At 36.2% G+C, this 230,686-nt stretch carries 226 protein-coding genes, 1 pseudogene, 1 riboswitch and 3 other annotated features (1 of these 231 cut by a window edge); of the genes and pseudogenes, 158 read left to right on the forward strand and 69 right to left on the reverse strand.

Annotated features, from left to right (window positions below; all coding sequences use genetic code 11):
- The first annotated feature begins 325 nt into the window (after positions 1–325).
- The 4 genes from RUH95_RS07395 to RUH95_RS07410 are packed head-to-tail and all read left to right on the forward strand — an operon-like array spanning position 326 to position 5,696.
- Positions 326–1,975 (forward strand): methylmalonyl-CoA mutase family protein, encoded by a 1,650-nt coding sequence (locus tag RUH95_RS07395; RefSeq protein WP_313892213.1) that lies wholly within the window; start codon positions 326–328, stop codon positions 1,973–1,975.
- Positions 1,962–4,121 carry a methylmalonyl-CoA mutase gene (scpA, locus tag RUH95_RS07400; protein WP_313892214.1) on the forward strand — a complete coding sequence of 720 codons (2,160 nt, stop codon included), beginning with the start codon at positions 1,962–1,964 and terminating at the stop codon, positions 4,119–4,121. Before RUH95_RS07395 ends, scpA begins: the two co-directional genes overlap by 14 nt.
- Entirely contained in the window at positions 4,121–5,215 is a 1,095-nt protein-coding gene (gene meaB / locus RUH95_RS07405; RefSeq protein WP_313892215.1) for a methylmalonyl Co-A mutase-associated GTPase MeaB, read from the forward strand. The genes scpA and meaB overlap by 1 nt, the downstream gene beginning before the upstream one ends.
- Positions 5,216–5,255: 40 nt before the next feature.
- Positions 5,256–5,696: a BrxA/BrxB family bacilliredoxin gene (locus tag RUH95_RS07410; RefSeq protein ID WP_313892216.1), complete on the forward strand. Its 441-nt coding sequence runs from the start codon at positions 5,256–5,258 to the stop codon at positions 5,694–5,696.
- 54 nt (positions 5,697–5,750) lie between these two features.
- Here the strand turns inward: RUH95_RS07410 and prli42 are convergent, their stop codons facing one another.
- Positions 5,751–5,846: a stressosome-associated protein Prli42 gene (prli42, locus tag RUH95_RS07415; protein ID WP_313892217.1), complete on the reverse strand. Its 96-nt coding sequence runs from the start codon at positions 5,844–5,846 to the stop codon at positions 5,751–5,753.
- A gap of 126 nt (positions 5,847–5,972) precedes the next feature.
- Here prli42 and mce point away from each other — a divergent pair, with 126 nt between their 5' ends.
- From mce to RUH95_RS07440, 5 genes are all read left to right on the forward strand, one after another.
- Positions 5,973–6,383 (forward strand): methylmalonyl-CoA epimerase, encoded by a 411-nt coding sequence (gene mce, locus RUH95_RS07420; protein ID WP_313892218.1) that lies wholly within the window; start codon positions 5,973–5,975, stop codon positions 6,381–6,383.
- A gap of 4 nt (positions 6,384–6,387) precedes the next feature.
- A complete protein-coding gene (locus RUH95_RS07425; RefSeq protein ID WP_313892468.1) occupies positions 6,388–7,935 on the forward strand; it encodes an acyl-CoA carboxylase subunit beta in 1,548 nt (515 codons plus the stop codon).
- An 18-nt stretch (positions 7,936–7,953) separates the two neighbouring features.
- Positions 7,954–9,066, forward strand: a complete 1,113-nt coding sequence (locus RUH95_RS07430; RefSeq protein WP_313892219.1) for a M20/M25/M40 family metallo-hydrolase — start codon at positions 7,954–7,956, stop codon at positions 9,064–9,066.
- A gap of 18 nt (positions 9,067–9,084) precedes the next feature.
- On the forward strand, positions 9,085–9,567 hold the full coding sequence (locus RUH95_RS07435) for a chemotaxis protein CheW (protein WP_313892220.1): 483 nt from the start codon (positions 9,085–9,087) through the stop codon (positions 9,565–9,567).
- A 679-nt stretch (positions 9,568–10,246) separates the two neighbouring features.
- Complete coding sequence (locus RUH95_RS07440; protein ID WP_313892221.1) at positions 10,247–11,485, forward strand: DNA polymerase IV; 1,239 nt, start codon at positions 10,247–10,249, stop codon at positions 11,483–11,485.
- Positions 11,486–11,500: 15 nt separating this feature from the next.
- On the opposite strand, the gene RUH95_RS07445 is transcribed toward RUH95_RS07440, so the two are convergent.
- On the reverse strand, positions 11,501–12,043 hold the full coding sequence (locus RUH95_RS07445; protein WP_313892222.1) for a TVP38/TMEM64 family protein: 543 nt from the start codon (positions 12,041–12,043) through the stop codon (positions 11,501–11,503).
- A gap of 416 nt (positions 12,044–12,459) precedes the next feature.
- On the opposite strand from RUH95_RS07445, the gene RUH95_RS07450 reads away from it, so the two are divergent.
- The 10 genes from RUH95_RS07450 to rnz all read left to right on the forward strand — a co-directional run bounded on the left by RUH95_RS07450 (position 12,460) and on the right by rnz (position 18,865).
- Positions 12,460–12,936: a DsrE/DsrF/DrsH-like family protein gene (locus RUH95_RS07450; RefSeq protein ID WP_313892223.1), complete on the forward strand. Its 477-nt coding sequence runs from the start codon at positions 12,460–12,462 to the stop codon at positions 12,934–12,936.
- A gap of 13 nt (positions 12,937–12,949) precedes the next feature.
- On the forward strand, positions 12,950–13,288 hold the full coding sequence (locus RUH95_RS07455) for a rhodanese-like domain-containing protein (RefSeq protein WP_313892224.1): 339 nt from the start codon (positions 12,950–12,952) through the stop codon (positions 13,286–13,288).
- A gap of 14 nt (positions 13,289–13,302) precedes the next feature.
- Positions 13,303–13,602, forward strand: a complete 300-nt coding sequence (locus RUH95_RS07460) for a rhodanese-like domain-containing protein (protein ID WP_313892225.1) — start codon at positions 13,303–13,305, stop codon at positions 13,600–13,602.
- Between the two features lie 127 nt (positions 13,603–13,729).
- A complete protein-coding gene (locus tag RUH95_RS07465; RefSeq protein WP_397469488.1) occupies positions 13,730–14,242 on the forward strand; it encodes a sulfurtransferase TusA family protein in 513 nt (170 codons plus the stop codon).
- 15 nt (positions 14,243–14,257) lie between these two features.
- Positions 14,258–14,653, forward strand: coding sequence for a DsrE/DsrF/DrsH-like family protein (locus RUH95_RS07470; protein ID WP_313892226.1), 396 nt, complete (start codon positions 14,258–14,260; stop codon positions 14,651–14,653).
- A gap of 57 nt (positions 14,654–14,710) precedes the next feature.
- Positions 14,711–15,838, forward strand: a complete 1,128-nt coding sequence (locus RUH95_RS07475) for an MBL fold metallo-hydrolase (protein ID WP_313892227.1) — start codon at positions 14,711–14,713, stop codon at positions 15,836–15,838.
- 68 nt (positions 15,839–15,906) lie between these two features.
- Complete coding sequence (locus RUH95_RS07480; protein WP_313892228.1) at positions 15,907–16,134, forward strand: sulfurtransferase TusA family protein; 228 nt, start codon at positions 15,907–15,909, stop codon at positions 16,132–16,134.
- A 52-nt stretch (positions 16,135–16,186) separates the two neighbouring features.
- Positions 16,187–16,963 (forward strand): sulfite exporter TauE/SafE family protein, encoded by a 777-nt coding sequence (locus tag RUH95_RS07485; protein ID WP_313892229.1) that lies wholly within the window; start codon positions 16,187–16,189, stop codon positions 16,961–16,963.
- Between the two features lie 14 nt (positions 16,964–16,977).
- Positions 16,978–17,682: a DsbA family oxidoreductase gene (locus RUH95_RS07490; protein WP_313892230.1), complete on the forward strand. Its 705-nt coding sequence runs from the start codon at positions 16,978–16,980 to the stop codon at positions 17,680–17,682.
- Positions 17,683–17,920: 238 nt separating this feature from the next.
- On the forward strand, positions 17,921–18,865 hold the full coding sequence (rnz, locus tag RUH95_RS07495) for a ribonuclease Z (RefSeq protein WP_313892231.1): 945 nt from the start codon (positions 17,921–17,923) through the stop codon (positions 18,863–18,865).
- Positions 18,866–19,110: 245 nt separating this feature from the next.
- On the opposite strand, the gene proC is transcribed toward rnz, so the two are convergent.
- Positions 19,111–19,923, reverse strand: a complete 813-nt coding sequence (proC, locus tag RUH95_RS07500) for a pyrroline-5-carboxylate reductase (RefSeq protein ID WP_313892232.1) — start codon at positions 19,921–19,923, stop codon at positions 19,111–19,113.
- A gap of 45 nt (positions 19,924–19,968) precedes the next feature.
- Positions 19,969–20,177, reverse strand: a binding site (T-box leader).
- A 123-nt stretch (positions 20,178–20,300) separates the two neighbouring features.
- Between proC and RUH95_RS07505 the strand changes: the two genes are divergently transcribed.
- Together RUH95_RS07505 and RUH95_RS07510 are read left to right on the forward strand one after the other, a co-directional pair.
- Positions 20,301–21,245 carry an MBL fold metallo-hydrolase gene (locus RUH95_RS07505; RefSeq protein ID WP_313892233.1) on the forward strand — a complete coding sequence of 315 codons (945 nt, stop codon included), beginning with the start codon at positions 20,301–20,303 and terminating at the stop codon, positions 21,243–21,245.
- Positions 21,232–21,984, forward strand: coding sequence for an SDR family NAD(P)-dependent oxidoreductase (locus tag RUH95_RS07510; RefSeq protein WP_313892234.1), 753 nt, complete (start codon positions 21,232–21,234; stop codon positions 21,982–21,984). Before RUH95_RS07505 ends, RUH95_RS07510 begins: the two co-directional genes overlap by 14 nt.
- Positions 21,985–22,118: 134 nt before the next feature.
- Here the strand turns inward: RUH95_RS07510 and RUH95_RS07515 are convergent, their stop codons facing one another.
- From RUH95_RS07515 to RUH95_RS07530, 4 genes are all read right to left on the reverse strand, one after another.
- Positions 22,119–22,343 (reverse strand): hypothetical protein, encoded by a 225-nt coding sequence (locus RUH95_RS07515; protein ID WP_313892235.1) that lies wholly within the window; start codon positions 22,341–22,343, stop codon positions 22,119–22,121.
- A gap of 167 nt (positions 22,344–22,510) precedes the next feature.
- Positions 22,511–22,876, reverse strand: a complete 366-nt coding sequence (locus RUH95_RS07520; protein ID WP_313892236.1) for an MmcQ/YjbR family DNA-binding protein — start codon at positions 22,874–22,876, stop codon at positions 22,511–22,513.
- 25 nt (positions 22,877–22,901) lie between these two features.
- Complete coding sequence (locus RUH95_RS07525) at positions 22,902–23,441, reverse strand: GNAT family N-acetyltransferase (RefSeq protein WP_313892237.1); 540 nt, start codon at positions 23,439–23,441, stop codon at positions 22,902–22,904.
- Positions 23,442–23,459: 18 nt separating this feature from the next.
- Positions 23,460–23,930 (reverse strand): GNAT family N-acetyltransferase, encoded by a 471-nt coding sequence (locus tag RUH95_RS07530; RefSeq protein WP_313892238.1) that lies wholly within the window; start codon positions 23,928–23,930, stop codon positions 23,460–23,462.
- A gap of 128 nt (positions 23,931–24,058) precedes the next feature.
- On the opposite strand from RUH95_RS07530, the gene RUH95_RS07535 reads away from it, so the two are divergent.
- Positions 24,059–26,122 (forward strand): catalase, encoded by a 2,064-nt coding sequence (locus RUH95_RS07535; RefSeq protein WP_313892239.1) that lies wholly within the window; start codon positions 24,059–24,061, stop codon positions 26,120–26,122.
- A gap of 135 nt (positions 26,123–26,257) precedes the next feature.
- Positions 26,258–27,727, forward strand: coding sequence for a protein adenylyltransferase SelO (locus tag RUH95_RS07540; protein ID WP_313892240.1), 1,470 nt, complete (start codon positions 26,258–26,260; stop codon positions 27,725–27,727).
- 35 nt (positions 27,728–27,762) lie between these two features.
- Here the strand turns inward: RUH95_RS07540 and RUH95_RS07545 are convergent, their stop codons facing one another.
- From RUH95_RS07545 to RUH95_RS07555, 3 genes are read right to left on the reverse strand one after another with little or no spacing between them, the layout of a single operon-like run.
- Positions 27,763–28,236 (reverse strand): DUF1189 family protein, encoded by a 474-nt coding sequence (locus tag RUH95_RS07545; RefSeq protein WP_313892241.1) that lies wholly within the window; start codon positions 28,234–28,236, stop codon positions 27,763–27,765.
- A gap of 15 nt (positions 28,237–28,251) precedes the next feature.
- The gene (locus RUH95_RS07550; RefSeq protein ID WP_313892242.1) at positions 28,252–28,488 is read right to left on the reverse strand and encodes a ferredoxin family protein; all 237 of its coding nucleotides are present in this window, start codon (positions 28,486–28,488) and stop codon (positions 28,252–28,254) included.
- A 4-nt stretch (positions 28,489–28,492) separates the two neighbouring features.
- Positions 28,493–29,008 carry a YwhD family protein gene (locus RUH95_RS07555; protein ID WP_313892243.1) on the reverse strand — a complete coding sequence of 172 codons (516 nt, stop codon included), beginning with the start codon at positions 29,006–29,008 and terminating at the stop codon, positions 28,493–28,495.
- Between the two features lie 204 nt (positions 29,009–29,212).
- On the opposite strand from RUH95_RS07555, the gene RUH95_RS07560 reads away from it, so the two are divergent.
- The 15 genes from RUH95_RS07560 to paaX all read left to right on the forward strand — a co-directional run bounded on the left by RUH95_RS07560 (position 29,213) and on the right by paaX (position 41,265).
- Entirely contained in the window at positions 29,213–29,629 is a 417-nt protein-coding gene (locus tag RUH95_RS07560; RefSeq protein WP_313892244.1) for a GNAT family N-acetyltransferase, read from the forward strand.
- Between the two features lie 48 nt (positions 29,630–29,677).
- Positions 29,678–30,199, forward strand: coding sequence for a DUF6886 family protein (locus RUH95_RS07565; protein ID WP_313892245.1), 522 nt, complete (start codon positions 29,678–29,680; stop codon positions 30,197–30,199).
- A 47-nt stretch (positions 30,200–30,246) separates the two neighbouring features.
- Positions 30,247–30,723: a GNAT family N-acetyltransferase gene (locus tag RUH95_RS07570; RefSeq protein ID WP_313892246.1), complete on the forward strand. Its 477-nt coding sequence runs from the start codon at positions 30,247–30,249 to the stop codon at positions 30,721–30,723.
- A 260-nt stretch (positions 30,724–30,983) separates the two neighbouring features.
- Positions 30,984–32,027 (forward strand): NAD(P)/FAD-dependent oxidoreductase, encoded by a 1,044-nt coding sequence (locus RUH95_RS07575; RefSeq protein WP_313892247.1) that lies wholly within the window; start codon positions 30,984–30,986, stop codon positions 32,025–32,027.
- An 85-nt stretch (positions 32,028–32,112) separates the two neighbouring features.
- Positions 32,113–33,018, forward strand: a complete 906-nt coding sequence (gene paaA, locus RUH95_RS07580) for a 1,2-phenylacetyl-CoA epoxidase subunit PaaA (protein WP_313892470.1) — start codon at positions 32,113–32,115, stop codon at positions 33,016–33,018.
- A 17-nt stretch (positions 33,019–33,035) separates the two neighbouring features.
- Positions 33,036–33,383, forward strand: coding sequence for a 1,2-phenylacetyl-CoA epoxidase subunit PaaB (paaB, locus tag RUH95_RS07585; RefSeq protein WP_313892248.1), 348 nt, complete (start codon positions 33,036–33,038; stop codon positions 33,381–33,383).
- Positions 33,380–34,183 carry a 1,2-phenylacetyl-CoA epoxidase subunit PaaC gene (paaC, locus tag RUH95_RS07590; protein WP_313892249.1) on the forward strand — a complete coding sequence of 268 codons (804 nt, stop codon included), beginning with the start codon at positions 33,380–33,382 and terminating at the stop codon, positions 34,181–34,183. Before paaB ends, paaC begins: the two co-directional genes overlap by 4 nt.
- 26 nt (positions 34,184–34,209) lie before the next feature.
- Positions 34,210–34,710: a 1,2-phenylacetyl-CoA epoxidase subunit PaaD gene (paaD, locus tag RUH95_RS07595; protein WP_313892250.1), complete on the forward strand. Its 501-nt coding sequence runs from the start codon at positions 34,210–34,212 to the stop codon at positions 34,708–34,710.
- Positions 34,711–34,726: 16 nt separating this feature from the next.
- Positions 34,727–35,029, forward strand: a complete 303-nt coding sequence (locus tag RUH95_RS07600) for an EthD family reductase (protein ID WP_313892251.1) — start codon at positions 34,727–34,729, stop codon at positions 35,027–35,029.
- Entirely contained in the window at positions 35,029–35,805 is a 777-nt protein-coding gene (locus tag RUH95_RS07605) for an enoyl-CoA hydratase/isomerase family protein (protein WP_313892252.1), read from the forward strand. Before RUH95_RS07600 ends, RUH95_RS07605 begins: the two co-directional genes overlap by 1 nt.
- Before the next feature lie 12 nt (positions 35,806–35,817).
- The gene (locus RUH95_RS07610; protein WP_313892253.1) at positions 35,818–36,591 is read left to right on the forward strand and encodes an enoyl-CoA hydratase-related protein; all 774 of its coding nucleotides are present in this window, start codon (positions 35,818–35,820) and stop codon (positions 36,589–36,591) included.
- Positions 36,592–36,605: 14 nt separating this feature from the next.
- A complete protein-coding gene (locus tag RUH95_RS07615; protein ID WP_313892254.1) occupies positions 36,606–38,123 on the forward strand; it encodes an aldehyde dehydrogenase family protein in 1,518 nt (505 codons plus the stop codon).
- Positions 38,124–38,234: 111 nt separating this feature from the next.
- The gene (locus RUH95_RS07620; RefSeq protein ID WP_313892255.1) at positions 38,235–39,107 is read left to right on the forward strand and encodes a 3-hydroxyacyl-CoA dehydrogenase; all 873 of its coding nucleotides are present in this window, start codon (positions 38,235–38,237) and stop codon (positions 39,105–39,107) included.
- The gene (locus RUH95_RS07625; protein ID WP_313892256.1) at positions 39,104–40,303 is read left to right on the forward strand and encodes an acetyl-CoA C-acyltransferase; all 1,200 of its coding nucleotides are present in this window, start codon (positions 39,104–39,106) and stop codon (positions 40,301–40,303) included. Before RUH95_RS07620 ends, RUH95_RS07625 begins: the two co-directional genes overlap by 4 nt.
- Before the next feature lie 83 nt (positions 40,304–40,386).
- A complete protein-coding gene (gene paaX / locus RUH95_RS07630; RefSeq protein ID WP_313892257.1) occupies positions 40,387–41,265 on the forward strand; it encodes a phenylacetic acid degradation operon negative regulatory protein PaaX in 879 nt (292 codons plus the stop codon).
- 713 nt (positions 41,266–41,978) lie between these two features.
- Here paaX and RUH95_RS07635 read toward each other — a convergent pair.
- On the reverse strand, positions 41,979–42,506 hold the full coding sequence (locus RUH95_RS07635; RefSeq protein WP_313892258.1) for a gamma carbonic anhydrase family protein: 528 nt from the start codon (positions 42,504–42,506) through the stop codon (positions 41,979–41,981).
- 95 nt (positions 42,507–42,601) lie between these two features.
- On the opposite strand from RUH95_RS07635, the gene RUH95_RS07640 reads away from it, so the two are divergent.
- The 22 genes from RUH95_RS07640 (at position 42,602) to RUH95_RS07745 (ending at position 63,711) form a co-directional block, all read left to right on the forward strand.
- Positions 42,602–43,567 carry an NAD(P)H-dependent flavin oxidoreductase gene (locus RUH95_RS07640; RefSeq protein ID WP_313892259.1) on the forward strand — a complete coding sequence of 322 codons (966 nt, stop codon included), beginning with the start codon at positions 42,602–42,604 and terminating at the stop codon, positions 43,565–43,567.
- A gap of 278 nt (positions 43,568–43,845) precedes the next feature.
- On the forward strand, positions 43,846–44,271 hold the full coding sequence (locus RUH95_RS07645; RefSeq protein WP_313892260.1) for a thioesterase family protein: 426 nt from the start codon (positions 43,846–43,848) through the stop codon (positions 44,269–44,271).
- Positions 44,272–44,304: 33 nt separating this feature from the next.
- Positions 44,305–45,441, forward strand: coding sequence for a Leu/Phe/Val dehydrogenase (locus tag RUH95_RS07650; protein WP_397469486.1), 1,137 nt, complete (start codon positions 44,305–44,307; stop codon positions 45,439–45,441).
- A 21-nt stretch (positions 45,442–45,462) separates the two neighbouring features.
- A complete protein-coding gene (pdhA, locus tag RUH95_RS07655) occupies positions 45,463–46,518 on the forward strand; it encodes a pyruvate dehydrogenase (acetyl-transferring) E1 component subunit alpha (protein ID WP_313892262.1) in 1,056 nt (351 codons plus the stop codon).
- Positions 46,519–46,521: 3 nt separating this feature from the next.
- Positions 46,522–47,538: an alpha-ketoacid dehydrogenase subunit beta gene (locus tag RUH95_RS07660; RefSeq protein ID WP_313892263.1), complete on the forward strand. Its 1,017-nt coding sequence runs from the start codon at positions 46,522–46,524 to the stop codon at positions 47,536–47,538.
- A gap of 12 nt (positions 47,539–47,550) precedes the next feature.
- Positions 47,551–48,747 (forward strand): dihydrolipoamide acetyltransferase family protein, encoded by a 1,197-nt coding sequence (locus RUH95_RS07665; RefSeq protein ID WP_313892264.1) that lies wholly within the window; start codon positions 47,551–47,553, stop codon positions 48,745–48,747.
- A gap of 1 nt (position 48,748) precedes the next feature.
- Positions 48,749–50,191, forward strand: coding sequence for a dihydrolipoyl dehydrogenase family protein (locus RUH95_RS07670; protein WP_313892265.1), 1,443 nt, complete (start codon positions 48,749–48,751; stop codon positions 50,189–50,191).
- 15 nt (positions 50,192–50,206) lie between these two features.
- The gene (locus RUH95_RS07675) at positions 50,207–51,187 is read left to right on the forward strand and encodes an ABC transporter substrate-binding protein (protein ID WP_313892266.1); all 981 of its coding nucleotides are present in this window, start codon (positions 50,207–50,209) and stop codon (positions 51,185–51,187) included.
- Between the two features lie 17 nt (positions 51,188–51,204).
- Positions 51,205–52,254 (forward strand): ABC transporter permease, encoded by a 1,050-nt coding sequence (locus tag RUH95_RS07680; protein WP_313892267.1) that lies wholly within the window; start codon positions 51,205–51,207, stop codon positions 52,252–52,254.
- The gene (locus tag RUH95_RS07685) at positions 52,232–53,029 is read left to right on the forward strand and encodes an ABC transporter ATP-binding protein (protein ID WP_313892268.1); all 798 of its coding nucleotides are present in this window, start codon (positions 52,232–52,234) and stop codon (positions 53,027–53,029) included. Before RUH95_RS07680 ends, RUH95_RS07685 begins: the two co-directional genes overlap by 23 nt.
- Positions 53,030–53,055: 26 nt before the next feature.
- A complete protein-coding gene (locus tag RUH95_RS07690; RefSeq protein ID WP_313892269.1) occupies positions 53,056–53,766 on the forward strand; it encodes a fumarylacetoacetate hydrolase family protein in 711 nt (236 codons plus the stop codon).
- Complete coding sequence (locus tag RUH95_RS07695; protein ID WP_313892270.1) at positions 53,726–54,484, forward strand: fumarylacetoacetate hydrolase family protein; 759 nt, start codon at positions 53,726–53,728, stop codon at positions 54,482–54,484. Before RUH95_RS07690 ends, RUH95_RS07695 begins: the two co-directional genes overlap by 41 nt.
- 19 nt (positions 54,485–54,503) lie before the next feature.
- Positions 54,504–54,899, forward strand: a complete 396-nt coding sequence (locus tag RUH95_RS07700) for a 5-carboxymethyl-2-hydroxymuconate Delta-isomerase (RefSeq protein ID WP_313892271.1) — start codon at positions 54,504–54,506, stop codon at positions 54,897–54,899.
- Positions 54,900–54,924: 25 nt separating this feature from the next.
- A complete protein-coding gene (gene hpaB / locus RUH95_RS07705; RefSeq protein WP_313892272.1) occupies positions 54,925–56,406 on the forward strand; it encodes a 4-hydroxyphenylacetate 3-monooxygenase, oxygenase component in 1,482 nt (493 codons plus the stop codon).
- A gap of 222 nt (positions 56,407–56,628) precedes the next feature.
- Positions 56,629–57,099: a flavin reductase family protein gene (locus RUH95_RS07710; RefSeq protein ID WP_313892471.1), complete on the forward strand. Its 471-nt coding sequence runs from the start codon at positions 56,629–56,631 to the stop codon at positions 57,097–57,099.
- Positions 57,100–57,121: 22 nt separating this feature from the next.
- On the forward strand, positions 57,122–58,045 hold the full coding sequence (gene hpaI / locus RUH95_RS07715) for a 2,4-dihydroxyhept-2-ene-1,7-dioic acid aldolase (protein WP_313892273.1): 924 nt from the start codon (positions 57,122–57,124) through the stop codon (positions 58,043–58,045).
- 33 nt (positions 58,046–58,078) lie between these two features.
- A complete protein-coding gene (gene hpaE / locus RUH95_RS07720) occupies positions 58,079–59,572 on the forward strand; it encodes a 5-carboxymethyl-2-hydroxymuconate semialdehyde dehydrogenase (RefSeq protein WP_313892274.1) in 1,494 nt (497 codons plus the stop codon).
- Between the two features lie 21 nt (positions 59,573–59,593).
- Entirely contained in the window at positions 59,594–60,577 is a 984-nt protein-coding gene (gene hpaD, locus RUH95_RS07725) for a 3,4-dihydroxyphenylacetate 2,3-dioxygenase (protein ID WP_313892275.1), read from the forward strand.
- Between the two features lie 132 nt (positions 60,578–60,709).
- Positions 60,710–61,267 (forward strand): histidine phosphatase family protein, encoded by a 558-nt coding sequence (locus RUH95_RS07730; protein ID WP_313892276.1) that lies wholly within the window; start codon positions 60,710–60,712, stop codon positions 61,265–61,267.
- A gap of 173 nt (positions 61,268–61,440) precedes the next feature.
- Positions 61,441–62,352 carry a GNAT family N-acetyltransferase gene (locus RUH95_RS07735; RefSeq protein ID WP_313892277.1) on the forward strand — a complete coding sequence of 304 codons (912 nt, stop codon included), beginning with the start codon at positions 61,441–61,443 and terminating at the stop codon, positions 62,350–62,352.
- A 46-nt stretch (positions 62,353–62,398) separates the two neighbouring features.
- A complete protein-coding gene (locus RUH95_RS07740; RefSeq protein ID WP_313892278.1) occupies positions 62,399–62,992 on the forward strand; it encodes a hypothetical protein in 594 nt (197 codons plus the stop codon).
- 77 nt (positions 62,993–63,069) lie between these two features.
- Positions 63,070–63,711, forward strand: coding sequence for a hypothetical protein (locus RUH95_RS07745; protein ID WP_313892279.1), 642 nt, complete (start codon positions 63,070–63,072; stop codon positions 63,709–63,711).
- A 29-nt stretch (positions 63,712–63,740) separates the two neighbouring features.
- Here the strand turns inward: RUH95_RS07745 and RUH95_RS07750 are convergent, their stop codons facing one another.
- Positions 63,741–64,760: an NADH:flavin oxidoreductase/NADH oxidase gene (locus tag RUH95_RS07750; protein ID WP_313892280.1), complete on the reverse strand. Its 1,020-nt coding sequence runs from the start codon at positions 64,758–64,760 to the stop codon at positions 63,741–63,743.
- A 127-nt stretch (positions 64,761–64,887) separates the two neighbouring features.
- Here RUH95_RS07750 and RUH95_RS07755 point away from each other — a divergent pair, with 127 nt between their 5' ends.
- The 5 genes from RUH95_RS07755 (at position 64,888) to RUH95_RS07775 (ending at position 70,165) form a co-directional block, all read left to right on the forward strand.
- On the forward strand, positions 64,888–65,691 hold the full coding sequence (locus RUH95_RS07755; protein ID WP_313892281.1) for a polyphosphate kinase 2 family protein: 804 nt from the start codon (positions 64,888–64,890) through the stop codon (positions 65,689–65,691).
- Positions 65,692–65,810: 119 nt separating this feature from the next.
- On the forward strand, positions 65,811–67,019 hold the full coding sequence (locus RUH95_RS07760) for an argininosuccinate synthase (RefSeq protein ID WP_313892282.1): 1,209 nt from the start codon (positions 65,811–65,813) through the stop codon (positions 67,017–67,019).
- Positions 67,016–68,389, forward strand: coding sequence for an argininosuccinate lyase (gene argH / locus RUH95_RS07765; RefSeq protein ID WP_313892283.1), 1,374 nt, complete (start codon positions 67,016–67,018; stop codon positions 68,387–68,389). Before RUH95_RS07760 ends, argH begins: the two co-directional genes overlap by 4 nt.
- A gap of 119 nt (positions 68,390–68,508) precedes the next feature.
- Positions 68,509–69,594: a metallophosphoesterase gene (locus tag RUH95_RS07770; protein ID WP_313892284.1), complete on the forward strand. Its 1,086-nt coding sequence runs from the start codon at positions 68,509–68,511 to the stop codon at positions 69,592–69,594.
- Complete coding sequence (locus RUH95_RS07775; RefSeq protein WP_313892285.1) at positions 69,566–70,165, forward strand: hypothetical protein; 600 nt, start codon at positions 69,566–69,568, stop codon at positions 70,163–70,165. The genes RUH95_RS07770 and RUH95_RS07775 overlap by 29 nt, the downstream gene beginning before the upstream one ends.
- Before the next feature lie 25 nt (positions 70,166–70,190).
- Here the strand turns inward: RUH95_RS07775 and RUH95_RS07780 are convergent, their stop codons facing one another.
- Entirely contained in the window at positions 70,191–70,415 is a 225-nt protein-coding gene (locus RUH95_RS07780; protein WP_313892286.1) for a hypothetical protein, read from the reverse strand.
- Positions 70,416–70,664: 249 nt separating this feature from the next.
- Here RUH95_RS07780 and RUH95_RS07785 point away from each other — a divergent pair, with 249 nt between their 5' ends.
- Both RUH95_RS07785 and RUH95_RS07790 read left to right on the forward strand, forming a co-directional pair.
- Positions 70,665–71,423 (forward strand): class I SAM-dependent methyltransferase, encoded by a 759-nt coding sequence (locus tag RUH95_RS07785; RefSeq protein WP_313892287.1) that lies wholly within the window; start codon positions 70,665–70,667, stop codon positions 71,421–71,423.
- A gap of 114 nt (positions 71,424–71,537) precedes the next feature.
- On the forward strand, positions 71,538–72,128 hold the full coding sequence (locus RUH95_RS07790) for a hypothetical protein (RefSeq protein WP_313892288.1): 591 nt from the start codon (positions 71,538–71,540) through the stop codon (positions 72,126–72,128).
- Between the two features lie 46 nt (positions 72,129–72,174).
- On the opposite strand, the gene RUH95_RS07795 is transcribed toward RUH95_RS07790, so the two are convergent.
- From RUH95_RS07795 to RUH95_RS07810, 4 genes are read right to left on the reverse strand one after another with little or no spacing between them, the layout of a single operon-like run.
- Complete coding sequence (locus RUH95_RS07795) at positions 72,175–73,212, reverse strand: aldose epimerase family protein (RefSeq protein ID WP_313892289.1); 1,038 nt, start codon at positions 73,210–73,212, stop codon at positions 72,175–72,177.
- A gap of 15 nt (positions 73,213–73,227) precedes the next feature.
- On the reverse strand, positions 73,228–74,703 hold the full coding sequence (galT, locus tag RUH95_RS07800) for a UDP-glucose--hexose-1-phosphate uridylyltransferase (RefSeq protein ID WP_313892290.1): 1,476 nt from the start codon (positions 74,701–74,703) through the stop codon (positions 73,228–73,230).
- Positions 74,700–75,704 (reverse strand): UDP-glucose 4-epimerase GalE, encoded by a 1,005-nt coding sequence (gene galE, locus RUH95_RS07805; RefSeq protein ID WP_313892291.1) that lies wholly within the window; start codon positions 75,702–75,704, stop codon positions 74,700–74,702. Before galE ends, galT begins: the two co-directional genes overlap by 4 nt.
- Positions 75,701–76,885 (reverse strand): galactokinase, encoded by a 1,185-nt coding sequence (locus tag RUH95_RS07810; RefSeq protein ID WP_313892292.1) that lies wholly within the window; start codon positions 76,883–76,885, stop codon positions 75,701–75,703. The genes galE and RUH95_RS07810 overlap by 4 nt, the downstream gene beginning before the upstream one ends.
- Before the next feature lie 260 nt (positions 76,886–77,145).
- Between RUH95_RS07810 and RUH95_RS07815 the strand changes: the two genes are divergently transcribed.
- The 27 genes from RUH95_RS07815 (at position 77,146) to RUH95_RS07945 (ending at position 111,572) form a co-directional block, all read left to right on the forward strand.
- Entirely contained in the window at positions 77,146–78,321 is a 1,176-nt protein-coding gene (locus RUH95_RS07815; protein WP_313892293.1) for an ROK family transcriptional regulator, read from the forward strand.
- Between the two features lie 45 nt (positions 78,322–78,366).
- Complete coding sequence (gene melA / locus RUH95_RS07820; protein ID WP_313892294.1) at positions 78,367–79,668, forward strand: alpha-glucosidase/alpha-galactosidase; 1,302 nt, start codon at positions 78,367–78,369, stop codon at positions 79,666–79,668.
- A gap of 130 nt (positions 79,669–79,798) precedes the next feature.
- The gene (locus RUH95_RS07825) at positions 79,799–80,776 is read left to right on the forward strand and encodes a Gfo/Idh/MocA family protein (RefSeq protein WP_313892295.1); all 978 of its coding nucleotides are present in this window, start codon (positions 79,799–79,801) and stop codon (positions 80,774–80,776) included.
- A gap of 199 nt (positions 80,777–80,975) precedes the next feature.
- Positions 80,976–81,866 carry an ROK family protein gene (locus RUH95_RS07830; protein ID WP_313892296.1) on the forward strand — a complete coding sequence of 297 codons (891 nt, stop codon included), beginning with the start codon at positions 80,976–80,978 and terminating at the stop codon, positions 81,864–81,866.
- A gap of 79 nt (positions 81,867–81,945) precedes the next feature.
- Positions 81,946–83,316 carry a carbohydrate ABC transporter substrate-binding protein gene (locus RUH95_RS07835; RefSeq protein ID WP_313892297.1) on the forward strand — a complete coding sequence of 457 codons (1,371 nt, stop codon included), beginning with the start codon at positions 81,946–81,948 and terminating at the stop codon, positions 83,314–83,316.
- 99 nt (positions 83,317–83,415) lie between these two features.
- Positions 83,416–84,297, forward strand: coding sequence for a carbohydrate ABC transporter permease (locus RUH95_RS07840; RefSeq protein WP_313892298.1), 882 nt, complete (start codon positions 83,416–83,418; stop codon positions 84,295–84,297).
- Between the two features lie 15 nt (positions 84,298–84,312).
- On the forward strand, positions 84,313–85,161 hold the full coding sequence (locus tag RUH95_RS07845; protein WP_313892299.1) for a carbohydrate ABC transporter permease: 849 nt from the start codon (positions 84,313–84,315) through the stop codon (positions 85,159–85,161).
- A gap of 25 nt (positions 85,162–85,186) precedes the next feature.
- On the forward strand, positions 85,187–86,443 hold the full coding sequence (locus RUH95_RS07850; protein WP_313892300.1) for a Gfo/Idh/MocA family protein: 1,257 nt from the start codon (positions 85,187–85,189) through the stop codon (positions 86,441–86,443).
- A 20-nt stretch (positions 86,444–86,463) separates the two neighbouring features.
- Entirely contained in the window at positions 86,464–88,206 is a 1,743-nt protein-coding gene (locus tag RUH95_RS07855) for a glycoside hydrolase family 35 protein (RefSeq protein ID WP_313892301.1), read from the forward strand.
- 36 nt (positions 88,207–88,242) lie between these two features.
- Positions 88,243–89,235 carry a LacI family DNA-binding transcriptional regulator gene (locus tag RUH95_RS07860; protein ID WP_313892302.1) on the forward strand — a complete coding sequence of 331 codons (993 nt, stop codon included), beginning with the start codon at positions 88,243–88,245 and terminating at the stop codon, positions 89,233–89,235.
- A 13-nt stretch (positions 89,236–89,248) separates the two neighbouring features.
- Positions 89,249–90,421, forward strand: a complete 1,173-nt coding sequence (locus tag RUH95_RS07865) for an SIS domain-containing protein (protein ID WP_313892303.1) — start codon at positions 89,249–89,251, stop codon at positions 90,419–90,421.
- Between the two features lie 18 nt (positions 90,422–90,439).
- Positions 90,440–91,297 (forward strand): tagatose-bisphosphate aldolase subunit GatY, encoded by an 858-nt coding sequence (locus RUH95_RS07870; RefSeq protein ID WP_313892304.1) that lies wholly within the window; start codon positions 90,440–90,442, stop codon positions 91,295–91,297.
- A 66-nt stretch (positions 91,298–91,363) separates the two neighbouring features.
- Positions 91,364–92,299, forward strand: coding sequence for a hexose kinase (locus RUH95_RS07875; RefSeq protein ID WP_313892305.1), 936 nt, complete (start codon positions 91,364–91,366; stop codon positions 92,297–92,299).
- A gap of 21 nt (positions 92,300–92,320) precedes the next feature.
- Entirely contained in the window at positions 92,321–93,514 is a 1,194-nt protein-coding gene (gene nagA / locus RUH95_RS07880; RefSeq protein ID WP_313892306.1) for an N-acetylglucosamine-6-phosphate deacetylase, read from the forward strand.
- Between the two features lie 363 nt (positions 93,515–93,877).
- On the forward strand, positions 93,878–95,461 hold the full coding sequence (locus RUH95_RS07885; protein ID WP_313892307.1) for a response regulator transcription factor: 1,584 nt from the start codon (positions 93,878–93,880) through the stop codon (positions 95,459–95,461).
- A complete protein-coding gene (locus tag RUH95_RS07890) occupies positions 95,458–97,242 on the forward strand; it encodes a sensor histidine kinase (protein ID WP_313892308.1) in 1,785 nt (594 codons plus the stop codon). Before RUH95_RS07885 ends, RUH95_RS07890 begins: the two co-directional genes overlap by 4 nt.
- A gap of 148 nt (positions 97,243–97,390) precedes the next feature.
- Positions 97,391–98,704: an ABC transporter substrate-binding protein gene (locus RUH95_RS07895; protein WP_313892309.1), complete on the forward strand. Its 1,314-nt coding sequence runs from the start codon at positions 97,391–97,393 to the stop codon at positions 98,702–98,704.
- Positions 98,705–98,868: 164 nt separating this feature from the next.
- Positions 98,869–99,681: a carbohydrate ABC transporter permease gene (locus RUH95_RS07900; RefSeq protein WP_313892472.1), complete on the forward strand. Its 813-nt coding sequence runs from the start codon at positions 98,869–98,871 to the stop codon at positions 99,679–99,681.
- Positions 99,678–100,502 (forward strand): carbohydrate ABC transporter permease, encoded by an 825-nt coding sequence (locus RUH95_RS07905; protein WP_313892310.1) that lies wholly within the window; start codon positions 99,678–99,680, stop codon positions 100,500–100,502. Before RUH95_RS07900 ends, RUH95_RS07905 begins: the two co-directional genes overlap by 4 nt.
- Positions 100,503–100,534: 32 nt before the next feature.
- Positions 100,535–103,555, forward strand: coding sequence for a beta-galactosidase, LacZ type (lacZ, locus tag RUH95_RS07910; RefSeq protein ID WP_313892311.1), 3,021 nt, complete (start codon positions 100,535–100,537; stop codon positions 103,553–103,555).
- Between the two features lie 145 nt (positions 103,556–103,700).
- On the forward strand, positions 103,701–104,591 hold the full coding sequence (locus RUH95_RS07915) for a PucR family transcriptional regulator (RefSeq protein WP_313892312.1): 891 nt from the start codon (positions 103,701–103,703) through the stop codon (positions 104,589–104,591).
- A gap of 125 nt (positions 104,592–104,716) precedes the next feature.
- A complete protein-coding gene (locus RUH95_RS07920) occupies positions 104,717–105,814 on the forward strand; it encodes an ABC transporter ATP-binding protein (RefSeq protein WP_313892313.1) in 1,098 nt (365 codons plus the stop codon).
- Positions 105,815–105,957: 143 nt separating this feature from the next.
- Entirely contained in the window at positions 105,958–106,800 is an 843-nt protein-coding gene (locus tag RUH95_RS07925) for an ABC transporter permease subunit (protein WP_313892314.1), read from the forward strand.
- On the forward strand, positions 106,797–107,819 hold the full coding sequence (locus RUH95_RS07930; RefSeq protein WP_313892315.1) for an ABC transporter permease: 1,023 nt from the start codon (positions 106,797–106,799) through the stop codon (positions 107,817–107,819). The genes RUH95_RS07925 and RUH95_RS07930 overlap by 4 nt, the downstream gene beginning before the upstream one ends.
- Positions 107,820–108,357: 538 nt before the next feature.
- Positions 108,358–109,542, forward strand: a complete 1,185-nt coding sequence (gltS, locus tag RUH95_RS07935) for a sodium/glutamate symporter (RefSeq protein ID WP_313892316.1) — start codon at positions 108,358–108,360, stop codon at positions 109,540–109,542.
- 146 nt (positions 109,543–109,688) lie between these two features.
- On the forward strand, positions 109,689–110,360 hold the full coding sequence (locus RUH95_RS07940) for an ankyrin repeat domain-containing protein (RefSeq protein ID WP_313892317.1): 672 nt from the start codon (positions 109,689–109,691) through the stop codon (positions 110,358–110,360).
- Between the two features lie 267 nt (positions 110,361–110,627).
- Complete coding sequence (locus RUH95_RS07945; protein ID WP_313892318.1) at positions 110,628–111,572, forward strand: hypothetical protein; 945 nt, start codon at positions 110,628–110,630, stop codon at positions 111,570–111,572.
- Between the two features lie 311 nt (positions 111,573–111,883).
- On the opposite strand, the gene RUH95_RS07950 is transcribed toward RUH95_RS07945, so the two are convergent.
- A complete protein-coding gene (locus RUH95_RS07950) occupies positions 111,884–113,074 on the reverse strand; it encodes an MFS transporter (RefSeq protein ID WP_313892319.1) in 1,191 nt (396 codons plus the stop codon).
- Between the two features lie 270 nt (positions 113,075–113,344).
- Between RUH95_RS07950 and RUH95_RS07955 the strand changes: the two genes are divergently transcribed.
- From RUH95_RS07955 to RUH95_RS07985, 7 genes are all read left to right on the forward strand, one after another.
- Positions 113,345–114,415 carry a hypothetical protein gene (locus RUH95_RS07955; RefSeq protein WP_313892473.1) on the forward strand — a complete coding sequence of 357 codons (1,071 nt, stop codon included), beginning with the start codon at positions 113,345–113,347 and terminating at the stop codon, positions 114,413–114,415.
- A gap of 500 nt (positions 114,416–114,915) precedes the next feature.
- The gene (locus RUH95_RS07960) at positions 114,916–116,670 is read left to right on the forward strand and encodes an ABC transporter transmembrane domain-containing protein (RefSeq protein WP_313892320.1); all 1,755 of its coding nucleotides are present in this window, start codon (positions 114,916–114,918) and stop codon (positions 116,668–116,670) included.
- Positions 116,670–118,454 (forward strand): ABC transporter ATP-binding protein, encoded by a 1,785-nt coding sequence (locus tag RUH95_RS07965; RefSeq protein ID WP_313892321.1) that lies wholly within the window; start codon positions 116,670–116,672, stop codon positions 118,452–118,454. Before RUH95_RS07960 ends, RUH95_RS07965 begins: the two co-directional genes overlap by 1 nt.
- Positions 118,455–118,552: 98 nt before the next feature.
- Entirely contained in the window at positions 118,553–119,263 is a 711-nt protein-coding gene (locus RUH95_RS07970; protein ID WP_313892322.1) for a cytochrome c biogenesis CcdA family protein, read from the forward strand.
- Between the two features lie 27 nt (positions 119,264–119,290).
- Positions 119,291–119,668: a response regulator gene (locus RUH95_RS07975; protein ID WP_313892323.1), complete on the forward strand. Its 378-nt coding sequence runs from the start codon at positions 119,291–119,293 to the stop codon at positions 119,666–119,668.
- Positions 119,661–119,990: a thioredoxin family protein gene (locus RUH95_RS07980; protein WP_313892324.1), complete on the forward strand. Its 330-nt coding sequence runs from the start codon at positions 119,661–119,663 to the stop codon at positions 119,988–119,990. The genes RUH95_RS07975 and RUH95_RS07980 overlap by 8 nt, the downstream gene beginning before the upstream one ends.
- Positions 119,983–120,468: a CcdC family protein gene (locus RUH95_RS07985; RefSeq protein WP_313892325.1), complete on the forward strand. Its 486-nt coding sequence runs from the start codon at positions 119,983–119,985 to the stop codon at positions 120,466–120,468. The genes RUH95_RS07980 and RUH95_RS07985 overlap by 8 nt, the downstream gene beginning before the upstream one ends.
- Before the next feature lie 38 nt (positions 120,469–120,506).
- Here the strand turns inward: RUH95_RS07985 and RUH95_RS07990 are convergent, their stop codons facing one another.
- Positions 120,507–120,923, reverse strand: coding sequence for a DUF2621 domain-containing protein (locus RUH95_RS07990; protein ID WP_313892326.1), 417 nt, complete (start codon positions 120,921–120,923; stop codon positions 120,507–120,509).
- Positions 120,924–121,057: 134 nt separating this feature from the next.
- On the opposite strand from RUH95_RS07990, the gene RUH95_RS07995 reads away from it, so the two are divergent.
- The 4 genes from RUH95_RS07995 (at position 121,058) to RUH95_RS08010 (ending at position 122,372) form a co-directional block, all read left to right on the forward strand.
- Positions 121,058–121,273, forward strand: coding sequence for a DUF1659 domain-containing protein (locus RUH95_RS07995; protein WP_313892327.1), 216 nt, complete (start codon positions 121,058–121,060; stop codon positions 121,271–121,273).
- An 18-nt stretch (positions 121,274–121,291) separates the two neighbouring features.
- Positions 121,292–121,504: a DUF2922 domain-containing protein gene (locus RUH95_RS08000; RefSeq protein ID WP_313892328.1), complete on the forward strand. Its 213-nt coding sequence runs from the start codon at positions 121,292–121,294 to the stop codon at positions 121,502–121,504.
- Between the two features lie 72 nt (positions 121,505–121,576).
- Complete coding sequence (locus tag RUH95_RS08005; protein ID WP_313892474.1) at positions 121,577–121,678, forward strand: YvrJ family protein; 102 nt, start codon at positions 121,577–121,579, stop codon at positions 121,676–121,678.
- A 103-nt stretch (positions 121,679–121,781) separates the two neighbouring features.
- The gene (locus tag RUH95_RS08010) at positions 121,782–122,372 is read left to right on the forward strand and encodes an SCO family protein (protein WP_313892329.1); all 591 of its coding nucleotides are present in this window, start codon (positions 121,782–121,784) and stop codon (positions 122,370–122,372) included.
- A 48-nt stretch (positions 122,373–122,420) separates the two neighbouring features.
- Here the strand turns inward: RUH95_RS08010 and mscL are convergent, their stop codons facing one another.
- Complete coding sequence (gene mscL, locus RUH95_RS08015; RefSeq protein ID WP_313892330.1) at positions 122,421–122,810, reverse strand: large-conductance mechanosensitive channel protein MscL; 390 nt, start codon at positions 122,808–122,810, stop codon at positions 122,421–122,423.
- A 141-nt stretch (positions 122,811–122,951) separates the two neighbouring features.
- Here mscL and RUH95_RS08020 point away from each other — a divergent pair, with 141 nt between their 5' ends.
- Positions 122,952–124,445 carry a putative bifunctional diguanylate cyclase/phosphodiesterase gene (locus tag RUH95_RS08020; RefSeq protein ID WP_313892331.1) on the forward strand — a complete coding sequence of 498 codons (1,494 nt, stop codon included), beginning with the start codon at positions 122,952–122,954 and terminating at the stop codon, positions 124,443–124,445.
- Between the two features lie 19 nt (positions 124,446–124,464).
- The gene (locus tag RUH95_RS08025) at positions 124,465–125,136 is read left to right on the forward strand and encodes a lytic transglycosylase domain-containing protein (protein WP_313892332.1); all 672 of its coding nucleotides are present in this window, start codon (positions 124,465–124,467) and stop codon (positions 125,134–125,136) included.
- Positions 125,137–125,189: 53 nt separating this feature from the next.
- Here the strand turns inward: RUH95_RS08025 and RUH95_RS08030 are convergent, their stop codons facing one another.
- Both RUH95_RS08030 and RUH95_RS08035 read right to left on the reverse strand, forming a co-directional pair.
- A complete protein-coding gene (locus RUH95_RS08030) occupies positions 125,190–125,438 on the reverse strand; it encodes a GlsB/YeaQ/YmgE family stress response membrane protein (RefSeq protein WP_313892333.1) in 249 nt (82 codons plus the stop codon).
- A gap of 81 nt (positions 125,439–125,519) precedes the next feature.
- Positions 125,520–126,068: a cysteine hydrolase family protein gene (locus RUH95_RS08035; RefSeq protein WP_313892334.1), complete on the reverse strand. Its 549-nt coding sequence runs from the start codon at positions 126,066–126,068 to the stop codon at positions 125,520–125,522.
- Between the two features lie 281 nt (positions 126,069–126,349).
- On the opposite strand from RUH95_RS08035, the gene RUH95_RS08040 reads away from it, so the two are divergent.
- Complete coding sequence (locus RUH95_RS08040) at positions 126,350–127,522, forward strand: type III PLP-dependent enzyme domain-containing protein (RefSeq protein ID WP_313892335.1); 1,173 nt, start codon at positions 126,350–126,352, stop codon at positions 127,520–127,522.
- Complete coding sequence (locus RUH95_RS08045) at positions 127,510–128,829, forward strand: D-arabinono-1,4-lactone oxidase (protein WP_313892336.1); 1,320 nt, start codon at positions 127,510–127,512, stop codon at positions 128,827–128,829. Before RUH95_RS08040 ends, RUH95_RS08045 begins: the two co-directional genes overlap by 13 nt.
- Positions 128,830–128,880: 51 nt before the next feature.
- On the opposite strand, the gene yfkAB is transcribed toward RUH95_RS08045, so the two are convergent.
- Complete coding sequence (gene yfkAB, locus RUH95_RS08050) at positions 128,881–129,990, reverse strand: radical SAM/CxCxxxxC motif protein YfkAB (RefSeq protein ID WP_313892337.1); 1,110 nt, start codon at positions 129,988–129,990, stop codon at positions 128,881–128,883.
- Between the two features lie 244 nt (positions 129,991–130,234).
- On the opposite strand from yfkAB, the gene acnA reads away from it, so the two are divergent.
- The 4 genes from acnA (at position 130,235) to RUH95_RS08070 (ending at position 135,470) form a co-directional block, all read left to right on the forward strand.
- Positions 130,235–132,943, forward strand: coding sequence for an aconitate hydratase AcnA (acnA, locus tag RUH95_RS08055; RefSeq protein ID WP_313892338.1), 2,709 nt, complete (start codon positions 130,235–130,237; stop codon positions 132,941–132,943).
- A 302-nt stretch (positions 132,944–133,245) separates the two neighbouring features.
- The gene (locus RUH95_RS08060; protein WP_313892339.1) at positions 133,246–133,452 is read left to right on the forward strand and encodes a hypothetical protein; all 207 of its coding nucleotides are present in this window, start codon (positions 133,246–133,248) and stop codon (positions 133,450–133,452) included.
- 237 nt (positions 133,453–133,689) lie between these two features.
- A riboswitch (ZMP/ZTP riboswitch) is annotated at positions 133,690–133,769 on the forward strand.
- A gap of 78 nt (positions 133,770–133,847) precedes the next feature.
- A complete protein-coding gene (locus tag RUH95_RS08065; protein WP_313892340.1) occupies positions 133,848–134,906 on the forward strand; it encodes an NCS2 family permease in 1,059 nt (352 codons plus the stop codon).
- Positions 134,907–134,930: 24 nt separating this feature from the next.
- Positions 134,931–135,470 carry a phosphoribosyltransferase family protein gene (locus tag RUH95_RS08070; protein WP_313892341.1) on the forward strand — a complete coding sequence of 180 codons (540 nt, stop codon included), beginning with the start codon at positions 134,931–134,933 and terminating at the stop codon, positions 135,468–135,470.
- Between the two features lie 77 nt (positions 135,471–135,547).
- Here RUH95_RS08070 and RUH95_RS08075 read toward each other — a convergent pair whose 3' ends face one another.
- Positions 135,548–136,090, reverse strand: a complete 543-nt coding sequence (locus RUH95_RS08075; RefSeq protein WP_313892342.1) for a GNAT family N-acetyltransferase — start codon at positions 136,088–136,090, stop codon at positions 135,548–135,550.
- Positions 136,091–136,214: 124 nt separating this feature from the next.
- Between RUH95_RS08075 and RUH95_RS08080 the strand changes: the two genes are divergently transcribed.
- Positions 136,215–139,421, forward strand: a complete 3,207-nt coding sequence (locus RUH95_RS08080; protein WP_313892343.1) for an AfsR/SARP family transcriptional regulator — start codon at positions 136,215–136,217, stop codon at positions 139,419–139,421.
- A 152-nt stretch (positions 139,422–139,573) separates the two neighbouring features.
- Here RUH95_RS08080 and RUH95_RS08085 read toward each other — a convergent pair whose 3' ends face one another.
- On the reverse strand, positions 139,574–139,807 hold the full coding sequence (locus tag RUH95_RS08085; RefSeq protein WP_313892344.1) for a hypothetical protein: 234 nt from the start codon (positions 139,805–139,807) through the stop codon (positions 139,574–139,576).
- A 200-nt stretch (positions 139,808–140,007) separates the two neighbouring features.
- Between RUH95_RS08085 and RUH95_RS08090 the strand changes: the two genes are divergently transcribed.
- The 11 genes from RUH95_RS08090 (at position 140,008) to RUH95_RS08140 (ending at position 149,671) form a co-directional block, all read left to right on the forward strand.
- Positions 140,008–141,267: a substrate-binding domain-containing protein gene (locus tag RUH95_RS08090; RefSeq protein ID WP_313892345.1), complete on the forward strand. Its 1,260-nt coding sequence runs from the start codon at positions 140,008–140,010 to the stop codon at positions 141,265–141,267.
- A 99-nt stretch (positions 141,268–141,366) separates the two neighbouring features.
- Positions 141,367–142,134, forward strand: a complete 768-nt coding sequence (locus RUH95_RS08095) for an ABC transporter ATP-binding protein (protein ID WP_313892346.1) — start codon at positions 141,367–141,369, stop codon at positions 142,132–142,134.
- The gene (locus RUH95_RS08100) at positions 142,118–142,825 is read left to right on the forward strand and encodes an ABC transporter ATP-binding protein (RefSeq protein WP_313892347.1); all 708 of its coding nucleotides are present in this window, start codon (positions 142,118–142,120) and stop codon (positions 142,823–142,825) included. The genes RUH95_RS08095 and RUH95_RS08100 overlap by 17 nt, the downstream gene beginning before the upstream one ends.
- Positions 142,826–142,837: 12 nt before the next feature.
- A complete protein-coding gene (locus tag RUH95_RS08105) occupies positions 142,838–143,698 on the forward strand; it encodes a branched-chain amino acid ABC transporter permease (protein ID WP_313892348.1) in 861 nt (286 codons plus the stop codon).
- Between the two features lie 6 nt (positions 143,699–143,704).
- Positions 143,705–144,715, forward strand: a complete 1,011-nt coding sequence (locus RUH95_RS08110) for a branched-chain amino acid ABC transporter permease (RefSeq protein WP_313892349.1) — start codon at positions 143,705–143,707, stop codon at positions 144,713–144,715.
- On the forward strand, positions 144,712–145,719 hold the full coding sequence (locus RUH95_RS08115; RefSeq protein WP_313892350.1) for a 3-oxoacyl-ACP synthase: 1,008 nt from the start codon (positions 144,712–144,714) through the stop codon (positions 145,717–145,719). Before RUH95_RS08110 ends, RUH95_RS08115 begins: the two co-directional genes overlap by 4 nt.
- 17 nt (positions 145,720–145,736) lie before the next feature.
- A complete protein-coding gene (gene phaZ, locus RUH95_RS08120) occupies positions 145,737–146,633 on the forward strand; it encodes an intracellular short-chain-length polyhydroxyalkanoate depolymerase (RefSeq protein ID WP_313892351.1) in 897 nt (298 codons plus the stop codon).
- Positions 146,630–147,370 carry a 3-oxoacyl-ACP reductase FabG gene (gene fabG, locus RUH95_RS08125; RefSeq protein ID WP_313892352.1) on the forward strand — a complete coding sequence of 247 codons (741 nt, stop codon included), beginning with the start codon at positions 146,630–146,632 and terminating at the stop codon, positions 147,368–147,370. Before phaZ ends, fabG begins: the two co-directional genes overlap by 4 nt.
- Before the next feature lie 17 nt (positions 147,371–147,387).
- Positions 147,388–148,866 carry an AMP-binding protein gene (locus RUH95_RS08130; RefSeq protein WP_313892353.1) on the forward strand — a complete coding sequence of 493 codons (1,479 nt, stop codon included), beginning with the start codon at positions 147,388–147,390 and terminating at the stop codon, positions 148,864–148,866.
- Positions 148,867–148,949: 83 nt separating this feature from the next.
- Complete coding sequence (locus RUH95_RS08135; RefSeq protein WP_313892354.1) at positions 148,950–149,375, forward strand: acyl-CoA thioesterase; 426 nt, start codon at positions 148,950–148,952, stop codon at positions 149,373–149,375.
- Positions 149,375–149,671 (forward strand): hypothetical protein, encoded by a 297-nt coding sequence (locus tag RUH95_RS08140; protein ID WP_313892355.1) that lies wholly within the window; start codon positions 149,375–149,377, stop codon positions 149,669–149,671. Before RUH95_RS08135 ends, RUH95_RS08140 begins: the two co-directional genes overlap by 1 nt.
- A gap of 19 nt (positions 149,672–149,690) precedes the next feature.
- Here the strand turns inward: RUH95_RS08140 and RUH95_RS08145 are convergent, their stop codons facing one another.
- Positions 149,691–149,993 (reverse strand): HesB/YadR/YfhF family protein, encoded by a 303-nt coding sequence (locus RUH95_RS08145; protein ID WP_313892356.1) that lies wholly within the window; start codon positions 149,991–149,993, stop codon positions 149,691–149,693.
- Positions 149,994–150,010: 17 nt separating this feature from the next.
- Positions 150,011–150,616, reverse strand: a complete 606-nt coding sequence (plsY, locus tag RUH95_RS08150) for a glycerol-3-phosphate 1-O-acyltransferase PlsY (protein WP_313892357.1) — start codon at positions 150,614–150,616, stop codon at positions 150,011–150,013.
- Between the two features lie 259 nt (positions 150,617–150,875).
- On the opposite strand from plsY, the gene parE reads away from it, so the two are divergent.
- From parE to RUH95_RS08170, 4 genes are read left to right on the forward strand one after another with little or no spacing between them, the layout of a single operon-like run.
- Positions 150,876–152,849: a DNA topoisomerase IV subunit B gene (parE, locus tag RUH95_RS08155; protein ID WP_313892358.1), complete on the forward strand. Its 1,974-nt coding sequence runs from the start codon at positions 150,876–150,878 to the stop codon at positions 152,847–152,849.
- The gene (parC, locus tag RUH95_RS08160) at positions 152,846–155,278 is read left to right on the forward strand and encodes a DNA topoisomerase IV subunit A (RefSeq protein ID WP_313892359.1); all 2,433 of its coding nucleotides are present in this window, start codon (positions 152,846–152,848) and stop codon (positions 155,276–155,278) included. Before parE ends, parC begins: the two co-directional genes overlap by 4 nt.
- 48 nt (positions 155,279–155,326) lie before the next feature.
- Complete coding sequence (locus RUH95_RS08165; RefSeq protein WP_313892360.1) at positions 155,327–156,511, forward strand: MFS transporter; 1,185 nt, start codon at positions 155,327–155,329, stop codon at positions 156,509–156,511.
- A gap of 48 nt (positions 156,512–156,559) precedes the next feature.
- Entirely contained in the window at positions 156,560–157,171 is a 612-nt protein-coding gene (locus tag RUH95_RS08170; protein ID WP_313892361.1) for a hypothetical protein, read from the forward strand.
- Here the strand turns inward: RUH95_RS08170 and RUH95_RS08175 are convergent.
- Positions 157,168–157,377, reverse strand: coding sequence for a hypothetical protein (locus RUH95_RS08175; RefSeq protein ID WP_313892362.1), 210 nt, complete (start codon positions 157,375–157,377; stop codon positions 157,168–157,170). The genes RUH95_RS08170 and RUH95_RS08175 overlap by 4 nt on opposite strands.
- A 134-nt stretch (positions 157,378–157,511) precedes the next feature.
- Here RUH95_RS08175 and RUH95_RS08180 point away from each other — a divergent pair, with 134 nt between their 5' ends.
- From RUH95_RS08180 to RUH95_RS08270, 19 genes are all read left to right on the forward strand, one after another.
- Positions 157,512–158,054: a copper resistance CopC family protein gene (locus tag RUH95_RS08180; protein ID WP_313892363.1), complete on the forward strand. Its 543-nt coding sequence runs from the start codon at positions 157,512–157,514 to the stop codon at positions 158,052–158,054.
- On the forward strand, positions 158,051–159,157 hold the full coding sequence (locus RUH95_RS08185) for a copper resistance D family protein (RefSeq protein WP_313892364.1): 1,107 nt from the start codon (positions 158,051–158,053) through the stop codon (positions 159,155–159,157). The genes RUH95_RS08180 and RUH95_RS08185 overlap by 4 nt, the downstream gene beginning before the upstream one ends.
- A gap of 849 nt (positions 159,158–160,006) precedes the next feature.
- A complete protein-coding gene (locus RUH95_RS08190; RefSeq protein ID WP_313892365.1) occupies positions 160,007–160,213 on the forward strand; it encodes a type II toxin-antitoxin system antitoxin SocA domain-containing protein in 207 nt (68 codons plus the stop codon).
- Between the two features lie 97 nt (positions 160,214–160,310).
- Positions 160,311–160,528: a binding site (T-box leader), on the forward strand.
- Between the two features lie 41 nt (positions 160,529–160,569).
- Positions 160,570–162,252, forward strand: a complete 1,683-nt coding sequence (gene argS, locus RUH95_RS08195; RefSeq protein ID WP_313892366.1) for an arginine--tRNA ligase — start codon at positions 160,570–160,572, stop codon at positions 162,250–162,252.
- Positions 162,253–162,272: 20 nt separating this feature from the next.
- Positions 162,273–162,638, forward strand: a complete 366-nt coding sequence (locus RUH95_RS08200) for a YybH family protein (protein ID WP_313892367.1) — start codon at positions 162,273–162,275, stop codon at positions 162,636–162,638.
- Positions 162,639–162,821: 183 nt separating this feature from the next.
- Complete coding sequence (locus tag RUH95_RS08205) at positions 162,822–163,379, forward strand: cysteine hydrolase family protein (protein ID WP_313892368.1); 558 nt, start codon at positions 162,822–162,824, stop codon at positions 163,377–163,379.
- 141 nt (positions 163,380–163,520) lie between these two features.
- Positions 163,521–164,429 (forward strand): phosphotransferase family protein, encoded by a 909-nt coding sequence (locus RUH95_RS08210; RefSeq protein WP_313892369.1) that lies wholly within the window; start codon positions 163,521–163,523, stop codon positions 164,427–164,429.
- Positions 164,430–164,511: 82 nt separating this feature from the next.
- On the forward strand, positions 164,512–165,159 hold the full coding sequence (locus RUH95_RS08215; RefSeq protein WP_313892370.1) for an HAD hydrolase-like protein: 648 nt from the start codon (positions 164,512–164,514) through the stop codon (positions 165,157–165,159).
- A 49-nt stretch (positions 165,160–165,208) separates the two neighbouring features.
- Positions 165,209–166,018, forward strand: a complete 810-nt coding sequence (locus RUH95_RS08220) for a sugar nucleotide-binding protein (protein ID WP_313892371.1) — start codon at positions 165,209–165,211, stop codon at positions 166,016–166,018.
- A gap of 258 nt (positions 166,019–166,276) precedes the next feature.
- Positions 166,277–168,652 (forward strand): polyprenyl synthetase family protein, encoded by a 2,376-nt coding sequence (locus tag RUH95_RS08225; protein WP_313892372.1) that lies wholly within the window; start codon positions 166,277–166,279, stop codon positions 168,650–168,652.
- 599 nt (positions 168,653–169,251) lie between these two features.
- Complete coding sequence (locus RUH95_RS08230; protein ID WP_313892373.1) at positions 169,252–170,487, forward strand: MFS transporter; 1,236 nt, start codon at positions 169,252–169,254, stop codon at positions 170,485–170,487.
- A gap of 66 nt (positions 170,488–170,553) precedes the next feature.
- On the forward strand, positions 170,554–171,210 hold the full coding sequence (locus tag RUH95_RS08235; RefSeq protein ID WP_313892374.1) for a Type 1 glutamine amidotransferase-like domain-containing protein: 657 nt from the start codon (positions 170,554–170,556) through the stop codon (positions 171,208–171,210).
- Positions 171,211–171,541: 331 nt separating this feature from the next.
- On the forward strand, positions 171,542–172,099 hold the full coding sequence (locus RUH95_RS08240) for a sigma-70 family RNA polymerase sigma factor (RefSeq protein ID WP_313892375.1): 558 nt from the start codon (positions 171,542–171,544) through the stop codon (positions 172,097–172,099).
- Positions 172,092–172,880 (forward strand): ABC transporter ATP-binding protein, encoded by a 789-nt coding sequence (locus RUH95_RS08245; RefSeq protein ID WP_313892475.1) that lies wholly within the window; start codon positions 172,092–172,094, stop codon positions 172,878–172,880. Before RUH95_RS08240 ends, RUH95_RS08245 begins: the two co-directional genes overlap by 8 nt.
- The gene (locus RUH95_RS08250) at positions 172,880–175,339 is read left to right on the forward strand and encodes an ABC transporter permease (RefSeq protein WP_313892376.1); all 2,460 of its coding nucleotides are present in this window, start codon (positions 172,880–172,882) and stop codon (positions 175,337–175,339) included. Before RUH95_RS08245 ends, RUH95_RS08250 begins: the two co-directional genes overlap by 1 nt.
- Before the next feature lie 203 nt (positions 175,340–175,542).
- Positions 175,543–175,887 carry an ArsR/SmtB family transcription factor gene (locus RUH95_RS08255; RefSeq protein ID WP_313892377.1) on the forward strand — a complete coding sequence of 115 codons (345 nt, stop codon included), beginning with the start codon at positions 175,543–175,545 and terminating at the stop codon, positions 175,885–175,887.
- Positions 175,887–177,197, forward strand: coding sequence for an arsenic transporter (locus tag RUH95_RS08260; protein ID WP_397469487.1), 1,311 nt, complete (start codon positions 175,887–175,889; stop codon positions 177,195–177,197). The genes RUH95_RS08255 and RUH95_RS08260 overlap by 1 nt, the downstream gene beginning before the upstream one ends.
- Positions 177,198–177,267: 70 nt before the next feature.
- Complete coding sequence (gene arsC / locus RUH95_RS08265) at positions 177,268–177,687, forward strand: arsenate reductase (thioredoxin) (protein WP_313892379.1); 420 nt, start codon at positions 177,268–177,270, stop codon at positions 177,685–177,687.
- A gap of 321 nt (positions 177,688–178,008) precedes the next feature.
- Positions 178,009–179,064, forward strand: a complete 1,056-nt coding sequence (locus RUH95_RS08270) for an NAD(P)-binding domain-containing protein (RefSeq protein WP_313892380.1) — start codon at positions 178,009–178,011, stop codon at positions 179,062–179,064.
- A gap of 151 nt (positions 179,065–179,215) precedes the next feature.
- On the opposite strand, the gene RUH95_RS08275 is transcribed toward RUH95_RS08270, so the two are convergent.
- On the reverse strand, positions 179,216–179,719 hold the full coding sequence (locus RUH95_RS08275; protein ID WP_313892381.1) for a GNAT family N-acetyltransferase: 504 nt from the start codon (positions 179,717–179,719) through the stop codon (positions 179,216–179,218).
- 108 nt (positions 179,720–179,827) lie between these two features.
- Between RUH95_RS08275 and RUH95_RS08280 the strand changes: the two genes are divergently transcribed.
- From RUH95_RS08280 to RUH95_RS08290, 3 genes are all read left to right on the forward strand, one after another.
- Positions 179,828–180,274, forward strand: coding sequence for a MarR family winged helix-turn-helix transcriptional regulator (locus RUH95_RS08280; RefSeq protein WP_313892382.1), 447 nt, complete (start codon positions 179,828–179,830; stop codon positions 180,272–180,274).
- Positions 180,275–180,369: 95 nt separating this feature from the next.
- A complete protein-coding gene (locus tag RUH95_RS08285) occupies positions 180,370–181,752 on the forward strand; it encodes an NAD(P)-binding domain-containing protein (protein WP_313892383.1) in 1,383 nt (460 codons plus the stop codon).
- A gap of 794 nt (positions 181,753–182,546) precedes the next feature.
- Positions 182,547–184,217, forward strand: a complete 1,671-nt coding sequence (locus RUH95_RS08290; protein ID WP_313892384.1) for a ribonuclease J — start codon at positions 182,547–182,549, stop codon at positions 184,215–184,217.
- Between the two features lie 56 nt (positions 184,218–184,273).
- Here the strand turns inward: RUH95_RS08290 and RUH95_RS08295 are convergent, their stop codons facing one another.
- The gene (locus RUH95_RS08295; RefSeq protein ID WP_313892385.1) at positions 184,274–185,089 is read right to left on the reverse strand and encodes a ZIP family metal transporter; all 816 of its coding nucleotides are present in this window, start codon (positions 185,087–185,089) and stop codon (positions 184,274–184,276) included.
- A 293-nt stretch (positions 185,090–185,382) separates the two neighbouring features.
- Between RUH95_RS08295 and RUH95_RS08300 the strand changes: the two genes are divergently transcribed.
- Positions 185,383–186,189, forward strand: coding sequence for a GNAT family N-acetyltransferase (locus RUH95_RS08300; protein ID WP_313892386.1), 807 nt, complete (start codon positions 185,383–185,385; stop codon positions 186,187–186,189).
- A gap of 44 nt (positions 186,190–186,233) precedes the next feature.
- Here the strand turns inward: RUH95_RS08300 and RUH95_RS08305 are convergent, their stop codons facing one another.
- From RUH95_RS08305 to RUH95_RS08315, 3 genes are all read right to left on the reverse strand, one after another.
- Positions 186,234–187,238, reverse strand: a complete 1,005-nt coding sequence (locus RUH95_RS08305; RefSeq protein ID WP_313892387.1) for a DUF4179 domain-containing protein — start codon at positions 187,236–187,238, stop codon at positions 186,234–186,236.
- 14 nt (positions 187,239–187,252) lie between these two features.
- Positions 187,253–187,792, reverse strand: a complete 540-nt coding sequence (locus tag RUH95_RS08310; protein ID WP_313892388.1) for a sigma-70 family RNA polymerase sigma factor — start codon at positions 187,790–187,792, stop codon at positions 187,253–187,255.
- A 123-nt stretch (positions 187,793–187,915) separates the two neighbouring features.
- Positions 187,916–188,464, reverse strand: a complete 549-nt coding sequence (locus RUH95_RS08315) for a GNAT family N-acetyltransferase (protein WP_313892389.1) — start codon at positions 188,462–188,464, stop codon at positions 187,916–187,918.
- Positions 188,465–188,567: 103 nt separating this feature from the next.
- Here RUH95_RS08315 and RUH95_RS08320 point away from each other — a divergent pair, with 103 nt between their 5' ends.
- Positions 188,568–189,263: a class I SAM-dependent methyltransferase gene (locus RUH95_RS08320; protein WP_313892390.1), complete on the forward strand. Its 696-nt coding sequence runs from the start codon at positions 188,568–188,570 to the stop codon at positions 189,261–189,263.
- Positions 189,264–189,421: 158 nt separating this feature from the next.
- Here the strand turns inward: RUH95_RS08320 and RUH95_RS08325 are convergent, their stop codons facing one another.
- The 4 genes from RUH95_RS08325 to RUH95_RS08340 all read right to left on the reverse strand — a co-directional run bounded on the left by RUH95_RS08325 (position 189,422) and on the right by RUH95_RS08340 (position 195,093).
- The gene (locus RUH95_RS08325) at positions 189,422–190,687 is read right to left on the reverse strand and encodes a hypothetical protein (RefSeq protein ID WP_313892391.1); all 1,266 of its coding nucleotides are present in this window, start codon (positions 190,685–190,687) and stop codon (positions 189,422–189,424) included.
- A 394-nt stretch (positions 190,688–191,081) separates the two neighbouring features.
- Positions 191,082–194,252, reverse strand: a complete 3,171-nt coding sequence (locus RUH95_RS08330; protein ID WP_313892392.1) for an ATP-binding cassette domain-containing protein — start codon at positions 194,250–194,252, stop codon at positions 191,082–191,084.
- 101 nt (positions 194,253–194,353) lie between these two features.
- Entirely contained in the window at positions 194,354–194,770 is a 417-nt protein-coding gene (locus tag RUH95_RS08335; RefSeq protein ID WP_313892393.1) for an SRPBCC family protein, read from the reverse strand.
- Entirely contained in the window at positions 194,767–195,093 is a 327-nt protein-coding gene (locus RUH95_RS08340) for an ArsR/SmtB family transcription factor (RefSeq protein WP_313892394.1), read from the reverse strand. Before RUH95_RS08340 ends, RUH95_RS08335 begins: the two co-directional genes overlap by 4 nt.
- 484 nt (positions 195,094–195,577) lie before the next feature.
- Here RUH95_RS08340 and RUH95_RS08345 point away from each other — a divergent pair, with 484 nt between their 5' ends.
- Positions 195,578–196,339 carry a hypothetical protein gene (locus tag RUH95_RS08345; protein WP_313892395.1) on the forward strand — a complete coding sequence of 254 codons (762 nt, stop codon included), beginning with the start codon at positions 195,578–195,580 and terminating at the stop codon, positions 196,337–196,339.
- Positions 196,340–196,408: 69 nt separating this feature from the next.
- Here the strand turns inward: RUH95_RS08345 and RUH95_RS08350 are convergent, their stop codons facing one another.
- From RUH95_RS08350 to RUH95_RS08430, 17 genes are all read right to left on the reverse strand, one after another.
- Entirely contained in the window at positions 196,409–196,597 is a 189-nt protein-coding gene (locus tag RUH95_RS08350) for a hypothetical protein (protein ID WP_313892396.1), read from the reverse strand.
- A gap of 104 nt (positions 196,598–196,701) precedes the next feature.
- Complete coding sequence (locus RUH95_RS08355) at positions 196,702–197,664, reverse strand: tyrosine-type recombinase/integrase (RefSeq protein WP_397469489.1); 963 nt, start codon at positions 197,662–197,664, stop codon at positions 196,702–196,704.
- A 296-nt stretch (positions 197,665–197,960) separates the two neighbouring features.
- A complete protein-coding gene (locus RUH95_RS08360) occupies positions 197,961–198,533 on the reverse strand; it encodes a GNAT family N-acetyltransferase (protein WP_313892398.1) in 573 nt (190 codons plus the stop codon).
- A 382-nt stretch (positions 198,534–198,915) separates the two neighbouring features.
- On the reverse strand, positions 198,916–199,812 hold the full coding sequence (locus RUH95_RS08365; RefSeq protein ID WP_313892399.1) for an aminoglycoside phosphotransferase family protein: 897 nt from the start codon (positions 199,810–199,812) through the stop codon (positions 198,916–198,918).
- A gap of 63 nt (positions 199,813–199,875) precedes the next feature.
- The gene (locus RUH95_RS08370; protein WP_313892400.1) at positions 199,876–200,685 is read right to left on the reverse strand and encodes a YitT family protein; all 810 of its coding nucleotides are present in this window, start codon (positions 200,683–200,685) and stop codon (positions 199,876–199,878) included.
- A 203-nt stretch (positions 200,686–200,888) separates the two neighbouring features.
- Positions 200,889–201,683, reverse strand: coding sequence for a DUF4097 family beta strand repeat-containing protein (locus RUH95_RS08375; protein ID WP_313892401.1), 795 nt, complete (start codon positions 201,681–201,683; stop codon positions 200,889–200,891).
- A gap of 127 nt (positions 201,684–201,810) precedes the next feature.
- Positions 201,811–202,047 carry an exonuclease/endonuclease/phosphatase family protein gene (locus tag RUH95_RS08380; protein WP_313892402.1) on the reverse strand — a complete coding sequence of 79 codons (237 nt, stop codon included), beginning with the start codon at positions 202,045–202,047 and terminating at the stop codon, positions 201,811–201,813.
- Positions 202,048–202,209: 162 nt separating this feature from the next.
- Entirely contained in the window at positions 202,210–202,410 is a 201-nt protein-coding gene (locus RUH95_RS08385; protein WP_313892403.1) for an exonuclease/endonuclease/phosphatase family protein, read from the reverse strand.
- A gap of 194 nt (positions 202,411–202,604) precedes the next feature.
- Complete coding sequence (locus RUH95_RS08390) at positions 202,605–203,126, reverse strand: P-loop nucleotide/nucleoside kinase family protein (RefSeq protein ID WP_313892404.1); 522 nt, start codon at positions 203,124–203,126, stop codon at positions 202,605–202,607.
- Positions 203,127–203,251: 125 nt separating this feature from the next.
- A complete protein-coding gene (locus RUH95_RS08395) occupies positions 203,252–204,391 on the reverse strand; it encodes a hypothetical protein (protein ID WP_313892405.1) in 1,140 nt (379 codons plus the stop codon).
- A 10-nt stretch (positions 204,392–204,401) separates the two neighbouring features.
- Positions 204,402–205,661, reverse strand: coding sequence for a hypothetical protein (locus RUH95_RS08400; protein ID WP_313892406.1), 1,260 nt, complete (start codon positions 205,659–205,661; stop codon positions 204,402–204,404).
- Positions 205,658–206,536, reverse strand: coding sequence for an ABC transporter ATP-binding protein (locus RUH95_RS08405; protein WP_313892407.1), 879 nt, complete (start codon positions 206,534–206,536; stop codon positions 205,658–205,660). The genes RUH95_RS08400 and RUH95_RS08405 overlap by 4 nt, the downstream gene beginning before the upstream one ends.
- Before the next feature lies 1 nt (position 206,537).
- A complete protein-coding gene (locus RUH95_RS08410) occupies positions 206,538–207,296 on the reverse strand; it encodes a hypothetical protein (protein ID WP_313892408.1) in 759 nt (252 codons plus the stop codon).
- Positions 207,289–207,837, reverse strand: a complete 549-nt coding sequence (locus tag RUH95_RS08415; RefSeq protein WP_313892409.1) for an RNA polymerase sigma factor — start codon at positions 207,835–207,837, stop codon at positions 207,289–207,291. Before RUH95_RS08415 ends, RUH95_RS08410 begins: the two co-directional genes overlap by 8 nt.
- Positions 207,838–208,581: 744 nt before the next feature.
- Positions 208,582–209,739 carry a Ger(x)C family spore germination protein gene (locus RUH95_RS08420; protein WP_313892410.1) on the reverse strand — a complete coding sequence of 386 codons (1,158 nt, stop codon included), beginning with the start codon at positions 209,737–209,739 and terminating at the stop codon, positions 208,582–208,584.
- Positions 209,736–211,190, reverse strand: a complete 1,455-nt coding sequence (locus RUH95_RS08425; protein ID WP_313892411.1) for a spore germination protein — start codon at positions 211,188–211,190, stop codon at positions 209,736–209,738. Before RUH95_RS08425 ends, RUH95_RS08420 begins: the two co-directional genes overlap by 4 nt.
- Before the next feature lie 33 nt (positions 211,191–211,223).
- Positions 211,224–212,312, reverse strand: a complete 1,089-nt coding sequence (locus RUH95_RS08430) for an endospore germination permease (RefSeq protein WP_313892412.1) — start codon at positions 212,310–212,312, stop codon at positions 211,224–211,226.
- A gap of 474 nt (positions 212,313–212,786) precedes the next feature.
- Here RUH95_RS08430 and RUH95_RS21515 point away from each other — a divergent pair.
- Positions 212,787–213,889, forward strand: a pseudogene (locus RUH95_RS21515) (M24 family metallopeptidase).
- Between the two features lie 53 nt (positions 213,890–213,942).
- Here RUH95_RS21515 and RUH95_RS08445 read toward each other — a convergent pair.
- The 5 genes from RUH95_RS08445 to RUH95_RS08465 form a co-directional block, all read right to left on the reverse strand.
- On the reverse strand, positions 213,943–214,827 hold the full coding sequence (locus tag RUH95_RS08445; protein ID WP_313892415.1) for an aminoglycoside phosphotransferase family protein: 885 nt from the start codon (positions 214,825–214,827) through the stop codon (positions 213,943–213,945).
- Positions 214,828–214,885: 58 nt separating this feature from the next.
- The gene (locus RUH95_RS08450; RefSeq protein ID WP_313892416.1) at positions 214,886–215,269 is read right to left on the reverse strand and encodes a cytochrome-c oxidase; all 384 of its coding nucleotides are present in this window, start codon (positions 215,267–215,269) and stop codon (positions 214,886–214,888) included.
- An 83-nt stretch (positions 215,270–215,352) separates the two neighbouring features.
- Entirely contained in the window at positions 215,353–215,835 is a 483-nt protein-coding gene (locus RUH95_RS08455; RefSeq protein WP_313892417.1) for a tetratricopeptide repeat protein, read from the reverse strand.
- Positions 215,836–215,922: 87 nt separating this feature from the next.
- A complete protein-coding gene (locus RUH95_RS08460; protein ID WP_313892418.1) occupies positions 215,923–216,441 on the reverse strand; it encodes a YfiT family bacillithiol transferase in 519 nt (172 codons plus the stop codon).
- A gap of 2 nt (positions 216,442–216,443) precedes the next feature.
- On the reverse strand, positions 216,444–217,268 hold the full coding sequence (locus tag RUH95_RS08465; protein ID WP_313892419.1) for a MerR family transcriptional regulator: 825 nt from the start codon (positions 217,266–217,268) through the stop codon (positions 216,444–216,446).
- A 100-nt stretch (positions 217,269–217,368) separates the two neighbouring features.
- Here RUH95_RS08465 and RUH95_RS08470 point away from each other — a divergent pair, with 100 nt between their 5' ends.
- Together RUH95_RS08470 and RUH95_RS08475 are read left to right on the forward strand one after the other, a co-directional pair.
- On the forward strand, positions 217,369–217,836 hold the full coding sequence (locus RUH95_RS08470; protein ID WP_313892420.1) for a GNAT family N-acetyltransferase: 468 nt from the start codon (positions 217,369–217,371) through the stop codon (positions 217,834–217,836).
- 39 nt (positions 217,837–217,875) lie between these two features.
- Positions 217,876–219,249: an MATE family efflux transporter gene (locus tag RUH95_RS08475; protein WP_313892421.1), complete on the forward strand. Its 1,374-nt coding sequence runs from the start codon at positions 217,876–217,878 to the stop codon at positions 219,247–219,249.
- Between the two features lie 39 nt (positions 219,250–219,288).
- On the opposite strand, the gene trpA is transcribed toward RUH95_RS08475, so the two are convergent.
- The 8 genes from trpA to RUH95_RS08515 all read right to left on the reverse strand — a co-directional run bounded on the left by trpA (position 219,289) and on the right by RUH95_RS08515 (position 226,359).
- Positions 219,289–220,068, reverse strand: a complete 780-nt coding sequence (trpA, locus tag RUH95_RS08480; RefSeq protein WP_313892422.1) for a tryptophan synthase subunit alpha — start codon at positions 220,066–220,068, stop codon at positions 219,289–219,291.
- Positions 220,061–221,254, reverse strand: coding sequence for a tryptophan synthase subunit beta (gene trpB, locus RUH95_RS08485; RefSeq protein WP_313892423.1), 1,194 nt, complete (start codon positions 221,252–221,254; stop codon positions 220,061–220,063). Before trpB ends, trpA begins: the two co-directional genes overlap by 8 nt.
- Before the next feature lie 4 nt (positions 221,255–221,258).
- A complete protein-coding gene (locus RUH95_RS08490) occupies positions 221,259–221,861 on the reverse strand; it encodes a phosphoribosylanthranilate isomerase (protein WP_313892424.1) in 603 nt (200 codons plus the stop codon).
- Positions 221,858–222,649 carry an indole-3-glycerol phosphate synthase TrpC gene (gene trpC / locus RUH95_RS08495; protein WP_313892425.1) on the reverse strand — a complete coding sequence of 264 codons (792 nt, stop codon included), beginning with the start codon at positions 222,647–222,649 and terminating at the stop codon, positions 221,858–221,860. The genes RUH95_RS08490 and trpC overlap by 4 nt, the downstream gene beginning before the upstream one ends.
- Complete coding sequence (gene trpD, locus RUH95_RS08500) at positions 222,646–223,677, reverse strand: anthranilate phosphoribosyltransferase (protein ID WP_313892426.1); 1,032 nt, start codon at positions 223,675–223,677, stop codon at positions 222,646–222,648. Before trpD ends, trpC begins: the two co-directional genes overlap by 4 nt.
- Before the next feature lie 26 nt (positions 223,678–223,703).
- Positions 223,704–225,077, reverse strand: coding sequence for an anthranilate synthase component I (gene trpE / locus RUH95_RS08505; RefSeq protein WP_313892427.1), 1,374 nt, complete (start codon positions 225,075–225,077; stop codon positions 223,704–223,706).
- Between the two features lie 79 nt (positions 225,078–225,156).
- Positions 225,157–225,374 (reverse strand) — a binding site (T-box leader).
- Positions 225,375–225,525: 151 nt separating this feature from the next.
- A complete protein-coding gene (locus RUH95_RS08510) occupies positions 225,526–225,741 on the reverse strand; it encodes a hypothetical protein (RefSeq protein ID WP_313892428.1) in 216 nt (71 codons plus the stop codon).
- 177 nt (positions 225,742–225,918) lie between these two features.
- Entirely contained in the window at positions 225,919–226,359 is a 441-nt protein-coding gene (locus RUH95_RS08515; RefSeq protein ID WP_313892429.1) for a hypothetical protein, read from the reverse strand.
- A 185-nt stretch (positions 226,360–226,544) separates the two neighbouring features.
- Here RUH95_RS08515 and RUH95_RS08520 point away from each other — a divergent pair, with 185 nt between their 5' ends.
- Positions 226,545–227,249 (forward strand): metallophosphoesterase family protein, encoded by a 705-nt coding sequence (locus tag RUH95_RS08520; RefSeq protein ID WP_313892430.1) that lies wholly within the window; start codon positions 226,545–226,547, stop codon positions 227,247–227,249.
- A gap of 92 nt (positions 227,250–227,341) precedes the next feature.
- On the opposite strand, the gene RUH95_RS08525 is transcribed toward RUH95_RS08520, so the two are convergent.
- Both RUH95_RS08525 and ileS read right to left on the reverse strand, forming a co-directional pair.
- Entirely contained in the window at positions 227,342–227,899 is a 558-nt protein-coding gene (locus RUH95_RS08525; RefSeq protein ID WP_313892431.1) for a GNAT family N-acetyltransferase, read from the reverse strand.
- 96 nt (positions 227,900–227,995) lie between these two features.
- Positions 227,996–230,686, reverse strand: partial view of an isoleucine--tRNA ligase gene (gene ileS, locus RUH95_RS08530; RefSeq protein ID WP_313892432.1) — the 3' portion only. It continues 387 nt past the right edge of the window; 2,691 of the gene's 3,078 nt are visible here — the last part of the coding sequence; its start codon lies off the right edge, out of view; it ends in the stop codon at positions 227,996–227,998.

The following is a 230,686-nucleotide window of genomic DNA, read 5'->3' on the forward strand; positions in this document are numbered from 1 at the left end:
CATGCGAAGGAAGCGGCTGAGGCAACGCCCGCGGAAAGCGTCCACCCCTGTAGCGGAAACTACCATTAAGACGCATTATATGTAAAATACGAATGAGGACGTAAAGCAAGTCGAAAACGAGTGTTTTAGTATTAAAGAATGTTCATTCACTCTTATTTTTAAGAGTTTTCAAGAAATAGGATAATCTAAAGATGTGATCCTATCTCAAACTATATGCAAATGAACTCCAAGTATGAGCAAGTCGGGACAATTGTTCTTCCTTCCATTAACGTACTAATGTAAAATGAAGTTGGTACGGATTGAATTTATAAAGGGGTGCGTGTATATGACAATTCAAAAAATGAAACAAACTACATTTAATGAAGCGACACTTGTCGAATGGGAACAAGTTGCTATAAAATCCTTAAAAGGAAAAACGCTCGAATCTTTATCTACAAAAACATTAGAAGACATACTTTTGAAACCGCTTTATTCTTTAGAGGATTTGCAAAATATTTCTCCCGAACAGACTTCTGCAATTCGCGAAGCGAAACAAACCTCTAAGTGGTTAGTAGCGCAACCTATCGCTGGGAACTCTGGGAAAGAAGTTTTGATGAACATAAAAGAAACACTCTTAAAAGGGAATGACATAATCCACTATACTGTGGACAAAAAGCATAGTTGGGCATCTTCAGAATTAGAAGAATTACGCGCACTAATGGCAGACCATACAGTATTACTAGACGTATGTAAGGATCCAACTTTTTTACATAATTTCGAAGACGTTAAAGGATTGATTAAAGGTACTGATGCGACAGGATTTTCAAATGCACGCACTTATTTTTTAGATGGCTCACAAATTCATCAAGCTGGAGGAGACGCTGTGAGTGAACTTACTAGTGTTCTTATCCAAGCGGATACGCTAGCTACAAAATTTGGAATCCATCAGCTTGCAGAGAAAGCGTTTGTTCAATTTTCCGTGGATACTAATTTCTTTATGGAAATAGCGAAAATTCGAGCTTTCCGTGTACTTTGGAATGCGTTTGGTGAAGCATATGGCAATATGGACATTCCTGCAATTCCTGTCCATACAGAAACATCATTACGCTCGTATTCCACACTAGATGCTAATGTAAACATTCTTCGTGCCGGAAATAGCACGCTTTCAGCTGTATTAGGTGGAGCAGATAGTGTGACAACATATCCACATGATGTATTAACAGGATCGACTCCTACTTCTGAGCGTATTGCACGAAATATGCAGCTAGTATTAAAAGAAGAGACGAATATAAACCGCATACTCGATGCAGCAGGTGGTTCTTATTATGTAGAAACACTAACAAAAGAACTTGTAGAAAAAAGCTGGAGCTATTTTTTGGAGCTAATGAAGGAAAGTACGCTAGAAAATAGAGAAGCGAAATTACAAGAAAGAGCAGCTCGTAAATGGGCTCACCAATTAGAGTTATTAGCTACACGTAAAAAGTCGTTAATTGGAACAAATATTTATGCGAATCCAGAAGATTCATTAGATAACGAAATTGCTCATACTGCATATAAACGTCTTGCAGAGCCCTTTGAACAGTTAAGAAAAGGATTCCAAGAAAGTCCTTTAAATACTGGAATTATTGCTTATGGCGTATTAAAAGACTATAAGGCACGTATGGATTTTGTCAGTGGATATATAGTGTCTTTAGGAATATCACCAATTGTTGCACCTGAAAATTTAAAGCCAGTGGACTTAGAAAAATGGATTGCCGAAAATAAAATAAACTATGTCGTTTTTGTTGGAAATGATGAACAAACAGCTGGCTTAGTTCCTGCTTTGCTCAATGAAAACCTATCTGTTCCGATGGATGTAGCAGGGAAGTTTGAAGAGTATGAGGACTGGTTAGATGCTGGGCTTTCGGGAAGAATTTTTGCTGGTCAATCGCTTCTTGAAAAAGGAACCGAATTATTAAAGTATACAAAAAAGGAGAATTCTCATGAAAACGCCTAACTATTCGGATGTATCGATTCATCATTTATTAAAAAAAATAGGGGAAAGCGAACAAAAAGACTCTCCATCTTTTCTAACAAATGAAGGAATCGCATTAAAACAAGTTTATGATCAGAAAGACTTGAAAGATTTGGAGCATTTGAATGATCTTCCAGGTATTGCACCAAATACGCGGGGCCCATATCCAACGATGTACGTGGCAAAACCATGGACGGTTCGTCAATATGCTGGTTTCTCTACAGCAGAAGAAAGTAATGCGTTTTATCGTAGAAATCTTGCAATGGGACAAAAGGGATTGTCGGTTGCATTTGATCTTGCGACACATCGTGGATATGATTCAGATCACGATCGTGTAACTGGAGATGTTGGTAAAGCGGGAGTGGCAATAGATTCTGTAGAAGATATGAAAATTCTATTTGCCGGTATTCCGCTTGATCAAATGTCGGTTTCGATGACGATGAATGGTGCAGTACTACCAATTCTAGCATTTTATATTGTCACTGCTGAGGAACAAGGTGTCACTCCAGAGAAGTTAGCTGGAACGATTCAAAATGACATTTTAAAAGAATATATGGTGCGTAATACATATATTTATAATCCTGAAATGTCGATGAAAATTATCGCGGATATATTCTCTTATACAGCTAAATATATGCCGAAATTCAACTCTATTTCGATTTCTGGTTATCATATGCAAGAAGCAGGAGCTACTGCGGATATCGAACTAGCTTATACATTAGCAGATGGCCTAGAGTACGTACGTACAGGCTTGAAAGCAGGTATTGAAATTGATTCATTTGCACCGAGACTTTCATTCTTCTGGGCTGTAGGTATGAACTATTTCATGGAAGTGGCTAAAATGCGTGCTGCACGTAGAATTTGGGCACAAATGATGCAAAGCTTTGATCCAAAAAATCCGAAAACATTAGCGTTACGTACACATTCCCAAACATCCGGCTGGAGCTTAACAGAGCAAGATCCTTTTAATAACGTAACAAGAACATTAGTAGAAGCAAACGCAGCTGCGATGGGACATACACAATCGCTTCATACGAACGCTTTAGATGAAGCAATTGCGTTGCCAACGGACTTTTCCGCACGAATTGCTCGTAATACACAACTATTTTTACAAGAAGAAACAAATATGACCAAGGTAATTGATCCGTGGGGTGGTTCGTATTATGTGGAAACACTGACAAACGAACTAATGGAAAAAGCTTGGGCGCTTATTGAAGAAATTGAAGAGCTCGGTGGCATGGCAAAAGCGATTGAAACAGGATTACCGAAGATGAAAATAGAAGAAGCAGCAGCTAAAAAACAAGCGCAAATCGACTCTTCGAAAGAAATTATTATTGGTGTCAATAAATACCGTTTAGAAGAAGAAGATGCGATTGATATTTTGAATATCGACAATACAGTTGTGCGTCAAAAACAAATGGAACGACTTGCAGAGGTAAAAGAAAACCGTGATGAAAAAGCGGTTCTAGCAGCTTTAACTGCATTAACCGAGGCTGCAAAAACTGGTCATGCAAATTTGTTGGAGTGCGCTGTGGATGCTGCAAGGAAACGTGCTACTATTGGTGAAATTTCAGATGCGATTGAAGTAGTAGCAGGTAGACATAAGGCGGTGATTCGCTCAGTGAGTGGAGTATATAGTGCAAACTTTAATGACGCAGAAGAAATCGATGCTGTGAAAAAAATGTCGGAGGATTTCCTTGGAAATGAAGGAAGACGCCCACGTATTTTAATCGCGAAAATGGGTCAAGATGGGCACGATCGTGGAGCAAAAGTTATAGCTACAGCATTTGCTGATTTAGGGTTCGATGTAGATATTAGTCCTTTATTCCAAACACCAGCTGAAACAGCACAGCAAGCAGTTGAAAATGATGTGCATGTTGTGGGGGTTAGCTCTTTAGCTGCTGGTCATATGACACTTGTTCCTGCTTTAAGAGAAGAACTTGCGAAGCTCGGAAGGGAAGATATTTTAATCGTTGTAGGAGGAGTTATTCCTGCGCAAGATTACGAATTCTTACGAGAAAATGGTGCTTCTGCCATTTTTGGACCTGGTACGGTTATCCCGGTAGCGGCACAAAAAGTGATTGAAGAAATTTATAAAAGATTGGGTTATGAGGAAGTGGAAGTCTAATGGCGGAAACAGATAAATCAAAGCAATCTTCTATGCATGTCATGCGTGGTATTAAGTCACAGCACGATGGGATGGGAACGGCGTCTGTAAAAAAGTTTACGAAAAAGAAGCCACTGTCCATTGACGAAAATATGTATGTGAACGAAATTCGAAATGGCTCAAGGCTCCATTTAGCTAAAGCGATTACTTTTATAGAAAGTACAGTTAGTGATCAACAGGAGATAGGTCAAAAACTATTGAAGCGTTTATTGCCGCACACGGGGAACAGTATTCGAATTGGTATTACGGGTGTTCCTGGTGCTGGAAAGAGTACGTTTATCGAAGCGTTTGGAAAAATGCTTGGAGACAATGGCTTTAGAGTGGCAGTTCTTGCAATTGATCCAAGTTCCTCTGTAACAGGAGGGAGTATACTTGGGGACAAAACTCGAATGGAAGAGCTAGCAAGGCATCCAAACGCTTTTATAAGGCCATCTCCATCAGCAGGTACTCTCGGTGGTGTTCATAAAAAATCACGAGAAACACTGATGTTATGTGAGGCTGCTGGATATGACATTATTTTAGTCGAAACAGTAGGTGTTGGGCAAAGTGAAACGATTGTTCGTGGCATGGTTGATTTCTTCTTGCTGTTAGCACTCACTGGCGCTGGCGATGAACTACAAGGGATGAAAAAAGGAATTATGGAACTGGCAGATGCTATTGTTGTGAATAAAGCAGATGGGTCCAATGAAAAACTAGCTAAAAAGACGGTTGCTGAGTTTAAACAAATCCTGCATTTCTTAGCTCCTTCTTCTCCTAACTGGACAACACCTGCTCTTGCTGTTTCTTCTTTGTATAAGATAGGTTTAGATACGGTCTGGGAAAAGATTCTTGCATTCAAAGAGGCAATGGAAAAGAACAATGTTTGGCAAAATAGACGAAAAGAGCAAACAATAGATTGGTTTAAAACAATGATTGTCGATAAGTTATACGAAGACTTTTTTTCCTCTGTTGAGAAGAAAGAAACGATGTTTTACTTGGAACAATTAGTAAGACAAGAAAAAGTTACTGTTTCTCAAGCAGTGGAAGAGTTATTTTCCTCGAATTCTAAGGAATAATCTGCTAAGATAATACTAGTTTGGAAAGGAGTTTTTATTAATGAACATGGACTTTAATTTATTGATGAATGATATGATTATACAAGCTCGCGGAGAAATGGAAGCGAGTGGTTACGAACAATTAACAACACCAGAAGAAGTAGATGCAGCACTTACTCGTCCCGGTACAACACTTGTTATGATCAATTCTGTATGTGGGTGTGCAGGAGGTATTGCTCGTCCAGCAGCAGCTAATGCAGTACATTATGACAAGAGACCAAATCATCTTGTAACTGTTTTCGCAGGTCAAGATAAATTAGCGACACAACAAGCACGTAACATTTTCGGTGATGATCACTTACCATCTTCTCCTTCATTCGTATTGATGAAAGACGGACAAGCAATTGCAGAAATTGGACGACATGAAATAGAAGGACATGCGCCAATGTCAGTTATTACCCATATCCAAGCATTATTCGAAGAACATTGCGAAGAAATTTAAAATAAAAAAACAGCGGGAGCATTTGTATATGCTCTCGCTGTTTTATTGAAAACTTTAAAGAAGGAAACTTAGGCCCATTAGTAAAGTAGATCCTATCATTGCAAAAATCATTAAATACACAATAACTTTACGGAATTTCTGATTGCTCATTTTATTCTCTCCTTTTACTCTTATTTTTATTTTAACAAATTCGAAAAAAAGTACAAGTGGTAGCGATTTTTTTTTGAAATATGTACAATAGAAAGTATAGTCAAAAAACACAAGGGGTGTGGAGAAATGGATAAAGTAGATCATATTGGGATTGCAGTAAAAAACATCGAAGAAGCATTACCTTATTATACTGAAACATTAGGACTAAAACTTATACATATAGAAGAAGTAGTATCAGAAAAAGTACGTGTCGCTTTTATAGACAGCGGAAATGTAAAATTAGAATTATTGCAACCAATGGATGAAACTAGTACCATTCATTCATTTATAGAAAAAAAAGGAGAAGGTATTCATCATGTTGCCTTCGGTGTTACAAATATTCAAGAGCGTTTAAATGATTTAAAAGAAAAAGGGGTTCGTCTCATCCAAGAAACGCCTAAAGTTGGAGCAGGAGGAGCGCAAGTAGCGTTCATACATCCAAAAGCATCAGGCGGGGTATTGTATGAGTTATGCGATAAATCTGGGGGAGCGAAATAATCTTATGGACATTTATGAAAAAATTAATGATTTATATGATCGTAAACGCAAGATTGAATTAGGTGGCGGAGATGCACGAATTGAAAAGCAACATGAAAAAGGAAAACTTACAGCACGTGAACGAATTGAGTTGCTTGTCGACAAAGGCACATTCGTAGAATTGAATCCTTTTGTTCAGCACCGCACAGTAGACTTTGGCATGGACAAGCAAGAAGGACCCGGGGACGGTGTAGTTACGGGCTATGGTAAAGTGAATGGTCGTCCAATCTATTTGTTTTCACAAGATTTCACTGTTTTCGGTGGTGCATTAGGGGAAATGCATGCGATGAAAATTGCGAACGTCATGGATTTAGCAGCCAAAAATGGAGCACCTTTCATTGGGTTGAATGATTCAGGTGGTGCACGTATTCAAGAAGGTGTCGTTTCACTTGATGGATATGGACAAATTTTTTATCGAAATGCCATTTACTCTGGAGTAATTCCACAAATATCTGTTATTTTAGGCCCTTGCGCAGGTGGAGCTGTTTATTCACCAGCTATTACAGATTTTGTATTTATGACGGATGAAACAAGTCAAATGTTTATTACCGGTCCTAAAGTGATTGAAACGGTTACAGGGGAGAAAATTTCTGCTGAAGACTTAGGCGGATCGAAAGTACATAATACAATTAGTGGTAATGCACATTTCCGTGGGGAAACAGAAGAAGAAGTGTTAGAAAGTGTTCGTTTACTTCTTAGCTATTTACCACAAAACTTTGAAGAAAAGCCGGCGATTACAGAAGTAGCTGACGAAGATGATTATCGTGCGAATTTAGCGGATATCGTACCATTTGAGGCAGTACGTCCGTATGATATTCGAAAAGTAATTGAACAAGTAGTAGATGTCGACTCTTTCTTAGAAGTACAGAAAGAATTTGCTAAAAATATTGTCATTGGTTTGGCACGTATAAAAGGCGAAGTTGTTGGACTTGTATGTAATCAACCGAAAGTAATGGCTGGGGGGCTAGACATTGATTCGTCTGATAAAGCAGCACGTTTTATACGTTTCTGTGATGCATTTAACATTCCTATCATTACATTTGAAGACGTAACTGGTTTCTTCCCAGGTATTAAACAAGAGCATGGTGGAATCATTCGCCATGGTGCTAAGATTTTATATGCTTATTCAGAAGCGACTGTTCCAAAAATGACGGTTATTTTACGAAAAGCGTATGGCGGTGCATATGTAGCACTAAATTCTAAATCTATTGGAGCAGATGTTGTCTATTCATGGCCGAATGCTGAAATTGCTGTGATGGGACCACAAGGTGCTGCTAATATTATATTTGCGCGTGATATTGCCAATAGCGATAATCCTGAACAAGTGCGAGAGGATAAAATCGAAGAGTATCGTGAAAAGTTTGCTAATCCTTATGTAGCAGCTTCTATGGGTATGGTAGATGATGTAATCGATCCGCGCGAAACGCGTATTAAGCTTATTCAAGCATTAGAAATGATGCGCAATAAAAAAGAAACACGCCCAAACAAAAAACATGGTAATATTCCATTATAAAAGGAGTTTTATAAAATTATGAATCGATTATTAGAAGAGTTTTTCGAGTTAGTGAAAATTGACTCAGAAACAAAGTATGAACAAGTAATTGCACCCGTCCTTTTCAAAAAGCTGGAGGACCTTGGATTCTCTGTTATAGAAGATGATTCTGCTCCAAAAACAGGACATGGTGCAGGTAATTTAATCGCTACTTTAAAAGGCTCAAAAGCAAATGCAGATACAATTTACTTCACGACTCATATGGATACAGTTGTTCCCGGAAAAGGCATTCAACCTGTGCTAAAAGAAGACGGCTATGTCTATTCAGATGGCACGACGATTTTAGGTGCGGATGATAAAGCTGGAATTGCCGCTCTTTTTGAAGCAATAAGACGCCTAAAAGAGCAAAATATCGAGCATGGAGATATTCAAGTGGTCATTACTGCTGGAGAAGAAAGTGGTTTAGTAGGAGCAAAAGAATTAGACCCATCTTTGATTACAGCAAAATATGGCTATGCTATTGATAGTGATGGTACTGTAGGGGGTATTGTAACTGCCGCTCCATTCCAAGCTAAACTTTGGACGACGATTACTGGAAAAACAGCTCATGCTGGCGTAGCTCCTGAAAAAGGTGTTTCAGCAATTACATTAGCTTCTAAAGCAATTTCTGAGATGAAGCTTGGCCGTATTGATGAAGAAACAACTGCTAATATTGGACGCTTTGAAGGTGGACAAGCAACAAACATCGTTTGCAATGAAGTGCATATTTTGGCAGAAGCAAGATCTATTAACAAAGAAAAATTAGATAAACAAGTTGCGCATATGGTTCAAGTATTTGCTGATGTAGCAGCAAAAAATGGTGGTTCTGCAAAAACTGAAACGCAATTAATGTACCCGGGATTCCATTTTGAAGATAGTCACGATGTTGTACAAGTTGCAAAACGTGCAGTAGAACAAATTGGTAGAACAGCCGATATAAAAACTAGCGGTGGAGGAAGCGACGCAAATGTCATTGCTGGATTTGGTATTCCTACAGTTATTTTATCTGTAGGTTACGAGGAGATTCATACGACAAATGAGCGCATGCCTGTAGAAGAGCTAGAAAAACTTGCTGATTTACTTGTTGAAATTGTAAAAGTAGGAGCGGAATAAATTATTGGAGGTATCATATTGACTAGTGAAAAAGTTGTAGTATTTCAATGTGGAAATGAAGATTATGCTGTGCCAGTCGAGCATGTTGTATCAATTGAAAAATTAGAACATGTAAATCCGATTCCTCATTTGCCTAATTATTTAATAGGATTAATGAAAATTCGTGGTGAACTAGTTCCGATTATTGATTTTGAACAAATATTGTATAATCGTAGTGGTGAAAATGAAGAAAATGCTCGAATTATTACAATGCATACACAAGATATGTCTATTGGTTTACTCGTTAAAGAAGCAAAAGAGATTTTAGATATTCCTTCTAATGATATTAAACAAATTGGTTTAGTGAATTATACTAAGACACGGTATTTTACTGGTGTAGCCAATTTAGAAAGTGGTATGATTACAATAGTTGATCCCTCTATATTAGTCCGTTCAGTTGATGGAATAAAAGATATCCAAGCGTATTTGGAATCCGTGAAAAAAGAGGAAGTCGGCAGCTAATTATAGCTGCCTTTTTTCTTGAAGAACAAGTACTTATATGAATTGATAGCGGAAAAATGTTCCAAGTGGACTCATTCGCCAGGCTCGGCTTCAATCTCCTTGTCACTGTAAAAACAAGTGCTCTTGCGGATACTCATTGCAAAGACACCGATCAAATAAAGTTCTGCAAGTGTCTTTCCTGCGGAGCTTTCTGCTCTTGCTTTTCCAGCCCGAGTCGCAGCATTGCACTTCATCTAGACAGTTAGAAGAATGTAATCGAGTTCTTAATAATCTAGTGTTTTTACGAAGTACTGGCTTCTCCTTTTTTAAAAATAGAATGCAGTAAATATTCTTTCTACACACTGGTTCAATATGTAGAAGTGTCATTTGTAAAAATCTACAAAGAGCCGACAAAATTGTATCTTTGGCGGCCTTCACAATATATAGAATGTAACTTGCTTCCCTTATTGCCAAAAGCATTTAAATACTTGGCATTGAAGTTTCTGGTGAAAATTTGCATACGATGATCGAACAAAAAGTGTGTTGGAAGGGGTAAAGCCGCTTCCAATACACTTTAAAAATTTCATCGTATTGACTAATGAGAAACCTGTAGCGAGCAGGGAATTAAATCGCTACAGTATTTTATTTTTTAGGTTGCTTTCGTTTTTCTAGTTTAGAATTTTTCAGGAGGTGGGAAGAAGTGGCTAAAAGCGGTCGAGTAATATTACATGTGGATATGAATAGCTTTTATGCATCTGTAGAACAATCATATGACCCAACTTTGAAGGGAAAACCTATTGCAATTGCAGGAAATCCGAAAGAACGACGTGGAATATTAGTGACATGCTCATATGAAGCAAGAGCACGCGGTATATACACAACAATGTCCGTGGGAGAAGCAAAAAGAAAATGTCCAGAGCTCATTCTTCTCCCTCCAAACTTTGAAAGATACCGCATTGCTTCTCAAAAAATATTTCAATTTTTGAGAGGTTTTTCGCTATGTTTAGAACCGGTATCTATTGATGAAGGCTATCTCGATATTACTGATTTGTCGAGAGAACGCCATGCTCTTGATATTGCCAATGATATTCAACAAGGTATTATAAAAGAACTCGATCTCCCATGCTCTATTGGAATTGCACCAAATAAGTTTCTAGCTAAGACAGCCTCCGACATGAAAAAGCCTATGGGTATTACAATCTTACGAAAACGAGATGTCCCCCACATTCTTTGGAATTTACCAGTAATCGAAATGCATGGTATTGGGAAAAGCACAGCAAGTAAGTTAAACGAGCTAAAGATTAATACAATCGGTGACTTAGCAAAAATGAACGAAGTAGTTATTCGAAATGCACTCGGAAAAAATGGTGTGCGTCTACGCTTGCGTGCAAACGGCATAGATGAACGTGAAGTAGATCCAGATTCTATTTATGACACGAAAAGTGTTGGGAATTCGACGACGCTACCGAGAGATGAAACAGATATTGTGGAATTGCAAAAAACGATTGAAAAGTTGGCATCAACTGTTGCGGGGCGGCTTGATGCAAAGCAATTAGTTGGTTCTACAGTAATTCTCTACGTACGGGACGCAGATTGGCATAATCACACACGCAGCAAAACAGTTTTGAATGCGGTACAATTTAAGGATGAAATTTTCGGCGTTGCATGGTCTCTATTTGAAAAACATTGGGATGGTACACCTGTTCGATTGCTTGGTATTACGGTATCCAATGTCATTGACCGTAAAGAATCGACGCAGCAGTTGTCCATTTTTACTTTCGAGGAACATGTGAAAGATGAGCCGATTATTGAACTTATGGACCAAATGGAGAGGAAATTTGGGAAAGGTGTAGTAACTAGAGGTGTAGACATAGGAAGACGACCAAATTACTCTTCTCAGACGAGTTTTAGTAAAGACTTTTTAGATGACCACAAATAACAATTTACTTTTTATCTATAGTTTCTTTATTTTCATGAAGCCAAAATATGCGAACATGATGACTATAATCATGTAAAGATAGTATGTTGGTAAAACTCGCATCATCCCATAAACAGTTGCAACTTCTAATACGACGGAGGGTATTTTTCCTATTGAACTCGCTAGAAAGAATGACCACCCACTTATTGCTGTGAGAGACGCGCCAGCAGTGACTAACCCAGATGGAACGAATGGAAGAAGTCGTAATAAAATAATCGTAGTGAAAACGGAACGAGTAGGCTTACTTTGAATTTTTCCCCAAAATGAGCTTGATTTCCAAGTCGGTTTGATTTTTGAAAATCCCCATCGATAAAAGTAAAAGCCGACAATGACTCCAAAAATTTCTCCAAATAGTGAGAGGAAAGTACCAATGTTAAGTCCGAACATATCTATATTCAAGGTTGTTAAGAATACACTTGGAATAAATCCTATAACACTAGATACAAAGTTTAGTAAAAGCATTAAGATAACTTGAATTTCTGTGGGTGAATGCTTGATTATCTCTAAAAGTTCTTGCATATGTATAATCTCCTTACATAACCAATTGTTTGTTTCTTTATGTTAGCAGATTTAAAACATACATGCATTAGTATAAAAGAGAGGTTATCGACTCACTGTGGACTTCACATAGGGAGATAAAATGAACAGAAAAGTTTAGCGTGTTAGAAGCGGTAGGACAGTTTCCAACATGCTTTTTAATCGTTCATAGTTTTGCGAATGGTTACCTAGTATAGTAATGCTTTTGACAATAGGGAAGAACAAGATGTACTTAAAGGGCAATGGTGCTTTTCTTAAATTTATTTGTTGACATTATACCTTAGGGGGTATAATATTGTGTTTGTGAGAAAGATATCATGAAATCCAAGAAGCCGTTATTTAAAATCGGCTTTTCTATTTCAAAAAATAATACCCGTATGGGTATAAAGGGGGAGGAAATGGAAAAGAAACGAACGACAATCGTCTTATTTAGTGGAGATTACGATAAGGCAATGGCAGCCTATCTTATTGCAAATGGGGCTGCTGCTTACGATCATGAGGTAACAATCTTCCATACATTTTGGGGAATCAATGCATTACGTAAGCAAGAACCTATTGAAGTGAAAAAAGGTTTTCTTGAGAAAATGTTTGGTAAAATGATGCCAAAAGGTGCTGAAAAATTAGGTCTTTCCAAAATGCAAATGATGGGAATGGGACCGAAAATGATTAAGCATGTTATGGAAAAGCATAATGCACTTACGTTAACTCAGTTAATAGAAATGGCGCAAGAACAAGATATTAAACTAGTATCATGTACGATGACAATGGACTTATTAGGACTGCAACAAGAGGAATTACTGGATGGTGTTGTATATGCAGGAGTTGCTGCTTACTTAGCTGATGCAGAAGAAGGCACTGTAAACTTATTCATATAAGGGAGTCGATAGCATGGAATGGGTATTCATAGGAGTTGTTGTCGCATTTTTTGTGTGGCGTATGATGCCGACAAAAGGTGTGAAATCAATGTCTACAGCAGATTTAAAAAATATTTTAGATGACAAAGATATGATATTTATAGATGTACGAACACCTGGAGAATATAAAGAACGTAATATTCGACAGTTTAAAAACATACCACTTGGCTCTAGCTTCTCTAGCTTGCCGAAAGATAAAGAAATTATTGTTATTTGCCAAAGTGGTATGAGAAGTAGTAAAGCATGTAAACAATTAAAAAAACAAGGATTCCAGCATGTCACGAATGTACGTGGCGGTATGAGTGCTTGGTAGAGGAGGAAAATATTATGTTAAAAGAAATTTCACCAAAAGAAGTTCAAGAAAAACTGGAACAAGGTCAGGTAATCAATTTAATAGATGTTCGTGAAGTGGATGAGGTAGAATCAGGCCATATCCCAGGTATTACGCATATTCCACTTGGCTTATTAGAATTTCGTATGAATGAGTTATCTAAAAATGAACCATATATTATGGTATGTCGATCTGGAGGTCGCAGTGGTCGTGCGACACAATTTTTAGAAAGCCAAGGCTTTGATGTGACGAATATGACTGGTGGCATGTTAGCTTGGGAAGGCGAAGTTAAGTAATTGAAAGAAGAGTGCTAGTGTGGAAGTGCTAGCACATCTTAATATAATACCGACAAGGGTATGGAGGAGAGTTTAATTGAGTATAAAAGCAGATGTACAACTGGATGCGAAGGGTTTAGCTTGCCCAATGCCAATAGTGAAAACAAAGAAAGCAATGAATAATTTAATAGATGGTCAGATTTTAGAGGTTTCTGCAACGGATAAAGGATCTAAAGCAGATATCGCTGCATGGGCAGAAGCAGTAGGTCATCAGTATATCGGTACAACTGAAGATGGAGAACTGCTTAAACATTATATCCGCAAATGTTCAGACGATTCAGTGGTAGAAAAAACGCATGAACAAATTGTGCAAATTGATCAACTTGCAGAGCAAATTGCGGCTGGAGGAATATTACTTGATGTACGTGAGGAAGCAGAGTATGCATTTGGTCATATTGCAGGAGCTAAATCGATTCCGATGGGTGATTTAGAAGCGCGTCTAGCTGAGTTGAATAAGGAAGATGTATTTTATGTGATCTGTCGAACAGGTAAACGAAGTGATTTAGCAGCTCAAAAACTAGTGAAAAATGGATTTACAAAAGTTTGGAACGTAATGCCCGGCATGACTTCATGGAATGGCGACTTACAAAAAAACATCTAATAGGAGGAAACAAATATGTCAAATAAAGTTGCAATTATCGCAAGTAACGGTGGTCTTTTTGACGCTTATAAAGTATTCAATATCGCAACAGCTGCGGCTGCTACAGAGAAAGAAGTAACGATTTTCTTTACATTTGAAGGATTAAGTTTAATACACAAACAGGGAATGCACGCACTTCCAATGCCTGAAGGTCGTGAATCGATTGCAGAAGGTTTTGTGAAAGCAAGCGTACCAGCTATTCCTCAATTAGTCGAAATGGCACAAGAATTAGGAGTTAAATTTATTGCTTGTCAAATGACGATGGATGTTATGGGATTAACGAAAGATGATTTCGTAGACGGTATTGAAGTTGGTGGAGCAGTTACATTCCTTGAGTTTGCTAAAGACGCAGCACCATCATTAACTTTTTAATTGGTCTAACTAGGAAAAAAATTTTCAATCAAATAATACCTGTGGGGGTAATTTCAGATGACAGTAAACAAATTTACAGCTGCACAAGTAGCTAAAAAAGTTATTAGCAATGAAGATTTATTCATTTTAGATGTACGTAATGCGGACGCATACGCAGATTGGAAAATTGAAGGACAAAAGTTTAACTATTTAAATATACCTTACTTTGAATTATTAGATGGTGTAGAAGAAATTCTTCCACAAATTCCAACAGATAAAGATATATTAGTAGTATGTGCTAAAGAAGGTTCATCTATCATGATAGCAGAAATGCTATCAGATGCAGGTCGCGATGCTTCATACCTTGTTGGAGGAATGAAATCTTGGAGTGAATATTTAGTGCCAATCAAAGTAAGTGATCTTGAAAATGGTGGCGAGCTTTATCAATTCGTACGACTTGGCAAAGGATGCCTTTCATACATGATAATATCAAATGGTGAAGCTGCAATTATTGATGCTACAAGAGCTGTAGATGTATTCACAAACTTTGCAGAAAGCAAAAACGTGAAAATTACGAATATATTTGATACGCACTTACACGCAGACCATATTTCAGGCGGTCGTCATATCGCGGCAACTACTGGGGCAACTTATTACCTGCCACCAAAAGATGCGGAAGAAGTTGTATTCGATTATGCACCACTTTTAGATAATACCGAAGTAAAAATTGGTAATACAACAATAAGTATCCAAGCATTATACTCACCAGGTCATACAATTGGATCAACATCATTCATCATAGATAATAAATTCCTATTAACGGGTGATATATTGTTTATCGACTCAATTGGTCGTCCAGACTTAGCTGGCCTAGCTGATGATTGGGTAGGTGATTTAAGAGAAACACTTTATACGCGCTACCGTGAATTATCAAATGAATTAATCGTTTTACCAGCTCATTTCATGATCATTGAAGAGTTAAATGAAGATGGAACAGTTGCAAAACGTTTAGGTGATTTATTCGCCGAAAATCATGGTTTAAATATTGAGGACGAGGCAGAATTCCGTAGCATTGTAACGGATAATTTACCACCTCAACCAAATGCATACCAAGAAATCCGCCAAGTAAACATGGGGAAAATTACACCGTCAGCTGATGAGCAAACGGAAATGGAAATCGGTCCAAACCGTTGTGCAGTTCGTTAAGTAATTGAATTTTAAGTAAGAGAAATGAAAAACAGTAAAAATTATTTAAGTGAAATGGAGAAATGAAAATGAATTCGACAAAAGTATTAGATGCAAAAGGTTTAGCTTGTCCAATGCCAATCGTACGTACAAAAAAGGCAATGGATACTATCAACTCTGGAGAAGTATTAGAAGTACATGTGACAGACAAAGGTGCTTTGGCGGATATTCCTGCTTGGTCAAAAGCAGGTGGTCACACAATTTTAGAACAAAAAGAAGAAGCAGGCGTATTAGTATTCTTTATTGAAAAAGCGTAAAAGTTACGGTGGGTGCATTCCCACCTTTTTATTTTAGAAAGAAGGTAAATAAATGGACATTACATGGATTATTACGTTATTTGCCATTGGCTTTATTGGGTCCTTCATTTCAGGTATGCTTGGTATTGGTGGATCAATTATTAAATACCCAATGTTGCTATACATTCCACCACTTTTAGGTTTTACAGCGTTTACGGCGCATGAGGTAAGTGGGATCAGTGCAGTTCAAGTCTTTTTTGCATCAATTGCAGGTGTTTGGGCATACAGAAAAGGTGGATATTTAAACAAATCACTTATTATTAGTATGGGTGGTGCCATTTTAGTTGGTAGTTTCATAGGAAGTTACGGCTCACAGTTTTTATCCGAAGCTGCTGTAAATATTGTTTATGGTATTTTAGCGTTAATTGCAGCAATAATGATGTTTGTTCCAAAGAAACAAATTGACGATAAACCGATGGATGACATAACATTTAGCAAACCATTAGCGGCGGTACTAGCATTGATTGTAGGGATTGGTTCAGGAATCGTTGGTGCTGCAGGCGGATTTATACTTGTGCCAATTATGTTAGTAGTACTAGGTATTCCGACACGTATAACGATTGCATCAAGTTTAGCGATTACGTTTATCTCTTCTATTGGAGGTACGGTAGGGAAACTGATGACTGGACAAGTTGATTACTGGCCAGCAATCATTATGATTGTTGCAAGTCTTATTTCAGCCCCATTAGGTGCAAAATTAGGTAAACGTATGAATACAAAAGTATTGCAATGGTTTTTAGCAGTTCTGATTTTAGCGACAGCTATTAAAATTTGGATTGATATTTTATAAAAGAGGTTATGAAAATGAAAATTGAGTTGTTTTCGGATTTTACATGTCCTTTTTGTTATATAGGAAAAAGACAGTTAGAGCAGGCTATCAGTGAGGCTGGCTACGAGGGCAAAGTCGAAATAGAATATAAAGCTTATCAAATTGCACCACATACTCCTTTTGAAAATGCACCTAGTTTTTTAGATGGGTTAGCAGCTAAATACGAAATGTCCCTAGAGGAAGTAAAACAGACTACTGAAGGGATCTCTGCAAGAGCAAAAGAAGTTGGTTTAGAATACGATTTTGATCGTATGAAAACTGCAAATACAGAAAAAGCACATCGATTAGCAAAATGGGCAAAGCAATTTCAACAAGACCAAGTATTCACTGAACTTTTAATGAAAAGTTACTTCACAGAAGGTGCTGATTTAATCGATGAGGCATTTCTTTTGTCTACTATAGCAGAGTTAGAACTGGATGTAGAGGAAGCAAAAGAAGTATTACATTCAACTAAGTTTATGGAAGAAATAGAGAAAGATAGCTACGATGCACAACAAATTGGTGTAGAGAGCGTACCTTTCTTTGTGTTTGAAAACAAATATGGCATTGTTGGAGCAGAGCCAAGTGAAGTATTTGTAAAAACATTGCATCAAGCGGCAGAAATTGCAGGTATTCGTCCTTCCCTAAGTATGGTTGGTGATGGAGCTAATAGTTGTGCAGACGGTCAATGCAATATATAAAGGCAAAGGTTTTATGGGAAAAGAATAAGTGAGGGGACTATCTGAATTAGCGGATAGTCTTCTTTAATTTTGCCAAGCTGATACTAAAGGGATTTGCTAATATGTCCATTAATATGTAAAGTATGTTTATAACAAACTTTAATCGTTATTTAGCGAAAGAAAAGTTGTGAAATGGAAAACAAAAGTTAGTTTAAGCTAGGAAGAAATTCATGAAGCAGAATAGAAAACAGGTGAATAGATGCAATTATTATTTTTAGGAACTGGGGCAGGAATGCCATCGAAGCAGCGAAATACAACTGCAACAGCACTTAAGTTACTCGATGAACGAGGAAGCTTTTGGCTATTCGATTGCGGAGAAGCAACTCAGCATCAAATTCTTCATACAACATTAAAGCCACGTAAGCTAGAGAAAATTTTCATCACACATTTACATGGAGACCATATTTTTGGACTGCCTGGTTTACTCGGCTCACGCTCATTTTTAAGTGGAGAAGAGCCCCTAACGATTTATGGGCCAAAAGGAATTAAAGCTTGGATAGACGTTACACTTTCAACAACGACTACACATTTACAATACCCACTTACAATCATCGAAATTGACGAAGGGGTCATTTTTGAAGACGATGATTTTATCGTGGAGGCTAAAACACTAGAGCATGTCGTGCTATGCTACGGCTATACAGTAACACAAAAGCCATTACTACCCGAATTACTTATTGAAAAAACGGATGCACTAGGTGTTCCAAGAGGTCCACTTTTAAAGCAATTAAAAGAGGGAAGAGACATAGAACTTGCTGACGGTAGAGTCGTGACGAGTAAAGAAGTTACTGGCGAACAAAAAAATGGCTTTAAAGTGGCGATATTAGGTGATACAAAGTTTTGCGAGAACTCTATTTCGCTTAGCCAAGGAGCAGATATTGTCGTGCACGAGGCCACTTTTGACAAAGAAACGGCTGAATTAGCCCGTTTATATGGGCATGCTACGATTTTAGATGCGGCAAATGTATGTAAACAAGCAAACGCGAAAAATTTAATCGTAAATCATATTAGCGCACGTTTTTTGCCGTCCCAGATAAAAGAAATGGTAGGACAAGTAGCTGAATTTGACTTCCCAGTTTATGTTGCAGAAGATTTTTCCGAATTTAATTGGTCTGATGATAAACTAACACCCATCATTCAATAAAAAAATCCCGAGCGATTGAAGACACTCGGGATTTTTCATTTTTTTTCCGAAATTACTAAAGACAATGTTGCAATAGGTCCTATTAAAAGGGAGAGTAGAAACCAATTTAAGCCACTCCTATTTTTCCCTTGAGCAATTCCGGCATTAATGAGGGCAAGAGTACCCCAACCAACGAAGTAAGAATTATCCAGTTCCCTGCACGCCTTTCTAACTAAGCTTATACTGTTAACAGTATATCAGAATTGTTACTCATATTGTTTTGCAAACTCACGAGATCTGTTTTGTGCAGCATCGATACAAGCAAAAATAGCATCTTTCACATTATGCTGAATAAGTTGCTCTACACCAGCTTCCGTAGTTCCACCAGGGCTTGTTACTTTCCGACGAAGTTCTTGTGGTTCAACATCACCTTTTTTCAACATTTGAGCTGCTCCTTCCATCGTTTGAATGAATAATTGGCGAGCATCTTCTTTACTTAGTCCATGAGAAATAGCTGCTGCTTCAAAATGCTCCGCAAAATAATAGATGTATGCTGGTCCACTTCCTGCAAGTGCGGTTACGACATGCAAATCTTCTTCCTCAACTGCCTGTACAGTTCCAATTGACTCTAATATATTGATTATTTTCAGTTTTGCTTCTTCAGAAATAAGCTTATTCCAACTAACGGCGGATGCACTTAAACCCACAGCGGCAGAAGTATTTGGCATAACTCGAGCAATCGGACGACTTCCAAGATAATTTGTAATTGTTTGGATCGTTACTCCGGCGATGACAGAGATGATTGTTGCGCTACTACTTAAATAAGGAGCAATTTCTATCATTGCATCTTTCGCATCTTTTGGCTTCATTGCTAAAAAGACAATTTCCGCTTCTTTTAGTGCCTTTTTTTCTTCACAAACTATTTGGATATTATACGTTTTTTTCAATTGTTGCAATTGCTCTACATCTGATTTATTCGTCACATGAATATGTTCAGGGGAAATTTTTTCTTCCTTCGTTAAACCATTAATAATTGCTTCAGCCATTGAACCAGCACCGATAAATACAATTTTGTCCATTCCAATTCCTCCTCTTAAAATAAAAAAAGCGCTCTCATCCTTAATAATAAGGACGAAAACGCATGTCTCCGCGGTACCACCTAAATTTGCTGAAAATCAGCACAACTTAATCCTTCTTATCGCGAAGGCACGACTATGTTTACATAGTAGCTCCAAAGTAGGTTCGACATATGAGCGGGAGGCAAAACTTTCAGCGGATCATTTCACTCTCTAAACTCCATCATATATGTACTAATCTTTATCTAAGCTCATAATTTTCTGAATTAATAAAATTATATGTGTGATCTTCGTAAAAGTCAACTTCATTATAGTGACGACTGTTTGGAAAAGATGTACAATAGAATGAATAGCTATTCATTCAAAGGAGATTATATAATATGATACATAAAATTGAAATCCCAACACCATTTGCTGTTGGAGATGTTAATTCATATATTTTAAAAGGGGATGCATTAACTCTAGTTGATGTTGGTCCAAAAACAGAAGTTGCTTTGGAAGTATTGAAAGCAGGCATTAAAGAAGCAGGTTATGTATTAAGCGATATTGAGCAAGTATTGTTAACGCATCATCATCCAGATCATTCCGGATGGGTCAATGCATTTGAACATGCAACATTACTTGGTCATGAATACAATCAAGCGTGGTTAACTCGAGATGTAGATTTTTTTGAATATCACGATGCGTTTTATATGCAATGTCTTATGGAAGAAGGAGTACCCGAAAGTTATTTTCATTGGCTTGAAAAGATGAAAAGACCGCTGAACTTAATGGGTCAAAAATCACTTGATCGCTTTTTAAAAGAAGGAGATGCACTTCCTGGTCATCCCGACTTTGTTGTGCTGGAAACACTAGGTCACGCTCAAAGTCATTTGTCTTTCTGGTCAGAGAAAACAGGAATCCTAATTGGCGGAGATCATGTAATTGAAAAAATTTCATCAAATCCTTTAATTGAACCTCCGCTGATTAAAGAAAATGGGCGTCCAAAGTCGATGCTTCAATATAATGCAGCATTAAAACGAATCCAAAGCTTGCCAGTTGAAAAAGTATATAGTGGCCATGGCAATGAAGTGTATGATGTGCAGGAGTTAATTGAGAGTCGTTTAGAAAAACAAAAAGAACGAGCGTTAAAAGTGTTTGATATGATAAAAGCAGGAGAAAAAACAATTTTTGAACTGACGCAAGAGCTATTTCCGAAAGTATATGAAAAAGAACTTGGTTTAACTCTTTCGGAAACAATAGGTCAGGTTGATTACCTTTTGGATGAGGGTTATATCGTAGAGCATAAAAACGAAAATGGGATATTTTTGTATGAACAAGCGTAAAAGAATATTTATAACTGGAGCAACAAGTGGGGTAGGGTTACTACTAGCAAAACAGCTAAGTTGTGCAGGTCATGAAGTGTGGGCAACTGGACGTAACGCAAATGCTTTGGCTGAATTATCCAAGCTCGGCATACAAACAATCCAAGCAGACTTAACGGAAGAGCAAGATTTGGAAAGTATTCTCCGAGATGTAGGTTCACCAGATGTTGTCGTATTATCGGCAGGTGTTGGAACATTTTCTTATATTACGGAGCTGGAACTGCAGGATATTGAGCAAATGATGGATGTAAATGTAGTAGCACCAATGCTGTTGACGAAATATTTCGCAACGAAAATGAAAGAAAAACGGAGCGGACATATTCTTTTTGTCGCTTCGCAAGCTGGTAAAGTAGCGACTTCAAAAGCTTCCGTTTATGCTGCGTCTAAACATGCGATTATTGGCTTTGCGAATGCTGCTCGCATGGAGCTAAAAGAATATGGAATTATAGTAACGACTATTAACCCAGGACCAATTGATACACCGTTTCTTGATTTGGCAGACGAAACAGGAAATTATCGAGATAAAATGAAAAAACATTTATTGTCTCCAGAAAAAGTCGCTTCTGCTATTGCAAAAGCAATAGAACGTCCCGTACGAGAAATAGACCTTCCATTTTATATGAATTTTACTAGTAAGCTGTACGCAGTGTTCCCTAGGGCCGTAGAAACATTAGGTAAAGGATTTTTTAATAAAAAATAAAGCTAATTTAACTAGATGAATTAATTGCAAAAATAACTGGATGAGAAATTGAAAAAATCGAGCAAATTTAAATCATTTTATAACAAGTCGATTGATTATCTAACTAAGAAACCAAGCTAGCTAAAGGATTAGCCTTATAGCCAGCTTGGTTTCTTTTTCGCGAGTTCTTTTTTCAGCCTTTCATTTTCAGCAGTTAAATAATCAATTTGTTTTTGTAACTTTATATTCTCTTTTTCTTCCTCCAACACAAGTAATTCAGCAATAATAGTAATTCCTTCGCCTATTTTTGCGATCGTTTCCCCAATGATGACCAGTTTTTCAGCGGAAAAATCAAACGTATTTGTTTGTAGTGAAGTCAAACGAACAGCCTCCCGTTCTATTTTTCATGTTAGGGTTATGTAATAAAAATACTGGAGATGCAACCGAGGAGGTGTGGAGTGCATCTCCAGTATAAATATAGCTTATTCAACATTGAAAAAAGAACAGAGGCATATGGCTAGTGTATTCAAACAAATTGAAGCATCAGTTAAAGGTCACTCTGATTAATTTGATTTTGCATTTTTTTCGTTAGCTTTTGAAAAACTAATTGATAGGAATGTAAAATAAGTCTTTCCAACAATTCATTCGTTAAATCAGAATCCACGTAAATAGAGTTCCAATGTGTTTTATTCATATAATAACCCGGAACGATATCGTCATAAGTGGCTCTTAGCTCTTCGGCACGTGTTGGTTCGCATTTCAACGTTATAATAGGCTTTCTTTCCGAGTCGCCACCCATCATTGCAAACATTTTTCCACCAACATGATAACGATCTGCACGCCATTCCATTTGATAATCATGTGTAACTCCAGGAAGGGTTAGACAATAAGTTTGTAATTTTTCTTTTTCCATTGAAAGTGCTCCTTTTTGCTAGCTTTTAATCATTTGGATTGATGATCGCTAACATTTGATGGTCTTCCCAATTGCCATTAATTTTTACATTTTTCTTAGCTATTCCTTCTTTATGAAGACCAGCTTTTTCTAAAACTCTTATGGAGCCTAAGTTTACAGGCATCACTCCAGCTTCAATGCGATGTAAATGAAGGGTTTCAAAAGCGAAATTAATCACTAGTTTAGCCGCCTCAGTCGTGTACCCTTTCCCGTTATGTTCTTGGTCAAGTGAATACCCTAAAATAGCTTTTTGTGCAGGCCCACGAAAGACTTGAAATAAGCCGATAGTTCCAATAAGGAGGTCACCGTCAATAGTAAATATTCCAAAACGGTATTCCGTTTCTTTCTTCGTATTTTCTTCCCATTTTTCTATTAATTCTTTTTGAGCCTCTACAGTCCAGTATGATTCTGGGCGAGACATGGAATACTGTCCAAAAAAATCTTGGTTTCTCTTTTCTAGTTTTAGTAATTCGCTAGCATCTTGAATTGTAAGAGGTCTTAAATAAATATGTAAACTTTTAAGCATCGAATCTTCCTTTCTTTCTCATAACGTTTTTTTCATATAGAAGTTAGTTAAAATTGTTCCATTGCGTTCGACTGTATTTCGATGGATGCAAGTATAGTCATGGTTTTCAAAAAAAGGTTTTGCGGTAATACTTGCATATGTTTTTATTTCTAACATTTTTAATTGAATTGCCGCAGACTCTAGCTTTGCAAGCAAAGTGGAAGCGATGCCTAAGCATTGAAAATCTTTATGTACATATAGCCTGTCGAGCAAGCCATCATATGTTAAATCCGCAAATCCTACTATACTAGCGTCTTTTTTTGCAACATAAGTTATATTTTCAGACAAGCTAGTACTCCAATTTTCTATTTTGCTTTCAACTTCACTTAAAGGAGCCCAGGCGTTGAGCTGTTCATTCGAATAGTCATCCACACAAATAGTGTGAACCGTATTATAAAATAATGCAACAATTTCTTCGGTGTCTGTTTTCTCGAATTGTACGATATTCACTATTCCACTCCTTTCTATGTATTTTTATCATCCTACTTATATTGTAAGGCTCTAGCTTCGTACTAAGCAACTTTGGAATTACATACAATATGTACAGGGTTATTAGTACCATAGTGGAAGGAGATTGCATGGATAAACCGTTGTCCAATCAAAAAAGGAATATAGAAGACAGTAAGGATAGACAGCTAGAACAGTTCAGAGTAAATAATGATGGAAAAAAACTTACGACCAATCAAGGAGTCAGAATTTCAAATGATGAGGAATCATTGAAAGCTGGAATACGTGGACCAACGATAATGGAGGACTTCCACCTTAGGGAGAAAATTACCCATTTTGATCATGAGCGCATTCCGGAAAGGGTTGTGCATGCAAGAGGATACGCTGCTCATGGAGAATTTGAATTATATGAATCGATGGAGGAATTCACGAAAGCAGGATTTTTGCAAAAAGCTGGAACTAAAACACCTGTATTTACGAGGTTTTCAAATGTTGTAGGAAGCTTAGGTTCAGCTGATACTGTTCGGGATGTTAGAGGTTTTGCTGTTAAATTTTATACACAAGAAGGAAACTATGATTTAGTAGGAAATAATATTCCAATTTTTTTCATACAAGATGCAATGAAGTTCCCAGACCTTATTCATGCAGTCAAACCAGAACCCAATAATGATATGCCACAAGCGGCTTCCGCTCATGATACATTTTGGGATTTTGTCGCTAACAATCAGGAATCTGCTCACATGATTATGTGGCATATGTCTGATAGGACTATTCCTAAAAATTTTCGAATGATGGAAGGATTTGGCGTTCATACGTTCCGTTTCGTCAATGCAGAAGGAGTAGCTAGATTTGTGAAGTTTCATTGGAAGCCTATATTAGGCGTTCATTCGCTTGTTTGGGATGAAGCACAAAAAATTGCTGGGAAAGATCCAGATTATCAGCGACGTGACTTATGGGAAATGATTGAAAAGGGCTTTTTTGCCGAGTATGAACTTGGTGTGCAGATGATAGAGCAAGCAGATGAATTTAAGTTTACTTTCGATATTCTCGATGCAACTAAACTTTGGCCAGAAGAAATAGTACCAGTAAAAATTATTGGTAAGATGACATTAAATCGAAATGTCGATAATGTTTTTGCAGAAACGGAGCAAGTTGCATTTCATCCTGGAAATATTGTACCTGGTATTGATTTTACAAATGATCCACTTTTACAAGGACGGTTGTTTTCGTATATAGATACACAATTGCTTCGTCTTGGTGGACCAAACTTTACTGAAATTCCAATCAATCGTGCTGTTTGTCCATTCCATAATAACCAGCGAAATGGCTTTAGCCGTCAAACGATCAATATGGGGCAAGTAAGTTATCATAAAAACTCCTTAGCGAATAATACACCGTCTACAAGTACTGCAAAAGAAGGTGGCTTTGTTCATTATGAAGAGAAAGTCGAGGGACGCATTATTCAGGCAAGGAGTCCGTCGTTCAACGATCATTTTTCACAGGCTAGGCTATTTTGGAACAGTATGTCAGGCCCAGAAAGGCAACATATTATCGATGCATTTACTTTTGAAGTTGGAAAAGTAAATAGCCTCAGTGTTAGACAGCAAGTAGTGGATATGTTTGTCCATGTAGATGAAACGATGGCGAAAATTATTGCGGACAATTTAGGGGTGAATCGCCCGATTGGAGTGCAATCGGAGGAAACAGCATCTTCTCCTGCACTTAGTCAGAAGAACACGATAAAAGTGCCGCAAACCTTGAAAGTCGCTGTGCTCATTGGCAACGGCTTCGATTTGGATGAGGTGGAAGCAGTGATTAAAACGCTTAGACGTTTCGGTGTTCAATATAGTATTGTAGCTCAAAGGCTTGGAGTGATTAAAAGTGAAGAGGGACATAAAGTAAAAGTGAATGAAACTTTTCTCACAACGGCTCCTGTATTGTTTGACTCGTTATACGTTGTCGGCGGAAAGGCTGACAATCAAGCAAAATTTAATTCAGATATGACCTATTTTATAAATGAAGCGTTTAAACATTTTAAACCGATTGGATTTGCCGCATCAGGTATCCCATTTTTCGATGCATCTAATGCAAATGTAGGACCTGGAATCTTATTTGCAACTGGAAATCCAGAATTCGGCAACGAGTTTGTTAAAGCAATAGCACAACAACGATTCTGGGATAGAAATATTTATTAATATGCGAAAAAACTGCTCTGGGTAGAAAACGGAGCGGTTTTTTTCTACTTTAAATGACAAAAGTTGCTCTATCATAGATTCTGTCATAAAGTTAAAGTACATAAGATGAAGGTGGAAGAAGGAGACAAGATTATAATGGGTAATGAAAAAAACAAAACAGTATGGAATATAGATACAAGTTATGCACGTTTACCTAATTCATTTTTTACATCGCTTCCCTTAAATCCCGTTTCTTCACCGAAATTGGTTGTTTTCAATGAAGAGTTGGCTGCATCACTTGGATTGAATGTCGAATCGTTGCAAAGTGAAGAAGGAGTGGAAGTGTTCGCTGGAAACCGAGTACCAGAAGGAGGTTCTCCACTGGCTCAAGCTTATGCGGGACATCAATTTGGCTACTTTAATATGCTAGGAGATGGAAGGGCTATTCTACTTGGTGAGCAAATTACTCCCGGAGGAGAGAGAGTTGATATTCAGCTTAAAGGGGCTGGAAGAACTGCTTATTCTCGAGGAGGAGACGGCCGGGCATCACTTGGACCAATGTTACGCGAATATATTATTAGTGAAGCGATGCATGGATTAGGTATTCCTACAACTCGGAGCTTAGCCGTAGTAACAACTGGTGAATCTGTTATTCGTGAAACGGATTTACCGGGGGCAGTCTTGACTCGTGTAGCTAGCAGTCATCTGCGTGTCGGCACATTTCAATTTGTTGCGAAATGGGGGACTTTAGAGGAACTTCAACTTTTAGCGGATTATGCCTTGGATCGACATTTTTCAAAGGTTGAAATAACTTCTAATCGTTATGTGTCTTTACTTCAAGGGGTGATTAAACGTCAGGCTGAGCTAATTGCAAAATGGCAGTTAACTGGTTTTATTCATGGAGTGATGAACACGGATAATATGACAATTAGTGGAGAGACGATTGATTATGGACCTTGTGCTTTTATGGATACTTTTGACGAGGAAACAGTTTTTAGTTCTATAGATAGAGACGGTCGTTATGCCTATAATAATCAACCCCGTATGGCTGGATGGAATCTCGCTCGATTGGCAGAAGCTTTATTGCCACTTCTCCATGAAAATCAAGAAGAGGCGATTAAACTAGCCCAACACGAAATGTACCATTTTACTGATTTGTATGATGCGCATTGGTTATCAGGAATGAGAGCAAAGCTTGGCCTATATAACGAAGAGGTACAAGATAAAGAGCTTTTTGATGAACTACTTGGTTTGATGCAGAAGTATCGAGCTGATTATACGAATACTTTTCGAGCATTGACAATGGATAAAGTGGAGGAGACTGCCCTATTTGGCATCCAAGAATTCGATCAATGGCATGATAAGTGGCAGAAAAGGTTAGATAGGCAGCAAGAATCGAAAGATCTTTCGCTTCAATTAATGCGAGAGAGTAACCCTGCAATCATTCCACGTAATCATCGTGTAGAAGAGGCATTAAAAGCGGCAGTAGAACAAGAAGACTACAGTGTGATGGAGCAGCTTCTGCGTGCACTTTCCAATCCTTATTTGTATTCTCCTGAGCAAGTTGAATACTCGAAGTTACCTGACGAAGCAGACGGTTCTTACCAAACGTTTTGTGGCACATGAAATAAAAAATAAGCGAAGAGAATTTATCTCTTCGCTTATTTTTTCATTTGGGGGTAGGTTAAAATCATTTTTGTAAAAATAATTAGAAATAATAGTAATAACCCTATATATTCAATGGTAGTCGTTTGATGTAATAAGCTGGAAATGACATATAGTATTACGGGGTATGTACATGCATACATCGCCATTTTCCATAACAGTTGGTAAACTAATTTACGTTTTGTCATCCATCTTACTAATACTCCGACCATTGCGAGCAGTGAAATAATGATCGTTCCAGTCATGATGACTAGAAGGGGATATAAAAATCCTGCTAATAATAAGGTGTTATCAAGATCTTCACTTTTCATAAAATCGACTATTAATGAAACGCCATTTGGTAGAGCAAATAAAACATGTAATAGTAAGATGTACAGTAAAAAATCTTTTGTCTTTACACGATTTAATTGATATACGGCTTTTTTCTTAGGTAGTAATAAACTTAGCTTGAATGCATTTAATAGACCCATTTTATACTCTGAAAACTACGATCTAAAATGATTCATCGCCATGATTCTGGATGGTTGATCTTCATCAAGTAAGTCATCTTCATGATAAATTGCTTCAACTGGACAAACTGTTTCACACGCTCCACAATCAATGCATAGATTTGGATCAATTATATATTGAGTTGTTATAGGGATAATACAATCTACTGGACAAACATCTAAACAAACTGCTGCCTTTTCATCTTTACAAGCGTCAATAATTACATATGTCATTTATTTACCTACTTTCTTCTTTTAATAATTGTGGACTTTGTTCCCAATAATTTATATTGAAATTTTTTAAAAAGCGGAACAATAATTCCTTCGGTTTTGGATCTAAATGGTCGAGTATAAACTTGCCTTTCATTGCTTTATCTAGCATGTTTACTTGTTCTGGAAGTGATTTGTAGCCAAGTTTAATGCGTTTCTCTTCTTTAGAAACTAGTACTTCACTTGCCGTACAGCCCGCATAATAGGGCCCATTAATCGAAGTTTCCATCGCTAGCCAAACAATCCAATACGTATGAAAACTTTCACCTACATGTTCACGTTCCGGTGAAAAGCGTACCTTTTTCTCGATACGACTACGACCATGCAATGCTTCCATGTCAATAAAGACTTCTTCGTGATCAACATCGATAATGAGCGGTGTAATATTATTCAGATCAAGCGTACCTACACCAAATCCACCATCGCCATTTGTAGAGTCACTACTTAGTATAGTAAATTGTGCTTTTTGTTTAGAAGCTTCCATGTTTTTTTCACTTCTTTCCCACATGTTATATCCATTTAGTATAAATATAAGGATTGATTGGTCAACATGCAATATGTTTGATGAAAAATCATTCATTAGTCTGAGACATAGTTTTTTCACATTTTAAAAGGGTTTTAGTGAGAGGGTGAAGAATATGTATGTAAATATGTAGTTCTGAGAATAAGGAAAAGGAGTTATATAACTATGAATTACAAAGTGATTGAGGAACTTAATGAAAGCCAATTAATCGAACTACATAGCTTATTTAAAAATGAGTGGTGGACGCAAATTCGTGAGATTCCTGATATAAGGAAGATGGTGGATAACAGTACTGTAGTAATTGGACTAGTCCATGTCGAAACAGAGGAATTAATAGGCTTTGCTAGGGTAATTACAGACACGATATATCGAGCGTTTATATTTGATGTAATGACGAAAGAAAATTTCAGAAATGGTGGTATAGGTACAATCTTGATGAACAGTATTTTGGAACATCCACTTGTTCGAGATGTCGATAGAGTAGAGCTTTATTGTCTGGATAGTTTAGTTGAATACTATGAGAAATTTGGTTTTTCAACAGACTTAAATGGCAGTAATTTAATGAGATTAAACAAGAGCTAATTTAATCAGTGTAAGACGAGAATACTAAGAAATAGGCAAGGAGGCTATATGAGAATCTTTCATGTAAGTGAAGAAAATAATATTGAATTTTTTGAACCACGTATTCCTACTCGTATTGATTTAGATCCTACAAACCCTCTTGTATGGGCTATAAACGAAAAATGCTTACCGAATTTTTTAACACCTAGAAACTATCCACGTGTTTGTTACTATGTGGGGGAAAATACTTCTGAGGTAGACAGATTGAGGTATTTTTCTTCTAAGACCTGTGTTCATACAGTTGTGATTGAAAATAGGTGGTTTGAAGCAATGAAGAATACTACATTATTCTTGTATGAATTCGATACAAGTTCATTTAGTTTGCAAGATGACAATGCAGGTTATTTTATTAGTATAAAAGAACAAATTCCTATTAATAAAATTAAAGTTGTGGATTTATTTTCTGAGTTGTTCAAAAGGAATGTTGAATTGAGATTGGTTGATACTCTATGGGATTTACACGATGAAATTCAGAATACAACACTGAACTGGTCCATGTGTAGAATGGGTTTTGCTCAAGCGAGGCTGTAGAAATGATTTTTGAAACCGCAACATAAAATTTAAAAGGAGGGTTACTTTTGAAAATTAGATTAGCTGAAGAAACAGATATAGATCAGTTAATTCAAATGAGATGGGATTTTACATTCGAAGATAAAGAATATCAGGTGACGGATGGGGTAAATTTAGAATCTTTTAAATCGGAGTGTAGGGATTTTTTAGCAAGCGCTGTTAATAGTGATCTATGGTTTATATGGGTAGCAGAGGTAGAAGAAAAAATTGTAGCACATATTTACATAGAAATAATTCAAAAAGTACCGCGCCCGGGAAGAATAACGAATCCATTTGCTTTCATGACAAATGTATATACAATCAAGGATTTTAGAAACAAAGGGATTGGAAGTAAGTTGATTACGGCTATAAATCAATGGTCTAAAGAAAGGAAGTGCGAATTTATTATCGTTTGGCCGAGTGAGGATAGCATTGATTACTACAAGCGAAATGGTTACGTTCATTGTGAAGAGCCAATGGAGTTTTTTCCTTCTGATCTTGGTTAAGAAAAAATGTAGATTTCAAAAAGGTATTAATACATACATAAAACGCTGATCCTTTAACATAGGATCAGCGTTTTTATTATATGCTCTGCTGGGAATCTAATACCTGTGATAAATTTTCTGAATTCTTAGTTGACTTATGTGTTCTGAACTATTAATCTAATATAAACATTACAAAAAAACATATAGTCGTTAATTTTTCGTTATATGATTGTTTATGTAACTAAATGGCAAGAAAGTTCATTCAGAAGGAGGAATTATGTTTGTCTCACAATGAGGAAATTTTTGACGTAACGATTATCGGGGGAGGACCAGTCGGTTTGTTTACTGCTTTTTATGCAGGTCTTCGAAATATGTCTTGCAAAATCATTGAGAGTCTACCGCAGTTGGGAGGACAATTATCCGCATTGTATCCAGAAAAGTATATTTACGATGTTGCTGGTTTTCCAAAAATAACCGCACAACATCTCGTTAATAGATTAAAGGATCAAATGGTCCAATTTGAACAAACAATTTGTTTAGGGGAAGCGGTAACTGAGATAGAAAGACTGCCAGATAGATCTTTTAAGCTAATGACGAAAGCAGGGACACATTTTACTAAAGCAATTATTATTACATCCGGAAATGGTGCATTCCAACCGAAGAAGCTAGACCTTGCAAATTCCACGAAATTTGAGGAAAGCAATTTGCATTACTTTATTAATGATTTACAACAATTCGCAGGTAAAAAAGTACAATTATTTGGCGGAGGGGATTCTGCTGTAGATTGGGCCCTCATGTTAGAGCCGGTTGCGGAAAAAGTGACACTGGCACATCGTCGTGATAATTTTCGAGCACATGAACATACAGTGAAAACGTTAATGAATTCATCTGTTACTGTTTTGACTCCATTTGTTCCTACCGAATTTATTGGAGAAGAGAGAATTGCACAAGTTGTGTTAAAGGAAGTGAAAGGAATAGAAACAAAAATCATTGATGTTGATGATGTAATTGTGAATTACGGATTTGTTTCTTCACTCGGTCCGATAAAAAATTGGGGACTTCATTTGGATAAAAACAGCATTGTCGTAAATTCAAAAATGGAAACTAGTATCCCGGGTATTTATGCTGCTGGTGACATTTGCACATATCCAGGGAAAGTGAAGCTGATTGCTAGTGGATTTGGAGAAGCACCGACAGCGATTAGCAATGCAAAAGTATATATAGACCCAGCTTCAAAAGTTCAACCACTTCATAGCACTAGTGTGATGGATAAGTTTGAAAAACAAGATGATTATGTAACTGTTGTTAAAGATAACGTTATTTAGATGTTATATAGATTGGCAGCAAAACATAACTTTAATAAAGGGGGTACTAGATGTGACAGTGCAAGAAGAACAATTGGCCCATTTTATGCAGCGAATTGAAGAAGGAGACAAAATTGAGGCAGATGATTGGATGCCGGAAGAATATAGACTAACCTTGATCCGATTGATTTCCATGCATGGAATTAGTGAAATAATGGGAGCGCTACCTGAGAAAGAATGGGTACCTCGGGCGCCTTCACTTTCTCGGAAGCTAGGCATTATGGCAAAGGTTCAAGATGAAATGGGCCATGGTCAGCTACTTCTTCGGGTAACGGAGGATTTACTTTTACCATATGGAAAAAATCGTGGGGATTTAATGCAAGACTTATTCAATGGAGATTTGAAATTCCATAATGTGTTCCATATGGAAACAAAAACTTGGGCAGATGCAGGAATTATCGGATGGCTTGTTGACGGCGCAGCAATAATAACACAAACGAATATGCTTGGCGCTTCCTATGGTCCTTATGCTAGAGCATTGCAGCGTATTTGTGCAGAAGAAGTGTTCCATGCACAGCATGGTGAATCGATTATCATGGCGCTTTCAGAAGGTACTGATCAGCAAAAGGAAATGGTTCAGGAGTCGCTCAATCGTTGGTGGGAGGCATTACTCATGTTTTTTGGACCGGCAAGTAAAGAAACGACAGGCTCATCAAAACAAGACTTGACCATTAAATATAAAATCCGAACGAAAACAAATGAAGAATTTAGGCAAATCTTTTTCGATAAATACATTCCGCGTATTTTATCACTCGGATTAAAAATACCAGATCCAACGCTACGATTAGATGCAGAAACGAAGCTTTGGTCGTATAAACAGCCAGATTGGAATGAATTTAAGAAAATTATTAAAAATGGAGGACCACGTTCACAAGCGAGGCTGAACTTAAGGCGTTCTTCGTACGAAAATAATGCATGGGTGCGGGATGCTCTAAGCGCAACAGTCAATTGAGGAAGGAGGCAGAATACATGGCAACGGAGAAAACATTTTATCAAGAATATGAAATTTTTAGCAAACGAACTCCAAGCTCTGCATTCCAGCATCAATTTAGTTTGTTAGCACCAAATGAAGATATGGCGTTGATTTTGGCGCAGGAAAATTTCATGCGCCGTGAGCCGGTCGCTGACATTTGGATTGTGAATCGCAAAGATATTCGAAAGATGAATACCGAAGAGAAAATGACGCTCGGTAGACTAGACAATAAAGATTATCGCACGACAAAAGGCTATGGCTACCTAAAGAAAAAGTGGAGACAATACGAGCAACAAATTTTGGATGAAAAAGAGATATTGTCTTGGGGAGGAGAGCGTAAATGAGCGATATCATGAGCCTAGAATATAAAAAAGCAATTACATGTTTATTATTCCAGCTTGCAGATGACGATTTTTTATACGCTTACCGAGGGTCTGAATGGCTTGGCCTAGCGCCCCATATTGAGGAAGACGTCGCTTCTTCATCTATTAGTCAAGATAGCATGGGTCATGCCGCAATGTACTACAAATTACTAGAAGACTTAGAAGTTGGAAATGCGGACGGCCTTGCTCATTTGCGCTCTGCAAATGAAAGAAGAAACAGTGTTTTGACAGAGCGAGTAAATGGGGAAGGATATTACATGGAAACTCCTCAGTATGATTGGGCTTTTCAAGTTGTAAGAAGTTATTTTTATACGCAGGCGAAAAAAGTGAAAAATGATTCGTTATGTGAAAGCTCGTACAGTCCAATTGCGGAAACGGCAGTGAAAGTGAAAATGGAGCTTTATTATCACAGGTTGCATTGGGAAACATGGTTTAAACAATTACTAAGTTCAACAGAAGTAGCGAAGAAGAAAATGAACGATGCAATTACGCTCGTGATGGCTGATTTTGGCGATGTGTTTTCTTATGGCAATGAAAAAGAAATAATTGAAAAACATAGTTTAGTAGCTAGTGAAGAAATATTGAAAGAAAAATGGAAGGCGAGTATTGCCCCAGTGTTTGCTGAACTTCAAATGGAAGTACCGTCCATTCCGGAAAGTCCATTGAAAAACGGACGTAAAGGTGATCATTCGAAAGATTTGGAGGAAGCATTACTCACACTTTCCGAAGTTTACAAGCTTGATCCAATAGCAGTCTGGTAATGAGACATTTAAAAGAGGTGACTTGTATGGCTTTATCCGTAGAAGTTTCTACCCAGCGTATTTTTGAAGTACTTAATAATGTAAAAGATCCGGAAATTGACTCTATCAGCATTATCGACCTTGGCATGGTAGAAGAAGTAACTACGGATGGAAATAATGTAAAAGTCGTTCTACTTCCGACTTTTTTAGGATGTCCTGCGCTTGAAATTATTAAATTGAACACGATAAATGCTGTGAGAAAAATACCGGAAGTGATAAACGTGGAAGTGGAATTCGTTTTTCATCCACCATGGACTTCAGACCGTATAACGGAACAAGGACATATAAATCTGAGAAAATTCGGAATCGCACCCCCTCCACGCCACTTTGAGGAGGACGGCACATGGCATGTTGATTGTGCATATTGCGGCTCTACCTATGTAACAATGGAAAATATTTTCGGTCCAACGGCTTGTAGAAGTATTTTATATTGTAAAAATTGTAAAAATGTCTTCGAGGCAATGAAACCTGTTTCTACATTAATGTAAAGTGAGGAGAAGGAAAATGGCTAAATTAATCGCATTGTACAAACATCCTGAAAACAAAGAGGCTTTTGATGAGCATTATTTCAAAGTACATGCACCACTTACTGCGAAAATACCAGGACTTCGAGAGATGAAAGTTACCAAAGTTACAGGTTCTCCAATGGGAGGCGAAGGAAAATATTATCTTACATGTGAAATGAATTATGATAATTTAGATGCACTACAGGAAGGTTTACGTTCGCCTGAAGGAAGAGCATCTGGCAAAGACTTAATGGGATTTGCAGGTGATCTTGTCACATTAATGATTGGTGAGGATGCGTAATGAACAGTTTCGAGTTCATTGAAACTTCCATATCGGGAAGCATAGCAGTTATCGAACTGAATCGCCCCCGCCAGTTAAACTCATTGAATCGAAAAATGATTAGTGAAATCGTTAGTGAGATGGAACGATTCGACCGAAATGATGAGGTTCGTGTCATTGTGCTATCTGGTAAAGGACGGGCTTTTTCAGCAGGTGCTGACATTGATGAAATGATGAAGGATACTCCAGTTAGCCTGGAACTACTAAATCAATTTGCCGACTGGGACCGTTTTTCCCTCATTAAAAAACCGATTATTGGTGCTGTCAAAGGCTTTGTTTTTGGGGGTGGTTTTGAACTTGCACTTTGCTGTGATTTATTAATCGCTGCAAGTGGTACAGAGTTTTCATTCCCAGAAGTTGGTCTTGGCGTCATGCCGGGAGCGGGTGGTACGCAGCGACTAACAAAACTTGCTGGGCGTACAAAGGCACTCGAGTGGCTTTGGACTGGAGAACGTATTTCTGCGGAATCTGCTCTTAAACACGGAATAATCAATAAAATCGTAGCACAAGAATTAGTAATGGAAGAAACGATGAAGTTCGCAGAGCGCTTAGCAAAACAGCCGCCTCTTTCTTTGCGGCTCATTAAAGATTCCGTTAACAAAGCTGTGGACTATCCTTTGTATGAAGGAATGCAGTATGAAAGGAAAAACTTCTATCTACTTTTTGCTACACAAGACCAAAAAGAAGGTATGAATGCGTTTGTCGAAAAGAGAAAGCCGAATTATCTAGGGAAATAAGGAGGTTACCGTATGTTTGAAACGATTCGTTATGAAGTCAAAGACGGAATCGCGTGGCTTTATTTAAATAGACCTGACAAATTGAATGCATTTATCGCGCAAATGAATCGAGAAATAAAAGAAGCAATCAAAGTGGCCGCTTACGATGAGCAAGTCCGCTGTATTGTCATAACAGGTGAAGGACGGGCTTTTTGTTCTGGCCAAGATTTAGCAGAAGTCGATGAGCATATGGATCATGGTCAGGTGTTAAGAGATCATTATGGTCCAATGATAAAGCAATTGAGGCAATGTGAAAAACCGATTGTTGCTGCGGTAAATGGGGTAGCGGCTGGAGCAGGATTCAGCTTAGCGCTAGCTTGTGATTTCAGACTTGTATCGGATCGTGCAAGCTTTATGAACGCTTTCATACATGTCGGTCTTATTCCAGATTCGGGAAATCTTTATTATTTAACACAGTTAGTCGGATATTCTAAAGCGATTGAACTATCCGTTTTTGGTGAAAAAGTGCCGGCTGCTGATGCTGTAGCTATGGGATTAGCTAGCCAACTTATTCCTTTGGAAACATGGGGTGAGGATGTTTCTGCATTTGCGGTAAGATTATCTAATTTACCAACAAAGGCAATAGGATTAATAAAACGATCTTTGAAAGCGATTTCAGATAGTTCATTTGAAGATTATCTTGAACTTGAAGCACAAGGACAACGAATAGCTGGTCTAACAAATGATCACCTCGAAGGAGTTCGTGCATTTATGGAAAAAAGAAAACCTGTTTTTTCAGGACAATAGGGGGAGTTGGACATATGACAACAATTGGAGAAAATGAAATTAAGCATGAGGCGATGAAGCGTGATTTCTATCATTTGATTATTAACGGAGAAAAAGTAACAAGTAGTACAGGAGAGACAATTAAAATATATAATCCTGCAACAGGTGAATTAGTGGCAGAAGTTGCAAAGGCGTCAAAAGAAGATGCGGAAAATGCTGTGATTGCCGCTCGGAATGCGTTTGATAATGGCAAATGGAAATTGTATCCGATTGGTCGTCGTGCGCAAGTACTGAACAAAATTGCTGGGATCATGCGTGCTCGTTTCAATGAGCTCGTTGAATTGGAAATTCTTGATACAGGTAAATCACTTCATGCAGCACAAGGCCAAGTTTCACAAGCAATTGAAGATTTTGAGTTTTATGCAGGCGCAATCGTTGGTCATCGTGGAACAGTTAATAATGTCCCTGGTCAATTCCATAACTATACGGAGAAGGAGCCAGTAGGTGTTTGTGCGCAAATCATTCCATGGAATTACCCACTGATGATGGCTGCATGGAAAGTGGCACCAGCTATCGCAGTAGGCTGTTCGGTAATTGTTAAACCGGCATCTCTTACTCCATTAACTGCAATTATCCTTGGAGAAATCTGTTTAGAAGCTGGTGTTCCAGCAGGTGTAGTGAATGTTCTTCCGGGATCTGGATCTGATATTGGAAACTTTTTAGTCGAGCATCCTCAAGTGGATAAAGTAGCATTTACTGGTTCAACTCCAATTGGTAAAGACATCATGGGAAAAGCATCTCAAACGTTAAAACGTGTCACTCTAGAGCTAGGTGGCAAATCTCCTAATCTCGTATTTGAAGATGCAGATATGGATGCAGCGGTAGATGGTTCATTGTTCGGAATTTTTTATAACTCTGGTCAATCATGTGAAGCGAGATCTCGTTTATATGTTCATGAAAATATTTACGATGAATTTATGAGCAAGTTTGTAGAAAAAACGAAAAAGCTGCAGCTAGGAAATCCATTTGATAAAGCAACTCATGTCGGTGCAATTATCGATCAAGGCCAATTGGATACAATCGATGGATATGTTCAAACTGCTCGGAAAGAAGGAGCGGAAATTGTTGTTGGTGGGAATGTTGCGAAACCAGAAGGATATGAAAATGGTTTTTGGTATGAACCGACGATTATTACAAACGTTCAAAATGATATGACCGTTGTAAAAGAAGAAATATTTGGTCCCGTTGTGGTTGTGATGAAGTTTAAAGATGAGAAAGAGGCAATCAAACTCGCAAACGATACTAAGTTTGGATTAGGATCTGCCATTTGGTCAAAAGACGGTGCGCGTGCTACACGTGTTGCCAATCAAATCCAAGCAGGCATTGTCATGGTAAATTGTCCATTTTCAGCTTTTCCGGGAACACCATTTGGAGGCTATAAGCAATCTGGGTTTGGACGTGAGCTATGTATCGAAACGTTGGATCTCTATACAGAAACGAAAAGTATTTTATCCTATTATGGCAGTCGTCCGCTAAATCCATTCGGGCTGTAGTGGAATGCGTTTAAACTATCCATATACTATGTGGGGAAATTGTAAAGTCACGGACAGAGGCTATAAAACCTCTGTCCGTCTTCTTTCATTATAAAAGGGAGGAAAAGAACAATGATTAACCATATTGTAATCATAGGTTCGGGTGTAATGGGAAGAGGAATTGCTTATGTCGGTGCAATTGGTGGGTATTCAGTGACAGTTGTTGACAATTTAGATTCTGCCTTACATAATGCGAAACAAGAAATTGATCGTATTTTTGAAAGTGGACTAGTACGAGGAAAAATTACATCAGATCTGGCTAAACGAGCACGCGAAAATTTAAGCTATGCAAACGACCTCGTAAAAGCAGTCGAGAATGCTGACTTAATTATAGAAGCGGTTCCTGAAAAGTTAGATATCAAAAAAGAAGTGTTTGAAATGATAGGGAAATTTGCACCTGCTCATTGTTATTTTGCAACCAATACATCAACGATGAGTCCAACAGAAATTGCTTCTTTCGGTAGACGTCCAGAAAAAACAATTGCTATGCACTTTTTTAATCCTGTACATAAAATGCCACTTGTTGAGATGGTTCGGGGCTTAGAAACAAGTGATGAAACAGCAGAAGTGATTAGAGAAGTAGCTGTAAAGATGGGGAAAGAAACGGTTGTTATTAACGAATTTCCAGGGTTTGTAACAAGCAGGATTAGTGCACTTGTTGGCAATGAAGCATTTTATATGCTCCAAGAGGGGTTAGGTACGCCGGAAGAAATTGATAAAGCGATTAAGCTAGGTTTAAATTACCCAATGGGGCCGTTTGAACTAGTTGATTTAGTTGGACTTGATACACGTTTGAATAACTTGAAATACTTACATGAAAAGCTGGGAGAGAAATATCGTCCAGCACCTTTGTTAGAACAATATGTTAAAGCCGGTCGCCTTGGACGAAAGAGTGGTAAAGGGGTATACGATTATACGGTAGAGGACGAGGTGACAAAAAAATGAGAGAAGTTGTAATTGTAGACGCTGTCCGTACACCTATTGGAAGATACAATGGGGCCTTAAAAGATGTACGACCAGATGATTTAGGAGCTATTGTCATTAAAGCACTTGTTGAACGAAACCCTTCACTTTCTACTGAAGAAATTGAAGAGGTTGTTTTTGGAAATGCAAATCAAACAGGTGAAGATAATCGCAATGTTGCACGAATGTCTGGTCTCTTAGCTGGCCTTCCTGTAGAAGTCGCAGGGACGACTATTAACCGATTATGTGGATCAGGTCTTGACGCTATCATGTATGCTGCAAGAGCAATTTCTGTTGGTGATGGGGACATTTATATTGCTGGTGGCACGGAGAGTATGACACGAGCACCTTTCGTAATGGCAAAGCCAGATAAAGAATTTCCACGGGGGAATATGGAGCTACACGACACAACAATTGGCTGGCGCTTTACAAATAAAAAGTTGAAAGAAATGTATGGGACAGATACGATGCCGCAAACAGCCGAAAATATTGCGCAAAGATATCATATAACTAGGGAAGAACAGGACTTATTTGCTTTCGAAAGCCAACAACGTGCGAAAAAAGCAATGGAAGAAAACCGATTTGCTGAAGAAATCGTTCCAGTTGTCTATATGGACCAGAAAGGTAATAAAATCATCGTAAACATAGATGAACATCCGCGTCCAGATACGTCGTTTGAGAAACTTGGACAGTTAAAACCATTGTTTGAAGGAGGTACAGTTACAGCTGGCAATGCTTCAGGCGTTAATGACGGTGCATCTGCTTTACTTTTAATGAGTACTGAAAAAGCGAAAGAATTGAAAATAAAACCATTAGCGCAATATATTACGGGAGCGACTGCGGGTCTTGAACCTGCTGTTATGGGTCTTGGACCAGTATTTGCTTCTACAAAAGCACTAAAACGCGCTGGATTAATGACAAGTGATATTGGGCTCATTGAATTAAATGAAGCGTTTGCTTCACAATCACTAGAGTGTATACGTCAGTTGGAATTAGATATTGAAAAAGTAAATGTCAATGGAGGGTCAATAGCGTTTGGACACCCTTTAGGTGCGAGTGGGGCGCGAATAGCAACAACTCTTATATATGAGATGAAAAAAAAGAACGTTGAGTTTGGTTTAGCGACAATGTGTATAGGGGTAGGTCAAGGGATTGCAATAGTTTTCAAGAAATTATGACGAAAATTTCTTATAACAAAATAATGAAAGAAGTGATTAAACGTGATATATTGTTAACTAGAGAGAAGAAAGAGTGAGCATATATGTCAAATACACAATCAATGATATTTACAATTTACGGTGATTATATCCGCCATTACGGCAACAAAATATGGATTGGCAGCCTGATCCGATTACTGAAGGAATTCGGTCACAATGAACAGTCAGTTCGAGTAGCTGTGTCCAGAATGATGAAGCAAGGCTGGCTAGACTCAGAGAAAAAAGGAAATAAGAGCTATTACTTTTTGACGACACGAGGACTAGTAAGGATGGAAGAAGCGGCAATTCGTATTTTTAAAGTGATGCCGAATGATTGGGATGGTAAATGGCGTATGCTCATGTATACGATCCCTGAGGAAAAAAGGCAAGTTCGTGATGAATTACGCAAGGAGCTTTTATGGAGTGGGTTCGGCAGTTTTTCGAATGGATGTTGGATTTCACCGAACAGCCTTGAAAAAGAGGTAGAATCCCTGATTGAAAAATATGATATCAAAAATTACGTAGATTTCTTCATAGCAGATTATAAAGGACCGCAGGAAAACAGAGCTCTTGTTGAAAAAAGCTGGCCCCTGCAAGAACTCGAAGGAAAATACAAAGAGTTTATTTCTACATACAGCAATCAATTCATAGTCCATCAAAGCTTGATGAATGATGGTAGAATGACAGATGCGGAATGTTTTGTGGAAAGGACAAATCTTGTTCATGAATACCGTAAATTTCTTTTTACGGATCCAGGACTACCAAAAGAATTGCTACCCGAAATTTGGAGTGGAAACCATGCTGCTCTTTTATTTGAGCAATATTATAAATTACTTGCGCAATCAGCAAGCCATTTTTTCGAAGAAGTATTCCAAGAAGATAATGATATGCGTCGAAAAAACAAAGCGTACGATGCAGACGAACATCCTCTCCTTGCTGATTAACCATTTAAAAAAGTATAAAAAAACTGGGTGCTAATTTATATAGCAACCCAGTTTTTTGAAAGAATAAGAAAGTATAGGAAGGAGTGGAACGGATTACGTTACAAGCGGACGCGGGCACGGCTTCAATCTCCTCGTCGCAAAGACACCGGTCAAATAAAATTCGGCCAATGTCTTTCCTTCGGGCTTTCAGCTCGCGCTTTTCCCGCCGGAGTCGCCGCTTTTCACTACACCCACATTGCTTATAGGAGTGTATTCATGTTCTTTCTACTTAACCACTTTCATGTAAGAGGAAGAGAAAAAAGTCATCTACACTTCTAGTTATAAATAGACCTACAATTTTCGAAGGAAGTAAGTTTGTCATCTACTTTTATACTTCATCTTCAAATGTAGAAGTGTATCTTTCTAAAATCCTACAAAGAGCCGCCAAAATTGTATCTTTGGCGGCCATCGAAGAATATAGAATGAGACTTGCTTCTCCTATTGCCAAAAGTATTTAATTGCTTGGCGCTGAAGTTTCTGGCGAGCGGATGGCGAACAATTGCCATACGATGAACGACTAAAAAGCTTGTTGGAAGCGGCGAAGCCACTTCTAACAAGCTTTAAAAATTTTCCCATTCAGCGTATGGTTAACGCAAAGCCTGGAGCGAGCCGGAAACTACGTCGTTAAGGTATTTTGCCTTTAAAGAAACGGACGTCATTTTGTTCGATTTTTCTTAGATATTTTCCTCTTGTTGAAGTATTTCTCGATAGTCATATCCCTTTTGAACATACGTATCAATGGATAACTGAATCATTTCGAGATCCTTTTCATTTAATTCTCTTACTACTTTCCCAGGTGATCCGACTACAAGCGAGCGGGGGGGGATTTTCTTTCCGGGTGGTATTAATGTGTTAGCCCCGATTATGCACTCTTCTCCAATTTCTGCATGATCTAGTATTGTAGAACCCATTCCAATAATGCAACGTTTCCCAATTTTACAGCCATGTAGAATAACATTATGACCAACAGTTACTTCATCTTCTACGAAAACTGGAGCATCTTCATATAAATGAATCGTTGAGTTGTCTTGAATACTGCATCTTTTACCAATCGAAATTAGTCCTTCATCTCCACGTAGAACCGCATTAAACCAGATCGTTGATTCCTCCCCAATTTGGACTTCTCCAATTAATTTGGCCCCTGGAGCGACAAAAACTGTAGGATCAAGCTTAGGTTGTTTTCCTTTGTAATTGATGAACATAAATTTCCCCCATTTTTTCTTTTTATTCGTCTAATTTTTGTAATTGTCATTCTATTAAATATACTATAACATATTTTAATGGGGGTGGATAAAAAATGATATGTATTTGCGAAAAATTGCAGATTGATTATCCAATTATTCAAGGTGGAATGGGGAATATTAGCAATGCTCAGCTTGCGGCGGCTGTATCAGAAGCTGGCGGCCTTGGCACAATAGGATGCGGTACTATGACACCAAATGAAGTAGAGAATATAATACTTGAAACGAAACAGCTAACCCAAAAAAGTTTTGCTGTGAATATTGCTATTAGCGTCTCACCTTATCCAAATGAACTAATTGACCTTGTTATCAAACATAATGTTCCGATTGTTTCATTATCAGCTGGTAACCCAGTACCTTATATTCCGTTATTGCATGAGCACGACATAACGGTTATAGCACTTGTAGCATCAGTAAAGCATGCACAAAAAGCAGAGTCGGGAGGGGCAGATATACTTGTGGCAGAAGGATTTGAAGCTGCGGGTATCAACTCAAGTTTAGAATTGACGACATTCACACTCATTCCGCAAATTGTGAAGAGTGTAAAAATTCCAGTAGTTGCTGCTGGTGGCATTGGTGACGGCAAAGGGTTGGCAGCTGCACTTATGCTAGGTGCAAGTGGTGTGCAAATCGGCACTCGTTTAATCGCCACTAAGGAAGCACCCTTTCATGAGGTATACAAACAAAACCTTGTGGCTGCAAATGATACGGAAACATTGATTATTGGGCGTAGCGTAGGCAGATTAAGAAGAATATTAAAGACGCCATATGCTATGAAGCTTGATGAGTTGGATAAAGTCGGAATGACATTAAATCAATACAATGAAATGACATCTGAAAAAAAACATATCCAAGGTGCAATTGAAGGTGATATGGAAAATGGATTTATTAATAGCGGCCAAATTGCAGGTCTGATTGAACATATTCCAACAGTAAAAGAACTTATCAATGAAATGCTAGAAGAAGCGGAAAATCGAATAGTACTTACTAATGAGAAACTAAAGGAATTAAAAAGAAAATAGATAAAAAAAGTGAGGATTTTCCTCACTTTTTTATATGTAATGCTAAGCGGAATGAAGTAAAAGTAATAATTATTTCCCAAATTTAAAGTAAATGAACTTTTCTGAATATTGTATTGACTATAGTATTACAAATTGTTACTATTACGTTGTAATAGTGTTATGTACCGCAGAATATATTTTAATATGTAAGCGTTTACAAATAAACTTGAACAATGGTGCATTTAAATCACTATTCAGGTTTTTCAAGAATCAAGCATATAGTAAATTGGGGTGTTGTGATGAAGAACGGATTGGAATTAGGTAGAGAAGAAACGATCGAGATAGTAGTAACAGAAGCTATGTTTGCTTCTTTCGAAGGGGAAGTAGTGCATCCTGTCTATTCTACAGTGGCAATGACATATCATATGGAATGGGTTTCTCGAAAAATCATTCTTCCGTTTTTGGAAGACCATGAAGAAGGTATGGGAGCATCTGTAAAGTTAAGTCATATTGCACCATCCCCACTTGATTCCACAGTTACGTTAACGGCAACTTTAATTGAACTATATGACAATGTAATACTCACAAAAGTAACGGCATCTAACAATCTAGGTGTGATTGGAAAAGGTGAAGTAAAACAAGTAATTATACAGAAAAAAAAGCTAGCTGAAAAACTGAAAAATACTTCATCAATTCCAATGAAAAAAGAATCTTTTTTAGATTAACCAGCATTTTCCAAGGGGGCATAAAGGTTGATAATGGCTGAAAAATTACCAATGACAAAAGAATTTGATTTGTTCGATAAAATGGCTAAACATGAACAAGTGGTTTTTTGTAACGATCCATCAACTGGATTACGAGCAATTATTGCTATCCATGACACAACACTTGGACCAGCAATCGGTGGATGCCGTATGCAACCTTATAATAGCGTGGATGAAGCTTTAGAGGATGCTCTCCGTCTTTCGAAAGGGATGACTTATAAATGTGCGGCTGCCGATGTTGATTTTGGGGGCGGAAAAGCAGTCATTATTGGCGATCCTAAAACAGATAAATCGCCTGAGTTATTCCGGGCTTTCGGACAGTTCGTGAACTCCCTAGGTGGTCGATTTTATACGGGAACGGATATGGGAACTACGATGGACGATTTTATTCATGCGATGAAAGAAACGAATTTCATCAACGGGCTACCTGAAGTATACGGGGGGGGCGGTGACTCATCAATACCAACAGCATCAGGTGTTTTATATGGCATAAAGTCGACTAATCAGTTCTTATATGGAAATGAAGAACTAGGTCAGCGTGTATACGCGATTCAAGGGCTCGGCAAGGTTGGATTTAAAGTTGCTAGTGGATTACTTGAAGCAGGTGCACTCCTTTATGTAACAGATATTAATGAAGAAAGTCTGCGAGCAATTGAAGAAGTTGCTGCAAAAACAACAGGTGAAGTACAAATTGTTGCAAGTGATGAAATTTACTCCCAGGAAGCGGATATATTTGTTCCGTGTGCATTTGGAGGGATTATTAATGACACTACAATACCAAAATTTAAAGTTAAAGCTATTGTAGGCTCGGCTAACAATCAATTATTAGATGATTCACATGGCAAAGTGTTGAGAGATAAAGGGATTTTATATGCACCGGATTACATCGTTAATTCAGGGGGGCTCATTCAAGTAGCAGATGAATTGTATGGCATTAATCATGAAAGAGTCCTTGCCAAAACGAAACATATTTACGATTCGGTTTTGGAAGTTTACAAGGATGCCGTGTCAACAGGTAAGACAACGGAAGAATCGGCAAATGCAATGTGTGAGAAAAGAATAGCAAATCGAGGGAAACGTAATAGTTTTTATTCGGTACCAACCAAACCAAAGTGGTCGTTGAAAAAATAATCTTGATTGGAGGCATGTTAAGTGGAACATAACTATCCTATAAAAAGAATAATAGACGATCAAGGGTTTATTGTAGATAAAAGCTTTGAAAAACAGATTGATGAACAATTAGTGCAAGAACTCTTCTATCATATGCTGCGAATTCGTACATTTGATAGAAAGGCGATTAATTTACAACGACAAGGTCGACTTGGCACATATGCTCCATTTGAAGGTCAGGAAGCTGCACAAGTAGGTAGCTCACTTGCATTAAATGCGGAAGACTGGGTTTTCCCGACTTACCGTGATCACGGGGCAACAATAACATTTGGAAAAAGTATGGCTAGAACTTTTTTGTATTGGAATGGACGAGTAGAAGGGTGTGTTGCTCCACCGGATCGAAATATTTTCCCTCCAGCTGTTCCAATTGCAACTCAGCTTCCACATGCTACAGGAGCAGCTTGGGCAGAAAAGATAAAAGGAACTAAAAATATTGCAATTGCTTATTTTGGTGATGGTGCTACTTCTGAAGGGGATTTTCATGAGGGACTCAATTTTGCAAGTGTATTAAAAGTACCGGTCGTCTTTTTTAATCAAAATAATGGGTATGCAATTTCAGTTCCAATGGAAAAACAGATGAATTCTAAAACAATAGCACAAAAATCAGTTGCGTACGGTATACCAGGGATCAGGATTGATGGAAACGACTGTTTTGCTGTTTATTTTGAAACGAAAAAGGCAGTTGAAAATGCGCGGGACGGGAATGGTCCAACGTTGATAGAAGCTGTAACGTGGAGAAAAGGTGCCCATACCACAGCTGATGATCCGTCTAAATACCGTCCAGAAAAACAAGGAGAAAATTTTGTTGACCCTCTTACACGATTAGAAATGTTTATGAAAAATTACGGCTATTGGAATGAAGAGTGGATTCAGGTTACTAAGGAAAAAACGACTAGTGAAGTCGAGGCGGCTGTTGAAGAAATGGAGAAGTTCCCTCCACCGAACGTAGAAGATGTTTTTAATCATGTATTTGCCGAAATGCCAGCTCAACTTGCTGAACAAAAAGATACGTACCTTGCACATTTAGGGAGGCAGTAATTAATGGCACAAGTAAAAGAGTCCGTCCCCAAAAACGAAACGACGAAACAAATGACTTTAATTCAAGCGATTAATGATGGTATGCGTTTGTTGTTAGAAGAGGATAATCGAACGATTATTCTCGGGGAAGATATTGGCAAAAACGGTGGGGTGTTTCGTGCGACGGAAGGACTCCAAGAAGCTTTTGGGGATAGTCGAGTAGTCGACACACCGTTATCGGAAGCAGGAATTATTGGTACATCGATTGGTCTTGCAGTAAATGGTTTTCGCCCGATTGCAGAAATCCAATTTCTTGGTTTTATCTATCCTGCTTATGAACAAATTATGACGCATGTATCGCGTATTCGAATGCGGTCGATGTCTCGTTTCTCTGTTCCGATGGTTATTCGAGCACCATATGGGGCAGGTATTCGTGCGCCAGAAATACATTCTGACAGTATAGAAATTTTATTCACACATATGCCTGGAATAAAGGTTGTTTGTCCATCTAATCCATACGATGCAAAAGGATTGCTAATTGCAGCAATGGAAGACCCTGATCCAGTGCTAGTGTTGGAGCCAATGAAAAACTATCGTGCAAAGAGAGAAGAAGTCCCGGTTGGAAAATATTCAGTAGAAATTGGTAAAGGAAAAAAAGTAAGCGAAGGTACGGATGTAACGCTCATTGCTTGGGGAGCTATGATCTCCATTGCAGAGAAGGCTGCAGAATTGGCACAGAAAAAAGGAATTAGTTGTGAAATTATCGACTTGCGAACATTGTATCCAATTGATCGTGACATTATAGCGGGGTCTGTACAAAAGACAACGAGAGCAGTCATCATTCATGAAGCACATTATACTGGAGGGCTCGGAAACGATATTGTATCGATTATTAACGATACTTCCTTTCTTTACTTACGTGCTCCGATTGAACGTGTTACGGGCTTTGACGTACCGGTTCCATTTTTTGCATTAGAAGAACATTATCTACCAACACCGGCACGTGTCGTTGAAGGAATAGAAAAAGTGGTTCATTTTTAAGGAGGAAGTGGAATGCTCGAAGTAAAGTTACATGATATCGGGGAAGGAATGACTGAAGGAGAAGTTATTAATTACTTAGTTAAGGTTGGGGATTCGGTTAAGACGGATCAACCGCTTGTTGAAGTACAAACGGATAAAATGATTGCGGAACTAACTTCACCTTGCGCAGGTATCGTGAAAGAGATTCCTATTGAAGTAGGTGAAACGGTTCGTGTCGGAACTAGTCTGCTTTGCATTGAAGTAGATCAAGCAACTCGGACAGAATCCAAGCCACCAGTTCATACGGTGACAAAAGTGATTTCCACTATTAATAAAGATGAGAAAGCACCGACAATAAGTTTCAATCGTATTCTTGCTGCCCCCTATACCCGCAAAATTGCTAGAGACAATAACATTAACATTGAGGATGTTCATGCATCAGATCCCTCGGGAAGAATAAGCGAAGAAGATGTTTTTCTCTTCCTTAAAGGTGTGCAAAATGACAAAGAACCCGTGAAGGAAGTTGTTAGTCTAGAAAATCCGACAGAACTTCCTTTTAGAGGAATTCGAAAAAAGATAGCAGAAAAGATGACGAAATCACTTTTTACAATTCCTCATGTAACGCACTTTGATGAAGTCAATATGACGAATTTATTGGAAATGAAAGAAAAAATGAAAGCAACTGGAGAATCAGTTAGTGTTTCAGCATTTCTCCTAAAAGCACTCGTTATTTCATTGAAGGATTTCCCTATATTTAATGCTGAACTTGATGAAGAAAATAGTCGGATACTCCTGAAGAAAAACTATCATATCGGTATTGCCACAGACACCGAAAATGGGCTACTTGTCCCTGTAATTCATGATGTCGATAAGAAATCGATTAAAGAGATTCATAGGGATGTTAAAGGATTAACGGAAAGAGCTATTGCAGGTAAATTACAACCTTTCGAAATGCAAAATAGTACATTTACGGTAAGTAATGTAGGACCTCTAGGTAGTACTGGTGCTACACCAATTATTAATTATCCTGAAACGGCTCTTATTGCTTTCCACAAAACGAAAAAACAACCAATCGTCAATGAGCATGATGAAATCGTTATTGGTCATATTATGACACTCTCCATGGCATTTGATCATCGTGTTGCTGATGGCGCAACAGCTGTTAAATTTACAAACCGCTTTGCAAGCCTGATTGAACAACCTCATAAACTGATGATGGAGTTGATATAACATGGTGGTTGGGGAAATCAGTCAGGAACGGAATCTCATGATCATTGGAGGGGGACCAGGTGGCTACAGTGCCGCTATACGGGCTGCACAGCTTGGTCTTTCGGTCACGTTAATTGAACAGGGTGATATGGGCGGTGTTTGTTTAAATAAAGGATGTATTCCATCAAAAATATTTACACATGCAGCAACTAAACTATCTGAAACAGCTCATTTACAAGAGCTTGGAATTGGAAGTTCGGATAATGTCTTCGATTATGAAAAGCTGATTGCTTATAAGACTAAAATCATTCATCGGCTTAAGTTTGGTATAGAAAATCTAAGTAAGGAAAATAAAATCGAAATAATACGTGGAAAAGCTATGTTTCTCTCTGTGAACAAAATTGGAGTAGAAAATGGGCATCAATTCGATATTTTTGAATTTGAGCAAGTAATTATCGCAACAGGTAGTTCTCCGATTATACCAACAATGATAAAAGATAAAGGGAAAAGAATTTTATTGCAAGATGACATCTTTAACTTGAATGAGGTACCAGAGCATTTAATCGTAGTCGGTCAAGATTATATTGCATTTGAAGCAGCTTCCAGTTTTGCAGCATTGGGAGCACAAGTTAGCATTGTAGTCGATGATAAAACAGGCTTTCCATTCGATGAATCGATCAACAAAGAATTAAATCGTTTATTTAAAAAACGCAAAATTAAAGTGCATAGAGAAGTTGAGCTCATTTCAGTAAATGAGTCGGAATCAGAAATTACAATAACCTTTCAATCAGATAAAAATACAGAACAAACAATTACTGGATCTCATTTATTCGTTTCTGGAACAAGGAAACCCAACTTGGAATCTGTAGGCATAAGCCGGTTTGGAATTGAACAAACATTAGATGGATTTATAAAAGTAGATGGAAATATGCAATCGTCGATTCCTTCTATATATGCAATTGGAGATGTAACGGAAGGCCCATTACTTGCGGTTAAAGCTATCAAACAAGGAAAAGCTGCAGTTGCTTCTATTGCAGGAGAATCAATGGAAGTTGATCATAACTTCATACCCCTTATAGCGCATACGATTCCACCTATTGCTTCAGTGGGGCTTACGGAGCAAAATGCACGAGATTTTGGAATGGATTTTCGTGTTAGTCAATTTGCTTTAGGTGGCAATGGGTATGCAACACTCACTGGTAAAAACGATGGGTTTATTAAAGTTATTTCTGATCCCAGAACTGAAATCATTCATGGCATTCATATGATTGGAGAAGGAGCAATTGAAATGTCTGGTTCCTTTGTACAATTGCTTGAGATGGCTGCGAAGGAAGAAGATGTTAAATTCCCACACTATGCACATCCAAGTATAAATGAAGGGCTACTTGAAGGAATAGAAGGATTAATCGGACAAGCAATTCATACAGCACCGGATTCAAATAAATACAAAATAAAACAGAGTTAAAGAGGGGGAAATTTAATGAAAAATGGTTGGAAGAAAATGTTGACTGTTCTTTTCAGTACTACATTAATACTTGCTGCATGCGGAGATGATGGAGAAAAAGTACCAGCATCATCCTCAAAGAAATATAAAATTGGTGTTACTCAAATTGTAGAGCATCCCTCACTGAATGCTGCTTATGATGGATTTAAAAAAGCATTAGAAGACGCAGGAATTGATGCGGAATATGATGTGCAAATTGCTCAAGGTGATAACACTGCTAACACGACAATAGCGACGAACCTTGTTAGCGCAAATGTCGATTTAATCTTCGCTAACTCAACTCCAAGTGCTCAGGCAGCAGCGAGTGCTACTACAGAAATTCCAATCATTTTTACTTCAGTAACAGATGCAGTTGGAGCAGAACTTGTAGACTCGATGGAAAGCCCAGGAGGGAATGTAACTGGTACGATTGATGCGCATCCCGATGCAATTACCGATACGATGAAGTTCCTTAAAGATCAATTAGGAGCAAAAAATGTAGGAATGGTATTTAACTCCGGGGAACAAAATTCTCGTGCTCAAGTAGATGCTGTAAAGGAAATGCTAAAAGATATGGATATGACAGTAGTGGAAGCATCTGTTGCTACATCTGCGGACGTGAAACAAGCCGCTGAATCATTAATCGGTAAAGTAGATTCTATGTATATCATTACAGATAACACAGTTGTATCTGCACTGGAATCTGTTATTTCAGTTGCAAATGACAATAAAATTCCGATGATGGTAGGAGAATTTGATTCAGTTAAACGAGGCGGGTTAGCAGCGTATGGTTTTGAGTATTATGATATCGGCTACGAAGCAGGGCAAATGGCGGTAAAGATCCTAAAGGGTGAAAGTAAACCTGCTGACTTACCTGTTCAAGTACCACAAAAATTAAAACTTATTATGAATAAAGACACAGCTTCAACGCTAGGACTTGATATTAAAGATGAGTGGAAAGCAGAATTTAGTGAATAATTAGGAGGTGATTCTTCATGTTTGCAGCAGTATTTGGCTCTGTAGAGCAAGGAATCATCTATGCAATTATGGCACTTGGAGTGTATTTATCATTTCGAGTGCTAGATTTTCCAGATTTAACGGTTGACGGGAGTTTTGTAACAGGAGCTGGAGTTGCTGCTACGATGATTGTCTTAGGATATCATCCGGCAGCTGCTACGGCGGTTGCCATAGTCATCGGTTTTCTTGCTGGATGTGTAACCGGCCTCCTACATACTAAAGGGAAAATCAATGCGCTTCTATCTGGAATTTTAATGATGATTGCCTTGTATTCTATTAATTTGCGGATAATGGGTCTGACAACAGAGAATTCTATCGGTCGTCCGAATATTCCTTTATTGAATGCAGAAACATTATTTATTCAGTTTCAAACGATTTGGAGCCGCACAGGTATTGACCAAGCAATTAATAATTTTTTCAGCATGCTAGGAGTTCAACATTTACCTTCCACCTGGGGTACATTGTTCATCATGCTAATCATTGTTTTAATCATTAAATTTATTGTCGATTGGTTTTTGAAAACCGAAGTAGGTCTTGCGATAAGAGCTACTGGTGATAATAAAAAAATGATTCGAAGCTTATCTGCTAATACAGACACATTAGTTATTATTGGTCTTGGATTTTCAAATGCCCTTGTTGCTTTTTCTGGAGCATTAATTGCTCAGTATGCAAAGTTTGCTGATATCGGAATGGGAATAGGAATGATTATTATCGGGCTGGCATCTGTCATTATTGGGGAAGCAATATTTGGGACGAAAACGATTTTACGAACAACATTTGCCGTAATTGCAGGAGCTATTATTTATCGAATTGTACTCGCCCTTGCGCTTAGAGTGGACTTGCTAGATACAGGAGATATGAAATTAATCACAGCTGTTATTGTAATTTGTGCATTGATTTTGCCGCAGTACCTTGAAAAGAATCGAGATAAAAGAAGAAAAGCTAAGCGTCATGCTGAACGTTTAGTAGAGCATGAACATCTGCTAATGAAGGAAGGGAATTCCGTTGTTAAAGCTCAGTCAGATTAATAAATTATTTAATGAAGCAACACCAGATGAAAAAGTGGCTCTGGATCAAATAAATCTTACGTTAAATCCTGGAGATTTCATGACTGTGATTGGAAGCAATGGTGCTGGAAAATCAACGATGTTGAATATGATTTCTGGAGCCCTTTCTCCTGATTTTGGCGAGATTGAAATTGCTAATAAGAACGTTACAAAAATGCCGGAATATAAACGTTCACAAATGATTGGAAGGGTATTTCAAGATCCAATGGCAGGGACGGCACCTTCGATGACAATTGAAGAAAATTTAGCGATGGCTTATTCTCGAAACAAAAAACGCCAATTAAAGAAAGGCGTGGACAAGAAGCGGCGTGAATTGTTCCGTATTTCACTTGAAACGCTTCATTTAAATCTTGAAAATCGACTAAATGCAAAAGTAGGAATGCTATCTGGAGGAGAGAGGCAAGCACTTTCTTTATTGATGGCTACCTTTACACAACCATCTATTTTACTACTGGACGAGCACACTGCTGCATTAGATCCGTCGAGAGCAGAGTTGATTACCAATTTAACAAAGCAATTAGTGGAAAAAGATCAGCTTACAACACTAATGATCACCCATAATATGCAGCAAGCGTTAGACCTAGGAAACAGGCTTATTATGATGGATAAAGGACAAATAATTTTAGAAATCGAGGAAGATGAAAAAAAGAAGCTAACAATTCCTAAACTAATGGACGAATTCCAACGCATTCGTGGTGAAAAACTAACGAGTGATAAAGCGTTGTTATCCGTATAAACCTAGCAACTTAAGGAGTGAGAGGCATGAACAACGTAAAAATGGAGATGTTAGGGACAGTTTATGGCACGCTGCTCAATTACAAAGGGGCGCTTGAAAAGATGGGCGATGCTATCCAACATAAACCGTATAATTCACCTCCAATTGCCCCTGTACTTTATATTAAACCACGCAACACTTTCAATTGTCATCATGCACCAATTCCTATGCCAGTAGGGGTTTCAAAATTGACAATGGGGGCGGCACTTGGGGTAGTAATAGGACGGAAAGCTTCTTTTATAGAGGAAGAAATTGCACTTAGTTATGTGTGTGGCTATACGATTGTTAACGATGTTAGTGTGCCTCATGATAGCGTTTATCGTCCACCGGTTCCATTTAATGCACGAGATGGGTTTTGTCCAATAGGTTCATGGATTATTGACAGTCGTGAAGTGAAAAATCCAGATGATTTAGCCATTCGTGTATACGTGAATGATGAACTTCGACAGGAAAATTCAACTTGCAATTTAATACGTTCGATTCCTCAGTTGCTTGCAGATGTCACGGAGTTCATGACGTTAAATCCAGGAGATGTATTGCTCGTTGGTGTTCCTGAAAATGCACCACAAGCAGGAGTTGGAGATAAAGTCAGAATTGAAATAGAAGGTATTGGTAGTTTAGAAAATGTTATTTTGGATGAAATAGAGGTGGGACAATATGAGACAAGCAAGAGTAGCGTATGGGGGTGCCATCCATGAAGCGGTTGAATGGCAAGGACAGCTCAAATTAGACGATGGCCGAATAGTAGAAGAAAACAGTGTAACCTGGCTTACGCCAATCGAGCCGCGTACAGTATTTGCACTGGGACTTAACTATGCGGATCATGCAGCAGAACTTTCATTTAATGCTCCATCAGAACCTATTGTCTTTTTAAAAGGACCAAATACATTTATAGGCCATCAAGCGTACACTCGGAGGCCAGCTGATGCCACGTATATGCACTATGAATGTGAGCTGGTTGTAATCATAGGAGATACAGCTAAAAACGTCAAAAAAGAAAATGCCTACAAATATGTAAAAGGGTACAGTGTAGCAAATGATTATGCAATCAGGGACTACTTGGAAAACTATTACCGCCCAAACTTACGTGTGAAAAATCGAGATACATGTACACCATTCGGTCCATGGATAGTTGATAGGGCGGATGTTGTGGATCCAATGAACTTAAGATTGACAACATACGTAAACGGAGAACTCGTTCAAGAAGGAACTACGGCAGATATGATATTTGATATTCCTTCACTCATTGAATATTTAAGTAGCTTTTTAACATTGAGTGAAAATGATGTCATTCTAACAGGTACTCCTAAAGGATCTGTTAATACTGTAGTAGGGGATGTTGTTATTACGGAAGTAGAGGGTATTGGACGATTAATAAATACGATTATCGGAGAAGAATCTTTTACAAAAAGATAGTGTGAAATGAGGAATGGACTTGCCGCATTTTATTGTGGAGTACACAGATAACATTAAAGACGAAGCGAATATAGCCAAGTTATTGGAGGAAATTCATCAAGTTCTTATAACAAGAAATACTGTTTTCCCAATTGGTGGACTTCGTTCGAGAGCAATTGAGCTAAAGGAGTACCGAGTGGCAGATGGTACGGAGGAAGATGCTTTCGTCCATGCAGTATTGAAAATAGCAGCTGGGCGTTCAAAGGAAATAAAAAAAGAAGTATGTGGTGCTTTATTCGAAGTGATGAAAGAACATTTTTCGTCATTAATGTCACAACGATACTTAGCATTATCAATGGAATTAATCGAATTTAATGAAGAAGGTACTTATAAACAAAATAATATTCACGCACGATTTAAAATATTTGAAAATTAAATCAACTTGTGGTGGAGGGAAAATAATGGGAGCTCGAACTGGGAAAGAATATATAGATGGTATTAAAAATCGAAAGACAGAAGTGTGGATCCACGGTGAAAAAGTGAACGACGTCACGGTGCATCCAGCTTTTAAAAATGTAGTAGAAAGCGTAGCGGGACTGTTTGATTTACAGCACGAAAAACCAGATAAAATGCTGTATACCTCACCAACGTCTGGTGAAAAAGTAGGGCTTTCCTTTATCGCACCAAAAACAAAAGAGGATTTGTTCAAAAGACGCGAAATGCATATGGAATGGGCGACTTTTTCTGGAGGTATGATGGGACGTTCTCCTGACTATTTGAATACAAGTATTATGGCATTCGGTACAGCAAGCCAATTTTTTGCGCAAGAAGGGGGCGGAAGTGATCAATTTGCTAAAAATGCTGCAAACTATTATGAGTATGCGCGTGAAAATGATATTAGTTTAACACATACATTAATCCACCCTCAGGTGAATAGGTCGATGCTAACGCAAGCAGAACAAAAAGATCCTTTTCTCTCCGCACGCATTACGAGAAAAACATCAGATGGCATAATTGTGAATGGTTGTCGTCTTTTAGCGACATTAGGTGGTATTACGGATGAACTCGTCGTATTTCCTTCTACTATTAATAGAACGCCTGGAACTACAGATGATCCATTTGCTTTTGCGTTTGCAATTCCAAATAACACACCAGGCTTAAAATTCTTATCACGTGAATCCTTCGACTATGGCAAAAGTAAGTGGGATCACCCATTAGGCGCTAGGTTTGATGAAAGTGATGCAATTATTTCATTTGAAGACGTACTTGTTCCATGGGAAAGAATTTTTGTGTGTGAAAGTACAAATATATGTAATCGAACTTATTCCGAAACAAATGCAGTTATCCATATGACGCATCAAGTTATTTCTAAAAATATCGTCAAAACGGAATTCATTTTAGGTGTTGTTATTAGCATGATGGAAGCAATTGCTATTGATCAATTTATGCATGTGAAAGAAAAAGCTAGTGAAATCATGGTTATTTTAGAAGTGATGCGTTCCCATTTATACAAATCGGAGCATAATGCAAAAATCGATCAATATGGTAATATGACTCCTGACTTTGAGCCGTTAAATGCAGCGCGTAACTGGTTCCCAAAAATGTATCAACGCATGAATGAAATTATCAAGATATTAGGTGCTTCAGGTTTGATGGCACTTCCAACTGAAGCCGACTTTAGCAATACAGATGTTGGCCCATTAGTTCATCGCTACACACAAGGTGCAAATATTAACGGGGAAGAAAAAGTACAGCTATTCCGCTTAGCTTGGGATATTTCTATTAGTGCATTTGGTAATCGACAAGCACTCTATGAATATTATTTCTTTGGTGATCCAGTAAGAATGTCGAATGCTTATTACGATGGATTTGATAAGCAACCTTATAAAGACATGGTTACTAACTTTTTAAATAGATCAAAGAAAGAAGCGGGCATATTTTAAATGAAAAGAATGTATATAAATCTTATATGTCATGAATGCGGTAATCATAGACCTCTAGACTAGGATTCCGTTCCAAGCGCCCGCTATAGCGGAAATCAACCATTTTTTCAGATATCTATCTTGAAAGAAAAAAGAATATAAACATAATGGGTGATTGCACTTTTCTTAACAGATGAATGATAGTCGAAAGGAGAATGAGTAATGCAGTATGTAGACCATGAGATTGATGACCGTTTATTTCGAAATGTGATGGGCAGTTTTGCAACAGGTGTAACTGTCATTACAACCGAAGTTGCTAAAGAGGTACATGGAATGACTGCAAATGCCTTTATGTCCGTTTCTCTAAGTCCAAAACTTGTCGCAATTAGTATAGGAGAAAAAGCAAATATGCATCAATTTATAAAAGATTCAAAGCAATTTGCTATTAACATCTTATCCTCCAAGCAACAAAATGAGTCGAAGCAATTTGCTGGCCAACTTCATTCACAAACTGAAATTATGTTCGCATCCTATAAAGGTCTACCAATTTTAGAAGATGCATTGGCAGTTGTAACATGTGAACTGCATAGCGAACACGTTGTTGGAGATCATACGATTTTTATTGGTCACGTTACGGGCGTTAAACTGGAGCAAAAAGATCCTTTATTATTTAGCCAAGGAAAGTATAGGGAAATAAAAGAACTATCCGAATAAATTTTAGAAGGAGTAGATCCTATTGGCATATGAAGAAGCTAAAAAGAAGTTACGTGGTTCCATCTGTCCTGTTATTACACCATTTACCAAAAGTGGTGCAATCGATGAAAAAACATTTGTGGAATTGATCAATTGGCAAATTGAAAGTGGAAGTCATGGAATTTCGGTAACAGGCACAAGTGGCGAACCGAGCTCTTTAACGATTGATGAAAGAAAGAGAGTTATGAGTCTAGCGAAAGAGACAATAGATGGACGTGTCTTTTTTGCGCCAGGTACAGGGACTACCAATCATGATGAAACAATGGAGCTAACGAAATTCGCAGAAGAAATTGGTGCTGATGCTGCGATGGTAATTGTACCTTACTACAATAAACCTAATCAAGAGGCACTTTATCAGCATTTTAAAACGGTAGCAGATTCTGTGGAAATTCCAATTATTATTTACAATATACCTGGTCGAGCGGCAGTCAATATGGAAGTTAGTACGATGAAACGCCTAGCCCACGATTGTCCGAATATTATTGGTGTAAAAGAAGCAAATAAAGATTTTGAACATGTAAATCGTGTGCTTCTAAACTGTGGAAGAGATTTCTTACTGTTCTCAGGAATTGAACTACTTTGTTACCCAATGCTTGCTATTGGCGGTGCTGGTTTTATTAGTGCAACAGCAAATGTGGAGCCGGCAAAGGTAGCAGAACTATACAATGCATGGGAAGAGGGAGACGTGAAACGAGCACAAGACCTTCACTTCGAATTAATGCCACTGAACGATGCACTTTTCAGAGATACGAATCCTGCGCCAGTTAAAGTAGCGCTAGGCATGATGGGGAAAATTACACCTAAACTAAGATTGCCTTTAGGATTACCATCTGCTGCAATACAGGAAGAAGTGCGAGAGTCCCTAATTGAGCTTGCTATTTTATCTAGGGAAACAGTTGTAAAGTAATCACAAATTTTAATAAGAAAATAGGTGAGATATATGGTATCTACCAAACATGAAACACAAAAGAATATATTGCTATATATAAATGGTGAATTTACGCCATCTTTAAGTGGAATGACGATGAATAATATAAATCCGTTTACAAATGAGCAGATTAATGAAGTTGCTGAAGGGCAAGCAGATGATATTAATAAAGCAGTTGCGGCCGCACGAGAAGCCTTTGACAACGGTCCTTGGAAAACGATGAAGCTTACTAAAAGAATGGAATATATTTATCGTATTGCGGATCTGATAGATGAAGAAATTGAAAAAATAGCTTATTTAGAATCACTTGATACGGGACTTCCGATTAGTCAAACTAGAAATATGGTGAGTCGCGCTTCCGATAACTTTCGTTTTTATGCTGGAATGGTAGAAAATCGTTTAGTTGGAGATGCCTATCAAGTAGATGATGAATTTATCAACTACACAATCAATGTACCTGTAGGAGTTGCAGGATTAATCACTCCATGGAATGCTCCATTTATGTTAGAAACATGGAAAGTAGCACCAGCACTAGCAACTGGGAATACTGTTGTGTTAAAGCCAGCGGAACTTTCTCCGCTTTCAGCTAACTTATTAGCGGAAATTATTCATAAAGCAGATCTCCCAAAAGGAGTTTTCAATGTTGTACATGGCTACGGTGAAATAGCGGGAGATGCACTTGTAAAACATCCTGATGTGCAGCTTATTTCATTTACTGGAGAAACAAAAACAGGTTCAACAATTATAAAAAATAGTGCTGATACATTGAAAAGCTGTTCAATGGAGCTTGGTGGGAAATCACCAATTATCGTTTTTGAAGACGCTGATTTCGAGCGAGCGCTAGATGCATGTGTATGGGGTATATTTTCTTTTAACGGGGAACGTTGTACGGCAAATTCTCGCTTGTTCATACAAGAAGGGATCAAAGATAAATTTATTGATGCTTTAAAAATACGTGTCGCGAATATTAAAGTGGGAGACCCGCTGGATGGAAATACAGAAGTAGGACCTCTTATTGATAAAGGGCATTATAGTAAAGTCAATGGTTACTTAGAAATTGCTGAAGCAGAAGGTGCAGAAGTCATTAGTGGGGCTATCCCGATAGAAGTTGCTAAAGGGAACTTCGTCGCTCCAACTCTTATTTTAAATGCCGAAAATCATATGCGTGTTGCACAAGAAGAAATCTTCGGTCCGATATTAACTGTTATGACTTTTAAAGATGAGGAAGAAGCTATTAAGCTTGCAAATGATATCGATTATGGCCTTGCGGGTTATGTGTGGACGAACGATATAAAACGAGGTCACCGTGTTGCACATAAAGTGGAGGCTGGAATGCTTTGGGTGAATGCTCAAAATGTACGTGATTTAAGAACACCATTTGGAGGTTCTAAATCTTCTGGAATCGGAAGAGAGGGTGGGCATTACGGCTTTGGTTTTTATACGGAGCAGAAAATCATTCACGTTTCAATTGCAGATCATCGGATACAGCAATTCGGGAAAAAATAGATGAAAGTATGGTGAGACTTGATGAACTTTTCAATCATTCGAATCGCAAGAACTGTTCTTCATGTATTGGATTTGCAAGCATCCCGTAAGTTTTATGTGGATGGATTAGGCATGATTGAAACAGAAAGTGATGAAAATCATATATATTTAAGAGGTTTAGAGGAACACTCCCATCATAGTTTACTATTGAAAAAAGCAGATAAGGCGGTTGTGGAAGTACTAAGTTACAAAGTAGAAAAAGAACAGGATCTTGATGAGATTGAAAAGCTTTTTATTGCACAAGGACTAAAAACAAAATGGATGCCAAAAGGGCAACAACATGCAATGGGAAGAACCCTTCGAGTCCACGATATTTCGGGCATTCCTTTAGAGTTTTTTGCGGAAATGACAACGGTGGATCGGATGTTACAGCGTTATGACCTGTACTCAGGTGCAAAAATACAGCGAATTGATCATGTGAACTGTGCAGTACCAGATGTTCAAAAAGCTTATGACTTTTTTGTTAAGCACTTAGGTTTCTCCTGTTCGGAGTATACGGACACAGAAGATGGAGACTTGTGGGCAGCGTGGCTTTTTCGAAAGCCGACTGTCCATGATCAGGCATTCATGAGTGGCCCAGGACCAAAACTTCATCATTTTGCCTATACGCTGTCAGACCGACTTAGTGTACTTGATTGCTGTGATGTTCTAGCTAGTATGGGATATGCCGATTCAATTGAACGTGGACCTGGGCGTCATGGACTATCCAATGCTTTCTTCCTTTATTTGAGAGATCCTGATGGTCATCGTATAGAGCTTTATACGGGCGATTATTTAACAAGCGACCCAGATTTAAAACCGAAGCGATGGGATTTAAATGACCCGCTACGCCAAACATTCTGGGGACATAAAGCACCTGATTGTTGGTTTAATGAAACAAGTACGTTTATTGATATTGAAACAGGGGAAGAAATAGAGTGTAAAGAACCACTTTTGGAACAAAGAAAACCAAAAATTTTAGCTTAAACATTAGACTAACCCCCAACGAAAGTTTTTGTTGGGGTTTTTATATATCCAGAAATAATGGGGAAAAAGAGGTGTTTTAGTGGACGTTGGAGAAATATAAAAAGGTTAGAGTAGAATGGAGAGATTGCAGTAATGATTTATGTAATAAGGCATGGCCAAACAGATTTGAATAAAGAAGGAAGACTTCAAGGAAGATTGGGACTACCGTTAAATGAAACTGGTATAGAGCAAGCAGAATTTCTAAGAGAAAAGTTGAAGGATATTAAATTCGATTATGTATTTTCCTCACCTCAAGAAAGGGCTATTCAAACAGCAGAGATAGCAACCGGTCTAAAAGCAATAATTGATTCAAGACTGGATGTCATTGATTTAGGTGAAGCTGACAGATTAAAAAAAGAGGAAGTAAAACTAGTAGGATTAGTTCCTGATTCAACCGTTTATAAAGGTGTTGAAGATATTCGTAGCTATATGAAAAGAGTTTTATTATTCATGCAAGAAATTGAAGCTAAATATGGGAATAGCGATTTAAACATTTTCCTATCTGGACATAGATGCACGACTGGTTGTATTGGCTCTTATTTCGAAGGTATGCCAGAAGACGGGAATATATTGAGGTTTTCATCAAATAACGCTGATTATAATGTATATAAATTCAATATTACCGGTGGAGTAATTCTCCCAACGAGCTAAAGTTAGTAGATGAACTGATACTTACAATGGCACCAACTTTAATAGGGGCGGGTATACCACTATTTAAAGAAGATGATCTGCATTTGGAATTTCCTTAAAAGATGTTAAACACTTCAATCAATTTGTTGTACTTCATTACGAATACAAAAAATAAAAACAAAGGGAATGTATAGATGGATAATATATTCATAAAAGAAAAAAGTTATAGGTTCATATCGCACTATAAACATGACGACGAAATACGAGGTGATTTTAACTCGCTTGTGCAAAAAATGTATCATTTTGATTTTGAAAACTGGTATAAAAGTGGATATTGGCAAGACAATTGTATGTTATATTCTTTGTTACATAATGAGAAGGTAGTTTCACATATCACAGTAAATGTAATAGATTTTATCGTTCTAGGGAAAAAGAAACAATTTGTTCAGTTAGGTACTGTAATGACCGACGAACATTATCGACATCAAGGATTAAGTCGAGCTTTAATGGAAAAGGTTCTAAACGAATGGGAAAGCAAATGCGATTTGATCTATTTGTTTGCGAATGATAGCGTTATCGATTTTTACCCAATGTTTGGATTTGTACCTGTAAATGAATATGAGGCAAGTAAAAGAGTGTCGAAAATCAGCAATTCCTATCCAGTTCGTAAAATGGATATAGATAATATAAGTGACTTAAAATTACTTTATGAAACAACAAAAAATGCAGTTTCTCTATTTAAAATTTCCATGCAAGATAACGCTGGTTTAGTTATGTTTTATTGCAATTACTTTGAGTTGTTCAGCTTTAAAGAAAACCTCTATTATATAGAAAATTTAAATGCGATTGTTGTTGCTGCGTATGAAGAAAATACGTTGATCTTGTATGATATTTTCGCAATTAGAGAAATAGAAATCGACGATGTGATAAATGCCTTAGCAATGGAGCAGACAACAAGTGTGACTTTACAATTCATGCCTACTAACTGTGAAGATTATGAACTAAGCCTATTTAAAGAAGAAGACTCTACTCTTATGGTTATGGCCAATAAAAGCGAGCTCTTTGAAGACAATAAACTAATGTTTCCGATGTTATCTCATACTTAAAAAGAAGATAAGTGTTATCCGCAATTAAACCCAAAGGAGCAAAACTATGAAACAAGAGCCAATTGTAGAGTATGATGAGAACCTTTTTTCTATAGATGAACAAATTTGTATATTACTAAAACAGCGTATAGACATTTCAACTAATAACCCAAGTTCGCCATCGGATGATATTATTTCAAACTGGGCTTTAAAATATGATCTTTACGAAGATTATTTAACTGCAATCTTTGGAACAATAAAAATGGCGGATTTTTTTAAGACGCGTGTTGAACCAAAAGGATTTAAGGGGCATTTACCTGTTTTGAAATCAGCAGAAGTAGCTGAACGCTTCTATTCAATTACGTATATCCGACAATATGAGAATGCTAGTGTTGTACATCTTAATGTTGATTGGAATGCGGAAGATTATTCAGCAACTGGATTTCATCATAATCATAGTTCTTTAGAATTGTATATTAGTGAAGAATATGATTGTCGAGCGACTGGTGCGGGAGGGTCAGAAGGTCGTTTCAGTCATGACTTTGTAGTTTCACCTCCTCTGCCTGCTGATACGTCTGGGCTCAAATTTGTTTTTAAAGAGTATGAAAGTCTAATGAAAGAAAATCCGACTGGACTTGTGGTAATAATAGATTTGGAGTGAAAATAATGAATTGTTCATTAGAATACAATATTATCTCTTTCCTCCGATATAACAAATAGAGATGGAGGTGATTTATAGTGAATATTCAATTTAGTCCAAATGTGGCCCAGTATACTTTACCAAAAAGTCCAACGAAAACGGATGAAGAAGCTCCGGTTGAGAAAAAAACGGTAAAGGAAGTACAAGCTGAAGAACGAAAAAAAGTGTTACAACAAATTTCTGAAATGCAAGAAGCGAAGAAAAAAACTGGTGAAGGCAACCCAAGGGCTCAAAGAATTTTAAGTAAGTTTAACTCTGGTAAAAAACTTTCTCCTGAAGAAATCCAATATTTGATGAAAGCTGCCCCAGAAAACGTAGAGCGTGTAATCCGAGTTTCGGCTGAGCGTCAGCAAAATGAGATGATGATGCGTGCAGCTCGTACAAAAACAACTACAAGGCATGCTTCCATGCTTGCGATTAATGCTATTAGGAAGACAGCTGGAAGTGGAACTTCAGGCGATGCACTAACTCGTTCTAATCAAATCCAAGATTCTGTAAAAGAGTACACTTCTACAAAGGAATATAAAGACAAGCCAAATGATGAACTAAATATTAAGAAGAAAAAGAAAAGCCCTTATAATAAACCGTTGCATCCGCAAGAAAGTGGATTGTGGGCAACTGCAAATCATGCTTATTTGAAAGCGAAGGATTTAAATAATCCAAAAAAATCCACCTTATAAGTTGCAAGGTGGATTTTCTTATCCAAAATTTAAAAACCTCTTTTATACTGCACTGGTGCTTCTACTTTTCCAGTAAGTGTTGCTTCTGCATGGAGGCTCCAATACGGGTCTTTCAACATGCCACGTCCTATAGCTATTAACTCAGCATCTCCATCAACAAGTGTTTTCTCTGCAAGGTGAGGATCATCTAAAACTCCAACCGCAATTACAGGCACATTTAATGCTTCCTTATATGCTAGTGCAAATGGAACTTGATAGCCTGGAGCATATTTAGGTTTTAATTTACCTGGAGGGGCTTCACCGCCACTTGATATGTGGAAAACGTCTACTCCGGCTTCTTTGTACTTTTGGGCAATTTCTAATGAATGAGCAAGTTCATACCCACCATCCATATATTCAATTGCAGATATACGAAGCAGTAGTGGCATGTCTTTTGGCATAACACTTTTCACTGCCTTCACTATTTCTACTCCAAATTTAGATAAGTCCTGTCCATACTCATCTGTTCGATTATTTATCGCTGGCGAATGAAACTGATGAATTAAATAGCCATGTGCTGCGTGAAGTTCAATTGTATCAAACCCAGCTGTAACTGCTCTTTTTGCCGCTTTTTTATAGTTTTCGATCATTTCTTTTACTTCATCTGTCGTTAGGGCTCTTGGTTCCTTCCACGTTTCATCAACTGGAATATTGGAAGAACTCACTGGTTGAATAGCATCTTCCGCTTTTCTGCCTGCATGTGCAATTTGTACCCCGATTTTCGCACCATATTTATGAACTTCTTTTACGATTCGTTCAAACGCAGGAATATGTTCATCTGACCATAACCCTAAATCGAAATCTGAAATTCTTCCATCTGGATGAACATCCGTCATCTCCACAAGAATAAGTCCTGCACCTCCGATAGCACGGGAAACATAATGAACGAAATGCCAGTCATTTGGAATACCGTCTTTTGCTTCTACGGAATATTGGCACATTGGCGCCATAACTACTCTGTTTTTTAATTCTAATCCTTTAATCGAATACGGTGAAAATAAATGAGACATGTAATACACTCCTTTTGTCTATTATCTTGGATTTTAATTGGAGAATCAATTATAGTGTATTATATTTCAAAAAATACTGATCTATCAGAATATTAGGTATAATAAAAATAAAAATGGAGGAATATTGATGGTAAAATCTTTAAATCAATTAGAAGTTAAAACATACGCAAATTCGAAAAAAGAGTATAAGAAAGAATTAAAAGGATTACAATATCATTTGCTAAGTTTGCAACAAACACTTTTGGACGAAAAGATTGCCTTAGTATTAGTTTTTGAAGGAATGGATGCTGCTGGCAAGGGTGGAGCTATAAAGCGACTAACCCAAAGACTAGACCCACGTGGCTATATTGTGCATCCAATTTCAGCTCCGCAACAGCATGAGCTTCGCCATCATTATTTACAACGCTTTTGGAGAAAGCTTCCGCAGCATGGCCAAGTAGGAATTTTCGATCGCTCTTGGTACGGTCGAGTACTTGTAGAAAGAATTGAAAACTTAGCTACAAAAGACGAATGGAAACGATCATATAAAGAAATTAATAGCTTTGAAAAAGCACTTACTAGTGAAAAATATATTGTCATAAAACATTGGATACATGTGTCCAATGAAGAACAGCTGAAACGATTCGTCGAACGCAAAACAGATCCATATAAAATGTGGAAGCTTACAGATGAGGATTGGCGCAATCGTGAAAAATATGATGGGTATATGAATGCAGCGGACGATATGTTTGAAAAAACAAATACAGGACATGCTCCTTGGTTTTTAGTACATGGAGACGATAAATTACACGCTCGCATTGCAGTACTCAAAAATACGATTAATGAAATTGAACATCAGCTAGATAAACGTGGTATTACATATACGCTAATTTCTGAAGTGATTACACAAGAACAAGTGGATGACACCTTAATAGAAGAATCGAAAGAGTAAGAGTAATTCGTTTTTATTTGTATTTTAATAAATTATTAGTTGTAATTATACATTCCCCATGATACATTATGTATATTAATACTTAAAAAACGCATAATAATACATTGGAGGAATATAAAATGAATAAAAAAGTTGTTTTAGCATACTCAGGTGGACTAGATACATCCGTTGCAATTACGTGGTTAAAAGATGAAGGATATGACGTTGTTGCAGTGTGTCTAGATGTAGGTGAAGGAAAAGATTTGGAATTCATCAAAAACAAAGCAATAGAAGTCGGTGCCGTAGAAAGTTATATGATTGATGCACGAGAAGAGTTTGCTAATGAATATGCATTAATTTCGTTACAAGCTCATACATGGTATGAAGGGAAGTATCCACTTGTATCTGCATTATCACGACCGTTAATTTCTAAAAAATTAGTGGAAATTGCGGAACAAACTGGCGCAACAGCAGTAGCTCATGGCTGTACTGGTAAAGGAAATGACCAAGTCCGTTTCGAAGTTTCAATCAATGCACTAAATCCTAATTTAGAAGTTATTGCACCAGTTCGTGAGTGGAGCTGGAGCCGTGAAGAAGAAATTGCATATGCAAAAGAAAAAAATATTCCGATTCCAATTAATTTGGATAGCCCGTTTTCAATCGACCAAAACCTTTGGGGACGTGCAAGTGAATGTGGTATTTTAGAAAATCCTTGGGCAACACCACCAGCTGATGCATATGACTTAACAGTTGCATTAGAAGATGCACCTGATACTGCAGACGTAATCGAAATTGAATTTGTACAAGGTGTACCAGTTTCAATCGATGGCGTGAAGTATCCTTTATACGAATTAATTCTAAAATTAAATGATTTAGCTGGGAAGCACGGAGTTGGTCGTATCGATCATATCGAAAACCGTCTTGTTGGTATTAAATCTCGTGAAGTATATGAAATTCCAGGAGCACATACACTTTTACTTGCTCATAAGGAATTAGAAGATATTACATTAGTAAAAGAACTTGCTCATTTCAAACCAGTAATCGAGAAAAAATTAACAGAACTTATTTATGAAGGACTTTGGTTCTCTCCACTGAGAACTGCACTAGAAGCATTCTTAAAAGAAACACAAGTGTATGTGAATGGCACAGTTCGCGTGAAACTATTCAAAGGACATGCGATTGTAGAAGGACGCAAATCACCAAACTCTTTATATAATGAAAAATTGGCAACATATACAGCAGAAGATGAATTTAACCATGCTTCAGCAGTTGGTTTTATCGAGCTTTGGGGTCTTCCAACAAAAGTTCACGCAATGGTGAATAAGGGAGCAGAGAAGGTGAAAGCATGACCAAACTTTGGGGAGGAAGATTTCAAAAATCTGCGGAACAATGGGTAGATGAATTTGGAGCTTCCATTGGTTTTGACCAAACATTAGTAATGGAAGATTTAGATGGCAGCGTTGCGCACGTAAAAATGCTTGGGACATGCGAAATTTTGCCTCAAGAAGACGTGCAACAAATTCTAGGTGGCTTAGAGCAATTAAAGAAACTAGCTGCAGACAATGCATTAGAATTTTTAGTAGCAAATGAAGACATTCATTTAAACCTAGAAAAAATGTTGATCGATTTAATCGGTCCAGTTGGTGGGAAATTACACACTGGGCGCAGTCGAAACGATCAAGTTGCAACAGATATGCATTTATTTTTGAAAAACAGAGTGTTAGAAATTATTGAGTTAATTGAGTTATTCCAGCAAACATTAGTTGTGCAAGCAGAAGCACATGTAGAAACGCTTGCACCAGGGTATACGCATTTACAACGTGCGCAGCCAATCTCTTTTGCTCATCACTTAATGGCGTATTTCTGGATGCTAGATAGAGATAAAGATCGTTTCAAAGATTCGATGAAACGTATCGATATTTCTCCACTTGGAGCAGGTGCACTAGCAGGGACGACTTTCCCGATTGATCGTAAACTATCTGCAGAGTATCTTGGATTTGCAAATGTATACGCAAATAGTATGGATGCAGTAAGTGATCGAGATTTCATTTTAGAATTTTTAAGTAATTCTTCGATGTTAATGGCACATTTATCACGATTTGCAGAGGAAATTATTTTATGGTCTAGCTCGGAATTTAACTTTATTGAATTAGATGATTCATTCTCTACTGGTTCAAGCATTATGCCACAAAAGAAAAATCCAGATATGGCTGAGTTAATCCGAGGAAAAACAGGTCGTGTTTATGGGAATCTTATGGGCTTACTTACGGTGATTAAAGGTTTGCCTCTCGCATATAACAAAGATATGCAGGAAGACAAAGAAGGTATGTTCGATACCGTGCATACAATTGTTGGCTCGTTGAAAATATTTGAAGGTATGGTTCGTACAATGACTGTTCATAAAGAACGTCTGCATGACACTGTGCACAAAGACTTTTCAAATGCGACGGAACTTGCTGATTATCTTGCTGCAAAAGGACTTCCGTTCCGTGAAGCACATGAAGTAACAGGAAAACTTGTATTCTTATGCATTCAACGTAACTATTTCTTATTAGATTTACCATTAGGGGACCTTCAAGAAGCGAGCAACTTAATCGAATCTGATATTTACGATGTATTGTCTCCTTTAGCTGCAGTGAGAAGAAGAAATTCTCTTGGCGGTACAGGTTTTGACCAAGTTATCATTCAAATCGAAGAAGCTAAAAAAAGCTTAGCATAATAAAAACCGTAAACACTCATAGAAATGTGAGCTGTTTACGGTTTTTTTAAATGGTATATTTAGGATGTATCATTTGGTATACTAGATAAGAATTTACACACTATTCTGGAGATGAGTTAATGATTGACGTAAGGCAAGTCCAATTAGATAAAACAAAACGTTCCATAGTTATTTCAGACATACACGCAAATTTAAAGCTTTTCAAGAAATTATTAAACAAATTACATTATACAATAGATGATTATTTGTTTATCAACGGTGATCTTTGTGAAAAAGGTCCGAAAAGTTTAGAAGTAGTTGAGTTTGTACAAAATTTATGTGAACAATCTGATAGAGTTTTTGTAACAAAAGGTAATTGCGATGTTCTCCATCGTGATGTTTTTGATGAGAGTGCAGGAATTATGGCGTACATGAACAGGCAAAAGCATTCAATTTTAAATGAAATGCTAGAAAAACAAAGTAAAACAAAAGAAGATTTCACCAATTTAAAGGAAATCGGTCATTTCTATCGCCAGCATTTTCATAATGAACTGAATTGGATAGATTCATTGCCAATTGCTTATGAAACAGAGGCTTTTATCGTTATTCATGCGGGTATTGAAAACATAGAAGATTGGCATGAAACAGAAGAAAGCTTTGCTCTACATACAGATGCATTTTATGAAAAAGATCATATAGCAAATAAAACCGTTATCGTAGGGCACTGGCCAGTCGTTAATTACCGAGCGACACTAACAAGTTCACATAATCCTGTCATCGATTTGGATAAAAAGGTGATTGCATTAGACGGCGGAAATCAAATAAAAAAAGACGGACAATTGAATGCTTTAATTATCGAAAATAACAACTATTCTTATACATATGTGGATGACTTGGCTTACGAAATGATTGTTCGAACAGAGCATATCGATTCAACCGACCGATTAGGCACGGTGACATATCCGAATTACGAAATGCAAACAATAAAAAAAGAGGAGTATTTTACTCTTTGTAAAAACAGTAACTTAGGAATAGAACAATGGATTAAAAATGAGTACCTACTAACAGATAGTGAATCAATACGATGCAAGACAGATCTAAGTACAACTTTTTTATCTGTTACACAAAGTGAACAAGTATGGATTATTGATAACGATTGCGAGGGGTTTAGTCTTGTGAAAAAGGGGACTGGAGAAGTTGGATGGATACCAAAAAGTTGTTTATGAAAAGAGCAATGTAATCTATTATTTATTTCTATTTAGTATTTTTATGTATATGGTCATTTATTTTGGTCTAATTATTTTCATCTCTACTTTCCATTCTACCTACAGTGTAATAAGTGTAACAGCGAGTCTTGCTCCATTAGGTTTGTTTCTATTATTTCTAGCAGTTATATGGAAATACACAAATTTAAAGAAGGAACAATCTGTGAGGCGCGCTATTTTAGCTGTAGCATGGCTCAGTTTAGTTCCTTCTCTTTATTGTGTAATTGCTTTAGGAATATACGAATATGAATCCAATTTTGTAGCCGATAGATGGGAGAATTCCCCCACGGATAGAGCCTATATGGTGGATGATTTTTTGAATGAAAATGAACTAATTGGCCAGTCAAAAGAAAATATTGTGAATTTATTAGGTGCTCCAGATGAGACAAAATATCTTATTGAGAAGAGCAAAGTTGTATATAATCTTGGATCTGGCCGGTTACTCATACCTATTGATAATGAGTACCTAGTCATTTGGCTAGATGCATCTGATAAAGTTTTGACATATGAAATAGCATTAGAGCACTACTAATGATGCAGGGAAGAGGTGCGGATGATTATCTCTTTTTCTTCTTCCCAAATTCTTTCATGGCAGCTGCATGTTTATCAACGACTTTTTCAAACTCGACATGTACATGATAAACGTTTTCTTCCATCTCTATTACATTAATAATTTTTCCCTTGCGACCTTTAATTCTAATATCCTCATCGACTGTAGGAATTTGTCTCAAAGCTTGATTAAATATTCTCGCATTGTTTTCAAAAAAATGAATAGAAAACATTATTTTTCCTCCTTATTATCAAGATAGAATCTACTTATTTTATGATAATGTTGGAGATTTAGAACTTTGGAATATAATTTAACTTACCAGCTACATTAATTGAAAGGATGTGGACTCTGTGAAGAGGACGACACGAGAAAACTGCTCGGTGCAGTAATAATCTGATAGCAGATTGTACCGAGGTGAAGGATAAGCTATTAGATATACTGCACCATTTTCAATATTAATTGATGAAAAGGAGCAGTAAATATGAATCTTATAGAGTTAAAAAAGAAATGGGTACTAGAAGAAAAAGAAAGTTTTAAAGGATGGGATTTTACTCATTTAGATGGACGTTGGAAAGAAGAAGAAACTCCATGGGATTATAAAAAGTGTGTAATGAGTTACTTAAACCCAGATTCGGAATTGCTGGATATGGGAACGGGCGGAGGAGAATTTTTATTAGCATTAGGTCATTCCTATGAAAATACATCTGTAACCGAAGCGTGGGAACCAAATGTGAAGATCTGCAAAGAAAAGTTGGAGCCACTTGGTATATGTGTGAAGCAAGTTTTTGAGGATGAGGAATTACCTTTCGAAGATGATACATTTGATATTATTATCAATCGCCATGAATCCTACAGTATCAGCGAAATAAAGCGGATATTAAAACCGACTGGTGTATTTGTTACTCAACAGGTCGGTGGGAAAAATAATGAGTTCCTTTCAAAAGAATTGATTCCTGACTTCATATCTCTATATCCAGATCTTTTATTAGATAATGAAACGGAAAAATTTATAACAGAAGGATTTACTATTCTATTTGAAAATGAATATTTTCCTTTTCAACGCTTTTTAGATGTTGGAGCTATTGTTTTTTATGCCAAAATTATGGAATGGGAATTCCCTGGTTTTACTGTAGATAGTTGTTTTGATAGACTATGTAAATTACAAAAAATCTTATTGGAACATGGCTATATTGAGAGTTTTGAGCACAGATTTATGATTGTTGCGCAAAACAATAAGTAAGTATAACAATAATCCAACTAAAACATTTTACTAAAATGTTTTAGTTGGAATGGTTGTATATCCCTGTGTGCGACAGAGGGGGAACCATTCTCAAAATGGAGAGGTGTTTCGTGTATGTTTTCTAATGAACAATTGCAAGACCTTATTGAAGGAAAAATCGTTGGAAACAAGTTCCCGTATGATACAAATAATGAGCAAGAAATTGAAGCGCATATTAGACGGTTACTTTATAGGATAAACCGCATTCCTAATTTAGTATGTGAAGCAGAGTGGAAGCATTTTGGCAGTGGGTATGCTTCCTTCGTTGAATTTTTTTGCTATCAAAAAGAAAATGTACTTGTCGTCGAAGAGAAAAATGGTCGGCGAGAGTTAAAGACAGAAGGGATTATTATTGATATTTGCCGTTTGGCATCTGTAGCAATCATTGGAGAAGATACTAGATATAAAAAAATTCTTATCGAAACGAACGAAAAAGTTGGTGGGGCATATAGTTCCATATTAAGCGGTCCAAATCGTTTATATTTAAGCGGAAGATTCCAAACAATTGCAGAAAAATTGAAACAAGCTTTAAAAGAGTTTGATTATGACCTATTAGATGCTGAAAACATTATTCAACCATTGCCTTTTCAAACGAAAATTTCAACGATTTATCGTAGACCGAAAGAGTACTTAGTTATGGATGCTATTTTTTACTGGGAGGATTAGTTTAGTTGTGTATGTCCCTGTGTGCGACACAGGGAAGCATAACAATCTATCTTTCCACTTGAAATGAAAACACGGTTTGTTTTTCATACTTTTCATCAGCTTCTAAAAATATGCTTGGAAAACCTTCATGATGTAAGGAAGCGGGGGAGGCTTGTGTTTCAAAGCAAACTCCGAGATAGCGTTTCGACTTACCTAATACCAAATCAAGCGCTTCGTCCATACTATTTGATGAATACATAACGACTCCTGGTTGATTTGTTTGTACCGTCATTACGCGTCCACTTGTATCGTCCTGCATAATAATATTTCCCCGACTGTTTTGTTCAAAAATAAAATAATGATCATATCCGCTATTAACAATTTTATTTTGTACATAGGAAGAGTGAATACCGTCAGCAAGTTTTCTACCATTCCGAAAATCGAACGGAGTATCTGTCACATTGATTTTAGTACCGGTAGGAAGCAGTTCTGCATTAAGTTCAACAAATCCACTACTATTCATCGTCATAAGATGATTATGAATAGTTTCCATAGCATTACCGGTCAGATTAAAATACGAATGATTCGTTAATGTGAGCACAGTAGCTTTGTCACATACTGCGGAATAATCGACGATAAGTTCATTATTATTCGTCAATGTGTACGTCACAACGACCGTCAAATTCCCAGGATATCCGTCTTCCGCATCTTGTATATTATGTGCTAGCTTTACGCCAACTGAGTCTTCTGTTTGAAAAGGGGTAGCTTGCCAAATTACTTGATGAAGCCCTTTAGAGCCACCGTGTAAATGGTGCTTGCCTTCATTTGCTTCGAGTGTATAATTTTGGTCTTGAATGGTAAAGGAAGCGTCTTGAATTCTTCCAGCAACTCGACCAACAATAGCACCTAAAAAGGTTGGATTATTTTCATAATCCGTATACTTTGCATAACGGAGTACAACGTTTTCGATATTTTTATTGCGATCTGGGACGTTAATTTCAGTTATAATTCCACCAAAGTTCAATAAACGAACAGACATATGATGATCATTCGTTAATGTATATAATGTCCATTTTCCTTCGATATTTTTCTCTTCTATGTTCATTTCAACGACCACCTATTAGTTTAACGTTTGGATAAATCGTTCATACTCGCTTTGTTCTTTAAAAACTCCAGCATCTCCTAAGACTTTTGCAAATTTGTCGCCCAGTTCTTTTTTCAAAATAGAGTCGACTTGCTCCAAATCTGATTGTTTTCCGTATTTCGCTTTTAGCTGATTTGCCCATTCCTCATGATAAGGAGGGACAGTACATGGTTGATCAAGTAAAAAGTTTTGAATTTCAGCTAATTCTTCCTCTAGACGAGCAGGTAATACAGCTAATCCCATTACTTCAATGAGCCCGATATTTTCTTTCTTTATATGATGAACATCGGCGTGTGGATGGAAAATGCCTAATGGATGTTCCTCATTTGTACGATTGTTTCTAAGTACTAGATCAAGTTCAAACTTATTTTCACGCATTCTAGCAATAGGGGTGATTGTGTTATGAGGTGTATCACCACTAAATGCTTGGATTTGTGCATGCTCATCACTATAATTCTTCCATGCTGTCAGTATATAATCTGCCACTTCGACCAAAAGTTCTTTATTATCACTTTGCAAACGAATCGTTGATAATGGCCAATTTAAGACAGATGCATGTATGTTGGAAAACTTTTCTAGTGTAAAGGTAAAGGCAGTTTCAGGGTTCGTCATTGGAAATTCATACTTTCCAGCTTGATAATGATCATGACTTAAAATAGAGCCTCCAACGATTGGTAAATCAGCATTTGAACCAATAAAATAATGTGGAAACTTCTCGATGAATGCAAGTAATCTCTCAAAAGTTTCTTTGCCAATTTTCATATCGCGATGCTTTTCAGCTAGTAAAATACTATGCTCGTTGTAATAGACGTATGGCGAATATTGCATATACCAAATTTCGTCGAGTAGTGGTATTTGAATAAGGCGATGATTAGCTCGAGCAGGGTAACCTGTACGTCCAACATAACCTTCATTTTCTATACATAATAGGCATTTGGGATACGTAATATCATGCTTCAATTCTCGTTCTCTTTTAATCTGTTCAGGATCTTTTTCAGGCTTCGACATATTAATCGTAATATCCATCTCACCGTATATAGTAGATGCTTTAAATTGAATATTTTTGTTAATTCGGTTCATCTGAATATAGTTGCTGTTTTTACTTAATTCATAAAAATAGTTTGTTGCTTCCCCTGGAGAGATAGCATATTTCGCTTGAAAGATTTCATTAATAGTTGATGGCCTTGGGATAAAGCAGTCCATAATTGAAGCTGACAGAATTTCTTTATCATCAAATACATTTTCAATTACGCTATTTTCAACAGCGTACGCTATTATTTTTTCGAGAAGATTTGGAATTGACTCTTCCGTGTGGTGTTCCATTGTTTCTGGATATGATTTCAGATGTAAGAGTGCAAGAACTTGATTACGTACATAAGTTTGATCTGCAATTGCGATTAGTTCAACGTCTAGTGCTTGTTGCAAGAGTCCTTTTATATGTTGGTAAATCACTTATTCGTCACGTCCTTTTGATAACCTGTTGGATGTTGGACATGCCAATTCCAAGCATCTTGTATAATTTGTTCGATAGTAGTTCGTGTCGGTTTCCATCCTAATATTGCTGCAGCTTTATCAGAGCTTGCGATTAATGTACTTGGATCACCAGCACGACGCGGACCAAATTTCTCTGGAATCTCTTTTTCTGTTATGATTCGCGCAGCGTGGATCATTTCCTTAACCGAAAAGCCCTGATTGCTTCCGAGATTAAAAATGTCGCTTTTGCCATCATTATTTAAATACGCAAGTGCTAAAAGATGCGCCTCAATAAGATCCTCAACATGAACATAGTCACGAATACATGTTCCATCAGGCGTATCATAATCTTCTCCGAAAACAGTTATATGAGAGCGCTGCCCAAGTGCAGTTTCTAAAATAATTGGGATAAGATGTGTCTCTGGATGATGGTCTTCTCCAATTACACCGGATGCATGTGCACCACCAACATTAAAATAACGTAAAGAGACATAGCGAATTCCGTACGCCTGCTCACACCATTTCATCATTTTTTCCATCGCTAGTTTTGTTTCACCATAAGTACTTGTCGGATTTGTTTTCATTTCTTCCGTAATCGGAACAAATTCAGGTTCTCCGTATGTCGCTGCTGTGGAAGAGAAGACAATTTTTTTAACGTCAAATTCTGTCATTACTTGCAATAAAACCTGCGTGCCATATACATTATTGTCGAAGTATTCAAGAGGTTTTTCCATTGATTCTCCAACTAAAGAATTGGCGGCAAAATGAAGTACAGCATCAATTGATTCCGCTTTAAATACATGACGCATGAATTCAATATTTCTACAGTCACCTTCATAAAATGTTGCGTTTGGATGGACAGCTTCTCTATGTCCAGTTTGAAGATTATCAATAACGACCACATTTAATTGTTGGTTGATTAGCTGATAAACAGCATGTGAACCGATATAACCAGCTCCACCTAAAACTAATACGCTCATTTAGAACACTCCTCTGTAATTTCTTTTGCACCATCTCCAATAGCAGCCGTGTAAAAAGCAGCTTCATAGCCAATCGTTTCCGAGTATATTTTATTTACATTGGTTTTAAAAGATTCTACTTTGTCGTTTTCGACAATCGCAATTGCACATCCACCGAAGCCAGCTCCGGTCATGCGAGCTCCTAAAGTTCCTGGTTGATCCCATGCAGCCTGAACAACTGTATCCAGCTCAATGCCTGTTACTTCATAATCTTGCTGCAATGAGAGATGAGATTCATTCATTAATTGGCCAAATTTCTCTAAATTTCCTTTTTGCAATTCATTAAACGCTTCAAGCGTTCGTTCATTTTCATACACAGCATGTTTTGCACGCTTTAAGTTCGTATCATCTTGAATGAGATGTTTATGCTGCTCGAATTGTTGTTTCGTCAACTCTCCTAGACTGCTAATAGGGAGTGCTGTTTGTAAATCTGCTAAAGCGTGTTCGCATTGTAGGCAACGCTCATTATATTTAGAGCTTGCGAGTGTTCGTTGCTTATTTGTATTAATAATGATGATTGCGTGGTTATCTAATTGGATTGGTGCATATTGATACTCCAGTGTTTGGCAATTCAATAAAATCGCATGATCTTTTTTCCCTTTTCCAACTGCAAATTGATCCATAATTCCACTATTAACACCAATATAATTATTTTCTACTTTTTGAGCGAGTTGAATCATCTGGATTCGTTCGACTTTCAAATTAAACAAACCTTCTAATAACACGCCAGTTACCATTTCAATTGAAGCAGAAGAAGAGAGACCGGAACTATTTGGAATATTTCCGTAAAACAAAATATCCATCCCAGCTGATATGTCCAACCCACTCTCACCCAAGTATTTAATCATTCCTTTTGGAAAGTTCGCCCAGTTATGTGCTGCGTTATAGGATAAATCTGTCATATCACATTCTATAATTCCGGTATTAGGGGAATTCTGTGAGTAAAATCGTAACTTTTGATCATTACGTTTCATAGCAAGTGCGTAAGTCCCGAATGAAATGGAAGCAGGAAACACATGCCCACCATTATAATCTGTATGTTCACCAATCAGGTTTATTCTACCTGGTGCGAAAAACGTACGTGGTATTGCAGTAGTATTAAAAGTTAATTGAAATTGTTGAATTAAATCTAAATTAGACACGGAACCAACCTCCATAGTTAATAAATTAATTTAACTAAGTGTACTACTAATCATTTAAATATTCAAATGAATTAAAAGGTAATTACGATAATTGACGCTATTCAGAATTCATGATATCTTTTTATCTATTAATTAAATTAATTTACTTACTTAGTTCGCATTGTACTTCTAACTGGTTTGATTTTTCCAAAATTTACACTACTATCAAGGTAGGAATGTCCCTTTTCTGCTTATTGTTTTTTAAAAGGAGGGGCTCTATTATGCGTTTAGGCACATTCCAATGGATGAAATCAGTTAATAAATCCATCATACTAAATAAAATACGAACGGATGCGCCGATCTCTAGGGCACAAATCGCAAAGGATACAAAATTAACTCCTCCAACAGTTAGTAGCGTTGTAAAAGAGTTAATCGAGCAAGGTCTTGTGAAAGAAAGTGTACTTGGGGAATCACAAGGAGGTCGCAAGCCAACAATGCTCTTGATCAACAATCAAGGATTTTCTATTATTGGCATTGACGCGGGACCGGAGATGATAGAGTGTGTCTTAACTGATTTGTCAGGAAAAATTATGCAACGAAATTCGAGTATGTTGACAATACCAATAACCAATGATCAATTTTTAGATACATTAAAGGCGTGTATCCGTAATGTTTTGCAAGCTAGTTCTTCCAATACGAAAGACGTCATCGGCATAGGTGTTGCTATGCACGGTGTGGTAGACGTAGAAACAGGTACATCATTATTTGCCCCTATATTAGGTCTGAAAAATATTCCAATTAAAGAAGAACTAGAAAAGGAATTTGATCTAACAGTAAAAGTAGAGAATGATGCACGTGCGATGGCTTTGGGAGAATCTTGGTTTGGAGATCACGGTGAGTTAGATAGCATGTTGGCAGTAAACATAGGTCACGGTGTAGGAGCTGGTCTTGTTGTTAACGGGAAATTATATCATGGTGCACATGATATTGCTGGGGAAGTAGGGCATATGATCATTGATCTTCATGGGGAAATTTGTGCATGTGGCAATCGTGGGTGTTTGCAAACATTTATTACTGGTCCTGCTATTGCGAAAAGAGTAACTCAGAGAATGTCACAAAATCATGAAGATTTTCCACATATAAATGGAGAAAAAATCTATGAATTTGCTGAAAGAGGCAATGAAGATTTTTTAGCTATATTAATGGAAACTGGAAGGATTATTGGCATAGGTTTAACGAATTTAATCCATATTATTAATCCGCAAAGAATCGTCCTCGGAGGAGGTGTAACTAAATCTGAGAAGTTTATCTTGCCGGTAATACTTAACACAATTAAAATGTGTGCATTAACACCCGAAGCAAAACAAACTGAAATTAGGATAACTAGGCTTGGAGACGATGCTACATTAATTGGTGCAGTGTCATTACTTCTGGTTGATTTATTTGAACCGAGTTAAATTTACTACACTAGATAACTAGTATTCATAAATGGAGGGCTATACATGTCTAAAATTACATTTTTAGGTGCTGGAAGTACGATTTTCGCAAAAAATGTGCTAGGTGATTGCATGATGGTGGCTGCTGTACAAGGTTTCGAGTTAGCTCTATTTGATATAGATCATGAGCGACTAAAAGATTCGCAACAAATGCTGGATAATATGAAAAAGAATCTAGGATCATCTGTAAATATTGTTTCGTATACAGATAGGAAAGAAGCTTTAAGAGGCGCAAAATATGTGATTAACGCAATTCAGGTTGGTGGGTATAGCCCGAGTACTATTATTGACTTTGACATTCCTAAGAAGTACGGTCTACGCCAAACAATTGCAGACACAATTGGAATTGGTGGGATTTTCCGTAGTTTAAGAACAATTCCTGTCATGATGAACTTTGCAAAAGATATGGAAGAAGTATGTCCTGATGCATGGTTCTTAAACTATACGAATCCAATGGCTGCTTTAACAGGTGCTATGCTGAGATACAGTGATATTAAGACGATTGGCTTATGTCATAGTGTTCAAGACTGTGCAAATGATTTACTAAAAGGTTTGGATATGCCGACAGAAAATGTTCAATGGAAGATTGCTGGGATTAACCATGTAGCTTGGCTACTTGAAATTAATAGAAATGGGATAGATTTATATCCGGAAATCAAAGAAAGAGCTCTAGAAAAACAAAAGACAAAACATCTTGATATGGTTAGATATGAACTAATGAATCGTTTTGGTTATTATGTGACCGAGTCATCTGAGCACAATGCCGAATATCATCCATATTTTATTAAGAGCAAATATCCTGAACTAGTAGACCGTTTTAATATTCCTTTAGATGAATATCCGAGACGTTGTATCAATCAGATTGAGGGTTGGCAAAAAATGCGTGAGGGCTTAGTTAATGATCAAAATCTAACGCATAGTCGTACGAAAGAATATGGCTCTTATATAATTGAAGCTATGGAAACCGATCAACCATTTAAAATTGGTGGAAATGTACTTAATACGGGTGGTTTAATTAGCAATCTCCCAACAAATGCTTGTGTGGAGGTTCCATGTCTAGTCGATGCAAGTGGTGTAACACCGACATATGTAGGGGACCTACCAGAACAATTAGCAGCTTTAAATCGAACGAATATTAATACGCAACTGCTCACAATTGAAGCTGCAATGACAGGTAAGAAAGAACATATTTATCATGCGGCTATGTTGGATCCACATACTTCAGCTGAATTATCTATTGATGAAATTGTTTCCTTATGTGACGATTTAATTGAAGCACATGGGAATTGGTTGCCAAAATATATATAAGCGATCGTAAGTCATTGATAAGGCCTGTATCATTTAACGAAGCGAACCTTCCTACGTTTTTTGCAGGAAGGTTCGTTATTTTATTACTCTAGCATGAAATTACTAATATAAAAGTAGTGGAGGGGTACCATTGACAATTAAAGTAGGGATGATAGGAACTGGCTATTTCAGTATGTTCCACGCAAAGATTTTATCGGAATTAGTAGATGTTAAAGTAACCGCTATTTATGGCACAAGTTTGGAAAAAGCGGAGGCAATGGCTTCAAAGTTTTCATATGCAAAAGGATATGATGTGTTAGATGAAATGCTGGACACCAATTCCTTAGATGCTGTCTACATTTGTGTCCCACCAATGGCACATGGAAAGATAGAGCTGGAGCTGATTAAGCGAGGAATTCCATTTTTTGTAGAGAAACCATTGAGTCAAGATAATGAAATTCCTATAAGGATATTAACCGAGCTCAAGCAAAAGCCTTTGCTCACATCTGTGGGCTACCATTATCGCTATAGTGATTCGGTTACGCATCTAAAAAGTGCACTAAATGACCAAAATATTGGTATTGTACTTGGGCAATATATGAGTAGTATGCCTAAAGTACCTTGGTGGAGAAACCAAGCTAGTTCTGGTGGACAATTTATTGAACAGGCAACCCATATTGTAGATTTATTACGCTATATTTGTGGTGATATAGAAGAGGTGTACGCAGTATTTGGTAATCGTATTCTTTCTGCGCAAGATGAATCGATTACTGTAGCAGATGTAGGAACGGTAACGATGAAACTTCGAAGTGGAGTTGTAGCAAATATATCGAATACTTGTATTCTCCCTGAAAATATAGAGAAAACCGGCATTTCCTTATTCACCGATAAGGGTATGCTTGAATGGACGCCCAATCGTTTAGAACTTACAAAAAGTGGTGAAAAATCGGAATTTATTGATGTGGTTAATCCTTACGAACGAGAAAATGCAGTTTTCATCAATGCAGTTCGAACAGGCAACACATTAGGGATTTTATCTGATTATGAAGATGCATATGAAACGCATAAAGCAACTTTAGCAGCTTTAGAATCCAATTTGAAAGGTTCTTCTATCAAATTGGACTATTGAAATCAACGTTCTTCTATAGCAAATAAAAAGTAGTGTGGAAATCATTAAATTTCTGCTCTACTTTTTTTATGCTATTTCTAATTATTCTGTATAGACAGAATAATTAGTTCGTGATAGTATTAGTTTTAGTTAAAGTTTTACTAAATATTTTTTTCGCGAACTGTGTAAGCGTATTCAAAGAAGATTGTGTGGTGATCATATGACATTTTCATTAGGTGTCGATATTGGTGGAACGAAAATTGCGACGGTGTTGATGGATCGAGATGGGAAAATACAAAATCGTTCAGAAGTGCCGAGTGATCCTACCGATAAGGAAAAAATGTTTGAGCAAGTAATTAAAAGTATTGATCAAATACTTGAAGAATCACAAACTACTTTACAGGAAATACAAGGTGTTGGTGTAGGAGTGCCGGGGAAAATTGATAGAGAGAACGGCATTGCTGTTTTCCAAAATAATTTACCTTGGACAAACTTTCCGATTGTAAGCAGATTGCAAGAACATCTATCAATTGAAAATATTACATTAGACAATGATGTATGCATGGCAGCGTTTGCAGAGTGGAAGGTATCCAATGCAACAAAGCAAGATACGTTCGTTTACATCACGATTAGTACAGGAATTGCTTGCTCTGTTATCCACGAGGGGGCATTTATGCGTGGTAAAGGTTTTACTGGTGAAATTGGTTTATTTCCGGTTATAGCAAACGGTCAAATCGAAGCGTTAGAAAAAGTAGCTTCAGGTCCAGGTATTAAAAAGCTTGCTGAGAAACGATTTAACGATCCAAATATATCAACAGCTGATTTTTTCTCCAAGTATAAAGAAGAGGACAAGGAAGCTACAAAACTGATGCTTGAAATAGCAGATTCTTTAGCTCATGGTGTTTATTCTATTATATGTTTGCTAGATCCGCACAAAATAGTCTTTGGTGGCGGTGTTATGAATAACAATCCTTTTTTATTAGAACTAATTAAAGAGGCATTGAAAAAATATTTGATTCCTGAACAACTACATAGTCTTGAAATTTTATATATAAGCAGTTTGAAGGGAGATTCTGGTGTTGTTGGAGCAGGGTTAAAAGGATTTTTTTAACATTTAGGGAGGTGAGTACACATTTAGGTGTCTTCTAGTAAGCTGGAAATTCTACTATTCACAAGGGGAGTGTCAGAGAATGAAATCTATTTTTAGTAAAATGTTTATCTTGCTTGCCATCTTCACAATAATCTTAGCAGGTTGCAGTAGCGAAAAAGAAGGAAGTAGCGAAGCAACTACACCAGAAAATGGGGAACCAGAAGCTAAAAGCGAAGTGTTAGAAGTTGCAGTATTCCAAGGTGGTTACGGCGATGCATTTTGGAAACAGTTGGCTGCAAACTTTGAAAAAGCAAATCCTGGTACAAAAGTAAATGTAACAGCAAATCCAGACATTGGTAATATCATTAGACCAAAAATTATTGCTGGTACACCACCTGATGTTGTATATCTTAATCAAACAGATCCATCTGGTGTAACACAAGGGTTGATTAAAGAACAAGGCTTAACAGATTTAACAGATTTATTTGCAGGCAACGCAATTGATGAAGACAAGCCATTAGCATTAAAAATATTACCTGGAGTTTTAGAATCTGTTTATATGTCACCGTATGGCGACGGTAAAATTTATATGGCTCCGTATAACTACAATGTAATGGGACTTTGGTACAACAAAACATTGTTTGACGACAAAGGAATTGCATTACCGAAAACATGGGATGAGTTATTAGCATTAAATTCAGTAGCAAAAGAAAATGATCGTGCACTATTCACTTATCAAGGAACGGTACCTTCTTATTTAGAAGAAATTCTTATTCCAGCTGTTTATTCACTAGGTGGACAAGAAGCGTTAGATCAAATGTTAGAGTATGATCCAGAATTTTGGAAATCAGAAACTGCACTTACTGTACTAGGAATCTTTGAAAAAATTGCAAATGAAGAAAATGCACTGATGAACGGAACGGTTGCACTAGACCATACGCAATCACAAACTTCTTTCATGCAAGGGAAAGCAATGTTTATCCCTAATGGTAACTGGTTTGAAGGGGAAATGGCTGAAGCACCAAGAGAAGATGGTTTTGAATTCGGTTTCCTTGGAGTACCAACATTCAATGCAAAAGATCCACTTCTTGCATTAAATTCAGTTGAACAAATGTATATTCCGAAAGATGCTAAAAATCCTGAGCTTGCAAAAGAGTTTTTAAGATTTATGTATTCGGAAGAAAATATTAAATTGAATGGTGAATTAACAAAAGCGTCGATGGCAGTAGTTGGAGCATCAGATATAGTTGCTGAATACTTATCAGAGTCATCTTACAATGTATTTAAAGCAGTTGAATCAGGTATGTATTCAATGTCTGGTAACTTTGCACCAGTACCTGCTGGAGTAAATGTTGACCCACGTGAAGTACTATTCGATCAAGTTGCTAGTATTATGAACAAAGAGATGACTGTACAAGAATGGGCAGACAAAATGTATGAAGTCTACTCGAAAGTGGAAGAAAAAAAGTAATCAAGTAGATGTATGTGCATTCCCCTACTCTAGTAATAGATTAGGGGATGCTTCTACCTATAAATACATAAAAGTCGATTTTGAAAGTAGGTGATTTAAATGAAAAATAAAAAGCGAGCAGCTTTTATATTATTTTGTATTTTACCGACATTGCTCATCTTTTCAATATTTATTGTTTATCCGGTAACACAAGTATTCATTAAATCCATGTACAGTAGCTCAGGTTTTGGAAACAACGAACAATTTATTGGGTTTGCAAACTTTATCGAATTATTCCAAGATGATATTTTCCTTCAATCAATAAAAAATACTGGTTTTCTAATGTTAGTTGTTCCAGTAATTACATTATTTTTATCATTAGTGTTTGCCTCTATTTTATCGTTAGGTGAATTAAGAGAAAAACATTTATATCGAACTATTTTCTTTTTCCCTAGTATTTTATCCTTTGTCGTAATCGGGATTCTTTGGGCCTTCATTTATCATCCTAATATGGGGATTGTGAATGAAGTTCTAAATTGGATGGGATTAGAGCAGTTCGCCTTAACGTGGCTTGGCAGTAAAGATACTGTTTTATGGGCGATTGCGCTTGTAATGGTATGGCAAGCTGTCGGTTATTATATGGTTATGTATCTAGCTGGTATGGATAGTATTCCAAAAGAGCTATATGAAGCAGCGTCATTGGATGGTGCAAATGCGGTTCAACAATTTTTCAAAATTACCGTTCCTATGCTATGGGAAATCATTCGAATTACGATAATTTTTAGCATTAATGGTGTGTTAAACATTAGTTTCGTGCTCGTCATCGTCATGACTGGAGGGGGACCAAATAACTCCTCGCAAGTTGCACTGACCTATATGTATAAACAGGCTTTTGTAAACGCCAATTTCGGTTATGCGATGGCCATTGCTGTAATTGTCTTCTCTGTATCTTTATTACTTTCATTTATTAGCAATAAATTAACAGAACGCGAGACTCATTAGAATTGAGGTGTAAAGATGAGCGGAAATAAAGGCATTAAACAAAGAGGCTCAAAAGTACTTGTACGAATTTTTCTATTAACTGCTACATTTATATTTGTTTATCCTCTAGTTTGGAATTTGATCGCATCTTTGAAAACGAATAAAGAAATTATGAGCAGTCCATGGGGATTACCTGCTGTACTAAATTTCAGTAACTTTGTTCGAGCATTTACGGAGTCTAATATGGGAGAGTTTATATTAAACTCTTTTTTTGTAACGGGTCTTTCGATGGCGTTACTACTCATTTTAGTTATTCCGACCTCGTATGCACTGTCGAGATTTGATTTTAAAGGAAGAAAGTTTTTGCATAATTTTTATATGGCGGGATTGTTTATCCAACCAGTTTATATTATGATTCCATTATTTCTCATGATGAACAATTTTCATATGCTAGATAATCGTTTTTGGCTAAGTCTCGTGTATGCAGCTGGTGCACTTCCATTTTCGGTGTATTTGCTAACAGGGTTTATGCGTTCTATTCCGAAAGAGTTTGAAGAATCGGCAGCGATGGATGGAAGTGGCTATTTCCATACGTTAATAAGCATTATTATTCCATTAGCAAGGCCGGGAATTTTAACTGTTGTCATTTTTAACTTCTTTACTTTTTGGAATGAATACGCACTTGCGTTAGTATTAATTTCAACTGACGAAAAGAAAACAATTCCTGTTGGGCTCGCTAATCTAATGGAAGTACAGAAATTTGCAACAGACTGGGCTGCGCTATTTGCTGGTCTTGTTCTAGTATTACTTCCAACAATTACTCTTTATGCATTAACTCAGAAAAAATTGACAGAAGGTATGTCAATGGGTGGTTTAAAAGGATAAGCGAAGCTTAAAGGTGGAGAAAATATTGAAAAAAACGAAAGCTATTTTAATAGGTGCGGGTGATAGAGGTGCAAAGGCATACGCACCTTATGCAAATGATTATCCGCATGAATTAGAATTTGTTGCGATTGCAGAGTTAAATAGTGAGAGAAGAGAAGCATTTGCGAAAGCATATGCTCTTTCGGATGAGCAGTGTTATGCATCTTGGGAAGAAATGTTACAAGATGATATAGATGCGGAAGTTGCTTTTATTTGTACATTGGACCGGCAGCATTATGAGCCAACGATTAAAGCAATCGAAAAGGGCTACCATGTTTTACTTGAAAAGCCAATGTCACCTGATCCGAAAGAATGTATTTCAATGGTGGAGGTTGCGAAAGAGCATAATAAGCTTTTAACGATTTGTCATGTTCTTCGTTATACACCTTTTTGGCAAAGTATAAAAAACATGATTAATGAAGGAAAGATTGGGGATATCGTTTCCATTCAATTGAATGAAAATGTAGAAGTCATGCATATGTCACACAGTTTTGTTCGCGGAAACTGGAACAACAGTGATGTTTCTAGTCCGATGATTTTACAAAAATCATGCCATGATATGGATATATTAATGTATTTAATGGATCAAAAATGTAAGCATGTAAGTTCGTTTGGATCTTTAATGCATTTTAAAGAGGAAAATGCTCCGAAAGGCGGGCCTTTACGCTGCTTAGATGGATGTCCTGTCGAAAATGAGTGCGCATTTCATGCAGGCAAGTACTATTTAGGTGAAGGAAAAGGTTGGGCGAAGAAGTTCACAACGGATCATTCACGTGAAGGTATTATTCACGCATTAAATACTACTGCTTATGGCAAATGTGTTTATCGTTCAGATAATAACGTTGTGGATCATCAAGTAGTCAATTTAGAGTTCGAAAACGGTGCAACTGCAACATTTAGCATGTGCGGATTCACAAGAGAGCAAACGCGCATTGTTCAGATTATGGGAACAAAAGGTGAGATTAGAGGGAGAATGGACGAAGATACTATATCTGTTTTCGACTTTTTAACGAAACATGAAACAGTTACACATTTGAGCAAGCCAAAAAGCGGTCACGGTGGCGGAGACGAAGCAATCGTTCGGGACTTTTTGCAAGCAGTACGAAACTATCCAGGCGAAGGTAGCAGATCTTCTGCTGCAGTATCACTTGAAAGTCATTTATTGGCCTTTGCAGCGGAAGCTTCCAGACGTCAAAATGGGAAAGTAATTCAAATCGCTAATTTCTCGATTGAAGTTCTTTAATAAGAAAGGTGTTGCTAGCAATGTCGATGTTAACAGTGCAAGGAAAAGATTTATACATAAATAATGAGCCTATTCAGCTTATTTCTGGTGCAATTCATTATTTCAGAGTTGTACCAGAGTATTGGGAAGATCGTTTATTAAAGTTAAAAGCATGTGGGTTTAATTGTGTGGAAACATACGTACCTTGGAACTTACATGAGCCAAAAGAAGGCGAGTTTAATTTTGAAGGTATCGCTAATATCGAAGAGTTTATACGAATTGCAGAACGCCTTGATTTACATGTAATTGTTCGACCAAGCCCTTATATTTGTGCGGAATGGGAATTCGGTGGCTTACCATCTTGGCTTCTAGCAGATCGTAATATGAGATTTAGATCTTATTATGAGCCGTATTTAGAAAAAGTAGATAATTATTATGATGTTTTATTGAAAAGATTAAAGCCACTACTTCAAACAAATGGTGGACCAATTATTGCAATGCAAATTGAAAATGAGTATGGTAGTTTTGGAAATGATAAAAAATACCTTACGTATATAAAAGATGCAATGATTTCTCGAGGGATCGACGTGCTATTATTCACTTCAGACGGTCCTACAGATTTAATGCTTCAAGGTGGAACGGTAGATGATGTGTTAGCAACAGTAAACTTCGGTTCAAAACCAGCAGAAGCATTTGAGAAATTGCAAGAGTATTTCCCGAACACACCTAGTATTGTGATGGAATATTGGAATGGATGGTTTGATCATTGGGGAGAAGAGCATCATGAACGTGATCCAGCTGAAACTGCTTCAACATTTGCGGAAATGCTAGAGCGAGGCGATTCCGTCAATTTCTATATGTTCCATGGTGGTACAAATTTTGGCTTTTACAACGGAGCAAACTACGGGGATGAATATCAACCGACAGTGACGAGCTATGACTATGATTGCCCAGTAAGTGAGACGGGTGATATTACGCTGAAGTTCCATGAGGTACGAAAAGCAATTGCTAAACATAAAGATATAGGTGAATTAATATTGCCGAAACCAATTCCAAAATTAGCATATGGAAATGTTACAATGACCGAGTCGGTTTCCTTATTTGAAGCTCTTGAAATGATTAGTCATCCTATTGGGCGAGCAAATCCAGAAACAATGGAAGCGTTAGGCCAGGATTATGGTTTTACACTTTATCGCACATTTTTGGAAGGACCAAAGGAAGAAGCCGAATTAACGATACAACAAGTTCGTGACCGAGCTCTTGTGTTTGTTAATAATGAATATAAAGGTGTTATTGATCGTTGGAAAAATAATACGATTTCATTTGAAGTGCCAAAAGAGGGTGTTCAGCTCGATATTGTTGTGGAAAATATGGGACGTATTAATTATGGGCCGATGATGAATGATCCGAAGGGAATTACAGAAGGAGTAAGATTTGAACGTCAGTTTTTATTTGACTGGACAATGTATCCTCTACCAATGGATAATCTTCAAAAGCTAGCGTTTCAAGTAGGGACTACTCCAACAGTTGGACCGGCTTTTTACAAAGGAATTTTGCATGTAGAAGAAGTAGCAGATACTTTTGTAGAATTGGATGGTTGGGTAAAAGGTTTTGTTGTTGTAAATGGTTTTAACCTGGGTAGATACTGGGAAAAAGGACCGCAACAAACTTTATATTTACCTGGCCCATTGCTTCGTAAAGGAGATAATGAAATAATAGTTTTTGAATTACACGGAACCGATCAACCAGGAATCTCTTTAATAGATACACATAAATTAGGTTAATTTCGGTATTTGTAAAAATAGAAAAGGTGATGGAGAATGGCCACAATTAAAGATATAGCTGAAAAAGCAGGTGTATCTTCTGCAACAGTTTCACGAGTGCTTAACTATGATGCGACTCTATCGGTGGCGGATGAAACGAAGAAAAGGATATTTGAAGCCGCAGAAGAATTGTCCTATCGAAAACGTTCATCCAAGCGATATGTAGATCAAAAGGTTGCCGTCGTGCATTGGTATACAGAAAAAGAAGAGTTGAACGACTTATATTATTTGTCTATTCGATTAGGTATCGAGCAACGTTGTAAAGAAATTGGCATGAATCCGGAAATATACTTTTTCGATAATATTAAAGATATTAAAGCGACAGAAATTGAAGGAATTATTGCTGTTGGTAAATTCAGTGATGATCAAGTGAAGGAATTGGCAAAGATTAATCCAGTAGTCGTTTTTGTCGATTATAGTCCAAATGAAGATAAATATGATGCAATTGTAATTGATTTTGAAAAAGCAACGAGAAAAGTTATTGATTTTTTTGTTTCAACTAAGCATGAAAAAATTGGATTTATCGGTGGTAAAGAGTATTTAAAAGGGCGAACAGAGCCTATCCAAGATATACGAGAAAAAACGTTCAAATCATACATGCAGGAACTAGGCTTGTACGAAGAATGCTTTGTTTACGTTAGAGCTTTTTCAGTTGAGGATGGGTACAATTTAATGCAGCAAGCGATTAAAGACTTAGGGGAAGACTTGCCAACTGCATTTTTTACGAGCAGTGATGTAATGGCAATTGGTTGTTTGCGAGCATTACATGAAGCAGAGATTTCAATTCCTGAGCGGGTTAGCATAATTGGCATAAACGATATGTCTGTTTCGAAATATATGTATCCTTCTTTAAGTACGATAAAAGTGTATACGGAAATTATGGGAGAAACAGCAGTAGACACATTATTAGAACGGTTAGAAGGTAGAAAAATAGCTAAAAAAGTATTTATTGCAACAAAGCTTATAGTCCGCCAAAGTGTGAAAAAGTAGGGAGTGTATAAATATGTTCAATTTATCTTCAGAACAAATTAATGAGCAAAATGCGATTCATACTACAAGAGAAATACACCAGCAACCAGCTGTTTGGCAAGAACTTGTATCTGATTTCTTTGCTCAACTAGAAACATATAAAGGGTTTCTAGCATCTATTTATGAAAAACATACCAATGTTCGTATTATTTTAACAGGAGCGGGTACTTCTGCATTTGTCGGAGACACATTAGTTCCGGAGCTTACAAGACAAAACAAACATAATGTCCACTTTGAATCTATTCCGACTACTGATATTGTGTCGAATCCAACGGCGTACTTACAAAAAGATGTACCAACGATTTTAGTTTCGTTTGCAAGGTCTGGTAATAGTCCGGAGAGTGTTGCAACAGTTTCATTAGCGCAAGAAATTATTACGGATCTTTACCAAATTGTTATTACTTGTAATAAAGAAGGTCAATTAGCAAAAAATATTCAGAATGACCTAAATAGCATGCTAATGCTAATGCCTGAAAAAGCAAATGATCAATCCCTTGCGATGACAAGTAGTTTTTCAAGTATGATCATTGCGGCATATGCATTATTTACAGCAGATACTTTTACAGAGACAGTTGCAAAGCAAGTAATTTCAAGTGCGGAGCAATTTATTGAAACGCTTGGTGATAAAGTAGATGAAGTTCTAGCGTTCGATTTTGAACGAATTGTTTATCTAGGTTCAGGTTTACTTGCTCAATTATCGCACGAGGCAGCATTAAAAATGCTTGAACTTTCTGGTGGGCAAGTTGTAGCAATAAATGAATCTTCTTTAGGATTTCGTCACGGTCCAAAATCTATTTTAAATAGTCAATCAGCTGTCGTTTTATTTATGTCAAAAGATCCTTATACGAGAAAATATGATATGGATATTTTACGTGAGTTAGCTGCTACAAATTCGAATATGAAGATCGTTGCTTTAACTGAAACAAACGATGAAGAAGTAGAAAAACTAGCAAATTGGGTAATTCCAGTTAATAGTGTAGCAGATTTATTGTTAAATGATTTTCACCTTGCAGTAGTGTATGTAATTTTTGCACAAGTATTGGCGTTGAAAAAATCTTTGCAATTAGGTATTTCACCAGATAACCCAAGTCCAAGTGGCGCAATTAGCCGTGTAGTACAAGGTGTTATTATTCATGAGCATAAGTGATAATTAGGGGGAAGTAGTATGGGTTATGTAGTAAATACCAAAGAAATGCTTATTAAAGCTAGAAAAGAAGGATATGCTGTTCCTGCGTTTAATATACACAATCTAGAAACGATTCAAGTTGTTGTCGAGGCAGCAGCTGAACTACGATCTCCTGTCATTTTAGCAGCTACACCAGGAACAATGGTTTATGGTGGACGTGAATATATTCAAGCCATTGCAGAGATAGCTGCAAAAACGAATGATATTCCAGTTGCGTTGCATTTAGATCACCATGAAACTATTTCTTCTATAGTAGAGTCACTTGAGCTAGGTGTGAAATCTGTCATGATTGATGGTTCACATGGTACTTTTGAAGACAATATTGCAATTTCTAAACAAGTAGTAGATGAGGCACATAAGTACGGAGCAACAGTAGAAGCAGAGCTTGGGAAATTAGTTGGACAAGAAGATGATCTGATTGTTGAGGCAGCAGATGCGGCTTATACTGATCCAGATACTGTCATAGAATTCGTTGAGAGAACTGGTATTGACTCATTAGCAGTTGCAATTGGGACAGGCCATGGTTTATATGAGACTGAACCTAATTTGGATTTTGAACGTTTAGAGAAAATAAAAAATTTGGTAGACCTACCTATAGTACTGCACGGTGCATCAGGTATTTCTGTAGAAGATGTTCGTAAATGTATTTCTCTTGGCTGTGCTAAGGTAAATATTTCGACTGAACTGAAAATTCCTTTCTCCGATGCATTACGCAGTTTCTTAGTTGCTAACCCAAAAGAGACGGATACAAGAAAGTATATGAACCCTGCTAAAGATGCAATGAAAGCGGTAGTTAAAGAAAAAATTATGATGTGTATGAGTGACGGAAAAGCATAATAATGTGATGGAGTGGGGTTTGATCCCCACTCCATTTGACTATCTATTTGAAAGGGTGGCTTACAAATGATTTTAACAATTACATTAAACCCAGCTGTTGACATTAGTTACAAGCTGGAGCAATTCTCATTAGATACAGTCAATCGAGTAGATCATGTGTCAAAAACTGCTGGAGGAAAAGGTTTAAACGTAGCTCGAGTTTTGCAGCAACTGGACGTAGATGTAGCAGCATCGGGCTTTTTAGGTGGCAGTCTGGGTGGTTTTATCCGCTCTCAAATAGAAGCCCTTGATATTAAAGACTTTTTTGTACAAATTGCAGATGAGACGCGCAATTGTATTGCGGTAATTCATGAAGGAAACCAGACAGAAATATTAGAGAGTGGCCCAGTTATAACGGACAAGGAAGGGCAGTTATTTTTAGAGAAATTCAGCGATTACGTTCAACAAGCTAATATCGTGACACTATCGGGGAGTTTACCGAAAGGATTATCCGCTGATTTTTATGTAGAAATGGTGAAAATCTCTACACAGAATGGTGCGCGAGTTCTACTCGATTCTAACGGGGCTTTATTAGATGCAACATTAACAAGTGGTTATAAGCCTTATTTCATCAAGCCAAATGAGCAGGAACTGGCAGATTTAGTAGGCGAGCAAGAGATGGATGAATTACAAATTAGGGCAGCACTTGCTGCACCTCTGTTTACAAATATTCCTTGGATTGTTGTGACACTTGGGGCTGATGGTGCAATTGTTAAACATGGTGATACGTTTTACAGAGCAAAAGCACCAAAAATTGAGGCGGTCAACCCGGTGGGATCAGGAGATTCAGTAGTTGCAGGGTTTGCAGCGGGCTTTGCTCGAGGTTTAATGGATGAAGAGCTGATTAAATTCGGACTGTCTATGGGTGTACTGAATGCGATGGAAGAAAAGACAGGGCACATTAATGTAGAAAAAGTTGCATGGGCTGTTGAAGAAATGCAAGTGGAAAAAATCAAGGGATGAATTAGACAGGAGGTATTATAGATGAGAAACTTGTATCTACTAAATGCATCAATTGTATTGGAAGATAGTCTTTTACAACAAGGATTCATACATATCAAAGATGACAAAATTGAAGCTGTTGGGGGGATGGCTAATTGTCCATCTATTTCGGACAACGATCAACTATTCGATTGTATAGGAAAGCACTATGTGATGCCAGGCATGATTGATATTCATGTTCACGGCGCTGCAGGCTTTGACTTTATGGATAGTAGTCACGAAGCATTCGAAGGAATTGCGAAAGCTTTAGCAAAAGAGGGAACAACTTCTTTTTTGGCAACGACGATAACAAATCCGATGGAGCATACAGCAGATACACTAAAAAGTTTGGAAAATTATAGTGCAGGGAGTTCTGACTTAGCGGTTGCCGAAATGCTAGGCATCCATTTGGAAGGGCCATTTATTAATAGAAAACAAAAAGGTGCGCAACCTGAAAGTGCTATTATATCGCCGAATGCTCAAGTTTTTAGGGAATGGCAGGAGCTATCTGGGAATGCGATTAAAATTGTCACCTTTGCTCCCGAACTCGACAATCAGTTTGAATTATTAGCAGAGCTTAAAAAGACTGGCGTGATTCCATCAATGGGACATACGGATGCATCGTATGATGAAACAATGGATGCGATTGCTCATGGTGTAAGCCATGCAACCCATTTGTTTAATGGCATGAAGGGTATGCATCATCGAGATCCGGGCGTTGTTGGAGCTGCGTTATTACATGATGACGTTCATGTGGAAATTATTCCAGACGGTATTCATTTTCACCCTGATTTACTCAAGCTAATTGTGAAGATGAAAGGGCTTGAAAATGTCCTAGCTATTACAGATGGTATGCGTGCAAAAGGTATGCCGGATGGTGAATATGATTTAGGTGGCCAGCAAGTGACCGTGCGTGAAGGTACATGCGTATTATCTACAAGTGGTTCTTTGGCAGGCAGTATCGTAACGATGAACGAGGCTCGCTTGAATCTTGCGAGATGGTTAAACTTGTCTATCCACGAACAAATTCAAATCACCTCGCTCAATCAAGCAAAGCGTTTAGGTTTATTGGATCGTAAAGGAACAATAAAAGCGGGGAAAGATGCTGATATTGTTGTCCTAGGTCAAGACGGTGAAGTAGAACTAACGATTTGTAGAGGATCGATTGCATATGAGCGTAGCGGTGCATTTAGCTAATGTTTTTTTCAGTGATAATAAGCCCGTGGATGAAATCAGGCACTACCTTTTCATCCACGGGCTATTCACTAAAATATTCCTCAATATTCCTCATTATTATTTCTCCAATATTTTCTCTTTATACGACTAAATCTATTTGAGATTAACTGTAAATATAGATAGAGATTTACTGAATGTCGTAGCGCGTCTGGCCGCATGAGCCGAAGTATGAGACCCACTTGGGGGCAGCACGAGTTGGCTCATGCAAGGTGCGGCAAGCGCGAAGGCAAAATTTATATGCATCCCCCTAAAGAAGATGGATAATTCAGATAAAGGTGTTACAATTGTTTTATTAAAAAGTTAGTGCAATTAGGGGGATAGAAGATGTCGGTATACAAAACCTGTAAAGTGTTAATTGTTGACGACGAACTACTTATTCGGCAAGGTATTAAACATTCTATTAATTGGGAGAAAGAAGGCTTTCAAATCGTTGGTGAAGCTGCAAACGGTGAAGAAGCGCTTCGTTTAATTGAAACACTACAACCACATATTGTCATTACGGACATGGTGATGCCAGTTATGGATGGAGTGGAATTGACAAAAGAAATAAAAGAGCATTATCCACAAATTGAAATTATCATTTTGAGCAGTTTTGGAGATTTTAATTATGTTCGATCTACATTTCAATTAGGTATATCTGACTACATACTTAAACCACAATTGGAAAGTGCTGACCTTTTAATGGTTCTTAAAGAAGCTGCACATAAGATTCCAGGAATTGAGTTAATTCAGGATAGATTTGGAGGAGTAGCAATTCGATTGGAGAGTATTATAGAACGAGTGATGGCGGGCTATGACCTAGACGAGGATTCAATGGTAAATGAGACCATTTTTTCGCACAGTCACTTTTGCCTACTGGGTATTGATTTGAAAGCACATATAAATCATAAAAAAATTGAAATTAGAGCACTTGTGGACGAAATTGAAGGAAGGGTAAGAAGTAATTTTACACATATTGAAATTTATCGATTACCGTTTAGTCAAAATATAGTCGCTCTATTATTTAACTTTGAACTGCATCAATTACAAACAATTAAGGAATTTATTAAGTCGATTTCTACGTCACTTACATTTGTGGATTCAAATGTTGGCTTCGCTTTAACAGAACCATTTACTGACTTTCGAGAGTTAAGGCAAGTTTATCAAAAGAAATTATTACAACTTATTCAATATAGATTTTATTTACCGGATACAACTGTAATGATTTATGATGAAATGCCAAACGTCCGTGCATTTAATGAGCCTTTTCTATTAACGAAGTTCACGGATCTATTTCAGCGTCAACAATTTGATGCGGCATTCTTATATTTGGATGCTTACATTGAAGTCCTTTCAGGCCAATATACAATGGATGAGTTTGCTTGTAAATCCATATTGGGAAATGTCATTTTCAATGTAACAATATTATTGGGGAATATGACTACTAACAGTGAGGCATTGGAAGAGGAAAAGTATTCTTACATATCATCTATTGATGAAGCGATGAATGTGAAAGAAGCAGTATCGTTCTTAAATGAATTTTTAGTGAAAGCAAAGGCCGTGATTGACAGCTTATTAATCAATCCAAGCCTGCCAAATATGCAAAAGCTTTTAGATTATATTAATAAACATTACGCAGAACCACTTAATTTAACAGAGATGGGGAAAGAATTCCATTATAATCCATCCTATTTATCCAATTACTTCAGTGACCATAACAATCAAAGTTTTAGTGAATATTTAAAACAAGTGAGGATTGAAAAATCCATTGAGCTATTACAAAAGGAAGAAATTTCAATTGCTAAAATTAGTATGTTAGTAGGCTACTCTGATCATAGTTATTTTTGTAGAGTGTTTAAAAGTTTTGTAGGTGTTTCGCCAAGTAGCTACCGTAGACAATATTTTAGTACAAGGAAGAGACAAGGATGAAAAAATTAGTTGAGAGCATAAATAATTACGGGCTTTTGGCTAAGATATTTCTAGTAATGTTCTTTAGTATTATTGTGATTACAATTACGATAACATTCAATACATTCCAAATGTCGAAAAATTTATTTACAGAAACTTTTAGTGTTACGAATTCGAAAATTTTGACACAAATCCAAGGGAATGTAGAAAACTTTAATTACTCTGTTGTGAATGCGATTAATAATGTTGAACAGAGTGGAACAGTTAAAAAGTTTCTTACGGAAAAGGATAGCAGTGCCTTAGAAATGTCCGAATCTTATTACAATATGAGTGCGCAGATGGATAGAATACGATCTCACATAGATACTTACGATAACGGCATCACATTGACAGGTATAAATGGGCGTAATTATTCCACTAATCGTATTTATTGGCCAATCACAGAAGAAGCTCTGCCAAACCACCCAATCACACTAAATGCACGTGCCAATCCTAAAGTTTTATCCTATCACTATGATGAACTATATACAGATACATCAAAAAAGTCTGCAATTATTGCTTCGAAAGCACTAACAGATAAAAAAAGTGGAGAAATCTATGGAATCGTATATATAGCAATGCAGGAACTTGAATTTCGCCAGTTTTATACGAGCTATACAAGCGAAGGAAATAATGTTGCGATTATAAATGGAGCAGGAATGATCGTGTCAAGCAATAGATCCGAGTTAATTGGCCAGCAAGAACTGGAGTTACTCAAACATGCACAGGATATCGAAAAACGGAATTTGAACTATAAGGATATTAAGTTCTTGGAAAGAAAACAGATTGTGCTTACGGAATATCTACCGTCACTAGATTTATATTTGGTCAACTTAATAGATCGAAAACTTGTTATGGATAATATTATTGACACGAAATCAATCATTCTTATAAGTATTTTAACAGGAAGTGTTGCTTCGTTATTTATTTATGTTATTTCAAGACGTCTAACAAGATCATTAACAAGCCTTGTTAATCAAATTAATCAGACTGCAAAATCTAATTTTGATCACTATATTACCGTTTCAGGTAGTTATGAAACAAAACAGGTCGGGACTGCGTTTAATCTTATGCTAGATGAACTTCATGAATATGTGGAAGAATTGATTGTAACGCAAAAAAAGCAACGTAATGCGGAGTTAGCCGCGCTTCAGCAACAAATCAATCCACATTTTTTATATAACACACTGGCATCCATAAAGATTATAGTGAATCAAGGAAATAAAGAAATGGCAGCCGAAATGATTAACAAACTTATCTCCTTATTGCAAAATACAATCGGAAATATTAGTGAAACGTATACAGTGGAACAAGAATTAACAAATATGAAAGACTACACATTCATAAATCAGGCACGTTACGGGGAACAGATTAGGGTTAACTACTACATAACAGCTGATTGTTTAACGTACCAAATTCCAAAGCTAATCATCCAGCCCTTTATCGAGAATGCATTTTTTCATGCATTTAATAAAAAAGCATCAGGAAGTATTCATATAATGATTGGGCAGGAGAGGTCCACGCTTATTTGTGAAATTATTGATAATGGTGATGGAATGGTGACAGATCTTGATAATCAGATGCCTAGTTACAAAAGTAAGCGGCAATTATTTAGTGGTATCGGAGTTAAAAACGTCAATGAGAGGATTAAGTTATTGTACGGAGAAGCATATGGTGTAGAAATATCTAGTGAGTTAGGTAAGGGGACAAAGGTTCGAGTATCATTACCGGTTATAAAATCTGTAAATAATCTTAATTTATAATAAAAGTCCTAACTGTTAATAGGTGAATTATTCTGAAAACTTTAAAAATTCCTATTTGAGATGGATATTATCCTAACAGACCCCTTTTTTTGTATGTTAAATTGTTAATAGAAAGCGCTTTCAACTACAGAAGTGGAGGGGTAGGGTAATGAAAAAGTTATTTATGTTATTTTTAACCAGTATATTATTAGTAGCGTGTTCTTCAACGCCAGAGTCAACCGGAAGTAAAAGTGAAGGTGGGAGTGAAGGGAAAGAAAAAAGTGTAACGGAAGAGATTGATGAAGTGACAATTTGGGCATGGGACCCCAAATTTAATATTGCTGCGTTAGAAATTGCAAAAGGGGTATACAAAGAAGAAAATCCAGATCTTACCGTTAATATTGTTGAAAATGCGCAAGATGATATTATTCAAAAATTAAATACAGCATTAGGTTCAGGAACAACGAAAGGATTGCCAAATATTGTTCTAATTGAAGATTATCGAGCACAAGGTTTCTTACAGTCTTTCCCGGATGCATTTTACGAATTAACAGATTCGTTTAATGCACAAGACTTTGCAGAATATAAAATTGCTCCAACGAGTTCAAATGGAAAAAACTATGGTGTTCCTTTTGATACGGGAGTAACTGGATTATATGTTCGCACAGATTACTTAGAAGAAGCTGGTTATTCAGTGGCAGATTTACAAGATATTACTTGGAAAGAATATATAGAAATTGGGAAAAAGGTGAAAGAAGTTACGGGGAAAACAATCCTTAGTACAGATCCAAATGACCTTGGCATTCTCAGAGTGATGATGCAATCAGCAGGCGCATGGTATGTGGAAGAAGATGGTGTAACACCAAATATTGTAGATAATGCTGCATTAAAAGAAGCATTTGAAATTTATAAAGAAATGATCGATACAAACATCCTAAAGCCGCACTCAGATTGGAGCCAATTCCTGGCAGGATTTAATAGCGGAGATGTTGCTACTGTACCGACAGGAAACTGGATTACACCTTCCGTAAAAGCTGAGGCATCGCAATCAGGTAAATGGGCAATTGTCCCAATTCCTAAGTTAACTGTTCCAGGGGCAGGGCATGCGTCGAATCTAGGAGGAAGTTCGTGGTATGTGCTAAATACCCCAGGGGCGGAGCAAGCGGCGGATTTCTTAGGTAAAACATTTGGTTCTAATAAGGAAATGTATCAAAAACTTGTGAGTGAAGTCGGTGCAATTGGTACGTATAAACCAGCATCGGAAACGGATGCTTACGCTGCGGAGGACCCATTCTTTGGTGGACAGAAAACGATTGCAGATTATGCATCATGGATGGAAGATATTCCAGGCGTTAACTATGGACTACACACATATGCAATTGAAGATATTATTACAGTTGAAATGCAGAACTACTTAAATGGAAAAAGTATTGACGATGTCTTGAGTAATGCTCAAAAACAGGCAGAAGCACAATTAAATTAATAAAAATAAATAAGCCTTAAGCAATTGATTGCTACCACGATCCAATTAGAACGAACTGATCGGATCAATTGTTTAAGGTTTTTATTATAAGGAAGTGATTTAATGTGAATGGCAGAACGAAAACCAAATTGACCGGCTGGACATTTGTTGGGATTTCAACTTTCATGATAAGTATATTTTATTTTTATCCGATGATTCAAGCATTCATCCTTTCACTTCAATCGGGAGCAGGCACAAATTTAAGTTTCGTTGGATTCGATAATTATAAGCGTGCCCTTACTGATCCAACATTTATTGCAGCTTTTAAAAATACGTTTATTTTTCTAATCATACAAGTGCCCATAATGATTCTCTTAGGGTTATTTTTATCCGTTCTGTTAAACGATTCGATGTTAAAATTTAGAAGCTTTTTCCGGATAGCGATATTTTTACCTTGTGTTACATCACTTGTTGCCTATTCGGTTATTTTTAAAGACTTATTTGCGGTTGATGGAATTATCAACAAATTATTGCTGCAATTATCCATCGTGACAGAAGGAATTAACTGGTTGACCGATCCATTTTGGGCAAAGGTTGCAATTATTATTGCAATCACTTGGCGATGGACTGGCTATAATATGATCTTTTATTTATCAGGTCTACAAAACATCGATCATTCCATATATGAAGCCGCAAAAATGGACGGGGCTTCTTCCTTTCAACAATTTTTCAAAATTACAATCCCAATGTTAAAACCAATTATTTTATTTACATCGATTACATCAACCATTGGGACGTTACAAATATTTGATGAAGTAATGAATATTACAAAAGGTGGTCCAGGTAATGCGACCACGTCAATTTCCCAATACATTTATAATATTTCCTTTAAGTATACACCGGACTTTGGCTATGCAGCGACGGTTTCTTACTTTGTCGTTGTAATAATCGTCCTATTAGCCGCTTTACAGTTTAAGCTAGCAGGTGATAAAAAATGAAGAATATAAAAAGAATATCTACATATCTATTTTTAACATGCGCCGCGATTATATCCATTTTCCCGTTTTTTTGGATGATCATTAGTGCGACAAATAAGTCGGTTGATGTGTCAAAAGGTAGATTACTTCCTGGAAGCCACTTGATTGAGAACTTTAAAAGCCTAATAGAAACGGTTGATATTGTGACAGCATTAACAAATTCAGCAATCATCTCCGTCACAACAACAGTTTTGTCGTTGATCATTGCTTCATTGGCTGGTTATGGCTTTGAAATATATCGCAGTAAAGCAAAGGATATTGTATTTAATATTCTATTAATTTCCATGATGATTCCGTTTGCAGCATTAATGGTTCCGTTATACCGGATGTTTGGTTCGCTATCGCAAATAGCACCTTTCATAGGAATGGATACATTTGCAGCTGTTATGTTACCAACATTAACTACAGCTTTTCTAATATTCTTTTTCAGGCAAAATACTAAAATGTTTTCTAGAGAATTGATTGAGGCAGGTAGAATTGATGGCTTAAGTGAAATAGGTATTTTTATCCGTATATATATGCCAACAATGAAAACTGCATACGCTGCTGCAGCTATTATAACATTTATGAATAGCTGGAATAATTATTTGTGGCCGCTAGTTGTCTTACAATCACCTGAGAAGCAAACGATCCCTTTGCTAATATCTAACTTAGGTTCCGGTTACGCACCTGATTTTGGTGTCATAATGTTGACAATTGTCATTGCAACATTACCAACTGCACTGATTTTTTTCTTGATGCAAAAGCATTTTGTAGCTGGAATGATGGGATCAGTAAAGTAATCACTTTATGAGAGATAGGAAGTGTAAATGTCATGAAGACACCAAGCCTAGATTGGTTAACTGATGTAAATGTATTTGCAGTGAATCGTGTACCGGCGCATTCAGATCATCTGTATTATGCGACGATGGAGGAGGCACGAAAAAAAGGAGAGATGCGTTTCCGACATAGTTTAAATGGCCCATGGAAATTTAATTATGCTGCTAATCTGAGGAGCCGTGTAGAACAATTTTACGAAAATGATTTCGATGCTAACGGATGGGATACGATTCAAGTTCCAGGGCATATTCAATTACAAGGATTTGGAAAATCACAATATGTAAATACAATGTATCCATGGGATGGTCATGAAGTAATTCGTCCCCCAGCGATACCTGTGGAGAATAACCCCGTGGGTAGCTATTTAAAAACATTTACACTACCTGAAAATATGAAAAATCAACCTTTGTATATCTCCTTTCAAGGTGTTGAAACAGCATTTTATGTATGGTTAAATGGGGAGTTTGTTGGCTATAGCGAGGATAGTTTCACACCTTCAAATTTTGAACTTACACCTTATTTGCAGGCAGGTGAAAACAAACTTGCTGTTGAAGTCTATCAAAGAAGTACGGGAAGTTGGTTAGAAGACCAAGACTTTTGGCGTTTTTCGGGAATTTTTAGAGACGTTTATTTATATAGTAAACCTTCAATCCATGTAGAAGATGTGTATGTACATACGCATCTGGATGATACTTTTACGAATGCAATTTTAGAAGTGAATCTCCAAATGGATACGGACCAAGAGATAACGGTATCACTTGTAATAGAGGACGCGGATCATAAAGTTGTGGAAGAAGTCAAACAAGAGAAAGTTAGTTCAAGTTGCACTGTGAAGCTATCTGTAAAGAATCCTCAATTATGGAGCGCGGAAAGTCCATACTTATATCAAGTATTTATTAAACTTTATAATCAATCAGGAACATTAATAGAAGTCATTCCACAGAATGTCGGATTCCGTCGCTTTGAGATGAAGAATAAAATCATGCAGTTAAATGGCAAACGGATTTTATTTAAGGGTGTCAATCGACATGAATTTAATTGTCATAGCGGAAGATTGGTGACAAAAGAAGATATGCTATGGGATATTAAAACACTCAAGCAGAATAATATTAATGCCGTTAGAACAGCCCATTATCCAAACCAAAGTTATTGGTATGATCTTTGTGATCAATATGGGATTTATGTCATGGATGAAATGAACCTAGAAACCCATGGGAGTTGGCAAAAGATGGGGGTTGTCGAGCCATCGTGGGTGATTCCAGGTAATCTTCCGCAATGGCAAAATATTGTTATGGATAGAGCAGTTTCCATGTTTGAGCGTGACAAAAATCATCCTTCGATTTTGATTTGGTCATGTGGGAATGAATCGTATGCTGGTGAAGTAATCCAGAATGTGACACGCTATTTTAAAAAAGTGGATTCCAGTCGATTAGTTCATTATGAAGGTGTATTTTATGATCGGAATTATAGTGAGACAAGTGACATGGAAAGTCAGATGTATACAAAGCCTGCCGATATTGAGAAGTATTTAATGAATAATCCAGATAAACCGTATATCAGTTGTGAATACATGCATGCGATGGGAAATTCACTTGGTGGGATGAAAAAATATACTGATTTAGGACGTAAATATCCGATGTATCAGGGTGGATTCATTTGGGATTATATTGATCAAGGCATTGTAAAAAAAGATCGTTATGGGCAGGAATTCTTGGCGTATGGTGGAGATTTTGGCGATAGACCAACCGATAACAACTTTTGTTTTAATGGTATTGTTTATGCGAATCGCGAACTGTCACCTAAAATGCAAGAAGTGCGTTTTTTATACCAAAATATAAAGCTGATCCCTGATCGTAATGGCGTGGAAATTATTAATGATCAATTATTTAAAGACACTAGTGATTTAGTACTTGAATATCGTTTACTATTTGAAGGCGAACAATTATTCCGTGCACAAAAACAGGTGAACATTGAGCCAGGAAGCAAGGAGTACATTGAATTAGATATTCCAGCTGAATTGATTAAGGCAGGTGAATATGTAGTTCAGACTGCGCTTTTATTGAAAGAAAAGACTATTTGGGCAAATGAAGGTTTTGAACTTTCTTTTGGTGAGTATGTATTCCAAAAAGATAAACAAGACTTTATAAGTCCAGAGGGGACAGTACGTGTAGTCAAAGGGGATGTCAATATTGGTGTTCATGGTGAGCATTTCAGTACGATTTTTTCCCTACAAATGGGTTCACTTATTTCGCTTAACTACGCAGGCAAGGAAATGATTGAGCAAGCGCCTTCACCACTATTTTGGCGAGCACTTACGGACAACGATAAAGGCAATCAAACAGGCTTTGATATGAGTGCCTGGTATGCCGCTAGTCTTTGTCGAAAATGTATTGGATTTGATGTGCAAGATAAGAAAGCGTACGCGACAATCCGTTTTGATTATGCTTTGTCGATAGATTCTGCTGTAAAACTTAGCGTTTCTTATACAGTTTATGCTGACGGACGTATGAAAGTAAGTTCATCTTATCAGGGTGTCGCAGGGTTACCAAAAATGCCGATATTTGGAGTTACATTTAAAATGTCTGCTGATTATCATCAGCTTGACTGGTATGCGAATGGTCCAGAGGAAAACTATATCGATCGTGCAAATGGGGCTAGATTAGGGAGATTCCGAAATAAGGTGCCAGATAATGTAGCTGCTTATTCCGTCCCACAGGAATCTGGTAATAGAACAGGTGTCCGACGAGTAGATGTAATAAATAACGAAGGAACTGGCATCCGAATTTCATCTACAGATCAACCAATTGAGTGCAACATTTCACCTTATACGGCATTTGAATTAGAAAATGCTGCACATCATTATGAACTACCAGCTATTCATTACACAGTTGTTACTGTTGCAGGTAAACAAATGGGAGTAGGTGGTGACGACAGTTGGGGTGCGCCAGTACATGAAGAGTTCAGAATTAATGCGGAAAAGGACTTATACTTCGAGTTCATGATTGAACCTAAATAATGTTTTTTTGAGTAGAATATTTATAAAGTACCGAAGGGGAAATTGCCTTCGGTATTTTTGTATTACATCTCAATATCCCAAATAATTAATATGGTAAACTGATTATAGAAATAATAATAGTTCCTTTTGAGAAAGAGGTATTTCAATGATCAATCGACTGCGTAATATCTACCCTTCACTGATTAATTATACCGAAGGAGAGAATAAGTTAAATCCTACATATAAATGGTTTGTAATGGATGACAATGAGATTATTGGTATTCATGAGGCGGAGTTAACAGCTAAAGATGCATCCGTATTGGCAACTTTTTTGTCGCCCTATCATATACATTTCCCATTACCTACTGTTGAAGAAAGACGATGGAATAAAGCCATTCACTCCACTGATTCAAGTGCTACCGCTGAATTTAAATTGGCTAATCCTTATCGTTTCGTCTATTTTTCAATAAAAAAAAATGAAATCGATCCGATTATTTTTAAAAATGCAATCCAAGAACTTTTTGTTAAACCTGTTCCTATCCTATGGGTCAACGGCAATGAAGGGATCATCATTGAAGAGCAAATCGAATCGGATGAAAACATTTCCTATGAGCAGATAATCGATGTTTTAATGAGTGATTTATATGTCAAAATCGACTTCTTTGTAGGTCCTTATCGGAAAGGCTTAGAAGGAGTTAGTCAACATTATCATTCATTATTAACGGCTGCTAAAAGTGTATTCGCTTCTTCCAATAAGAGGGTTGTCACGTATATTGAGGCAGTCCCGTATTTATTAATAAACCAAACAGACCAAAATTTCCGTTCGGATATGAGCAAAATGATTTTGCAAGAATATAGAGACGATGAAGAAACACTAAAAATGATTGAAACGTTTGTTCAGTGTAATTTGAATTTATCGGAAACTTCCAAAGTATTGCATATGCACCGCAATAGTTTGCAATATCGCTTGGATCGTTTTTTAGAGAAAACAGGCATAGATGTCCGTCAATTCCACCAAGCAATGACCGTATACTTAGCATTATTGGCAAGAGAGTAAGGACATATGTAAATTTGCACGAATAGGATTAAAATCTTTGTGCATATTCACCATTATTCAAATAATCTAACTATTGTATACTATTACTAGTTAGTGAAAGCACTTACATACATGGAGGGAATGCAATGGCAGATTTGCAATTAAAGAATATTAAAAAGGTCTATGATAAAAATGTTGTTACAGTTCATGACTTCAATTTGGAAATTAGAGACAAGGAATTTTTAGTATTAGTCGGCCCTTCAGGTTGTGGGAAGTCTACGACACTTCGTATGATAGCTGGCTTAGAAGAAATTTCTGGCGGAGATCTTTTCATCGGTGGTAAAAGAGTGAACGATGTGCCACCAAAAGATCGAGATATTGCAATGGTATTCCAAAACTATGCACTTTACCCACATATGAATGTTTACGATAATATGGCATTTGGTCTAAAGCTTCGTAAATTTAAAAAAGATGAAATCAAACAACGAGTAGATAATGCTGCAAAAATTTTAGGTTTAGAAGATCTTTTAACGCGAAAACCAAAAGCTCTTTCAGGTGGTCAACGTCAGCGTGTTGCACTTGGTCGTGCTATTGTTCGAGATGCTGAAGTATTTTTAATGGATGAACCGTTATCAAACTTAGATGCTAAACTACGAGTTCAAATGCGTACAGAAATTCAAAAACTACATAAACGCCTACAAACAACGACGATTTATGTGACGCATGATCAAACAGAAGCAATGACAATGGCGACTCGCCTTGTAGTTATGAAGGATGGACTTATTCAGCAAATCGGAGCTCCTAAAGAAGTGTACGATGAGCCAAATAATGTTTTTGTTGGTGGTTTCATCGGCTCTCCAGCAATGAACTTCCTGAATGGAAAATTGGTAGATAATTATTTTGTGATGGGAGATTTGAAGGTTCTTGTTCCTGAAGGGAAGCAGAAAATACTTCGTGAGCAAGGCTATATTGGCAAAGATATTATTCTAGGTGTTCGACCAGAGGATATTCATGATGAACCAATGTTCCTTGATTTTTCACCTGAAACAAAGTTCAATGTACAGATTGAAGTTGCAGAGTTAACAGGATCAGAAATTATGCTATATGCAAAAGTGGCTGGTCAAGATTTTGTAGCACGTGTTGATTCTCGCTTTAATGTAGCTGCAGGGGAAAACGTGGACTTAGCATTCGATCTTAATAAAGCTCATTTCTTTGATAGTGAAACAGAATTACGAATTAAATAAGGATAGAAAAATAATCGGCTGCTTACTAGTAGCCGGTTATTTATTTTGAATATTTTTGTAATCTACTAAAAATTCTTTTTATTGAGAGAATTGTTATGTTATGATAATTTCATCATCATTTTAAGTCATCAGGGGGATTTGGATTGAAAGGTTTTTCAAAGTGGTTGCTGCAATTGATTATTTCTTTTATAGGAATTTTGTTAATAAGCGGCTTACCTATACTAATAAGTGGTTTTCAACGAGGGGAATTTGAGTGGAAAGAATACGGTCAACATTTACTCGTGCTATTTCCGATTGGAGAATTTGTAGAACAGCATTATGCAAAGTATATTGGCGAATATATTAGCTATTCTTTGCAAGTATTATTTTTAGCGTTATTAGTTGCAGTATGTTTGGCACTAATTTTTACTGTGTTGACAATGCTTTTAAAGGAACGTGCAAGGCAGCGAGTAAAAATGGTGTTTTTTGTATTAGAATCAATGCCAGATATTTTAGTCATTTTACTTGTTCAGCTTATCGTTATTATGATTCACAAGAATACTGGTATTTTCGTTTCCAAAATTGCTGTAACTGGTGGAGAAAAGATTTATATGCTACCTGTTTTTTGTTTAATGATTTTGCCGATGATCCAGCTATATCGATTAAGTATGCTGACATTTGAAGCAGAGGAACGAAAGATGTATGTAGAGCTTGCAAAGTCACTAGGCATTAGTAAGTTGTTTATTTTACTTATACATATTTTCCGAAATGCAATTATTAGTATATTTTTTCAATCGAAAAAGACAATGTGGTTTATGCTTTCAAATTTATTCATCTTAGAGCGAATGTTTAATATGCCGGGAATTATGTTTCATTTAAGTGAAAACATAAGTGGTGAGTTATTTTTAATAACGGTTTGTAGTTTTTTCGTGCCAGTTTTCTTACTATATAGTTTTGGTGAATGGTACTTCTTACGTCGATTAGGTCGAGGGGGTGCTTTGTCATGAAGTCTGTATGGAGACAACCACTGTTTGTTTTTGGTTTTAGTGTTGTAGCATTTTTCTTAGTCGGCAGTTTTATATTTGAATGGATTTTTGGATCTACACCAAAACAAACGTTTTTTGTTTATGAAGATGGAAGATTAGTAGAAGCCGCTCCTTTATCGCCAAGCTGGTCGAATCCACTCGGAACAGATCAATATGGATATGACATGCTAGCAAAGATCATGCTCGGTGCCAAATATACGATTCTAGCAGCAATGGGAGTAGCTGCAGTTCGTATGCTAATAGCAGTACCTCTTGGTTTTGCTATCGGGACGTATTGGCAAAGAAGACGTTCACTTATCAATAGTTTTATTGATCCACTGCATTATATACCGATGACAATATTTGCGTATATAATGCTGTATCCAGTGTTATGGCAGCCGATGGAAGGTTTTTCTACAACAGTATGGGAACGAATTGTTATCCAAGTTGTATTAATGGCAATTATTTCGGTGCCGATTGTAGCATCTTTAATTGGCAATGAAGCGAACTTGTTGTACCAAGAGGAATATATACTAGCTTCTCGAACGCTCGGTGCTAGTCGCCGTCGAATTATTTCGCGTCATTTGTTTCCGATGATGAGAGAAAAATTATTTGTTTTATATGGACAGCAAGTAGTAGAATCGTTAGTAGTTTTTGCACATTTAGGACTTCTATATTTATTTATTGGTGGAACGAAAGTTAGTTATGATCCAATGTTCGCCGATCCTCCGAAATCAATGGCGTATGAGTGGGCTGGTCTATTTGGCTCTTCATTCCGCTATTTGCAGGGGGTCCCATGGCTACCTTTAGCTCCAGCAATTTGCTTCGCGCTCCTTATTTTAGCAGTTGCTGCGATGATTGAAGGGTATACACGGGCAACGAATGGACAAGTGAGAATTCCAAAACAAAAGAAAGTTTCTTTTGTATCAAAAGAAACAATTGAATGGAATCAGCAGCAGCTGAAAGAAAAGTTACAACTTATACGTGAAAATGAAAAATAATCTCATTTCTTTAACTGTGGACAGACTCTTTAATGGAGAGTGTCTACAGTTTTTTTATGAAAAATATTTGTTCTTAAGGGAGAATAATAATTTAGTATAGGGTTTTTATCTATTCTTTGGTTATCTTGGATAATCAAAGTAGTAGAGAAAATGAAACAATATTTTCTTATGTCAATTGAATAAGTCTCCTGTAGAATATTAGTATAAAGCTATCTATTAGTGTGAAAGCGCTTACCAAGAATAGAAGGAAACTTATTGATGGAGAATAAATTAAAACTTACGAAGGCATATCAAATTTTTACCGTGCTAATACTAGGAATTTTTGTTAGAGTATTAGGATGGTTTCCTTGTTTATCGCCATTAGTTTAGGGTGAATCTTTTGTATAAGGAGCATTCATTCTGCACATATGTGCAAAAGACAAAACGACAAGCTTTAACATATCCGAGGTTAATCAAGATCTTGATGAAAATGGCTGAATGGTTCGGCTTGGCGAACTTATCAATGAAACGGTAAAGCTTTTTAGAAAGGTGAAGATATATGATTGAACTCAATCAAATTACAACACTGTTCCTTGCAGTAGCTCTCTATTTGTTTGGAATGGCACTCGTCAATCGGATCGGATTCCTTAACCGGTTTCTAATCCCTGCGCCTGTCGTCGGCGGTTTGATATTCGCTACTTTAGCGCTCGTGTTGAAAACTACGGGGATTGTCGAGATTACATTGGATACATCGCTACAGACGTTGTTCATGATAGCCTTCTTTACGACGGTCGGTCTTGGGGCAAGCTTCAAGCTCATCAAACTGGGGGGGAAACTCTTAGTCATCTACTTACTCTTGTGTGGAGTCACGGTGTTCTTCCAGAACGTCATCGGTGTTTCATTTGCTCAATTGTTTGGACTTGACCCACTGTTAGGTGTTATGGCCGGAGCAGTTTCGATGAACGGTGGACATGGCGGCGCTGCAGCATACGGACAGACCATTGAGGACTTGGGCATCTCCTCAGCCTTGACGATTGGTATGGCCGCCGCCACACTTGGCCTGATTTGCGGTAGCCTTTCCGGCGGTCCAGTTGCACGGTACCTGATAAAAAAACATGACTTAAAGCCGGCAGTGGGTAAAATAGAAGGATATGTAGAGAAAGATGAGAGGCCGATTCAAGAGTGGTCGTTCATGGTCCAGGTCGCCCTCCTCACGTTCTCCATGGCAGTGGGAACATATCTTGGTGATTTGTTTACTAATGTGACCGGATTCGTCCTGCCGTCCTATATCGGATCGATGTTCGTGGCGGTCATTGTTCGGAATCTTGCCGATCGATTTATAAAGGGCACAGTGAACATGAAGGAAATCAACTTAATCGGTGACGTTTCGCTCGCGATCTTTCTCTCGATGGCACTGATGAGCATCAAGCTGTGGGAAGTCGCAGATCTCGCACTACCACTCATCGGTATTATACTCATCCAGGTTATTGCCATCGTCTTGTATGCCATCTTTGTGATGTTCCCAATGCTTGGAAAAAATTACGATGCGGCTGTTATGATTTCCGGTTTCTTAGGACACGGGCTGGGTGCAACACCGAACGCAATGGCGAACATGTCCGCAACCGTGAGCAAGTATGGTCCTTCACGCATGGCGTTCCTGGTCGTGCCGATTGTCGGTGCATTCCTGATTGATGTTGTATTTAGCGCGCCAATCATTATCACGACCATTAACTTGTTCAAGTGAGTTATTGGAATGACTGTTTCTAGATGTAGTGCGTATTAGAGATAAATTTAAAAAAGGGTAAACTATCAGAACTACCAATTGAGACAATTTTGGGCAGTAGATCTCGCTTTAATGGCTGAAAATTTCCTTGTGAAAGGAAGGGTTACATGAAACGATTTATAGGCATTATCGTAATCATATTATTAATACTAACGGGATGTAATGAGGGAGGGGAAAAAAATTTGAAGCTACAGTCAAGTGATCTTTTTGAAGCAGTTGAAAATAACGATGTAAAAAAAGTGCAAGAAATTTTACAGGATACTTCATTTCCATTGAATGAAACGAATGATAAAGGGGAAACGCCTCTATTAATTGCTACTCATGAAAATTATATCGAAGTGGCTAAATTGTTGATTAATGCCGGAGCAGATATTAATCAACAAGATAGTATGCAGGATAGTGCGTATCTGTATGCGGGTGCAGAAGGAAAAACAGAGATTTTAAAGTATATGATCGAACATGCGGAGCCAAATCAAAATATTTATAATCGCTATGGTGGCAATACTTTAATACCTGCCGCTGAGAAAGGGCATTTAAACAATGTGAAGCTATTATTAGAAGATGGTAAAGTAAATATCGATCATCAAAATAATTTTGGCTATACTGCATTAATTGAAGCAGTAGCATTAACTGACGGTTCAGAGGTGTATCAGCAAATTGTACAGGAATTATTAACATATAATGCGAATAAAGAACTTCATGACGAATCGGGCAGAACAGCACTTGATTATGCTAAGGAGAAGGGCTATACAAAAATGATTAAAATGTTGGAAGAATAGTAGAAAATTACATTTGAATGGAATCAGCAGCAACTAAAAGAAAAATTAAAGCTAATTCAAGAGAATAAATAAATAATTTTGATTGTGGACTGTAGACTATCTCTTTATATAGAGAAGTTTACAGTTTTTTTTATGAGAAATATTAGCTCTTAAAAGGGAATAAAAATTTAATATAGGAGTTTTTGTCTATTTATTGGTTATCTTGTATAATTAAAATAGTAAAAAAGGCGAGTGATATTTTCATAGTTACACGGGAGGAAATGCAAGATGATCAAAATAGTAATTAAGTGGACAGTAGTGGGAGCATTATCACTCGCTTTGTTAAGTGAAGCAGTAGAAGGTGTAGGACAAGCCCCTATTTCCGTTGAAGCAGCAACAACACTTCCAGATAACCATACAATTGAGCAATTAGAAGTTAAATGGTTAGGTAATGGAAGTCATGGGTACAGCATTAATGTTGGAGATCGAGTAGGAACATTACTCATTCGTGTAGACCGTCCAAAAACAGAGTGGGATGTGCAATGGGATAATTGGGCAATTCAAAAGCCAGCACACGTTAGTTTCCAGCTTCAAACTGGTTTGGATAGTAAAACTCATAAAAGTATTCCTCCCTTATCTTTTGGGCTTACATACGAAAGATATTTAAAAGATAAGGGTGTATCAGATCAATTTGGAATTAAAGCAGGTGTATTGAAAACAGGTTTAATGAAGTTTAGCGATTTCTCAGATCCGAACTACTATGCTGGATTAGCGATAAAAATGGATAAGAAATACAACAATGATGGTGTATATTGGTTTGGTGGAAATTCGTATGCTTTGAAAGAAGAAGGACAGGTAAAAGCATATTTTTATCCGAAAGATGAATTAGTAGTCGAAGTATATAATCGTATCGGAATAAACGATACATTTCCGTTAATGAACAAAGTCATGTGGGGGAAAACTGAACTTTGGAAAGGCCAACTTGGAAAAGTAACTATTAAAAATCCAACTACTCTTTTGAAAGAAGAAAACGGGAAATATTCAGAAGTAAGGGAACTAAAAAAAGGGGATCAATTCCGTGTATACCGTTTTAACGATGAAGGTAAGGGGTATTATGGAGTAGGTTCTGGAATGTATGTACAAAAAGATCAATTTGATGTGTTGTATGAGACACCTTCTAAAAAAAATCTTCGATTGATCCGAATTATGAATGGGGAACCGTATCATAAGTAAATGCGGTTCCTTAATTTATAGTAACCACCCGAATTCAACTATTTCAACCTTAATAAAATCAGGTAACTTTGAAATGAAATGATTGTAATTGGCTTACTGATCTTCATTTGAGAAAATTTCTGTTCCTAAAAAATCATGTCCTAGCCAAAACGGATGTAGGGCTATTAAAGAAGTATCAAAGTACAACTAAACGTCCTTGATACTTCTTTTTTGAAATTTTTAGCAATGGATTGCTGTTATTATGGGATGGAATGAATTTGGCTCTTCTTGAGATCCCATAAGAAGCATGTCAAACATTTGTTGTGTCTCTTTTATGCTGATTTCTTTTGTTTTTTATCTAAACGATGACTTAAGAAAGTTAGCAGACTTGCACAGACTGCTACTATTCCACCGACCCATGTTACATTCACTAAATTCCCTTGATGGTATACAATTCCGCCTAATGCAGAACCAAAAGCGATACCTACGTTGCTTGCCACTGGCATAAGTGAAGCAGCGAGTCCTGTTGCTTTTGGTTGATAAATTTCAGCGAGGTCTATTAAATAAAGCTGAGTAGATGTTGTTAAAAGAATGGCCATTAACGACATTAATCCAATGTTTACGAGTCCTAAAATAAAATAATTTGTAGTCCAAAATAAACTTGTCAGAACAACTGCCTGCACGAGAAAAACAAATCGAAGACGACCGATGGGATTGTTGCTGGCAATTTTACCGGCAAGGATGTTGCTGAAAATGGAGATAAATCCATACCCAAATAAGACTAAACTAATTGAATGATTCGGTACTTCCATTCCCTTCAAGATAGGAACTAGGTACGTAAAAACGGCATAAGTTGCGCCAAATCCGAGAGCAGGAATGGAAAAAGCAATCAAAATTCTTGGATTGGTCATTAAAGAGAACTGATCCCGTATCGAACTTCGTATTTGGCTGAGTCTATTTGGCAAGACGAAAAAGGATGCCAAAAACGCCAAACCTCCTAGGAAAGTTGTTAACATGAAACTGGCATTCCAGCCGTACGATTCGGCAATGACAATACCCATTGGCACACCAACGACATTTGCAAGTGTGAAACCACCGAAAACGAATGATATAGCAAGTCCTCGTTTATAAATCGGCATGGTTTCACTTACAACTATCATGGCTAGAGAGATTAATACTCCTGTTACAATCGCTGTCATAATTCGAAGTGCTAGGAGCATGATGTAGCTCGTCGAGATTACACACAAAGCATTCAGGACGATGAAAGTTCCTATCAAAAACAACATCCATTTACGCTTTGGAAAATGACTTGTTACTGACATCACTAGTGGTGTGGCGATGGCAAATGTAATTGCAAACGCAGAAACGAGTGTGCCCGCTTTTGCATTTGTTATATGAAGACTTGAGGAAATATCGGTTAAGATTCCGACAATAACAAATTCGCTTGTCCCGAGAACAAATGTTAATAAAGAAAGTGTTAAGATGAGAAACCAATTTCGCTTGGATAATTTTGTGGGGTGCATAAGTACCTCTTTTCTTAGATGAATGTAAATGTGTTATATAGTAAAAAACAACCTAAACATCATACCATAAAATATTTTTGCGAGAGAAACACTTTCTTATCAAATAGTGGTTAATGGATTATCAGGATGGACAAAGCAATGGGAGGTATCAGTAGGTATTAAAAGTATTTAAAACCTCACTTACTTACAATACGGAGAACCGTACCATAAGTAAGGGAAGTTTTAATCAACTAATTTAAATCTTGGAAGGAGTAAATTTAAGTGGCAATTATGAATAGTAAAGAAGATTTTTATATTGATATAAAAAATAGAGCTATGGATATTTATGTACAATATCAGTACTTTGTAAAAGAAGTTTCAAAAAATGATATCTCAAAATATAGTTTGAAATTTTATCTTAAAGAAGACTCAAATTTAGGAGGAAAAGCTTGGTCTAGTAACTATATAGATAATATACAAGTAAATAAAGGGGTTATAGATAATTTTTTTGAATACTTTTATGGGTTTGCAAAAATACAAACAGAAGATTTTTTGAAAATATTAGGTAATGATGACGATGGAGAAGTATCATACGAGTTTATAAAATTTGATGATAACGGTGATGCTAATCTTTTTGATAGTAAAGTTATAGATTATAAGTTAGCTGGATTACTTACAATTTTTGTATCTCGTTTTATTATTACTCATGAATTAGGCCATCTACATAACGGGCATTGTGAATATTTAAATTCAAAAGAGAAAAATAGTGTGCAATACATTTCAATGTTTGATGAAGATAATAGCAAAAATATAAAAAACGTTTCATCGTTAGATTTCAGAACTTTAGAAATGGATGCAGATGCATTTGCCGCAACGGATAATTTTAGAAATTTAATCTTACTTTATGATAAATTTGAAGACAAGGTTGACAAAGGTTTAAATATAGAACCGCTAGAATTATTTTATTGGTGGGCATTTGCAATTAGAAGTAATTTTTTAATAACACAGAAAGTTTTAAATGACGAAGAATATAGACCAGATAAAAAACATTTGCCGAGTGTAGCGCGATGGATTTTAATACTAGGATCAATAGTAGATAATATAGATAAAGATTTGTATAAGATAAATTATAGGGCTGGAGATAACAAAGAAAAATTATTAGAATCATTAACTATGGGGTTCTTATTTGCTGAAAAATGTTATAATGAGCGTTTTTTTACAAATTTTAATTGTTTAGAAGAAACTATTAATAGCACAGATTATGGACATTACACAACAGCAACCCAAATAAATTGGGAGAATCTTAGAAATGAATTGAATGAATTTTCAAGATTGCCTCTGTATAAATCAAATAATGTTTAAAGGAATCTACTTTACTGGAAATTAGTATGGTGGATTGCGATGAGGTATATCCATGTATTGATTAGAACAACACAACATAACACTCTTACAGCGAGGAATACTATTTAATCTCTCCTAATTCGATATTATAAAAAAAAGACTGATCAGTGTTTAATAAAGTACTAGTCAGTCTTTTTGTATCAGAAAATGTTAAATAAACCCGCAGACGATACTGTATCATACCCGTATCCATTTTTAAAATTACTATTTTTTAGATAGAACTCTTTTAACATAGGCATACATTAGTTGATTGGAGTGCAAGGCGGCGACTCCTGCGGGATCATCACTCCCCCCGTGGAACGCGACCGCCTGGAACGCAAATCAACGACTTATCACACTCCATCAAAAAGATTTCACAGAAATCTTTCAGAATCCGAATAATTTTGTTTTCGTATCTTTCGAAATGTTTGAACATTTGCTAAACTAGTAAAGTCGTAATAAGTGAATATGGAGGAAATAACGTGAAAGTATTTTTAGATTTAGGGTGGTTTTTTAAAGAAAGGAAAAAGCAATATTTATTTGGGATTCTCGTATTAATGATTGTTGCTTTTTTGCAATTAATTCCTCCCAAAATAGTTGGACTTGTCGTAGATGCCGTCAATGAAGGCACAATGACGATGACATTCCTCGGTAAATGGCTTGGTATTTTAGCACTTGCAGCGGTTGGCATGTACATTTTACGCTACTACTGGCGAGTGATGATATTTGGCTCGTCCATTTTTCTTGGTAGGCAATTAAGGGAACGATTATTCCATCATTTTACGAGAATGTCTCCATCGTTTTATCAGAAAAAACGAGTAGGAGATTTAATGGCACATGCAACAAATGATTTATCAGCTGTTCAACAAACAGCGGGGGCTGGAGTACTTACACTTGTCGATTCTGTTACAACTGGTGGATTTGTTATTGCAGCAATGGCAATTACAATTAGCTGGAAGCTTACTTTAATCGCACTTATTCCATTGCCTTTAATGGCTATACTAACAAGTTACTACGGAAAGCTATTACACCAACGGTTCCGTTATGCACAAGAGTCATTTTCTAGTTTGAATGATAAAGCACAGGAAAGTATTTCAGGTGTAAAAGTGATAAAAACATTCGGGCAAGAAAAAGAAGATACAAAAGACTTCGTTCAGTTGTCACAAGACGTAGTAGATAAAAATATACGAGTAGCAAAAGTAGATGCACTATTTGATCCTACTATTTCGTTAATCGTTGGGATATGTTTCTTCCTATCTATCGTATTTGGGACAAGATTTATCCTGGCAGGGGACATGAGTATTGGTGATTTATTTGCATTTACATCGTATTTAGGACTGCTTGTCTGGCCGATGCTCGCATTTGGTTGGTTGTTTAATATAGTGGAGCGTGGTCGGGCATCTTATGACCGTATTAATAATATTTTAGATGAAAAAGTCGATATAGATGATAAAGAAGGCGCATTAGATCAAAAGCCAGAAGGACATTTGCAATTTAATGTGGAAGAGTTTAAATTTCCAGAAGATGACCGTGTGGCACTCCATGATGTGCATTTTACATTAAATAGAGGAGAAACACTTGGTATTGTTGGGAAAACTGGTTCTGGGAAAACAGTTATATTAAAATTATTATTGCGTGAATTTGAAGGATATAAAGGGAAAATTGAATATGGTGAACATGCAATTGATACGTATAAAAAGAAGCGTTTACGTGAAGCGATAGGGTATGTTCCACAAGATCATTTCTTATTTTCCACGACAGTTGGTGGGAATATAGCGTTTGCAAATGCAAATGCTACAATGGAGCAAATTTATGATGCTGCAAAACTAGCTTATATTCATGAGGATATTTTGCAATTTACAGATGGTTATAATACCGTTGTTGGGGAACGAGGAGTTTCTCTTTCAGGTGGTCAAAAACAACGGATTTCGATTGCTCGTGCATTAATGATGGAGCCCGAGTTGCTTATTTTAGATGACTCTTTATCAGCGGTTGATGCGCGGACGGAAGAAGCAATTCTAGAAGCATTAAAAGAAAAGAGAACGGACGAAACAACGATCATTACATCTCATCGATTAAGCGCCATTCAACATGCTCACCAAATAATTGTGATGGATGATGGAACGATTGTCGAAAAAGGCTCACATGAGGAGCTTATGAAATTAAAAGGGACGTATTACGAAATGTATCAATTACAGCAACTAGAATCGTTAGTTGAAAAGGGTGGTGAGCAGTAATGGAAGAAAAACAACCACAGTTAACAGGAAAAGATCAGTGGAATATTTTGAAAAGGTTATTAACATACTTAATGCCGCATAAAAAAATAATAGCAATAGCCTTGTTTTTACTTGTTTTAACGGTTATAGGGGACATTCTTGGACCGTATTTGATCAAAACGTTTATGGATGATTATTTAACACCTCGAAACTTCCCTACTGGGCCACTTGTTGGATTGGCGCTTGGTTATATTTTTATACAAGTAGGGAACATAGTTGTTAGTTATTTTCAACTTCTGAAGTTTCAAGAAATTGCATTAAAAATTATTCAGCAAATGAGAATTGATTTATTTTCAAAAGTGCATAAACTTGGTATGCGTTATTTTGATAAAACACCCGCTGGAAGCATCGTATCGCGTGTAACAAATGATACTGAAGCGATTAAAGATATGTTTGTTAGTGTGCTAGTTGGATTCATTCAAAGTGGTCTATTAGTAATTGGTGTTTATATTGCGATGTTTATATTAAATGTTAAATTAGCGCTTATTTGTACGTTGTTATTGCCTATTTTATTTGTCATTATTAGTTCGTATAGAAAATATAGCTCGGTTGTCTATCAAGATTTACGCGAACGTCTGAGCCAATTAAACGCAAAACTTGCGGAATCACTGCAAGGAATGTCGATAATTCAAGCATTTAGACAAGAAGATCGTTTGCAAGATGAGTTTAATACAATAAATGATTCTCATTGGAATGCAGGAAAACGTAATATTAAGCTAGATAGCTTGTTGTTACGTCCAGCAATCGATTTGGTTTATGCATTGGCGATTATTCTTGTATTAAGTTATTTCGGTATTACTTCTCTATCTAATACGATAGAAGTTGGGGTTATCTATGTATTTGTTACGTATATCGATCGCTTTTTTGAACCGATTAATCAAGTTATGCAACGTCTGTCTATTTTTCAACAAGCAATCGTTGCATCTTCACGTGTTTTCAAGTTACTAGATGAGGAAGATCTGGCTCCCTCACAAAATAATGAAGAGCATGCCAAAATTGAACAAGGCAAAATTGAGTTTCAAAATATTACTTTTTCATACGATGGTAAAACAGACGTATTAAAAAATATTTCTTTCACTGCAGAACCTGGTCAAACAGTTGCATTAGTAGGGCATACGGGGAGTGGAAAGAGCTCCATTATCAATTTATTGATGCGCTTTTATGAATTTGAGCATGGAGATATTAAAGTAGATGGGCATTCTATCAAAGATTTTGAAACAGAGGAAATAAGAGATAAAGTAGGGCTTGTCTTGCAAGATCCATTTTTGTTCTATGGGGATATTGAAAGCAATATTCGTTTGCATAAAAGCGATATGACAGATGAAGAAGTTATCGCTGCAGCAGAATTTGTGCAAGCAAATAATTTTATCGAAAAATTGCCGAACACTTATAAACAAAAAGTAACAGAGCGTGGATCTACTTTCTCAAGTGGGCAAAGGCAGCTTGTTGCATTTGCACGAACGATCGCAACAAATCCGAAAATATTAGTGTTAGATGAAGCAACCGCAAATATTGATACAGAAACGGAAGTTGCAATTCAAAATAGTTTAGAAAAAATGCGAAAAGGTCGAACAACAATCGCAATTGCTCACCGTTTAAGTACGATTCAAGATGCGGAGCTTATACTAGTCCTACATCACGGAGAAATTGTAGAGCGCGGAACACATCAACAATTACTGAAAGAAAAAGGGTTGTATCATAAAATGTACTTACTTCAAAACAGTGTTGTGGAGGAAATTGCGTAACAAGATGAAATAGTCGGAAAGATGTCACAAGCAATAGTAGGGTCAAATGGTAAAAAATTTGGTACGATAAGAATAGAAATTCGGAAAGGAAGACAGCCATGAGTACCGATATTAATCTATTTTTAGCATTTGGAGCAGGATTTTTAAGCTTCATCTCACCATGTACATTACCATTGTACCCTGCATTTTTGTCCTACATAACAGGTATGTCCTTAGAAGAGATAAAGACAGATAAGAAGCAGATGCAAAAAAGAGGAATGTTGCATACACTATTTTTCTTATTAGGATTTTCAATTATATTTATCGCACTAGGATTCGCTACTTCTTTCATCGGAACATTTTTCATTCAATACGACGATTTAATTCGTCAAGTTGGAGCAATCTTTATCATTGTTTTTGGTTTAATTGTTGTAGGTATTTTCCAACCAAAGTTTTTAATGAAAGAAAAGAAATTAGAATTTAAAAATCGCCCTTCAGGTTATTTTGGAACTACATTAATTGGTATGGCGTTTGCGGCTGGTTGGCAACCATGTACTGGTCCAATTTTAGCAGCTGTCCTTTTGATGGCAGGACAAAACCCAGACTCTGGTGTTTGGTATATGCTTGCATATGTATTAGGATTTGCTATTCCGTTTTTTGTTTTATCTTTCTTTATTACACGATTAAATTGGATTCGTAAAAACAGTCAATTGATCGTAAAAGTCGGTGGTTATTTTATGATTGGTTTAGGTCTACTATTGTTTTTTGATGGTATGACGTATATTATTCGTATATTAAGTCCACTCTTCGGGGACTTTACTGGATTCTAACGGTTGAAGGAGGTATATGCATACATCATGCCAACAGTATTAATAGTCGATGATGCGCTTTTTATGCGTAAAATGATTAGAAGAATACTAGAACATGCTCAGTTTGAAGTAGTTGGAGAAGCTTATAATGGTTTAGAAGCTGTAGAAATGTATGAAAAGTTTTTGCCTGACGTCGTAACGATGGATGTAACAATGCCAGGAATGTCAGGAATTGAAGCAGTACAGGCAATCGTAAAAAAATATGCAGACGCTAAAATTGTAATGGTCACGGCAATCGGGAAACCAAAGTTAGTCGTCGAAGCGATTGAAAGTGGTGCAAAAGATTTTATCACCAAACCATTTAATCCCGAGTTAATGGTGGAAATATTGAAAAACGTAACGGACTGGGATGAAATGGATGAATAAAATAACTAGCTTTGGTAATTGGTTAGAAATTACAGAACAAACGCAAGCGTTTTTATTGTTTGTCAAAATAGATAATTGTTCTGTGTGTGAAGGTTTATATCCTCAAGTACAATTGCTAAAAGAAGAGGCAAATATTCCTTTTTATGTTGTAAATGTTTCCGAAGTTCCGGAAATGGCAGGGCAGTTATCTTTATATACTGCTCCAGTTGTCTTGTTGTGGCATCGAAATAAAGAGTATATGCGTTTTGCTAGGTTTGTTCCAATGGAATCCTTACGAGATGCGCTAAAAGAAATAGAATTGATGGAGAATGACTATGTTTGAGGCAATTTCACCGAATATAATGCTTATCGTTTCAACAGTCATGGCTGTAGTAATGGGAATTGCTGTTACTACACTTCGTGCAAAAGCTGCTAAAAAGCCTGCAACTGCAAAAAAAATACTTTTGCCACCTGTATTTATGTCAACGGGAGCACTTATGTTTGTATTTCCGTTTTTCCGAGTTCACCCGATGCAAATAGTCGAAGCCATCATTGTTGGTATGCTATTTTCGATTGTCCTTATTTGGACATCGAAATTTGAGCGAAAAGATGGAGAGATTTATTTAAAACAATCCAAAGCATTTATTTTTATCTTATTTGGCTTATTAATTGTTCGCCTAGTTGGGAAAATTGTGTTAAGTTCTTCAATTGATGTAGGAGAGCTTAGTGGAATGTTTTGGTTGTTAGCATTTGGGATGATTATTCCTTGGAGAATTGCAATGTATTGGCAATTTAGAAAGCTACAAAAAGAAATAGTATGAAAAAAGCGAGTATCCGTTTAATGGATGCTCGCTTTTTTTCATTCTACGTTAAAAAATTTATTGTACGGTGTAACGTCAATTTCCATTTCGGCTAATTTTTTTCGTAAAAACTTGTGATCTCGTTTAGGAGTTGCAAGTATATAGCCACGAATGAGTAATTCTTGGGTAATCGACTTTGCCTTCTCGTCTAGTGCAAGCTCGCCGATTTTACCAGCAATTTTTTGTTTTGCTACTGGTCGAAACAGCTCTGGAACAGGGCTAACAAGCTCATTTAAAAGAGCTTTTTGATCATCTCCCCACAGATGAATTGTTTTATCTACATAATGTTCTTCCCAATCTAAAATCGATTTACCATCGTCTTTAGGAAGAGCCTTTAAAAACTTTCTAAACATGAAGAAACCACCGATAGCCATCAAAGAGACTAACGTTACTCCCCAAAAAAGTATAAACCACATAAACCATCCACTTAACAATCTCTTCACCTCGTTCTTATTATACCAAGTATAAGATGTTCTGAAAAAAAAATCACCCTCTATGTATTCTTTTAGCTAAAAAACTTCTATTTATCTATTGAAAGGAGGTGAAACATATGACAAATCTAGAATACAAGCAAGCGTTATTAAAACTAGCTTATGAAGGAGGGTTAACGGAAGAAGGCAAGATGAAAGTGAAAACTAAATCTTACCGAAATATTTACTCTAATGCTACCGCAGATAGTTTACAAGAAGTTGCAGAAACACTTTCAAGCTTCTCAAGTCAGCCGTACATCGGTGCAGAGAAAATAGAAACATCTACCCTAATCTAATAAAAAGGAGGAAAAGGAATGGCAAAAACATTGCAGTTACAATTTGAAACATCTACTGGTAAAAGGTTGATGGTTTCAGTTGATAGTCCGAAAGAAACGCTTACGAGTACAGAAATCGATGCAGGAATGCAAGCCATTATTGCAAGTGGGGTTTTCCATGTGGAAGGAATTCCGCTAGCTATTGTGAAAAGCGCCGATGTTGTAGAACGAAATGTAACACAAATTATTTGAACTTCTAGACTCTCCGTCATTGGGGAGTCTTTTTTAAAAGGATGTGATGAGATGGAACAGTAGCTTTCTTTAATCCAAGATGTTGGTTTTCCTATTTTTGTGTCATTTTATTTAATGCATCGAGTAGAAAGCAAACTAGAGGAGATAAAAAATGCGCTGATTGCATTAAAATGAACCCAAATTCACAAAAGTGTTGGAATCTAAGAGACAATGTAGTTGTATGAACTACATTGTTTCGCTAAGATTAAGGTATGAAAAGAAAAGAGAGGTCTCATACATGAAAAAACTATTACTTATGCTTTCTATCTCTATACTTGTTTTAGCAGGGTGCGGAACTGGTGGGAAATTTGCAGCACAAACGAACTGGGAAATACAAGATTTTACTTATGAAAATCAACGTGGTGAATCAGTCAGTTTAGAAGACTTAAAAGGGACAGTTTGGTTAGCAACGTTTATCTTCACAAATTGTGAAACAGTATGTCCGCCGATGACTTTTAATATGAGTGATATTCAACAAATGTTAGATGAAAAAGGCGTTGAAGATTACAAAATAGTAGAGTTTAGTGTGGATCCTGAAGTAGATACACCAGAAAAGTTACAAGAATACTTAGAAAACTATGATGTAATCGATGAAAGCAAATGGGAGCTTTTAACTGGCTATACGCAAGAGGATATCTCCAAGTTTGCTGAAAAATCATTTAAAACATTAGTAAAAGATGATCCGAATTCAAATCAAGTAATTCACGGGGTTTCTTTCTACTTAGTCGATCAAAATGGTGTTGTTGTAAAAAATTATAATGGTGCACAAGACGTGCCAAAAGAAGAGATAGTAATTGATGTTGAAACATTAATTGAAGACGGAAAATAAAAAAGCAAAAGTGCTGCGACTACTAATGTCAAAGCACTCTTGCTTTTTTTATGCATTATTTTGTTTTTTTAAAAGATCTCTAATTTCTTCGAGTAAAATTTCTTTCGAATCTACTGGAGGAGCTTCGACTTTTGCTTCCACAATTTCTTCTTTTTTCTTGAATTTCGACAATAAACGAATAAAAAGGAAAATAGCAAATGCAATGACAATAAAATCAAAAATATTTTGCAAAAAAATTCCATACAAAATCTCTGTATCTTTGTACTTAATTGATAAAGTACTAAAATTGACTCCACCAACAAGTAATCCGACGATAGGAGTAATAATGTTTTCTACTAAAGAAGAAACGATTTTTCCAAATGCAGCACCAATTACAACGGCTACAGCTAAATCTAATACATTTCCTTTAAGAGCGAACTCTTTAAAGTCTTTTAACATCTTATGTCACCTCCATAAATTCATATTACAAAATATTTAAACACTTGTATAGTTACTAAATACTTTTTTTGTCTACTGTTTTTATTGAATTTATGCTATTATTTTCCTAGATAGATACATAGATAGGTGGTGGAGATCATCTTGTTAAAAAACACATATCGTCATATTTCTTTTAAAATCGTCATTATTTATGCAATTTCTGGATTACTTTGGATACTAATGGCTGACATCTTACTGTCCCCATACTTTTCTGATAAAAAGATAGTAACGATAATCCAAGGTCTTATCTACGTAGTTTTAAGTTCACTATTACTATTATTTTTAATGAGACAATCATGGAAAATGCAAAAAGATTTAACAATAAAAGAATATATGGACGATTTAACTGGTCTCCCAAATAGAACTACTTTACAAGCAAGGCTTTCTACTTTAGTGCAAAATCAAGAAAGATTTCATTTATTATTTATTGATTTTGACCGTTTTAAAATGATTAATGATTTATATGGCCATGATAGCGGAGATAAAGTTTTAAAGGAAGTTTCGAGTCGACTGAAAAATGCTAGTTACATAGATCACGAAGATGCACTTGCAAGATGGGGTGCAGATGAATTTATTATTATATTAAAAAATAGATCTCATCAAGAAATTGACAAAATCACTAAAGATGTACTAGTTAAATTAGCTCTCCCCATTGCTATAGGTGATCAAGAAATTATAAGTTCAATTAGTATAGGTTCTGTCCATTGTCCCGCTGATTCAACAAATGCAAAAGAATTGCTCCGTTTTGCTGAGCTAGCAGTGGGAGTTTCGAAAAAAAATGGTGGACTTACTCATTGCCGATTTGAAAAATCGATGTCTGAAGAAGTGAATCGTACACTTTATTTAGAAGAAGGACTTAAAAAAGCGTTAGAAAAAGAGGAACTCTTTTTAAACTATCAGCCGCAAATTTTAGCAGAAACGCATGAAATTGTAGGGGTAGAATCACTTATTCGTTGGAACTACGGAGGAACGATTATTTCTCCGGGAGAATTTATACCAATTGCAGAAAAAACAGACCAAATTATTAAAATTGGCGATTTTGTTTTAAGAGAAACATGCAGAAATATTCGTCAAATTGAACGTGCAGTAGGAAAAGAACTAATTTTTAGTGTGAATGTATCCGCTCGACAATTTTATCAAATCGATTATATTGAAAGAACGAAACAGATTCTGACGGATATGAATATACATCCAAATAAAATTGTTTTAGAAATAACCGAATCGATTATAATGGAGTATACTGAATTTGTAATAGAATCTTTGCAGGAATTAAAAAATTATGGATTTCAAATTGCGATTGATGATTTTGGAACAGGATATTCTTCATTTAAATATTTAGAGTTACTTCCCGTGAATATTATAAAAATCGACCAAAGCTTTACACAAGCCATTGAAAAAGAGAGGTCAAAAGCAATTGTTCAATCGATTATTTCACTTGCGCATAACTTGAATTTAAAAGTTTTAGCGGAAGGTGTCGAAGATCTTTATCAAATCGCGAGTTTAAGCGAATTTGATTGTCATTATCTTCAAGGGTACTTTTTTAGTAAACCGTTAGCATTTGAACAATTAATCGCGGAATATAAAAGTAATTTATGAAATAGGTGAATAGAGGACGATGAAGCAAAAAAAGAATGCATCTTATAAAGTAAAAGTGTGGGCAATTCTTTTACTTTTACCTATTACAGTTACAATTTATATTGTAGCAATTATTGGGTGGCAAGAACTTCAAAAAATCCCAGCTGTACAAGAATGGGCAGAGAGCTTACAACCAATACCAGGCCAGCATAATAAATTAGATGTACCAAAAGAATATATTCCTTTTTATAAAAAAGCAGCAGAAAAATATGGTGTGCCGTGGACTCTACTCGCAGCTCACCACAGAATAGAAACGAGATTTTCAACGATGGATCCTTTGCTTTCACCTGTTGGTGCTGAAGGACATATGCAGTTTATGCCTTGTACATTTGTTGGGTGGTCTCATCCTAGTTGTGGTGGCTTAGGTAAAGGCGAAATACCTGAGAAGGACAAAGTTAATCCAAAGATTATTGCACAATATGGTGGATATGGCGTGGATGCAAATAATGATGGAAAAGCAGATCCGTTTGATATGGAAGACGCTATATTTAGTGCCGCAAATTATTTAGCGGCAAGTGGGGCAGCTGATGGTGAGTTAGAAAAGGCGATTTTTAATTATAACCGTAGTGATAAATATGTCACGGACATCCTGCATTTTTATAATTTGTATGAAAGTCAGCTAAAAGAGCTAGAAGCTGCTTTAGCTAAATAAGGAATAGATGGAATAAAGCAATAAAAAGATGGGCCCAATGAGAGCCCATCTTTTTATTTCCGCATCGATTTTAATAGTAGACTTAAAATCGCTACTAAAATGATTGAACCGATTAAAGCAGGAATAATTGCCATTCCCCAAATTACTGGACCCATTTCCGGGAAAATTAATCCACCAACCCAAGCTCCAATGATACCAGCAACAATATTTCCGATAATACCACCAGGGATATTTTTACCTAAAATTAATCCCGCCAACCACCCAATAATACCACCTATAATTAAATACGATAAGAATCCCATAGTATTTCATCTCCTCTATAAAATAGTATATAGTTACACTATTTATATAACCATATCGAAGGAGCACTAAACATTAGCCCATTACTTTTTTACAACAATAGCACCTAACGTGTTTACAAAATGCCCTAATGCCCAATCATGACCTTGCTCATTAAAGCTTGCTACCGCGTTTTCATGAATAACAATAGAAAACCCTAAATTATAAGCATCTACTGCTGTATGTAGCACACAAATATCTGTACAAACTCCGACGATATGAACTTCTTCCACTTGTCGTTCTCTTAGTATTTGCAACAAACTCGTGCCAGCAAAAGAACTGTATCGAGTTTTATCCATCCAAATAATCGATTGTTTGTTTTGTTCATAGACATCTTTCAACTTTCCATATAATTCACGTCCTTCTGTACCGCGAATATTATGAGAAGGGAACAATTTTGATTCAGGATGGTACGGATCATCTTGATCATGGAGATCAACAGGGAATACTACAACGTCTTTGTTTGTGATGAATTCGTTTGTTAGTGAAACGATTGCATCTTCAATTAATTGCCCAGGTTTGCCACAAGTTAAAGCTCCATTATCTGCTACAAAATCCACTGTGTAATCTACAACTACTAACGCTTTTTTCAATTTAGATCATCTCCTTTATCTTTCTTCCATTATGAATGAAATTTCAATAAAATTATTTTTATTGAATGTTCAAAAAATTTTGCAAATAAACATTTAACGTATTATAATAAAAAAAAGGAGTGGTGAACATGGATGAACAATCTACTAAAAAGCTCAATAGACAAGGTATTTGGTTCGTTGTTCTGCATTCGGTGTTAATAGTAAATATAGTATTTGAAATTTTTAAAATACATTAAAAGACAGTTAATCACTGTCTTTTTTTTGACTGGAGAGATTTGTACATGCAGGATTTGCAAAACGCATATGAATCCATCCAAAAACCATTTGCTTGGGTGGATTTAAATTCCCTAGATGCTAATATTCAATTTATTAATGAACAGACAAAAAGTAAGTATGTCAGGGTAGCGACTAAGTCAGTTCGATCTGTTGAAATGCTTCAATATATTGAAAAGGGGTTGCATCGTTTTAATGGCTGGATGACTTTTACGCTAGAAGAAACGTTATTTTTATTAGAACGGGGGTTTGATAATTTTCTTATTGGATACCCTCAGTTAGATAAATTGGCGCTTGAAAAAATTATTCCATATATAGTTGCGGGAAAAAAAGTTGTATTTATGGTTGATCAGATGGCGCATTGGAAATTTTTAGAGTCTATTGGAGCTGTGCATAATGTTGTTTTTTCTATGTGTATAGATATTAATATGTCCAAAGATTTTAAGTTTATTTATTTTGGAACAAAGCGCTCTTCTATTCATAATTTAGAAGAACTGAAGCAATTATTAGAAGAGATGAAGGAATGGAAGTATGCAAAGGTGACGGGGGTTATGGGGTACGAAGCGCAAATTGCTGGAGTGGCAGACCATCCTGTACAGTCATATAAAAAACCGCTAATTCAGCTATTGAAAAATCGTTCCTATCATTCTATTTCTAGTTTTAGAAAAGATGCAGTTCGCTTAGTGTTGAGTTATTATCCGACGGTTGAATTCGTCAATGGTGGGGGCTCTGGGAGTATTTCGTATACGTGTTCGGAAAAAGCAGTAACGGAAATAACAATTGGTTCTGCGTTTTATGCACCGTCCTTATTTAGTCGTTATGATTCTTTACAGTTGCAACCAGCAGCTGGTTTTGCACTTCAAGTAACGCGTAAACCAGAGGAGCATGTAGTAGTTTGTCATGGAGGGGGCTATATTGCGTCTGGAGCAGTTGGAGTGGATAAACAGCCAAAACCAATTTATCCGACTGGTCTGAAGCTTCTTTCATTAGAAGGAGCAGGGGAAGTTCAAACGCCGTTATATGACCCAAATCAAGTTTGTCATATTGGAGACACGGTGTATTTTAGACATGCCAAAGCTGGGGAATTATGTGAACGATTTAATGAATTGTATTTGAGTAGAAGTGGACAATTAGAAGCGGTTTTTAATACATATCGAGGGGATGGAAAATGTTTTCTTTAAATGATTTTCAATCAACTAAACAATGGACGAATTGGTCTGGAAATGTAGTGTCTTCACCACCAATTAGAAAATTACCAAAGTCTTTTGACGAAGTTAGTGCAATTGTGAAAGAAGCAAAAGGTTCATCTATACGCGTGACAGGTGCAGCACATTCGTTTAGCCAGATTGCACAACCTGACGAAATTGCTTTGTCTCTACATCATTTAAGAGGGTTACTACATGTAAATGTGGAAAAACAGGAGGCTACATTTTTAGCAGGCACGTATTTATATGAAGTTGGGCCTTTACTTGCACAGCATCATTTAGCACTGGAAAATATGGGGGATATTCAGTACCAATCAATTGCAGGAGCAGTATGTACAGGAACTCATGGTACAGGAATTGCACTAGGTTCACTATCCAATCAAGTGGTGGAATGGAAATGGATAGATGGGAACGGAGAGTTGCATAGTCATCGAAGAACGGATGATGACCTTTCAAAAGCGTTACATGTATCGCTTGGATTGTTAGGAATCATTGTAGAAGTGACTTTGAAAGCGGTACCACTGTATGGGCTTCAAGTAGAAAGTTATCATACACAATTACATGAAGGCCTTCAAAGTTGGGATACAGATCAGCGTATGAATAGACATTTAGAATGGTTTTATTTCCCTGGGCAAGAAAAAGTTCAAGCCAAAAAGTCAACGATGGTTCAACCAAACAGACAAACTTTTTCGTCGAAAGCGGTAGAGTTTGTAAATGGAAATATTATTGAAAATTATGGTTTTTATTTTTTGTCGGAATGGTGCAAAAGAAATCCAAAGAAGACGAAGTGGGTAGCGGAGCTTTCTGCCAAAATGGTACCGACAGGAAAAAAACAAGGGCTTAGCTTTGAAATGTTTCCGACTCCTAGACTAGTACGATTTTTAGAAACGGAATATGCAATTGATCAAACTAAATTTCAAGCGTGTATGGAAGAAATACATGCGCATTTAGCTAGCCATCCATTTGATGTTCATTTTCCGATCGAATGTCGCACGACGGCAGGGGAAAATGCTTTTTTAAGCCCTACATCGGGGAAAGAAACAGCATTTATAGCATTTCATATGTACAGAGGGATGGATGAAACAAAGTATTTCAAATGGGTACATGAGCTAATGGAGAAATATGAGGGAAGACCTCATTTTGGCAAGATGAATGTACTTACTGAGGAAAGGCTACAAATCTTATATCCCGAACTGCCAACTTTTTTAAATTTACGAGAAACATATGATGAACATAATGTTTTTATATCAAAATATTTCAAGCAATTATTAGGTGTAAACTAAATTATTTAAGTGAAATCGAATGCTAAAAAGACCATTCGATTTCACAATAAATTATTTAGCAGTACCGCTGACAAATACATCTTCTTTGTAGTACATATTTTTAACTAATATATTTGGACCTAAGCATTTCACTGCCGGACAGTGGCAGTTAAGTGTTTTAGATAACGAAGAATCTAACCACTTATCGAAAATAGCAGGTAGCGTATCCGATTGAATATTTCCTAGCTTTGGAGCATCACCAAAATCGGTCACGATTACTTCTCCTGTGAAAATACTAACATTCAGGCGAGATCTGCCGTCTGGATCATTTCGAACAGAAACATTTTTTGCGTTTTTTAATCGATTAAGCAGTTCTAGGCTTCTTTCATTTTTGTTGCAAGGATAAAATGGGAGCGTTCCAAAAAGCATCCATACATTTTGATCTCGAAAATCAAGAATTTTTTCAATCGCCTCATGTGTTTCCTCTAATGTTAATGTCGTCAAAGCGCTGGCAAAATCAGAAGGGTACATCGGGTGAATTTCATGTCGTGCACATTTCATTTCTTCCACTACTTGTTTATGAATATGTTCTAAATAAGGGAGTGTTTTTTTATTTAGCATCGTTTCTGCTGAAACCATTACGCCAGCTTCTGAAAGCATGCGACTATTGTCTATCATTCGTTGAAAGAGTTTTGCGCGCTGTTCATATGTAGGCTTTTTTTCCATCATGGCAAAACCAGTTTCGACAAATTCATCAACTGTTCCCCAATTATGTGAAATATGTAATACATCTAAATAGGGGGCAATTAATAAATATCTTTCAGGATCCAGTGTAAGATTAGAATTTATTTGTGTTCGGACTCCACGATTATGTGCATACTTCAATAAAGGAAGTACATAATTCGTAACCGATTTTTTGGATAGCATAGGCTCTCCACCAGTAATACTAATTGTTTTTAGCTGTGGAATTTCTTCTAGTCGTTGAATAATTAACTCAATCGGAATTGCTTCTGGATCTTTTGTTTGTAATGTATAACCGACGGCACAATGAGCACATCGCATATTACAAAGTGTTGTAGTTGTAAATTCGATATTGGATAAAGTGAGCATGCCGTGTTGTTCAATATCGCGATAAGCTTCCCACGGATCATTTGATGGTGTCATATTTGTTGTAGCAATCATATTAAACTTCCTTTCCAGTTAATTATTGTCGCATACTATTTATAAAAAGAAAATAATAGGATTCGAGACATATCATTTAGAACAATAAAAAAAAAGCGATAGAAATCAGAAAAGGTCATAAGTAATACTTATCACTTATAATAATTTTAATGTAATTTACTTATCAACTTTATTCAAGTATGATTAGAAGTGGAGAAAAGTCACTAGAATAGAGTCTTTTCAATAGACATTAGGAGGAATAAAAATGGCAAAAAGCAATTTACACAACAGCCGCACTTCTTTTTCTCTAAATGGTAAAGAGTATAACTATTACCGTTTAGCTGCACTAGAAGAAGCAGGTATCGCAAAAGTATCACGCCTTCCTTATTCAATTAAAGTTTTATTAGAATCAGTTTTACGTCAATATGATGGATATGTTATTAAAGAGGACCATGTAAACCAACTTGCTAAATGGGGAAAAGACGCAGATACAGAAGCGGAAGTTCCATTTAAGCCTTCCCGTGTTGTACTACAAGATTTCACTGGTGTACCAGTAGTAGTAGACTTAGCTTCATTACGTTCTGCAATGAAAGAAATGGGTGGAAATCCAGACAAAATCAATCCTGCAATTCCAGTTGATCTTGTAATTGACCACTCTGTACAAGTAGATCAATATGGTACTGCAAATGCATTAAAAGCAAATATGGACCTTGAATTTGAACGTAACGCTGAGCGTTATAATTTCTTAAAATGGGCTCAAACATCTTACAACAATTTCCGTGCTGTACCACCAGCAACAGGTATCGTTCACCAAGTAAACTTAGAGTATTTAGCTCCAATTGTACATGTGAACGAAAGTGCTGATGGAACATTAGAAACATTCCCAGATTCAGTTGTAGGTACTGATTCACATACTACAATGATCAATGGTCTTGGAGTTTTAGGATGGGGTGTTGGTGGTATCGAAGCGGAAGCTGGAATGCTTGGACAACCTTCATATTTCCCAATTCCTGAAGTAATTGGTGTTAAATTAGTTGGAGATCTTCCTAACGGAACTACTGCAACTGACTTAGCTCTTAAAGTTACACAAGTATTACGTGCGCGCGGTGTAGTTGGTAAGTTTGTTGAGTTCTTCGGTCCTGGGGTATCTAAATTACCACTTGCTGACCGTGCAACGATTGCTAACATGGCTCCAGAATATGGTGCAACTTGTGGATACTTCGCAATTGACGAAGAATCACTTAACTACTTACGTTTAACTGGCCGTGACGAAGAACATATTGATGTGGTAGAAGCTTATCTTAAAGCTAATGACATGTTCTTTGATCCAACTTTAGAGCCTGTTTATACAGACGTTATAGAAATAAGCTTAGCAGATATCGAAGCAAACCTTTCTGGACCAAAACGTCCACAAGATTTAATCCCTCTTTCTGATATGAAAGCTCGTTACCATGAAGCGGTTGTTGCTCCACAAGGTACACAAGGTTTCGGTTTATCAGAAAAAGAATTCGACAAAACGGCAACTGCGAAATTTGCGGATGGTGATGTAGTAATTCCAACAGGTGCTGTAGCAATCGCTGCAATCACTTCTTGTACAAACACATCTAACCCATACGTTATGTTAGCTGCTGGTTTAGTTGCAAAAAAAGCAGTAGAAAAAGGATTAACTGTTCCTGCTTATGTAAAAACATCATTAGCACCAGGTTCAAAAGTTGTTACTGGTTATTTAGAAGATTCGGGATTAAATGTATACTTGGATAAAATTGGTTTCAATACGGTAGGTTATGGTTGTACTACATGTATCGGTAACTCAGGTCCATTACTTCCTGAAATTGAAAAAGCAGTTATTGACGAAGATTTATTCGTAACTTCTGTTCTTTCAGGTAACCGTAACTTTGAAGGTCGTGTACATCCACTTGTAAAAGCGAACTATTTAGCTTCACCACCATTAGTTGTTGCTTACGCTCTTGCTGGTACAGTTGATATCGATTTACAAAAAGATTCATTCGGAAAAGACAAAGATGGAAATGAAGTATTCTTCGCTGATCTATGGCCTTCTACGGAAGAAGTAAATGCTGTACTTTCAGCAGTTGTTACTCGTGAATTATTCCAAAAAGAATATGCACGCGTATTTGATGAAAACGAAGCATGGAATGCAATTGAAACATCAACTGAGTCACTTTACTCATTTAATGACAAATCAACTTACATTCAAAACCCACCATTCTTCCAAGGTTTATCTAAAGAGCCTGGTGATATCCAAACACTTGCTGGACTTCGTATTGTTGCGAAATTCGGTGATTCTATTACAACTGACCATATTTCACCAGCTGGTGCAATTGGTAAAGATACACCAGCTGGTAAATACTTGCGTGAAAACGGCGTAGAAATTCGTGATTTCAACTCTTATGGAAGCCGACGTGGTAACCATGAAGTGATGATGCGCGGAACATTCGCAAACATCCGTATTCGTAACCAAGTTGCTCCTGGTACAGAAGGTGGATACACAACTTACTGGCCAACTGGTGAAATTATGTCCATTTACGATGCAGCTATGAAGTATCAAGAAGAAAATACTGGGTTAGTAGTATTTGGTGGAAAAGATTACGGGATGGGATCATCTCGTGACTGGGCTGCTAAAGGAACAAACCTTTTAGGCATTAAAGCAGTAATTACAGAAAGCTTCGAGCGTATTCACCGTTCTAACCTAGTAATGATGGGGGTTCTACCACTTAACTTCTTACCAGGTGAAAATGCTGAATCTCTAGGCTTAACTGGAACTGAAGAAATTTCTATCAATATTGCAGAAGGTGTTAAACCTCGTGATATTCTAAAAGTAACGGCTAAAGCAGAAGACGGTTCTGTTAAAGAATTCAACGTGCTTGCTCGTTTCGACTCAGAAGTAGAAGTTGATTATTACCGTCATGGTGGTATTCTTCAAATGGTATTACGTAACAAAGTACTAGAAGGTTAATAAAGATAAGTTAAGGACCTAATTCTTCGTGAATTAGGTCCTTTTTCTAATGTACTACGCTTCTTTTTAGAGCATAAAATTAGAAAAAGTGAGTAGGAGTGATCTGTACGAAAAAAAGAAAACTTATAGTAGTAGCTATCTTATCTTTATTATTAATCACGTTCTTTAAAACTAGCTCCAATCCTCCCATAGTTGAAAGAGGTTCTAGTTCTCAAATAACACTAGTAGATCAAGAGTTAGAGGACTTTTAAGTCAAGTTGACTCAAAAAGATGGATTATTTGATAAAGTAGGAAAAAAGCTAATGAAAAAAGGATATGAACATAATACGCTAGGTATGGTCAATTCTCAAGATGAAATCCTCGTCAAGTTTGTTCTTACTAATAAAGAAGCAAATAAGAAGGAAAGAAATGAAGTAATAACCATTTTTAATGAACTAATTGTAGAGAATGGGATGGAACCAAAGTTATTTAAGGTGAAGGTAAGCAATGATGACAGTCCGGATTGGTAGTTGTATAAAAAAGAGTAAGTGCGAAGCAAAAATACACGGTTAACAGTTGGAGAACAGATACACAAGCTCGCTTGCCAAAAATATTTAATTACTTGTCACTGTAGTTGAAGGAGAGTGAAAAGCGAACATTCAAATTGCAATAACTAGCTAAACGGTTTGTTTATAATCATTAAAGTTTATATTAACTGGAATTTCTATTGCAATATTCGTCTTTTAGTAATAAACTATTTATTGTTCCACACTATATGTAACTGGCGTAAACATGGAAAACCATGGGGAAACATATAGCTATAGCGTCGCGCGCCTGGGCAAAGTATTTAGATAAAGTCGTACAATTCTGTACGACTAACTAAGTGCTTTTTTTCGTGGAAATAAACGAAGAAAAGGTGAAGTTTTTGGATTATGTAAAGGATATTTTAGCAGCTCTTGGAGTATTACTAAACGGTTTACCACAAGGATTACTAGCGTTAACGTTCGGATTTGCTTCCGTTCCAACAGCGTTAGCATTTTTTGTTGGGGCAATTGGGAATACAGCAACCGGATCTATCCCAGTTATCTCTTATCAGGCAGAGACAATTACCGTAGCAGGTACAATGGGAAAAAATATGAGAGAACGGTTGTCGATGATTTTCTTCGGCGCTTTTATCATGTTACTAATAGGTTTGTTCGGATTTTTAGAAAAAATCGTTGATTTTATCGGTCCTGTAATTACAAATGGGATGATGGCCGGTGTAGGACTTATGCTAGTTAAAGTCTCCTTTGATATGTCTAAAAGTGATAAAGCAGTCGGGATAAGTTCTTTTATCGTAGCAATTATTACATATATGTATACAAGTGATCTTGTATATACGGTTATCCTTTCGGTTGTCATTTCAAGTATTATGGGGCATTTCTTTAAAAAAGAAGTAGAAACGCCAGTTTTAGAAAAGGAAAAATTCATATTACAAAAGTTAATTCTTAATACATCTGTTATACGTGGTGCACTTGCAATGGTCACATTGAACATTGGTGCCAATATCGCCTTTGGTAAAATCAATGGGGAAATAGCAAATCAAGAAGTAAATGTAGATCACTTAACGATTATTAGTAGTTTAGCCGATATGGTCTCTGCTATTTTCGGTGGAGCACCTGTAGAAGTTGTAATTTCTGCTACATCTAGTGCACCACATGCTGTATTTGCCGGAGTTTTAATGATGGTTATCATGGGTATTATTTTACTTAGTGGACTGTTACCTAAGCTTGGAAAGTATATTCCAAGTGCATCGATTGCGGGATTTCTTTTTGTATTAGGTGCGATTGTCACGTTACCTGGCAATGCAACCGCTGCTTTTGAGGGTGGAGGGGGCTCTGCTATAGTTGGGGGCATGACAATGATTATTACCGCTTTGTTTGACCCATTTTTAGGAATGCTTGCCGGATTAATAATGGAATTTTTACTTTCTATCTTTGCTTAATATTGAATAAAGAGGAGTTTTAATATGAAATCAACTTACACTTTAGAAGTTGCAGGTTTAACAAGAGAATTACCGATTGTAAAATTAACGGATGAGTTAAGTATTGCTAGTTTTGTTATTTTAGGCGATGCTGAACTTGTACGAAAAGCATCTCCAATTCTAGCTGAGTTATTACCAGAAGTAGATGTATTAGTTACTGCTGAAGCAAAAGGAATACCACTTATTTATGAAATCGCAAATGTACTAAATATGCCAAAGTATTATGTGGCTCGTAAAAGTACAAAAGCGTATATGCAAGAACCATTGATTAATGAAGTGTTTTCTATTACAACGCAAACGAAACAATTCTTATGTCTAGATCAAAAAGATGCTGTTGAAATTGCAAATAAGCGTGTAGCTATAATTGATGATGTTATCAGTACAGGAGAATCGATTAAAGCGCTAGAAGAATTGGTCGAAAAAGCTGGTGGACAAGTTGTGGCACGAGCGGCGATTTTAGCTGAAGGCGATGCATGTAAAAGAGAAGATATTATATTTCTAGAAAAACTTCCTTTATTTAAGTAGTTCAGTAGATGTAGTAGCAATAGGGACTATCACGAATGAATTTTGTGATAGTCCTTTTCGATTGAAATCTTCCTTACTTATTTTTCGAAATCAGGTCTGATAATTGAAAAAACAAATGCATCATTTGACTTTTCATTTTGATAAATATAGCCTCGTAATAAACCTTCTTTTTGAAACCCTAATTTTAATAAAAGTTTAAAAGAAGCTTCATTTTCCGGAAATGTAACAGCCGCAATGCGATATAGCGCAAGCTCTTCAAAACAATAATTGATAACCGCTTCTACTGCTTCGCTCACAATCCCTTTTCTCCAATGCTCAGGTAGTAGATCATAGCCGATTTCTGTTCGTTTACTAGAGATCACCAGATTGTTTAAACCAACTGTCCCAACAAATTCGGATGTTTCTTTCACAATAATACCCCACCGAATCGAGCTTTTTGCTTCAAAACGCTTTGAAAATGATTCAATCATATTCACTGCTTGTTCTTTTTGAGTAAAAGCCGACATCCCGTAATACCTTATTATTTCTTCATTTGAAAAGATACTATACACATTCTCTGCATACTTTTCACTAATTTCGACTAATTTTAGTCGTTCGGTTTCTAATAGTGGAAACTCCATAGTTGTCCTCCTTATATCCTTTCATACATATTATCATATTAACCTTCTGAATAGTCGTTCAATTCAGAAGGTTAATATGATACGATAATAGAAGTTAGTGCTTGAATGGAAAGGAGAGTACTGGATGGAACAAACTACAATTCTTATATCTAAGCTAATCCCACCTATACCGTCTTCTTTTTATATGAGAAGATCGACTCTCATTAAGAAATTAAAAACAAATTCTCATGTTAAATTAACACTTTTACATAGTGGTGCTGGTTTTGGAAAAAGTTCCGCAGTAGCACAGTATTTTGATGACTCAAGAAGCCTTTATTCTTGGTATACAATTACTGAGGAAGATGATGATATCCTTCCTTTTTTAAGGCATTTATTTCAAAGTGTAAGACGAGTCATACCGACATTTGGAAATAGCTTCATAGATCGAGAAATGCTTTCTGTGTATCCGAAAGAGGAAGAAATAGTGCAGTGGCATGCACTTTTTAGTAATGAACTTTATATGATCGATGAACCATTTTCCATTGTACTAGATGATTTCCATCTTGTTGATCACGTATTTCACATCAATTATCTTCTAGAAAAAGTTATAGAGTTTCTGCCACCTAATATTCATATAGTTGTTGCCTCACGAACTCGTCCCAAATGGGCTATTCTATTAAAGTTAAAGTTAAATACGCAATTAGTAGAAATTATTGAAAAAGACTTTATGTTTACGGAAGAGGAAATTCAAGTGTTTTTTGAAGACTATTTTGAGAAAGTTATTTCTGAACAGGAAGCAAAAGAAATTATGACGCTTACGGAAGGATGGGCTATTGCTATTCATTTATTAGCAATGCAGTTATCTGAAACTAGTAGACAAATAGACGAATTATTTAATCCGGCATTAAAAGATTTGTTTTCCTATTTATCAGAAGAGGTATTTTTATTCATGCCACAAGAAGATCAGCAATCCCTACTTAATTTTAGTATATTTCCTATCTTCACGGAACAGTTAATGAGAGACTTTTTCGGAGAAGAGGAGGCAGGTAATTTAGAAAGATTAGCTAGTAGTCATGTTTTTATTCAATCTTTAAGTGATAGTGGGTCCTATCGCTTCCATGCATTGTTTCAACATTTCTTAGAAACAAAGTGGCTACAGACGAATAGTTCTATATTTTATGAAACGCATAAAAGAGCTGCTCTTTATTATGGTGAAAAAAATAATCTATTGCAGTCACTTCATCATGGTGTGAAAGTAAATGATGACTTTTTTCTTGGAAAACTGCTTGTTCAATTTGCCCATTCGATGGTAAAGGCTGGTCAATTCGATTGGTTGCTTGATTTGTTAAAAGATCTTTCGGAAAAATGGAGAGAAGAATTTTACGAACTCTTTTATTATGAGGGCGAGTGTCACAGATACCGAGCGTTTTATGAAAAAGCAAGGAACGCTTATACGACTTGTTTAAATATTGCGCAGAAGAAAGAAGATACGCTTTATTTGAGTCGTGCGAATACAGGAATCGCCCATATTTACTTAGATACGATACAACCTGGACTTGCAGAACCGTATTTGTTAGAAGCTATCCATTGGGCCGATAAAACTCCCGCAGTTAGTTCTCTCGATATGGCTCTTTTAAAACGTTTATTAGCTGAAAATCTTGTGAATTTAGGAAAAGCAAAAGAGGCAGACACCTGGGTTAAACAGGAAAAAATCGATGCTGTGATTTTACAAGAAGGAAATTTAGATGCACGTATCTTACTTCGTAGGGGAAGGTTGAATGAGGCACAAATACTTTTAGAAAGTCGAACAAATATGGAGCTCCGATTACCAGATTCACATCGTGAAACGGAAGTACTTCTATCTCTTATCTATTCATTAACAGGCCAAACGACATTAGCTAAAGAAACATCATTAAAGGGTGTTGAAATTGGTTTGCGGGAGAAATCAGGATTTGTAGAGGCAGTCGGGTGGATTAGAAAAGGTCATTCAGAAATTTTAGATGACCCATTTGATTTAGAAACGCCAGAAGAACATTATTTAAAAGCAGTTAATCAGATGGAAGAGCTAAATGTTTCTAGAGGTAAAGCGGAGCCTTATATGGGACTTTCTATTCTTAAATCTAGGCAAGGCTTGTTACAAGAAGCTATCTCTTATGGAGAAAAGGGGCTAAGAGAAACTGAAAAAGTAAATGATTATTGGCTTTCGGCTCTAATATTAGTTGGGCTCACGATTGTTTACTGTGAGCATAAGGAAATGGAGAAGGCTATGGAAGTTGCAAATGAAGCAAATCGTCTGTTTATAGTTTGCGGAGATACATACGGACAAATGATTTCAACTTACTGGTTAATGTATATTGCCTATCAGATTGAACAAGAAGAGCAATTTTCGCAGCAAGCAAGAGCATTTGCACATCTTTGTTTGACAAATGATTTCCTATTCTTTCTTCAGAAAAAGACAATGTTCGGGCCAATGAATCTCCAAATACTATACCCTATGTTTCAATATGCTTTAAAAAACAACCCGAATTCGAATGAAATTCAACATTTAGCTGACGTATTAAATATTAGTTCTACGATAAATTATCCTGGTTATCAGTTAATCATTCAATTGTTAGGACCATTTTCTCTTTTTATTGGTCATGAGGAAGTTAGAGATAAACAATGGCAACGCGACAAAGCAAAAGAATTATTTGTTTATCTTTATTTACAAAAACATCGTTTTGTTCCAAAAGAAGAATTAATGAGGGTGGTTTGGGGAGAAGGAGAAGAAAAGGCAATTGATCGGGATTTTAAAGTAGCTCTTAATGCTTTATTAAAAGTAATCGAACCGAAACGTTTACCGAGAGAGGATTCTTTTTTTATCCTTCGAAAGCAGTCAATGTACCGCTTAAATCCAGATGCATTAATAATAAGCGATATGGATAGTTTTTATAACTATGCTGATATGGGAATAAATGAACTGAATCCAAACGTCTCTAAGGATATTCTTTTAAAAGCTGTAAAGTTGTATAAAGGTATGCTCTTTGAGGATAAAATGGCCATTGAATGGATTTCACATGACAGAGAAAAAATACAATTGCTTTATATAGCGGTTTTAGAACGTCTTGCTCAAACATGTACAAGATTAAAGGAATTTGAGAAAACGATCTATTGGGCAGAGAAGCTTTTGCGAATTGATCAGACATGGGAGGAAGCATATCGTTTACTCATGTATGCTTATTATCAACTGCAAAATCGTTCTCAATCTGTGAAATGGTACGAACGCTGTGTTGCTGTCTTGGAGCAGGAGTTAAGCATTGAGCCGATGAAAACAACTGTTCAAATGTATGAAATGATTACGAATTATGAATGAGTAATAGAGACTAAAAAATGTGAAGGAGCTTGAGGATTTAGTTGTTCAAGCTCTTTTTTATGTGTGGATTTTTACTGTTACTTGTTCCTATACGTCTTAAAAGAGCTTTTGCTCCTGCGCTGCTTCGCATGCTCGTCGCAAAAAAAAGTTTGCTACTGCGCTGCTTCGCATGCTCGTCGCAAAAAAAGTTTGCTACTGCGCTGCTTCGCATGCTCGTCGCAAAAAAAGTTTGCTCCTGCGTCGCTTCGCTTACTCGTCGCAAATGAAAAGTTTGCTCCTGCGCTGCTTCGCTTACTCGTCGCAAATGAAAAGTTTGCTCCTGCGCTGCTTCGCTTGCTCGTCGCAAAAAAAGTTTGCTCCTGCGCTGCTTCGCTTGCTCGTAGCAAAAAAAGTTTGCTCCTGCGTTGCTCCTGCGTTGCTTCGCTTACTCGTCGCAAATGAAAAGTTTGCTCCTGCGCCGCTCCGCTTGCTCGTCGCAAATGAGTTACAGAAGCAGTCGCTTCTGTAACTCATTTGTAACTCCCATTATGTACGATTTAACAGAAGCATGAGAGCGCTTACAAATGGAAGGTGGAAGGAGATTTATATGACAAAGAAATTTGGATTATTGTTAGTATTCCTATTCGTACTTATTTTTAGTGCAGCTTGTAGTGATGAGTCTGGTACATCTGAAGAAGTAGAAAAAGAAACATCTACCTCAACAGGTGAAGCAACTAAGTCAGAAACGGAAGAAAAAGAAACAATTAAAATTGGAGTTCTTGCATCATTAACTGGAGCTCTAGAGTCTTACGGAAAACAAACACAAAGAGGTTTTGAATTAGGACTTGAGTATGCTACAGATGGAACGATGGAAGTAGCAGGCAAAAAAGTAGAAGTCGTATTTGAAGATACGGAAACAAAACCAGAAGTCGCAGTTCAAAAAGCAACGAAGCTACTAGAAGAAGATAAAGTCGATTTTTTAGTTGGATCGTCTAGTTCAGGTGATACGCTAGCAGTTTTACCATTAGCGGAAGAATATGAAAAAATTATGATTGTGGAACCAGCGGTAGCAGATAGTATTACAGGATCAGAATTTAATCCTTATATTTTCAGAACTGCACGTAACTCTTCACAAGATGCAGTTGCTGGAGCAGCGGCAATTGCAAAGCCAGGTGTTAAAATTGCAACGTTTGCACCAGATTATTCATTTGGTTGGGACGGGGTAGCAGCATTCAAAGCAGCAGCAGAGAAATTAGGCGCGGAAGTTGTATTAGAAGAGTTTGCAGATCCAGCAGCAACTGACTTTACCTCTAATTTACAAAAAGTAATTCAAGCAAAACCAGATTATTTATTCGTTGTGTGGGCGGGTGCAAACTCTCCATGGAACCAAATAGCGGATTTAAAAATGCAGGAAAAAGGTATCAAAATTTCAACAGGTGCTCCTGATATTGCGGCACTTTCTATTATGGAACCATTAGTAGGTATGGAAGGTTTTACTGTCTACTATCACACACTTCCAAACAATAAAGTGAATGATTGGTTAGTAGAGGAACATAAAACACGTTTTAACGGGGAAGTACCTGATTTGTTTACTCCAGGTGGAATGGCTTCGGCAATTGCAATTGTGGAAGCGTTGAAAAAATCAGAAGGCGATGCAGATGGCCCTAAACTAATCCCACTTATGGAAGGAATGTCTTTTGAAACTGCAAAAGGAACGATGACTTTCCGTCCAGAAGATCACCAAGCGCTACAATCGCTTTATTCTATTAAATTAGAAAAACAAGAAGGTGTACCATATCCAGTGCCTGTTTTAATTAGGGAATTGTCACCGGATGAAACAGAACCTCCAATTTTAAACAAGAAGTAATAAGAGCAGCTGACAGACTGTATTTATAGGTCTGTCCCTCTCCATGTTATAGAAAGTAACTCTATGATGTGGAGAGCGACAGATGAAAGGAGTTTTTTTATGGAACCAATTTTAAGAACTGAAAATTTAACGATTCAATTTGGCGGACATATAGCTGTAGATCATGTTGATTTTGTTATGCCAGAGAAACATTTTAAATCGATTATTGGACCGAATGGAGCTGGAAAAACAACCTTCTTTAATTTAATAAGTGGGGAATTAAAACCAACAGATGGCGAAGTGTTTTTCAAAGGAGAATCGATGTCCAAATTTTCCTCAGTCGAGCGAACAAGAAAAGGACTAGGTCGATCTTTTCAAATAACGAATGTATTTCCAAATTTAACTGTATTGGAAAATGTTCGTTTAGCTGTACAATCGAAAGAAAAAATACGATATCAAATGCTTCGACATTTCACTTCTTACAAAGCACTTCATGTGCAAGCAGAGAAGTTATTAGAAACGGTTTTATTATCAAGCAAAGCACATGCATTTGCCAATCAGTTATCACATGGTGAAAAACGCAAATTAGAAATTGCTATGTTGCTTGCACTAGATACTGATGTGTTACTACTAGACGAACCTACTGCTGGTATGTCGCTAGAAGAAGTTCCAGCAATACTAGATGTTATTCGACAAATCAAAGAATCTGGTGAAAAAACGATATTACTTATTGAACATAAAATGGATATGATAATGGACTTGTCTGATTCAATTATGGTTTTATTTAACGGCAGATTGCTTGCAGATGGGACACCGTCGGAAATCATGAAAAATGAGACTGTTCAGCAAGCATATTTAGGAGGTTTATATGATGAGCACCTTGCTTAAACTTGAACAGGTTCATACACATATTGGGCAATATCATATTTTACAGGGCGTTTCATTTGAAGCAAAAACTGGGCAAGTTAGTGTGTTATTAGGAAGAAATGGTGCAGGAAAAACAACTACACTGAAAACGATTATGGGGTTGACCCCTGCATCATCTGGTTCCGTCCAACTGGAGGAAACATTGATCACAAAGCATGCAACACATCAAATTGCTCATCGTGGAATTGGCTATGTTCCAGAAGATCAAGGAATATTCGGGGCGCTTACTGTAGAAGAAAATATGAAAGTTGCTATGAGAAAAGAAGATGATATGGCACGTGAAAGACAAGAGTATGTGCTAGAGCTTTTTCCAGATTTAAAGAAATTTTGGAAAAAGGAAGGCGGATATTTGTCAGGTGGTCAAAAGCAAATGCTTTCCATGGCTCGTGCATTTGTAAATGAAAGTAAGTTACTACTTATTGATGAACCATCTAAAGGACTTGCTCCAGTTGTCATTGAAAAAGTAATGGAAGCAATTGTAGAAATGAAAAAACAAACATCTATTATTCTTGTAGAACAAAACTTCATGATGGCAAGTAGAATCGGAGATACATATACACTTATCGACGATGGTGCAACAGTGCATTCAGGGAAAATGAGTGACTTAGTATCAAATGAAGAGTTAAAACGCAAATACTTAGGAATAGGCTGAGGAGGGTATAGGATGGAATTAATCATCAATTTAACGATTAATGGTTTAGCTACCGGCATGCTTATTTTCCTTTTAGCAGCAGGTTTGACATTAATATTTGGTTTAATGGATGTTTTAAATTTTGCACATGGTGGATTATTTGCATGGGGAGCTTTTTCTGGCGTTTGGTTTTACGGCCTTACGAATAGTTTTACTTTAGCTATTATTGGTGCAATTGGAACGGGGATTGTACTTGGATTCATTACAGAAAAGCTGATTATTAAACCTGTTTATGGGAATCATATACAACAAATTTTAATCACACTTGGTTTTATGATTGTATTATCTGAAATGTTAAAAGTAGTATTTGGTCCTAATCAAATTGCAGCGAAAACTCCACCTTTGTTGTCGGGAAGTTGGGAAATTGGAGACGTTATTATTATTAAATACCGTCTGTTCATCATTGTCGTTGGGTTTCTTATATTTGGTATTTTTCAATTTATATTAAAACGCACAAAAATTGGATTAATCGTACGTGCAGGTGTTATGAACAAAGAGATGGTGCAAGCACTTGGCATTAATATTAAACAAGTATTCTTATATGTATTTATGGTAGGAGCTGGCCTTGCCGCGCTAGGTGGAGTATTAATGGCACCGTATTCAGGTGTTATTTATGCAGAAATGGGAATGGAATTTGCGATATTAGCTTTTATCGTTGTTGTAATCGGTGGTATGGGGAGTTTTCCAGGTTCTTTACTTGCGGCAATTCTTGTAGGGCTTGCTGGAAGCTTTATGGCGTACTATGTTCCGGCGTTATCGCTTGCGGTCAATATGATGCTTATGGCAATTGTGTTAATCTTCCGTCCGCAAGGTTTGTTTACGGCAAAGGGGTGATGGAAAATGAAAAATAAATTTCAACTTAAAAATGGTGCGCTACTCGTTATAGTTGCTGCGCTCGCAGTTTTTCCTTTTGTTTCAGACTCTCGAACTTGGACGATTTTATTAACACAAATTTTCATCTTTGCAATACTAGCAATGAGTTATGATATTTTGCTAGGTTACACGGGAATTGTTTCGTTTGGTCATGCGATGTTTTTTGGAATGGGTGCTTATACGACCGCTATTATGTTAGATAGATTTGAGCCAACGTTGAGCATATTTTTCTTATCGATTGCAGTTGGAATGGTTATAGCAGCGTTCGTTAGCTTCGTCGTTGGACTGCTTACTTTACGTTTGAAAAGTCATTTCTTTGCGATGCTAACACTTGCTGTATCTGGATTGTTCTTAGTTCTTGCAGAAAAATGGAGAACATTAACGCATGGAAATGATGGATTTACATTTAAAGCTCCAGAATTTTTTAAGGATCGAATGATGTTTTATTTATTAGTTCTCGTTTGTTTAGTACTTGTCTATATTTTCTTACGTCGTTTTGTAGATTCACCTCTAGGAAAAGTATTAGTGGCGGTGCGTGAGAATGAACAACGAACGAAATCGCTAGGCTATCATACATTGCATTATAAAGTAATTGCATCTGTAGTAGCTGGTATTGTTGCAAGCTTGGCAGGCTCACTATACGCTATCTCTTTACGATTTGTAAATACAAGCGTACTTGCAATGGACATTACATTAGATGCACTACTCATGACGATTATTGGTGGGGTTGGAACACTTATAGGACCAATCATTGGGGCAGGTGTAATTGAATTAGCACAGCATTATTTATCTGGACTTGCAAAAGATTTCCCTATCTTTGAAAGATGGATTATTTTCTTCGGTATTATTTATATACTAGCCGTTATTTTCTTCCCGAAAGGAATTGTTGGATCGATACAATCGGTATTTTCAAAGAAAAAAGATAAATCATTTGACCCTGTATTGAAAAGAGCGAAGCGTAAGGAGGTAGTCAAATGACGGTAGGAATTGTAAGTACAGGTATATATATACCTAAAGATTATATGACTGCCGAAGAAATTAGTGCTCTTGCGAATCTTCCAATCGATGTTGTAAAAACAAAAATGGGGGTTACTCAAAAACCAATCCCCGGACCGGATGACCATACCGTTGCAATGGGTATATGGGCAGCACAAAAAGCACTTCAAAAAGGAAATATTGATCCAAAAACAATTGATCTTGTTATTTATATTGGAGAAGAGCATAAGGAATATCCTCTTTGGACAGCTGCTATTAAGCTACAAGAAGAAATAGGAGCGTATCACGCGTGGGCGTTCGATGTTGCCTTGCGATGTGGAACAACTATTATGGCGATAAAAGTAGCTAAAAGTATGATGGAATCAGATCCAACTATTAATACAGTGTTACTAGCAGGTGGGTACCGTAATAGTGATTTTATTGATTATCAAAATGAGCGTACTCGTTTTATGTTCAATCTAGGCGCAGGTGGAGCGGCAATTATCTTGAAAAAAGATCATGGCGAAAATATCATTTTAGAATCAGATATTATGACGGACGGTTCGTTTTCAGAAGATGTTGTTGTACCAGTAGGCGGAACGAAAGAACCTTTGACTGCAGAGCATTTGCAAAATGGATTATATCGATTAGATGTATTAGACCCAGTCGGGATGAAAGCAAGATTAGAACAAAAGTCAATGCAAAACTTCTTGAAAGTTATCCGCAATTCTTTATCAAAAAGCGGATACGTGGAAACTGATATTGACTACTTAGCAATACTTCATATGAAAAAATCGGCACATGATTATGTATTGAATGAATTAGGTCTTTCAAGTGATCAGTCTACTTATTTGAGTGATTATGGTCATATAGGTCAAATGGATCAAATTATTTCACTCGAACTTGCTATAGAATCTGGGAAATTAAAAGAAGGAAACCTAGCTGTATTAGTTAGTGCAGGTATTGGCTATGCATGGGGAGCAGTTGCCATCCGATGGGGAAAATAAGAAGGGAGAGTTCTATAATGAGCTTGCAGCAAATTCTTTTATTTAACGGAGAAAGTATTGCTTATCGTAAACGCCCAGGAGGAGAGGAAATTATCGTTTTAGTACATGGTAATATGACGTCTTCCAAGCATTGGGATGTGTTAATGGATACATTAGATGATCGTTATACACTTTATGCATTCGATTTGCGAGGATTTGGTCAATCGACTTACCATAATCGGGTCGAAGCGATTAAAGACTTTTCGGATGATCTAAAAGCATGCATTGACCAATTAGGGCTAAAAAAGTTTCATTTAATCGGTTGGTCAACTGGTGGAGCAATTGGCATGCAGTTTGTTGTGGATTATCCAACTTATTGCGAAAAGCTAATACTTCTCGCTTCCGCATCTACAAGAGGTTATCCTTTTTACAAAACAAATGAGGACGGCACTTCAAATGTTGACTATAGGCTACAAACAATTGAAGAAGTGGAAACTGATTCTAGAACACTCGCAATGCAAGGACTCTATGATACGAAAAATAGGGAAGGTTTAAAAGCGGTTTGGAATGCTGCCATTTATTCACATAATCAACCATCTCCTGAGCTTTACGATGAATATGTGGAAGATATGTTAACGCAGCGCAATTTAGCGGATGTCTATCATTCTTTGAACACGTTTAATATTTGCAATACACCTAATAGCGTTAGCGAAGGGACAAATCAAGTAAAGGATATTACGATTCCAGTATTAATTTTAAGAGGAGATCGTGATTATGTTGTGACAGAAGAGATGACTCAAGAGATTGTTGCGGATTTAGGGGAAAATGCTCTATACATTCCGCTAGTCAATTGCGGGCATTCTCCATTGATAGATGATTTGGAGCAGTTAACAAATGAAATTCATCATTTTTTACAAGGGGAGAAGGCAAAATGAGATTAAAAGATAAAGTGGCACTTATTACAGGTGCAGCTAATGGAATTGGTCTAGCGGCAGTTATACGATTCGCTGAAGAAGGTGCTAAATTGGTTATTGCTGATTATGATGTTACTGCTGGAGTAGAGCAAGAACAAATACTATCTCAGCAAGGATACGATGTAAAGTTTATTCAAGTAGATGTAGCGAATAAAGAAAGTGTAGATTCACTCGTAAAACAAACACTCGAGCATTACGCAAAAATAGATATTTTAATAAATAATGCTGGTATTACGAAAGATGCGATGTTAACGAAGATGACCCAGGAAGATTTCACTCGTGTACTAGAGATCAATTTAAATGGCGTATTTAACTGCACACAAGCAGTCGTTCCACATCTTATCGAACAAGGACATGGCAAAATTATAAATACATCTTCTGTAAGTGGAGTTTATGGAAACGTTGGCCAAACGAATTATGCCGCTACAAAAGCTGCAGTCATCGGCATGACAAAAACATGGGCAAAAGAGTTCGGACGAAAAGGAATTAATGTAAATGCAGTCGCTCCGGGCTTTACAAAAACTGCAATGGTAGAGAAAATGCCAGAAAAAGTTATCGATCAAATGAAGTCTATTATTTCTATGCAACGTTTGGGCGAACCAAGTGATATTGCCAATGCCTATTTATTTTTGGCATCAGATGAATCCAACTACGTGCAAGGTCATGTATTACATGTAGATGGTGGAATCATGATGTAACGAAAGGAGCGGTGCAAATGTATACAGAACAAGCTTGGATATATAAACGTGCCGTACTGTCTCCGGCAAAAATCGCTTTAATCGATGTTCATACTGGAGAACGCTGGAGTTATAAAGATCTAACTATGAATATATCAAAGTGGGTGCGTTATTTTGAGTTGCAACAAATTGAAAAAGGAGAACGCATCGTCGTTTTGTCCCATAATTGTTTAGAGCTTTTTGCTATTCTATTTGCTTGTGGTTTGAGGGGGCTTATTTATGCTCCTTTAAATTACCGTTTAAGCGATGTGGAACTTCAATATATAATTCGGGATTGCGAGCCAGCTTTAGTTGTATTTGATGCAGATCATCAAGATATTAGTGACAACATAGAAAATGTTGAACGCTTATTAATGACTAGTGTAACAAATGATAACGTTTCATATTGTCCCTCAAAGACCGATTGGAGCGCTACAGATAGTTGGATGATGATTTACACGGGCGGTACTACGGGCAAACCAAAAGGAGTGGTACTTTCCTTTGATGCGGTCAATTGGAATGCTATTAATACTATTATTAGCTGGGGATTAAATGATCATGACTGTACCTTAAATTATATGCCACTGTTTCATACGGGTGGGTTGAATGCTCTCTGTCTACCGTTATTGATGGCGGGAGGCACTATCGTTATTGGAAATCGTTTTAATGCGGAAGAAGCACTACATTCGCTGAATACATATAAGACGACTATTTCTTTGTTTGTACCAACTATGTATCAAGCAATGCTAGAAACTAGTTATTTTAAGGATGCTACTTTTCCAACAGTTAAAGTTTTTTTGTCTGGAGGGGCACCGTGTCCCAAAAGCATTTATGATGCATTTGAACAACGGGGATATTTGTTTAAAGAAGGATATGGACTTACAGAAGCCGGTCCTAATAACTTTTTTATTCATCCAGAAGAAGCAAGAGAGAAAAAAGGCTCTGTAGGAAAAAGCATGCAATTTAACGAAGTGAAAGTAGTAAATGAGGTTGGCGATATTTGTCGAGCGAACGAAGTTGGAGAGCTATACCTCGCTGGGAAACATGTTTTTACGAAATATTGGAGAAATGAAGAAGAAACGAATCGTACGCTTGTGGATGGTTGGTTAAAGACAGGTGACCTTGCAATCGTTGATGAAGATGGTGATCACTTCATCGTTGGTAGACGTAAAGAAATGATTATTTCTGGAGGAGAAAATGTATATCCTCAAGAAGTAGAGCAGTGCCTACTATTACACGCTAATGTTCGTGAAGCAGCAGTAATTGGAGTAACGGATGAAAAGTGGGGCGAATGTGTCACAGCATTTATTACATGCAAAAATAGCCGACATTTTGTGGAACTAGAGCTTATCAACTTTTGTAAAGAAACGTTAGGTAGCTATAAAGTACCGAAAAGAATTTTTGCTTTAGAGGAGCTACCAAAAACAGATGTAGGGAAAATTGATAAAAAAAGATTGCTCGACTTCACTTTAATGTAAAGAGACGAAAAGGCTGTAGAGTACATCTTTACAGCTTTTTATCGTGCCTTTTTGTTATACTAGACAATGAGGTGACATGAAAAATGTTTATTAGTGAGAAAGAAATTGAAGTGCGTTATGCAGAAACGGATCAAATGGGTGTTGTCTACCATGCAAATTATCTTATTTGGTTAGAAATGGGCCGTACAAAACTCATTCAAGATATCGGATTTACATATGCTGGACTCGAAGAAGACGGGTATTTATCTCCAGTAACAAATGTTAATGTGAATTACAAAACATCTGTAAAGTACGGGGAAACAGTGACCGTTAAAACATGGGTAGAGCACCACGGAAAGCTTCGTACGATATATGGTTATGAAATACTACATAATGATGGTACGATTGCGTCAACTGCTACTACAGAGCATGTAGTCGTAAAAAAAGAAAATTTTCGACCGATTTCATTAAGTAAAATTCACCCAGAATGGGATGCAAAATATAAAGAAATAGCTAAGGTGAATGATTAATGGCGTTTGGAATTACTCGCGAAGAACTAGTCGAATGGAAATTGTCTGTACAAAATGAAAAAATTGCGTTCCTCACGCATTACTGGATTGACGAGCGTTTTCCAGGTTGTAAAACCGTAACAAAAGTAGGTTGTGGCAATTTGTCGATTTTAATCGAATGGGGTAAACAATACGGATTAAAAGAGGAATGGATTGACCATAAGGAAGGATATCCGCATTTCGACTTGTTCGGGAAATATGAATATGACATACTGAAAAATGAAGGTTTATTAGATCAACTAAAAAGGTTTCAGTAAAAAAAGCGTGAAATGAATCTCACGCTTTTTCATATGAATAAGTTAATTCATCCAACTTGACATCTACATCCACATGCAAGTCATAGCCTTCGAAAAACCATGCATCACGTTCTTCGATAAAATATACGATATTATCTCTCGTAATTGTTGAAGAAGGAATGACCGGAATATCCCGTGTCATGCCAATTGAAAAACCATCATGTACAGGACTAGAGCCACCGTAGCGAGCATAAAAACGAATGGCATCACCTGCTTTTACTTCCATTTCATCATGGAACCACTTCACTGCATCAAGAGATAAAATGATTTTCAAATGATTCACCAAGCTTTCTTAAAAAGTTAAATCCATGTTACTTTTGGCTCTGTGCCTTCTTTAATACGTTTTATATTCGAACGATGGCGATAAAAGATGAACATTGCTAGCAACACGATGATACCGATCAAAGGTAAATCTTTATCTACTGTAAAGTAATAAATAATTGAATAAACAAGTGCAACAATAGATAAAATCATCGATGTTAAGGATACTATTTTTGTTAGCTTCAGTACGAGGAGAAATCCAACTACTAAAAGTACAAATATTGGCCAGTTATATCCGAGAATAATTCCAGCAGAAGTTGCTACTGCTTTTCCACCTTTGAATCTTGCGAAGATTGGATACATATGACCAACTACTGCTAGCATACCAAGAACTAAAGGATGCACATTTACCGAGTCAAATATAGATAACAAGCCGAGTAATGTTGCAGCAGTACCTTTTAGAATATCCATTACGGTAACAATCAAACCAGCTTTTTTTCCAAGAGTACGAAACGTATTTGTCGCACCTAAGTTTCCACTTCCATGCTCGCGGATATCGGTTTTGTAAAATATCTTTCCAATCCATAACCCAGACGGTATGGAACCGATTACATATGCAAGTAAAAGTAAAATGATCGTAGTCATAGCATGCTCCTTTAAATTAGAAAACTATTATTATATTGAACTTATTAAGTTTAACATGTACGCTAAGTTCAGTTCAATGTAAAGAAGGAATTATGCAATAAAATATAGAATGCTAGTAAAACGTCAATTGCATTCTTTTTGATATTTATTTACAATTAAGCTTATGCCTTTGTTCGGTGACTATTGACAGACATTCAATCTGTTTGTAGTCTTTAATAAGAGTAAGAACAGATGTTTTGTTTTTTGGAGGGGAAAGTATTTGAGTAAGAATGAAGCATTAACAAGCTATAGTGATGACGATATTCATGTATTAGAAGGGTTGGAAGCAGTTAGAAAAAGACCTGGTATGTATATTGGATCAACGGATGCACGAGGCTTACATCACTTAGTGTACGAAATAGTCGATAACGCAGTAGATGAAAGTCTTGCGGGCTTTGGTGATCATATTATCGTCAAAATCCATGAGGATCAAAGTATAACAATAAGAGACTTCGGTCGTGGTATGCCTACTGGAATCCACAAAACAGGTAAGCCAACTGCAGAAGTTATTTTTACTGTTTTACATGCAGGTGGGAAATTTGGACAAGGTGGCTATAAAACAAGTGGTGGGCTACATGGTGTAGGTGCTTCTGTTGTTAACGCATTGTCTTCTTTCGTAGAAGTAATCATTCATCGAGATGGTAAGAAATTTATTCAGCGTTTTGAAAATGGTGGACAAACAGCTCAAACTTTAAAAGAAATAGGTACAACGAAAGAAACTGGTACTTCAGTACATTTCTTACCTGATAGCTCTATTTTCTCCGTAGTGAAGTATAATTACGAAACATTATGCGAGAGACTTAGAGAATCCGCATTTCTTTTAAAGGGCTTAAAAATAGAGTTAATAGATGAACGTACGGAAGCGCATGATGTTTTTCATTATGAAACGGGAATTGAAGCTTTCGTTTCTTATTTGAATGAAGAAAAAGACGTGCTACATCCCGTTTTTTATATGGAAGGCGCACAAGATGAAATGGAAGTTGAGTTTGCGTTCCAATTTAATGATGGCTATTCAGAAACAATTTTATCATTTGTTAATAATGTTCGTACTCGTGATGGTGGGACGCATGAAACTGGAGCAAAAGCAGCGTTAACACGTGTCTTTAATGAATATGCGCGTAAGACGAATTTATTGAAGGAAAAAGAAAAAAATCTAGAAGGATCAGATATTCGAGAAGGACTATCTGCCGTTATTTCCGTTCGTATTCCAGAGAATTTATTACAATTTGAAGGGCAAACGAAAGGGAAATTAGGAACAAGTGAAGCAAGAAGTGCAGTAGATGCTGTTATTTCGGAAAAACTTCAATACATTCTAGAAGAAAATGCCGAGCTAACAAGTTCGCTTGTTCGTAAAGCAATTCGTGCACAACAAGCGAGAGAAGCAGCTAGAAAAGCGAGAGAAGATGCGCGTAATGGGAAGAAGCGTAAACGTTCAGATACGCTTTTATCTGGTAAGTTAACACCAGCGCAATCTAGAAACGCTGCGAAAAATGAATTATACCTAGTCGAAGGTGATTCGGCAGGTGGTTCTGCTAAGCAAGGGCGAGATCGTACATTCCAAGCAATCCTTCCTTTACGAGGAAAAGTTATTAATACAGAAAAAGCAAAGCTTGCAGATATTATGAAAAATGAAGAGATTGCAACAATCATCCATGCCATTGGTGGCGGAGTAGGGTCAGACTTTCAAATTTCGGATATTGCATACGATAAAGTAATTATTATGACGGATGCGGATACAGATGGAGCACATATTCAAGTGCTTTTATTAACTTTTTTCTACCGGTATATGAAGCCTTTAATCGAAAACGGTAAAATCTACATTGCCTTACCTCCTCTTTATAAAGTGTATAAGGGTCTAGGTAAGAAAGAAGTGTTTGAATATGCTTGGACGGAAAAAGAATTAGAAGAAGCTTCGAAAAAGGTTGGTAAAGGCTATATGCTTCAGCGCTATAAAGGGCTTGGAGAGATGAATGCTGACCAATTATGGGATACTACGATGAATCCAGAATCGCGTACACTAATACGCGTAACAATTGAAGATGGCGCACGTGCGGAAAAACATATTACGACATTAATGGGTGACAAAGTAGAACCCCGTCGTAAATGGATTGAAGCGAATGTTGACTTCAGTTTAGAGGATGAGTCGAATATTTTAGAAAATGAAAGAATTCACACGGAGGATGAGTTAGTATGACACAAACCGAGCGTTATCAAGATTTACCACTAGAAGAAGTAATTGGCGATCGGTTTGGACGTTATAGCAAATACATCATACAAGACCGTGCACTACCAGATGCGAGAGATGGTTTAAAGCCTGTTCAACGCCGTATTTTATTTGCTATGTTTCAAGAAGGTAATACAAACGATAAACCTTTCCGTAAATCAGCTAAAACTGTCGGAAACGTAATAGGTAACTATCATCCACATGGTGATAGTTCTGTTTACGAAGCGATGGTAAGGATGAGTCAAGACTGGAAGCTTCGTCATATGCTCGTGGAGATGCACGGAAATAATGGTTCGATGGATGGCGATTCACCTGCCGCAATGCGTTACACAGAAGCTAGACTTTCTGCTATTTCGCATGAATTATTACGTGATATTAATAAAAATACAGTAGACTATATTCCAAACTTTGATGACTCTGACTCAGAACCGGTTGTATTACCAGCACGGTTTCCCAACTTGTTAGTAAACGGTTCAACAGGAATTTCTGCAGGTTATGCGACAGATATTCCACCCCATTCATTACATGAAGCATTAGACGCTGTATTAATGCGTATGGAAAACCCTGCTGCAACCGTTGAGGAGTTAATGACAGTTATTAAAGGACCAGATTTTCCAACTGGCGGAATTATTCAAGGTGTCGATGGTATAAAAAAAGCGTATGAAACGGGTAAAGGTAGAATAATTGTTCGCTCTAAAACGGAAATCGAAACGATTAAAGGCGGAAAAGAACAAATTGTTATTACCGAAATTCCATTTGAAGTAAATAAAGCAAATATGATTAAAAAAATTGATGAGCAACGTCATGATAAGCGACTAGACGGAATTGCTGATGTTCGTGATGAGTCAGATCGTACTGGTTTGCGTATTGTCATTGAAATGAAAAAAGATATAGATGCACATGGTATTTTACAGTTTTTATTTAAGAATACAGATTTACAAGTGGCATATAATTTCAATATGATTGCGATTCATCATCGACGTCCAACCATGATGACATTACCTTTACTGTTAGATTCTTATATTGAGCATCAAAAAGAAGTTGTCACTCGCAGAACTAAATTTGATTTGAATAAAGCGAAAGATCGCTTACATATCGTAGCGGGTCTTATGAAGGCGTTATCCATTTTAGACGAAGTCATTCGAACAATTCGTGCTTCAAGTGATAAGAGAGATGCCAAAAACAACTTAATGACTTCTTTTGACTTCTCAGAGGCTCAAGCAGAAGCAATTGTATCGTTACAACTATATCGCTTAACAAATACAGACATTACAGAACTACAAAAAGAAGAAGAAACGTTAAATGCATTAGTAAAAGAATTAGAAAGCATTTTAGCAAGTGGAGCAGTTCTTTCTAAAGTAATTAAAAAAGAACTTTTAGCTGTGAGAAAGCAGTTCGCAGTACCACGTAAATCAGTTATCGAAAATGAAATAGAAGAAATTAAAGTAACGTTGGATGTACTTATTCCAAGTGAAGAAGTAATCGTTACTGTTACAAAGGATGGCTATATTAAGCGTACGAGTGTCCGCTCCTTTACAGCATCTAATGGACAAGATTTTGCTATAAAAGAATCCGATTACTTGCTCTACCAAGCACCGATTAATATGCAGCATCACTTATTGCTGTTCACATCGAAAGGTAATTATATTTATCAACCGATTCATGAACTACCAGATATTCGTTGGAAAGACCTCGGTCAACATATATCGAGTATTATGGCATTAGAAGCAAATGAAACGATTATAAAGGTTGTAGGTATAGATTCCTTCGATTTGGATTTAAGCGTGCTTACAGTGACGAAAGAAGGCCAAATTAAGCGATCTCTGCTATCAGAATACGTTGTACAAAGATATTCGCGTCCACTTAACACAATGAATCTAAAAAAAGAAGACGAAATGATTTTTGCAGAGCTTGTTGCACCTTCCGATGAAGTTTTACTCACGACTTATAATAGTTATTCTGTTCGATTCTCTTTAGATGAAGTTCCGATTACCGGTGTCAAAACAGGTGGCGTTAAAGGAATCAGTTTGAAAGATGCGGATAGTGTCATTAGCGTTAATGTCATTGCACAAAATAGTACTGATGACCTTATACTTATTACACATCGCGGTTCTGTGAAGAAAATGGCTTTAAAAGAGATTGAAATAGGTACCCGCGCGAAACGAGGTGTGGTTACCCTTCGCGAGCTTAAAAACAACTCACATCGTGTATTTGCGGTTGTTTTAGTGCAACGCAATGATGAACTTGTTTTGGAAACAGATAAATCATTACAAGAAGTAATTCAAGTAAATTCGCTTCGACCGTCCGACCGATATTCAAATGGATCACTTATAATTGATACAGAAAAAGATGGTTCATTAACTCGCGTATGGAAAAAGCCTACGGAACAAAAAGACTAAAGGAAAAGGAGCTTATTTAAAGCTCCTTTTCTAGTTAAGAGGATTTTTATGTGGAAAAATGCAAATGTTTGGAGTGTATTAGTAGGTGAGCTAATAGCCGGTTTAGGTTTATGGAGCGGAATCATTGGTAATCTTGAGTTTATGCAAGAAAAAGTACCTTCCGATTTTCATAAATCTTTAATTTTAGCGAGTGGACTTCTTGCTGGTGTACTAGTTGGACCTCTGGCAGGAAAAGTTATTGACCAATCAAAGAAAAAAACAGTATTAATTGTATCCGGTATAGGGCGACTCATTAGTGTCCTATTTATGTTTGTTGCGATTGCAACTGGGTCCATTTGGTGGATGGTATTATTTCTTATTAGTTTGCAAGTGTCTGCTTCTTTTTATTTTCCAGCGTTACAAGCAACACTTCCTTTAATCGTAAAGGAACGTGATTTATTGCAGTTAAATGGTTGGCATATGAACATTTCAACGATTGCTCGAGTAGCCGGTACTGCAATGGCAGGCTTAGTACTCGTCTATTGGCAAATTCAGTCACTATACATTGTCTCAATGGTTGCTTATGCAGCTTTACTCCTTTTCACATTCATGCTGAAAATAGACGAAGTAGAAGTGCCTAAAAAAGAAGTGTCGAAGCAAGCAAGTGGGTTTAAAGAAGTCTTTCCAATGCTTAAAGAAAACAGAACTGTTCTCATAACACTTATTTTAACAGTCATTCCGGTATTATTTTTAGGATCATTCAATTTGATTGTCATTAGTGTAAGTGAAATTCAGGATTCTTCTTTTATTAAAGGAATGATTTACACAGTTGAGGGAATTGCATTTATGGTAGGGTCTGTGGCAATAAAATATATTGGTTCGAAATGGAAGATTCATAATATCCTATTTTTCTTTGTTTTTGTAGTAGGATCAGCAGAGCTTTTATTGTATTTTGCAGCCAGTCCAGCAATCACATTATTAACTTTTGCACTAGTTGGATTTTCTTTAGGCTGTTTTTTCCCGACAGCTATGACCATTTTCCAAAAGCAAGTACCAAAAGAATATCACGGTCGCTTTTTCTCGTTCCGAAATATGATTGATCGTGTAGCATTCCAAGTAGTCCTGCTATCAACCGGAGCACTTTTAGATTTTATTGGATTACAATATATGGTCATTGTATTCGGAGTAATAAGTGTCACTTTGTCTTCGATATTCTTATTCCAAATGAAAAAAAGTGGGGTAAGTATGGACTAGGAAAAACCGGTGATTTCCACTGTTGATAAATAGGAGGAGATAATCAGAATGAAAAAGTTTATTTTACTATTTTTAGTTATTGTTTTGGCAATAGTTTTTTCTGCTTGCTCAAACAACACGGATATACCGAAATTAGTCAGTAAGGAAGGTATTGCACCGTATGAGCTATCAGAAAGCGATACATATCTTCTGGAGTCGTTTGGACTTGAACAGGACGCAAATATCCTATCTTTCAAAGCTCCTAAAACTGCAAGAAGCCTTAAAGTTAATGTTTATACTTTGAACGATGATGATACTTGGAACGTTATGGGAGATGGACAGGTGTCATTAGGGCAAGATGCTGATCCAGATGATAGATTAGAAGGTACGTTTACTATGATGCTTAAAGACAACTATGCAATAGATTTCAACATCAACACAAAGGGAATGGCTTCCTATCAGACCGATACACTGGATGTCGATTATGAAATTACAGCATCTCTAAAAGGTTTTCTGACAGATTTTCAAAGTATCGAAATCAATAAAGAAATACCAGTTGCTATTATGATTTATGACAGTGGTTCCAGTATGAGAAGCTATGATGTGGGGGATTTCTTTTCTCCTTCAAAGTTTGAAGAAATGGACTTAGTCCAGGCAGTCACACTGACTTTTACCGATTAAGCAATATAAAAAGCATTTCCATCGGGTATAATACCTGGTGAGAAATGCTTTTTATATTTATTCTGTTGATGTTGTAATTTTTCAACTTTCGTTTTCGTCTTGCGTACATGCGTACTAAAGTCGATTTCACTACGAAATAATGAAACATCTTTTCCTGTGTTGCGTAATTGATGGCTGCGTTTTCGTTTTGCTGCTGATTTTGCCATATTAAATCACTCCTTTAATTAGATTACATAAAGTAGAATATATTATTTTATTGAAAAAGACAAATTTCATTGTTTCTTCATATGTGTATGGTATAAATTTATATGCAAATATAACAGCTTTGGAGGAAAGAAAAATGAAGAAAATTATTATTGCTACACTTGCATGCTTATTCCTTTTTGGGGGTCAAGCATTAGCTCATACTGGTTTAGACAGCTCTAACCCAGCGAACGGTAGTGTTGTGTCAGAAGCGTTAAAGGAAATTTCATTAACGTTTGAATCGAAAATTGAACAAACGAGTTCTTTTGAATTAGTGAATGAAAACAATGAGAAAGTTCATATAACTAATTTAACTGTGTCTGAGAATGTGATGACTGGTGCGATAGATAAAAGCATTGAAAATGGTGCATATAAAATTCTTTGGAAGATCATTGGAGCAGACGGACATCTTATTAACGGAGAAATTGCCTTCACATTAGATGCACCGATAGTGGAAGAGGTACAGGAAGAAATAAGTGCACCAGATGCTGAATCCGAAGTTTTGGAAACACCTAAAGAAGAAGTAACTGCAGTAGAGTCAGAAGAGGACTCTAACACTGGCATGATAGTGATTATTATTGCAATAATTGTAGTGCTTGCAGGAAGCGTATGGTGGATGACACGGAGAAAAAGTAAATGATGATGATTTTATCAACAATTAGCGAAGCATTGCTCTATACATGCTTTGCTTTGTTGATGGGAAGCTATATTTTTTCACTTATTCCAACTGGTTTTAAACCGGATGTTGTTGTTTCAAGATCAACTAAGCATATTGCAGTTATTGGCATAGCGCTATTTTCTTTTATGCCACTAATCAACATACTAACGTTTTTATATGCAGACTATGGCCTATCACAATCTTTACAGTCCGTTTTACTTACCTTTGAAGTAGGGAAAGCTTGGCTTTTTACTTTCATACTTACGATTATTTTAGGCTTATTTATTTTCTTTTTTGATCATAAAAATTCTAAGGCATATTCCATTGTTGGATGTGTGCTCGTATTTTTATTAATTTTAGGGTTAGCATGGACAAGTCACGCCCGAGCTGTTTACGGGTGGCAAGGGTTCATCACACATGTTCTTCATTTTGCTGCTGTTGTAATATGGGTTGGTCTTTTACTTGTGGCTAGTTGGTTTTCAAAAAATAAAGATAACTGGCTTCGTTTTTTAAGTTGGTTTCATCTCACGGCTATTGGTTGTTTTGTTATTATTAGTATAACTGGCTTAGTTTTAATGAGTTATACGATGGAATTGACTGATTACCCTAATACATGGATGATTTCGTATGGTCAGAGCTTACTTATAAAGCATTTGCTGATTATTCCGCTCATTGGATATGCGTTTATTAACGGAATCCTAATGAAGAGAAAGTTGCGTGCTCATTCTGATCTAGATCCTAGGCCATGGACAAAAATTGAATTTGTGCTCATTTTACTCATTTTTGCAGCAACAGCCGCTATGGGACAACAATCACCGCCACTTAACTTAGCATCTATTCTAAATTTTGAAGGAATCTCCCCATTATTTGGCCAATTTTACACTGGACCAGTAAATGCGGACATAACTGTTCAACTTGCATTTCAAGGATATGGACTACTGTTAGTAGGCTTAGCTGTCATATTTTTGGTACTAAGCATTCTTTCGTTCTTCAGAAAAATGCATCCATTATTTTCGTTTATTATGTCTGTACTTGCCGTTATTTCAAGTTACCTTGGATTAATGCTTAGTGTGCAAGTTATTTGATAAATTTTTAAAAAGCATTCCACTTGTAGATTTCTCGTGGAATGCTTTTTTTGTAACAAAATGTTACTAAGTAGTTATCAATTGATTATTATTGAAGTAAGTAAATAATAATGACTGGGGTATAAGTTATTGAGTTCAGAAGTAGAATACAACGCTTTTTTAAGTGCTTTGAAGCATCACTATAAGGTTGGAAAATTAGATTTTTCTTTGGGAAGAAAAATAAATACACTCTAACTAATTTTGGGATAAGTATTTCTGACGCTCTCTTGACAGTAATGGAATTAACTTAAGAAAATTATTACCGAGGTCCTTAAAAAGATCAAAAGGATTTAGAACAAACTGTTTGGAAATTTGGTATGGATAATTTCTTTGAAGAATCATATCCAAACTCTACACTGTACTTAAAGATTTCCATACGCCGATCAAGAAATGATATCATTTCATCAATCTGAATTCCCTATTGACTATCCTTTAAAAAAATAATAGATAAATTTGAAAATGATTACTATTCCACCTTTCAAAATACAATGCCTAATAAGGAAAAAAGGAAGGACTATCATGGCTTATCAACCCAAATGCCCTATATGCATGAAGGAAGTTTCGTTTACAATTAAAGATGAATAGTTTGTAATATCAGTCAAAAACGAAGAGTTTTTAATTACTGGCAAAAGAGCGTTTTGTACTATCGATGGAGAGGAATTATATTATCCAGAATTTGATATCGAGAATAAAGAACAAGCTTTCCAACTATCCATTTCTGGGGTGGACTACGTCAGACTTCAATATGATCCTGTGCCTAATTGATACTCCATTCTTTATGAATTTATCCCAAATATCCAAAGAGAAGAAATGGAGTATGGAGAAAGAATCGTATCTGAAACAAACGAGTCAGTACCAATTTACTTGTCTTCAATCGAAAGGGAATCTCTTCAAGTTATTTTTAATTTCTTTGGAGAATATACATCTAATGAAATCAGTAATTTTTCTCATGAAGAGAGAGCTTGGAAAGAAATTAAAAACAATTTCACCATTCCATATGCGTACGCAGAGTTTTAAAGGATTTCGTAAATTATATGAAAACTAATGATAGAGTTTTTAGAATATTAGTTGACTTTTCATTTAAATCAACGTAATATAAAAACAATTTTACAAAGAAAATTCGTTGAAAAAGAGAGTAGTTTATTGTGAATTGAAAAGCGAGTTAGGGATAGTGAAAGCCTAATGCATGAAGCATAAACGAACCGCACTTTGGAGAAGCTTTTTGAAATAACAGTAGAAAAGCACGGGGAGTCACCTCGTTAACAACTGAAAGTGGTCGCAGTTTGCGGCAACTAGAGTGGTACCACGGGAAACTATGCTCTCGTCTCTTATATTAGAGACGGAGGCTTTTTTTATTTGGAGGAGGAATAGTAATGAATGATAAACAGGTGATCACAGCAGCATTGCATCTTTTATTAAATGATCAGTTAACAGAGGAACAGATTAGCAGCTTACTCGAAAAACCAAAGCACGCTTATTTAGGTGATTATGCTTTCCCATGTTTTGCATTAGCAAAGCTATTACGCAAGTCACCAAACAACATTGCAGTAGAGTTAAGCAGTAAATTAAGCAATGCACTAATTGAAAAAGCAGAGGCAGTTGGTGGCTATGTAAACATCTTTTTAAAGCAATCTATTGTCTCAAAGGCAGTATTAGATGAAATTATACATACGCGAACTGAATTCGGTAAAAATAGTCAAGGAGAAAAAGAAACTATTACAATCGACTTTTCATCGCCAAATATTGCAAAGCCTTTTTCAATGGGGCATCTACGCTCCACTGTAATTGGAAATGCCCTAGCAAATATTTCAGAGAAAAATGGGTATCAAGTAGTGAGAATCAATCATTTGGGTGACTGGGGTACACAATTCGGAAAGCTTATCGTTGCGTATCGTCTATGGGGAGAAAAAGAAAAAATCGAACAAGCCGCAGTTAAGGAATTACTAAAAATATATGTGAAGTTTCATGAGGAAGCAGAGAAGAACGAATCTTTAAACGTGCAAGCCCGTGCAGCTTTTAAGCAACTAGAAGACGGCGAGGAAGAAGTAATACAGTTATGGCAGTGGTTTAGAGAAGCATCATTAAAAGAATTCCAAACGGTTTACGAGCTTCTAAACATTTCTTTTGATTCGTATGCTGGAGAAGCCTTTTATAACGATAAAATGGACCGCATCATCGAATTGTTAGATGAAAAGAAATTACTAGTTGAATCAGAAGGAGCAATGGTTGTTGAACTTGAAAATATGCCCGTTTGCTTAATAAAGAAAACAGATGGTACAACATTATATGCTACGAGAGATCTAGCAGCTGCTTTGTACCGCCTTGAAACATATCAATCATCCAAATCATTTTATGTCGTTGGCAATGAGCAATCCTTACATTTTAAGCAGCTATTCAGTGTGCTTCAAAAAATGGGGTATTCCTGGTCAGAGGGACTTACACATATACCTTTTGGGATGATTCTAAAAGACGGAAAAAAAATGTCGACACGTAAAGGGAAAACTGTCCTGCTTGAAGAAGTATTAAAAGAGGCAATTCAGTTAGCAAAGAGTAATATTGAACAAAAAAATCCAACATTAGATGATAAAGATAAGGTAGCAAAAATTGTTGGTACTGGAGCAGTAATTTTCCACGATTTAAAAAATTATCGTTTAAATGATATTGAGTTTTCATTAGAAGAAATGTTGAATTTTGAAGGGGAAACCGGCCCTTATGTACAATACACATATGCGAGAATTTGCTCATTGCTAAAAAAAGGACAGTTTAACGAGCAAACTATTCAGCTAGAAGGCTTAGAGGAAGAAGCATGGCAAGTTGTCGTAGTATTAAAGCAGTTTCCAGAAATCATTATGAAAGCATTTGATCAAGCGGACCCATCACAAGTAGCAAAATATTGTATAGAGTTAGCTAGAGCATTTAATAAGTATTACGCTCATACAAAAATTTTAGAGGAAGGTCCAACGAAGCATGTAAAATTAACGCTATCGGCTAGTGTGGCACTTGTATTGAAAGAAGGATTGCGTTTATTAGGAATTCAAGCACCGGAGAAAATGTAATACTACAGAGGAGGATTTGAATGGGATATAAAAATTGTTTAGATTTGTATATTCAAGCAACGAACACTCATAATTTTAAGAACGTTAAGGAACTATTACATCCTGAAGCTATTTATTGGTTTTCTAATAAGAGCTGTACCACTATGAATGAAATCCAAAACTATTTCGAAAATGCTTGGGATGTAATTAAACAAGAAGTCTATTCAGCTTCAAATATACATTGGATAGCAGTGGATGAAAAAACAGCAACTTGCATATACACATACCATTATGAGGGCTATAAAGACGGGAGCTTTGTCAAAGGTAGTGGAAGAGCGACAAATGTTTTCATTAAGGAAAGTCTGGATGAATGGAAACTAATCCATGAACATTTAAGTAGTTTATAAGCCCTTTCTATGCTAGAATTTCAATAGTCTAATAATTATAAATTCTAATTTATAGACTATATTTTTTTAGGAGGTAGATATCATGATAAACAAAAGAAATGTTAGCGAGAAGATTAATAAGGGGAAAACGGCTAACTAATTAAACTATATAGCGTTTTCCCACATTTGAAAGGGGAAAATCATTTGAATCAAACATTACTAATTATTGATGCTCAACAAGAATTAATGGACGGAAATCAAGAAGAAAGCCCAGTTTTCAATAAAGAACAACTTATTAGGAATATCAATAAAGTAATCGAAAGAGCAAAAGAATCCAATATTCCAGTTGTATTTGTAAGAGATCTCGATGTTGCTGAAGGTAAGGGAGCAGGATTTCAAGTTCACAATGAAATTAATGTACCCGCCGACGCAAAGACTTTCGATAAGTCTGCCACAAATTCCTTTCATGGAACTGGTCTTTTAAGTCATTTACAATCTCAACAAGTTGGACATCTTGTTATAATGGGATGCAAAACACAACACTGTATAGACACTGCTGTTAGAACAGCCACTATTAACGGCTTCGATGTAACATTAGTCGCTGACGGGCATTCAACAGAGGACAATGATGTTTTAAGTGCAGAACAAATCATCAAGCATCATAATAGTACCTTACATGGTCACTACAATGTCGAACACTTTTCAGTTGTTAGAAACGCAGAGGAAGATTTGTTTCGTCCAACCCATGACTCATATAGGTAGTATTCGGATGCTATGAAAAAGTAACAACGGCCTGATTTCTCGTTTACAACACAGAGAAATTGGGCTTTTTATAAGACATCACAAGAACTTCTTATAAGCATTTAGCGTCTGATATTAACGGGTAAAGGAGCTAGAATGAGGTTGTTAACAAATAGAAAAATAGAAATGTTAAGAACTAAGATTAATAATGTTTTAAATAATGAGCTAAAGTGGAAGATTGGTGAAGTAAAGTTTCTAGGAAATGGTGTAGTGAATGCAGTATTTCTTATTAATGAAGAAAATTTAGGTGCATTAGTTGTTAGGACACCTTGGAGAGTAAATGAAAATTTGATAGATCAAAACTCTGATGGAATAGTTTCATTAAAAAAAGAATATACAATTTCAAGACACTGTGAAAAGCATAAAATACCAGTGCCAAAAATTCATAAATTGTATTTAAGTAATGACATCAATTTTTTAGTTTCTGATTTTATAATAGGAGATGAAAAAGAGATTTCTTCTTATGATATTGGACATCTCACAGCTAAAATACATAAAGTACCACTGGATGATTTAACTATTATCGATCAAAACGAACGACCATTGAGTAATATTATTGCAAATCGAATAATAGAACGTGTAAGTTCACTTAGCGCCATAATAGATTCTAAGATTATTATACCTAGTTCTGAAGAATTGGAGACTATATTAAATACATCTCAAATAAAGAATAGTTTATTGCACCTAGATGTTAGACCACCTAATTTAATAGCGAAAGAGGGAAAAATTAAAGCTATTATAGATTGGGATAATGCATTTATTGGAAATCCAATGATGGAATTGATGAGAATTTCAGAATCAAAAGAGCTCAATGAAAGGGAATTTATAAAGGGCTACAATAATAAAGATATTATTGATAATACAGATATTGTTATTCAGTCAATCTACCGACTAGACACTGCATTAATGCTTTCAATATTATTCAAATCTATCTTAAATGATGCTAATAAAGCGGAATATTATCTTAAACGTGTCCATGTTCTTAGTCAGGAAATCGTTAGGAAATTTTAGATAACTCACTTACTTACTTACATCTATTAAAATTTTAGATATCACATAATTATGTAAACCGAACGTTAAAGGAGAGAATACAATGACTCAAGCAATTATTTTTGATATGGACGGCACATTATTTCAAACGAATTTGATTTTAGAACCAGGACTTCATGCTACGTTTAATGTATTACGAGAAAATGGTCATTGGCAAGGAGAGACACCAACCGAGAAGTATCGTGAAATTATGGGCGTTCCATTACCAGTCGTTTGGGAAACACTATTGCCGAACCATTCACAACAAATTCGCGAAGAAAGTAACGTGATTTTCCTAGAGCAATTAGTAGAGAAGATTTATCAAGGAAAGGGAGCTTTATACGATCAAGCTGATCAAACGTTGGAAACGCTCTCCGAAAAATATACCTTATACATAGCTAGCAATGGACTAACCGAGTATTTAGACGCGATTATGGACAAATATGGGTTACATCGATGGATTAAAAAAACATATAGCATACAGTTAATTAGTAGTGGCAATAAATCCGAATTAGTAAAGAAAGTAATCGAAGAGAATAAGATTTCAAGGGGAGCAGTTGTCGGGGATCGTTATTCCGATATTAAAGCAGCGAAAGATAATGGTTTGCTAGCAATCGGATGTGAATTTGATTTTTCACAGCCAGCTGAGCTTGCTCAAGCAGATGTAATTATTCAGGGCTTAAGTGATTTAACAGCTATAAGTGAAATTTAGTCGAATAATTGCTGTTTTTTCAAATAATATATAAAAAGGGGAGAGTAACTTGAAAAAACTTTTAATTCTTGGGGCAAGTGGTCTTGTTGGAAAAGCAATAGCGGCACAATGTATGGATACATTTGATGTATACGGGACTTATTTTTCAACAGCAACCAATCTACCTGAAAACAAACAATTTCAGTTGAATGTAGAGCTAGAAGAAACAAATATAGTGGAAATACTCGATGTCGTTCAGCCAGATATTACTGTATCTTGCTTGCGAGGCGATTTTCAGAATCAATTAGCATTTCATAGCAAGTTAGCGAAGGAATTACAAAAAAGAGCTAGTATTTTATATTATTTCTCTACTACAAATGTTTTCGACGGGGATTTATCAAGGCATCACGATGAGGCAGACACACCAATTTCCAATTCGGATTATGGCAAGTTCAAAATAAACTGCGAGAAAATAGTCATAGAGCATTTGGCTGAGCGTGGCAATATTATTAGAATTCCTGGTATTTGGGGAAAAAATTCGCGTCGTCTAAATGAATTGAGAAAATCTGAGCAGATAAGTGTGTACAATAATTTAGAATGTGATTTTCTTTTAGACACACAATTAGCAAGTCAAATGCAGTTCATTATGAAAAATGAATTGAGTGGAATATTTCATTTAGCAGCAGTAGACATGATAACACAGGGGCTATTTTATAAGGAGTTATCAAATAAATTAACTGTTGAAGGCGAGAATATTCAATATAATCTATTGGAAGATAAAGGAGATATTTATTATTTCGGTCTTTTGTCAAATCGCGAAGATGTGCCCAATTCGTTAAAATCCACGAATGAAGAGATTATTTCTATGTTGGTTGATTAAGACAGCAACTCATCCATTTTTAGCAAAAACCTCGACTGATAGAACTCGGGGTTTTTAAGGTTTTAAATCATATTTTGTTAAAAGAAGTAAATGCTTTGTTACATACAAGGGATAATCCACTGAATTGTTAATCTTTGTTCAAATCCATGCGCTTCATTTCTACTTTATGAATTCGCCAAGTATAATAATAATCAGAAGAACTTTCCAATTTAAAGAAAAACGGAAAAAATCGAACATGAAGTGAAGGTGAGTTATGGTATGAACGATAAGTTAACAAGAAACGCCGAAGAAAGCTATCGGCAAGCTGAGCAGAAAGCTGCCAGTTATTTTAAATCACTTTATGAACAGATCGAGCAAAAGACTTATGTCACAAGCTTAACTGCAGATATACAGATTTGGAAACATAATCACATTCACCATCATACTTTACTATCACTTTTCTCACGCAGAAAAGATAAACCTAGTTCACGAGGATATCGTAACTACATACAATGGCTAAATTACACTGGGAAACTGGATAATTACCTGGAGCGGAGCATTTCCTATATATTTATGAGGGATTTGGGTAAAGCACTTGATTCACCTGATACACGGAGCAGGATAAGAAATGTAGTTGCTAGTTTGAAGAACTATCTTATAAATCCCTCTCAAGAGTCCAATAACGAAGTGTTTAATATGGTCGAATTGTATCGCATTGCTCAGAAGGACGGCGTGGAATCGACCTTTATTTGGGTGATGAATAAACTAAAGACTGTTTCATCCAATATTCCAAAAGGCATAGACGCAGAGCAAGCCCAGAGAAAACTTATTAAAATAATTGTTGGCGTTATTATGCAAGAAATTGAAGAGATGGATGATAAGACAACATCTGAAGAACGTACTATGAGACTAGATAAAGCTATTAGGCTTGGTTATTCCTATGGTCTGACCTATCCTTTTATTGATGATCTTCTCGATGCTAAAATTTTATCCGAAAGTGAAGAAAAACACTATTCCGATTTAATACGTACGACGCTTATAACAGGAAGTGTGCCTGAATTAGGAGTGTGGCCAGGAGATAACGAGGATTTGATTAGATATATTCATTCAGAACTTCGAGATGCTTTTGTATATATTAAGAACCATCAACAACAGGAAACAAGCGAAGGCTTTTTAGAGCAATCGTATGTGTTTTTTTATTCCCAAGAAGTAGATAGGGTAAAGGATCTTTCCAATGCAAATTATACAAATGAAGAGCTCTACATACCGGTTATTTTAAAATCCTCTTCCTCCCGCTTGATTGTCCGTTCAGTAATTGCTGCTGCCGAAGATAAGGCATTGGATAGCCGAACATTCTTTTATGGTATTTATAATCAATTGGCTGATGATTTTGCAGATATGTTTGTTGACCTGAAGGATGGTGCGGTAACACCCTATACGTATTATTTGAAACACCATGATAAACGCTCGGATCTTATTAACCCGTTTGAAATGTATTGGGCCGTTATCTCTAACTTGATTCATAATGTGTATAACTCTGATATAAATGCATGTGAGGTAATATTGGATCGGGCTATAAATGGATTAAAACGATATAAAGAGCGAGTCGGTACAGAGAAATACAACGAAGTGATGGGCATATTTGCTAGCGGGAATCCTGCGTTCAATAAATTAATTCAAGCCATGGTCCGAAAAGCAGATGATGTAGACTTCTTTGATAAATTGCTCCGCGACCATATGATTACTATTTTGAAAAATGAACGAAAAGAAAAAGAAGAATTTTCAAATACAATCAAAACATTGCGTCATCAAATCAACGACATTCTAACTATCTCTAAATCGGAGAATATGTTTTTAATGGAAGATCAAGTAATGGATGCAGCAAATTTCAGTCTAGAAGGTGACGGGAAGCGTTTAAGGCCTATAGTTGCTTGGTTCATGGGCGTAAATGCATATGGATTAAATAGTTCAGCAATCGAGCCACTTTTAAAATCATTGGAATATATGCATACCGCATCTTTAATATTTGATGACCTACCATCCCAGGATAATGCATCCACTCGCAGAGGGCGCCCTACTCTCCATGAGGTGTATAGCATTGCTGTATCAGAAATAACTGGGCTTTTTCTAACTCAAAAGGCTATTGAGGAACAAGCATCTCTTGAACAGTTTGATTCAAAAACTGTACTAAACCTGATTAAATATTCCGCCGAAACAACAGCGAATATGTGTAGAGGGCAAGCGATGGATTTGGATTCTAAAGGGAAACAATTGACACTAGAACAATTGAATACAATGTGCTTTTATAAGACTGGATTAGGATTCGAAGCTTCTCTTCTAATGCCAGCCATTCTTGCCGGGGCAAATGAAGTAGAAATAGATGCCTTGAAGAAGTTTGCCCGTCATGCAGGCATTGCATTTCAAATTAAGGATGATTTACTTGATGTGGAAGGGGATTCTACCTTACTAGGAAAATCTGTTGGTAGGGATGTGGAAAACAATAGCTCCACATTTGTCTCGATTTTAGGGCAAGAAGACGCAAAAAAAGAGATGTGGGAAAACTATTGTATCGCAATGGAAGTTTTACAAGAAGTGCCACGCAATACTACTTTCTTAAAACATTTTCTGGATTATGTTATCAATCGTGATCGTTGATCGAGCGGCTAGCACAGAAGTATATGAGGGAAGTTCTCGCGGATTTTTCAGTAACTAGAATCATATATTAAGGTTAACCATTGCCCTTAAATAGGAAAGGCTAATGGATATCAGGCTGCTCTTGAGGGTATCCTGACAGTAGAAATATGGTGATGACTAGGCACCGTGAAAACTTGATACTCAATCCAGACTTCGGGCGCTGGAAGTTGGCAAGCAACATAAAAACCTAATCATTATATTCAAAAAGGGGAATGAAGCTAGTCATACTTTCATTCCTCTTTTTGATTGAAAATAGGTGATTTTGTATGATGGATGATATAAAAGGACAATCGATAAATTACTTCATGGATTGCTAGCATTTGAAAAGGTAGTGAATACATACATTAAATTAGAACAACCGAATAACACCGCGGAAAGTAGTTAACTTTCTGCGGTGTTTTATTTTATTGATTGAGATAGAGCTTCCTTAATCAAGCTAAATTTCACACTTGAAACTACTATTATATTCAGAATGTTATTTAAACTCAGGGTTTTTAGGATTAAAAATATGATAAGATTAGAGTAGGAGCTTCAGGTAACGCTGAATACGGGGGATTTTAATGGGGATTTGGAAGAAGTATTCACTCTTACTAAGTGGTATAGGCGTTTCATTTTTTGGCAACTGGGTGTATCTAATTGCGTTAAATATATTAGTACTTGATATGACAGGTTCAGCTGCTGCAGTGGCTGGTATTTACATTATTGGACCGATTGCACGATTACTTACAAACTTCTGGGCAGGCTCTATCATCGACCGTGTGAATAAACGGAAATTGATGGTCATAGCAGACGTACTAAGGGGGTCGCTTATTTTAGTTGTTCCATTTCTCGATTCGCTATGGATTGTTTACGCTATTCTATTTGTGGCAAATATAGCAGCCGCATTTTTTGGTCCAAGCTCAACCTTTTACATTACAAAGTTTGTCGCTGACACGGATCGTAGAAAGTTTAACTCCATCATGAGTATGATGAATTCAGGATCTTTTTTAATCGGACCAGCAGTAGCAGGTGTACTCATTGCCTTATTTGGTACGACGTGGTGTGTGATTTTAAACGCCATTACTTTCTTTTTCTGTGCGTTATGTATCGCCAGATTACCTGATGTAGAAGATGAAAACTTACAATACCGAGAGCCGATTACAGTGAAGATGCTTGCTGCTGATTGGATGGTTGTCAAAGGGTTTATTCAACAGGATCGTTACTTTATTAAGATATATTTATTGTTCCAGACCGCACTTATGATTGCTTTCGCTTTGGATTCCCAAGAGGTCACATTTATCAAGATGAATTTAGCTCTTTCTGATCAAATGTATGGACTTATTGTTAGTATTGCAGGTGTAGGTGCCTTAATAGGTGCAGCGGCCACAGCAGCCTTTGTAAAGCGATTCTCATTGCAACTGTATATAGGCGTTGGGATGATTTTAACAGCAGTAGGCTATTTGTTATTCTATAGTGCAGTTGATTTTTGGACAGCAACAGCAGCCTTTATCTTTCTAGGATTCTTTATGGCTTTTAGTAATGCAGGCTACGATACGTTTTATCAGAAAAATGTTCCGACGACGATTATGGGACGTTTTGGTAGTTTGGCGTCGATGTTTCAAAGCTTACTGCAGATTGTATTGACCTTTCTTTTAGGCGTGATGGTGGAATGGTTCTCCTTACAAATAGTGGCCATTGGATTTGCAACTATCGCAGTTTTCATGGCATTATTGCTTTGTAGCCAGGTATTTAGCAAGCAGCATGGACAGTATTACGCAGAAGGAAATATGCTACCTGTGTCAGAAACAAAGAGTTGATGATAAGAAAACAGAATGAGCAACACAGGAGATAAATGTTATTTACACTTTACTATGGAGGTACTTATGAAAACTCACTATTATTTAGGCTGGTTTAACAACTTTTTTCCAAAGAATCTGGGCAGGGTGTTACAGGAGGATATAACTGATAGAAAATCGATTGCTATGATTAGCTCAGATCCATCTTTTTATGAAAATGATGGTGCTACTGAACGCTCGTGGCTTGACAAGGCCGGCATTATGTTCGATGAATATCATTTAATCAATTATCAAGTACAGAAGGAAGATGCCCAGGCGTTAATTCAAAATGCTTCAGTCATTTTCTTGTTGGGTGGAAATACTATTAAGCAAAATGGTTTTTTAATAGAATATGAATTGTCAGACTTGATTAAAAACAGCAGTGCCGTTGTTCTAGGAGCGAGCGCTGGTGCGATTAACATGTCCGCTAAATGGTTATGCTCGAAAAACTTTGGATATAAAGTTGAAAAGAGCTCTGTTTACGATGGAATCGGCCTTGGCAATTTTTCCGTCCTGTCTCATTTTGATCTTGAAAATAATATGGAGCTGGTTCAAGGTGAACTGTCTCACTTATCGGAGGAAATAAATATTTATGCGTCGAATAAAGATTGTGCTGTACGTATAAAGGGAGACAAAACCGACATTTTTGGCAATGTATATTTAATTTCCAGCTCAAATATTCAGAAATTGGAGGAGACGCTCTAGTTGTGGTGAACGGCTATGGCAGTTTTAGATATGCTCCCTGTGTTAGAAACAACTTAGACACTATTCTGAGTTGTTTCTAACACAGGGAAGCTTCAAAACTTTTATAGAGATATAATATGGGGAGAAGTACTAATATCTGTATTGATTTTTAATTATTATATTCATAAAAGAGAACAGCATCGATTAATAAAAACTTAGGTACTTTTTGAAACTAGGCTTCTACCAGTACAGGTGGAAGCCTTTTTCTGTTTCTTTTAAAAATATTTTAAATTTTTTGAATCGTTATGGACAAATATAGTGTCTAATAAGTAGGAGGGAGGCGTCATAAACTTTGAATAATCATAAAGTACTCGTTGAATTAGCGAAAAATGGTGATGGTGATGCCTTTTATGAGCTTATAGAAAAAGAACAAGATAAATTATATCGAATTGCATATGTGTATGTACAAAATGAAAACGATGCAATCGATGTTTTTCAACAAGCCGTAGTAAAAGCATACGAAGGATTACACCAATTGAAACAGGCACATTACTTTTCAACCTGGCTTACGCGCATCGTTATTAATTGTAGTATGACATACATAGAAAAACGAAAGCCTCTTCATTTAATGGAACCAAATCTACTTAATGAATTTACAAATGCAGCACCTATTCAAACTGAGGAGCAACTAGATTTATGGGACGCTCTTTGTCTACTAGAAGAAAAATATAAAACTGCTTTGCTACTGCGCTTTTACCAAGATTATTCCGTAAAACAAATCGCTACTATTTTGCAATGTCCAGAAGGTACTGTTAAAACGAATATTCGTAGAGGGCTACAAGCTTTAAGACAACGATTAAAGGGGGCATATATCGATGAATGGACAAAATCCATTGAAAGAAATGATTAATCGTATTCCTATACCACGACAAAGATTAACTGAAGTATTACGAATTGAAGGGATGTCCAAAGTATTTAAACATAAAAATCATTCCATTACTGCATTAAAAAATATTCACTGTACGATTTATCAAGGTGAGATGGTAGCTATTATGGGAACAAGTGGATCAGGGAAAAGTACGTTATTGAATATGTTGAGTGCGATTGATGAACCGACAGAAGGTGCTATTTTCTTATTTGGAAAACAAGCAAATGCTATCTATCAGGAGCCCAGAGCGTCTAATTTTCGAAAAGAAAACATAGGTTTTATCTTTCAATCTTTTCATCTCTTGAAGGATCTGTCTGTCGAGGATAATATTGCCCTGCCGCTCATCTTAAATGATGTGGCCAGTCGAGAAATACAAGAACGAGTTCAGCAAATCATGGAGAAACTAGGAATCGCTGCTTGGCATAAGCATAGACCACATGAGCTGTCAGGCGGGCAACAGCAACGAGTTGCAATTGCCCGTGCTATTATTACGAACCCGCCCATTTTGTTAGCAGACGAGCCAACTGGTGCTCTTGATTTTAATACAACAAATGATATTTTAAATTTGCTCGTGCAAGTACAAAAAGAACAGACCCAAACGATTTTACTTGTCACGCACGACCCTCATGTAGCGACTTTTGCAGATCGCGTGCTATTTTTTCATGATGGGACGATTGTTGATAGCTATCAAAATGAACGTTCCCCCCATGACTTAGATATGATTTTATCGAAGTTTAAAGCAGTTTCTAGAGGTGAGTACTAATGTTTAACTTACGTACGATCGCGTTTAAATTATTTCGTGCTGCATCTATACATGTTGTCACCTGTATGAGTATTATAACTATTTCTATCTGCCTTATTATGACGATGAGCCTTTATATTTACAATGCTAAGGCACAAATGGAAGATGAAATTCAAGCACTGTTTGGGAATGCCGATATTACGGCAGGTTATAACCCAGAACAACATCAATGGCTATCTGAGTACCAAATCGAACAAATAAAAGCACTACATGGGGTTGAATCTGTTTCACCTATCTCCCTCACTCATACGGATGTCGAGAGCACGTTAGATACGGTATATACACTAGGTGTAGAAAATGATTCACTTGTTCGAAGTAAATACGATTTTCAATCATCTCTTCAATTACAGGATGTCATTTTATCGGAAAGTCTTGCACAGTTTTTCGATAAACAAGTGGGGGAGTCTATTCAGATTAATGGTGACATGTTTTCCATCAAGGAAATATTACCGACGATGAAAGGTGTAGAAAGCATTTATCTCGCTTTGCTTTCGAATGATGTCGTAAAATTGTGGATGCAAAATGATCCAAACAATGCAGGTTTATTTACTCTAATTGAAACGAAGGAGGATTTTAACCCAACGCTTATAGCCATGGATTTAAAAGCATTAGATGCTTCACTCCGAGTGGATATTACGAATGAATATGACTTTGTTAAAAGGAATTTACAATCACTGATGATTTTCATAATTGTTTTGTCAGTCTTTGTTTTATTGATAACAGGGGTTTTACTACTTTCTACTTTTCAACTACTTTTTTATAAAATCAAAGAACAACTAATGATTTTACGAGCTTTAGGTGCCACATCAAAGCAAGTAGGACATCTAGTGCTGGTTCAATTGACGGTTATAAATAGTATCGGCGTTATGCTAGGTACATGCTTAAGCCTACTAGTCGTAAAATACGGACTAGCACAACTTATTGATACACTAGGCTTCCCAAAAGGAAGATTAGATTTCCCATTCCTATTAGCTATGATAATCGCAGGTGCTAGCTTTACAATCCTTCAACTTTTTGCGTTTGTTCAAGTACGTAAAAGCATGAATTTGTTGCCAATGCAATTAGCATCTGACAAAGAAATGCTTACTTTTCGCTGGACGAAACGGCAAACAATCTTATCGATTCTCATGGCAGGTATAGCACTTGTTTGTTTTATAAGTGCGCATGTCCAAGAAAATGGGCACGGTCAAAAAGCATTGCTCATTGTAATCGGAACATTATTCAGTTGTAGTTTTTTACTTATCGTAATGCCATTTATTTTTACTGGTCTATTGCATATTTGTTTACAGCCGATTCGTACCATTTTTGGTAAAGAGGCTTACTTAGCGTGTCAGCAATTGATTCCTCAAGTGCGAAAAAACATCCCAATTATTTTAAGTATTATTGCACTAATGACCATCTTAACGTTTGGAAGTTCGTTATTAAAAACTGTTCAGAAGAATGATACATCTTTTATAGAACAAAGTTTCGAAACATCCATTGTTTTAAAAAATGTATTAAATGATATCTCATTTACACAAGAAACAGTGGAAGAAATTGAGAATTTATCTTCTGTCTCATACGCCTATGCTACAAGCTTCCATCGGTTCGAGATGCAGCTAGAGAAGAAATGGGATTCTATCAATTACGCAACAATTGATGTAGAACAGTATGTTGCCTTGAAAAAAATAGCCTCTTATGAGGGCGACCTTTCAAATGGGCTTGTCATTAGCCAAACATTTGCAAACAAACATGGACTCAAAGTAGGAGATAAATTACCACTAGCTGTGTACGATTTCTCAACACGAAAATCCAATCCAGCTGGGGAATTTCCCATTATTGCGATTACACCAACTTTCTTAAGAAATATTGATGTCTATTTAGATTGGTCGATGCATGTACCAGGTAAAGAAACTCCTCCAATTTATGAAATTATGGTGGAAACAGCTGATGTAGACACAGCGCTTGCACAATTAAGCTATCTTCAGAAAGAGTGGCCAGAACTTCAAATTACAAATAAAGAGACGCTAATTGCAGAATCAAGTGAGATGTTTTATCAACGTTGGAGTCTATTTGTAGGTGTCTTTGTTATTTTGATAGGCGCTACATGCCTAGGTGTATTACAAACATTGCTTCATTCAATTTATGTCAAACGAAGCGACTATGCGATACAACGTTTTCTTGGTTTGTCACCTAATGGATTAATGAAGCTGATCTTAACACAAGTGCTATCGTTTATATTGTACGGGCTTGCAATGGGGACTTTAATCGGCTTAGTTTTAACGAAAATGTTAGCTCTTGTGGATCGTGAAGCTGGAGTTTTTATTGATTTCTTGACATTAGGGTCCGTTAGTTTACTTTTCTTACTTCTTACAATGATTGTTTTTAGTCTTCAAGGGTACTGGATTAGCCGAAGAAAATTAGCGAATGAAATGATCTGATTGCTGCAATGATAGCTTCCAGATACAAACATACAGAGCTGCATTTCGTGTTTTAACAAACTTTTGGAGTGTACGCATTGTAATATTGCTCCCTGTATTAGACACAGGGAGCAATATTTGTTTAATAATACTGTTGCAAATTGTATATAAGTACAATATTATATAAGCAATTGATTATATGATAGGTAGGGAGGGAAGAAAACATGCTAGTACCGGAAATTAAGATAGAAAAAGCTGCAACTATATTAAAGCTATTGGGCGATAAAACAAGACTTACAATGATAAAAATGCTGGATTCACATGATTATTGTGTTTGTGAATTTGTAGAAATATTTAAAGTAAGTCAACCGGCTATAAGTCAACATTTACGAAAGTTAAAAGATGTTGGGTTGGTACGTGAAACAAGGAAGGGACAATGGATTATTTATTCATTGAACAAGGGAAGTGATGATTTTCTATTCGTTCAAAATCTGATTGATCATCTTCCGAACCAAGATTTCAAACTGCAAGAATTAGAAGAGCAGGGATTACGTATCTCATGTGAATAATGGAGGCTAGTATTTTGTCGCAAGTGATTTTAGCATCATTGATTTTCTTAGTAACGCTTGTCTTTGTTATTTGGCAACCAAAAGGGTTAAATATCGGTTGGTCAGCTTGTGGAGGGGCTATTATAGCGTTATTAGTAGGGGTTGTTGGTTTTAGTGATGTCATCGAGGTGGTAGATATTACTTGGAATGCAACTTTGTCTTTTATTGCAATTATTCTTATTTCCTTGATTTTAGATGAAATTGGTTTATTTGAATGGTCTGCATTGCATATGGCGAGGGGCGCTAAAAGTAAAGGGATTAAAATGTTCATTTATGTAAGTGTGTTAGGGGCTGTTGTTGCTGCCTTTTTTGCCAATGATGGTGCTGCGTTAATATTGACGCCAATTGTTTTAGCAATGGTTCGAAACTTGAATTTCAATGAAAAAATGATCTTCCCATTCATTATGGCGAGTGGGTTTATAGCCGACACCACTTCGCTCCCATTCGTAGTTAGTAACCTTGTAAACATTGTATCAGCTGATTTCTTTGGAATTGGCTTTGTAGAATATGCTTCGAGAATGATTATTCCTAACATATTCTCACTCATTGCAACTATAAGCATATTATTATTTTATTTTAGAAAAAGCATTCCAAGGACATATGATTTATCAAAGCTTAGAGAACCAAAAGAAGCGATTAAAGATATAAAAATGTTTCATCTTTCATGGTATGTACTTGCTATATTGGTTGTCGGTTATTTTAGTAGTGAATTCATCCGTGTTCCTGTTTCAATAATTGCTGGAATTATAGCGATCTTCTTCATCGTAATGGCAAGAAGAAGTAACGCTGTTGACACTAAAACAGTTATTAAAGGTGCACCCTGGAATATCGTATTTTTCTCTATTGGTATGTATGTGGTTGTTTACGGACTCGGAAATGCAGGACTAACAAGCGTGTTAGCTGGCGTAATTGAAGTAGCTGCAGAGCAAGGGCTATTTGTAGCAACGATGTCGATGGGCTTCATTGCAGCATTTCTATCATCCCTAATGAATAACATGCCAACTGTGATGATTGATGCATTAGCAATTGCAGAAACGAATACTTCTGGTACAATTCGCGAAGCGCTTATTTATGCTAACGTGATTGGATCTGACTTAGGGCCAAAAATCACACCAATTGGCTCACTTGCTACATTAGTATGGCTCCATGTTTTATCTCAGAAAGGTGTGAAGATTTCATGGGGGATTTATTTTAAAACAGGTATTGTCTTAACAGTTCCTATTCTATTCATTACATTATTAGGACTATATATTTCTTTATCATTTTTCTAATGTGAGCCATCAATTTACGTAAATAAACTAATACTTTTTATAAAGTTGAAACCAAAGGGGATATCGAATCATGACTAAAAAAACAATCTACTTCTTATGTACAGGAAATTCTTGCAGAAGCCAGATAGCAGAAGGTTGGGCGAAAAAGTATTTAAGTGATGAATGGGAAGTTAAAAGTGCAGGTATTGAAGCACATGGTTTAAACCCTAATGCTGTAAAAGCTATGAATGAAGTCAGTATTGATATTTCTAAACAAACTTCAGATATTATTGATATGGAAACATTGAATGATGCGGGTTTTGTGGTTACACTTTGTGGGGATGCAGCGGATAAGTGTCCAATGACACCATCTCATGTTAGACGTGATCATTGGGGCTTTGAGGACCCTGCCAAGGCAGAAGGAACTGATGTTGAGAAATGGGCAATATTCCAACGAGTTCGTGATGAAATTAGAGACAGAATCAAACATTTTTCTGAAACAGGAGAGTAATATGTAAATCATCAAGTATATATTCTCTTGGTTCGATTTATAGACAAGGGGGACCACTCATTTGAGTGGTTTTTTTTGATTAAGTATCTTATATTAAAACTTGTAAAATGCAAATAAATAACGTATAACTATTTAATGTAATAAATTACGCTGGAAAATAGGATTGATGTTCTTAAAAACATGTTAATTCGGTTTGATTTCCTAAACAAAAAATGCTGAAGTGACATATTTAGTACGATAAAACAATCAGTATAAAATAGGTTTAACGGATATTGAATTATTAAATACTTGTATGTTACAAGTAAATTGGAGGATTTTAGAATGAACGAAATACTTGATACAATCGTTATTGGTGGTGGGCAAGCAGGTCTTGCCTCGGGCTATCATTTACAGAAAAAAGGGCTACAATATCTTATTTTAGAAGCAAGCAGTCAGGTAGGAGGTTCGTGGCCACATTATTACGACAGTCTCAAACTATTTTCTCCGGCAGGTTATTCCTCTATGCCAGGCATGAATTTTCCTGGAGAACAAGATAGATATCCGAAGAGAGATGAAGTCGTTCGTTACCTACAGCAATACAGTACAGAGTTTAAATTGCAAATTCAGACCAATCAGTACGTGGAATCTGTAGAAAAAGATGAAGTGGGTTTTACTATTCATACGAGGACAGGAGATATATTTCAGACGCGCACTATTATTAATGCAACCGGCTCGTTTAACAATCCTTTCATTCCAAATATAGCTAGCCAGGATGAGTTTAAAGGGTTAACACTTCATTCCTCCAAATATAGAAATACGGAGAAATTTATTAATCAAAGAGTGGTCGTTGTGGGGCGTGGAAATTCAGCCGTCCAAATTGCAGCAGAGCTTGCTGAGGTGAGCCGAACTTCTTTAGCAGTGTTACAACCTGTCCAGTTTGTAAAGCAACGTGTATTGGGTAAGGATTTGCATTTTTGGTTTAAACTGATTGGCTTTGATAAATTTCCATTCTGGCGATTCGGGACAACTGCACCGAACTCAAGTGTCGTGGACGATATGGACCAATACAAAGAGCGATTGGCGGCAGGAAAGCCAGATCAACAAACGATGTTTAAATCCTTTTATGAGAATGGAGTCATTTGGCCAAACGGGAAAAATGAGCCGGTGGATGTGGTGATCTATGCTACTGGTTTCAGACCTGAGCTTCCATACCTTCGAAAGATTGGTGCGTTAGATACTGAAGGAAATCCGATTCATAAGGCAGGAATAAGTAATGTGCCCGGTCTTTATTATGTAGGCATGGAAGGGCAGCGTTCCTTTGCTTCTGCTACTTTAAGGGGTGTGGGTTCAGATGCACAGTTTGTTGTAAAAAAACTAATGCATTACATTGAACAATGAATGTGACTGTTATAAGCGAAGACTATACGTGTATTTTAATGAAATTCGGAGAAATCCTAATTGTTTAAAATGAAAATATCTTTTAACTTAGTATAAATTAATACTTTTACTAAGTTAAAAGGTATAATCAATTCTATTAAGGGATACGTAATTATTCTTCTTTACCTACTAATTTACTTCTTCTTTCTAATAAAACACTATCTCTCCATTTACCATTCACTTTACCTATTTTTACTCGTATTCCTACTTCTCTAAAATCATTTTTCTTATGCAAATAAACACTGCTTTCATTTTCTGGAAAGATTGAAGCTTGTAAAGTCCAAAATCCTAACTGTTCCGACTTAGTAATCAAATTTTTTAAAAGAAAATCGCCAACACCTTTACCTTTAGCGGCAGGATGCACATAAATACTTACTTCACCTACACCAGCATATGCCAAACGATCAGATATCGGTGACAATTTACACCACCCCTGTATTATGTCCTCTTCTTGTGCTATTAGAGTGCATTCTAGGTGTGACTTTAAAAGCCAATGTTCATAAGAGGATGGTGCTTTGGTTTCAAATGTAGCATGACCTGTGGAAATACCCGCTTCGTAAATGCTTCTAATTTGATCCCAATCTTCTTGTGTAGCGCTTCTAATTGTATAATTCATTTTTTGATTCCTCCGAATTAATAAATAAAAAAGTATTTAATCAAAGTTTAAGTTTATTTGTTGCACTTTACAAGTAATTATTATATAAATAATGTAAGGGGTGAAAAGATGGAAAACAAACGTGAACTATTTCAAGTTCTAACTCGAAGATTTGGGCTTTTAAATAAAAATTGTTGTTCGGTTGGCTCTGTTGATATTTCATCTGTTCAAAGTCATATTCTCTATGAAATTGACAAACAAACAGCACCCTCTATGCAACAAGTTGCAGAAACTTTGGCAATGGATATTACAACTTTTAGCAGACAAATCCAAACGCTTATAAAGTTAGATTTAGTAAAAAAAACACCGTCTTCTGCGGATAAAAGGGTTTATAATTTATCCCTAACAGCACAAGGGAAATTTGTTTCCACGACCATTGATCATTCGATGAATGCGTATTTAGAGGAAGTATTCTCACATATGAACGAATTTGAAAAAGAAACGGTTATTCGTTCTATTCAATTATTAAACCAGGCTATGTCTAAATCAAGCGTTTGCTGCACACCTTTACTTTAAGCAAGTTAATTCTTGCTTAAAAAAATATCCATTACTTGCATTTTACAACTAATTTGAATTAGGATAATTTCACTAACCTTTATGGAGGTAAGAAGATGAAAAATATCGAATTGAAGCAAATTAACACTGGGGGATGCTGTGGCCCTTCTACAGAAACGATTAAACAAGAAGTGAAGATAACGAAGATGGATTTACCTGTAGCAATTATTGGTGCCGGTCCGGTAGGATTGGCAGCAGCTGCGCATTTAGCTAATCTTGGCGAACGTTTTATAGTACTGGAATCAGGTGAAAGTGTCGGAAGTAATATTCTAAATTGGAGTCATGTCCGATTATTTTCACCGTGGCAATACAACATCGATAAAGTTGCTAAAAAAATGCTAGAAAAACATGGTTGGAATGCCCCTTCATTAGATCAACTACCATTAGGCAGAGAGCTAGTAAACGAATATTTGGTGCCATTAGCAAACTTGCCTGAAATAAAACCCTTTCTATTACTGAATACAAAAGTCGTTTCTTTAAGTAAAAAATCTTTAGATAAAATGAAAACTGCAAACCGTGAAAATTCTCCATTTGTTTTATACACCGAACAAAATGGTACATCAAAAAGAGTAGAAGCAAGGGCTGTTATTGATGTTACGGGAACTTGGTCAAATCCTAACCCTATAAATGCTGATAGCATTTGGACGAAAGAAGAAAGAAAATTAAATGAGCATATTTATTATGGAATCCCAGACATAAATGGCACACATCAAGAACGATACAAAGGAAAAAGAATTGCAGTAGTTGGTGGTGGTCATTCGGCCATAAACACAATTTTAGAATTAGCCCAGCTAAATGAAAACGTAGATATAACATGGATCATGCGAAAGAAAAATGTAGAAGATGCATACGGTGGGGAGGATAAAGACGCTCTAGAGGCAAGAGGAGAGCTAGGAAGCCGTATTCATCAACTAGTTGATACAGGGAAAATCAAGGTATATACTCCTTTTCATATTCACCAACTGTCAAAAACGAAAGATGGTGGTATCGAAATAACTGGGGAAGCAAATGGGACTGAAATTATCCTTCTACCTGTAGATGAGATCGTTGCAAACACGGGTAGTCGCCCGGATTTTTCTTTTATAAGAGAAATCAGACTAAGTATTGATACTGCCACAGAAAGTGTGGATGCTATTGCTCCATTAATTGATCCAAACCTTCATAGTTGTGGAACAGTACGCCCTCATGGAGAAAAAGAATTAAAACAGCCTGAAAAAGATTTTTATATCGTTGGAATGAAAAGTTATGGCAGAGCTCCAACATTCTTAATGGCAACTGGCTATGAGCAAGTGAGATCTATTGTAGCTCATCTTTCAGGTGATTTTGAATTGGCTAAAAAGGTAGAACTAGATCTACCGAAAACTGGTGTATGTAGTGTTAATTTAACACCACAAAAGTCCTCACAATCATGCTGCGGTACCGAAGCATCAAAATGCTAGGGGAAACTTACTTGACTGTGAATCACGGGGCTAATTTATCGAAAGAATACTTTTATTTCCTACTTAAAACTGGTAGGGGGAAACCAGATCTTAATTGTTAGAACAGGCGCAAGTTTATATGTTCAATAACTTTATAAAAGAAAGTAAGGATTTATATGGAAAAGAAAGTTACAGCAATTTTTTAGAGGCATTGAGATATAAAAAAAGAAAGTGGCCTTAGCAAGTAGCTTTATAAAAAAGATTGATAATTTGTAACAAAGGTTAGTTAAAATCATCTCATCTCTGTAAATTTCTTAGAGGTGAGATGATTTTTTATTACATATACGTGATAAATAGAAATTTTCATTTTTAGAGCATTTCTTGAAAATATCTCATTATTTCAAGTATACTTATCCAATGAAACATAACTTCCTATAATAGATATTATGTAAACTAAAATTATAAAATACTTAAAAATAAGAAATAATACTCTATCTTGCTCTCTAAAACCCTAAATAGTGCAACAATAAAATTATTGTGTCCCATTCTCTGTTGTTCTGTTAGAAATTAATAAGTTTGCTATTAATTCCTTCAATAAGATGGTAATTGTACAGTACTTCGAAGTTTAACATAGTATCCTCTTAGTAGTTTAATCTACTAATAAGTTGTTGCGTAATTATCATCAGACTGTACGACCCATAACCACATTATCCCATTTCGACACTATTTGTAAACGTTCTTATTTTCAACTTCTACTTATAAAACGATTCGATCAGGTAATACTAAGTATATGATTGTAAATAGGAGGAATAAATTTGAATGCTTCAGAGAATAAACTATCTATCTTTGCTCTTGGTGGTATTAATGAAATCGGTAAAAATATGTACGTTTTACAATCTTCTAATGATATTGTTGTGATTGACTGTGGATCTAAGTTTCCAGATGAAAGTCTTTTAGGGATTGATCTGATTATCCAAGATATTTCTTATTTACAGGAACATAAAGAAAAAATTCGTGCAATGATTATTACACATGGACACGAAGATCATATTGGCGGCATCCCCTACTTCTTAAAACAATTAAATTTGCCTATATACGCTACAAACTTAACGCTAGGGCTAATTGAAAGCAAATTAAAAGAACATGGCCTTCTTAGGGAAACTGAGCTGTTTATGATTGATTCTAACTCAGTTTTAGAACTAGGCACTATTAAGACTACATTTTTCAAAACTAGTCACAGCATCCCCGATTGTTTAGGAATTGCCTTTCACACACCACAAGGAATAATTGTACATACAGGGGATTTCAAATTTGATTGGACTCCAGTGGACAACGAATCTCAGGATATTCACAAAATGGCTGAACTTGGTCGTGACGGCGTTTTATTACTTCTATCAGAAAGTACAAATGCAGAAAGACCTGGCTCTACCCCATCGGAACAACTTGTTGGTGATCATATTGAAAATGCATTCCGTCAAGCTACCCGTAAAGTTTTCATTTCCACATTTGCTTCCAACGTTCATCGTGTACAACAAATCGTCAATGCTGCGATTAAAACAAATCGGAAGTTAGTCTTACTTGGACGTAGCATGATCAATGTCGTGTCTGTTGCAATGGACCGGGGTTATTTAGATATACCTGAGGGGATGTTACTGGAAGTAAATGAAGTACGTGGAATGGATCCAGAAAAAGTGGCCATTCTTTGTACAGGTAGTCAGGGTGAACCAATGGCAGCATTATCACGATTAGCAAGTTCAAACTTTCGTCAAGTTGAAGTTCTTGCTGATGACACAGTTATCTTTGCCGCAAGCCCCATACCTGGCAATGAAACGAGTGTATCACGAATTATCGACAATTTATTTCAACTTGGAGCTAAAGTTATCTATGGTTCTGGAAATGTTACAGGCATGCATGTTTCAGGTCACGCTTGTCAGGAAGAACTAAAACTAATGTTAACGTTAATGAAACCAAAATACTTTGTCCCTATCCATGGAGAGTATCGAATGTTACATCAACACGGATTACTTGCTAAATCAGTAGGGGTAAAATCTGAAAACATTTTTATTATTAATAATGGAGATGTCGTAGATATAGCCAATCAAGAAGCGATTCAAACTCGAAGTATCCACTCAGGTAACATATTCGTAGATGGATTTGGCATTGGTGATGTTGGGAATATCATATTGCGTGATCGAAAGCTTCTCTCTGAAGATGGTATGCTTGTTATCGTTACGACACTGAGTAAATCAGAAGGTAAAATTATTTCTGGTCCAGATACTATATCGCGTGGTTTCGTATACGGTCCTGATTCTGAAGAATTAATGAAAGAAGTAAACCAAGAAGTACGAATGACTATCAAAAAAATGAAAAATAGAAATGGAAACCAACGTGTTCTGAAACAAGATATAAAAAAGTCAATTGAAAAGCTTTTATACTCTCGCACGAAAAGAAGACCAATGATACTTCCAATAATCATTGATATTTAAAAAAGAAATGTGAAAAAGCGTCCTCTTCTAAGAAGTGAACGCTTTTTCTAGTTTTATTAACTAAAAGCAACATCTAGTATCATCATCACAGTAAATCCAAGCATTAAACATACAGTTGCTAAATCCCCATTACCGTTTTCTTGGGAGCCAGGAATAACTTCCTCTACTACGACAAAAATCATTGCCCCTGCTGCAAAAGCTAATGCAAATGGAAGTATCGGAGTCATAAATGTTACAGCTAAAACCCCAATTACAGCAGCAATTGGCTCTACCATACCTGAAAATTGCCCGTACATAAAGCTTTTTCTGCGTGACATACCTTCTCTTCGTAGTGGCATCGAAACAGCTGTTCCTTCAGGTAAGTTTTGAATACCAATACCGATTGCTAAAGCAATAGCAGCGGCTAATGAAGCAGATGGAAAACCAGCCGCAACTGCACCAAAAGCAACCCCAATTGCTAGCCCTTCTGGTATGTTGTGTAAAGTAATCGCAAATACAAGTAATGTACTGCGTCTTTTACTTTTAGGATGTATTCCCTCGGCATGATCCAAATTGGAGGATGGATGCAAATGAGGAATAATCTTATCTGCTGCCCAAAGAAAAAAGCCACCTAATAGAAAGCCAACAGCTGCGGGGAACCAAGCAGGAAAAGGACCTCCCTCTGACATTTCAATGGCTGGAGAAAGCAATGACCAAAAACTAGCTGCAATCATAATCCCACCGGCGGATCCTAACATTCCGTCCATTACCTTTTGATTTATTTCCTTTGTAGTAAATACTAAAGCAGCACCAATTGCAGTCATACCCCATGTGAAAAGGGTTGCCAGTAATGCCTGCATAACTGGGCTAAGCGTTGAAATAAAATCAATCATATTATTACCATCCCTTCTAGTTGATGCTTATCTTAAACAGATAGCTTCTTCTTATTTTTATTATTGTATGCCTAAAGTTTCCTTACTGCAACTATTTTTTGATTACACAAGTAATTTTTATTCGAGAAACAAATGGAGATAAATATGCTGCTCCATACTAACTATTATCGAAGATTTAGTCAGTCCAATTTTCATTTTCAAGAATAATATCCAAATTTCCCCTTTCATAATTCAGAATAGTTCATTATAATTCTCTTAAGAACATAATTTTACTACTACTAAAGGAGAATCACATGTTAACTTCGAAACAATTACAAGATATAGAAATGCTACAAAAAGAATGTGAAGAACATGATCGCTTGCAATTAAAACTGAACTGGGAAATGCTGCGAAATAGAGAATCAGATCAGCTTGATTTCCTTCATTATGAAAATGATATCCTTATTGCATTTTTAGGTTTATATCCTTTTGGTTCTACAGTGGAAGTATGTGGAATGGTGAAGCCTAACGAACGCCGCAATAAGCATTTCTCTAAGTTATTTCAACAAGGAATGGCTTCTGTAAAACAAAATGCTTTCAAAAAGATTTTATTAAACACACCGGCTACTTCATCTGAAGCAAAAGACTTTTTAGCAAAACAAGGAGCTCTTTACGCATTTTCAGAGCATCAAATGAAGTGGCAGGAAACACCTCTTAATGAAGTAGATGGTTTTACACTTCGACAAGCAAATGAAGAAGATCTAGATATGCGTGTTCGCTTAGATGTGGAAGCATTCGGAATTGCAAAAGAAGATGCGTTTGAGATGGAAGCTAAAAGAACAGAAGATGAGCTTATGATTGATGTGAATGGGGAAACAATTGGAAAAATTCGTGTGGATAAAGAAGAGACTGAAGCATGGATTTATGGGTTCGCTATTTTAACAGAGCATCAAGGAAAAGGAATAGGCAGAAAAGTGTTGAACCAAGTAGTGAAAGAGCAATCTGAGTTAGGCCGCTCCGTTCATTTAGAAGTAGAAACAAAGAATGCTCATGCATTAGGACTATATGAATCAGTTGGTTTTAATGTGGTGCATGCACAAGATTATTATTTATACAAATGAATACAATAAACCGCTGATTTATCGATAATCAGCGGTTTACTTTTTTATTTTACATCTATTTCAAATGATTGGTCATATAGCATGTCCACATTTTTCTGTCCATTAATTATATCTGATTCGGTATAAGGAATAATCTTGAGTTTAGCTACATCGTCTTCTATTGCTACAAATCTACTACTATTCTCACTGCTATTTCTTCCTCTGCTGGACACTTCTTGTAATTCAAGACCATTTTGTTTTTCCACTTTAAAATAAACATTCGTAGATACATGTTTCATTTTGTAATATAACGTTGTAGAAACTGGAGTTATGATCAAGTCTTCAACGATTATTTCTTGACCATTATCTAGTGTGAAATTTTTTCCAATTGTAATGGATTTTCTTTCTGAAACGAGGTTTTTACCTGATGTGGTGAATTCAAAACTCCATTTTCCAGCTTTCATTTTTTTATGATCGCTTCTTTCCAAGTCTTTGAACACTATCTTTATGTCATGTTCCTCCTCCAGATTGAGGTCATGTATATTAGCTGACCAAAAATAAGTTACTGATGTCCTATTAATTTCACGTGGCCCCCCTCCTCCACCTGGTCCCAGTTTCTTTCCATTAATGTAGATATCCATTTCCGTAAACCAATTCCATTTTAAATCTTCCTCTGAAAAGTCTGAGTGGAACGTGCTACTAATAAGAAGTTGTCCTTCATCTAACATAACCTCATTTAGCGTCACTTTCACTCCATTATCTCGCACTGATTCCCCGACGACTGTCTTATAATCTTGTAGGGAATGCTCTTTTGAATACACAAACTTCTCAATTGTACTGCCGATAATCGGTAAATCAGCTAATACATATTTGTTACTCATTCCTGCGTACATCATTATGGCCAACGAAGCCACAACAACAAGTATCCTTTTCGTGTTATTTGCTTTCTTTTTAAGCTTTGCCTTTATTCTTTTTTTTGTCGCTTTTCTTTCCATGTCCGTTAATTGACTATTCTCATGCTCTGTTACATCTATTTGTTCCTCATTTAAACGTTCAAATATGTTTTTCATTAGTCCACCTCATCTTATTTACTAAATAAATTTCGAAGCTTATTTCTCCCACGTGATAACCGATTGTAAATAACAGATTTTTTGACACCCATTTCTTCAGCCAATTCATCTACGTTTTTATCGTCAACGTAATGTTTCATAAACAATGCTTGGTCTTCTTTGTTTAGAAGGTGTAACATTTTTTCAGAAGTATTACTGAGCTGGCTATCTATTACTTCGTTTTCTATATTAATAGGGCTAATTAATACTTCATTTTCTATATTTTTTTGTTCCAAATACTTTTTATGTTTTCTCTGATAATCAATAGCCTTATATTTAGCTACTGCGGCAATCCAGTTTTTGAATGTATTTTTCTCTTTATCAAATGAATCGATATGATTCCAAATAGAGAGCAATACATCGTCTAGACATTCTTCATGAACGGATTCCAAATTGTATAAATATTTTTGAATGATGCTTTTTAACAATCCACCATATTGATCGATGATGTAGAATAGAGCTTTTTCATTCTTGAATAGTAATTGTTGTACAACGTTTTCATCGTTTATTTTCATTATTACCTCCTATGTAAGCGGCCCTTACACTATCTAATACGTATTTACATTCCACATTTCTATCAAGATCGTACATTATTTTTAAATAAATAAAAAAGACTAAGGTAATTTTACCCTAGTCTACTAATTATTGCTCTTCCAATCAGCAGCAAGCATGCCATAAACAATATGATCCACATAATGATCATATAGCCACTCGGTTTGGCGTACACAGCCTTCTTCCGTAAATCCTAGCCTTTCAGGTATAGCCCTACTTTTCTTATTTTCTACTGCTGCACGAATTTCGACTCTATTTAGCTTTATTTCTTTGAATGCATAATCAACAAAGGCTTCAACTGATTTCGTCATTAATCCTAATCCAACATAATCATTTCCTAGCCAATAGCCAATACTTGTGGATTTATTGTTCCAATCAATTTTGTGAAAGCCAATAACACCTGCAATTTTACCGTCATACCATATACCTGCTTGAAAACCATTATTCTCACTGTATTGTTTCATTGTTGACTGGATGAAGTTTTTCGTATCGTCTACTGACTTTGTGTAATCAATAAATGGCAACCACTCTCTTAATGTTTCTTTTGACTCGACCGTCAAAGTAAATAATGCTTCTGCGTCCTGTAAATCGAGCATTTTTAATGCTGTTTTGTCGTCAATATTGTAAGTAAACATTTGAATTCCCCGCTTTTCTAATTTTTTACTAGTTCTATGCTGATTACTGAGATATCTTTTATATTATAGCAAATAATCTAAAAATTAATAGGAGGCCATTTATATGAGTTCTTTTAAGGATACAACGGAGGAAAGTAGAATCGCATGGGAAACAAATGCAGATTTTTGGGACGATAAAATGGGTGATCAATCCAATTATTTTCATTGCAATATAGTACGTCCACGCACTGAAAGCTTACTTGAGACACAACAAGGTGATTTTGTTCTCGATATTGCTTGCGGTAACGGCAATTTCTCACAGCGTCTTGTAGAAAATGGCACAAAAGTTGTAGCTTTTGATTATAGTGAAAAACTAATCTACCATGCCAAACGCCGACGAGCAGATTTTTTAAGTGAAGTGGAATTCAAAGTGTGTGATGCAACGAATTATGACCAGTTGATGCTCCTCAAACGAGAAATTCCCTTTAATAAAGCAGTTGCGAATATGGCGATTATGGATATTTCCGATATTGAACCCCTAATGCAAGCTGTTTATGAGATGTTAAGTGAAGATGGAATCTTTGTATTTTCGACGCATCACCCTTGTTTTGTTAAGCCTGATCATACATATGCTACTGCTTGTTTACATAAAGGCATAGCAATAAAAGGACAACCAGCTTTACAAAATTATTATCATCGCTCATTGCAAGACCTTTTCGGAATATGCCAGAAAGCCGGTTTTGTAATGGATGGATTTTATGAAGAATCTGATGGTAGTGAAGAGAATCCTGTCATTATCATTGTTCGATTGAGAAAATAAGGAGACTTTAATCCTTTTGATTCTCTTTAGTTAGTTCAGTTAACTGCTCCATGTCTGAAAAACCACATATTCAATAAAGAATGATTGAAAAGGTGGTTCCTTCTCAATCATGCTTTATTTTTCTTATGGAACGAAAATCACCAAAGTGTTACCAACATCTAATACAATTCGCTAATTATTTCTCCTGTTAACGCATCCACAAAATAATGACAATCAATCATCTGCTTTGCTTTCATACTATGTCGTTTTTCATCGTAAACATAATACGGTTTAAAATAAATATCTTTATCCAAAAGCTTTACTGCTTCCTCATTTGAAATCTTCACATCTAAATCGAGAACAGGTAATTCCATCACTCCACTTAGTTCTAGTAATTCACGTTTATCCATTACCAACACAATAATATGCTCATTTACATCGTATGTAAATTTCATTTTATCAGTAATTCGATCTAATACGCGAATTGGAACAACAGTTGCTTCTAGAAGTCCATTGTGCCTCTCGATCTGCTCCACTTTCCAATTTCCGCTTTCAGCTTGTCGATGTTCGCGTAAATAATTAATGATTACCTGCAAAAATTCACTTTGTTCCTCCAATGTAACTACCAGACTATCTGGATGAGGAATATTCTTTTTCATTTCCTCTTCTGAAATTAGTTTAGATTTGTAAAACGCATTCCATAAATCCGGTATACGGCCATGAGTTAGAGGTACTTCTAGAATAGAGTCCTGTTCACTCCAAGTCAGTATAATTTCATCATCTAAAACCATTTCCCCATCAACAAATATTTCATCTACTCCGTAAAGAAGCTGTATTTGTTTATCTTTCATTATTCCAAAGAGGATAACTTGTTTTTCTTTTATTTTATCAATGTCCTGAATCAATTGATCAGTTGCCGGCTCAACAGTGATTTCTGGTAGGAGGTTGTGAAAGAAGCCATATAATGAATAATTCATAATACAGCCTTGCTTGTCTACTTTTATATCAATATAGCCTCCAGGAGAAACTTTCCGTTCATGTAAAACCGAATGAAAGAAATACTCTGTCCCACTCTCATCCTTTTTCTCATTCAACATAAGAAAGTCAATCTTATACTTTAAAGTAGTATGTTCTTCAATCCAATCAGTAATAGTCTTCCAATCCGAACTTGGCAGCAGTGGAGGATTTTTTCGAAGATCCTCCTCCATTACTACACAGAATCTTGTCAGTATGCCATAAGTTAAATTTACTTCTATCAAAATGGTTCCTGGTGGATTTGAATCCTCTTCTGCTATTGTACCATTCGGAAAAAACTCCATATTAAGAGTATATACCGTGGTTTTAATAGATGAAATTTCTCTACTGATAGTCGGATTTATCTCATAATCTTCTAAACCAAATTTGTTAATTAGCTTTTCAGTCCATGTTTGAATAGTATTCTCCATTTAATCACCTTTGTCCTTTATACTCTTTGTCTACGTGTTTATGGATCAAAAAGTTTCACTCTAGCAGATTTATCAAAAGATAACCACGAACAGAACGAATGTTCCCTACTCCGTAAATTGAGCATTATTTGAGCATCAATTTTGAATTTCAACCTAATTTAATCCCTATTTTCATGTGCTTTTTTGCATTAAATGGCTATTATGCGCTGCAAAATGGATTAACTTCTAAAAAAGAACGAATGTTCTCGCACTCGTAGAAAAAGCATTTTTAACAAAAAAGATATTTAAAGTTTACATAATATAATTATATAAACCTAAATACTGATTCCAAATAAAAAAGCCCATCCTCTCCTCAAATTAACGTAGAGAAGATCGGCTTTTCAGTCATTCATTTTTATTTATTTTGCACAAGGAAAGCGTAAACCGCCATCATTTCTCGTTTATTCAACTCACGAATACGGTTGAAAATTGGAATATCCGCAATTGCCTCGATATTCAAGATTTCAGGAACAGCAGTACTGACTGTGCCAGTTAGCCATGTTTCTACACCTATCCCTTCGACGATTTCCTTCAGTCCTTCCTTATTAACACCAGTTTCGTTACACGTCACACAAGGGATCGTCAGTTTAAATACACCATCATGGAGATTATCTTCTGTAATGGCTTTCTTTCCGTTACAGAATGGACATGGCTGGCTTTTTCTAACCTTATTAATGAGTGTAACAATCTTTTTGTAACCTAACGCTTCATAGACATACGTCAGCTTTTTGTATTTTCCATTCGTGAAGTACTTATCAATGATCGTTTCTCTCGTTTCATTGATATTGTCAAAATCACAGATCGTAATCCGGTTATTAACGCCAATCGATTCAATATTATTGCTAATGTTGTTCCAAAATGGCAGCACATTTTGTAAAACCATTTCATAGTGAGAAAAACTAGCCTGCTCCAATTCAAACATTTTCAAAGCGACTTGTGTTTCTCTTGGTAATAGAGACACGTCTTCACTTAAAACCATATCGCCTCCGACAATGTCTTTTAATTTTTCTAGTTGCTGTAAGCTGCCAACTGTTTTTATTACTTGATCGAGTGGTTGGTTAATGATCTCACGAATATCCGAATCGCCGAATTTCAGCTTTTTATGATGGTTTAATACGGTTCCTTCGCATACTGGACATGTAATTAACTCTTTGGATTCTTTTATCTGCTCTTTAATAATCGATTTCGATACAAATATATAGCGTCCAATGATTAAATTAAAGCCTTCCCATGTTCTTCTTGTCTTACCTTCTTTATCATAAAAAGACTGCTCCCAATACCCGTATAAGTAAGTATGCTTTTCAGCATCCGTCATATCATTAAAACTCTTGCTTATATCTTGACCTAGCTCATTTTTAATCTCTTCAAAGAGGAATTCCAGTTTTGCGAACTGATAAAATTTTAAAACTTCCATTACGTCTGCATGTAATTGGCCATCCCAAAATGGTACAGTCTTATCCTGAAGAACAACATCAAAATCAAACTTTTCAATCACTCTACGACCCGAACAGCATGGGCAATGATTGTCTTGATGATAGAAATCGAAGCTTCGCGTATCTTTATTCGTCGGATGTGCTGCTACAATATGGTTGATTACGCCGCCAAGTTCATAAAGAAAACTATGTTGACTATACAAATGGCGTTCCAAGTCTATCGCAATAACTGGTGCAATTACGTCCGTTTCGTATTCACCATAAATTAAGCGTGCCATGGAAGATAAGCTCTTTAAAATACCACCCTTATAAACGTTTTCTGCGTTTTTAAAATAGGCAATATGATTTTCTGTTAAGTAATTAATGCCATTTGGTTGATTTAGTGTAGAGGAAATTTGAAAGGCTGCAGCCTGTTCTGGACCCTTCTGCTTGCTATAATACGTATCATGACTCACTACATCCAAATGCTCGACCGGTGCAATCTGCCTGTCCCCAAAATCAACGATAAAATCAGAGTTGTCTATCATATACCCATTATGCTCAATCATCATAATGGAGACAGATTCATCTTGCAAAATGCTCCTTACACTATCAATGAATTGATTTAAAATGTTTTGTGATAAACCTTTGGAAGGCTCGTCAAAAATAAAGAGCGTGTGCGGGTTTCTTGAGTTAGCAAACAGCTCAGAAACTAAATGAACACATTGAAATTCACCAGTAGATAAAGATTGCGTTTTTCTTTCCAACGTCAAATACCCAAGTCCAAGTTTGATCAATAAGCTTAAGCGTTTATGAGCAATATCTTCATTTGGAAGTTCTTCAATAATATCTTCTATCGAACGCTGAAAAATATCATCGATCTCTTCACTATATTTTGTAAGTTTCCTTTTAATATCAAGAAATGTCGCTACAGTTGACCGACTAGTAATCGATTGGTTTCGATCTTGTCCAACTATTACGAGTTTATCTTTTGCATAGCGTTTTTGAAAATCTTTCGCAATACACTCATTAACAAGTGTAGACTTCCCACATCCAGATTCCCCCGTAAAAGTGACAATTCTATTTTTAGGAATCTGAATTTCTTTCATTTGAATATTACGGCAGTAAAGATCTTTAAAATGATAATATTCTGTTGGTATTTCCAGGTTTCTTTCCGAAGTGATTGGTTGTGGACGTGGCGATTCTTCTACAATTTTCCCGCCGTATTTACCACTACCAGGTCCAAAGAATAACTGCTCTTCCGATGTGTTAAGCACCGTGTCAGAATGATCAATGAGCCAAATCTGATTTTTGTAGCCCAATTGTTTAATCTCTTCTAAAATCTTTAGTAACGTTTGGTGGTCTAGACCTACTGAAATTTCATCAATAATAATAACCGTATTTTCACTTGTTGCCATAAATTCTGCCAAATAAAGTCGTGTTATTTCTCCACCTGACAAAGTGCCCATAATACGATTTAATGATAAGTAACCAATATTCATATTGATGATATTTTGAAGAATATGTTGTTTTGCTTCACTAATATGTAATTCTTCTTTAAGGGAAAGAATCGCTTCAATACTTAAGTTGTTGATATCGGAAATACTATGGGCTTGATTCAATAATTTTGTCTTATATTGCTCAACCTCTGGATTATAACGCTTGCCCTCACATTTTTTACATTCGATATTTTTCGTCGTGCCGCGCCCTTTACACGCAGTGCACCAACCTAATTCATTATTAAACGAAAAAACTTCTGGTGAAAGATTAAATTCTTCCGCAAGACGCACACGAATCTCTTTAAATACGCCTGTATGGGTGCCAATCGTTGAACGTGGATTCGAAGAAATGGATGATTTTCCGAGAAAAAGCACTAAAGGCATTTCTTCCATCTTAATCGCACTGAAATTCGTTTCCATAATATTAGGAAATAAATATTGATATTCAGCTTTTGGCAATAAAGAAACGAGACGCTTCTTGGATTCTTCCCCAATCGTTTGGCAAAAAGTCGTTTTACCCGATCCAGATAAACCCGCAATTCCTAACGATTTATCTACTGGTAATACTGCATCTAATTTGTTTATATTGTTCGCTATTAATTGATTTATTTTCATCGAGACGTTCTCTCCATTCTATATATGTAGTATTGCCAGAATAAATAAGAAAGAGCACAATTCTTGTTACGGAATTGCGCTCTATTGTGGAAGAAAACGTTTTACAGCTCTGCTAACACTTTTTCAAGCTTATCACTCATACTAGTCCAACCATATTTAGCTCCCTCAATTGCACCCTCACGAGCTTTTGTTGCTTCACTAAATCCAGTTTGATCGAGATGTAAATGGATAGTTCCTTCTGCATCTTTACTCAAAGTCCATGTAACAGTAGTTATTTCACCGGCACTTTCCCAAGTGTAAGATAATTTTTGAAGCTCGTCCACTTCTAGTACTTCCCCGTTTACAATGCCGTCCCACCATTCAGAAGGCTCTGCACGAAACTGAAATTTATAGCCAACAATCGGTTTAAAATTATTGTCCCATATCCATTTTGCAAGCGTATCAGAATCTATTAAAGCATTCCACACCTGCTCGATTGAACTTGTAAATTGAAAATCTAACGATACATCTGGTTTCATTTTTTTTCCTCCAATAAAAGATTTAGTTTAACAATTCTTTCTTTCCAAAAACCTTCGTAATAAGATACCCAGTCTTTAATTTCCCTTAAGGGGGCAGCATTTAGTCGATATCTTGTTTCTCTGCCAACTTTACGAGCAATTACGAGATCAGCATCTTTAAGAATAGCTAAATGCTTCGAAACAGCTGTACGACCCATTTGAAAATGAACCGTTAGCTCATGTAGGGGTAATTCTTCAACATCTGCCAGCATTTGAAGTAGTTTTCGTCTTGTTGGATCGGCAACAGCGCCATAAACATCCCTCACTTGACTTTCTACGTTCAAAATCCCCCCCACCTTTTCATTATTATTTCCTGTAATGCCATCGATTAAACTATTTAATAACCAAATAAGACACCTTTTGTTGTCTCATTTATTATAGGACACCAAAAGGTGACATGTCAAGTTCTCTAGCTATTCCATTATCTGCACAATAAATTAAAGAACACTTAGGTTTACATAATATAATTATTTGAACCTAAGTGTCATGTTTACTTAGTTATTTCTCATTAATCCCTAAATATGTAATTTTATAAATATATAATATTTTAGAATATTTAGATATGTTTTTCAGTAAAATAAATAATATATGTGGGAATTCAACGGGGCAAAAAAAGGGGTGAGATAAATAGAGCAATTGGGCCGAAATGCAGACAAACGAACATTTTTTCAATGGATAAATTTTATATTTCCTTATGTCTATGCCACAGGAATTTCCTTTATTTTGACTTGGATGATTATCTCCTTCCTTCTACTAGGTATTTCCACAGTGAAAGAGAACCCAAAATCGTTATTTCTTCAACCAGATGTTACAAATGAAAACCCTGCTATTAACGGGGATCCAAACAACGAAACCGCATTTTCTATCATTATTAAACCATTTGTAGAATCGAATTTTCATCAAATCATCTTTCAAGGCCTTTTTCTATTAATTGTCTGGGTGCTTTTGTTTTTAACAATTCCTGTTGCCTTTAAGCGGTTGAAGAGATTTAAGTTTTTAAATTTAGAATTTGAGGTAGATAATATAGAACAAGCTGCAATTGAAACTGTTGAAATTAGTGGAACCAAAGCAAAATTAATGGCCTATTTTACAGGTGATGATGCCTCTGGTAGAACTTTAGAATTTTTATTTCAATCAGCAGTTGATTACAAAAAAGTATTAGAATATTTCTTAGAAGAAATGCAAATAGGATACAAAAATCACCCCATTAATGGAGTATTTACTTTTGAAGTAAATAATAATGAGGCCCTAGAAAAATTATCTGATTTAATTGGTGAATCGATGGAAACTGGAGATGCGGTTATCTATAATAAAATTGATGAAAACAATATATTGAAGAAAAACTATTTAGTTTTCTATTATAGTTATAATCACTATGATTACGTTACAGTAATCGAAAGCTACACGTATTCTTTTGATATTTTGGACAAATATTTATTCGAACTCCTGCATAGAACGATCGCTAAAAATATAGAAAACATCGAATATATGGTGGCTTTGACGAATATAGAAGATCAAAGCGAATCGTAAGAAACTCTATGTTGATTCAGAGAGAAGAATGAAAAACCATAAACCGAATAATTTATTATACCCGCTTGTTCATAGCGGGTATTTTTTATTGTTTAACTTTAAATTTTTGGAGTGTTTTTTAGCCATTTTCTGCATAATTGGAGATGATCCAACTAAATCAGCAGGGTTTTTAACTGGTAGCCGCTCCGGGTTTATATCCCTGACTCCTTTGAATTTTTCCCCATTTAATAACCTTTTATAAATATCAGATATTTTCAATTTTTCTCCTCTTTTCGGCTTGCGCAGTATTGTATATGATATTATATTCATCTTCTTCTATTTGTTATTCAATTTTTTAAAAATATTTAGTTTACATAATAATATTATATTTTACTTAATTGATTGAATGGATTGTTCTCAATAACATTTTGAATTTCTTTGTCTTCCACATGCGTATAAATTTGTGTAGTTGAAACACTTGTATGGCCTAGAATATGCTGCAAACTTCTAATATCTGCCCCGTTTTTATACATAATGGTCGCGGAAGTATGTCTAAGCTTATGTGGTGTTATACTTTCTTTATTTAAACCAGAGTTCTGGTTAATCTGCTTCACAATCTTTGCTACCGTTTGTCGCGTTAACCTAGTGCCTTTTTGCGATAAAAATAGGGCTTCATTTGTATTTGCTCCTTGTATCAAATGGCGTTCTTTCTCCATATAGATCCGAAGAGATTCGGTGCAAGCGTTGTTCAAGAAAACCGTCCGTTCTTTATCGCCTTTCCCAACAATTCGTAATATATTGTCTTGGATCGATGTTAAATTCAAACTGCATACTTCCGATACTCGGAGCCCTAAATTCAAAAAGAACATGATAATGCTGTAATTACGGTAATAGTGGTTACTTCTTTTAATGCCCGTAATAAATATCTCCGCTTCCTCGAGATTCATATAAATAGGCTTTTTCTTCCCAATCTTTGGCGTTTCTAGTTCATCCGCAGGATTATCTTCTATTAGTTTTCTTTTCCCTTTTAAATACTTAAAAAAGGATTTTAGCGTAGCAGCTTTTCTAGCGCGAGATGCTGCGCTGTTTTGTCGCTGTACCTCACAATACTCCATAAATAAGTAAATGTCTTCCAATGATATTTCCCTGATCCAATCAATTGTTATTTCTTTAATATTCACGTTATGTATTTTTGATAGCTCTATATCTTCTTCCATCAATTTTAAAAACTTAAAAAACAAAGTGATATCGTATTCGTACTCTTTTCGAGTTCTAATCGATTTTCCTTTGATTGTTGTTAAATAAACTAAAAAATCCTTTAAAATTTTCGGTATTTCTCTTTTCAACTTCCCCACCTCTTATACTCCTAGTTTATCACAAAATAAAGTTCCCAAATATGTATTTGGGAACCTTATTTAAATAATAGTCGTTTTTTCATAAGAAATCGAATTTTTATTACTTTCTCCCCCAATTTTTAATTACTAATATTTCCTTATAACGTTTAAATTGGTGTGCTTCTGAGAGCCTCTGAGAAGCTTTTAAAATATTTTTCGCGACTCAATGTACGTAACTCGCTTCTAAATTCAATTTTATATTAGACGAAAAAAACTCACATTTCCCTGTAAAAGGATATGTGAGGCAATCACCATAACTTATTCTCTTGTAGTTCAAGATATATATCTGTATGCAAAAAATCCTGTTTATTTTTATTTGCTTTTGTTGAATGAAATTTCATCATTGTTACAAGTTGAAGGTCATCACTTCTAAGAGGTTTTTTCCTGGTTCCTCCAACGAGGCAACTCCCTCCGTACAAATGCCATCCTCCTTTTTCATAAAAAGGAACTAAATCTGGTTTACAAGTGAACAAACTGACATCTGGCATATTTTCCTCCATATAATCAGCAACTACCTTAAGTAATTTTCTTCCAATACCTTTTCCTCTGTACTCTGGATGTGTAACAACTTCACTTAACCCAAATGACTTATATTCTATCCCATTTTGAACAATCGTTTTTCCAACAATGGCAATATGAGCTATTGCTTTATTATTATCTACAAATACATAAGAAGTCTTATGCGTGTCGTTGTCTGGCCAAGTAATAGTTTCAATCTGTTGTCTAGGTGCTGCTGGCCATTCTAAACATTGCAATGTAATTATTTGCTGTCTTAATTGTTCTGAGTTATTTTGTTGAGGATATTGTAATAATTCTAGCATCTTTGTAAACCTCCTAAAATTGATGTATATTGTTCAAATTAGTTGTCAACTTCTCTGTTCAGACGTATAATGAATTCAAAAATGAAAAATAATAAAAAAGACCGCTCGATGTTGAAGCATTGAACGGTCAGTAAATAATAGTTGGTTCCCTATAAGGGGATTGGCACTAGGTTAGGATAACCCATCAAGCGTAAACTCAAGGATGGGTTATTTTTTATGGTTAAATGAAAGAATTGACACGATTAATGCTGCAAATGCTATTGCAAATTAATGCTTCAAATACTGTCACCGGCACCACCCCCTTTCTAATGGGAGTGAGCCAACCACCCTTGAGCAACCTATTCTATTACCCTTCAACAACTCCACACATTCGTTCTATTTTTTAGTTATAATCTATGTTATTTATCAACTCTTCAAACCATTTCGCACATGTATATGTATTTCTCCAAATAGAATCATTATCCTCTATTCCCCAACATGTAAATAATATCGACATAACAAACCCTGCCTTCAATAAGCGTTCTTTATCAAACTCAAGTGCTTCACATAGCAAATCTACTCTTTTTTGCAGCGCTTCTTTGGGATTTTCTTTATGGAAAAGCTGATTCGTTAAAAATGCAATCACATCAAAGTATCGGTCACCAATAACACCTTTTGGATCAATTGCTATCCATCCACCTGTATGATCATATAATATATTCTCGTGATGTAAGTCCCCGTGCAATAATTCTTCTCCAGTGGATGCATTCATTATTTCTGTAAAATATGCTTTTGCCTGTTGAATATGTTGCGAGGAAATAATACTAGTACGAAGTTCAAAAGCTTTTATCCATTCGGCGATTGATGGATTGGTCGAATTTGGAGGAGCGGGTCTTCTAGTCTTCTTCCAAACCTGTGCAAAATGTTTCACAGCTAGCTTCTCATCTTTTTCCACTACTAACATTGTTCCAGGAAGTAAATGCTCTAATAGCATTGCTCCGCCTTTTGCATCTTCTTTTAGTAACTTCACACAGCCATTTCCATCGTATAAATGCAAAGTTCGAATTTCATTTTCAGCACTGTCACCTGCAATACCCAACTTCAATATCGCAGGAGTTCCTGCAGCATCTTTTACTTGGAGAATATAATTGTACGACAAATTTTCCACTGGACTTATTAACTCTAACTCCCATTTATTTAAATAAAATTGGATAATAGATTCTAATTTGTTTAACCATACTTTTCCTTCTTCGCCAAAAGTGCCAATGATTTTATTTTCAAATGAAATTGGATAGTTCATGCATGTTCCACTCCTTATTAGAAAAATAGCCGATGATCCTAAAAAACTAGAATCATCAGCTATTTAGTGATTTTTAGCGAATTCGCCAACAACTTCTACTGTTTCATAAATATTAATGAAGGCTTTCTCATCATGCTTTTGTACAATTTCTTTAATTTGTATTGTTTCAAAGCGTGTCACAACGGTCATTAAAATTTGTTTCTTTTCCAGCGTATACCCGCCATACCCATCAGTAATCGTGACACCACGGTAAATAGACTCCAATAATTCTTGACGTATTGCTTCTCCATTAGTCGTCACAATTTGCATCGTTAATTTGTCATGGTTTTTGTAAATTGTGTCAATCATTTTACCTGTTAAGTAAATAGATAATAGCGTATATAATGCAATTTCCCAGTCAAAAACTGCGCCTGCTATAAGAACAATTACTCCATTCATAGCAGTTAGAAGTAGCCCAACACTCATCGTACTTGATCTTGAAATAATGATAGCAATAATATCTAATCCACCTGAAGTACCAGAGTACTTTAAAATTAATCCTACTCCAATACCACCAGTTATTCCACCAAAAATAGTAGATAGAAGGATATTGTCGGTAATAGGTACTGCCGGAATGATAAATAAACCCAAAGAAAGCGAGGCTACACAAATAAGTGTATTAATAGTAATCGTTTTGCCTAATTTGAAATAGCCCAAAACTAGTAATGGTAAATTAAGCAAAAGATTTAATACCCCTGTGTTAAATGGTGTTATAATTCCAAGCAAAATAGCCAGACCACTTATCCCACTACTTAATATATCATATGGGACTAAAAAAGAATTAAAAGCAAAGGCAATAATAAGAGATCCAACAACAACAATTAAATTTTTCATACATTTAAAGCTCCTTCGTTACTATTCATAAAAAAAAATCGCCCTATAAAAGGACGAGTTTTACTTGTGAAGCGGACAAACTTATCACAAGGTTTTTTCTCTTCTTAGACTTTATACATAGTACATAACTTAACAGGAATTTATATGCAAGTCAACCATAAAACGACCGATTAACGCAGGTGCATCAATCGGTCGGGCACTTATTATTTACTTACAGATATTTTCCCATTATCCGTTTCTAATTTAATCAAGTTCGTTCCATTTCCAAATATAGTTTGTTTATTTGAACTACCAAACACATCAATTTTTCCTAGGTCAACTTTTGCGTGAATAGTTACATTAGAAGGCTCTTTATCCGTTTGGATTTCAATCAAGCCGTTATCTGTCTTTAAATTTATAAATCTCTCTAGGTTGCTTGTAGTTAATAGTATTCGACCATTGTCGGTTTTGGCATTTATTTCACCACCAACTTCATCCATAAGGATTTGACCGTTGTCAGTTTCGACGCTTACTGTTTGCGCTTGAACATTTTTCAATTCAATTGAACCATTATCCGTTCCCAAATTCACATCTTCCACTTGGAGTCCTTCTGCAATAATTCGTCCGTTGTTTATTTCTGTTCTAAGCTCTTCGTATTCTTTTTCTGGAACATAGACGATTAGTTTAATATCTAATGAAGTAAATCCAAATTGGATAAAGCGCCAGTCCTTTTCTTTCAATTCAACGTATAATGTATCCCCTTTAACATCAACATTAAAAAGATACTTCGATTTTTGTTTCATTTTTCCTGAAAATTTAACTTCGGTATGATTATTTTTTGTCGGTATAATTTCCACAGACGCATTATCGGACTGTATATCTATATTTGTATAGCTTTCTTTCACCGTTAGTTCATCCGACTTATTCACCAATGTGTCTTTTACATTCATTACAATACTAATTGCTGCTCCTGCTAATAATACAAAAAAACCTATAATAGCAATTTTCTTCAAATTCATCTTTCACCCTCCATTTATCGTATTTCTTACTCACTCTATATATTTTATTATAAAGGACTTAAACATTATTCAAATGGTCTGGAGGAGTGACTTCATCTAAGTCTTGAGACGTATAATTCCATGTCACTTATGTAAAATCCATTAGTACACCATAATGATCGCTAGGCAATATTTTTGTTTGAGCAACTGGTATATCCCCGAAAACCTGCACATTTTTAATGACCGGTAAGTCAATAACCTCATTTTTATGTATTAAAATCCAATCATAGCGAGCCGGATTCTTTATATCAGAATCATTCTTTAAATAGGGATTATTAATATAATCAAGTTTTGGCTGTGGTTTTATAGATTTCTCTGCCTCCATATACTGTACGACCTCTAACCAAAAAATATTTGTTAAATATTGATGAATTGCTGAGCCAGGGTAATCGTTAAAATCGCCACAAAGAATTTCAATTGGTTTCAGTTTATTATCTTCAAAAATCCACTCATGTACTGTTCTTAATTGTTCTTCTCTTATGGATATTTATTTCCTATTAAAGTGGGCATTCGTAAGCCCAAATTCTCGATTACCGTATTTAAATGTAATTCGAATTGCACAGTAATTAGACTCCTCTGTTTCTTTATGCCAAACAGTATCATCTGAGCAAAGAGGAAATTTACTTAAAATAGCTAGCCCTTCATCTGGAGAATCAGGATACTCTTTAAAATACAATAAGGATAGCAAGTTTGCGCCGCTATATGCTGTGCAACATAGATTTCATTTTTCCTTCAATAAATGTTTTCACTTCTTACATTGCTAGAATGTCAGGATTAATATGTTTGATTTCTTCACAAATAGCATGTAATCGTTCCAAGCATAGTATGTTCTTATTCCAAATGTTATAAGTAGCAATTCGCATTCTATTCCACCACTTTCTCCTAATCGAACAATAAAAACTGTGGGTCTTCAACTATTTTAATAAAAATGTTTTCTGGATTATCACTAGAATTATCGAGAAAATATTGTGCTGGAGCACCTGATGAAAGAAACTCATCTCGAAGTATTAGAACCCTTTCCCCCATTTGTATACTAGCTGCTCTTTGAAGATCACGACTAACGTGAATATCTGCATCTGCCCATAAAATGACATACTTAACTTCAATTCCTTGTACAATCCACTCCGTTGCGTATGATTGAACATCTTCCCAAAAGGCAACCCAATCAATAATGACATCATAACCAGCGTCTAAAAAATTATTACTTAAAGAGACAATGTTATTCCAAACTAGGTCTTTTGCTTGTTCGGATAGCCAAGGCTTTTCATATCCTGAAACGGGCATATAACTAATCGTATCTCCTGATATATGGGCACTTTTTACAAGTTGTTGCGCCAGTATTTTTGATGTAGTTGATTTTCCAACACCTGCTGGGCCAGAAATAATAAAAACTTTTCTCGTCATTAGTCATAATCGCTCCTATAAAATCAAAATATTCTATATTATCATCTTACACGAAAACTAATCGTTTATTTTGAAAATAATACAAAAAAATACTAGACCTTCAAAATCAGGCCTAGCATATATGCTTATTCTAAAATGTTTCTATTTTTCTCTCGCTTCCACATATACATTAGTAAACCAATACCTATTAGTAACGTGGAAGTATACGCAGTCGGTGCAACCGATTGTGGAATCCAAATTGCGATAATATTAGTTATTAAATATAGTAATCCATAACCAATTACCCCAACAATAATTGGTATTTGTACACCTATGAGCACAATATAATTAGGTACAACACTTGAAAATACCATTGCTAGTAACGCCATTATTAAACCTAGCACATAAATGGCCACGATATTTAAGACGATAAACTGTCCAAATGTCGGGTCATACCAATTAAAACCACTGATAAACATATGTACTGGTACGCCAAAATACATAGAAGTGTTATTTAATGAATAAAAACTCAAATAGACGATTAATAATGTTGTGATAAGTAATAATGTAGAAATAAAGCCTGCAAGCACTTTCGTCTTATACAAACTACGCCCTTTTTTGGACGCATACTGTATGAAGTGCAACTGCACCATTCTATCCTTTAAAAATATTGGAGAAATAAAAATGACAACACTAATAACGATTGTAATAGCAACAGATAAAATAAATGTTTTAAAATTGGAAATAACTACTTCAGAATAAACTTGGTACAATCCTTTCTCAACCATCTCAAAATAACGTTCTTTTTGCCAAGGCTCAGCATTCTTTAAATAATTTCCTAGTATTTCTTCCTTCCTTTCATAAAAACCGATAAGCCTTTCTCTCTCCTGTAGCTCCCATACTAGATCATTATTTTCTACAAAAAGTAAATTGCTATAAAGTGCAGATAGTTCTTCATTTTCTCTATCGAAATTCCTTAACTCTGTATATGTTTCCATTCCAGCTTCTACAAAATCACTTCTTGTTTGCAAAAACTCGTTTATTTCCTCTACTTGCATGTCATATGTTTTCTTAAAATCTGCGAATTCAAATTCATCCATATGTGTACCGTATTTTTCTATCATCTCAATTCCTATATTATAGGAGTCTAATGCCGGTCTTCCATTTGGAAAGTGCTCAATGTCAAATTGAATGAACATATAATACATAATGGCATTTACGATAAATAGTAAAACAAATATCTTCCATGTCATAATTTTTTTTAGTTCATTCCATAATATTTGCATGTTATGCCCCCTACTGAATACTTTGTTTTTGAAAATATTTATAAGCGAGCATACTTGTAACAGTTACAATAAACGCCCAAATAACAATTGTGATAACTTCATAATTATGAAACATCGTACCTAGCCCATTTTGTCCACTAAAGAGCATATGTGGATTCATGACGATAACCGATAAGTTAAACGAAGCAAATATTATAAAAATGGAATTAGTTGGCATAAAACCACTAGCTAAATATCCTAGAGCAAAAAAGATAGCAAAGATAAAAAACGTGAAATAACTATTTTTTACAATAACTGAAATAGTGAATACAACTAATGTAAAAAGAAGCATACAGCCCATTAAAAGCAAAGTAACAAGCAGTAAAAATTGTATGAATGGAATATTCCGCCAAGTTATATAAGGTAGTGTATATTCCCAATTAAAAGCACTGCTAATTGGGCTATCCCATAAACCAGTATATGAAAAAACACTAAAGTAACAGGCAAGTGTAACTCCGAATAATACAAGACACATGAGTAGTGACATAATAAGCGATGCAATTAGCTTATCTTTCATAAATGCTCTTCCTCTTCTAGTAGAAAAACTAAGAAGATGTGTTTTATGTTCAACTTCATAGTTTGTAATAAATGCTGTTGTTAATACGACCAAAACAAGTGCTTGGAATACAAGTGCACCAAAAATATTTCTAAATAAAAAACTATGCATTTTATAAGGAGCTCCAGCAAATGCCCATTGCTTATGCTCTTCTGATATTTTTATTTCCTCGAAACGATCTGATAATTTTATGTATTCATTTCGAATCATCTCAGCCGGTTTGCCGCTTAATCCGTACATACGTATCGTATCTTCAGCTAAACTATCTATCTTTAAGCTATCGTAATAAACGTCAATACTTTGTGCCATTTGAAAATACATTTCTTTTAGTTCTAACTCACGAAAAAGTGACTTATCCACTTCACTGTAGCTATCGAAATCTTCCCAAGTCGTTTGTTCAAAAAACTCACTTACACTAGAAAATTTCTTTCCAGTAATTGCTACCAGCTGTTCCCTGTCTTTTTGAAGAGCTTGTTCAAATAGCTGTAATGACTCCTCTGTAATTTGTAAACCATATGTTTCCGCTAGTTCATTAGCTATTTTTAGCTCTTCTTTCATATAGCTATTATTGATAATAAGAAAAAAATCAAAAACCGAAAAAACGAATAGTAACAATAAAAATATCGGCGACTTCCACACTTTTTGGCATTCATGCCAAACAATTTGCTTACTCATCGTACTTCGCCTTCCTCATTGTCTCGGTACTCATATAGAAACACATCTTCTAATTGTGGCTGCATCACCGTCCAGTTCGATCCTGCATTTCCTTTATGGATAAAACGAATAATCATTTTGCCATCTTCCTGTTTTTCGGAAAGCAATGTATATTGTTTTCGAAAGGATTCTAACTCCTCATAATGTATAGATGCTTCGTATACAGACCCATCTAGTGTTGCACAAATATTTCCCACACTTTCGTTATACAAAAGTTGTTTATTTTTAATCATTATCACTTTATTCGCAATCGATTCTATATCAGAGACAATATGCGTCGACACAATTACGAGTCGTTCTCTAGCAAGGTCTGATAATAAATGGCGAAAGCGAGCTCGCTCTTTCGGATCTAACCCAGCAGTTGGCTCATCCAAGATGAGAATCTCTGGGTTATTAAGTAATGACTGCGCTATTCCCACTCGCTGAATCATCCCACCTGAAAACTTACGCATTTTTTTAGTAGCTACGTCACTAAGCGCAACTTCTTGTAATAAATCCTCAATTATCAGCAATGCTTCTTTTCTACTTATCCCTTTTAAAGCAGCTAAATATAGTAAATATTCCTTTGGTGAGTAGTTTTTATAGTAACCAAACTGCTGTGGTAAATAACCTAAAAGTGTTCGGTATGAGTCATCCATTGCGAGTATATTTTTTCCATTATACAAAATTTCTCCTTTTGTCGGAAAGATTAGTGTTGTTAGCATTTTGATAAGTGTTGTTTTACCCGCACCATTTGGAGCAAGCAGACCATAAAGTCCATTTGTAAACTCTAAATCAATTGTATCGAGAGCTAAAAAATCACCATATTTTTTCGTTACATTTTTTACAGCGAGCATCTTAATAAACCCCTTTCTTTTGATAGAAATAAATTAATCGGTTCAATAACTTTACGTATACCAATGCAGTGCAAACAAAAACTAGCCCATATATGAACAGTGGTAATTGCATAAGAATCTCTAAATACAATTCATTGTTTGTGCTGCTAAGGACAATATTTCCAGCAAACCATATAAATACTGTACTAATAATCGTTGGAAATGAATGATTCCTCATTAATGCGTATAAAAAGAAAATCGAAAATAAAAACAAACCTGTTGTAGAAATCATAAACGCTCGAAAAAAATCGATTGGTTCATAAAATATGTTCAGAACAACAAGTGCAAACGTATTTGTGAACATCGAAAAAATACTAAATGTGAACATCCGAAAAGCGATAATTTGATAGACATTGTATTTACATGTCATTTCTACTTCGAATGTTGTCTTACGCACTTTCGACATATACGTATACATAGAAAAAATAAGATAAAGAATAGGTGAAAAGAGAAAAATTAACGCATATAATTCTTCCATTTTGTATTTGGTTAAACCATACATAAAAAATGGAGAAATTAGTGAAATAATTACGGTAAACAACGCAAAGACTAGCCATGCATAATTAGAAAATAAGTGACGAAAACCTAGTTGCTTATACATTGATTTGATAAATGGAAAAAAGGATTCTTTTTGCTTCACGCCTTCTTGAACAATTGCTTGAATTTGCTTTTGCATTGTTACTTGACCTGGCAATGGCACATAAAACTTTTCTTTACTCATATAAATCCTCCTTCATCGCTCGGCGTATTCCTTTTATCGAAGCATAGTATTTAGTTTTCACAGTAGATAGTGGGATGGACACGATTGCTTCAATTTCTTGAAACGTATATTCACCAAAAAGTTTGAGACGAACAATTTGCTGACTTGTAGCATCTAGTACAGTTAATAGTGAAATGACCGTTTCAAAATCTTCTTTGTACTCTAGTGTGATAACGATATTTTGCTCGTCCTGAAACTCATACTCCTCGATTGGTTGCACTACTTTCGTATATTGATAGCTTTTGGAGCGGAAATAATCGACAAGTCGGTTCGATGCAAGCCTATATAGCCAAGTTCGAAAAGAAGCCTTTTTACTATCAAAATGCTGAATAGACTTTAGAACACTTATAAAAATTTCCTGTGTCAGATCAAGCGTAAGCTCGTTATCTAATGTTTGTTTATATATAAAGGCGTAAATTTCATTGTAATACTTAGTGATTAACTTATTTGCAGCTTCCTCATTTGCACTTCGTTTTATCTTTTTTATCCATAGCCTTTCCATATCTCACCACATGCTTCCCTCATGATCATTGCCGTCTCATACATATATTCGTAATAGATTAGAAAATAGTTTGATAAATTGATATAAATAAATATTCTTTCTTTTATTATAAACAAAAAAGTACATCGCTTTTAGACAGGCAATGTACCTTTTTAGACTTTTCATTATTTATCTGCTATCCAACAAAACTCCATAAGGATTATTTGGAGTTGTCTCCCTTTTAGTACCTGATTTATCCCAAAAACTCTCACTATAAATTCTGAACAAGATGATTTTATTAAGTGAAGTTTAATTTTTTCTAATCTATTATTTATATTTTCAGAAATTTAGATTCCTTTCTCCTATTTGTAGTGTATTTTTTTACACCCTTCAAATACGCAACCCAATCTTTAATGACTTCACATCCATGCTCCAAAGAGTTATTACCTAATGATACAATATTCTTCCAAACCTGATTTTTAGCTTGTTTGAATCCAAAGGCTTTTCATAACCTAAGAAGGTATAGGGCTAATGTTTTCAGCTAATATATTCACTTCTAACCCTTATTCAAGCATTCGTCATGTTGTTAATTTTACAAAGCGATGAAAATTTCAACAACTTGAATCCATATAGCTCAAATTTTGATATACTGAGAGCTACATGGTTTGATCCTGTAATATCATAGTTACAATACCCCGGGTGGAGAATAATTTAATTTTTATATAAACATTTATTAACTAAGGTGAAAAATATTGGAATTACTCTTTATTCTTCCGAAATAGTGTCTCTGTATGATTTTCTTCCTGAATCAACCTTATTTACATCCACAGTTATTTTTCTGATTGAATTTTCCGTCAACTCAACCTTTCCGTCTTTATGAACCTTTTTCCATACTTTAACATTATCACGATACAAATATTCCGATAATCGATAGATATCAGTATCATGTTTTAAACCCTCTTTATAAGTTTCTTCAATTTCTTTCTGAACTTCTTTTTCTACTCCCTTACGTACTTCATCCTCAGTTACTTTACTAAGAAAACCACTTACAGTAACTTCCATTATTACATTTATGTCAAACATCACCTCACCTTTATCAGTAATTGGTTTTACTTTCACATTGATTTTATCTACATCAACAGTGAGATAATTATCTTTATTCGTATCTAAGTTGACTGTTACTTCTCCTCTTTTTGTCTCATTAGTCATCCACTGTAATCCTCTTACCTTGTCTAACATTATCGTTTGCTTAAAGCCTTTTGGATTAGTTACACTAACACCTGTAATACTTGCAACTTTATCAGGGCCTTTTTCGGTTGACCAATTATCTTTAATAGTGACCAACGGAATGTTTACTTCATAGCTTGGCTCATTTAGTCTTATGATCAACTTTCGTAAACTGATTGGTTCAATAAATGATTCTTGTTTATATGAATTCATAGGATCTGCAATTTTAGAATGTGAAATTCCTTTATTTAAGATCGGAGTTAGTAACATTACTTCTTTCACAGACTCCTGAGTACTGTACACCCAAGTTTGATATCTCGTTTCTCTATAACGCACAAAAGTGTTTATAATTGGATTAGCATTACCATATTTTAGTACTTCTTCTGATAAAACAAGATAAGTCAAGTGCCCCCAAAAAAGTTGTTGATCCAATGTATGATATAGCTCATATAACGCTTCATCTACTGTAGTACCAGTAGCATGACCCACTTCTAACTGAGTAGCCTGTGTATTTGGTTGTTCCGTTTTTGCCAACATGGAAAAATCAATGATTTGAGCAAATACTTCATACTTACCATCTTTATAATCTATTCCTAAACCATATATATAAAGCATTCTTTCAGGTTCGTTTTCATCCCAACACCCTGAAAGTAAGAATAAAACAGAAACAAAAATAATTACAATTTTTCTCTTCATTTTTCGACCTCTTTGGTTCTTGTTTCGTCTTGAGGATCTAACGACTTCGGACGCTTTTTATAGTATTTCGCGGGCATTCGGAGTAATGATTTCGATATTGTTGACCAATTTAAATCTGATGCAATATTCATGTAAGGAACACCAAAAACTCGGATACTCGATAAATACAGTATCGTAAAGTGAAATGCAATGAAAAAGCCAAACAACCCAAAGAATGCTGTAACAATAATAAAACTAATGCGTAATATGCTCACCGCTGTTACAAGGGATTGATTAACTAAAGTAAATGTTGCAATGGTTGATATTGCAATAATAACGATCATTGCTGGACTAGTAAGACCTGCTCGAATAGCAGCATCACCAATGATTAATCCTCCAACAACACTAATTGTGCCACCAATGACAGAGGGGAGTCGTAGTCCTGCTTCACGGAATAGTTCAAACATAACTAGCATAAGAAGCATTTCAAGTGCTGAAGGTAGTGGAAGTCCTGTATTCGCTTGGACTACTGTTGCTAGTAATTGGAGTGGCAATTGATTTTGGTGATAAGAGGTTAATGCTAGCCAAAAAGCAGGTAGAAACAAACCGATTAATATGCCTGTCACACGAAGAATTCGTTCAAGTGAACTGAAAATAATGGGATATTCGTTATCCTCACCTGACTTTAAAAGTAAAAATAAATTCACGGGAGTGATCATGGCATATGAAACCCCATCAACAAAAATGATAAATCTTCCTCGCACAAGCGCTTGAATAGCAAAATCAGGTCTCCCTGTATAATCATTTCTCGGGAATATTTTAGCGCTTTTATTAACTCTTTCCATTAATATATCCCCACTGAAAATAATATCTGTGTCAACTTTGTTTAACTGTTCTTTTATTTCATCTAAAATGCCTTTATTGGCGATATCGTCAAAATAAAGAATTGATACTTTCGTTTGTGAACGTTTCCCCAATATGAAATTTTCCACGCATAGTGAATTTGTCGGCAATCTTTTTCGTATTAAGGCAATATTCACTGAAATATCCTCTATAAAATTGTCTCTTGGCCCTTTTATAAGAACTTCCATTCTTGATTCTTCAGGATTCCGGTTTGGCTTTTTTTCTATATTACTGGAAAATAATAGATGCTCATCTTCAAAAAAAAGTAGCAAGTGCCCCGTATATACAAGTGAAATAGCATCAGCCATGTCCTCTACTTTTTTTAAATCAGGAATGTGCAATTGAGCAAACACAGTTTCTTCCAACAATTTGTCAGCTATATTATCACACATTTGTTGAACTCGTTTAACAATGACATCATTTAATAAAAGCAGGTCAATCATTGCATTACATGTAATGAACATTACTTTATGTTTTTGGAATGCATACTCTTGGAATTGTACATCAGCGGAATTTTTAAATAACTGATGCAAGGTGTTAGATTCAATTTTTTCTCTTTCTGATTGCATCCCTCTTCCCTACTTTCCTTGTGAATTTACTACTTATATCTTTTTGGAAGTCTTCCCTGAAATCCAAGCAACGCTTGCAAAAAAGATAGACAAAGTGAAAAAGAAGAAGAACGTACTTACCAAGAAATAATTTCTTTTAATTTCAAGAAAAAGACTTTCACTTAAAAGAAACAACATTAAACAAATCAAGAAAAAGGCTGGTGCAAGAAGCAATCCAATTCGTTTTTTACTCCTATTCATATTTAACATGTCCACAACAATGAATAATATGAATCCTACTCTTATAAATGCACCAGTAAGCCATTGATAAATAGAGAAAAAATCCATATGTTCAAGATACCTACCTACCGATACAAGTCCCCATTCCTCAAATGCAGGATACTTTTGTTTAGCTGCTTCAACTGGGCCGAACTCAGTAATTGCCCCCATAAGTGGACCAATTGTCAGCCCCATTAAAATAAAAAGCATCAGCACATAATGAAACCATTTAATGCGTTTCTTAAAATGATGTTGAAGGAATAGGAGCATTAGTAATTCAACAAATCCAGATGCTGGATACACCATGCCTTCAAAAACTGGTTGAAAACCATTTTCAAAAAATGGCCGCAATAAATTATAATCCTTCACTTGTATATTCGCGATTGCTACAAAAAAACCTAATATAACTACCCCAAAAAGAACGATGACGTTAACCATGGCAATTGTTTGTATGTTCGTTGAAGCTAATAATATACAAAGTAGCGTGTAGATGATTAGCAACAATAACGATGGGGTTTTTGGTAAAAAAGTTGTAGTAACCCATTTCAATGTTTCAACCATCGTAAATGCTGCAAGTATTACTAAATAAACCCCAATAATATTTAGTACAATGGTAGAACCTATCCTCCCAATCACTGATTTTAACCAATCAGATATCGGCGCTTGATTTGATTTATTCTGGACATAAACTAAAAGAAACAACCAAGGTGCCATAGATATCGCAGCAAGGAGAACAGATACCCAGCCATCTCTTCCTCCAACATGTAGGAGTGGTGGAAGGATTGTTACATGATTTTTTAAACCGATAACCGTCATCGATAAGAAGATGACATGTAATATACTAATTGGTCCAACGACTCTCAAATTACAACCCTCTAACATTTATTGATATTGTATAGTATTGACAATGAAACCGAAGATTATAAGTTAACGATTGAGATAATTGCTGTATTACAACTTGTATAAAAGAAATAATTTTTTGGGATATAAATAATTTTTATGAATATAATTTCAAAGAATAATAACTCAACTTTTGAGTTGAAAAATACCTAGAGTTACTTAAACTCAATTCCTTGGGCAATACACTTGTTCCCAATATTAACTAAGATGAAAAAATCGTTTACATATACACCGGAAACCATATCTGTACCACTAAATTGTCCAATATTTTATACAAATACTTTTATAATATGTATACTTTCATGTCACTGTCCAATAAATTTTGCAATGATAATATACACGGCACCTCCCCAATTCCGATTGTATAACAACTGTTATTATCGTAAACTATCTTAATATTGGTTTTTTCTTACATGCCTATTATTGGAGGTTTTCATATTGAGCAATTTATTCGATGTTAGACGTACTATTTTGAAACATTATCTCGTCGAACAAGCAATTGATGCGGTGATGATTACAGATCCATCAGATGTTTTTTATTACACAGGTTTTAATTCGAATCCTCATGAACTGTTCATGTCATTGATTATTAACACGCAGAACAATATGTCTTCTTTATTCGTTCCTGCATTAGATAAAGACGTTGCTATACAAGCAGCCGATATCGAGCATATTATTCCTATATCGGATGAACAGAACCCGTTTGATGTTGTAAGTAATACAATTGGTGCCTTTCAAGGAATTATGGGTATTGAAGGAAAAGCGTTAAGCTATTTCCGTTATCAAAGCCTTCTGAAAGTATTTCCTAGCATCCAAGTTGTCGATGTACAACCTTTTATCATTAAACAGCGCATGAAAAAATCAATAGAAGAAATAAGCTATTTGAAGAAAGCACTTGAGATTATTGAGAAAGTACTCGAAGAAGGTATTAAAAAAGTAGTTGTCGGTATGACAGAAGCGGAATTAACTGCTGAACTGGAGTTTTAATGCGTAAATTTGGAGCGGATGGTCCCTCCTTCTCTACAATTGTGTTATCGGGCGAAAAAGCAGCATTTCCTCACGGTTCACCTGGTGAGCGAAAACTGCAAATAGGCGATTATCTTTTAATTGATTTCGGTGTTATGAAAGACGGCTATTCCTCCGATATTACACGAACATTCATTATCGGCGAGGCTTCTGAGGAGCAGAAGAAAATATACGGTATTGTTCTCGAGTCCAATCAAGCAGGGATTCAAGCAGTACAAGCTGGCGTCGCGCTAAAAACGTTCGACCTAGCAGCAAGAAATATCATTATCGAAAAAGGTTATGGGCAATATTTCAATAATCGAGTTGGCCATGGTTTAGGAATGGAACTCCACGAAGAACCTTCCATTCACCAAAATAATGAAGGCATAGCGGAAACTGGACTTGTCTTCACGATTGAACCAGGGATTTACATTCCGGATGTTGGTGGTGTGCGCATCGAGGATACTGTCTACATCAATGAAGATAGAAAAGTGGAAGTATTGTCTTCCTTCCCAAGAGAAATGCAAATTCTATAATTAAAAAACTGCCGATCGCTTCAACGTTTAGTCGAAGTGACTCGGCGTTTTTTTTATACTTTGTACCATTTCGGTATGAGAATATGAAAATCTTCAAACTGATCCAAAGTAAATTGGGTATATTTTTGAAACTTCCCCTGTTGTTTAATGCCACCTTCATGTCCCCATACTTCTGCTGAAACGATATGAATAGCTACATACAAACGATGTAATTCCCAAAAAGAATCCAATATAGTCTGATTGTCATGATAACCATCCAAAACTCCACAGGAATATTCTCTACTTACAGACACATTAAAGTATTCCATTTTGTAAAATTCGTTCACTGGATCAGCATAAGTTATTTTTTGCAAATCGATAAGTCCTGTAAATTGATTTTCATGTATTAAAATATTACCAGGGTGAAAATCATAATGCTGCGCGCGGCAGGGTCGATCTTTTAATAAATGCAGCTGGCTTTCTATGAATGGTAGCACAGTTAAATAGCGCTCATTTTCATTCGCTATTTTTTCAAAACGTGGGGTTAGTTTCTGTACTCGGCTTGTCCAAAGCTGCTCCCAACTAGGATGATCATTCGGTGCAGGAATACTATGTAAGTTTTTAAACGTCTTGCCCACTTGTTGCCCAATTTTGTATTGATCTGCTGGACTGGCGTTTAATAATGCTACATTTCCATTTTCTCCAATTATATAATCTAAAATCATATATGCTTTTCCGTCATGTATTCCAACATCGTGTACAAACGGAATATGCTTGTCCTTTGCATGAGCAGAATTTATTAGCTTTTCTTGTTGTTCTAATTGAGCTATATCTTTATCTGGAGAAATGCGTAATAAATACGTATTATCAATACACCATTTTTCTTCATTTGAGTAGCCTTCCTCAATTAATTCATACGATAAACAGTTTTGTAAAAAAGGGATTTGGAGAAGTTCCATATGTATGCTCCTTTCAAGTAAAAAATGGATCTGCAAGAATAGCAGATCCGCCGTATTGTTAGCCTTTTGTTGGTGCAGTTTGTAAATTCATCAGTATATTGATTGCAAATAAAATAACACTGATAACTACTAAAGTTGCTCCGATCGAAACGGCGATTGCCAGTTGTCCTGCTCCAGTTAATATAAGTGCTGCGAGTCCAATCATCATTACCGGCAACCCGATATTACCAGTCCAAAAATGCCATTTTGCGAGTCCATGTCTTCCTGTCCTCGGGAAAATATGATAGATGATACCAGATAATGCAAATGAAGCCCAACCAAGTAAATTGATATGCACATGAACGCCTTTTAATGCATAATCATGTGCCATAGACATATACATCCCTAAAAGTACTCCAATAGCAAAATACACAACGGAAATTTTTATTAATTTGATGCCCACTCTTTTCCCCCCCTCTCTAATAGGTCTTATACATTCTATTTCTAAGAAGAAGAGAGTATGATTATTCAGTTAGAATTGGGATCTTAAAAGCGCTCATCTAATTTGTCCGCATAAAAAGTAATGGCCTTTTGATAACTCAAAATTTCTTCATCGGTAGTCGTTTCTGCAATACACTTAAGTAATAATTCCATCGCACGATTATGCTCATTTAAATTATAAAGTGTCATGGAATAAAACACTTGGATTGCTTTATTCGTAGGAAACAAGTCCATACCTTTTAAAAAGACCGTTTGGGATTTTTCATAATCCCCTAGCGTTCTGTACGTGCTTCCTAATCCTAGTAAAGCTCCTTCTAAATCGGATTCCGTTAGTCCTAAGTCGATGGCATTTTCATAATAAGGTGCAGCTTTTGACTCCTCTCCTAGCACATCATAACTCCATGCACATTGGTAATTAACATAAGCATTACCCGGCAATTCTTCTGCCAATTTTATTAGTACTTCATTTGATTCCTTTAACCTTCCATCTTGTCGCAAAAAAAGTGCGTGGTCCAATTCTGGATTCATTTGTAATGTCCTTTCTTTAATTAAAGGTATTTTAGTGTACAATGTCACATGAAACGGAATATGAAGAAAAAACGGGTAACTAAATATTTACCAGTTCATCCGCTTACAAAGATTAGTAATATGAGTAAGATGATGCTTTCCATGCCAAACGTATAAACCAATATTTTCAACAATCCATACTTCACCAGTATCGGGATGTATAAACGTTTTTTTAAGATTGCTAGCATCTAAACTTCGTAACAGCTTCACAAGTCGAATATGCACCGCTTTTAGTAATGAAAGAGAAATATCAATTGGCAGCTCAGAGTCAGCAAGTTCCGCCCAGTTTGCTTCATCATATGATTTAATGACTGGATTATCTTCCGTCAACGCTAGTTTAAATCGAATATATGCATTCATATGACTATCGGCAACATGATGAACAACTTGACGAACAGTCCATCCAGCTTCTCGGTACCGTGTATCTAGCTGCTCGTCATTTAAATTTTCTACAGCAGCAGTTAGTAAAGCTGGGAAATCCTCCAACTCTTTCATCCAAACTTCTATTACTTCATTTGTTATATCACCACTAAACTCGAATTTTCCGATAGGGTACTTTACATCCATACTTACTCCTCCACTTCTATCATGATTTGCGTGACATAATTATCATTGCCAGTTACCGAAATTTCATCAAGCACATATTCCTCATATGCATAACTACCAAGCTTTATATGATGAGTATCGATAAAATCCATCATTTTTTTATATGTTTTCGAAATATTTTTATCATCACCCTTGTGAAATCCGACGACATATAAGCCTTTTTGTTTTGTATAAAAAGAAATTCCTTTCGCATCTTCCGCTATTTTCGTATACAAATACGAATAATTGTCATAGTCCTCTCCTAGAAGTTTCTCCTTACTTACAACTGCTCCGATAGGATACCCTAGATCTAATTCATTCGTATATAAATAGTCAATAAATGTAGAAATTGATTTTAAAAATTCTCGATCCGAACAATCTAAAATAGAATTACTTAAAAACAATTGTTCTTCCGCTTGCTCAACAAGTGTAATTTGTGAAAAATCTATCGTTAAAGCATATTCTGTTAAAGTAATTTTCGTATCAATAATTTTTTGTATTTGGTTAAGGGTGTTAATCTTTTTTTCAATTTCTAATGACTTTCCTTTTAATAGCTCGATTAATTCGACTGGTGTTTTATTTTTCAAAAATAGTTTAATTTCTTTTAAAGGCATATCTACCTCTTTTAATAATTCAATCACGTTAAAAACATCGAACTGATGATATGAATAATAGCGATATCCTTTGTCATTTTTTATTTCTGGTGAAAGCAGTCCTATTTCATCATAATGAAACAATGTTTGCTTTTTTACATTACATAACTTCGCAAATTCTCCCGTTGTAAAGTATTTTCGTAAATTCTCACTCATTTTAAAACTTCCCCCTTGACTATATGGTTACCGTATACTTTAGGATATAAATATACCACATCAGACATGTATTTGTAGGAAAAGAAAGGAATTGATAGTCATGACTATTTCGATTCATGACGTAACACAAGAAAATGTACAAGAAATTTTAAATTTGAGAGTAGGAGAATCCCAGCAATCATTCATTGAAACGACGGAACAATGTTTGGATGAAGCGAAAGAATGCGAGTTTTATAAACCAGTTGCCCTATATGCAGATGATAGTCTAGTCGGTTTTGCAATGTATGGCTTTTTCCCAGATGAAAAGGAGAACGGTCGACTTTGGCTAGATCGATTTTTAATCGATTCCAAGCATCAAGGATTAGGTTATGGTAAAACAATGCTTCAGGCAATGTTACAAAAGCTTGACGACGAATACACTTCGCAAAATATTTATTTAAGTATTTTTGAAGATAATAAAGCAGCTATACATTTATACGAAAAATTTGATTTTCAGTTTAATGGAGAACTTGATATTAATAATGAAAAAATAATGGTAAAAAAATTCACGAACTTAAACGGACAGTAACAATTTATAATTAGACAAGATTGGTTAAAGGTGATACAAATGAACGAAACTTCTTTAAAATTAAAAAATACCCCAACAACAAAACTATTTCTTTCCTATTTACTCCCATCAGTAGTCGGAATGCTGTTAATGGCTATCAATATATTAGTAGACGGAATTTTCGTCGGCAATGGTATTGGTGCAGATGCTTTAGCAGGTGTTAATATCGCAGTTCCGATTTTCTCCATATTATTATCCATCTCCCTTTGGATTGGAATGGGTGGTGCCACGCTATACTCGATTTCTTTAGGACAAAATAATAAGGAAAAAGCGAGATCTATCTTTACACAGTCATTTGCAATTACTATTTTTATCGTTGGTATACTTGTTATTTTAGGTTTGTGGAAACAACAGGAAATGGCTTATCTATTTGGGGCGAATGAACAAATTATGCCATATGTTCTCGACTATTTACATGTTATCTTATTATTTGGGATTATATTTGTGCTTGAAAATATTTTGAGTATTTTTATTCGAAATGACGGAAATCCTCGGCTTGCTATGGTAGGGCTAATTACTACATCTGTATTGAATATACTATTCAACTATTTGTTTATATTTGTATTCGATTTTGGTGTTAGTGGAGCAGCTTATGCTACTGGGATATCGGCGGCAATTGGTTTAGCTGTATTATCGACTCACTTTCTTCGCAAAGAGAGTATACTAAAGTTCACGAAATTAAAATGGGAATTCCTAATTATTAGGGATATATTTAAAGTAGGTCTTCCAAGTTTTATTATCGAAAGTTCGGCAGCGTTTGTTATTATCGCTTATAATATAACTTTCATGCATTTTATCGGTGAAATTGGTGTAACTGCTTATGCAGTTGTCAACTACTTACATGCTGTTTTTATTATGTTATTTATCGGTATTGGTGCAGCATTACAGCCAATTGTAAGCTTTCACTATGGAGCGAAATTATATAGTCGACTTCAGCAATTTTTGAGACTTGGCGTTATTACAGGAATTGTATTTGGAGCAATAATACTGCTTGTCGGTTGGTTATTTGGGAATAATATTATTGCCTTATTTGGAGTTTCTTCCGCAGAAGTAATTGCGTATACTGAAAAAGGTATTACTCTGTTTTTCATCGGTTATTTATTTATGGGTATTAACTTGGTTTATGCAGAATACTATCAAGCGATTGAAAAGATTAAACTTTCTTCTATTATAATTATCGCTAAAAATATTGTTTTGTTTTTACCTCTTTTATGGCTGTTACCAACGTATTTCGGTAGTGATTTCATCTGGCTTGCCTTCCCAATTGCTGAAGGTATTACCACAATTGGATTAATCATTGCGAGAAACACATTGCATGCGTTAGAACCATTAAAAAACACAAGTTCAAAAATAGTGCCTGTCGTTGAATCATAAGAAAAAGAGGTAATCCGTTCACAGACGGATTACCTCTTTTTAGATTACTACTTTCGTCTTAGACGCTTGAACAAGTGCAGTTATTTTTTCTTGCTTGTTTTGATGAAATGCTTCAACAATTGCACTACCCACAATAATCCCGTCTGCTAATGAACCAATTGCCTGAACTTGTTCGGGTGTTGAAATACCAAAGCCAGCTAGTACGGGAATTGGACTAATTTCTTTTAGCTGTTTTAAATGATTTTCTAACAGATCGGCAAATTCATCTCGTACTCCCGTAATTCCATTTATCGTAACCGCATATAAAAAACCTTCCCCGGAGCCAGCGATTCTTTCGATTCGATCAGGTGGGCTTGTTAATGAAACTAGCGGAATGAATGCCACATCGGTTTCCAAAAATGCCTTTTTCACAAAATCACTTTCCTCTAATGGTACGTCCGGGACGATTAAGCCGCTTATTCCACTTGCTACACACTGCTCTGCAAAAGCATCTATTCCATAGCTTAATATTGGGTTTATATAAGACATAATAATAAGCGGAACAGAAACTTCCTCTTTAATCGTATATAGCTCGCTCAAAATAGTTCGTAATGTTGCACCGTTTTGTAATGCGCGCTCTCCTGCACGTTGAATTGTCGTACCATCTGCTACTGGATCAGAAAATGGAATGCCAATTTCAATTGCGGTCACGCCAGCATTTTGGAGAAATAAGATTTGTTTTTTTAAGTCTCCATCTCCCGCCATAATATATGGAATGAATGCTTTATCACCTGCTTGTAAGCAGTTTTCTATAGCGGTAGTTAACATCTTTTTAGTCATTCTGAACACCTCCAAGTGCGTCTCGAACCGTATGCACATCTTTATCTCCACGACCAGATAGACAAATGACGATAATTTCATCGGAGCGCATTTTTTCCGCTAATTTTGTTGCATAATAAACCGCATGTGCACTTTCCAAAGCTGGAATAATTCCTTCTGTTTTTGCAAGTATTTGTAAACCTTCAAGGGCTTCCTTATCTGTAACTGAAGTATAGGTTACTCGACCAATGTCATGTAAATGACAATGCTCTGGCCCAACCGCTGGATAATCTAAACCAGCTGAAATCGAATGCGCTTCTTGTATAAAGCCGTTGTCATCTTGTAATACATACATATAAGCCCCATGTAACACACCTTCTTTTCCATCAGCAACAGCTGCGGCATGTAATCCCGTTTCAATTCCACTACCAGCAGCTTCTACCCCATACAATGCAACTAGCTCGTCATCAATAAAAGGATGGAACATACCAATTGCATTACTACCTCCGCCAATACAAGCGACAATTACATCAGGTAAACGTCCTTCTTTTTTTACTATTTGCTTTCTAGTTTCCACACCAATGACACACTGAAAATCACGGACAATTTTCGGGAAAGGATGTGGCCCAAGTGCAGAACCTAAAATATAATGTGTATCTTCCACATTTGCTACCCAGTAACGAAGTGCTTCATTGACAGCATCTTTAAGTGTTCCTGAGCCTTGATCGACAGACACGACTTTTGCCCCTAACAGCTCCATACGAAATACATTCAGTTCCTGTCTTCGAATATCCTCTTTCCCCATGAACACGACGCATTCTAAATCGAATAATGCGCAAACAGTAGCTGTAGCGACACCGTGCTGACCCGCTCCGGTTTCTGCTACAATTTTCTTTTTCCCCATACGCACAGCAAGAAGCGCTTGCCCAATTGTGTTATTAATTTTATGTGCTCCTGTATGGTTTAAATCTTCCCGTTTCAAATAAATTTTCGCTCCACCAAACTGATTTGTAAGACGTTCCGCAAAGTAAAGTGGGGTTTCTCGTCCAACATAATCTTTCAAGTAATAGCTCACTTCTTCTAAAAAAGCTGGATCTAATATGGCTTCATCATACGCTACTTCCAATTCTATTAGTGCGCTCATCAACGTTTCTGGAACAAATTGACCACCAAACCGACCATAACGACCTTCTTTTACTTGTACCATTCGCTCATTGCTCCCTTTCTTTGACTGCGTGTATAAATGCACGAATCAATTGTTTATCTTTTCTTCCATCTTTCTCTACGCCACTCGAAACGTCTACCATATAGGGGTTAACATGTTCAATTGCCTCGGCAACATTTTCTACATGTAAGCCCCCTGCTAAAATTACTTTTTCTTTTGCAATATGAAGACGTTCCAAGTGCTGCCAATCGAATGTTATCCCACTACCTGCTTGAGGTGCATCAAATAATAAAAACTCCGTATTATACTGTGTTGCCACCTCGACATCTTGTTCGCTTCGAACGGATACAGCTTTAATAGAAGGATAGCCATGGGCCTGAATAGAGCTTGGTTTTTCATTGCCATGGTATTGAATGAAATCTAATGGTACTTCCCTATATGCTTTTTCCATTTCTTCTTGTGTGGCATTAACAAAAACACCTATTTTTAAAACTGTATTAGGAATATCCACTGCAAGCTTTTTTGCTTCTTTAATCGTTATTTGCCGCTTGCTTGGAGCAAAAACAAATCCAATCGCATCGGCTCCTGCCTCAACCGCTGCATTCACATGATCTTTCTCCATCAATCCGCAAATTTTTACTTTAGTCATTGAGCATTTTCACCTCGCTTCACTTGAAACGAGTGAACTACTTGTTCGATATTTTGACTTCGCATCAATGATTCACCAACAAGCACTGCACTCGCCCCTGCTTCCGTAACTCTATTAGCATCCTCTATTTTCCATATACCACTTTCACTTATAAGCACTCGTTCTTCATGAAATGGAAAGACTGCTGCTATTTCCTCTGTGCGTTTCAAATCGACTTCGAATGTTCGTAAATCTCGATTGTTTACACCAATAAGTTTCGCTTCGATTTTTAAAGCTCTTTTTAACTCTGGAATGTCATGCACTTCTACTAATACCTCTAGCCCCAACGCAGTTGCATAGTTATATAAACGTTCTAATTGTTCTTCGTTAAGTGCTGCAACGATTAGAAGAATGACAGATGCACCGGCGCTTTGTGCTTCATCAATTTGTACAGGATGAATGATAAAATCTTTACATAATAAAGGAATAGGTACTGCCTTTGCAACAGCTGTTAAATCTTGAAAAGATCCTTTGAAAAAGAGATTATCAGTCAAGACTGAAATGCAAGCTACTCCTGCATCGTAATATGCTTTTGATTGAGCTACTGGATCTACGTTCTCTGTAATCAGACCTTTAGAAGGTGAAGCACGTTTTATTTCTGAAATTACTTGCAAATGCTTTGTTTTATAAAGTTGATCGAATAGTGACGGTCTAGAAGAAGGGCTCTCATTCTTTTTATTATTTTGATGAAGCATTTCCTTCACTTGTGCTTTTTTCTCCTGTAAAATTTCATCTAAAATAGTCGTCATCTAACTACCTCCTGTCTAGCAGTTGTTTTATTAAACCGTTTAATAGCTTCTAGTTTTTGGAAGGCTCTTCCTGATAAAATGCAATCTGCTGCTATTTTTACACCTTCTTGAATTGTCTTCACGAAACCATTAGCAAAAAATCCAATTCCTGCATTGAAAATGACTGTATCGAAATAGGCACTGCGCTCTCCACGAAGTACTGCCAGCATAATTGTTGCATTTTCATGCGCATCTCCACCACGAATTGCTGAAATAGGTGCAAAAGATAAGCCCACCTCTTCTGGTGTAAGCGAAAAAGGGATTAAATCGCCTTTATCCAATAAGACAAAGTCATTTTTACCCGCTAATGATGCTTCATCCATCCCACCAGCTCCACTTACGACAATTGCTCGTTCCCTTCCAAGCATGCGCAAAACAGATGCATAATCCATTGTAAAATCTGTTCGATTAATACCCGTATATTGTGTTTCTAAACTTACTGGATTTGTCAGTGGGCCAACAAGATTAAAAATGGTCGGTCTTCCAATTCTCTCTCGAACGAATCCAATTCTTTTTAAATGTGGATGAATCGTTGGTGCATAAAGGAAAGTGAGTCTTTCTTGTTGAAGTAAATCCATTGTTGATTGGGTATCAATCGTAGGATGAATGCCAAGTGCCTCCAATACATCAAAGCTTCCTGCAGCACTAGAAACCTTTCTATTTCCGTGCTTTGCAATGGTTACTCCTTCTCCAGCTAACACAAACGCTGCTGCGGTGCTAATATTAAAACTATTGGAACGATCTCCACCGGTACCACAGTTATCCATATAGCTTCCTTCTGGAACATTCAATTTTAAAGAAAATGACTTCATGACAGTAGCGAGTGCTGCAACTTCATAAGCTGTTTCTCCTTTGTTTGATAAGGCAATTAAAAAAATCTCGATTTGCTGTAAATCTGTTTGTTCATCGAATAGTAGCTTCGATGCCTCGATCATTTCGTCGTACAATAAATGCTCTCGCTTCTCCACTTTTTCTATAAAATTTCTCATCTCATACTCTCCTCTGCTCAGCTAGCTTAATGCAATACGTCCAGTAAAGATCTTGCTTTATTGTACGTCTCTTTAAATTCTAATTTCGGTTGTGACGCTGCAACGATTCCTGCACCCGCTTGCACATATACTTTTCCATCTTTTATAAGCATCGTTCGAATCGTTAAAGCAAAATCCATATTACCATTGAAGCCAATATATCCGATTGAACCTCCGTAAAAACTTCTCTGTACATTTTCTAGCTCGTCAATAATTTCAATCGCTCGCACTTTTGGAGAGCCAGTGACAGTTCCAGCTGGGAAACAGCTACTTAATGCATCAATTGGATGAAGCGATGTCAATAAATCACCTTCAATTTCTGACACAATATGCATCACATGCTCGTAACGAACTAAATACATATAGTTCGTTACTTGAACTGTACCTGGAACACAGACTCTCCCTAGCTCTTCTAATCCAAGATCCACAAGCATTTTATGCTCCGAAATTTCTTTAGGGTCAGCAAGTAATTCTTGCTCTAATGCCATGTCTTCTTGTGCGTTTTTACCTCTTCTTCGGGTTCCTGCAATTGGATTGGTTACCACTTTTCCATTCGTAACTCGCACAAGACTTTCTGGAGATGTTCCGACAATAACGTAATCTTCTAGTTCCATATAATACATATAGGGTGATGGGTTACGTCTTCTCAGTTTTCTATATAAAGAAAAAGGATCTCCTGTAAAATCAGCTACTAATCTTCGAGATAATACGACTTGCTCCACTTCGCCTTGTTCAATATAGACTTTAGCTTTTCGAACAAGCTCCTCAAATTGATGCTGCGTAACAGAACATGAATAGTCTGATATAGAAAACGCTGTTTCCGTTTCCACTTGACTAGTAGTAATTTGTTTAGCAATACTTTCTAAGTCAGGTTCTTCTTGTACTGCACCAATTTGTGTATGAAAAATCGTTACTTCATCTAAAAAATGATCAAAAATAACAATCGTTTCGTATACATTGAAAAAGATTGCTGGAATGTTCAATTCATCTTTCAATAAAGATTTCTTTGGCATACACGCTCCATATCCAATATAACCAACCGCCCCTCCGGTAAAAGGTAATTCACTATGATCTGGAATACGTGGAATTAGCCTTTTTAGAAGTTCAAACACATTTCCTTCATGCACATATTCTTTATCCGAATCATAAAAGCGTTCGATGATTTTATCTTCACTCCCGGTAAATGATTTCAATGGATTCACGCCTATAATTGAATATCTACCAGAGCTCTCATGCTTTGCAGAGCTTTCCAATAAAAACTTTCGCTTGCCTTCTAACCTTCTCAAAATCAAAATGGGTGTCAAGGAATCTCCATTTAATTTCTTAGAAGTCGTCCGATAACCTAACTGATCTGCGCTCATCACAATCTCTCCTCTGCTCATCTTAACTTTTTCAACATAAAAAAAAGCCCTCTTCAAAGGAATTCAGAAAAATCCCTTTGAAGAGGACGGTGTTGACCGCGTTGCCACCTCATGTTGGAGCAATATTACTCCCACTTCATATCCTGTAACGTAGGAAACACGTCTTCCCCTAAAACGATTAGTCGTTCTCAAGGAAGCTCTCATAAGTCCATTCACACTAGCAACGAATCAGTTTTCACCAACCACTGACTCTCTTAATCGCATACTAATGCTACTCTTCTTATTCAAACAATTTCTCAGCTATGCTCATCTAATCTCGGCTCATCTGTTCTATGGGCGGTACCGCTATCGGCACCTTCTACCCGTATCCGAACATAAAAGTTACTTTTTATCTTAGTAGGAATACTTTCAATTGTCAAATAATTTTTTGATTAAAATGATTTTGCGATTATTTGTTTCTTAATGCTCCCACTTCTTCTACACTTAAATTAGTCAGTTCCATAATTTTTTCATCAGAGTAATTTTTATTTATTAGAGTTTTTGCAAGACTTCTGAGTGCTTCTAGTTTTCCTTCTAACTTCCCTTTCTCTTCCGCTTCTTTTCGTTCAAAGGCAAAAGCTTCCGCAAGAGTTGGGGATTCACCATATTTTTCTGAAAATAACATACTACTAGCCTCCTTCTGCAATATCGGACTAATATTGCTATATAAACGTTTCGTTAAATCTTCTGGTAAATGCAACAAATAATCAATAAAGTAAAACACAGAGGAAATAGATGTTTTCGGATAATCCGTATTTTCAAGGATTTCCTGCATTAAAGTCATTTTAAAAGCATAACGCTTTTAAACATTTCCTTTTGTTTCATTCATATACTGCGCAGCAAGTATCACCTTACTAAAGATGCGCTTAGAATGTTTTAATACCTCTATATTCTGATTAGCGATTCGATATGAATTATACGCATAATTTAATTTTGTACCAAAATAAGAATAATTAAATGCACTAGATTCATTACTTTTCTGTGAATCGGTTATTATCGCAAATGCTACAATTTCTTTATCATATTTATCGAAAATACGATAGAAGTATGGGAACATTCTCTTGGAAAACTCATCATCCGCGGCGCCTTGTACTTCAATATGGATCAAAATCCATTTCTCTTTCCCATCTTTCAAATGCATCTTCACTATTTGATCCGCAATAACTCTCTTCCATAAGTCATCTTGATCTATTATATTCGCACGGTATTTCATCGGTCTTTCAAGTACAAATGCAATTGTCATCTTTCATTTTCAGACCCAGCTTATTGTTTTCACACTATTACAACTATTACAACTATTACAACTATTACACAATACAAGAACATACGTTTCGAATATTTTACGTTAATCAAAATCTTCCCTTTCCAATTAAACCGTTTATCGTTAAGATAGAAATATCCATAGACAATTAGAAAGAAGCGAAAAAATTGAAAAGAACTCTTGTAATAAGCGATATTCACGGAGAACTACAAAAATTTGAACAGTTACTTAAAAAAATGGAATACAACCATGAAGAAGATCAATTAATACTACTTGGTGATTATGTAGACCGTGGACCTAATGCAAAAGAAGTCCTAGAAAAAGTGATAAAACTCAAAGAAAACGGAGCACGCGTACTGAAGGGTAATCATGAGGACCTAATGATAAAGGCATTAACTACCGATGTAGAAAGAGCTTGGAATCACTGGGTGATGCTATGTGGAGGAGATGCTACATTATATAGTTATGGTTTTTCAGAGGAGAATATTGCTGTTAATGAAGAAGACTTTAAAAAACCAGTACTGCAATCAGACATACTTCAAAAACACTTAGAATTTATACAAAGTTTAGAACTTTACATAGAAACACCCGAATATATTTTTGTCCATGCGGGCGTAGAGCCAACAACACCTATTTCGGAAACTGATCCTCACTTACTCATATGGATTCGAGATGTGTTTCACAAAGGATATACGGGTGAGAAAACGGTTATATTTGGCCATACGGAAACAAATTCGCTTCATAACGACACGGAAAATAACAATGTATATTTCGGAAGCAATCGAATCATTGGTATTGACGGTGGGGCTGTATATGGTGGGCAACTAAACTGTTTAGAGTTACCGAGCCAAAAAGTATTTTCTGTAAAGTAATCGTATCAAAATAAACTGTAGTATTCGATCAACCAAAAGAATCCAATTTGAATTTATGGAAATTGGATTCTTTCGTTATGAACTGATTGTTATCACTTTGTACTATTTCTTTTTTTCCAATCACTTTTTAAAAGGCTAAATGTTAATAAATCTTCATAATGGTCATACAGCCATTGTCCATCTCGTTTAATCCCTTCTTGAACAAACCCTAATCTCCTAGGAATAGCAGAGCTTTTTAAGTTATTAGCTGCAACTTGAATTTCAATTCTATGTAAATCCATCTCTTCAAAAAGATAGTCTATTACAACCTGTACGCTACTAGTTATAATGCCCTTTCCTTGTGCTTCTTCGGACAAAAAATAACCGATACTTGTTGATTTATTTTTCCAATCAATAAAATGGAGCCCAATCATTCCTACTAGATTACCGTTATATCTAATTCCAGCATCAAATCCATTATTATTTGCGTAATTATTTATCCAAATTGGGATAATCGGCGCAAAATCCTCTGCTGATTTTCTTTTATCAACCCAAAGTAGCCATTTTCGTAAATATTCTCTATTAGTGTCTACAAGATTGTATAATTCATCTTTGTGTTGCTGTTGTAATAATTCAATTTCTATTTGATTATTTACTTTAAATGAAAACACTTCAAAACCTCCTATTAGACAATAATTATTTCAGATGCTTTTATAAAATCGGGTATTAAAAATAGTATTAATACCCGATTTTAAATTATGTCAGCCTTAGTTTACCTCTGTTATTTCTATTAGCAACGAATGATTAGCAATGATAATTTCATTTCCTTCAATCTCTTGCTCAGAAATTGTTAGATTACGCATTAGTAGGTTTTGCTGCAACATTTGTTCATGCTTGTTTAAAACCTCTTGAAACTCTTTATCCGTATTTACGACAATATCAACACGACTATCGATTGGAAGATTTAATTTTTTTCTATATTCCTGTACAGCACGGATCATTTCACGGGCCATGCCTTCTTGAATGAGTTCATCTGTCAAAGTAATATTTAACGTTACTGTATATACTCCATTTGTCGCAGAAGCATACCCTTCCTTAGCTACTTTTTCGATTAGTACATCTTCTAGCAGTACTTTCACTTTCTCATCAAAAGTTTCTTCTAGGAAACCAGCCTGCATAAATTCGCTAACATGTCTCTCTTCTAAAGACTGAAGCCATGTATTTACTGCATTCGATTGTTTACCAAATTTCGCACCAGACTTTTTAAAATCGAGCTTCACCTTTGTAAAAACAAATTCCCCTTCATTTTCCATCAACTCAAATTGCTTCACATTCAATTCTTCCTTCACAATACTTTCGTATAAAGTCCAATTTACTTCATTATTTAGACTCATAAGTGAAAGAGTTGCTAATGGCTGTTTTACTTTCAATGACGCTGTATTTCGTACACTTCTACCTAGCTCTACAACCTGAAGCACTGCATCCATTTCTTTTTCAAGCAGTTCATTAATTAGTTTTTCATCATGTTCTGGATAGTTTGATAAATGAACACTCTCTCCCGTTAAACGCATAAATACATCTTCCGCGATGAATGGCGTTAAAGGAGCGAGTAGCTGACTAATTGTTGTTAATACTTCATAAAGAGTATCGTACGCAGCAGCTTTTTCAGGATTCATCTCACTTGACCAAAAACGCTCTCTAGATCTTCTTACATACCAATTGCTCACTTGCTCTAATAATTTTGCGATTTCTCTAGCAGCATTTGTAAAGTGGTAATCATCCAAATTAACTCGAACGATTTTTATCGTGCTATGCAAACGAGATAAAATCCAATCATCCAAATTATTATTATTTGTCTCATACTTAACTTTTGGATTGTAGTTATCTAAATCAGCATACAACGTATAAAAACTATGCACATTATCCAATGTATCGACTAATTTAGATTTTGCCTCCTGAACAATTCGTTCGGAAAAACGTTTTGGATTCCAAGGCGCACTATCCACCAATAAAGCCCAACGTAAAGAATCAGCACCGAATTTTTCGATTAACTCTACTGGATCAAGTGCATTTCCTTTACTTTTAGACATTTTTTGTCCATTTTCATCTAATATATGTCCTAAAGACAACACCCGCTTATACGGTGCTTGACCTGTAAATAAGGTAGAAACAGCAAGTAAACTATAAAACCATCCTCGTGTTTGATCTATTCCTTCTATAACGACATCCGCGGGAAACTGTTTAACAAAAAGCTCTTTATTCTCGAAAGGATAGTGATATTGTGCAAATGGCATCGATCCACTATCAAACCAAACATCGATTACTTCAGGGGTTCTAACCATTGTCCCTTCACACTGAGAACAACGAAGCTTAATCGTATCAACATAAGGCTTATGCAACTCCACATTTTCTAAAGAATGAATGGAATTTGTTTTTAAGTCCTCTATACTTTTTGGCGCATATTCATGATCGCATTCTTCACATTGCCAAACATTTAAAGGCGTCCCCCAATAGCGTTTTCGACTAATATTCCAGTCCACCATTTGCTCTAAAAAGTTTCCGAATCTCCCATGCTTAATATGCTCAGGGTGCCAAGTTACCGTATTATTATTTTGAATAAATTGGTCTTTTAAGGCAGTTGTTTTAATGAACCAACTTTCACTTGCATAATAAAGTAAAGGAGAATCACAACGCCAGCAATGAGGATAACTATGTTCATATTTTTCTTTATTAAATAACAGTCCTCGTTCTGCAAGATTACGCACAATATCTACATCACAATCTTTCACAAATCTACCTTCAAAGCCCGTAACATCCGAGGTATATCTACCTTTTTCATCTACAACATTGATGAATGAAAGACCATTTTCTTGTACAACTCGGTAATCATCTTCCCCATACGCTGGCGCAATATGAACAATTCCTGTACCACTCTCAGCAGATACAAAGTTTGCCATTACGACTTTATGACCAACTTCCACATCGACAAAATCAAACAATGGATTGTAAGCAATATCTTTAAAATCTGATCCTAAATGGACGGAAAGCACTTCATAGTCATTTTTTAGTACTTTCTCTACTAACGCTTCCGCCACAATCAAAATATCATTTCCTTGTTTTGCACGTACATATTTCATCGATGAATTCATCGCTAACGCAACATTTGCTGGCAATGTCCATGGAGTTGTCGTCCATCCTAAAAAGTATTCATTGTCCCGATCTTTCAGCTTAAATTTTGCTGTAGCAGATAAATCTTTTACCATTTTGTAACCCTGGGATACTTCATGGGAGCTAAGAGATGTTTGGCAACTCGGACAATATGGGGATACACGATGTCCCTTTTGGAGCAGTCCTTTCTCATGAATCGTACCAAGTATATTCCATTCACTTTCAATATACGTATTGCTTAAAGTTAAATAAGGGTCATCCATTTCAACCCAATATCCGAGTTGTTCTGT

This window comes from Psychrobacillus sp., from assembly GCF_032154225.1.
GTDB lineage: Bacteria > Bacillota > Bacilli > Bacillales_A > Planococcaceae > Psychrobacillus.

What these genes read in the sequence shown, in the direction of transcription:
- RUH95_RS07835 (WP_313892297.1), top strand. Translation starts at nt 81,946, where the DNA reads ATGAAATCTATTTTTAGTAAAATGTTTATCTTGCTTGCCATCTTCACA.
- RUH95_RS07565 (WP_313892245.1), top strand. Translation starts at nt 29,678, where the DNA reads ATGAGAATCTTTCATGTAAGTGAAGAAAATAATATTGAATTTTTTGAA.
- RUH95_RS08470 (WP_313892420.1), top strand. Translation starts at nt 217,369, where the DNA reads ATGACTATTTCGATTCATGACGTAACACAAGAAAATGTACAAGAAATT.
- RUH95_RS08325 (WP_313892391.1), bottom strand. Translation starts at nt 190,687, where the DNA reads ATGGAGAATACTATTCAAACATGGACTGAAAAGCTAATTAACAAATTT.
- RUH95_RS07890 (WP_313892308.1), top strand. Translation starts at nt 95,458, where the DNA reads ATGAAAAAATTAGTTGAGAGCATAAATAATTACGGGCTTTTGGCTAAG.
- RUH95_RS07615 (WP_313892254.1), top strand. Translation starts at nt 36,606, where the DNA reads ATGACAACAATTGGAGAAAATGAAATTAAGCATGAGGCGATGAAGCGT.
- nagA (WP_313892306.1), top strand. Translation starts at nt 92,321, where the DNA reads ATGAGAAACTTGTATCTACTAAATGCATCAATTGTATTGGAAGATAGT.
- RUH95_RS08190 (WP_313892365.1), top strand. Translation starts at nt 160,007, where the DNA reads ATGGAGTATGGAGAAAGAATCGTATCTGAAACAAACGAGTCAGTACCA.
- RUH95_RS08475 (WP_313892421.1), top strand. Translation starts at nt 217,876, where the DNA reads ATGAACGAAACTTCTTTAAAATTAAAAAATACCCCAACAACAAAACTA.
- RUH95_RS08225 (WP_313892372.1), top strand. Translation starts at nt 166,277, where the DNA reads ATGAACGATAAGTTAACAAGAAACGCCGAAGAAAGCTATCGGCAAGCT.
- RUH95_RS07540 (WP_313892240.1), top strand. Translation starts at nt 26,258, where the DNA reads ATGGGTAATGAAAAAAACAAAACAGTATGGAATATAGATACAAGTTAT.
- RUH95_RS08080 (WP_313892343.1), top strand. Translation starts at nt 136,215, where the DNA reads ATGGAACAAACTACAATTCTTATATCTAAGCTAATCCCACCTATACCG.
- RUH95_RS07855 (WP_313892301.1), top strand. Translation starts at nt 86,464, where the DNA reads ATGTCGATGTTAACAGTGCAAGGAAAAGATTTATACATAAATAATGAG.
- RUH95_RS07785 (WP_313892287.1), top strand. Translation starts at nt 70,665, where the DNA reads ATGAATCTTATAGAGTTAAAAAAGAAATGGGTACTAGAAGAAAAAGAA.
- hpaD (WP_313892275.1), top strand. Translation starts at nt 59,594, where the DNA reads ATGAACTTTTCAATCATTCGAATCGCAAGAACTGTTCTTCATGTATTG.
- RUH95_RS07695 (WP_313892270.1), top strand. Translation starts at nt 53,726, where the DNA reads ATGAGACAAGCAAGAGTAGCGTATGGGGGTGCCATCCATGAAGCGGTT.
- RUH95_RS07970 (WP_313892322.1), top strand. Translation starts at nt 118,553, where the DNA reads ATGAGTACCGATATTAATCTATTTTTAGCATTTGGAGCAGGATTTTTA.
- RUH95_RS07410 (WP_313892216.1), top strand. Translation starts at nt 5,256, where the DNA reads ATGAACATGGACTTTAATTTATTGATGAATGATATGATTATACAAGCT.
- RUH95_RS07980 (WP_313892324.1), top strand. Translation starts at nt 119,661, where the DNA reads ATGAATAAAATAACTAGCTTTGGTAATTGGTTAGAAATTACAGAACAA.
- RUH95_RS08375 (WP_313892401.1), bottom strand. Translation starts at nt 201,683, where the DNA reads ATGAATTTGAAGAAAATTGCTATTATAGGTTTTTTTGTATTATTAGCA.
- RUH95_RS08400 (WP_313892406.1), bottom strand. Translation starts at nt 205,661, where the DNA reads ATGAGTAAGCAAATTGTTTGGCATGAATGCCAAAAAGTGTGGAAGTCG.
- RUH95_RS08010 (WP_313892329.1), top strand. Translation starts at nt 121,782, where the DNA reads ATGAAAAAACTATTACTTATGCTTTCTATCTCTATACTTGTTTTAGCA.
- RUH95_RS08060 (WP_313892339.1), top strand. Translation starts at nt 133,246, where the DNA reads ATGAAAAAAGGATATGAACATAATACGCTAGGTATGGTCAATTCTCAA.
- RUH95_RS07740 (WP_313892278.1), top strand. Translation starts at nt 62,399, where the DNA reads ATGAAACAAGAGCCAATTGTAGAGTATGATGAGAACCTTTTTTCTATA.
- RUH95_RS07995 (WP_313892327.1), top strand. Translation starts at nt 121,058, where the DNA reads ATGACAAATCTAGAATACAAGCAAGCGTTATTAAAACTAGCTTATGAA.
- RUH95_RS08045 (WP_313892336.1), top strand. Translation starts at nt 127,510, where the DNA reads ATGTTTTCTTTAAATGATTTTCAATCAACTAAACAATGGACGAATTGG.
- argH (WP_313892283.1), top strand. Translation starts at nt 67,016, where the DNA reads ATGACCAAACTTTGGGGAGGAAGATTTCAAAAATCTGCGGAACAATGG.
- RUH95_RS07900 (WP_313892472.1), top strand. Translation starts at nt 98,869, where the DNA reads ATGATAAGTATATTTTATTTTTATCCGATGATTCAAGCATTCATCCTT.
- RUH95_RS07535 (WP_313892239.1), top strand. Translation starts at nt 24,059, where the DNA reads ATGGATAAACCGTTGTCCAATCAAAAAAGGAATATAGAAGACAGTAAG.
- trpC (WP_313892425.1), bottom strand. Translation starts at nt 222,649, where the DNA reads ATGACGACTATTTTAGATGAAATTTTACAGGAGAAAAAAGCACAAGTG.
- RUH95_RS08180 (WP_313892363.1), top strand. Translation starts at nt 157,512, where the DNA reads ATGAAGAAAATTATTATTGCTACACTTGCATGCTTATTCCTTTTTGGG.
- trpE (WP_313892427.1), bottom strand. Translation starts at nt 225,077, where the DNA reads ATGAGCGCAGATCAGTTAGGTTATCGGACGACTTCTAAGAAATTAAAT.
- RUH95_RS08455 (WP_313892417.1), bottom strand. Translation starts at nt 215,835, where the DNA reads ATGAATCCAGAATTGGACCACGCACTTTTTTTGCGACAAGATGGAAGG.
- RUH95_RS08170 (WP_313892361.1), top strand. Translation starts at nt 156,560, where the DNA reads ATGAAAAAGTTTATTTTACTATTTTTAGTTATTGTTTTGGCAATAGTT.
- RUH95_RS08335 (WP_313892393.1), bottom strand. Translation starts at nt 194,770, where the DNA reads ATGAAACCAGATGTATCGTTAGATTTTCAATTTACAAGTTCAATCGAG.
- RUH95_RS08095 (WP_313892346.1), top strand. Translation starts at nt 141,367, where the DNA reads ATGGAACCAATTTTAAGAACTGAAAATTTAACGATTCAATTTGGCGGA.
- gltS (WP_313892316.1), top strand. Translation starts at nt 108,358, where the DNA reads ATGATTGAACTCAATCAAATTACAACACTGTTCCTTGCAGTAGCTCTC.
- acnA (WP_313892338.1), top strand. Translation starts at nt 130,235, where the DNA reads ATGGCAAAAAGCAATTTACACAACAGCCGCACTTCTTTTTCTCTAAAT.
- RUH95_RS07505 (WP_313892233.1), top strand. Translation starts at nt 20,301, where the DNA reads ATGATACATAAAATTGAAATCCCAACACCATTTGCTGTTGGAGATGTT.
- RUH95_RS07600 (WP_313892251.1), top strand. Translation starts at nt 34,727, where the DNA reads ATGGCTAAATTAATCGCATTGTACAAACATCCTGAAAACAAAGAGGCT.
- RUH95_RS08425 (WP_313892411.1), bottom strand. Translation starts at nt 211,190, where the DNA reads ATGCAATCAGAAAGAGAAAAAATTGAATCTAACACCTTGCATCAGTTA.
- paaB (WP_313892248.1), top strand. Translation starts at nt 33,036, where the DNA reads ATGGCAACGGAGAAAACATTTTATCAAGAATATGAAATTTTTAGCAAA.
- RUH95_RS07735 (WP_313892277.1), top strand. Translation starts at nt 61,441, where the DNA reads ATGGATAATATATTCATAAAAGAAAAAAGTTATAGGTTCATATCGCAC.
- RUH95_RS07905 (WP_313892310.1), top strand. Translation starts at nt 99,678, where the DNA reads ATGAAGAATATAAAAAGAATATCTACATATCTATTTTTAACATGCGCC.
- trpD (WP_313892426.1), bottom strand. Translation starts at nt 223,677, where the DNA reads ATGAGAAATTTTATAGAAAAAGTGGAGAAGCGAGAGCATTTATTGTAC.
- RUH95_RS07950 (WP_313892319.1), bottom strand. Translation starts at nt 113,074, where the DNA reads ATGCACCCCACAAAATTATCCAAGCGAAATTGGTTTCTCATCTTAACA.
- RUH95_RS08445 (WP_313892415.1), bottom strand. Translation starts at nt 214,827, where the DNA reads ATGGAACTTCTCCAAATCCCTTTTTTACAAAACTGTTTATCGTATGAA.
- RUH95_RS07865 (WP_313892303.1), top strand. Translation starts at nt 89,249, where the DNA reads ATGTTCAATTTATCTTCAGAACAAATTAATGAGCAAAATGCGATTCAT.
- RUH95_RS08300 (WP_313892386.1), top strand. Translation starts at nt 185,383, where the DNA reads ATGTTAACTTCGAAACAATTACAAGATATAGAAATGCTACAAAAAGAA.
- RUH95_RS07675 (WP_313892266.1), top strand. Translation starts at nt 50,207, where the DNA reads ATGAAAAATGGTTGGAAGAAAATGTTGACTGTTCTTTTCAGTACTACA.
- RUH95_RS07990 (WP_313892326.1), bottom strand. Translation starts at nt 120,923, where the DNA reads ATGTGGTTTATACTTTTTTGGGGAGTAACGTTAGTCTCTTTGATGGCT.
- RUH95_RS08310 (WP_313892388.1), bottom strand. Translation starts at nt 187,792, where the DNA reads ATGAAAATAAACGATGAAAACGTTGTACAACAATTACTATTCAAGAAT.
- RUH95_RS07930 (WP_313892315.1), top strand. Translation starts at nt 106,797, where the DNA reads ATGAAGTCTGTATGGAGACAACCACTGTTTGTTTTTGGTTTTAGTGTT.
- prli42 (WP_313892217.1), bottom strand. Translation starts at nt 5,846, where the DNA reads ATGAGCAATCAGAAATTCCGTAAAGTTATTGTGTATTTAATGATTTTT.
- RUH95_RS07870 (WP_313892304.1), top strand. Translation starts at nt 90,440, where the DNA reads ATGGGTTATGTAGTAAATACCAAAGAAATGCTTATTAAAGCTAGAAAA.
- RUH95_RS07645 (WP_313892260.1), top strand. Translation starts at nt 43,846, where the DNA reads ATGAAGAACGGATTGGAATTAGGTAGAGAAGAAACGATCGAGATAGTA.
- paaD (WP_313892250.1), top strand. Translation starts at nt 34,210, where the DNA reads ATGGCTTTATCCGTAGAAGTTTCTACCCAGCGTATTTTTGAAGTACTT.
- RUH95_RS07525 (WP_313892237.1), bottom strand. Translation starts at nt 23,441, where the DNA reads ATGCTTAAAAGTTTACATATTTATTTAAGACCTCTTACAATTCAAGAT.
- RUH95_RS07460 (WP_313892225.1), top strand. Translation starts at nt 13,303, where the DNA reads ATGTTAAAAGAAATTTCACCAAAAGAAGTTCAAGAAAAACTGGAACAA.
- RUH95_RS07555 (WP_313892243.1), bottom strand. Translation starts at nt 29,008, where the DNA reads ATGGAAGCTTCTAAACAAAAAGCACAATTTACTATACTAAGTAGTGAC.
- RUH95_RS08165 (WP_313892360.1), top strand. Translation starts at nt 155,327, where the DNA reads ATGTGGAAAAATGCAAATGTTTGGAGTGTATTAGTAGGTGAGCTAATA.
- RUH95_RS07955 (WP_313892473.1), top strand. Translation starts at nt 113,345, where the DNA reads ATGAATAGTAAAGAAGATTTTTATATTGATATAAAAAATAGAGCTATG.
- RUH95_RS08410 (WP_313892408.1), bottom strand. Translation starts at nt 207,296, where the DNA reads ATGAGTAAAGAAAAGTTTTATGTGCCATTGCCAGGTCAAGTAACAATG.
- RUH95_RS07790 (WP_313892288.1), top strand. Translation starts at nt 71,538, where the DNA reads ATGTTTTCTAATGAACAATTGCAAGACCTTATTGAAGGAAAAATCGTT.
- phaZ (WP_313892351.1), top strand. Translation starts at nt 145,737, where the DNA reads ATGAGCTTGCAGCAAATTCTTTTATTTAACGGAGAAAGTATTGCTTAT.
- RUH95_RS07485 (WP_313892229.1), top strand. Translation starts at nt 16,187, where the DNA reads ATGGACATTACATGGATTATTACGTTATTTGCCATTGGCTTTATTGGG.
- RUH95_RS08380 (WP_313892402.1), bottom strand. Translation starts at nt 202,047, where the DNA reads ATGGAGGCAGAGAAATCTATAAAACCACAGCCAAAACTTGATTATATT.
- RUH95_RS07755 (WP_313892281.1), top strand. Translation starts at nt 64,888, where the DNA reads ATGGTAAAATCTTTAAATCAATTAGAAGTTAAAACATACGCAAATTCG.
- RUH95_RS08135 (WP_313892354.1), top strand. Translation starts at nt 148,950, where the DNA reads ATGTTTATTAGTGAGAAAGAAATTGAAGTGCGTTATGCAGAAACGGAT.
- trpA (WP_313892422.1), bottom strand. Translation starts at nt 220,068, where the DNA reads ATGACTAAAAAGATGTTAACTACCGCTATAGAAAACTGCTTACAAGCA.
- RUH95_RS07450 (WP_313892223.1), top strand. Translation starts at nt 12,460, where the DNA reads ATGGAAAAGAAACGAACGACAATCGTCTTATTTAGTGGAGATTACGAT.
- RUH95_RS08255 (WP_313892377.1), top strand. Translation starts at nt 175,543, where the DNA reads ATGCTAGTACCGGAAATTAAGATAGAAAAAGCTGCAACTATATTAAAG.
- RUH95_RS08275 (WP_313892381.1), bottom strand. Translation starts at nt 179,719, where the DNA reads ATGAATTATACAATTAGAAGCGCTACACAAGAAGATTGGGATCAAATT.
- lacZ (WP_313892311.1), top strand. Translation starts at nt 100,535, where the DNA reads ATGAAGACACCAAGCCTAGATTGGTTAACTGATGTAAATGTATTTGCA.
- RUH95_RS08405 (WP_313892407.1), bottom strand. Translation starts at nt 206,536, where the DNA reads ATGCTCGCTGTAAAAAATGTAACGAAAAAATATGGTGATTTTTTAGCT.
- proC (WP_313892232.1), bottom strand. Translation starts at nt 19,923, where the DNA reads ATGGACAAAATTGTATTTATCGGTGCTGGTTCAATGGCTGAAGCAATT.
- RUH95_RS08140 (WP_313892355.1), top strand. Translation starts at nt 149,375, where the DNA reads ATGGCGTTTGGAATTACTCGCGAAGAACTAGTCGAATGGAAATTGTCT.
- RUH95_RS08285 (WP_313892383.1), top strand. Translation starts at nt 180,370, where the DNA reads ATGAAAAATATCGAATTGAAGCAAATTAACACTGGGGGATGCTGTGGC.
- RUH95_RS07430 (WP_313892219.1), top strand. Translation starts at nt 7,954, where the DNA reads ATGAATCGATTATTAGAAGAGTTTTTCGAGTTAGTGAAAATTGACTCA.
- RUH95_RS08415 (WP_313892409.1), bottom strand. Translation starts at nt 207,837, where the DNA reads ATGGAAAGGCTATGGATAAAAAAGATAAAACGAAGTGCAAATGAGGAA.
- RUH95_RS07545 (WP_313892241.1), bottom strand. Translation starts at nt 28,236, where the DNA reads ATGGGTCTATTAAATGCATTCAAGCTAAGTTTATTACTACCTAAGAAA.
- RUH95_RS07445 (WP_313892222.1), bottom strand. Translation starts at nt 12,043, where the DNA reads ATGCAAGAACTTTTAGAGATAATCAAGCATTCACCCACAGAAATTCAA.
- mscL (WP_313892330.1), bottom strand. Translation starts at nt 122,810, where the DNA reads ATGTTAAAAGACTTTAAAGAGTTCGCTCTTAAAGGAAATGTATTAGAT.
- RUH95_RS08515 (WP_313892429.1), bottom strand. Translation starts at nt 226,359, where the DNA reads ATGACAATTGCATTTGTACTTGAAAGACCGATGAAATACCGTGCGAAT.
- parC (WP_313892359.1), top strand. Translation starts at nt 152,846, where the DNA reads ATGACACAAACCGAGCGTTATCAAGATTTACCACTAGAAGAAGTAATT.
- RUH95_RS07985 (WP_313892325.1), top strand. Translation starts at nt 119,983, where the DNA reads ATGTTTGAGGCAATTTCACCGAATATAATGCTTATCGTTTCAACAGTC.
- RUH95_RS08025 (WP_313892332.1), top strand. Translation starts at nt 124,465, where the DNA reads ATGAAGCAAAAAAAGAATGCATCTTATAAAGTAAAAGTGTGGGCAATT.
- RUH95_RS08215 (WP_313892370.1), top strand. Translation starts at nt 164,512, where the DNA reads ATGACTCAAGCAATTATTTTTGATATGGACGGCACATTATTTCAAACG.
- RUH95_RS07940 (WP_313892317.1), top strand. Translation starts at nt 109,689, where the DNA reads ATGAAACGATTTATAGGCATTATCGTAATCATATTATTAATACTAACG.
- RUH95_RS08185 (WP_313892364.1), top strand. Translation starts at nt 158,051, where the DNA reads ATGATGATGATTTTATCAACAATTAGCGAAGCATTGCTCTATACATGC.
- RUH95_RS08000 (WP_313892328.1), top strand. Translation starts at nt 121,292, where the DNA reads ATGGCAAAAACATTGCAGTTACAATTTGAAACATCTACTGGTAAAAGG.
- RUH95_RS07640 (WP_313892259.1), top strand. Translation starts at nt 42,602, where the DNA reads ATGATATGTATTTGCGAAAAATTGCAGATTGATTATCCAATTATTCAA.
- plsY (WP_313892357.1), bottom strand. Translation starts at nt 150,616, where the DNA reads ATGACTACGATCATTTTACTTTTACTTGCATATGTAATCGGTTCCATA.
- paaA (WP_313892470.1), top strand. Translation starts at nt 32,113, where the DNA reads ATGCAGCGAATTGAAGAAGGAGACAAAATTGAGGCAGATGATTGGATG.
- RUH95_RS08110 (WP_313892349.1), top strand. Translation starts at nt 143,705, where the DNA reads ATGAAAAATAAATTTCAACTTAAAAATGGTGCGCTACTCGTTATAGTT.
- RUH95_RS07650 (WP_397469486.1), top strand. Translation starts at nt 44,305, where the DNA reads ATGGCTGAAAAATTACCAATGACAAAAGAATTTGATTTGTTCGATAAA.
- paaX (WP_313892257.1), top strand. Translation starts at nt 40,387, where the DNA reads ATGTCAAATACACAATCAATGATATTTACAATTTACGGTGATTATATC.
- RUH95_RS07860 (WP_313892302.1), top strand. Translation starts at nt 88,243, where the DNA reads ATGGCCACAATTAAAGATATAGCTGAAAAAGCAGGTGTATCTTCTGCA.
- rnz (WP_313892231.1), top strand. Translation starts at nt 17,921, where the DNA reads ATGCAATTATTATTTTTAGGAACTGGGGCAGGAATGCCATCGAAGCAG.
- RUH95_RS07760 (WP_313892282.1), top strand. Translation starts at nt 65,811, where the DNA reads ATGAATAAAAAAGTTGTTTTAGCATACTCAGGTGGACTAGATACATCC.
- RUH95_RS07625 (WP_313892256.1), top strand. Translation starts at nt 39,104, where the DNA reads ATGAGAGAAGTTGTAATTGTAGACGCTGTCCGTACACCTATTGGAAGA.
- RUH95_RS07780 (WP_313892286.1), bottom strand. Translation starts at nt 70,415, where the DNA reads ATGTTTTCTATTCATTTTTTTGAAAACAATGCGAGAATATTTAATCAA.
- RUH95_RS07875 (WP_313892305.1), top strand. Translation starts at nt 91,364, where the DNA reads ATGATTTTAACAATTACATTAAACCCAGCTGTTGACATTAGTTACAAG.
- hpaE (WP_313892274.1), top strand. Translation starts at nt 58,079, where the DNA reads ATGGTATCTACCAAACATGAAACACAAAAGAATATATTGCTATATATA.
- meaB (WP_313892215.1), top strand. Translation starts at nt 4,121, where the DNA reads ATGGCGGAAACAGATAAATCAAAGCAATCTTCTATGCATGTCATGCGT.
- RUH95_RS07750 (WP_313892280.1), bottom strand. Translation starts at nt 64,760, where the DNA reads ATGTCTCATTTATTTTCACCGTATTCGATTAAAGGATTAGAATTAAAA.
- RUH95_RS07830 (WP_313892296.1), top strand. Translation starts at nt 80,976, where the DNA reads ATGACATTTTCATTAGGTGTCGATATTGGTGGAACGAAAATTGCGACG.
- RUH95_RS08175 (WP_313892362.1), bottom strand. Translation starts at nt 157,377, where the DNA reads ATGGCAAAATCAGCAGCAAAACGAAAACGCAGCCATCAATTACGCAAC.
- RUH95_RS07795 (WP_313892289.1), bottom strand. Translation starts at nt 73,212, where the DNA reads ATGAACATAGAAGAGAAAAATATCGAAGGAAAATGGACATTATATACA.
- RUH95_RS07845 (WP_313892299.1), top strand. Translation starts at nt 84,313, where the DNA reads ATGAGCGGAAATAAAGGCATTAAACAAAGAGGCTCAAAAGTACTTGTA.
- RUH95_RS08235 (WP_313892374.1), top strand. Translation starts at nt 170,554, where the DNA reads ATGAAAACTCACTATTATTTAGGCTGGTTTAACAACTTTTTTCCAAAG.
- RUH95_RS07455 (WP_313892224.1), top strand. Translation starts at nt 12,950, where the DNA reads ATGGAATGGGTATTCATAGGAGTTGTTGTCGCATTTTTTGTGTGGCGT.
- RUH95_RS07665 (WP_313892264.1), top strand. Translation starts at nt 47,551, where the DNA reads ATGCTCGAAGTAAAGTTACATGATATCGGGGAAGGAATGACTGAAGGA.
- mce (WP_313892218.1), top strand. Translation starts at nt 5,973, where the DNA reads ATGGATAAAGTAGATCATATTGGGATTGCAGTAAAAAACATCGAAGAA.
- RUH95_RS07470 (WP_313892226.1), top strand. Translation starts at nt 14,258, where the DNA reads ATGTCAAATAAAGTTGCAATTATCGCAAGTAACGGTGGTCTTTTTGAC.
- RUH95_RS07660 (WP_313892263.1), top strand. Translation starts at nt 46,522, where the DNA reads ATGGCACAAGTAAAAGAGTCCGTCCCCAAAAACGAAACGACGAAACAA.
- RUH95_RS08245 (WP_313892475.1), top strand. Translation starts at nt 172,092, where the DNA reads ATGATTAATCGTATTCCTATACCACGACAAAGATTAACTGAAGTATTA.
- RUH95_RS07690 (WP_313892269.1), top strand. Translation starts at nt 53,056, where the DNA reads ATGAACAACGTAAAAATGGAGATGTTAGGGACAGTTTATGGCACGCTG.
- RUH95_RS08490 (WP_313892424.1), bottom strand. Translation starts at nt 221,861, where the DNA reads ATGACTAAAGTAAAAATTTGCGGATTGATGGAGAAAGATCATGTGAAT.
- RUH95_RS08230 (WP_313892373.1), top strand. Translation starts at nt 169,252, where the DNA reads ATGGGGATTTGGAAGAAGTATTCACTCTTACTAAGTGGTATAGGCGTT.
- RUH95_RS08100 (WP_313892347.1), top strand. Translation starts at nt 142,118, where the DNA reads ATGAGCACCTTGCTTAAACTTGAACAGGTTCATACACATATTGGGCAA.
- fabG (WP_313892352.1), top strand. Translation starts at nt 146,630, where the DNA reads ATGAGATTAAAAGATAAAGTGGCACTTATTACAGGTGCAGCTAATGGA.
- RUH95_RS08115 (WP_313892350.1), top strand. Translation starts at nt 144,712, where the DNA reads ATGACGGTAGGAATTGTAAGTACAGGTATATATATACCTAAAGATTAT.
- RUH95_RS07945 (WP_313892318.1), top strand. Translation starts at nt 110,628, where the DNA reads ATGATCAAAATAGTAATTAAGTGGACAGTAGTGGGAGCATTATCACTC.
- RUH95_RS07975 (WP_313892323.1), top strand. Translation starts at nt 119,291, where the DNA reads ATGCCAACAGTATTAATAGTCGATGATGCGCTTTTTATGCGTAAAATG.
- RUH95_RS08075 (WP_313892342.1), bottom strand. Translation starts at nt 136,090, where the DNA reads ATGGAGTTTCCACTATTAGAAACCGAACGACTAAAATTAGTCGAAATT.
- RUH95_RS08295 (WP_313892385.1), bottom strand. Translation starts at nt 185,089, where the DNA reads ATGATTGATTTTATTTCAACGCTTAGCCCAGTTATGCAGGCATTACTG.
- RUH95_RS08070 (WP_313892341.1), top strand. Translation starts at nt 134,931, where the DNA reads ATGAAATCAACTTACACTTTAGAAGTTGCAGGTTTAACAAGAGAATTA.
- RUH95_RS08200 (WP_313892367.1), top strand. Translation starts at nt 162,273, where the DNA reads ATGGGATATAAAAATTGTTTAGATTTGTATATTCAAGCAACGAACACT.
- RUH95_RS08270 (WP_313892380.1), top strand. Translation starts at nt 178,009, where the DNA reads ATGAACGAAATACTTGATACAATCGTTATTGGTGGTGGGCAAGCAGGT.
- RUH95_RS07475 (WP_313892227.1), top strand. Translation starts at nt 14,711, where the DNA reads ATGACAGTAAACAAATTTACAGCTGCACAAGTAGCTAAAAAAGTTATT.
- RUH95_RS08320 (WP_313892390.1), top strand. Translation starts at nt 188,568, where the DNA reads ATGAGTTCTTTTAAGGATACAACGGAGGAAAGTAGAATCGCATGGGAA.
- RUH95_RS08260 (WP_397469487.1), top strand. Translation starts at nt 175,887, where the DNA reads ATGGAGGCTAGTATTTTGTCGCAAGTGATTTTAGCATCATTGATTTTC.
- RUH95_RS07610 (WP_313892253.1), top strand. Translation starts at nt 35,818, where the DNA reads ATGTTTGAAACGATTCGTTATGAAGTCAAAGACGGAATCGCGTGGCTT.
- RUH95_RS07680 (WP_313892267.1), top strand. Translation starts at nt 51,205, where the DNA reads ATGTTTGCAGCAGTATTTGGCTCTGTAGAGCAAGGAATCATCTATGCA.
- RUH95_RS08420 (WP_313892410.1), bottom strand. Translation starts at nt 209,739, where the DNA reads ATGAAGAGAAAAATTGTAATTATTTTTGTTTCTGTTTTATTCTTACTT.
- yfkAB (WP_313892337.1), bottom strand. Translation starts at nt 129,990, where the DNA reads ATGATTGCTACAACAAATATGACACCATCAAATGATCCGTGGGAAGCT.
- RUH95_RS07605 (WP_313892252.1), top strand. Translation starts at nt 35,029, where the DNA reads ATGAACAGTTTCGAGTTCATTGAAACTTCCATATCGGGAAGCATAGCA.
- RUH95_RS08360 (WP_313892398.1), bottom strand. Translation starts at nt 198,533, where the DNA reads ATGCTAGAATTATTACAATATCCTCAACAAAATAACTCAGAACAATTA.
- paaC (WP_313892249.1), top strand. Translation starts at nt 33,380, where the DNA reads ATGAGCGATATCATGAGCCTAGAATATAAAAAAGCAATTACATGTTTA.
- RUH95_RS08090 (WP_313892345.1), top strand. Translation starts at nt 140,008, where the DNA reads ATGACAAAGAAATTTGGATTATTGTTAGTATTCCTATTCGTACTTATT.
- RUH95_RS08465 (WP_313892419.1), bottom strand. Translation starts at nt 217,268, where the DNA reads ATGAGTGAGAATTTACGAAAATACTTTACAACGGGAGAATTTGCGAAG.
- RUH95_RS08305 (WP_313892387.1), bottom strand. Translation starts at nt 187,238, where the DNA reads ATGAAAAACATATTTGAACGTTTAAATGAGGAACAAATAGATGTAACA.
- RUH95_RS08280 (WP_313892382.1), top strand. Translation starts at nt 179,828, where the DNA reads ATGGAAAACAAACGTGAACTATTTCAAGTTCTAACTCGAAGATTTGGG.
- trpB (WP_313892423.1), bottom strand. Translation starts at nt 221,254, where the DNA reads ATGGTACAAGTAAAAGAAGGTCGTTATGGTCGGTTTGGTGGTCAATTT.
- RUH95_RS08030 (WP_313892333.1), bottom strand. Translation starts at nt 125,438, where the DNA reads ATGGGATTCTTATCGTATTTAATTATAGGTGGTATTATTGGGTGGTTG.
- RUH95_RS08460 (WP_313892418.1), bottom strand. Translation starts at nt 216,441, where the DNA reads ATGGATGTAAAGTACCCTATCGGAAAATTCGAGTTTAGTGGTGATATA.
- RUH95_RS08395 (WP_313892405.1), bottom strand. Translation starts at nt 204,391, where the DNA reads ATGCAAATATTATGGAATGAACTAAAAAAAATTATGACATGGAAGATA.
- RUH95_RS08390 (WP_313892404.1), bottom strand. Translation starts at nt 203,126, where the DNA reads ATGACGAGAAAAGTTTTTATTATTTCTGGCCCAGCAGGTGTTGGAAAA.
- RUH95_RS07425 (WP_313892468.1), top strand. Translation starts at nt 6,388, where the DNA reads ATGGACATTTATGAAAAAATTAATGATTTATATGATCGTAAACGCAAG.
- galE (WP_313892291.1), bottom strand. Translation starts at nt 75,704, where the DNA reads ATGAGCGTATTAGTTTTAGGTGGAGCTGGTTATATCGGTTCACATGCT.
- RUH95_RS08370 (WP_313892400.1), bottom strand. Translation starts at nt 200,685, where the DNA reads ATGAAAAATTTAATTGTTGTTGTTGGATCTCTTATTATTGCCTTTGCT.
- RUH95_RS08365 (WP_313892399.1), bottom strand. Translation starts at nt 199,812, where the DNA reads ATGAACTATCCAATTTCATTTGAAAATAAAATCATTGGCACTTTTGGC.
- hpaB (WP_313892272.1), top strand. Translation starts at nt 54,925, where the DNA reads ATGGGAGCTCGAACTGGGAAAGAATATATAGATGGTATTAAAAATCGA.
- RUH95_RS08250 (WP_313892376.1), top strand. Translation starts at nt 172,880, where the DNA reads ATGTTTAACTTACGTACGATCGCGTTTAAATTATTTCGTGCTGCATCT.
- arsC (WP_313892379.1), top strand. Translation starts at nt 177,268, where the DNA reads ATGACTAAAAAAACAATCTACTTCTTATGTACAGGAAATTCTTGCAGA.
- RUH95_RS07560 (WP_313892244.1), top strand. Translation starts at nt 29,213, where the DNA reads ATGAATTACAAAGTGATTGAGGAACTTAATGAAAGCCAATTAATCGAA.
- RUH95_RS07965 (WP_313892321.1), top strand. Translation starts at nt 116,670, where the DNA reads ATGGAAGAAAAACAACCACAGTTAACAGGAAAAGATCAGTGGAATATT.
- RUH95_RS07730 (WP_313892276.1), top strand. Translation starts at nt 60,710, where the DNA reads ATGATTTATGTAATAAGGCATGGCCAAACAGATTTGAATAAAGAAGGA.
- RUH95_RS08105 (WP_313892348.1), top strand. Translation starts at nt 142,838, where the DNA reads ATGGAATTAATCATCAATTTAACGATTAATGGTTTAGCTACCGGCATG.
- RUH95_RS07550 (WP_313892242.1), bottom strand. Translation starts at nt 28,488, where the DNA reads ATGACATATGTAATTATTGACGCTTGTAAAGATGAAAAGGCAGCAGTT.
- argS (WP_313892366.1), top strand. Translation starts at nt 160,570, where the DNA reads ATGAATGATAAACAGGTGATCACAGCAGCATTGCATCTTTTATTAAAT.
- scpA (WP_313892214.1), top strand. Translation starts at nt 1,962, where the DNA reads ATGAAAACGCCTAACTATTCGGATGTATCGATTCATCATTTATTAAAA.
- RUH95_RS07815 (WP_313892293.1), top strand. Translation starts at nt 77,146, where the DNA reads ATGCGTTTAGGCACATTCCAATGGATGAAATCAGTTAATAAATCCATC.
- RUH95_RS07520 (WP_313892236.1), bottom strand. Translation starts at nt 22,876, where the DNA reads ATGGAAAAAGAAAAATTACAAACTTATTGTCTAACCCTTCCTGGAGTT.
- RUH95_RS07920 (WP_313892313.1), top strand. Translation starts at nt 104,717, where the DNA reads ATGGCAGATTTGCAATTAAAGAATATTAAAAAGGTCTATGATAAAAAT.
- RUH95_RS07395 (WP_313892213.1), top strand. Translation starts at nt 326, where the DNA reads ATGACAATTCAAAAAATGAAACAAACTACATTTAATGAAGCGACACTT.
- RUH95_RS07915 (WP_313892312.1), top strand. Translation starts at nt 103,701, where the DNA reads ATGATCAATCGACTGCGTAATATCTACCCTTCACTGATTAATTATACC.
- RUH95_RS07770 (WP_313892284.1), top strand. Translation starts at nt 68,509, where the DNA reads ATGATTGACGTAAGGCAAGTCCAATTAGATAAAACAAAACGTTCCATA.
- RUH95_RS08510 (WP_313892428.1), bottom strand. Translation starts at nt 225,741, where the DNA reads ATGTTATTTTCAGAAAAATATGGTGAATCCCCAACTCTTGCGGAAGCT.
- RUH95_RS08315 (WP_313892389.1), bottom strand. Translation starts at nt 188,464, where the DNA reads ATGTTTACTTACAATATTGACGACAAAACAGCATTAAAAATGCTCGAT.
- RUH95_RS08330 (WP_313892392.1), bottom strand. Translation starts at nt 194,252, where the DNA reads ATGAAAATAAATCAATTAATAGCGAACAATATAAACAAATTAGATGCA.
- melA (WP_313892294.1), top strand. Translation starts at nt 78,367, where the DNA reads ATGTCTAAAATTACATTTTTAGGTGCTGGAAGTACGATTTTCGCAAAA.
- RUH95_RS07620 (WP_313892255.1), top strand. Translation starts at nt 38,235, where the DNA reads ATGATTAACCATATTGTAATCATAGGTTCGGGTGTAATGGGAAGAGGA.
- RUH95_RS08040 (WP_313892335.1), top strand. Translation starts at nt 126,350, where the DNA reads ATGCAGGATTTGCAAAACGCATATGAATCCATCCAAAAACCATTTGCT.
- RUH95_RS07840 (WP_313892298.1), top strand. Translation starts at nt 83,416, where the DNA reads ATGAAAAATAAAAAGCGAGCAGCTTTTATATTATTTTGTATTTTACCG.
- RUH95_RS07670 (WP_313892265.1), top strand. Translation starts at nt 48,749, where the DNA reads ATGGTGGTTGGGGAAATCAGTCAGGAACGGAATCTCATGATCATTGGA.
- RUH95_RS07510 (WP_313892234.1), top strand. Translation starts at nt 21,232, where the DNA reads ATGAACAAGCGTAAAAGAATATTTATAACTGGAGCAACAAGTGGGGTA.
- RUH95_RS07480 (WP_313892228.1), top strand. Translation starts at nt 15,907, where the DNA reads ATGAATTCGACAAAAGTATTAGATGCAAAAGGTTTAGCTTGTCCAATG.
- RUH95_RS07895 (WP_313892309.1), top strand. Translation starts at nt 97,391, where the DNA reads ATGAAAAAGTTATTTATGTTATTTTTAACCAGTATATTATTAGTAGCG.
- RUH95_RS07490 (WP_313892230.1), top strand. Translation starts at nt 16,978, where the DNA reads ATGAAAATTGAGTTGTTTTCGGATTTTACATGTCCTTTTTGTTATATA.
- RUH95_RS08130 (WP_313892353.1), top strand. Translation starts at nt 147,388, where the DNA reads ATGTATACAGAACAAGCTTGGATATATAAACGTGCCGTACTGTCTCCG.
- RUH95_RS07635 (WP_313892258.1), bottom strand. Translation starts at nt 42,506, where the DNA reads ATGTTCATCAATTACAAAGGAAAACAACCTAAGCTTGATCCTACAGTT.
- RUH95_RS07465 (WP_397469488.1), top strand. Translation starts at nt 13,730, where the DNA reads ATGCCAATAGTGAAAACAAAGAAAGCAATGAATAATTTAATAGATGGT.
- RUH95_RS07885 (WP_313892307.1), top strand. Translation starts at nt 93,878, where the DNA reads ATGTCGGTATACAAAACCTGTAAAGTGTTAATTGTTGACGACGAACTA.